The organism is Cellulophaga sp. BC115SP, assembly GCF_009905545.1.
GTDB classification, from domain to species: domain Bacteria; phylum Bacteroidota; class Bacteroidia; order Cytophagales; family Spirosomataceae; genus Flectobacillus; species Flectobacillus rivi.
The window spans coordinates 57672-288357 of record NZ_JAAALB010000003.1 but is presented as its reverse complement, the minus strand read 5'-3'; the positions used below and the strand labels follow the sequence as shown (position 1 = coordinate 288357).

General features: G+C 37.6%; 208 protein-coding genes and 1 tRNA gene (2 of these 209 only partly in view). 72 read left to right on the top strand and 137 right to left on the bottom strand.

What is annotated here, in order from left to right; translation table 11 throughout:
* The 6 genes from GVN22_RS04145 to GVN22_RS04120 form a co-directional block, all read left to right on the top strand.
* A protein-coding gene (locus tag GVN22_RS04145) for a translocation/assembly module TamB domain-containing protein (protein WP_166549784.1) crosses the window boundary here: on the top strand, positions 1 to 4159 show its 3' portion. The gene continues 794 nt to the left of window position 1, outside the view; 4159 of the gene's 4953 nt are visible here — the last part of the coding sequence; its start codon lies beyond the left edge, outside the window; its stop codon occupies positions 4157 to 4159.
* Positions 4160 to 4372: 213 nt separating this feature from the next.
* A complete protein-coding gene (locus GVN22_RS04140; RefSeq protein ID WP_166549783.1) occupies positions 4373 to 6682 on the top strand; it encodes a BamA/TamA family outer membrane protein in 2310 nt (769 codons plus the stop codon).
* Positions 6683 to 6843: 161 nt separating this feature from the next.
* Entirely contained in the window at positions 6844 to 7095 is a 252-nt protein-coding gene (locus tag GVN22_RS04135; RefSeq protein ID WP_095160665.1) for a hypothetical protein, read from the top strand.
* 131 nt (positions 7096 to 7226) lie between these two features.
* On the top strand, positions 7227 to 8288 hold the full coding sequence (locus GVN22_RS04130; protein WP_095160666.1) for an NAD-dependent epimerase/dehydratase family protein: 1062 nt from the start codon (positions 7227 to 7229) through the stop codon (positions 8286 to 8288).
* A gap of 266 nt (positions 8289 to 8554) precedes the next feature.
* On the top strand, positions 8555 to 9511 hold the full coding sequence (locus GVN22_RS04125) for a glycosyltransferase (RefSeq protein WP_166549782.1): 957 nt from the start codon (positions 8555 to 8557) through the stop codon (positions 9509 to 9511).
* A 38-nt stretch (positions 9512 to 9549) separates the two neighbouring features.
* Positions 9550 to 10287: a glycosyltransferase family 2 protein gene (locus GVN22_RS04120; RefSeq protein ID WP_166549781.1), complete on the top strand. Its 738-nt coding sequence runs from the start codon at positions 9550 to 9552 to the stop codon at positions 10285 to 10287.
* Between the two features lie 35 nt (positions 10288 to 10322).
* On the opposite strand, the gene GVN22_RS04115 is transcribed toward GVN22_RS04120, so the two are convergent.
* On the bottom strand, positions 10323 to 10772 hold the full coding sequence (locus GVN22_RS04115) for a hypothetical protein (RefSeq protein WP_166549780.1): 450 nt from the start codon (positions 10770 to 10772) through the stop codon (positions 10323 to 10325).
* A gap of 78 nt (positions 10773 to 10850) precedes the next feature.
* Between GVN22_RS04115 and GVN22_RS04110 the strand changes: the two genes are divergently transcribed.
* Positions 10851 to 12608, top strand: coding sequence for a capsule assembly Wzi family protein (locus GVN22_RS04110; protein WP_166549779.1), 1758 nt, complete (start codon positions 10851 to 10853; stop codon positions 12606 to 12608).
* Between the two features lie 245 nt (positions 12609 to 12853).
* Here GVN22_RS04110 and GVN22_RS04105 read toward each other — a convergent pair whose 3' ends face one another.
* From GVN22_RS04105 to GVN22_RS04095, 3 genes are all read right to left on the bottom strand, one after another.
* Entirely contained in the window at positions 12854 to 14383 is a 1530-nt protein-coding gene (locus GVN22_RS04105) for a glycoside hydrolase family 10 protein (RefSeq protein ID WP_166549778.1), read from the bottom strand.
* Positions 14384 to 14721: 338 nt separating this feature from the next.
* The gene (locus GVN22_RS04100; RefSeq protein WP_166549777.1) at positions 14722 to 15417 is read right to left on the bottom strand and encodes a response regulator transcription factor; all 696 of its coding nucleotides are present in this window, start codon (positions 15415 to 15417) and stop codon (positions 14722 to 14724) included.
* 182 nt (positions 15418 to 15599) lie between these two features.
* Positions 15600 to 16421 carry a hypothetical protein gene (locus tag GVN22_RS04095; RefSeq protein ID WP_166549776.1) on the bottom strand — a complete coding sequence of 274 codons (822 nt, stop codon included), beginning with the start codon at positions 16419 to 16421 and terminating at the stop codon, positions 15600 to 15602.
* 128 nt (positions 16422 to 16549) lie between these two features.
* Here GVN22_RS04095 and GVN22_RS04090 point away from each other — a divergent pair, with 128 nt between their 5' ends.
* Entirely contained in the window at positions 16550 to 17635 is a 1086-nt protein-coding gene (locus GVN22_RS04090; RefSeq protein ID WP_166549775.1) for an AI-2E family transporter, read from the top strand.
* Positions 17636 to 17716: 81 nt separating this feature from the next.
* Here the strand turns inward: GVN22_RS04090 and GVN22_RS04085 are convergent, their stop codons facing one another.
* From GVN22_RS04085 to GVN22_RS04075, 3 genes are all read right to left on the bottom strand, one after another.
* Positions 17717 to 18454 carry a LytTR family DNA-binding domain-containing protein gene (locus GVN22_RS04085; protein ID WP_095160675.1) on the bottom strand — a complete coding sequence of 246 codons (738 nt, stop codon included), beginning with the start codon at positions 18452 to 18454 and terminating at the stop codon, positions 17717 to 17719.
* Positions 18455 to 18518: 64 nt separating this feature from the next.
* Positions 18519 to 19610, bottom strand: a complete 1092-nt coding sequence (locus GVN22_RS04080) for a sensor histidine kinase (RefSeq protein WP_166549774.1) — start codon at positions 19608 to 19610, stop codon at positions 18519 to 18521.
* A 353-nt stretch (positions 19611 to 19963) separates the two neighbouring features.
* Positions 19964 to 20614, bottom strand: coding sequence for a histidine phosphatase family protein (locus tag GVN22_RS04075; RefSeq protein WP_166549773.1), 651 nt, complete (start codon positions 20612 to 20614; stop codon positions 19964 to 19966).
* Positions 20615 to 20871: 257 nt separating this feature from the next.
* On the opposite strand from GVN22_RS04075, the gene GVN22_RS04070 reads away from it, so the two are divergent.
* Together GVN22_RS04070 and GVN22_RS04065 are read left to right on the top strand one after the other, a co-directional pair.
* A complete protein-coding gene (locus GVN22_RS04070; RefSeq protein ID WP_166549772.1) occupies positions 20872 to 21294 on the top strand; it encodes a hotdog fold thioesterase in 423 nt (140 codons plus the stop codon).
* Between the two features lie 166 nt (positions 21295 to 21460).
* Positions 21461 to 22705 (top strand): chorismate-binding protein, encoded by a 1245-nt coding sequence (locus tag GVN22_RS04065; RefSeq protein ID WP_166549771.1) that lies wholly within the window; start codon positions 21461 to 21463, stop codon positions 22703 to 22705.
* A gap of 131 nt (positions 22706 to 22836) precedes the next feature.
* On the opposite strand, the gene GVN22_RS04060 is transcribed toward GVN22_RS04065, so the two are convergent.
* The 7 genes from GVN22_RS04060 to GVN22_RS04030 all read right to left on the bottom strand — a co-directional run bounded on the left by GVN22_RS04060 (position 22837) and on the right by GVN22_RS04030 (position 29877).
* On the bottom strand, positions 22837 to 24144 hold the full coding sequence (locus GVN22_RS04060; protein ID WP_166549770.1) for a hemolysin family protein: 1308 nt from the start codon (positions 24142 to 24144) through the stop codon (positions 22837 to 22839).
* A gap of 285 nt (positions 24145 to 24429) precedes the next feature.
* Complete coding sequence (locus GVN22_RS04055; RefSeq protein WP_166549769.1) at positions 24430 to 24717, bottom strand: hypothetical protein; 288 nt, start codon at positions 24715 to 24717, stop codon at positions 24430 to 24432.
* A gap of 14 nt (positions 24718 to 24731) precedes the next feature.
* Positions 24732 to 27305, bottom strand: a complete 2574-nt coding sequence (gene ccsA, locus GVN22_RS04050; RefSeq protein ID WP_166549768.1) for a cytochrome c biogenesis protein CcsA — start codon at positions 27303 to 27305, stop codon at positions 24732 to 24734.
* A 164-nt stretch (positions 27306 to 27469) separates the two neighbouring features.
* The gene (locus GVN22_RS04045; RefSeq protein WP_166549767.1) at positions 27470 to 27910 is read right to left on the bottom strand and encodes a cytochrome c maturation protein CcmE; all 441 of its coding nucleotides are present in this window, start codon (positions 27908 to 27910) and stop codon (positions 27470 to 27472) included.
* Between the two features lie 30 nt (positions 27911 to 27940).
* Positions 27941 to 28165 (bottom strand): CcmD family protein, encoded by a 225-nt coding sequence (locus GVN22_RS04040; RefSeq protein WP_166549766.1) that lies wholly within the window; start codon positions 28163 to 28165, stop codon positions 27941 to 27943.
* A 160-nt stretch (positions 28166 to 28325) separates the two neighbouring features.
* Positions 28326 to 28988 carry a cytochrome c biogenesis protein gene (ccsA, locus tag GVN22_RS04035; protein WP_166549765.1) on the bottom strand — a complete coding sequence of 221 codons (663 nt, stop codon included), beginning with the start codon at positions 28986 to 28988 and terminating at the stop codon, positions 28326 to 28328.
* 88 nt (positions 28989 to 29076) lie between these two features.
* Positions 29077 to 29877, bottom strand: a complete 801-nt coding sequence (locus GVN22_RS04030) for a heme exporter protein CcmB (RefSeq protein ID WP_166549764.1) — start codon at positions 29875 to 29877, stop codon at positions 29077 to 29079.
* 250 nt (positions 29878 to 30127) lie between these two features.
* Between GVN22_RS04030 and GVN22_RS04025 the strand changes: the two genes are divergently transcribed.
* Entirely contained in the window at positions 30128 to 30346 is a 219-nt protein-coding gene (locus GVN22_RS04025) for a FeoA family protein (RefSeq protein ID WP_095160687.1), read from the top strand.
* 130 nt (positions 30347 to 30476) lie between these two features.
* Positions 30477 to 32597, top strand: a complete 2121-nt coding sequence (gene feoB, locus GVN22_RS04020; RefSeq protein ID WP_166549763.1) for a ferrous iron transport protein B — start codon at positions 30477 to 30479, stop codon at positions 32595 to 32597.
* Between the two features lie 251 nt (positions 32598 to 32848).
* On the opposite strand, the gene GVN22_RS04015 is transcribed toward feoB, so the two are convergent.
* The gene (locus GVN22_RS04015) at positions 32849 to 34318 is read right to left on the bottom strand and encodes an NAD(P)H-hydrate dehydratase (protein ID WP_166549762.1); all 1470 of its coding nucleotides are present in this window, start codon (positions 34316 to 34318) and stop codon (positions 32849 to 32851) included.
* A 376-nt stretch (positions 34319 to 34694) separates the two neighbouring features.
* Between GVN22_RS04015 and rplS the strand changes: the two genes are divergently transcribed.
* Positions 34695 to 35051, top strand: coding sequence for a 50S ribosomal protein L19 (gene rplS / locus GVN22_RS04010; RefSeq protein WP_095160690.1), 357 nt, complete (start codon positions 34695 to 34697; stop codon positions 35049 to 35051).
* 284 nt (positions 35052 to 35335) lie between these two features.
* On the opposite strand, the gene GVN22_RS04005 is transcribed toward rplS, so the two are convergent.
* The 12 genes from GVN22_RS04005 to atpD form a co-directional block, all read right to left on the bottom strand.
* Complete coding sequence (locus GVN22_RS04005; RefSeq protein WP_166549761.1) at positions 35336 to 37138, bottom strand: acyl-CoA dehydrogenase family protein; 1803 nt, start codon at positions 37136 to 37138, stop codon at positions 35336 to 35338.
* Positions 37139 to 37356: 218 nt separating this feature from the next.
* Positions 37357 to 37818, bottom strand: a complete 462-nt coding sequence (locus tag GVN22_RS04000; protein ID WP_095160692.1) for a MarR family winged helix-turn-helix transcriptional regulator — start codon at positions 37816 to 37818, stop codon at positions 37357 to 37359.
* A gap of 367 nt (positions 37819 to 38185) precedes the next feature.
* On the bottom strand, positions 38186 to 38926 hold the full coding sequence (locus GVN22_RS03995) for a hypothetical protein (RefSeq protein ID WP_166549760.1): 741 nt from the start codon (positions 38924 to 38926) through the stop codon (positions 38186 to 38188).
* 196 nt (positions 38927 to 39122) lie between these two features.
* Positions 39123 to 39659 (bottom strand): hypothetical protein, encoded by a 537-nt coding sequence (locus GVN22_RS03990; protein WP_166549759.1) that lies wholly within the window; start codon positions 39657 to 39659, stop codon positions 39123 to 39125.
* Positions 39660 to 39762: 103 nt separating this feature from the next.
* Complete coding sequence (locus tag GVN22_RS03985) at positions 39763 to 42138, bottom strand: hypothetical protein (protein ID WP_166549758.1); 2376 nt, start codon at positions 42136 to 42138, stop codon at positions 39763 to 39765.
* Positions 42104 to 43132 carry a hypothetical protein gene (locus tag GVN22_RS03980; protein ID WP_166549757.1) on the bottom strand — a complete coding sequence of 343 codons (1029 nt, stop codon included), beginning with the start codon at positions 43130 to 43132 and terminating at the stop codon, positions 42104 to 42106. The genes GVN22_RS03985 and GVN22_RS03980 overlap by 35 nt, the downstream gene beginning before the upstream one ends.
* A gap of 185 nt (positions 43133 to 43317) precedes the next feature.
* Positions 43318 to 44562: a cyclopropane-fatty-acyl-phospholipid synthase family protein gene (locus GVN22_RS03975; RefSeq protein WP_166549756.1), complete on the bottom strand. Its 1245-nt coding sequence runs from the start codon at positions 44560 to 44562 to the stop codon at positions 43318 to 43320.
* 20 nt (positions 44563 to 44582) lie between these two features.
* Entirely contained in the window at positions 44583 to 45377 is a 795-nt protein-coding gene (locus GVN22_RS03970) for a DUF1365 domain-containing protein (RefSeq protein WP_166549755.1), read from the bottom strand.
* A complete protein-coding gene (locus tag GVN22_RS03965; RefSeq protein ID WP_166549754.1) occupies positions 45374 to 46639 on the bottom strand; it encodes an NAD(P)/FAD-dependent oxidoreductase in 1266 nt (421 codons plus the stop codon). Before GVN22_RS03965 ends, GVN22_RS03970 begins: the two co-directional genes overlap by 4 nt.
* Positions 46640 to 47671, bottom strand: coding sequence for a cyclopropane-fatty-acyl-phospholipid synthase family protein (locus tag GVN22_RS03960; RefSeq protein WP_166549753.1), 1032 nt, complete (start codon positions 47669 to 47671; stop codon positions 46640 to 46642). It abuts the gene before it with no gap.
* Between the two features lie 485 nt (positions 47672 to 48156).
* Entirely contained in the window at positions 48157 to 48387 is a 231-nt protein-coding gene (gene atpC / locus GVN22_RS03955; RefSeq protein ID WP_095160701.1) for an ATP synthase F1 subunit epsilon, read from the bottom strand.
* A gap of 102 nt (positions 48388 to 48489) precedes the next feature.
* Positions 48490 to 50007 (bottom strand): F0F1 ATP synthase subunit beta, encoded by a 1518-nt coding sequence (gene atpD / locus GVN22_RS03950; protein ID WP_166549752.1) that lies wholly within the window; start codon positions 50005 to 50007, stop codon positions 48490 to 48492.
* Between the two features lie 513 nt (positions 50008 to 50520).
* Between atpD and GVN22_RS03945 the strand changes: the two genes are divergently transcribed.
* The 3 genes from GVN22_RS03945 to GVN22_RS03935 all read left to right on the top strand — a co-directional run bounded on the left by GVN22_RS03945 (position 50521) and on the right by GVN22_RS03935 (position 54100).
* Positions 50521 to 52965 carry a tetratricopeptide repeat protein gene (locus GVN22_RS03945; RefSeq protein WP_166549751.1) on the top strand — a complete coding sequence of 815 codons (2445 nt, stop codon included), beginning with the start codon at positions 50521 to 50523 and terminating at the stop codon, positions 52963 to 52965.
* An 89-nt stretch (positions 52966 to 53054) separates the two neighbouring features.
* Positions 53055 to 53765, top strand: coding sequence for an ABC transporter ATP-binding protein (locus GVN22_RS03940; protein ID WP_166549750.1), 711 nt, complete (start codon positions 53055 to 53057; stop codon positions 53763 to 53765).
* A gap of 262 nt (positions 53766 to 54027) precedes the next feature.
* Positions 54028 to 54100, top strand: a tRNA-Met gene (locus GVN22_RS03935).
* Positions 54101 to 55007: 907 nt separating this feature from the next.
* Here GVN22_RS03935 and GVN22_RS03930 read toward each other — a convergent pair.
* From GVN22_RS03930 to GVN22_RS03910, 5 genes are read right to left on the bottom strand one after another with little or no spacing between them, the layout of a single operon-like run.
* Positions 55008 to 55250 (bottom strand): hypothetical protein, encoded by a 243-nt coding sequence (locus GVN22_RS03930; RefSeq protein WP_166549749.1) that lies wholly within the window; start codon positions 55248 to 55250, stop codon positions 55008 to 55010.
* Positions 55251 to 55274: 24 nt separating this feature from the next.
* Positions 55275 to 55529 (bottom strand): hypothetical protein, encoded by a 255-nt coding sequence (locus GVN22_RS03925; protein WP_166549748.1) that lies wholly within the window; start codon positions 55527 to 55529, stop codon positions 55275 to 55277.
* Between the two features lie 4 nt (positions 55530 to 55533).
* Positions 55534 to 56331, bottom strand: coding sequence for a hypothetical protein (locus tag GVN22_RS03920; protein ID WP_166549747.1), 798 nt, complete (start codon positions 56329 to 56331; stop codon positions 55534 to 55536).
* Entirely contained in the window at positions 56328 to 57293 is a 966-nt protein-coding gene (locus tag GVN22_RS03915) for a helix-turn-helix domain-containing protein (RefSeq protein ID WP_166549746.1), read from the bottom strand. The genes GVN22_RS03920 and GVN22_RS03915 overlap by 4 nt, the downstream gene beginning before the upstream one ends.
* Positions 57294 to 57314: 21 nt before the next feature.
* On the bottom strand, positions 57315 to 57518 hold the full coding sequence (locus tag GVN22_RS03910) for a hypothetical protein (protein WP_166549745.1): 204 nt from the start codon (positions 57516 to 57518) through the stop codon (positions 57315 to 57317).
* A gap of 172 nt (positions 57519 to 57690) precedes the next feature.
* Here GVN22_RS03910 and GVN22_RS03905 point away from each other — a divergent pair, with 172 nt between their 5' ends.
* Entirely contained in the window at positions 57691 to 57870 is a 180-nt protein-coding gene (locus tag GVN22_RS03905) for a hypothetical protein (protein WP_166549744.1), read from the top strand.
* A 49-nt stretch (positions 57871 to 57919) separates the two neighbouring features.
* Here GVN22_RS03905 and GVN22_RS03900 read toward each other — a convergent pair whose 3' ends face one another.
* The 7 genes from GVN22_RS03900 to GVN22_RS03870 all read right to left on the bottom strand — a co-directional run bounded on the left by GVN22_RS03900 (position 57920) and on the right by GVN22_RS03870 (position 63491).
* Entirely contained in the window at positions 57920 to 58108 is a 189-nt protein-coding gene (locus GVN22_RS03900) for a hypothetical protein (protein WP_166549743.1), read from the bottom strand.
* A 58-nt stretch (positions 58109 to 58166) separates the two neighbouring features.
* The gene (locus GVN22_RS03895) at positions 58167 to 58451 is read right to left on the bottom strand and encodes a helix-turn-helix domain-containing protein (RefSeq protein ID WP_166549742.1); all 285 of its coding nucleotides are present in this window, start codon (positions 58449 to 58451) and stop codon (positions 58167 to 58169) included.
* Positions 58452 to 58867: 416 nt separating this feature from the next.
* Positions 58868 to 60322 carry a hypothetical protein gene (locus GVN22_RS03890; RefSeq protein ID WP_166549741.1) on the bottom strand — a complete coding sequence of 485 codons (1455 nt, stop codon included), beginning with the start codon at positions 60320 to 60322 and terminating at the stop codon, positions 58868 to 58870.
* 96 nt (positions 60323 to 60418) lie between these two features.
* Positions 60419 to 60865: a hypothetical protein gene (locus GVN22_RS03885; RefSeq protein ID WP_166549740.1), complete on the bottom strand. Its 447-nt coding sequence runs from the start codon at positions 60863 to 60865 to the stop codon at positions 60419 to 60421.
* Entirely contained in the window at positions 60862 to 61179 is a 318-nt protein-coding gene (locus GVN22_RS03880) for a helix-turn-helix domain-containing protein (protein WP_166549739.1), read from the bottom strand. Before GVN22_RS03880 ends, GVN22_RS03885 begins: the two co-directional genes overlap by 4 nt.
* 152 nt (positions 61180 to 61331) lie before the next feature.
* Positions 61332 to 62150, bottom strand: a complete 819-nt coding sequence (locus GVN22_RS03875) for a hypothetical protein (protein ID WP_166549738.1) — start codon at positions 62148 to 62150, stop codon at positions 61332 to 61334.
* A 24-nt stretch (positions 62151 to 62174) separates the two neighbouring features.
* Positions 62175 to 63491, bottom strand: coding sequence for a site-specific integrase (locus tag GVN22_RS03870; RefSeq protein ID WP_166549737.1), 1317 nt, complete (start codon positions 63489 to 63491; stop codon positions 62175 to 62177).
* Between the two features lie 498 nt (positions 63492 to 63989).
* On the opposite strand from GVN22_RS03870, the gene era reads away from it, so the two are divergent.
* The 3 genes from era to GVN22_RS03855 all read left to right on the top strand — a co-directional run bounded on the left by era (position 63990) and on the right by GVN22_RS03855 (position 67548).
* Positions 63990 to 64886, top strand: a complete 897-nt coding sequence (gene era / locus GVN22_RS03865) for a GTPase Era (protein WP_370520395.1) — start codon at positions 63990 to 63992, stop codon at positions 64884 to 64886.
* 183 nt (positions 64887 to 65069) lie between these two features.
* The gene (gene der / locus GVN22_RS03860; protein ID WP_166549736.1) at positions 65070 to 66392 is read left to right on the top strand and encodes a ribosome biogenesis GTPase Der; all 1323 of its coding nucleotides are present in this window, start codon (positions 65070 to 65072) and stop codon (positions 66390 to 66392) included.
* Positions 66393 to 66630: 238 nt separating this feature from the next.
* Positions 66631 to 67548 carry a DMT family transporter gene (locus GVN22_RS03855; protein WP_166549735.1) on the top strand — a complete coding sequence of 306 codons (918 nt, stop codon included), beginning with the start codon at positions 66631 to 66633 and terminating at the stop codon, positions 67546 to 67548.
* A gap of 102 nt (positions 67549 to 67650) precedes the next feature.
* On the opposite strand, the gene GVN22_RS03850 is transcribed toward GVN22_RS03855, so the two are convergent.
* Complete coding sequence (locus GVN22_RS03850) at positions 67651 to 68685, bottom strand: YCF48-related protein (protein WP_166549734.1); 1035 nt, start codon at positions 68683 to 68685, stop codon at positions 67651 to 67653.
* Positions 68686 to 68771: 86 nt separating this feature from the next.
* Positions 68772 to 71168: a T9SS type A sorting domain-containing protein gene (locus tag GVN22_RS03845; RefSeq protein WP_166549733.1), complete on the bottom strand. Its 2397-nt coding sequence runs from the start codon at positions 71166 to 71168 to the stop codon at positions 68772 to 68774.
* Positions 71169 to 71839: 671 nt separating this feature from the next.
* Here GVN22_RS03845 and GVN22_RS03840 point away from each other — a divergent pair.
* The gene (locus GVN22_RS03840) at positions 71840 to 73498 is read left to right on the top strand and encodes a fatty acid--CoA ligase (RefSeq protein ID WP_205690778.1); all 1659 of its coding nucleotides are present in this window, start codon (positions 71840 to 71842) and stop codon (positions 73496 to 73498) included.
* Between the two features lie 142 nt (positions 73499 to 73640).
* Positions 73641 to 74225 carry a bifunctional precorrin-2 dehydrogenase/sirohydrochlorin ferrochelatase gene (locus GVN22_RS03835; RefSeq protein WP_166549732.1) on the top strand — a complete coding sequence of 195 codons (585 nt, stop codon included), beginning with the start codon at positions 73641 to 73643 and terminating at the stop codon, positions 74223 to 74225.
* Positions 74226 to 74227: 2 nt separating this feature from the next.
* Here the strand turns inward: GVN22_RS03835 and GVN22_RS03830 are convergent, their stop codons facing one another.
* Entirely contained in the window at positions 74228 to 74989 is a 762-nt protein-coding gene (locus tag GVN22_RS03830) for a LytTR family DNA-binding domain-containing protein (protein ID WP_166549731.1), read from the bottom strand.
* A 126-nt stretch (positions 74990 to 75115) separates the two neighbouring features.
* Positions 75116 to 76198, bottom strand: coding sequence for a class II fructose-bisphosphate aldolase (gene fbaA, locus GVN22_RS03825; protein WP_095160713.1), 1083 nt, complete (start codon positions 76196 to 76198; stop codon positions 75116 to 75118).
* A gap of 530 nt (positions 76199 to 76728) precedes the next feature.
* Here fbaA and GVN22_RS03820 point away from each other — a divergent pair.
* Both GVN22_RS03820 and cysM read left to right on the top strand, forming a co-directional pair.
* Entirely contained in the window at positions 76729 to 77529 is an 801-nt protein-coding gene (locus GVN22_RS03820; protein ID WP_166549730.1) for a serine O-acetyltransferase, read from the top strand.
* A gap of 160 nt (positions 77530 to 77689) precedes the next feature.
* Entirely contained in the window at positions 77690 to 78574 is an 885-nt protein-coding gene (cysM, locus tag GVN22_RS03815) for a cysteine synthase CysM (protein ID WP_166549729.1), read from the top strand.
* Positions 78575 to 78791: 217 nt separating this feature from the next.
* On the opposite strand, the gene GVN22_RS03810 is transcribed toward cysM, so the two are convergent.
* A complete protein-coding gene (locus GVN22_RS03810; RefSeq protein WP_166549728.1) occupies positions 78792 to 79724 on the bottom strand; it encodes a methylenetetrahydrofolate reductase in 933 nt (310 codons plus the stop codon).
* 227 nt (positions 79725 to 79951) lie between these two features.
* Here GVN22_RS03810 and GVN22_RS03805 point away from each other — a divergent pair, with 227 nt between their 5' ends.
* Complete coding sequence (locus tag GVN22_RS03805) at positions 79952 to 81184, top strand: RsmB/NOP family class I SAM-dependent RNA methyltransferase (RefSeq protein WP_166549727.1); 1233 nt, start codon at positions 79952 to 79954, stop codon at positions 81182 to 81184.
* Positions 81185 to 81428: 244 nt separating this feature from the next.
* On the opposite strand, the gene GVN22_RS03800 is transcribed toward GVN22_RS03805, so the two are convergent.
* Together GVN22_RS03800 and GVN22_RS03795 are read right to left on the bottom strand one after the other, a co-directional pair.
* On the bottom strand, positions 81429 to 82388 hold the full coding sequence (locus GVN22_RS03800) for a hypothetical protein (protein WP_166549726.1): 960 nt from the start codon (positions 82386 to 82388) through the stop codon (positions 81429 to 81431).
* 24 nt (positions 82389 to 82412) lie between these two features.
* On the bottom strand, positions 82413 to 82949 hold the full coding sequence (locus tag GVN22_RS03795) for a hypothetical protein (RefSeq protein ID WP_166549725.1): 537 nt from the start codon (positions 82947 to 82949) through the stop codon (positions 82413 to 82415).
* 190 nt (positions 82950 to 83139) lie between these two features.
* On the opposite strand from GVN22_RS03795, the gene GVN22_RS03790 reads away from it, so the two are divergent.
* On the top strand, positions 83140 to 84312 hold the full coding sequence (locus tag GVN22_RS03790; RefSeq protein WP_205690777.1) for an acyltransferase family protein: 1173 nt from the start codon (positions 83140 to 83142) through the stop codon (positions 84310 to 84312).
* 71 nt (positions 84313 to 84383) lie between these two features.
* On the opposite strand, the gene gpmI is transcribed toward GVN22_RS03790, so the two are convergent.
* From gpmI to eno, 5 genes are all read right to left on the bottom strand, one after another.
* The gene (gene gpmI / locus GVN22_RS03785; protein WP_166549724.1) at positions 84384 to 85907 is read right to left on the bottom strand and encodes a 2,3-bisphosphoglycerate-independent phosphoglycerate mutase; all 1524 of its coding nucleotides are present in this window, start codon (positions 85905 to 85907) and stop codon (positions 84384 to 84386) included.
* 149 nt (positions 85908 to 86056) lie between these two features.
* Complete coding sequence (locus GVN22_RS03780) at positions 86057 to 86674, bottom strand: DUF1684 domain-containing protein (protein ID WP_166549723.1); 618 nt, start codon at positions 86672 to 86674, stop codon at positions 86057 to 86059.
* Between the two features lie 57 nt (positions 86675 to 86731).
* Positions 86732 to 87265 carry a low molecular weight protein-tyrosine-phosphatase gene (locus GVN22_RS03775; RefSeq protein ID WP_166549722.1) on the bottom strand — a complete coding sequence of 178 codons (534 nt, stop codon included), beginning with the start codon at positions 87263 to 87265 and terminating at the stop codon, positions 86732 to 86734.
* Between the two features lie 66 nt (positions 87266 to 87331).
* Complete coding sequence (locus GVN22_RS03770; protein WP_166549721.1) at positions 87332 to 87640, bottom strand: septum formation initiator family protein; 309 nt, start codon at positions 87638 to 87640, stop codon at positions 87332 to 87334.
* A gap of 209 nt (positions 87641 to 87849) precedes the next feature.
* A complete protein-coding gene (gene eno, locus GVN22_RS03765) occupies positions 87850 to 89127 on the bottom strand; it encodes a phosphopyruvate hydratase (RefSeq protein WP_166549720.1) in 1278 nt (425 codons plus the stop codon).
* 214 nt (positions 89128 to 89341) lie between these two features.
* On the opposite strand from eno, the gene GVN22_RS03760 reads away from it, so the two are divergent.
* Positions 89342 to 90055 carry a thioredoxin domain-containing protein gene (locus tag GVN22_RS03760; RefSeq protein ID WP_166549719.1) on the top strand — a complete coding sequence of 238 codons (714 nt, stop codon included), beginning with the start codon at positions 89342 to 89344 and terminating at the stop codon, positions 90053 to 90055.
* A 236-nt stretch (positions 90056 to 90291) separates the two neighbouring features.
* On the opposite strand, the gene GVN22_RS03755 is transcribed toward GVN22_RS03760, so the two are convergent.
* From GVN22_RS03755 to GVN22_RS03745, 3 genes are all read right to left on the bottom strand, one after another.
* Entirely contained in the window at positions 90292 to 90897 is a 606-nt protein-coding gene (locus tag GVN22_RS03755; protein ID WP_166549718.1) for a hypothetical protein, read from the bottom strand.
* A gap of 41 nt (positions 90898 to 90938) precedes the next feature.
* Positions 90939 to 91964: a thiamine-phosphate kinase gene (gene thiL / locus GVN22_RS03750; protein ID WP_166549717.1), complete on the bottom strand. Its 1026-nt coding sequence runs from the start codon at positions 91962 to 91964 to the stop codon at positions 90939 to 90941.
* 105 nt (positions 91965 to 92069) lie between these two features.
* Positions 92070 to 92534 (bottom strand): hypothetical protein, encoded by a 465-nt coding sequence (locus GVN22_RS03745; RefSeq protein ID WP_166549716.1) that lies wholly within the window; start codon positions 92532 to 92534, stop codon positions 92070 to 92072.
* 107 nt (positions 92535 to 92641) lie between these two features.
* Between GVN22_RS03745 and GVN22_RS03740 the strand changes: the two genes are divergently transcribed.
* The 3 genes from GVN22_RS03740 to GVN22_RS03730 all read left to right on the top strand — a co-directional run bounded on the left by GVN22_RS03740 (position 92642) and on the right by GVN22_RS03730 (position 95438).
* On the top strand, positions 92642 to 92872 hold the full coding sequence (locus tag GVN22_RS03740) for a cytochrome b5 domain-containing protein (protein WP_166549715.1): 231 nt from the start codon (positions 92642 to 92644) through the stop codon (positions 92870 to 92872).
* A 78-nt stretch (positions 92873 to 92950) separates the two neighbouring features.
* Positions 92951 to 93799 (top strand): acetate and sugar kinases/Hsc70/actin family protein, encoded by an 849-nt coding sequence (locus GVN22_RS03735; RefSeq protein WP_166549714.1) that lies wholly within the window; start codon positions 92951 to 92953, stop codon positions 93797 to 93799.
* 220 nt (positions 93800 to 94019) lie between these two features.
* Positions 94020 to 95438 (top strand): TonB-dependent receptor, encoded by a 1419-nt coding sequence (locus tag GVN22_RS03730; RefSeq protein ID WP_166549713.1) that lies wholly within the window; start codon positions 94020 to 94022, stop codon positions 95436 to 95438.
* 32 nt (positions 95439 to 95470) lie between these two features.
* Here GVN22_RS03730 and mnmD read toward each other — a convergent pair whose 3' ends face one another.
* The 32 genes from mnmD to GVN22_RS03570 all read right to left on the bottom strand — a co-directional run bounded on the left by mnmD (position 95471) and on the right by GVN22_RS03570 (position 116424).
* On the bottom strand, positions 95471 to 96124 hold the full coding sequence (mnmD, locus tag GVN22_RS03725; protein ID WP_205690776.1) for a tRNA (5-methylaminomethyl-2-thiouridine)(34)-methyltransferase MnmD: 654 nt from the start codon (positions 96122 to 96124) through the stop codon (positions 95471 to 95473).
* 162 nt (positions 96125 to 96286) lie between these two features.
* Positions 96287 to 97384, bottom strand: coding sequence for a glutamine-hydrolyzing carbamoyl-phosphate synthase small subunit (gene carA / locus GVN22_RS03720; RefSeq protein WP_166549712.1), 1098 nt, complete (start codon positions 97382 to 97384; stop codon positions 96287 to 96289).
* A 237-nt stretch (positions 97385 to 97621) separates the two neighbouring features.
* Positions 97622 to 98140 carry a 50S ribosomal protein L17 gene (gene rplQ / locus GVN22_RS03715; RefSeq protein ID WP_166549711.1) on the bottom strand — a complete coding sequence of 173 codons (519 nt, stop codon included), beginning with the start codon at positions 98138 to 98140 and terminating at the stop codon, positions 97622 to 97624.
* Between the two features lie 146 nt (positions 98141 to 98286).
* Positions 98287 to 99276, bottom strand: coding sequence for a DNA-directed RNA polymerase subunit alpha (locus tag GVN22_RS03710; protein ID WP_095160731.1), 990 nt, complete (start codon positions 99274 to 99276; stop codon positions 98287 to 98289).
* Positions 99277 to 99575: 299 nt separating this feature from the next.
* Entirely contained in the window at positions 99576 to 100181 is a 606-nt protein-coding gene (gene rpsD, locus GVN22_RS03705) for a 30S ribosomal protein S4 (protein WP_166549710.1), read from the bottom strand.
* Between the two features lie 143 nt (positions 100182 to 100324).
* Positions 100325 to 100720, bottom strand: coding sequence for a 30S ribosomal protein S11 (gene rpsK / locus GVN22_RS03700; RefSeq protein ID WP_166549709.1), 396 nt, complete (start codon positions 100718 to 100720; stop codon positions 100325 to 100327).
* A gap of 86 nt (positions 100721 to 100806) precedes the next feature.
* A complete protein-coding gene (rpsM, locus tag GVN22_RS03695) occupies positions 100807 to 101184 on the bottom strand; it encodes a 30S ribosomal protein S13 (protein ID WP_095160734.1) in 378 nt (125 codons plus the stop codon).
* Positions 101185 to 101257: 73 nt separating this feature from the next.
* Positions 101258 to 101374: a 50S ribosomal protein L36 gene (gene rpmJ / locus GVN22_RS03690; RefSeq protein WP_044172008.1), complete on the bottom strand. Its 117-nt coding sequence runs from the start codon at positions 101372 to 101374 to the stop codon at positions 101258 to 101260.
* Between the two features lie 90 nt (positions 101375 to 101464).
* Positions 101465 to 101683: a translation initiation factor IF-1 gene (gene infA / locus GVN22_RS03685; protein WP_095160735.1), complete on the bottom strand. Its 219-nt coding sequence runs from the start codon at positions 101681 to 101683 to the stop codon at positions 101465 to 101467.
* A gap of 83 nt (positions 101684 to 101766) precedes the next feature.
* Positions 101767 to 102573 carry a type I methionyl aminopeptidase gene (gene map / locus GVN22_RS03680; protein WP_166549708.1) on the bottom strand — a complete coding sequence of 269 codons (807 nt, stop codon included), beginning with the start codon at positions 102571 to 102573 and terminating at the stop codon, positions 101767 to 101769.
* A 6-nt stretch (positions 102574 to 102579) separates the two neighbouring features.
* Positions 102580 to 103899, bottom strand: a complete 1320-nt coding sequence (gene secY, locus GVN22_RS03675) for a preprotein translocase subunit SecY (protein ID WP_166549707.1) — start codon at positions 103897 to 103899, stop codon at positions 102580 to 102582.
* A 134-nt stretch (positions 103900 to 104033) separates the two neighbouring features.
* Positions 104034 to 104480, bottom strand: a complete 447-nt coding sequence (gene rplO, locus GVN22_RS03670; RefSeq protein ID WP_166549706.1) for a 50S ribosomal protein L15 — start codon at positions 104478 to 104480, stop codon at positions 104034 to 104036.
* A gap of 76 nt (positions 104481 to 104556) precedes the next feature.
* Positions 104557 to 104736 carry a 50S ribosomal protein L30 gene (gene rpmD, locus GVN22_RS03665; protein WP_166549705.1) on the bottom strand — a complete coding sequence of 60 codons (180 nt, stop codon included), beginning with the start codon at positions 104734 to 104736 and terminating at the stop codon, positions 104557 to 104559.
* A gap of 73 nt (positions 104737 to 104809) precedes the next feature.
* A complete protein-coding gene (gene rpsE / locus GVN22_RS03660) occupies positions 104810 to 105328 on the bottom strand; it encodes a 30S ribosomal protein S5 (RefSeq protein WP_095160740.1) in 519 nt (172 codons plus the stop codon).
* Between the two features lie 114 nt (positions 105329 to 105442).
* Positions 105443 to 105790: a 50S ribosomal protein L18 gene (rplR, locus tag GVN22_RS03655; RefSeq protein WP_095160741.1), complete on the bottom strand. Its 348-nt coding sequence runs from the start codon at positions 105788 to 105790 to the stop codon at positions 105443 to 105445.
* A gap of 45 nt (positions 105791 to 105835) precedes the next feature.
* The gene (gene rplF / locus GVN22_RS03650) at positions 105836 to 106390 is read right to left on the bottom strand and encodes a 50S ribosomal protein L6 (RefSeq protein WP_166549704.1); all 555 of its coding nucleotides are present in this window, start codon (positions 106388 to 106390) and stop codon (positions 105836 to 105838) included.
* A 105-nt stretch (positions 106391 to 106495) separates the two neighbouring features.
* Complete coding sequence (rpsH, locus tag GVN22_RS03645) at positions 106496 to 106891, bottom strand: 30S ribosomal protein S8 (protein WP_095160743.1); 396 nt, start codon at positions 106889 to 106891, stop codon at positions 106496 to 106498.
* A 128-nt stretch (positions 106892 to 107019) separates the two neighbouring features.
* Entirely contained in the window at positions 107020 to 107289 is a 270-nt protein-coding gene (rpsN, locus tag GVN22_RS03640; protein WP_166549703.1) for a 30S ribosomal protein S14, read from the bottom strand.
* A gap of 98 nt (positions 107290 to 107387) precedes the next feature.
* Positions 107388 to 107945, bottom strand: coding sequence for a 50S ribosomal protein L5 (gene rplE / locus GVN22_RS03635; RefSeq protein ID WP_095160744.1), 558 nt, complete (start codon positions 107943 to 107945; stop codon positions 107388 to 107390).
* Positions 107946 to 108016: 71 nt separating this feature from the next.
* A complete protein-coding gene (gene rplX, locus GVN22_RS03630; RefSeq protein ID WP_166549702.1) occupies positions 108017 to 108349 on the bottom strand; it encodes a 50S ribosomal protein L24 in 333 nt (110 codons plus the stop codon).
* Positions 108350 to 108367: 18 nt separating this feature from the next.
* Positions 108368 to 108736, bottom strand: coding sequence for a 50S ribosomal protein L14 (gene rplN, locus GVN22_RS03625; RefSeq protein ID WP_166549701.1), 369 nt, complete (start codon positions 108734 to 108736; stop codon positions 108368 to 108370).
* 106 nt (positions 108737 to 108842) lie between these two features.
* Positions 108843 to 109097, bottom strand: coding sequence for a 30S ribosomal protein S17 (rpsQ, locus tag GVN22_RS03620; RefSeq protein WP_095160747.1), 255 nt, complete (start codon positions 109095 to 109097; stop codon positions 108843 to 108845).
* 85 nt (positions 109098 to 109182) lie between these two features.
* The gene (gene rpmC, locus GVN22_RS03615; protein ID WP_095160810.1) at positions 109183 to 109371 is read right to left on the bottom strand and encodes a 50S ribosomal protein L29; all 189 of its coding nucleotides are present in this window, start codon (positions 109369 to 109371) and stop codon (positions 109183 to 109185) included.
* A gap of 56 nt (positions 109372 to 109427) precedes the next feature.
* Positions 109428 to 109847 carry a 50S ribosomal protein L16 gene (rplP, locus tag GVN22_RS03610; RefSeq protein WP_095160748.1) on the bottom strand — a complete coding sequence of 140 codons (420 nt, stop codon included), beginning with the start codon at positions 109845 to 109847 and terminating at the stop codon, positions 109428 to 109430.
* A 90-nt stretch (positions 109848 to 109937) separates the two neighbouring features.
* The gene (rpsC, locus tag GVN22_RS03605) at positions 109938 to 110786 is read right to left on the bottom strand and encodes a 30S ribosomal protein S3 (RefSeq protein ID WP_095160749.1); all 849 of its coding nucleotides are present in this window, start codon (positions 110784 to 110786) and stop codon (positions 109938 to 109940) included.
* Positions 110787 to 110813: 27 nt separating this feature from the next.
* Positions 110814 to 111185 carry a 50S ribosomal protein L22 gene (gene rplV, locus GVN22_RS03600; protein WP_095160750.1) on the bottom strand — a complete coding sequence of 124 codons (372 nt, stop codon included), beginning with the start codon at positions 111183 to 111185 and terminating at the stop codon, positions 110814 to 110816.
* Positions 111186 to 111271: 86 nt separating this feature from the next.
* Positions 111272 to 111550 (bottom strand): 30S ribosomal protein S19, encoded by a 279-nt coding sequence (gene rpsS, locus GVN22_RS03595; protein WP_095160751.1) that lies wholly within the window; start codon positions 111548 to 111550, stop codon positions 111272 to 111274.
* 7 nt (positions 111551 to 111557) lie between these two features.
* Complete coding sequence (gene rplB, locus GVN22_RS03590; protein WP_166549700.1) at positions 111558 to 112379, bottom strand: 50S ribosomal protein L2; 822 nt, start codon at positions 112377 to 112379, stop codon at positions 111558 to 111560.
* A gap of 72 nt (positions 112380 to 112451) precedes the next feature.
* Entirely contained in the window at positions 112452 to 112739 is a 288-nt protein-coding gene (gene rplW, locus GVN22_RS03585) for a 50S ribosomal protein L23 (RefSeq protein ID WP_095160753.1), read from the bottom strand.
* 41 nt (positions 112740 to 112780) lie between these two features.
* Positions 112781 to 113410 carry a 50S ribosomal protein L4 gene (gene rplD / locus GVN22_RS03580; RefSeq protein ID WP_166549699.1) on the bottom strand — a complete coding sequence of 210 codons (630 nt, stop codon included), beginning with the start codon at positions 113408 to 113410 and terminating at the stop codon, positions 112781 to 112783.
* A gap of 107 nt (positions 113411 to 113517) precedes the next feature.
* Positions 113518 to 114135: a 50S ribosomal protein L3 gene (rplC, locus tag GVN22_RS03575; RefSeq protein ID WP_166549698.1), complete on the bottom strand. Its 618-nt coding sequence runs from the start codon at positions 114133 to 114135 to the stop codon at positions 113518 to 113520.
* A 582-nt stretch (positions 114136 to 114717) separates the two neighbouring features.
* A complete protein-coding gene (locus tag GVN22_RS03570; RefSeq protein WP_166549697.1) occupies positions 114718 to 116424 on the bottom strand; it encodes a GMC oxidoreductase in 1707 nt (568 codons plus the stop codon).
* A gap of 265 nt (positions 116425 to 116689) precedes the next feature.
* On the opposite strand from GVN22_RS03570, the gene GVN22_RS03565 reads away from it, so the two are divergent.
* On the top strand, positions 116690 to 117433 hold the full coding sequence (locus GVN22_RS03565; protein ID WP_166549696.1) for a glycosyltransferase family 2 protein: 744 nt from the start codon (positions 116690 to 116692) through the stop codon (positions 117431 to 117433).
* Positions 117434 to 117485: 52 nt separating this feature from the next.
* Here the strand turns inward: GVN22_RS03565 and GVN22_RS03560 are convergent, their stop codons facing one another.
* Entirely contained in the window at positions 117486 to 117776 is a 291-nt protein-coding gene (locus tag GVN22_RS03560) for a YciI family protein (protein WP_166549695.1), read from the bottom strand.
* 230 nt (positions 117777 to 118006) lie between these two features.
* On the opposite strand from GVN22_RS03560, the gene GVN22_RS03555 reads away from it, so the two are divergent.
* Positions 118007 to 118579 carry a Crp/Fnr family transcriptional regulator gene (locus GVN22_RS03555; RefSeq protein ID WP_166549694.1) on the top strand — a complete coding sequence of 191 codons (573 nt, stop codon included), beginning with the start codon at positions 118007 to 118009 and terminating at the stop codon, positions 118577 to 118579.
* Between the two features lie 34 nt (positions 118580 to 118613).
* On the opposite strand, the gene GVN22_RS03550 is transcribed toward GVN22_RS03555, so the two are convergent.
* Positions 118614 to 120311, bottom strand: coding sequence for a S41 family peptidase (locus GVN22_RS03550; RefSeq protein ID WP_205690775.1), 1698 nt, complete (start codon positions 120309 to 120311; stop codon positions 118614 to 118616).
* 105 nt (positions 120312 to 120416) lie between these two features.
* On the opposite strand from GVN22_RS03550, the gene ruvX reads away from it, so the two are divergent.
* On the top strand, positions 120417 to 120842 hold the full coding sequence (ruvX, locus tag GVN22_RS03545) for a Holliday junction resolvase RuvX (protein WP_166549693.1): 426 nt from the start codon (positions 120417 to 120419) through the stop codon (positions 120840 to 120842).
* A 187-nt stretch (positions 120843 to 121029) separates the two neighbouring features.
* On the opposite strand, the gene GVN22_RS03540 is transcribed toward ruvX, so the two are convergent.
* The 3 genes from GVN22_RS03540 to GVN22_RS03530 all read right to left on the bottom strand — a co-directional run bounded on the left by GVN22_RS03540 (position 121030) and on the right by GVN22_RS03530 (position 123976).
* Positions 121030 to 121845: a phytanoyl-CoA dioxygenase family protein gene (locus GVN22_RS03540; protein WP_166549692.1), complete on the bottom strand. Its 816-nt coding sequence runs from the start codon at positions 121843 to 121845 to the stop codon at positions 121030 to 121032.
* A 377-nt stretch (positions 121846 to 122222) separates the two neighbouring features.
* Complete coding sequence (lhgO, locus tag GVN22_RS03535; RefSeq protein ID WP_166549691.1) at positions 122223 to 123422, bottom strand: L-2-hydroxyglutarate oxidase; 1200 nt, start codon at positions 123420 to 123422, stop codon at positions 122223 to 122225.
* 104 nt (positions 123423 to 123526) lie between these two features.
* Positions 123527 to 123976: a lipocalin family protein gene (locus tag GVN22_RS03530; RefSeq protein WP_166549690.1), complete on the bottom strand. Its 450-nt coding sequence runs from the start codon at positions 123974 to 123976 to the stop codon at positions 123527 to 123529.
* Positions 123977 to 124099: 123 nt separating this feature from the next.
* Between GVN22_RS03530 and GVN22_RS03525 the strand changes: the two genes are divergently transcribed.
* Complete coding sequence (locus GVN22_RS03525; protein ID WP_166549689.1) at positions 124100 to 124924, top strand: OmpA family protein; 825 nt, start codon at positions 124100 to 124102, stop codon at positions 124922 to 124924.
* Positions 124925 to 125096: 172 nt separating this feature from the next.
* On the opposite strand, the gene infB is transcribed toward GVN22_RS03525, so the two are convergent.
* The 4 genes from infB to GVN22_RS03505 form a co-directional block, all read right to left on the bottom strand.
* Positions 125097 to 128369, bottom strand: a complete 3273-nt coding sequence (infB, locus tag GVN22_RS03520) for a translation initiation factor IF-2 (protein ID WP_166549688.1) — start codon at positions 128367 to 128369, stop codon at positions 125097 to 125099.
* A 215-nt stretch (positions 128370 to 128584) separates the two neighbouring features.
* The gene (nusA, locus tag GVN22_RS03515; protein WP_095160765.1) at positions 128585 to 129832 is read right to left on the bottom strand and encodes a transcription termination factor NusA; all 1248 of its coding nucleotides are present in this window, start codon (positions 129830 to 129832) and stop codon (positions 128585 to 128587) included.
* Positions 129833 to 129935: 103 nt separating this feature from the next.
* A complete protein-coding gene (rimP, locus tag GVN22_RS03510; protein WP_166549687.1) occupies positions 129936 to 130406 on the bottom strand; it encodes a ribosome maturation factor RimP in 471 nt (156 codons plus the stop codon).
* 210 nt (positions 130407 to 130616) lie between these two features.
* Positions 130617 to 131057, bottom strand: a complete 441-nt coding sequence (locus GVN22_RS03505; RefSeq protein WP_166549686.1) for a GNAT family N-acetyltransferase — start codon at positions 131055 to 131057, stop codon at positions 130617 to 130619.
* A gap of 238 nt (positions 131058 to 131295) precedes the next feature.
* On the opposite strand from GVN22_RS03505, the gene GVN22_RS03500 reads away from it, so the two are divergent.
* Positions 131296 to 131883 carry a DUF4833 domain-containing protein gene (locus GVN22_RS03500; protein ID WP_166549685.1) on the top strand — a complete coding sequence of 196 codons (588 nt, stop codon included), beginning with the start codon at positions 131296 to 131298 and terminating at the stop codon, positions 131881 to 131883.
* Positions 131884 to 132142: 259 nt separating this feature from the next.
* Here the strand turns inward: GVN22_RS03500 and rimO are convergent, their stop codons facing one another.
* The 3 genes from rimO to GVN22_RS03485 all read right to left on the bottom strand — a co-directional run bounded on the left by rimO (position 132143) and on the right by GVN22_RS03485 (position 135553).
* Positions 132143 to 133453 (bottom strand): 30S ribosomal protein S12 methylthiotransferase RimO, encoded by a 1311-nt coding sequence (gene rimO, locus GVN22_RS03495; protein ID WP_166549684.1) that lies wholly within the window; start codon positions 133451 to 133453, stop codon positions 132143 to 132145.
* A gap of 212 nt (positions 133454 to 133665) precedes the next feature.
* Complete coding sequence (locus tag GVN22_RS03490) at positions 133666 to 134478, bottom strand: hypothetical protein (RefSeq protein ID WP_205690774.1); 813 nt, start codon at positions 134476 to 134478, stop codon at positions 133666 to 133668.
* Positions 134479 to 134626: 148 nt separating this feature from the next.
* Positions 134627 to 135553, bottom strand: a complete 927-nt coding sequence (locus GVN22_RS03485) for a hypothetical protein (protein ID WP_166549683.1) — start codon at positions 135551 to 135553, stop codon at positions 134627 to 134629.
* A gap of 159 nt (positions 135554 to 135712) precedes the next feature.
* Here GVN22_RS03485 and GVN22_RS03480 point away from each other — a divergent pair, with 159 nt between their 5' ends.
* Positions 135713 to 137308 carry an amidohydrolase family protein gene (locus GVN22_RS03480; RefSeq protein WP_166549682.1) on the top strand — a complete coding sequence of 532 codons (1596 nt, stop codon included), beginning with the start codon at positions 135713 to 135715 and terminating at the stop codon, positions 137306 to 137308.
* A 259-nt stretch (positions 137309 to 137567) separates the two neighbouring features.
* Complete coding sequence (locus GVN22_RS03475) at positions 137568 to 137861, top strand: hypothetical protein (RefSeq protein ID WP_166549681.1); 294 nt, start codon at positions 137568 to 137570, stop codon at positions 137859 to 137861.
* 27 nt (positions 137862 to 137888) lie between these two features.
* Here the strand turns inward: GVN22_RS03475 and GVN22_RS03470 are convergent, their stop codons facing one another.
* Positions 137889 to 138065, bottom strand: a complete 177-nt coding sequence (locus GVN22_RS03470) for a hypothetical protein (RefSeq protein WP_166549680.1) — start codon at positions 138063 to 138065, stop codon at positions 137889 to 137891.
* Between the two features lie 113 nt (positions 138066 to 138178).
* On the opposite strand from GVN22_RS03470, the gene GVN22_RS03465 reads away from it, so the two are divergent.
* Positions 138179 to 139582, top strand: a complete 1404-nt coding sequence (locus GVN22_RS03465) for a tetratricopeptide repeat protein (protein ID WP_166549679.1) — start codon at positions 138179 to 138181, stop codon at positions 139580 to 139582.
* Positions 139583 to 139672: 90 nt separating this feature from the next.
* On the opposite strand, the gene GVN22_RS03460 is transcribed toward GVN22_RS03465, so the two are convergent.
* The 5 genes from GVN22_RS03460 to rpmB all read right to left on the bottom strand — a co-directional run bounded on the left by GVN22_RS03460 (position 139673) and on the right by rpmB (position 143575).
* A complete protein-coding gene (locus tag GVN22_RS03460; RefSeq protein WP_166549678.1) occupies positions 139673 to 140209 on the bottom strand; it encodes an RNA polymerase sigma factor in 537 nt (178 codons plus the stop codon).
* Positions 140210 to 140315: 106 nt separating this feature from the next.
* On the bottom strand, positions 140316 to 141029 hold the full coding sequence (locus GVN22_RS03455; RefSeq protein WP_166549677.1) for a head GIN domain-containing protein: 714 nt from the start codon (positions 141027 to 141029) through the stop codon (positions 140316 to 140318).
* Positions 141030 to 141107: 78 nt separating this feature from the next.
* Positions 141108 to 142235: a molybdopterin-synthase adenylyltransferase MoeB gene (gene moeB / locus GVN22_RS03450; RefSeq protein WP_166549676.1), complete on the bottom strand. Its 1128-nt coding sequence runs from the start codon at positions 142233 to 142235 to the stop codon at positions 141108 to 141110.
* 151 nt (positions 142236 to 142386) lie between these two features.
* On the bottom strand, positions 142387 to 143196 hold the full coding sequence (locus GVN22_RS03445; RefSeq protein WP_166549675.1) for a hypothetical protein: 810 nt from the start codon (positions 143194 to 143196) through the stop codon (positions 142387 to 142389).
* Positions 143197 to 143335: 139 nt separating this feature from the next.
* On the bottom strand, positions 143336 to 143575 hold the full coding sequence (rpmB, locus tag GVN22_RS03440; protein WP_095160780.1) for a 50S ribosomal protein L28: 240 nt from the start codon (positions 143573 to 143575) through the stop codon (positions 143336 to 143338).
* A gap of 315 nt (positions 143576 to 143890) precedes the next feature.
* On the opposite strand from rpmB, the gene GVN22_RS03435 reads away from it, so the two are divergent.
* Positions 143891 to 144955 carry an endonuclease/exonuclease/phosphatase family protein gene (locus tag GVN22_RS03435; protein ID WP_166549674.1) on the top strand — a complete coding sequence of 355 codons (1065 nt, stop codon included), beginning with the start codon at positions 143891 to 143893 and terminating at the stop codon, positions 144953 to 144955.
* A 63-nt stretch (positions 144956 to 145018) separates the two neighbouring features.
* A complete protein-coding gene (locus tag GVN22_RS03430; RefSeq protein ID WP_166549673.1) occupies positions 145019 to 145516 on the top strand; it encodes a DUF456 domain-containing protein in 498 nt (165 codons plus the stop codon).
* Positions 145517 to 145651: 135 nt separating this feature from the next.
* Here the strand turns inward: GVN22_RS03430 and GVN22_RS03425 are convergent, their stop codons facing one another.
* Together GVN22_RS03425 and GVN22_RS03420 are read right to left on the bottom strand one after the other, a co-directional pair.
* Positions 145652 to 146575: a hypothetical protein gene (locus GVN22_RS03425; RefSeq protein WP_166549672.1), complete on the bottom strand. Its 924-nt coding sequence runs from the start codon at positions 146573 to 146575 to the stop codon at positions 145652 to 145654.
* Between the two features lie 485 nt (positions 146576 to 147060).
* Positions 147061 to 147948, bottom strand: coding sequence for a T9SS type A sorting domain-containing protein (locus tag GVN22_RS03420; RefSeq protein ID WP_205690773.1), 888 nt, complete (start codon positions 147946 to 147948; stop codon positions 147061 to 147063).
* A gap of 304 nt (positions 147949 to 148252) precedes the next feature.
* Here GVN22_RS03420 and GVN22_RS03415 point away from each other — a divergent pair, with 304 nt between their 5' ends.
* Together GVN22_RS03415 and GVN22_RS03410 are read left to right on the top strand one after the other, a co-directional pair.
* Entirely contained in the window at positions 148253 to 150004 is a 1752-nt protein-coding gene (locus GVN22_RS03415; protein WP_166549671.1) for a sensor histidine kinase KdpD, read from the top strand.
* Positions 150005 to 150148: 144 nt separating this feature from the next.
* Positions 150149 to 150838 carry a response regulator transcription factor gene (locus GVN22_RS03410; protein ID WP_370520394.1) on the top strand — a complete coding sequence of 230 codons (690 nt, stop codon included), beginning with the start codon at positions 150149 to 150151 and terminating at the stop codon, positions 150836 to 150838.
* A 191-nt stretch (positions 150839 to 151029) separates the two neighbouring features.
* Here GVN22_RS03410 and GVN22_RS03405 read toward each other — a convergent pair whose 3' ends face one another.
* The 3 genes from GVN22_RS03405 to GVN22_RS03395 form a co-directional block, all read right to left on the bottom strand.
* Entirely contained in the window at positions 151030 to 153837 is a 2808-nt protein-coding gene (locus GVN22_RS03405; RefSeq protein ID WP_166549669.1) for a pitrilysin family protein, read from the bottom strand.
* A gap of 522 nt (positions 153838 to 154359) precedes the next feature.
* On the bottom strand, positions 154360 to 154596 hold the full coding sequence (locus GVN22_RS03400; RefSeq protein ID WP_166549668.1) for a hypothetical protein: 237 nt from the start codon (positions 154594 to 154596) through the stop codon (positions 154360 to 154362).
* 4 nt (positions 154597 to 154600) lie between these two features.
* Positions 154601 to 155188, bottom strand: coding sequence for a hypothetical protein (locus tag GVN22_RS03395; protein WP_166549667.1), 588 nt, complete (start codon positions 155186 to 155188; stop codon positions 154601 to 154603).
* 390 nt (positions 155189 to 155578) lie between these two features.
* Between GVN22_RS03395 and uvrA (GVN22_RS03390) the strand changes: the two genes are divergently transcribed.
* On the top strand, positions 155579 to 158452 hold the full coding sequence (gene uvrA, locus GVN22_RS03390) for an excinuclease ABC subunit UvrA (protein ID WP_166549830.1): 2874 nt from the start codon (positions 155579 to 155581) through the stop codon (positions 158450 to 158452).
* A 202-nt stretch (positions 158453 to 158654) separates the two neighbouring features.
* Here uvrA (GVN22_RS03390) and GVN22_RS03385 read toward each other — a convergent pair whose 3' ends face one another.
* Complete coding sequence (locus tag GVN22_RS03385; RefSeq protein ID WP_166549666.1) at positions 158655 to 158876, bottom strand: hypothetical protein; 222 nt, start codon at positions 158874 to 158876, stop codon at positions 158655 to 158657.
* Between the two features lie 237 nt (positions 158877 to 159113).
* Between GVN22_RS03385 and GVN22_RS03380 the strand changes: the two genes are divergently transcribed.
* On the top strand, positions 159114 to 160331 hold the full coding sequence (locus tag GVN22_RS03380) for an MFS transporter (protein ID WP_166549665.1): 1218 nt from the start codon (positions 159114 to 159116) through the stop codon (positions 160329 to 160331).
* Between the two features lie 95 nt (positions 160332 to 160426).
* Entirely contained in the window at positions 160427 to 161707 is a 1281-nt protein-coding gene (locus tag GVN22_RS03375; RefSeq protein ID WP_166549664.1) for a hemolysin family protein, read from the top strand.
* 226 nt (positions 161708 to 161933) lie between these two features.
* Here GVN22_RS03375 and GVN22_RS03370 read toward each other — a convergent pair whose 3' ends face one another.
* Complete coding sequence (locus tag GVN22_RS03370; RefSeq protein ID WP_205690772.1) at positions 161934 to 162485, bottom strand: YcxB family protein; 552 nt, start codon at positions 162483 to 162485, stop codon at positions 161934 to 161936.
* A gap of 191 nt (positions 162486 to 162676) precedes the next feature.
* Positions 162677 to 163081 (bottom strand): DUF4783 domain-containing protein, encoded by a 405-nt coding sequence (locus GVN22_RS03365; RefSeq protein ID WP_166549663.1) that lies wholly within the window; start codon positions 163079 to 163081, stop codon positions 162677 to 162679.
* A 214-nt stretch (positions 163082 to 163295) separates the two neighbouring features.
* Between GVN22_RS03365 and GVN22_RS03360 the strand changes: the two genes are divergently transcribed.
* From GVN22_RS03360 to GVN22_RS03335, 6 genes are all read left to right on the top strand, one after another.
* Positions 163296 to 163802 (top strand): phosphoribosyltransferase family protein, encoded by a 507-nt coding sequence (locus tag GVN22_RS03360; protein ID WP_166549662.1) that lies wholly within the window; start codon positions 163296 to 163298, stop codon positions 163800 to 163802.
* A gap of 272 nt (positions 163803 to 164074) precedes the next feature.
* Positions 164075 to 166909: an excinuclease ABC subunit UvrA gene (gene uvrA / locus GVN22_RS03355; RefSeq protein ID WP_166549661.1), complete on the top strand. Its 2835-nt coding sequence runs from the start codon at positions 164075 to 164077 to the stop codon at positions 166907 to 166909.
* Between the two features lie 134 nt (positions 166910 to 167043).
* Positions 167044 to 168210: a WG repeat-containing protein gene (locus GVN22_RS03350; RefSeq protein ID WP_166549660.1), complete on the top strand. Its 1167-nt coding sequence runs from the start codon at positions 167044 to 167046 to the stop codon at positions 168208 to 168210.
* Positions 168211 to 168587: 377 nt separating this feature from the next.
* Positions 168588 to 169538, top strand: coding sequence for a DUF1080 domain-containing protein (locus GVN22_RS03345; protein ID WP_166549659.1), 951 nt, complete (start codon positions 168588 to 168590; stop codon positions 169536 to 169538).
* Between the two features lie 169 nt (positions 169539 to 169707).
* Positions 169708 to 170907, top strand: a complete 1200-nt coding sequence (locus GVN22_RS03340) for an anhydro-N-acetylmuramic acid kinase (RefSeq protein ID WP_166549658.1) — start codon at positions 169708 to 169710, stop codon at positions 170905 to 170907.
* Between the two features lie 95 nt (positions 170908 to 171002).
* Complete coding sequence (locus GVN22_RS03335; RefSeq protein ID WP_166549657.1) at positions 171003 to 171698, top strand: head GIN domain-containing protein; 696 nt, start codon at positions 171003 to 171005, stop codon at positions 171696 to 171698.
* Positions 171699 to 171894: 196 nt separating this feature from the next.
* Here GVN22_RS03335 and GVN22_RS03330 read toward each other — a convergent pair whose 3' ends face one another.
* Together GVN22_RS03330 and GVN22_RS03325 are read right to left on the bottom strand one after the other, a co-directional pair.
* A complete protein-coding gene (locus tag GVN22_RS03330) occupies positions 171895 to 172968 on the bottom strand; it encodes a response regulator (protein ID WP_166549656.1) in 1074 nt (357 codons plus the stop codon).
* A gap of 84 nt (positions 172969 to 173052) precedes the next feature.
* Positions 173053 to 173859 carry a histidine kinase dimerization/phospho-acceptor domain-containing protein gene (locus tag GVN22_RS03325; protein ID WP_166549655.1) on the bottom strand — a complete coding sequence of 269 codons (807 nt, stop codon included), beginning with the start codon at positions 173857 to 173859 and terminating at the stop codon, positions 173053 to 173055.
* Between the two features lie 384 nt (positions 173860 to 174243).
* Between GVN22_RS03325 and GVN22_RS03320 the strand changes: the two genes are divergently transcribed.
* The gene (locus GVN22_RS03320; protein WP_166549654.1) at positions 174244 to 175407 is read left to right on the top strand and encodes a PAS domain-containing sensor histidine kinase; all 1164 of its coding nucleotides are present in this window, start codon (positions 174244 to 174246) and stop codon (positions 175405 to 175407) included.
* Positions 175408 to 175667: 260 nt separating this feature from the next.
* On the opposite strand, the gene GVN22_RS03315 is transcribed toward GVN22_RS03320, so the two are convergent.
* A complete protein-coding gene (locus GVN22_RS03315) occupies positions 175668 to 177041 on the bottom strand; it encodes an L-serine ammonia-lyase (protein WP_166549653.1) in 1374 nt (457 codons plus the stop codon).
* A gap of 306 nt (positions 177042 to 177347) precedes the next feature.
* Between GVN22_RS03315 and GVN22_RS03310 the strand changes: the two genes are divergently transcribed.
* The 6 genes from GVN22_RS03310 to GVN22_RS03285 all read left to right on the top strand — a co-directional run bounded on the left by GVN22_RS03310 (position 177348) and on the right by GVN22_RS03285 (position 184140).
* Positions 177348 to 177656, top strand: a complete 309-nt coding sequence (locus GVN22_RS03310; protein ID WP_095166866.1) for a helix-turn-helix transcriptional regulator — start codon at positions 177348 to 177350, stop codon at positions 177654 to 177656.
* A 136-nt stretch (positions 177657 to 177792) separates the two neighbouring features.
* On the top strand, positions 177793 to 178374 hold the full coding sequence (locus GVN22_RS03305; protein ID WP_166549652.1) for a methyltransferase domain-containing protein: 582 nt from the start codon (positions 177793 to 177795) through the stop codon (positions 178372 to 178374).
* A gap of 335 nt (positions 178375 to 178709) precedes the next feature.
* The gene (gene trxA, locus GVN22_RS03300; protein ID WP_166549651.1) at positions 178710 to 179009 is read left to right on the top strand and encodes a thioredoxin; all 300 of its coding nucleotides are present in this window, start codon (positions 178710 to 178712) and stop codon (positions 179007 to 179009) included.
* Between the two features lie 142 nt (positions 179010 to 179151).
* The gene (locus tag GVN22_RS03295) at positions 179152 to 179535 is read left to right on the top strand and encodes a DUF983 domain-containing protein (protein ID WP_166549650.1); all 384 of its coding nucleotides are present in this window, start codon (positions 179152 to 179154) and stop codon (positions 179533 to 179535) included.
* Positions 179536 to 179629: 94 nt separating this feature from the next.
* Positions 179630 to 180352, top strand: a complete 723-nt coding sequence (locus GVN22_RS03290; RefSeq protein WP_166549649.1) for a DUF2490 domain-containing protein — start codon at positions 179630 to 179632, stop codon at positions 180350 to 180352.
* Between the two features lie 80 nt (positions 180353 to 180432).
* Positions 180433 to 184140: a DUF4450 domain-containing protein gene (locus GVN22_RS03285; protein WP_166549648.1), complete on the top strand. Its 3708-nt coding sequence runs from the start codon at positions 180433 to 180435 to the stop codon at positions 184138 to 184140.
* Positions 184141 to 184306: 166 nt separating this feature from the next.
* On the opposite strand, the gene rpsA is transcribed toward GVN22_RS03285, so the two are convergent.
* The 5 genes from rpsA to GVN22_RS03260 form a co-directional block, all read right to left on the bottom strand.
* Positions 184307 to 186112 carry a 30S ribosomal protein S1 gene (gene rpsA, locus GVN22_RS03280; RefSeq protein ID WP_166549647.1) on the bottom strand — a complete coding sequence of 602 codons (1806 nt, stop codon included), beginning with the start codon at positions 186110 to 186112 and terminating at the stop codon, positions 184307 to 184309.
* 352 nt (positions 186113 to 186464) lie between these two features.
* Positions 186465 to 187139 carry a TVP38/TMEM64 family protein gene (locus tag GVN22_RS03275; RefSeq protein ID WP_166549646.1) on the bottom strand — a complete coding sequence of 225 codons (675 nt, stop codon included), beginning with the start codon at positions 187137 to 187139 and terminating at the stop codon, positions 186465 to 186467.
* 37 nt (positions 187140 to 187176) lie between these two features.
* Positions 187177 to 187653, bottom strand: a complete 477-nt coding sequence (locus GVN22_RS03270; RefSeq protein ID WP_166549645.1) for a cytidine deaminase — start codon at positions 187651 to 187653, stop codon at positions 187177 to 187179.
* 484 nt (positions 187654 to 188137) lie between these two features.
* A complete protein-coding gene (gene tpiA / locus GVN22_RS03265) occupies positions 188138 to 188899 on the bottom strand; it encodes a triose-phosphate isomerase (protein ID WP_166549644.1) in 762 nt (253 codons plus the stop codon).
* Positions 188900 to 189155: 256 nt separating this feature from the next.
* Complete coding sequence (locus GVN22_RS03260) at positions 189156 to 189617, bottom strand: hypothetical protein (protein ID WP_166549643.1); 462 nt, start codon at positions 189615 to 189617, stop codon at positions 189156 to 189158.
* Between the two features lie 275 nt (positions 189618 to 189892).
* Here GVN22_RS03260 and GVN22_RS03255 point away from each other — a divergent pair, with 275 nt between their 5' ends.
* On the top strand, positions 189893 to 191224 hold the full coding sequence (locus GVN22_RS03255) for an aspartyl protease family protein (protein ID WP_166549642.1): 1332 nt from the start codon (positions 189893 to 189895) through the stop codon (positions 191222 to 191224).
* 236 nt (positions 191225 to 191460) lie between these two features.
* On the opposite strand, the gene GVN22_RS03250 is transcribed toward GVN22_RS03255, so the two are convergent.
* The 4 genes from GVN22_RS03250 to nirB form a co-directional block, all read right to left on the bottom strand.
* The gene (locus GVN22_RS03250; RefSeq protein ID WP_166549641.1) at positions 191461 to 192108 is read right to left on the bottom strand and encodes a response regulator transcription factor; all 648 of its coding nucleotides are present in this window, start codon (positions 192106 to 192108) and stop codon (positions 191461 to 191463) included.
* On the bottom strand, positions 192105 to 193592 hold the full coding sequence (locus GVN22_RS03245; RefSeq protein WP_166549640.1) for a histidine kinase: 1488 nt from the start codon (positions 193590 to 193592) through the stop codon (positions 192105 to 192107). The genes GVN22_RS03250 and GVN22_RS03245 overlap by 4 nt, the downstream gene beginning before the upstream one ends.
* 160 nt (positions 193593 to 193752) lie before the next feature.
* The gene (nirD, locus tag GVN22_RS03240) at positions 193753 to 194109 is read right to left on the bottom strand and encodes a nitrite reductase small subunit NirD (RefSeq protein ID WP_166549639.1); all 357 of its coding nucleotides are present in this window, start codon (positions 194107 to 194109) and stop codon (positions 193753 to 193755) included.
* A gap of 61 nt (positions 194110 to 194170) precedes the next feature.
* Complete coding sequence (gene nirB / locus GVN22_RS03235) at positions 194171 to 196681, bottom strand: nitrite reductase large subunit NirB (RefSeq protein WP_166549638.1); 2511 nt, start codon at positions 196679 to 196681, stop codon at positions 194171 to 194173.
* 444 nt (positions 196682 to 197125) lie between these two features.
* On the opposite strand from nirB, the gene cobA reads away from it, so the two are divergent.
* From cobA to GVN22_RS03200, 7 genes are all read left to right on the top strand, one after another.
* Positions 197126 to 197893 carry a uroporphyrinogen-III C-methyltransferase gene (gene cobA / locus GVN22_RS03230; protein ID WP_166549637.1) on the top strand — a complete coding sequence of 256 codons (768 nt, stop codon included), beginning with the start codon at positions 197126 to 197128 and terminating at the stop codon, positions 197891 to 197893.
* A gap of 288 nt (positions 197894 to 198181) precedes the next feature.
* Positions 198182 to 199492, top strand: a complete 1311-nt coding sequence (locus tag GVN22_RS03225) for a NarK family nitrate/nitrite MFS transporter (RefSeq protein ID WP_166549636.1) — start codon at positions 198182 to 198184, stop codon at positions 199490 to 199492.
* Positions 199493 to 199681: 189 nt separating this feature from the next.
* The gene (locus GVN22_RS03220) at positions 199682 to 201214 is read left to right on the top strand and encodes an alginate export family protein (protein ID WP_166549635.1); all 1533 of its coding nucleotides are present in this window, start codon (positions 199682 to 199684) and stop codon (positions 201212 to 201214) included.
* A gap of 499 nt (positions 201215 to 201713) precedes the next feature.
* Positions 201714 to 202925: a CmpA/NrtA family ABC transporter substrate-binding protein gene (locus tag GVN22_RS03215; RefSeq protein ID WP_166549634.1), complete on the top strand. Its 1212-nt coding sequence runs from the start codon at positions 201714 to 201716 to the stop codon at positions 202923 to 202925.
* A gap of 55 nt (positions 202926 to 202980) precedes the next feature.
* Positions 202981 to 203769 (top strand): nitrate ABC transporter permease, encoded by a 789-nt coding sequence (ntrB, locus tag GVN22_RS03210; RefSeq protein WP_166549633.1) that lies wholly within the window; start codon positions 202981 to 202983, stop codon positions 203767 to 203769.
* Positions 203770 to 203790: 21 nt separating this feature from the next.
* On the top strand, positions 203791 to 204648 hold the full coding sequence (locus GVN22_RS03205) for an ABC transporter ATP-binding protein (RefSeq protein ID WP_166549632.1): 858 nt from the start codon (positions 203791 to 203793) through the stop codon (positions 204646 to 204648).
* A 318-nt stretch (positions 204649 to 204966) separates the two neighbouring features.
* Complete coding sequence (locus tag GVN22_RS03200) at positions 204967 to 208512, top strand: nitrate reductase (RefSeq protein ID WP_166549631.1); 3546 nt, start codon at positions 204967 to 204969, stop codon at positions 208510 to 208512.
* Between the two features lie 205 nt (positions 208513 to 208717).
* Here GVN22_RS03200 and GVN22_RS03195 read toward each other — a convergent pair whose 3' ends face one another.
* Positions 208718 to 209119: a hypothetical protein gene (locus GVN22_RS03195; RefSeq protein WP_141234883.1), complete on the bottom strand. Its 402-nt coding sequence runs from the start codon at positions 209117 to 209119 to the stop codon at positions 208718 to 208720.
* 341 nt (positions 209120 to 209460) lie between these two features.
* Between GVN22_RS03195 and GVN22_RS03190 the strand changes: the two genes are divergently transcribed.
* On the top strand, positions 209461 to 210915 hold the full coding sequence (locus tag GVN22_RS03190; protein ID WP_166549630.1) for a rubredoxin: 1455 nt from the start codon (positions 209461 to 209463) through the stop codon (positions 210913 to 210915).
* A 223-nt stretch (positions 210916 to 211138) separates the two neighbouring features.
* Here GVN22_RS03190 and GVN22_RS03185 read toward each other — a convergent pair whose 3' ends face one another.
* The 4 genes from GVN22_RS03185 to GVN22_RS03170 all read right to left on the bottom strand — a co-directional run bounded on the left by GVN22_RS03185 (position 211139) and on the right by GVN22_RS03170 (position 215506).
* The gene (locus GVN22_RS03185) at positions 211139 to 212344 is read right to left on the bottom strand and encodes an IS4 family transposase (protein ID WP_166549629.1); all 1206 of its coding nucleotides are present in this window, start codon (positions 212342 to 212344) and stop codon (positions 211139 to 211141) included.
* A 128-nt stretch (positions 212345 to 212472) separates the two neighbouring features.
* Complete coding sequence (locus GVN22_RS03180) at positions 212473 to 212946, bottom strand: hypothetical protein (RefSeq protein ID WP_166549628.1); 474 nt, start codon at positions 212944 to 212946, stop codon at positions 212473 to 212475.
* A 178-nt stretch (positions 212947 to 213124) separates the two neighbouring features.
* Entirely contained in the window at positions 213125 to 213688 is a 564-nt protein-coding gene (locus GVN22_RS03175) for an RNA polymerase sigma factor (RefSeq protein WP_166549627.1), read from the bottom strand.
* Positions 213689 to 213997: 309 nt separating this feature from the next.
* A complete protein-coding gene (locus tag GVN22_RS03170; RefSeq protein WP_166549626.1) occupies positions 213998 to 215506 on the bottom strand; it encodes a S41 family peptidase in 1509 nt (502 codons plus the stop codon).
* Positions 215507 to 215900: 394 nt separating this feature from the next.
* Here GVN22_RS03170 and GVN22_RS03165 point away from each other — a divergent pair, with 394 nt between their 5' ends.
* The 3 genes from GVN22_RS03165 to GVN22_RS03155 all read left to right on the top strand — a co-directional run bounded on the left by GVN22_RS03165 (position 215901) and on the right by GVN22_RS03155 (position 219811).
* Positions 215901 to 217145: an MFS transporter gene (locus tag GVN22_RS03165; RefSeq protein ID WP_166549625.1), complete on the top strand. Its 1245-nt coding sequence runs from the start codon at positions 215901 to 215903 to the stop codon at positions 217143 to 217145.
* 381 nt (positions 217146 to 217526) lie between these two features.
* On the top strand, positions 217527 to 218510 hold the full coding sequence (locus GVN22_RS03160; RefSeq protein WP_166549624.1) for a ribonucleoside-diphosphate reductase small subunit: 984 nt from the start codon (positions 217527 to 217529) through the stop codon (positions 218508 to 218510).
* A 530-nt stretch (positions 218511 to 219040) separates the two neighbouring features.
* Positions 219041 to 219811, top strand: a complete 771-nt coding sequence (locus GVN22_RS03155) for an NUDIX domain-containing protein (protein ID WP_166549623.1) — start codon at positions 219041 to 219043, stop codon at positions 219809 to 219811.
* 167 nt (positions 219812 to 219978) lie between these two features.
* Here GVN22_RS03155 and moaD read toward each other — a convergent pair whose 3' ends face one another.
* A complete protein-coding gene (gene moaD / locus GVN22_RS03150; protein WP_166549622.1) occupies positions 219979 to 220221 on the bottom strand; it encodes a molybdopterin converting factor subunit 1 in 243 nt (80 codons plus the stop codon).
* Positions 220222 to 220418: 197 nt separating this feature from the next.
* Here moaD and moaA point away from each other — a divergent pair, with 197 nt between their 5' ends.
* Both moaA and GVN22_RS03140 read left to right on the top strand, forming a co-directional pair.
* Entirely contained in the window at positions 220419 to 221444 is a 1026-nt protein-coding gene (gene moaA, locus GVN22_RS03145) for a GTP 3',8-cyclase MoaA (protein ID WP_370520393.1), read from the top strand.
* Between the two features lie 94 nt (positions 221445 to 221538).
* Positions 221539 to 222519, top strand: a complete 981-nt coding sequence (locus GVN22_RS03140) for a bifunctional heptose 7-phosphate kinase/heptose 1-phosphate adenyltransferase (protein WP_166549621.1) — start codon at positions 221539 to 221541, stop codon at positions 222517 to 222519.
* Between the two features lie 272 nt (positions 222520 to 222791).
* Here the strand turns inward: GVN22_RS03140 and GVN22_RS03135 are convergent, their stop codons facing one another.
* From GVN22_RS03135 to GVN22_RS03105, 7 genes are all read right to left on the bottom strand, one after another.
* The gene (locus tag GVN22_RS03135) at positions 222792 to 223112 is read right to left on the bottom strand and encodes a hypothetical protein (protein ID WP_166549620.1); all 321 of its coding nucleotides are present in this window, start codon (positions 223110 to 223112) and stop codon (positions 222792 to 222794) included.
* Positions 223113 to 223495: 383 nt separating this feature from the next.
* Positions 223496 to 223879 carry a RidA family protein gene (locus GVN22_RS03130; protein ID WP_095166920.1) on the bottom strand — a complete coding sequence of 128 codons (384 nt, stop codon included), beginning with the start codon at positions 223877 to 223879 and terminating at the stop codon, positions 223496 to 223498.
* 128 nt (positions 223880 to 224007) lie between these two features.
* Positions 224008 to 224256, bottom strand: coding sequence for an acyl carrier protein (locus tag GVN22_RS03125; protein WP_095166922.1), 249 nt, complete (start codon positions 224254 to 224256; stop codon positions 224008 to 224010).
* A gap of 224 nt (positions 224257 to 224480) precedes the next feature.
* Positions 224481 to 227549 (bottom strand): efflux RND transporter permease subunit, encoded by a 3069-nt coding sequence (locus GVN22_RS03120; RefSeq protein WP_166549619.1) that lies wholly within the window; start codon positions 227547 to 227549, stop codon positions 224481 to 224483.
* Between the two features lie 83 nt (positions 227550 to 227632).
* Positions 227633 to 228682 carry an efflux RND transporter periplasmic adaptor subunit gene (locus GVN22_RS03115; protein WP_166549618.1) on the bottom strand — a complete coding sequence of 350 codons (1050 nt, stop codon included), beginning with the start codon at positions 228680 to 228682 and terminating at the stop codon, positions 227633 to 227635.
* A gap of 86 nt (positions 228683 to 228768) precedes the next feature.
* Positions 228769 to 230124 (bottom strand): TolC family protein, encoded by a 1356-nt coding sequence (locus tag GVN22_RS03110; RefSeq protein WP_166549617.1) that lies wholly within the window; start codon positions 230122 to 230124, stop codon positions 228769 to 228771.
* 354 nt (positions 230125 to 230478) lie between these two features.
* Positions 230479 to 230686, bottom strand: the final stretch of a protein-coding gene (locus GVN22_RS03105; protein ID WP_166549616.1) for a PaaI family thioesterase. The gene runs 236 nt beyond the window's last position; 208 of the gene's 444 nt are visible here — the last part of the coding sequence; its start codon lies beyond the right edge, outside the window — the gene reads right to left on this strand; its stop codon occupies positions 230479 to 230481.

The window sequence follows — 230686 nt, the reverse complement described above, 5'->3', positions numbered from 1 at the left end:
TTCGATGGCAGAGCAACTGATTCATCTCAAAACCTTTTACCTCGACAATTCATCTGTTAAAGTCAATATCAAGCCAACGCCAAAATCTTCTCAAAAGCCAGTCCCTGCTCCTACTGTAGCACAATCTAAAACTCCAGAAAAAGGATGGACGTTTGGTGTTCAAAAGATTCTGATGAAAAACAACACCATTGCTTATGATGATTTGGGAAAACCTCGTCAAAGTAAAGGTCTAGACCCTGCACATATTGGCATCACGCCATTAAATATAGAAGCCGAAAGAATTCAATACTCGTCTAAAGGAGTAACAGGATGGCTTCAGAACATCTCGATGAAGGAAAAAAGCGGTTTTGTTTTACAAAAACTCCAAACCGACTTCGCTTATACTGATAAAAAAGCATTCCTTAAAAAACTTACTATTCAAACACCCAAAAGTATCATTCGTGATGAGGTAAGTCTAAGTTATAACTCCCTCGACCAGCTGAGTAAAAACATAGGGTCAACAAGAGTTTTAGTCAATCTTAAAGATAGCAAACTAGCCTTTTCTGACATACTCTTACTTGCGCCACAACTGGCTCAAACGCCTCCTCTCGCAGGAAATAGTCAGGAAGTATTGCGTTTTAAAGGCAAAGCTACAGGTACTGTCAATAATTTGAGTATCGCAGGACTGACAATCCAAGGGTTTGACCATAGCAAAATTCAGTTGCATGGCAATATCGTTGGCTTACCTTCTGTTGAAAAAACAAGTGTAAAAGTTGGTATCGATGAAGTATCCGTGACTAAAAGCGATATTCAGAAAATCGTACCAAAAGAAATGCTTCCAACGGCGATTGAACTGCCAGAAACAATTGTATTGAAAGGGACAATCGGAGGCAAAGTCAATAATCTAAATGTAAATACACAATTGATTTCTGACCTTGGCAAAGCACAATTTAAAGGTACACTTGTCAATATAACTGTTCCAAACAAACAGCAATACGACGGTCAGTTGTCACTCAATGAGTTTGATTTAGGCAAATTGCTCAAACAGCCAGAGCAATATGGCAAAATGACTTTAGTAACGGATTTTCATGGAAAAGGGACAAATCCCAAAACTATGGATGCCGAAATAAAAGGCAAGATAGAACAAGCAGTTATCAAGGGGTATGACTACAAAGATTTGCAGTTTGCCACCACGATTCGTAATCAAGAAGCGCAGATTAATGCTCTTTTTGAAGACCCAAATGCAAATTTCAATCTACAAGCAAAAGCCAATCTAGCAAACGAATATCCAGCTATTCAGGGTACTTTAGCTATTAAACAGCTCAAGCTCAAAAATCTTCATCTTTACCCCGATGATATAGCTATCAAAGGACAAGTAAAAATGAATTTGACCAATACTAATCCTGCTAAGTTCAATGGCAGCATCGCGATTGATGAAGCCGTTGTGACGCAAGATGGTAAGCCTATTCCTTTGGATGATATTAAGATTTTGGCGCAAAACAACAATGAGCGTAATGCTTTCAGTATTCAAGCGCCATTCCTGCAAGCCCAAATGTTTGGTCAATTTAATTATGTGCAGTTAGCTGACATTATCATTTCGGATATTAATCGTCATTTCAGAATCCCGAATCAAAATCCGAAACTTATCACCGAGCCTTACGACATTACCATCAAAGCCAAAGCGATTGGTCACCCTGCCATCAAAGCTTTTGTACCAGCTTTGACCAGACTAGACTCTACCACGTTCAACGCGACACTGAGTAACGAAGCGGGTCATACCATGCAAATGGATTTGAAAATACCTTTTGTTGAATACGATACCATTCGTGTGCAACAAATAGCCTTTGGTATGCGCTCTGATTCGAGCAAAATTACTTACCAAACAAGTTTAGAAAAATTGAGTTTTAATGCTTTCCAAATGCTGAAGACTAAACTCGATGGAGAAGTAAACGACGATATCGCACAATTTAACCTTGTTTTATTAGACTCTCTTCAAAAAGAGCATCATAGAGTGGCAGGGCAAGTCGCCAACTTTTCAGACCAATTCAGAATCAATCTTTTACCAAATGGTTTAAAACTCAATTACGAGCCGTGGAAAGTTGCCGAGAATGGTTTCTTACAATACGGTGAGGCGGGCTTGATTGTGAGTAATTTTTCTTTACAAAATCAAGAACAATTACTTCAGATTCATACCCCAGAAATGGCGCCCAATGCTCCGTTAGAGATTATTGCTCAAAAATTGGATTTACACAAAATGATTAAGCTCGTATATCCTGACTCCACAATTGCAGATGGAACCATCGACGGAAAAATCATTTTGGCAAACTACATGAAATCACCCTCATTTACAGGTGATGTAACCGTACAGGGTTTTACCTTCCAAAATACACCCATTGGAGATTTGGTAGCACATGTGTATAACGAGACGCCTGAGAAAATTTCGGTAAATACCACCTTAAAAAATGACCAAAATGATATAGCCTTAATCGGAAACTATATCTTGGGCGACAAAAAACCACTCAATTTCTCATTGAATATCAATAAGTTGAGCACAAAAACTATTCAGGCGTTTAGTTTTGGGCAAATGCGCCGAGCCTATGGTAGTCTCAACGGAAATATCACAATTAAAGGAGCAAACGAGCAACCAGATATTGCTGGATTTATTGGTTTTGAAAAAGTGGCATTTGATGTTTCTCAATTAGGTACAAAACTCTTGATTGATAAACAAAAAATCTATTTCCAAAACCATGAAATGGAATTCAAAAACTTTACGCTCAGCGATACGCTCAACCAACCTTTGAGAGTCAACGGTAAAGTTATTTTCCAAAAACTTCCTGAAGTAGAATACAAACTGGCGATTTCGACCAAAAACTTCATGGTGCTCAATTCAACGCGTAAAGACAATGATTTCTTCTATGGCAAAGCATTTGTTGATGCCAACATGAATATCAGTGGCTCAACAAGTACGGCAGTGGTCGATGGCAATGTAAAGTTGATTGAGAAAAGTAGCATTTTCGTACTAATGCCCGACAATAGCGTAAGTGAAGAAGCCATCAACGATGTAGTAGTTTTTATCGATAAAAATAAAAAAGCATTGACCAAAGACTCAACCAATAACACTCAGACCAAATACAATACTAGTTTTATTTCGGAAGTAAGTTTGTTATTGGAAGCCGACGAAAAGTCAGAAATGACCATTGTTGTAGATGAATTAAACGGCGATAACCTCAAAGTACGTGGCAAAGCTCAACTCAATGCAGGGATCAGTTCCAATGGTCAACCTTACATTTTGGGGATGTATTCACTTACAGAAGGGAGCTACGATTTGTCATTTGAACTCCTCAAAAAGCAGTTTAAAATCAAGCCCGGCAGTAATATCGTTTGGATGGGTGACCCTTTGAGCGGTAATATCGACATTACAGCGATTTACCAGACTATGGCCTCTCCTTCCGACCTGTTGAGTTCTACCGAATCACAATATCGTCAAAAAATGCCTTTTGATGTAAACCTAAATCTCAACGGTCCAATGAAAAAACTGGAAACGTCTTTTAGTATTACCTTAAATGACAAAACACAATTGGCCATAGACAACGACGTCAAAACGAAGATAAATGATAGATTAAAGTATTTGGCACAAACAGATATTGCGGAAAACAACAAACAGGTTTTTGCTTTATTGATTTTAAATAGATTTTTCTCAGAAAAATCATCCGACTTTTTCTCTACAATCAACCCCGAAGCCATTGCTCGTCAAAGTGTGAGTAAACTTCTTTCTGACCAGCTCGAAAGATTGGCTGCCGATGTGATTAAAGGGGTAAACTTGAGTGTAAACCTTAATTCTAGTCAAAGTAATATTGCAGGGCAGTCATCTGCCCGAACAGATTTGAACCTTGGACTATCCAAAGCTTTTTTCAATGATAGATTAAAGGTTGAGGTTGGGAAAAACTTTGAACTTGAAAATACCAACGGTGTGCAACGAAATCCAACTGAGGTATTTGATAACGTCGCTGTAAACTATAGTCTTACAGAAGATGGAAGGTATCGTTTTAGGGCATTCCGTAAAAATCAATTTCAAACAGTACTCGAAGGTTTTGTGGTAGAAACAGGCGTGAGTTTTGTCATTACCTTGGAATACCAATCCGTGAAAGAGTTTTTTCAAAAAAACAATAAGGCAAAATGAGATTGCATTATTAGGCGTTAGGCAAAAAGCTTTCATTATTTCTACGAAAAATACTTTGTTGCTTTTAACCTAGAGCTTAAAGCAGCAATTTATAATGTAAAAGTCATAGCTATCAGATGAAATAAAGCTCATCTTGTAGCAAAAACTATAATTTAAACTTATATATGATGGCTTAAAGCAGAATGCTCAAAGCCTAAAATAGCCATTACAAACATGATTCAAAAGAGTGCACTATATATCGGTCTTGTACTTCTACTAGCCAGCTGCTCGGTGACCAAAAAGCTCCCTGCTGGCGAAAGCCTATACACGGGTGCCGAAATTAAAGTCAAAGCCGATTCGAGCATCAAAAAATCAGAGATAGAACGTGTAAATGCTGAACTGACCGAGTTTGTAAGACCCAAACCCAATACAGCTATCATGGGTTTTCCGTATCGAGTGTGGCTATATTATGTCATGGGCGAGCCACGCAAACCCAAAGGATTTAGATCATGGTTTCGCCGCAAATTTGGTGAGCCTCCTGTGCTAGCAAGTCGTGGCGTCATTAATGCTAATACCAAACAAATTAATGTCTTATTGAACAACCAAGGTTTTTTTAGAACCACCACTACAGGTGACCTTGTTGACCAAAAACGTCTAGCAAAAGCCGTTTATACCATTAATCTAAAACCGCAATATCTGCTCGATTCGATTCATTTTGAAACAGATGGAGATACTAGTGTATTTGGGAAAGCGCTACTCAATACTCAGAAAAGAACGCTTTTGGTAAAGGGTAACCCGTATAATTATGAAACCTTAGTGGCAGAGCGCAATCGTATTGAACGCGAACTAAAACAGCGTGGATTTTATTACTTCCGTCCCGATTATGTAATCTTCAAAGCAGATTCGATGAGTAAAAAAACTAAAGTGGATATTTTGGTCGAGATAAAACCCAATGTTGCTCAGGTAGCCAAAAAGATTTACTATATCAACGACATTCATGTGATTACTGATTATGGAGATTTAAGAGTAGATACGACCAATATTAAACAAACGAACTATCAAGGAATTGATATTCAAGATCCCCTCAAAAGATACCGTCCAAAAGTGTTTGCAGATGCGATTGGTTTCCGTCATGGTCGTAATTATTCTAGCCGTTTTCAAGACGTTTCTTTATCTCGTTTGATTAATCTCAAAAATTTCAAATTTGTCAAAAATAAGTTTGAATTAGTTTCTCGTTCAGACTCGGCATTGTTGGATGTGTACTATTATTTGACCCCACAAAAACACAAATCCTTACAGGCAGAATTGAGTGGTTCATCGAAATCAAACAACTTCAATGGTACTGATATTGCGGTAAATTGGCGTAATTTAAACTTGTTTAGAGGTGCTGAAATTTTTACCATTTCAGCCTCAACAGGTCTCCAGTTTCAAGTGGGTGGTGGAGCCAATGCCATCAATAACTCGACTTACAAAGTAGCAACATCGCTTACGCTACCACGTTTTGCTGTACCATTTATTAAGTTCAATCCAACGCGTAATCAGTCCTTACCTTCGACAACATTCAATGTCAATTACGAATATATCAATCGAGGTAACATGTATCGAACTACCTCTTTGAGTGGTTCTTTGGCCTATGACTGGAGTCAGAATTCAACACTAAGACATACGTTTACACCACTCTCAATCAGTTATGTACGAACATTTGATTTTTCATTTGATTATATCAATTACATGATTATGTTCGCACCACAGCAACTAGGTACTATTTTAGATCAAAATACGATTATACCAAGTTCTATTTATCAGTTTTTTTATAATCCAAGACCTACCAAAAGCTCAAGCTTTGCCCTGTCGGGAAGTTTTGAAATTGCGGGGAATTTAGCAAGTGTGCTTGCTAAATCAGCCAATTCAACGAATGAAGCCCAAACTTTATTTGGTGTAGGTTATGCTCGCTATATCCGAAATGATTTGGATATGCGATATAGCAAAACTATCAATAGTAAAATCAAATGGGCGAATCGTGTCATGCTTGGCTTTGGTTTACCCTATGGCAACTCCAATTCCCTTCCATTTCCAAAGCAATATATTGTAGGAGGTAGCAATAGTATCAGGGCATTTGTGGCACGTGGCATTGGTCCTGGAGCTTATTATGCCTCTGGTGATAACGCCACAACGTTCTTAGGAGCACAAGCTGGTGATATGAAATTAGAAATGAATACCGAGCTTAGAGCTAAAGTTAACGACTTTATACAAGGAGCATTATTTGTAGATGCAGGGAACGTTTGGATGTATAAAGATGAGGTTTTATATGGTGCAGATGGTGTATTTGGGAAGGATTTTTATAAGCAGCTTGCCGTTGGAGCTGGTGTTGGTTTACGTTTCGACTTTACTTATCTCTTACTTCGCTTTGATTTAGCAACGCCACTACGTAAGCCATACTTACCAGAGGCAGAGAGATGGGTCATTAAAGACATCGACTTTTCAAGCTCTGATTGGCGCAAAGAAAACCTAATTCTAAACATTGCGATAGGTTTGCCATTCTAAGAATAGTACAAGTTTGTACATTTCTAAATGCTTGTAGAAGAACTGATATATCATATTTGCGAAAAAAGGTAGTTTAACTTTGCAAGAAACTTTTTTAATTAAAAAACTGGGGCTATTTTTGTAACCTAGTTTCTGATAACGAGTCAAATAAATACATAGCAATGAATCGCAAAAATATCTTAGCCATCGCAGCAGTAGCCATGTTAGCAGTAGCTTGTGACTACCAAAAAAACAATACTATCAAGCAAAAAGACCTACGCGCAGGAGATGAGTATGTGTACGGCGTTCACCCAGACAGTGCTGCACGTCAAACAAAAAATAAGTACACAGCTAAGCCAGAAAACGAAGTAAGAGCTGCAAAAATCCGTGAGAAATTGTACGGTCCAGCTGCTGAAATTACTCAAGGAAATTAATACTCTAAGATTTTAATCTTTTTTTATAGATGATAAAAAGCGTTGCGACTCTGTTTGTAACGCTTTTTAGTTAGAAGGGTACTAGGGCTTCAACCTATTCTTTTCTATTTAACCCCCTCTTTTTTATAATTATGAACATTGCATTAGTTACAGGCTCAGCTGGCCTTATTGGTAGTGAAGCAGTATCATTCTTTTCTGAAAAATTCGACCTTGTAATTGGTATTGATAATAATATGCGCCAATACTTCTTCGGTCAAGAAGCTTCAACTGCTTGGAATCGCAATCGCCTAGAAGAACAATTTGCTAATTATAAACACTATCAAGCTGATATTAGAGAAGTTTCTCAATTAGAAGTGATTTTCAAAGAATTTGGTGCAGACATCAAATTAATTTTACATACCGCAGCACAACCTTCTCACGACTGGGCAGCAAGAGAACCATTTACAGACTTTTCAGTGAATGCAAATGGTACACTCAACATGCTTGAAATGACTCGTTTGCACTGTCCTGAAGCTGTATTTATTTTTACATCTACAAACAAAGTTTACGGAGACAATCCAAACTTCTTACCATTAATCGAAACAGAAACTCGTTGGGAAATTGATACCAACCACCAGTATTTCGAAAATGGTATCGATGAAAACTTAAGTATTGACCATACTAAACACTCATTGTTTGGTGCCTCAAAAGTAGCAGCAGATATTTTGGTACAAGAATACGGTCGTTATTTCGGTATGAAAACAGGTATCTTCCGTGGCGGATGTTTGACTGGTCCAAATCACTCTGGTACACAATTGCACGGCTTCTTGGCATACTTGATGAAATGTGCTATTACGGGTAATCACTATACTATTTTTGGTTATAAAGGAAAGCAGGTTCGTGACAATATTCACTCTTATGATTTGGTAAATATGTTCTGGCATTTCTACCAAAACCCACGTGTAGGTGAAGTATATAACGCTGGTGGTGGTCGTTTTGCTAACTGTTCAATGCTAGAAGGTATCACAATTTGTGAAGAAATTACTGGCAAGAAAATGAGTTATAGCTACTCAGAAACAAACCGTATTGGCGACCATATTTGGTATATTTCAGACCTTTCGAAGTTTAAAGAGCATTATCCAACTTGGAACTGGAAATATGGTTTGAACGAAACTCTCCAACAGATTCACGACGGTATCACTAGCCGATTGTAATATTTTTAAAGGACTTAGGACAAACACTTAAGTCCTTTTTTATTCTTTCTATAGATAGTATTTACATTTCAAAAAGCTACATCTTATTTATTTCTACTACCCCGACTCCTCCCTAAATCAAAAGATTTACTAACTACATAGCTAGTAGTTGGACTAATTGATGTATTTTCAGAGTATTTAAGTGGGAGAAATACATAGGTTTGGGGTAAATTTGCATTAATTTTGTTTGATACAAACAACTTATTGGTATTACAATTAAAAATATTATGCCCAATTCCATAAAAATCCTCATTCCTCTTTACAACGATTGGGATGCTTTAGAACTTCTACTTGAACGTATTAAACATACCGTTGAGGCTAGCTTTTTTGAGCAACTTTCTTTTGTAATTGTGGATGATTGCTCTTCTATTCCTTGTGATGTAAATCGTTTTGCGGCATATAAACTTGAAATTATCAGGCTTTGGCGTAATGTAAGTCATCAAAAAGCTATTGCACTAGGTCTTTCTTATTTGACAAAGGAACGTACTTTTGATTACCTCTTAGTGATGGATTCTGACGGCGAAGACCGCCCTGAAGACATGGAGCACTTATATGATGCTTGTGTAAAAACGAAGCAAATTGTTTTTGCAAAACGTGCCAAGCGTAGTGAAGGCCCTGTCTTTCGAGTAGGGTATTTGATCTATAAAGCACTTTTTGGACTATTAACAGGAAAAGTTATTGAATTTGGAAATTTCAGCATACTCCCTTTTGAGCAAGCCAAGAAATTAGCTTACGTTTCAGAAATTTGGAATCATTTTCCTGGCGGAGTAATTCGTTCCAAACTGTCATACAACTCTGTTCCTATTATTAGAGGTACTCGTCTGGCGGGCAAATCTAAAATGAACTTTGTATCCTTGATTCTTCACGGGTTGAGTGCTATTTCAGTGTATCTTGATACCGTTGCTGTTCGAATCGTCATAAGTTCTTTAGTGTTGGTAGTACTATCTATTTTGGTAGCATTAGTTGTATCGATTATTCGTCTTACTACTTCTTATGCCTCCCCAGGCTGGGCAACAACCCTAGTTTCAACCGCAATAATAGTTATACTACAAGCCTTTTTGAGTTCCCTTTTCTTAGTTTTTACTGTATTGAACTATCGAACTCAAAAGCATTTTATTCCAGCACTCGAATATCATGAATTAATACAACAAGTAGACTCGACAGAGCTCAGTAAGGTTAACTAATATTATAGATCATTTGCCAAATAAATCAACATCATAAAATGAAATTAAGTGTAGTTATCCCTGCATACAACGAAGAGGAATCTATTCCTGAAACATTGCGAACCCTGTATGCAACACTAAAAAAATACAATATTGACCACGAAATTTGTGTAACCAACGATAACTCTAAAGACCGTACTGAAGAGGTGTTGAAGTCGTTACAGTCTGAAATTCCAACCTTGGTATATTTTACCAACAAAGGTCCCAATGGTTTTGGGTACGCTGTACGCTATGGCTTAGAACGTTTTTCGGGCGATTGTGTCGCTGTTATGATGGCTGATATGTCTGATGACCCAGAAGACTTGGTGAAGTATTACAATACCATGGTTGAACAAAACGTAGATGCTGTTTTTGGTAGTCGTTTTATCAAAGGTGGAAAAGTATATGATTATCCTCGTTTGAAATTATTCATCAACCGCATCGCTAACTTCATCGTTAAACTTGCCACAGGTATCAAAACCAACGATACTACCAATGCCTTTAAATTGTACAAGCGTGAAACTATCGAGGGTATTAAACCCTTCATGTCTCCACACTTCAATCTAACGGTTGAACTACCTCTGAAGGCATACGTACGAGGTTATTCCTATGCGGTAGTACCAAACAGCTGGACTAACCGTAAGTACGGTGAATCAAAGCTTAAAATAAAAGAAATGGGGAGCCGTTATTTCTTTATTTTACTTTACTGCATGATTGAGAAGTTTTTCTCTCGAGGTGATTATATGAAGAAAAAATAATACAAATAAAAGGATGAGGTTATAACCTCATCCTTTTATTTGTGCAAAAATAATGCTTGTAAAGTACTAAGCTGAAAAAGTGCATACGTAAGTGTGATGCCCCAAAATACAGCAAAAATGGTCATTGTAACCAGAATTCTGAGCACAGATACCCGAAAAGATAATGCCAATAATGTGCCTCCTATTGGTGTAAAAAACAATGGCGTAAAGCATGATATTCCCCAAATACCGACCCTCTTCCACAATTTTACCGCAAATCTTGTACGGCGAGAAAATAGCTTTGCAGGAGTTTTTCTATATTTTTGTATCAAGCTACGAACACTCGTTCCTATTACCAAGACACTAATTACGGTAAGCATCATTCCCAAAATGGTACAAACAGCGGTCTCCCACCATGTCAATTCCAATAATAGTCCCGCAATAGGACCGTTAAAAAATTTGATTGCAGTAGCCACCATTACCGTAAAATATTTCCCTATGGCCATAGCAAAGTAGCAATTTTGATTCGTGACAAAGTTACAACTCTATCGTCATTTGTTATATATAAACCTTAATCTTGTTTCATGCAAGCCTTACTTATGTTCTCTAAACGCCTTCTGGGTATCATATTTCTTATCTTTACTGTCATTACTAGCCTCCAAGCTCAAAGTGTCTTTGTGCCTCTCAATGCTGATTATTATGACTTACTTGATCGCTATGAGATTAAATATGGGCGTTTCTCAAAAACTTTTCACACAGGTATAAAACCATACACCCGTAGGGATGTTGCCCAGTTTATCGAGGCTATCGACCAAGACACTAGCCTTCATGCTGATGTGATAGACCAATTTAATTTTAATTATTTTAAAAACGATAACTGGGAATGGGTTTCCGAAGACTTTGGTAACAGCAATAAAGGAATAGGCAAATACTTTTATAAAAAACAGGCTGATGCATACTCCTTTCATAATGAGGATATTGACGTACACATCAACCCTGTAATGAATGTCCAAATTGGTTCGATAGCTGGAGGCAATCAATCCTACTATTCCTTAAATACACGTGGTATTGAGATTAGAGGAATGATTAACAATCGAATTGGTTTCTATACCTATATGACAGATAACATTTCTAGAGTACCAGATTATATCAAAGACTACGCTGATTCATTCAATCAAAATATGCCTACATCTCCTATACCCATAGCAGGAATGCCAGGAGAAGGATTAACTAAATATTTTAAACAAGATTTATTGACAACAGACTTCTTCTCGGCACGTGCCTATCTAACTTTCCAAGCTAGTAAAAATATAAGTATCCAATTTGGACACGATAAAAATATTATTGGTAATGGTTTTAGATCTATGATTCTTTCTGATAATTCAGCTCCATATTTATTTTTAAAATTAACCACTCAAATTGGCGCATTTCAATATCAAAATCTCTTTACAGAACTTATTAATCCAGGTCGTATTCCTCCTGATCAAATATTCCCCAAAAAATATATGGCAATGCATCACCTCAGTGTGAACCTCTCTTCAAAATTAAATATCGGATTTACAGAAAGTGTGATTTTTAAAAGAGATAGCACAAATGGCGTGGGAGGATTTGAGCTAAACTATCTCAATCCTGTAATCTTTTATCGATTTGTAGAAAGTTTTCAAGGAAGTGGTGATAACGCCTTAGTTGGACTTGATTTTAAGTACAATTTTGCCAAAAAGTTTTCTTTATATGGTCAATTCATGTTAGATGAATTTATCATAAAAGAGCTTTTTTCAAACACTGGCTCATGGACGAACAAATATGGGGCTCAGTTGGGACTAAAGTATATCGACGTATTAGGAATTAAACATTTAGATTTCCTGGGAGAATATAATATGGCTCGTCCTTACACTTACAGTCATAGTAAAACTGGACTTAGTTATTCGCATTATAATCAAGCACTAGCTCATCCTCTAGGGGCAAATTTTTCAGAATGGACTGGCACACTACGTGCTCAACCATTTTCAAAACTACAACTGGTTAGTAGAGCTATTTTTGCTAATTATGGGGAGGACAGTAATGGATCAAACTGGGGAAAAAATATACTTCTCGATTATAACACTCGTAGTCGTTTAGCATATTATAACGATAATAATGGCAATACTTTGGGACAGGGCGTAGCTTCACAACATTTGACTTTTGATATAAGAGCTTCATATCAGTTCAAACACAACTTCTTTGTAGATTTACACTATTTACATAGAGATTTTAAAAGTCAGCAAAGTAATCTTAATAATGTCACTAATCTGCTATCTATTGGTCTTCGTTGGAATACTGCCGATAGAGGACAGTATTATTAGGTAATAATAGTGAATTTTGAATTAGTAGCGTACGAAGGGTTTTACGAATCATCTATTTCTGATATCGGATTGCGGAAGTGTAATCTACTATATTTTATAAAAAACAAAGGTATTTTTTAATATTTCCGAAATCAGAAATCCCAAATCTGCAATAGTTGGGAATCCTCCTTTTTAGGCACGGCGCTATAGGGGATTTGAAATTAAATGACCTACATTTTGTTCAAAGTAACAAGCCAATCATTAAATTATCGTGTATCCCCATAATTGACAACAACCATTGTAGGTGTTGATTCATTGTGCAGACGGTCAAAAGAAGTGACGGCATATACATAGCCTCTGGCTCTTTCGGAAGTATAATCTAAAAAAGTAATATCTCTACCAACGTAAAGAATTTTATCTACTCTGTAAAGGTTAATCTTTTCTGCTTTTTCAAATCGATAAACGGCAAAATATACATTTTCGTTACCATCTGAAGCTTTCTCTCCTGGTTGCCAAACTAACTTATTCAGTCCATTATCTTTCAACGCAATAACCCTTTGAGGTGGTTTTGGGGCAATACTATCTTTCCATTTCATAGGAGGAATGATAGCAGGATAATGATATAGCGATGCTCTTAGAGAATCTTGAACACCTCCATAATTCTCGGTTAGGCACTTTGAACTAAAAAACATACCTCCTTGAATATTGGCATTACTTCTGTCTAAGCGAATTTGACTTGTAGCCTCCGCATTATTCCAGCCTGACTTGATTTTATAAATACCGTGCCCGATATACAAATGACGTCCATAAGTATGTTGACTCCACCAGTCGGTCAGGACTTTGTAAGGTACTTTAGGGTGACTACGTTCAAAATACACCTGTGGTACAATATAGTCTACCCAACCTTTCTCTATCCATTTACGCGTATCAGCATAGAGTGTTTGATACGAGGTAGTACCTGCCTGTGTTTTTGAGCCTACTTTAACAATAGGGCTATAATTTTGCCAAACTCCAAATGGGCTAATACCATATTTTACATAAGGCTTTATGCGTTTGATTGCCTCACCTATTTGTTGAATCAAAATATCGGTATTACTTCTTCTCCAGTCCTCGATATTTCTATAGCCTGTGCCATATTTTCGAAAAGTATCAAAGTCATTTAATTGTTGCCCTGGCACAGGATATGGGTAAAAATAGTCATCAAAATGAATACCATCAACATCGTAGTTTTTTACAATCTCAACCACTACTTGCACAATATAATCTCGTACTTCGGGGATGCCAAAATTCAACACTTTTTGACCATCATACTGAATCATCCATTCGGGTTTGGTCATACTAATATGCTCAGGCATAATAGAGCCAGCCCTTTTGAAAGTAGCACGATTGAGGTTTAGCCATGCATGAAACTCCATGTTTCGAGCATGTGCCTCTTGAATCATAAAATCTAGGGGATCGTAAAATGGGGAAGGAAATTTGCCTTGAGTACCTGTCAAAAACTCAGACCAAGGCTCTAGTCCTTTGGCATAATAGGCATCGCAAGCATCACGAACCTGAACCATTACAGCATTCATATTTGAACGCTTATGTTCATCCAGAATTCTGATGAAATCTCTTTTTTGTTCCTCTGAATTATATTGCCCTTTTTTGGGCCAGTCTATATTGTCGACAGTAGCTATCCAAACGGCTCTAAATTCATATTTAGAAGTTAGCTCAGCCGTTCTGTTTTGTTGAGAATGACAACTAGAACATACTAAAACACAAAACAGACATACATGGAAAATAATCTTATACATACACATTCCAAAACACTTACTCGATGCCACGTAAGCAACTCTTTTTTTAGGATTTTAAATCAAAATAAGGATATACAGTTCTATTTCAGATAAAGAATTGTGGCAGGAATGCTTGCTGGGAGTTGGTGGCTTAGTTAGAAAAAAATCCTCAACAGCATTATTTTGCAAGTTATTCATAAAATGTCAGAATCTTATCCTTTCTTGATTCAATGGCTAAATTTATCCTATGTTGTAGGATTAAAATGAGTAAATGGCAACAAAAAAAGCCCTCCCATCACGAGAGGACTTTTTTATATTTTTAAGAGAAAATATTTCGTCAATATCTTATCTCATTAATTCTAAGCATCTACCGAAAACATATAACCAACACCTTTAAGCGTTTTGATATAATATTCAGGGATTTTTTCACGTAGTTTTCTAATGTGAACATCTACAGTTCTTTCTACCACGTAAACATCGCTACCCCAAACTTTTTCCAACAATTCATCACGACTAAATACTTTGTTGGGATGATGGGCAAGAAACGATAATAATTCAAATTCCTTTTTAGGCATTACTAAAGACTTTCCATCATTGAGTACAGTGTAGTTTACTCGGTTGATAAAAAGTGAGCCTATCTCCAATTTATCTTCAGCCTCTGACTGCTGCGAATCTCTTCTCAAAAGTGCTTTCAAACGACTTAGCAATGCACGAGGCTTGATAGGTTTTACAACGTAATCATCAGCACCCACATCAAACGCTGCTACTTCGGTGTATTCCTCTGCACGAGCTGTCAAAAACAAAATATAGGTATCCTTAAATTCTGCCAGCAATCTCAATTGACGCGCCGTTTCGATTCCATCCATTTTTGGCATCATCACGTCGAGCAAAATCAAATCTGGTTTAAATTTTTTTGCCACCTCCAAGGCTTGAAGCCCGTCTGTTGCCGAGGCCGTATCAAATCCTTCTTTGGTAAGGTTGTACTCTAATAGCTCAATAATATCTGGGTCGTCGTCGACCAAAAGGATTTTGGGAGTTGGTAGCGTATTGCTCATATATTTGATAATTAGTCGTTGAGCGAAAGTATCATTACTCAACAAAATCAACTCACTGGATGCTATTAATTAAAAATTAATCCAATATTACTCCAGCATTAAGTGTCATTAAGTAACGCGGCTGATAACTACTTACACTCAAAAGCCAATACAAAATTAGTTATCTCAATATTAAGGAATTGTTAATTCTCACAGACCCTATATATTTCACCCTGTTCGTTGGTGATAATTACTACATTTTCATCTAAAAATGCTATAGATTCGGTCTGTTTATGGGGAAATTTTAAACAATAGAGCGGGTTCGAAAAGTCTATTTGGTGTTCTATAATTCTAAAATAATAAATCTTTCCATAACTTATTAACACAAATTTATTTTTCTGTGGATTAATCGCTGCCCCTGTTATTGGCGTCCTCAGATTAATATGCGATTTGAACTGTAAAGTATCAGCAGTATCTCCTATTTTTCTCACAAATAAGTCTGTGCCTGATTTATCTAAATTCTTGGTAAAAACATAAATAGAATCCTGTGCAACAAACATAGCTTCGGCATCTGGAACAGTCTGTTTTTCAGGATAATGAATAGGGATTTTTTGTAAAACAGCATCTATTTTTTTGTTTACTTGATAAATACATAAATCCCGACGCTGATGCGAATTATTACCAATATCACCTATATAAAGATTCCCTTGCTCATCGGCAGATATATCTTCCCAATCAACATTTTTAGCCTGAGAAATAGGATAGGTATTCAGTAACTTTCCAAACAAATCTATTTGATAAATATGGGGGGCACCACCGCTATCATTATGTGTCAATAAGGTTGAATCCTGAGCTAAATATACCAATCCAGAGCTCTCATTGACTTGCTGAGGCAGGTATCCTATTCGTTCAACTTTCAAATGTTTTTTCCCTTTCTGAAAACCTAATTCATGAACTTCATGTCGGTAACTTGCCAACGATGCCTTTAGGTTAAATAAGAACCATAGAATTTTGTATTTGAGCATAAACTGTTTTGGGGTAATTTGTAGGTTCTCGATAATAAAACTAGCTATTTTCAGTTTTTTAAGTATTTTTGAAAATAAGGTTTATCTCTTTTTATTCTCAGGCATCGACAATACTATAATCCATTGCTATGTTATCAGAAATCAAGCTTCCTCCATCTATCAAATTACTCATTGGTCTTCTAACGGTATCGATTATCGTTTGGTGGATGTACCTATTACAAGAAATTCTCATTTTAATCTCGTTTTCGGTGCTATTCTCGATGTTGCTCTATCCTTTGTGTCATCGACTTGAGAAATGGCATTTTCCACGAACCTTAGCCATATTTGTTTGCCTATTGGTTACTCTTGCCATCATGGCTGGGGTCATTAGCCTAATAGCACTGCAAATTGCCGATTTTTCAGATACCTTTCCTACTTTTCTGAAAAAAGGCGAAACATTCATTAATGAATTGCAATCTTGGGCGTCACACAACTTACATATTAGTCGTAAAAAACAAGTAACAGAGCTTCGCAATCAGTCGTTGACTTTGCTCAAAAATAGTGGCAATATCATTACTAACGCTCTGGGCACAACACTCAACTCGCTATCATCAGCGATGTTGATTCCTATTTTTGTGTTTTTCTTTTTACTCTATCGCGACTTTTTCCGTCGTTTCTTTTATCTAGCTTTTGGTAGAGGAAATCGTAAAAAGATTGACCTCGTTTGTACCAGAATTTATACTGTAGTACAGAGTTATTTGCTAGGATTATTTACGGTAATTTTGATAGTGGCGGCACTCAACACGTTGGGGTTGTGGTTACTGGATATTGAATATGCTATTTTCTTTGGTACACTTGCAGCATTCTTGTTATTGATCCCCTACATTGGTATCATGATAGGCTCAATTTTACCTATGTTAATGGCGCTTATTACCAAAGATTCGCCAATGTATGCTGTGGGAGTGGCTGGCGTATTTTTGTTTGTGCAATTTTTGGAAGGGAACTTCATTACACCTCATATTGTAGGCTCAAAAGTAAGTATCAATCCCCTTGCGGCTATGATTGCGTTGATTTTGGGAGGTCAACTTTGGGGGATTTCGGGTTTGGTATTGGCTTTGCCATTTATTGCAATACTCAAGGTAGTATTTGACAATATTGACTCTTTGAAGCATTACGGCTATCTCTTAGGCGAAGCCGAAATTCATCATAAAGGTGGGGGAAGGATATTGGGATAGAATTTAAGGGGTCAGGCATCAGGCAAAAAGGTACTAGTTTTTATTAATTAGTGCCTTTTTGTCTGATGCCTGATAACTATTCTACAAACTCAACAACTCTTTAAATCTAATAGCTTGACGGCGAGAAATTTCGATTTTGTCACCACTTTCACGAAGGGTAACTTGCAAACCTCCCGAAAACCAAGGCTCGATTTTTTGAATATATTTCAAGTTAATGATATGTTTACGATTGGCACGGAAAAATACTTTCGGGTCAAGACGTTCTTCAAGGGCATTCAAGGACTTAAGAACTAATGGTTTTTGGTCATCAAAATACAAACGAACGTAATTACCCATTGATTCGAACAAACGAACATTTCCTAAGCGAACAAACCAGCACTTTTCGCCATCCTTGACAAAAACTTGATCGTTTTCGCTCAAGACAGACGCTCCTTCTTTGGCAGTATCTGAAATTTGCTTTTGGCGTTCAAACTCCTCCTCTACTTTTTGGATAGCCTCACTTAAACGATGTAGTTCTATTGGCTTGAGAAGATAATCAAGCGCATTAAATTCGAATGCTTTAATGGCATATTCGTCGTAAGCTGTCGTAAAAATCACTTCTGGAACATTGCCGTCCAACTCAGCCAATAAGTCGAACCCTGTTTTGCCAGGCATTTGAATATCCAAAAATAGAAGGTCTGGGTGAAGTTCATCAATTAATTGAATCGCTTCGTCGGCATTGGGTGCCTCGCCTACAATATTGATTTTAGGAAAATTTTCTAGCAAACGTTTCAATTCATTACGTGCTAACCTTTCGTCATCAACTATAATTGCTTTCATTCGGTTTTGGAGTAATAGCGTTGGATATTAAAAAAGTATATTACTGAAGACTAATGCCTACTGCCTATCCCCGCACAATATGCGTGATTTTAGCAAAAGGGTTATCTTTATTTTCTACCACTTGACTCGGTATAGGCACGGTAATTTCGGCCGTAACTACGTCTTTGGACGCTTGGTAAATTTTAAATTTGGCATCAGCACCAAATAATAACTCCAAACGATGTGCTGTATTTTCGAGCCCAAAACCTCCCGATTCTGTGGTCTCTAAAACGCCAGTATTACTAATTTCGATTACGACTTTACTATCAACCATTTTGGTTTCGATACTCACAAATCCTCCCTTCACAGGCTTAGAAACACCATGTTTGATAGCGTTTTCGACCAAAGTTTGTAACAGCATAGGTGGAATTTGACAAGTAAGTGTTTCGGGATAAACATTCTTACGTATCTGCAAACGGTCTTCGTAACGAATTTTTTCGAGCGCCAAATAGTCTTCAACTGTCCTCAATTCTTCAGAAAGAGAAACCGTCTTACGGCGGTCGGCCAGCAACGAACTTCTCAATATATTGGATAACTGCGTCACTGCTTTTTGTGCTTTTTCGGGTTCTTCCAAAATCAAGGCGCGAATACTATTCAGAGCATTGAACATAAAATGCGGGTTCATTTGTGCACGTAACACCTTTGACTCAGTTTCACGAATAGAAGATTCTAAACGAACTTTTTCGACCTCAATTTCTGATTTTCTTTCAAAATAATGAGACGCATAATAGAACAAAGTCCAAATCATCAATGGCTTCATAAAGCTGAAACTGAACTGGATGAAGAAAAATATCGACCAAAAGTCAGCATGCTCACGCTCGCGCAAAATGTAACCATCTAGCGGAATATTGATACTCGCCATCATCATAGACATCAACACCACCGAGCCCAAAATACGAGGTACTACCTGACGAATGGGCATTTCGACCCAACCATATTTTTTGATTACTTTTCTAAAATTATGTGTCAAAAAAATCGCAAAAGCAATATTCAAGTCTGCCGAAATAAACCAGTCAATCGACCACCCAAAAGAGTTTACATAAATCAATGCTTCATTGGCTAGCCAAGCTAACCAACCAACAATCTGTAGAGTCCAATATAATTTGATTCTTGGCATTATTTCTTATCTAATTCGTCTGTATTAATAAAAATTTATGCTCGTATCAACAAGCAAATAATCGTTTTTGAATCATGCTAAAATGCGTTAGCGACAATTTTTCATTACCTTCAAAACTTTATTTAGCGTAATAACTCATGTCTGCTTTGCTCAGGAGGATTTTTTTAAAATTACAGTTAAAATAAGCACATTTATCCCACAAAATCATTGAATGGCATCAGGAGATGATAAAAGGTTTGGATTTAGGGTAGAAAAATATTAGTAAATGCATTTTTCAATAGTTACCTCCCATAATCAGGCACAAAAAAAGAAGCCCATGGCGATGGGCTTCTTAACTTATAGACTTCTCAAAACTATAGACCAAACAAGTGCGTAGTATCGCATTCGAGTTCGGCAAAGAATGATTGTGTTTCGTAATCGTAAATCAGCTTGTACAGACATAAGTTCGAGTGCTCAAATGTATCCATTTCATGTAGAGGCTTATCTAGCAACATCGTTAGGATAATTCTCATGGCACGACCGTGCATGGCAACCAAAACAGTTTCTTCATGCGGACGAGACAAGATTGTCTCAATAGCTGGCTTTTGTCTTTCTAGTACTTGCAAAGGACTTTCGCCTCCCTCTGCTGCCATATCAACGCCTCCTGTTACCCAACTTTCGATAAGAACTTTATAGTATTCGTTATCTATATCATTTGGCACACGTCCTTCTCTGATGCCCCAACTTATCTCATTTAATCCTGAATGTTGTTCCCAAGGGATACCTGATTCTATAAACTTATGAACAGACTGATGAGTTCTTTTAAGGGCAGATGTATAGACTTTGTCAAAATTGATATTTTTATAGCTTTGGTAAAATGCCTCTGCCTGTGCACGTCCAAGCTCATTCAAATCAGAATCTACGCCACTTCCCTGCACGATACCTTGGCGGTTAAATTCTGTTTCACCGTGACGTATCAGGTAAATTGTTTTTTTAGTAGGAATATTGCTTTGGGTATTAGACATGCTATTTAGTTGATATGGAGTAATATAGAGCTATGAAAAATTGTCACAAAAATACATTTTTTAGGTGATTATGCTATCTCATGACTAAAAAAGAGATGATTTTTGACAGAAAAGTAAGTTTTTGTTAAAAAAATGATAATATAGCTCGCTATGTTAATAATGGATTTTTGACAGTTGGATTTAATCCAATAAATGAAAAATAGGTCAAATCTCTAACTAAGGTTTTCTATCTTTAGAAAAATTTAATTCACTTCACTATGTTTAATACTTCTTACAGCCTTGAGCAGTTAAATGCCATGGGGCAAAACAATATGCTCAATCATCTGGGCATCGAATTTGTAGAACTTACTGCCGACTATCTCGTTGCAAAAATGCCCGTCGATCATCGTACTAAGCAACCGATGGGTCTTCTACATGGCGGTGCCTCAGTAGTATTGGCTGAATCATTGGGTAGTGTAGCTTCTTTTTTGAGCCTTCCCGACCCTACCAAACAAACCGCTGTTGGTGTTGAAATTAATGCGAATCACCTCAAATCTGCTAAATCGGGTTTTGTATATGGCAAATGTACTCCTATCAAAATCGGACGTAATATTCAGGTATGGGAAACCCAAATTACCAACGAAGCTGGCGACTTGATTTGTGTAAGCCGATTAACAACCATGGTGATTGATATAAAATAGGTAATAGCCAATTGGTTAATGGAATTTTCTGTTTTTTTGAAACAAGTAAATTCTAAATTATGTTATATTTGAAAATGTAAAGATAGCTTAAGGGATATTTTTACCCAACTATCTAGTAAACAAATAGTTAACATATTTTTCAGACGTATATAAACATTTCAAAAATATGACTCCAACTTCGGAAACTCATATTTCGACGCAAGTGCCACAACTAGAATTTTTCTGGAAAACTGCTATTTCAGAAGGGCTACCTGTTGCCCTCTGGAGATTACCTAAATCCACTGAAAAACAATTACTTATAGATTTATCTGGACGTACTAGCCAAACCAAAATCGACTTAGAGGAGCTTCCTTCAGGCTTTGCTATGAGTCCTTTTATTGGCGAATCCTTGTTTCTAAAAGGAGATTTGTACTATCATTTTGATCAAGACAATCAATTGGTAGAAAACAACATTCATCCTAGTTCGGAACAAGCCCAAGAGTTTTTCAGAAAAGTTCAGCTCACCTACGACGAACAACACGAGGACACTCCTATTTCATCAGCCAATTTTACCGTAAATTATACCAAAAACTTTGAGTCGCCCACCGAATCATCGCTTTACAACGAGATTACTTATGCCGAAATGGTATCCGATGCCATCGATGCTATTCAGCGAGGAGACATGCAAAAGGTAGTGCTTTCGAGAACAAAGCAAATTACTTTACCAGAAAATTTTGAGGTAGTTGAGGCATTCAATAAGCTTTGTGTGGCATATCCAAATGCTTTTGTGTCGTTGGTGTATTTACCACAGGAAAAGGCTTTATGGCTTGGTGCAACCCCCGAAACGCTTATTAGCATGAACAAAGAGGGGATTTTTAGAACCATGTCCTTGGCTGGTACGCAATCAGCTATTGGACCAAATGGAGAAAAATACCATCCTGCCGAAATTCGCTGGGCATCTAAAGAAATAGAAGAGCAAGCTTTTGTTAGCAGATATATCATTGAATGCTTTAAGAAAATTCGTCTTCGTGAATATTACGAAGTAGGTCCCAAAACTGTTCAGGCAGGTAATTTGATGCACCTCCGCACTGATTATAGTGTCAATACCCATGAGGTGAATTTTCCACAATTGGGCACAGTCATGATAGAGCTTTTGCATCCAACTTCAGCCGTATGTGGTATGCCCAAAGAACCAGCTTTGCGCTATATTGCCGAAAATGAATTACATTCCAGAGAGTATTACAGTGGTTTTTTAGGACCTGTAAATATTCATGACGAAAGCCATTTATTTGTCAACCTTCGTACGATGAAAATTCAAGGCAACCAAGCTACACTTTTTGCAGGTGGTGGTATTACCGAAGATTCTAATCCAGTGAAAGAATGGTATGAGACGGAAATGAAAAGCCAAACGCTTTTGAGAGTTATTTTATAAGATGTTTTTCATCACAGATAAAGGAAAAGGGATAGTAACCGTTGGCTACTATCCCTTTTCCTTTATCTTTTAAATATTAATGCAGAATTGCGAGTTACAATATGTAATTTTTTAAAACTCTCCACTCAACCTCAATGCTTCATCGAAAAGCTTTCTGTTTTTCGCTCAATTTCTCCAATAATGGTCAACTTTACTGTATCAATACGAGCATCCATCATGGAGATAATTTGGAAATTGAACGGATGAGCAATAATCGTTTCGTTTACTTCTGGAATATCTTCATTAATACTGATAATCATACCTCCTAAGGTATCGTAATCACCTTCTGGGAGATTCCACTCATATTTTTCGTTGAGATAGTCAATTTCCAAACGAGCTGACAGTAGATATACTTTATCTTCTAATCGCTTCTCTATCAAATCTTCGTTATCGTCATATTCGTCCTCAATATCTCCAAAAATTTGCTCCATTACATCTTCCATACTTACCAAACCCGAAGTACTTCCAAATTCGTCTACAATCAAGGCCAAGGATTTGTGTTCTTTAGAAAAACGAAGCATTAAATCTTTGGCAGGCATTGCTTCTGGGACAATCAGAATAGGCTTCAAAATACTCTGAATGTCTTTAGGTTTCTTAAACAAAGCCACCGAATGACAATACCCAATTACATCTTCTAAGGTATCTTTATAGACCAGTACTTTTGAGTGACCACTCTCAACAAAAATTTTCTTTAGCTCTTCTATACCGTCCTCTAAGTCTATAGCTACAATTTCGGTACGTGGAATCATACAATCTCTCACTTTTACCTGCTTAAACTCAAGTGCATTGTTAAAGATTTTGGTATCTACTTCAGCTTCCTCCTCTGTCGAAATTTTACGATTAAGATTTTGCATATAATGGTTCAAATCTGTCAAACCAAAAGCAGGTTTTTCCTCCGAATATTCTAGACGAAGTACATTTTTGATAAACCAGCTTGAAAGTCCTACAATTGCCCATACCAAGGGATACATGAGCGTATAAATAATCCAGATTGGAATAGATAAAACCTCCAAAAAGCCATCTGGATTGAGTAGAAACACACTTTTGGGGGTAAACTCTGAAGTACCCAAAATAATAACAGTCCCTAAGATTGACGCAATTAGGCCAGGAACTAGACCTGTACCAAAAACGGGGAAATAGTGCTCAATCTGATGATGCAGATAGCCCTCCATAAAAATACCATAAGCTACCAACGACAACGTATTGCCAATAAGTAGGGTACCGATAAACTTAGAAGGGTTTTTGATAAATCTTGAAATAATTTGTCCAGTGATTACACCTTGTTTGGCTTGTAGCTCAAAATATAACTTGTTAGCCGAAACAAATGCCATTTCAACACCTGAAAAGAATGCTGAAAAAACCATTGATAATATAACACCTATTGCTTGTTGGGAGTCCATCTGGGGTTGGTTTCAATTTTGAATTAGAAGACATAGATGTCGAATGCTTGATTGGTTAAATACATCTATATCTGTGAGTTAGACAACCGTATGTGATTTGATTAGCAACACAATACGAAGGTATGGTTTAGAAAAACTCACATTCTCTAAACATCAAATTGCATATTTTTGGTCAAATTTCAAAAAGAAAGAGCGATTTATCAAACCGCTCTCCCTAAAAATTTGACATCTGTGGGCTTTTTTACAAAATCTTACTATTAAAATACTATGCCCAACAGCTGGATTTTACTTTTTCTTTCCTTTTAACAAAGCCTGACGTTGCGACTTTTTGAGGTCTCCAACAGGCTCTTTTTTATCACTTTTGTTCGATTGTTCTTCTTTCTTCAAACGAATTTGTTTAGAATACTGAAAGTAAAACAAACAACCCACACACATCATAAGCCAGCTATAATGGTAAAAAATCTTTGTCCAAAAAGTATTTACCTCTGGCGGTGTTCCTGCACGAAGGTCAAGAACCCAAATTATCAAAAAGCCTAAAGCTGCTGACAGCAATAATATTTCTTTTCTGCTCATGAGTTTGTGCTTAATTAAAATCCTTTATCTCGCATCAGTTTGAATTCACGATAACGGCGGATTGTTGCCATCACGAAACCAATCGATAAGATAATTGTACCTATCCACAAGATATTCACCAAAGGCTTTTCGATGGCTTTCAAAATAATAAAATCTCTTTGGGTTGTATTAATATCAAAGGTGAATTTACCTGTTTGAGGGTCTACACTCACAAATCTTGCTCGTACACCAGCCTCTGCATTTTCCACTGGTGGCATAGCGACCATACCATCACGAATGACAAATACTGGTTTTATTTCATGTGGAATAGCCTCTTTTCCTGAAATCAAAATACGTGCTTGAACTGCTGCATCTTGTGGACCAAGAGGTTTTCCTTCAAACTCAGTTACACGTTTTACTTCGTCCAATACAGCCACATAATCATTCAAGAAAAAGGTATCTTTTACCGCAACCGTGAATTTCTCCGTTTTGCTCCACTCCTTCTCATCCAAATTCGGTGCCAAAGCTACATAAGTATACAAATCACCCAATGCCGAGTGCTTCAAGTCTGGCGAGAAAGCATTCCCCATTTTCTTGTTGATTTGAGCACGAGGATATAACGTTGTCACTTTGCCATCTTTATCACGGAAATCTATTTCGTAATACTTATTTTCAGGAAAAACGGGTAAAGTATCGCCTTTGGCATAATACTTTTTACCTTGTTGCTCAATATCTTGAAGAGCCACAGCATGGAAATCGTTCTCAATTAATTCTACCAGCTCAGGACGAACATACTCAGGTAGCTCACGACCTTCTACTCGAACCCCTTTGTAAGTGAGCGTGTACTTGCCCATTTCTAAAGGTGTATTCAACCACAATACTACGTTTTCTTTATTTTCTTTATCGTTATTTTTGGTAAAAGCTTCGTCTTTATTCGAAATAGCAAAACCCGATGTATTAATCGAAACTACTTTAGAATAACCCGACGAATACAAAATACCGAATAGCATCATCGCAAAACCAATGTGCGTTACAGCACCACCTGATAGCTTGTAGTTGCCACGAGCGATATTAAACAAAATTGTTCCGTTGGTGACAAAAGCATAGATACACGCAAAAAGTAAAGCGATATAGGTTGGATTACTGAAAAAATCTCCCAACTCTAATTTGGTTGTTGCTAAAATACCCAAAGAAGTCAAAATCAAAGACACCAAAGCGGGTGTTAAGAAATGCTGAGATATATTTTCTTTCTTGATTTTTTTCCACCAAAAATATTGACCAGTACCTGTCAAAATAGCCACTGCTGCGGCAAACCACAACTGGAATTTTGAATAATACGTTGGCGCATCGGCAGGTGGTGCTAGTTTAGACACAAAGCCCAAGGCTTCTACTATTTTGTTATATACTGGCAAAGACGTTGCTGCAATAATTTGGAAAGACGACAAACACAAAGCTGTAGCGCCAATAAATATCCAGAATTCACGACTATATACAGACGCCTCTTGTTCTTCTGTTGGGATGTTTTTCCAACGATAAATTAACAAACCTACTGCACCCACTAAGAAGAATAAAAGATATAACAATAACTGTCCTGAAAGACCCAAATCTGTAAATGAGTGAACAGATGCCTCGCCTAACACACCACTACGGTTCAAGAAAGTAGAGTATAAAACCAAAATAAAGGAAGTAATCACCAAAATGAATGAGATGCGCAATGCCGACTCATTGGTTTTGTAAATAATCATACAGTGAATTGCAGCAACCAATACTAACCATGGAACAAATGAAGCATTTTCAACAGGGTCCCAGTTCCAATATCCACCAAAGTTGAGCGTTTCATAAGCCCAATAAGCTCCCATGATAATGCCTATGCCAAGTACTGCCGCCGAAAATAACGACCAAGGCAAAGCAGGACGAATCCATTCTTTGTACTCTCCACGCCACAAACCAGCAATCGCATAAGCAAATGGAATCAAGGTTGTAGCAAAGCCTAAGAATAAGGTTGGCGGGTGAATTACCATCCAATAGTTTTGAAGCAATGGGTTCAAACCACGTCCATCTTCTGGAACAAAGTTGGGGTTCATTTTCCAAACAGGTAAATCAGGCATAGCCTCACGCATTAACAAGAATGGTGATGAACCAATTTTGAAGTCAATAAGTGGTAATACTATCCCCAAAATCATCGAACAAAGAAAAGCTTGAACAGTAGCAAAAACTACCATCAAAGGAGCTTCCCATTTGCGATTGGTTTTGATAAGAATCAAGCCCAAAAGTGCATGCCAGAAAATCCACAATAAGAAACTACCCTCTTGACCTTCCCAAAAACATGAAACAATATAATATACAGGAAGTGCAATCGACGAGTGTGACCAAGCATATTGATACTCGAAATAGTGGTTATAAATAATGGAATAAAGCGCCACAATTACTCCTACAATCGAAAGACCATGTAGGTAAAAAGAATAGCGAGAAAATTTCTTCCAAGACTCTTGTTCTTCGAGGTTTTTAATTTGAAGTGATTTGAAATAGCCAAATGCAGATATTACCGACGTCACAAACGAGATAATAATACACAAATGACCCACATTTCCGATAGTTGTATGTAACATCTTGATAAAATGGGTTTGGGGAGATAGACCCTAATTTTTGAATACCATTGAGGCATTTTTAAGACAAATACGACTCCTACACTCAATAAAAGAGTTTGGAAGTCGTATCTGTTGAAGTAAGCAGTAAGTCTGAATCAACTATATGGCAACAGCCAACTGCCGAATTATGATTTAGAAGCAGTTTTTTCTACTTCTTTGAAATCCACATTTCCATCTTGGTATTTAGAAGGGCATTTCAATAAGATTTTTTCACATTTAAAAACCTGACCTTCCATATTACCAATAATCACGACTTGCTCAGAACGATCCATATCTTGAGGTTTTGGAGCATCATATACAACTTTCTGTTCACGTCCTTTGTTATCAACCAATGTAAATTCGAAGTGATTGGCATCAAGTGCAGGATTATAACTCATTCCTGTAACATTACCACCAGCATCTTTTTTAAGTTTACCCACTACGTGTACTTTCTCTGCACTACCGTCTTTAGCCATATTTTCGGCTACGCCAAAGTCAACATAAGTACTAGCGTCGGTACCCGTTGACACCAAAATCACCACTGCAATGGCAATGATAATTAGTCCGAAGATGTGTGTTTTTTTCATGATTATTGATGCGTCTTTTTGAGATTTCGCTTATTTCGAATTGAGAGTTTTTTCGATTTTTGAAATTTTCTTATCCAATGTTATCAGATAAATTACAACACCCAAAAATATAGTAACCACCACAGCGACTACCGCGTAAATACGCCCATCTGCATATAATTTATCAGCCATTTCTGGCTCACCAGCAGCATTGTCTTGAGCAAAAGAAGCTAGCGAAACTAGCATTAATGTTAAAAATGATAATAACTTTTTCATTTTATCTATCGAGCCTTTAGTGATAAACTTGGGGCTTTTTATTTAGTAAAAGACTTTTATTAATGAGAAATAAGTAAACTCTTGTTTGGTACCGAATTGTAAATAACAAATGATGAATCCAGCAAAACTCCTTATGCTCAACTCTCCATCCAAAACTTATCTAGGCTTCATTCGCTTGTCGTTCAATTTTACGAATACGTAAACGAAGATTGGTAATCCAATAACCCAAACTAATCCATCCAATTACAGCAGGATAAAAGACAATGCGCATAGCACCTTGTGTATCCATTGGTTTAAAACCTGGGTTACCACCATTACCTGGGTGCAACGAATCGGTCATACGTGGCAAAATGATTAGTAAAGGAATCAATAATGCTATAGCAAAAATGTTATAAATCGCCGAAATACGTGCTTTTTGTTGTTCGTCTTCAAACGAGCCTCTTAAAATAGCATAAGCAAAGTAGATTAATAATCCGATAGCTGCGCCATTGAGTTTTACATCGTTGGTCCACCAAGTACCCCATGTATAACGTGCCCAGATACTTCCTGTTGCACAACCTACAACACCAAACAAAATCCCAGTATAGGCATAAGACTCCGCTTTGTCGTCGATAGCAGTAAGTGGATTTCTCAAATACTTAATCGAATTGATAACCGAAATTGTCAACATCACAAACATCGAAAACCACATCGGCACGTGGAAATACAGGTTACGAGCCGTTTCGTGCAATACAGGCTGACGAGGAATATGTCCCAAAAAGCCCCAAACCATTACATACGACAGCATCAATACTGCCAAATACTTATACCAATTCTGTTTCATTTTATCATTTATTAACTCTATGTTGAATCATTGAGTTTTTTCTAAATTTTTACAAATGTCTAGTAATAACTATAAACCACTCAATTCTCTAACTTCTCCACAAAAAAGGGAAAAGTATCACCGACAATACCAATACGATAGCATCAATTGCCAAAAGAATCATTACTTCGTCTAGGCTTTCACCTCTATCTAGTCCATCGAGTGCATTTTTTGATATTTTTATTAACATCAGTAACATCGGAATAATCACTGGGAAACTCAATACTGCCATCAATGTTGCACTGTTTTCGGCTTTTGATGCAATACCAGCAATCATCGTGAGTGTGCTTGCAAAACCAATTGCCCCAAGTATAAGCGCCACCAAATACAACCCTACATCACCTACTGGATTACCCATCACCAAACCATACACCCCAAATCCTACCAATGACAATACCAACATCAGGATAGAGTTGTAGATAATTTTCGAAACAATAATTCCAACTGGATTAGCTAAGGTATAATAATAGAGAAGACGCCCGTAACGCTCCTGCGTGAAGCTTTTGGCAATAGCATTAACTGCTGTGAAAAGAATGATAATCCAAAAAAGCGTGTTCCAAGTAATTTTATCGATATGGTTTGTCTTCAATCGAAACGACAAATAACACACATATACCGTACTCACAATATATAAAAGCATCCCATTGATAGCATATTTTTGCCTCAACTCCAATCGTATCTCTTTGTCAATTAATGCTTTTATTTCGTTTACCATGTCGAATAACTCTCTGAGGCTATATTTGGCATAATGTTGATGAGTCAAATTTGGATAGCCCTTTTTCAAAATTTTCCGCAAAGTTACGACACAAACAAACTGCAAACTCAAAAAGGAAGTAATATTTTGAGACATTCGCCCAACAACTTTGTAGGGAGATTTTTAGAGGACAAATAGAATGCAAAAACTAATGTTTCAAAATGATTAAAATCATAATCAAAAAGAAAATTTGAGGTTTAGTTCGCAAATATTTCTTTAAACAAGGAACTCTTTGTTTATTTGCACTTGTTTTGAATAAGTCTAAATAAAGTGCAAATTCGTAATTTGTTAAGTCTTTAGAAATTTGTACTTTATATTACAACTACTATTAATCGAAAGCGTAATCATGAGAACAGTTGCGGATTTGAAAATCGGGGAAAAGGGCGTGATTGTGAGCTTTAGCGACGAACTTCTATCACTCAAATTGTTAGAAATGGGCTGCTTGCCCGGTACTCAAGTAACAATGACACATATTGCCCCCTTTGGTGACCCAATCGCCGTAAAGGTTTCTGGCTATGTTTTGTCAATGCGAAAAGATGAAGCCTCAACTATTGTTGTTGCTTAAATAATACCACTTTGGTTGGTCTTGGATTTATTCTATTTTCATAAAAGACTAATCAATAACAAAGTGAATAGATAGGAACAAACTATGCGTTTTTACGTTATTAGTTTGAAGCCAAAAATTGCTAATAGCCTTGAAGAAATCACCCAAAATAGCATTAATCGGTAATCCCAACGCTGGAAAATCATCTTTGTTCAATAGCCTTACGGGGCTACGCCAAAAGACAGGAAACTTTCCTGGCGTAACTATGGACAAGTTGATTGGGAAATGGAATTTGGAGACAGGCACTGAAGCCGAAATTCTAGATTTACCGGGGATTTATAGTATATATCCAAAATCAGTCGATGAGCAAGTTGTTATCAACATCCTTGCCAACCCACAACATCCTGACTATCCAGATATGGCCATAGTGGTAGCCGATGCGTCTAACCTTAAACGCAATCTATTACTATTTAGCCAAGTTCGTGACCTTGGTATTCCTACCGTTTTGGCACTCAACATGATTGACGTTGCTGAAAACTCAGGTATCGTAATCAATTCTTTTAAGCTCGCCAAAGAGCTCAACGTAGAAGTTGCAGAAGTCAATGCCAAAAAAGGTATCGGACTCAATGGCTTACGCCTTGCAGTAAACAAGACGCTTGAGCAACGATTCAATTCTAACGACTCGTTACCTGTAGAATATTCGCCCGAATTGATTGATGAAATCAAAGAGAAATATGGTGATACCGACGATTACCACGCCTTGTTATGGCTTTCGGAACACGATAATTTGAAACAATTCAATACCGAGCAAAGAGTAGGTTTCGATAAACTTCAAGAAAAATATGGCTGGAATTCCAAAAAATTCCAAGCGCAAGAAACTGTTTCTCGTTATGCGGTACTCAACGAAATCGTAGATGGTTGTTTGCATCAAATTCCTGTAGAAGACGAGCCTGTAAAAACTTGGACTGATCGTTTGGATAAAGTCTTTCTTCATCAGTTTTGGGGCTATTTTGTTTTCTTGGGTATTTTGTTTGTTATGTTCCAAGCAGTATTTACTTGGGCTGCTTATCCACAAGATTTGATTGATAATGGTGTAGCGTGGCTCAATCAATACCTCAAAGACACCCTTCCAGAAAGCCAATTGGTTAATTTATTGACAGACGGATTGATTGCTGGTATTGGAGGTGTGGTCGTATTTGTACCTCAAATCGTATTCCTCTTCTTGTTTATTTCATTGTTGGAAGAAACAGGTTATATGTCCAGAGTGATGTTTATCATGGACAAATTGATGCGTCGATTTGGGTTGAATGGTAAATCCGTTGTGCCACTTATTTCAGGGGTAGCATGTGCTGTACCTGCCATTATGAGTACTCGCAGCATTGGCTCATGGAAAGACCGCTTGATTACTATTATGGTAACCCCATTGATGTCGTGTTCGGCACGTTTGCCAATTTATACGGTGCTTATTGCCCTAGTAGTTCCAGAAAAGAGCACCCTTTTTGGCATTTTCAGTTTGCAAGGAGTTGCCTTATTTGGTTTGTATTTACTAGGTTTTGGAATGGCGATTCTGTCGGCATGGATACTAAAAGTAGTATTAAAAGCCAAAGAAAGAAGTTATTTCATCATGGAGCTCCCTTCTTACAAAGGTCCTCGTTTCAAGCACATTATGATTTCTTTGCTTAATTCTACCAAAGCTTTCGTATTTGAAGCTGGTAAAATTATCGTTGCTATTTCGATTGTGCTTTGGGTAATGGCTAGCTATGGTCCAGGCAATGCAATGCAAGAAGCAGAACAAAAAGTGAAAACTGAAAATCCAACTTTAACAGGAGCGGATTTAGAAAATAAAATTGCGGCTCAAAAACTGGAATCATCGTATGCGGGTCATTTTGGTAAGGTTCTCGAACCAGCTATTAAGCCTTTAGGATATGACTGGAAAATCGGCATTGCCTTGCTAACTTCTTTTGCAGCGCGTGAGGTATTTGTAGGAACTATGTCAACAATTTATAGTTTAGGAGGCGAAGTAGACGACGAAAACACCACCGTCATGAATCGTATGCGTGCCGAAATAAACCCTGAAACTGGCAAACCGATGTACGACGCGGCATTAGGCTTTTCACTTATGATATTTTATGCCTTTGCTATGCAATGTATGAGTACCTTGGCTACAACATATCGTGAAACAAAATCATGGCGCTATCCTGCTATTCAGTTGGTTTATATGACCACGCTAGCATACTTATCGGCATTTATTGTGTATCAATTGTTGAAATAAGAAATTCATTCTTTTGAGCTAAATAAAAACATGAGTCATCTTGAATTTTAGGATTGAGATTATTCTCCTGGTTTTCATCAAAAAAGCGGTCGGAAAATATTTTCCGACCGCTTTTTTGATATTACGATACTACCATGCTAGACATGACTCGGCTTTAGACGCAATCATTGCGTCTCTACTAGTAAAATTCCTATTAAAAAATCACTCATTCACAATTTCTTAAATCACTAAATTTGAAATGACTTACGTGTTTACCATCTCAATTTTTCAATAATATCGCTTGGTAACATTGCCATTTGTCCTCTTTCCTGTGCTGCCATATCACCTGCTTCACCATGTTTAAATACACCAATAATCGCAGCTTCTTCCGACGAATACCCTTGAGCTATTAGTGCTGTAATCATCCCTGTTAGGACATCGCCACTACCTCCTGTTGCCATTCCTGCATTACCTGTCGAGTTAAAATAAACTTCTTGGTTGGGTAAAACTATAGCGGTGTACATACCTTTTATCAACACAATACAATCATATTTTTGAGAGAACACTTTTACTTTTTCTAGTTTGTCAAAATCATTTTCCCAAGCTCCTATCAAACGTTGTAATTCTTTGGGATGTGGTGTCAAAATCGATTTTGGAGGGATAGTAGCAAGTATATCTGGATTCTCAGCCACAATATTTAGCGCATCAGCATCCAATACCACAGGACATTCAGCTCTTAATAATATTTCTCTTAGAAAAACCTGAGTCTTATGACTTTTCCCAATTCCGCATCCTACACCAATGACAGTGTATTTTTCAAGGTTGGGGCAAATACTTAATTCTTTTTCTGCTGGGTCAGTTTGGCACATGGCTTCTGGAACAGACACCTGCATAATTTGGTATCCACAAGAGGGTATATAGGTGGTTAGTAAACCTACTCCCGAACGTAAGCAAGCTTTTGCTGAAAGTACAGCCGCTCCTATCGAGCCATAACTTCCGACAGCCAGTAAAGCGTGCCCAAATGTACCTTTATGTGAAAATTTTGCCCTTTTTTTAAGTGATACACTATCCGTCCAAAAGAAGGATGTTGAGGTATTTTGGACATATTCTTTTGAAAGTCCAATAGGCAAACATTCCCATTCACCCACATATTGTAGATTTTGAGGCATCAAAAAAGCTAGTTTTGGTGCTTCAAAAGTCAGGGTGTAATCAGGGCAAATAATGGTATTGTCACCAGCAATTGGCTGAGAAACATATAGTCCCGAGGCAATATCTACTGAAATAATAGGAAGCTTGCTTTGATTTATTTTCTGAATAACATCTTTCAAAATACCTTCTACTGGTCTATTCACACCAGACCCAAGAATCGCGTCTACCACAACAGAATTTTGCCCAATAACGGGAAAATCCTTCAAGCTACTAATGGCATGCACAGTGGTTATTTTAGCTAGTCGGTCGTAATTAATCAAAAAGTCAGCACTAGCTTGAGCACTATATTCTATGACATAAACCTCAACCTTTTTATTCATTGAGGCAAGTATCCTAGCAATAGCCAATCCATCTCCTCCATTATTACCTTTTCCACAAAAAATCGTAAAGTCGTTGTCTGAAAAAAGTGACAATAACCTATCCGTAAATGCTTCAGAGGCTCGCTCCATCAAATCAATGGAAGTAATAGGTTCCTGTGCAATAGTATAAGCATCCCAATTACGAATCTGCTGGGCATCAAATATTTTTTTCATTGTATAAAAGCTAAAGATGTGTGCAAAAGTAAGTTAGTGGCAAAAGTAAAATAGTTTTATTCGCTTTTAGCTCTAGGCTTTATGCTGTAGGCTAAAAGTTAAATAGTATTTCTGATGAAAAATTGAAGCTTTTGTATCTAATGCTTAGAGTTTACAGCCAAATGCATCATAAAGCCTCCAAGTTTTTTCTAAAATCCTTAAGCAATTTATTGGTTTTACATATTTTTTTTCGGAACTTTGCACCCCCAAAGATTTAGTAATTATGTGATTGGGCAGTCAAACTACAATAATGTATTGTTTTTCAGACCTTTAATATCACCGCTAGTTATTAATCAAGTCAAAAAATTTAGGACTTAAACAATAAAAATCATTCAAGATGAACGATTTAATCAAATTGGTAGAAGCTGAAAACGCTGCACGCCGTGCAGAATTGCCCGAGTTCTCAGCAGGTGATACTTTGAACGTACACGTTAAAATCCGTGAAGGTAACAAAGAGCGTATTCAGGTATTCCAAGGTACTGTGATCCAACGTCGTAACAGCGGTGCTGGTGAGACTTTCACAGTTCGTAAAATTTCTAACGGTGTAGGTGTTGAAAGAATTTTCCCTTTGTTGTCACCAAACATCGACAAAATCGAAGTATTGCGTAAAGGTAGAGTACGTCGTGCAAGATTGTTCTATCTTCGTGGCAAACACGGTAGAGCTGCAAAAGTTAAAGAAGCTAAAAAGAAATAGTCTCTTGACAAAAGCAATATACAAAAAAGTCACTCTTTACGGAGTGACTTTTTTTATGCCCAATAGCTAAGTTATAGCACAAAAAAAGAGGTGAAAAACATCACCTCCTTTCTATTTACCTAAAAATCCCCTTCATAAATTTTAATCTAATAACTGTAAGCGAATTAAGTTAGTGGGCATTTTACCCGCTTTAAGCTCTAGGCTTTATGCTGCAAGCCTAAAGTTTAAAAGTGTTTCTAATAATATTACGAATACAATTTTTACCTGCTAAATACTTTAAATCTTTATATAAAAATATATCCGTTCTTTTGGATCGCAGCATCAGCCAATCTTCTTCTTGCATCCTTCAAATTAATTGGCTCGATTTTCGTAAAACGTTTCAAACCCATCAACATTACTCGTAATTCGTCGCCCTCAGCAAATGAAGTAATTGCTACTTTTCCTGCAGAATTCAATTTGTCAATAGCAGAGTGTAAATACACCAAAGCAGCATCTTTTTCCAAAGCACAAGCCTCTTCGCCACGAAGTGTAATTAATTTTTCAACACGCAACAGCACCGATTCAGCCACATAAGTTTCAATCAACATATCGGCAAGATTCATGATGATTTCTTGTTCCTCCTCAAACTTCATCATAAACTTCTGAAGCGATGCACCAGCAATCATCAAAATGGCTTTTTTCATGTTTTTGAGTGCTTTTTTCTCAGGAATAAATAAGCCATCTTCCTCTTCTGCACCAAAATCAGGAATTGATAAAATTTCTTTCCCAACTGCCATAGCCGCAGGCATCAAATTCAACTCACCTTTCATAGCACGTTTTACGATGGTACCTACAGACAACAAACGGTTGATTTCGTTGGTACCTTCAAAGATTCTGTTGATTCTTGAGTCACGATAAGCGCGATCCATTGGTGCTTCAGCCGAAAAGCCCATACCTCCGTAAATCTGCACCCCTTCGTCTACAACATAATCCAATACCTCCGAGCCATGAACTTTTAACATAGCACATTCAATCGCAAATTGCTCTACGCCTTTGAGCTTTGCCTGTCCACTCTCCATACCCGATGCTAGCAGAGTATCAATAGCATCGTCGATATTTTGTCCTGCACGATAACAAGCCGACTCAGAAGCAAAAACTTTAGCAATCATATCGCCAATTTTGTGCTTGATTGCACCAAAGCTAGAGATACTAGTACCAAACTGTTTACGTTCGTAGGCATAGTTTACAGCAGTCGAAATAACTCCTTTGCTTGCACCTACTACGGCAGCAGCTAATTTGATACGACCAATATTCAAAATATTTACAGCAATCTTAAAACCTCCCTCACGTGTGTACAATTGGTTTTCGACTGGCACTTTACAATCATTAAAGAATACCTGACGTGTTGAAGAACCTTTGATACCCATTTTACGCTCTTCTTCGTTCATGGTAATACCACCAAACGACTTTTCCACGATAAATGCTGTTAATGACTTATCATTATCAATTTTGGCAAAAACAATGAACAAGTCAGCAAAACCACCATTGGTGATCCACATCTTTTGCCCGTTGATGATATAGTGTTTGCCATCTTCAGACAATACTGCTTTTGTTTTTCCTGAATTAGCATCCGATCCAGAATCTGGCTCTGTCAAACAGTACGCCGCTTTCCATTCGCCTGTTGCTAATTTGGGTAAATATTTGGCTTTTTGTTCTTCTGTTCCATAGTACAAAATAGGCAAGGTTCCAATACCTGTATGTGCCGAAAGCGCTACCGAAAACGAATGTCCACCACCACAAGCTTCTGTTACAAGCATTGAAGTATTGAAGTTCATGCCAAAACCACCAAACTCCTCAGGAATAGCAGTTCCTAATAATCCCAATTCTCCAGCCTTATCCAATAGCTCGACCATTAGGTTGGTATCTTTTGCATAATCAATAGCATCGAGTTTCGGATGTACTTCTGTACGCAAAAAATCTAAACAGGTCTGAGCAATCATTTGTTGCTCTTCATTGAATTCTTCAGGAATGAAAATTTGAGAAGCATCAATGTCTTTTATCAAGAACTCTCCTCCTTTAATGGATGATTTGCTATCTGTAAGTACCATATTTTGAATATTTTACGATTCGAAAATTTTCTAAAAGCTAGACTATCGTATGCAAGCATACTAATTTTCTGTAAATATAATAAATAAAAAAAATGTTATGCAAGCATAACATTTAAAATATTTTCTAAAAAAGTAAAAATAGTATTATTTCTAGAAGCAAAAATAGTAAAGACGCATCAACCACTCTTTTGTTGGTATCTATATAGAGTGCTTATTTATTACAAAAACTCTTCAATATTCTCCGCCTTATAATTGGCAGCTTCAGAGTCGACAACCTCACTGATTTGCTCCATCACCTCAAAAAATGTCTGTAGTTTTTCCTCTCCAATTTTTTCATAAATTAGGTTATTAAACATAATTACACCATTACGAGCTTTGTCACGTTTACGTTTACCTTCCTCGGTCAAATAAACTTTTACGACACGGCGGTCATCTTCGTCAGTTTCACGACGAATCCACTTTTTATCTTCAAGCGATTTGAGCATACGCGTCAAGCTACGAGGCTCAAGCCCTAGTGCGGGAGCTATTTTGGTGGCAGGGGTTCCGTTTTTGTCGATATTCAACAAAACATATCCTATAGCCATGGTCATATCAAATTGTGCTGCATAAGAATTATACATTCTACTGATTGCATGCCATCCTGCCTTAATGTGATAATCTACGGTTTTGTCAGCTTTCATATTTCTTCAAGATTTTCATTATTGGGACATAAATCATCTAAGCTAGCGTACAAAATGAAGAGTGATAGTTTCTGAGATTAAGCATTTTAAGATCATAACTCACAGCTCTGCATTAGTACTTACTATAGGGCGAGAGGCAAGAATCTAACTGTAAAATTGTCGCGGATACGAGTGAATAGAGTTTAAGTGGTTTATATATCTTAGGCTATTACTACAGTTAGTAAAAGGTATGCTAAGCATACTAATATAAATGTAAATTTGTGCAAGAATATATTATTATGCAAGCATAACAATATATTTATTTATAAAAAAAGGATAATCGTTTTGACTATCCTTTTTTACTGAATTTATTTAGGGTTAGTTGATATTAAAACATCTTGTCTGGTTTGGCTACAAGTAATCTGAATTTTCGTTCGCCTTTTGTTGTGCGCAAACGTACACTATATTCTCCATTAGATAATTCGTAACTAGGCCATAAAATTGCTTCAGAGCTACTTTTTACTATTACTTGGCATGGTACACCCATCCCTGAAGCTGTACTTACTAAAATTTCGGCTGTATCAACATCATCTTGTTTTACTCTAATCATATCTGATTGCTCGTCACTATGAATTGTTACGCCTTTAAAATCAGGACGATAGATAGCCATAGGGGCATATACTTGGATATTTTTATCTGATTTTACGGCAAGAATACGATAAAACTTAGCAGCTTCCTGTGAGTGAATCTCATGTGTATAAGTAAGTAATTCATTATTTTTCCCTCCCTTAATTTCAGCAATATCTACATAAGATTCCAAATCAGAGCTTGATTGAAGGATATATCGCTTTACTTCGTTGGTTTCGGCAGTCCAAGTAAACTTTACTTGGTCATTTTCCAGAATAGTCTTAAGGTTAATAAGTTCATTAGAAAGACCTACAGCTCTACCTCGTAATGATGACTTAGGGACGTTATTATCATCGTGAGATTTTAAGAGAAATACAACTTCTTTGTCATAGACCAGTTGCTTCACTTTATTTTTGGGATGATATGGTAATGGAGCAACAAAAGATAGATTAATCACAGCGCTTGTCAAAACGCATAAATTGAGCCAAAATGTATATTTCATACAAGTTTATAAATGATTAGTTGGTTTACGGCGGATACCTTATTTGAATCAAATTTCACGCCACTTACCTCCTGAAAATCAAAAAAATACTATATTTTACATTACTGAGTCTTTCAATGGTTAAGTGCTCTATTTCAATGGATAAAAAAAAAGAGGCTCTTTCGAAGCCTCTTTTTTTGTGAACTGAAATCACAATTTATTTTACACGGACACCTTTCATGTGTCTTTCTTTCACTTTCAAATTAGTTAATACACTCTTAGAAAGAAGTAATCTTACACGAGTTGGAAATATCACTAAATACATGTTTCCTTCGTAATCAATTCTTGAAAAACTTGGACTTCCCTTCTGGTCAATCAACTGATAAAAATATTCACCTTTTTCTCCAGGAACAGCCCCAAAACGCAACCAGTTTTCTCCATCAGAAGTTTGTTCGAATGTAATTAACAAAGAACCATTTTCTTCGCGCTGAACCATCCCTGGTGTATTTTTATCCAAAGATATGCGATTGATATATCGCCCATTTTTGAAGAATACCTTACCAGATTTGATATTGGCGTTAGAAGAAGGCACCTCTCTCTCCAGAACTAATGGATTATCATTGTAGAATTGTATTTTAGCTAAATCCAGTTCGTTTTCTTGTAAGGTGTGCATCAAGCTTCCTGTTAAATAAACAGTCTTTTGACAACTAGTTAAAGAAAATACCAGTACTACGAAGAGAAATATTTTTTTCATTGTTTTTTGTGTTAATTCTTGACGGTAAAAATACAAAAAAGAGCCTGCTTATCAAACTGAATAGGTATTCTATCTCTTTGACTAGCCGACGTTTAAAGAACTATTACTTCTTGACTTTCACAAAAGTGCTATAATCTGAGCACTCACGAATTAAGGACTTCTGGAACTTAGTATTCTTATATTTTTCTTTTAAAAGGGTAAAATAGTGTTCGTAATCACGAGCCTTATCTTTAGCAATTCTGGCCTCAAATACGGTGTAATCTTCTTCACCAGACTGGCTATTGGCATGGACAAAGAAGGCTGCATTTTCACATTTAGCAGCACCGAATGCTGCCTTAGCTGCAAGCTCAGCATCAGGGCTTTTTAAGGCTGTTTCAAAATAACTTTTTGCTTTAGTTGCCAAATAATAATCGGTCTCATAATCTTTCTGCACATATCCATTAACTTCGCCTGTACTCCATTCGCGACGTAATAGCACCCACGAGTTACCTTGATACGACATACTGTACGCTCCACAACCCAATAAATAAGCCGCCTCAAAATCGTTAGGATTATCTGACAAACGACTAGCCAACTCTTGCATTTTTTGTGCAAAAGCTACTGGAGTGTAAGTACTACGTTTTTCTTTATTAGTCGTAGTCATAAAGAAAGGATCTTCGTTGAAATAGCTCTTCCAAGGCTCCTGACGCCATACCTCTGGTGCTACTTTTTCAAATGCCTTAGTTGCTTTAGCATAATCATGCTCCGACAAGGCACGGCGACCCAACAATACATACAAATGATCTTGACTAAAACCTGTCATCGATTGAAGCAAAGAATCATAAGCTGATTTTTTTGACTCTTGAAAATAGGCAATTACTTGTTCAATGGTTTTGGATTCGGTGGTGTCTTCGATGGCATACATATCGGTTTGCGACATATATCCTCCATACTCATTACCAGAATTTGTTTGGTAGCTGGTCAATGCAGCCAACAAATATGCCTTGGCTTTGGGATAAGGAATCGTAACCTTTTCGGGTTCGCTTTTCTTATTCATACAACTAGCCAACCAGCCTTGTTTTTCTTCCTTCTCGTGTGGCAAACGACCATAATAACGTGCTATCAATTGCTTTGAAGCTTCTGCTAAAGCATTGCTCATGCGAAAATCTTTCGGCTTGCCAAATGATGCCAATACTGGTGTAATTTCGTCTTCTAATTCTGGGGTAATTTTAGGTGATTTATTACTTAGCAACAACAATTCTTGGATTTCCAATTGCTTACTCAAACCAGTATTTGGCTTAACCACTAATTTTGCTTCAGCCAAATATTCAGCAGACTTATCAAAATTCTTTTCTATATATTCCAAATAAGATAAGGCTCCCAACCAAAAACCCGTCTTAGGAACTTGTGGATTAGTAGAACAAGCTGTGGCAAAATCTTTTAGTTTTTGCCAATATGGAATAGCCTTATCGTGATTTTCTTTTTCTTTATTAGCATCAGGTTCGCCCATCCAATAGTCTACTTGCTTGTAGTAAAGCGCTTCATTCTTGTTGATTTCTCGTGACATCACGAGCTCTATCAAAGGATGTGTTGGGTCTAAATCAACCATTTTTTCCAAAAACTTCAACCCTTCTTCACTAGGTTTGATTGCTGCGAAAGCATATACAGCTGCTTTTTCATGGCTATTTTTACACAAGGCAACAGCCCCTTCCTGAAATCCTATTCCTCTTGAGCGAATACTTAAGTCTGCCGCATGGCGACGACTTGGACAACGGTCAAATACTTGAGCAAAATCGTAATACGCCTGTACCGAATCGCCCAAAGCAATGAGTGCGCCAGCCTTGCGAGATAAGGCCCAGTCGGAGATATAGGTCTTTTTCTTCAAAGGTTTTATCGCTGCATCATATACTTGCAAGGCCTCTTGCGGTTGGTCGTTCATCATTGCCAACTTGATTGTTTGGAAAGCGTATCGTTCTTTCACAAACTCATCTTTCAATTGGGGCAATGCGACTTTGGCATTTGTAAATAACTCGACTAAAGCAACCGTATCTACTTTAGTTTCTGTAAAATAATCAACCGTTTCACGCTTATACGCTTGGTCAATGCCACGTACAAATGTAATATAATCGGCAGCCTCAGCTTTTTGATGACTTGCCAACCAATCTTGCAATGCTGAAGACGTTCCGTAAAGAGACTGTTCAATTTGTTTTTTCGATACCTTCCCTCCTACATATTTGCTCCAAGCTGAGATATTGAGCGGTTTTTCGTGGTCAATAGTATCTTCATTGCCGACGTTATAATCGTCATAATCATTATAAAAAAACTGAGACGAATACGCATATTTTAAATCACCTCTCTTTACGGTAGCAGATTCAGGCATGAAAAAACCCATAAATTCATCGTAATCTACCATGCCAGGACCACAAGCTAAAATGGTAAAAATTACAAGCGAGGCAACAGACTTTTTACTCAGGTTGATATAGTTCTTTAATTTGTTCATGTGTATAAGTTTTGAGACTTTCGGAATCCAAATGATATAAGGCAAATGTAAGTTTTTGATTTGATATTTTCTTCTTTATCAATCGACAACCTTTTGAGAGGTCATCATAAGCCACTTCTTCGGTTCGGAAGACATCTCCTTTTCGAATTCCTATACCCCATAAAGTGGTATCTCGCTGTGCGATAAACCGATTTTTATCTTGTTCAAATAAAGATATACTACTAAAATCCTTGGAACTGACGGCATTCAAAAAATACTGAAATTGATGATTTCGATACCCTACAGTCCAATGAAAGGCAGGCATTACCAAATCCAAAGGCAAAGGATATTCAGACAATTCGCCGATATATTGGCTTAGGACGTCGGGCGTAAAAATTGAATTTGCCGTTTTTTCATTTTTCCAATCTGCCATATTATAGCACATCAACATACCTCGTTCGACAGGAGGTACGCCTGTTTTTTCTGAAAATTTAACTTGATGCAACCTAATCGTAACGCTGATATGAGGATACTTCTTACGAAGAATCGTTAATAGAGTAAAATATTTTTTCTTGGTAGATAAAGTCCAGTCGCAATCTATTTGAATTTCATTATTCCCGACAGATTCGCCTATCCAACCCTGATGAATAACCTCTATTTTATCTACTATTTTTTCAGCAAAATCTTCCAAATAACGCGGTTCAAGCCATTTCAAGGTTTGATTGGTCAGATATACCACGGGTACAACACTCATTCCTTGAGGTACTTTTTGCTTGGGTATCAATACGGCTTTGAAAGTTGGCTTTGCGGTACGCTCATCCAAATCCACATCAAAATACTTGACATATAACTTTTGAATATGATTATCTGTAAGGATTTGCGCTTCATCATTGGACAACTTAAAAACGGTTTTCCAATAATAAAAAGCTGGCGTGATTTGCTTGGGAGGCTCCGAAGAGTTACAAGCCCAAACAAATGTTAGTAATAACAAAAAGCAATAGAAGGGAAATTTCATTTTTCTCAAAACACAGGTATTTCTATCTTATACATATTCCTGTTTTATGATAGGATAACAGCAAAAAATCTTTGAGTAAAAGTAAGTGACTTCATATTAAAACGCTGTCAATTACTTCTACCCAAAGAATACTTCGCCAAAAATACAGGCTTGTTTTGAGAGTTAACGATATAGGTACGAAAAACTTATCGAGTGGTATTATTCGGTCGTGTATAGGTCAATTGCATTACATGAATATTACGGCTGGCAAAGGCAGCCTCGCAATAATTCAGATAATAACTCCACTTACGAATAAACGTATCATCAAAGCCTAGCGCCTTGACTTGTTGAATATTTTGATGAAACTGGTCATACCACAATTTCAAAGTATAGGCATAATCCAAACCCATATCTTTGAGGTTGACCATAGTAAAATCACTAGTTTTGTTGATAGCCTGATTAATAGCTCCTACCGAAGGCAACAACGAACCAGGGAATATATATTTCTGAATCCAATCCACGCCTTTTCTTAAAGAACTATAGCGAGAATCTGGACTGGTGATTACTTGAAAAGCCAGAATACCATCTTTTTTGAGGAGTTCGTTGCATTTAGCAAAATAGACTGGCAAAAATTCATGCCCAACTGCTTCTAGCATTTCGATGGAAACAATCTTGTCGAATTTTCCTGTAATCAGGCGGTAATCTTTCAACAAAATCTCGACTCTATCGCTCAAGCCCTCGGCTTTTACTCGCTCAGTCGCCAGCTTATGTTGCTCTTCCGAGATAGTTACAGAAGTAACTCTACAACCATAATTTTTGGCCATGTAGATAGCATTAGCGCCCCAACCACTTCCAATTTCGAGTACATGGTCGGTAGATTTGAGATGCAACTGACGGCACAAACGTTCATACTTTTCGAGTTGAGCCTCTTCTAATGACAAGCCTTTTTCTTTAAAATAAGCACTCGAATACGTCATAGAAGGGTCAAGAAACAGCGCAAAAAAATCATTATTCAAATCATAATGTTCGGATATATTCTTTCTAGAACCATCCAAGCTATTCGCACGCCCTAAATGATAGATTTTATTACTCAACTTGAGTAGGTTCAAAAGCCAGTTTTGGGTTTTATTACCAGAAATAACAGGGACATTTTCGAGGTTATCCAAAAACCAACGAATTACCTGCGTAATATTATTGGTATCCCAAAAACCCATTACGTAGGCTTCGCCAAAACCAATATCTCCGTAAAGCATGATATGCTTAAAAAATCGTTCGTCTTTAATCTCAATTTTAGCTGTTGGAAAGACCTGCGTGTTTCCAAAAAATAACACTTCTCCACTTGGTAATGTCACTTGTAATTTACCCAAGGTCATTTTTTGCAAAACATCCAAAATCGCTTTTTGATAAAAACTAGGTTTGGTACGCTGTGTATTTTTCAAAGTTGTTGTCATAACAAAATAAGGATTTATGGTTAGTGAGAAAGGGGTCTATATATGTCTCTTTGAAGCTCTGGATGCGATTTTTTGGCATAAAACGGAAGCCGTTTCAGCCACAATACAAAAGCATTCCAATGAATGAGCCACATAATACGAAGGGTAATCATCGGAAATCGAATCGCATACCAAGCGACATTGGCATTGGTTAGTGGCTTCTTTTTACCCCAAAGCGTACTTTTGAAAAAGGATCGATCTGCTTTAAAATCATCTATCTTGATATGCAACGACTCATTGGGTATACGAAGTTTGAAGTCAAATTCGGCGTCCATATCAATGAAAGGCGACACATAAAAATGCTTGATTTCTCGATGCTCGAAGCGTTCTTCCTTTTCCAGAAAAGACTGAATCAAATAGGGCTTCATTTCTCTGAATGTATTACTCACCTCCGCAACTACACATACAGGGTGTTTTTTTTCATCAAAACAGTAATAAAATGATACAGGATTGAACTGATATCCCCATGTAGTAAGGTGGGTCAAAAGCATGATTTTTCCACCTTTCAAATCTATTCCTTGGGCATGCAAGTACGTCAAGATTTGCTCCTTGACATCTTTATTAGTTTCAGGCTTTTCTTTTGGGTACTGCAAATGATTTTTATCAAAAAAACTAAATACATTCCAACGATTTCGACTAATCCATTTCACATGTTTTGGAATGATATCAAGTTCATCTAAATCAAGGTAAAACATAAACAGCTTATACGTGAATCCATGTTTGATGGGCTCACTTCGCTGGTGCATTACCTTACATTCATAGATACAGGATTTCATGAGCCATAAATATTTTTGCCCGTAAGCGTTCTACATAAGTTCACCGCAGAAGTAAAAGCATCTTCATGGAAGCCATATTTGAAATAACTTCCACAGAAATAAATACCTCCTTCGGTATTCAGCAAATGCAATTGTTGCTGTGCTTGCATAGCTGGAACATCAAACAATGGGTGCTCATATTCTATCACTTTCAATATCTTGGAAGGATTGATATTGGGCTGAGCGTTAATCGAAACAAAGTAGTTTTTCTTCTTAGAAACGCCCTGCAACTGATTCATCCAATAAATAATTGAAGGCTGCAAACCTTTTTCGGTTGACTCAATCCGATAATTCCAACTACTCCAAGTCAAGCGATTTTGAGGCATAATAGACTCGTCGGTATGTAGCGTTGCAATATTTTTCTGGTACTTAAACTTGGATAACAATTTATCTTGTAAAACAGAGGGCTCTTCGAGCAAGCCCAACGCTTGGTCGCCATGAGTGGCAATGATGACTTTATCAAAAAGCTCAGTTGTGCCATCACTAAGCAACACGCTCACGCCATTTGCTTCTTTTTTGACACTTACCGCAGCACGACCTATCTGTATTTTTTCTTGAAAAGGTTTTATCAAAATATCTCGATACATACGGCTTCCGCCATCGAGCGTGTACCACTGATGTTGCGTGTTGAGTCCCAAAAAACCATGATTATAAAAGAATCGAATCAGGGAAACAGCAGGGAAATCGAGCATCAATTCCATAGGTGTCGACCACACCGCCGAGCTCATAGGCACAAGGTATTTCCAGAGCATATCCTCGCCAAAACCAAATTCACGGATATATTCACCTAGGGTATGGTTCTGGTATTTGGGGTCGTCCAAAATCTTGATAGATTGTTCATTGAAACGACCGATTTGCAAAAGCATTTTCCAGTGTTTCAACGAAAAAATCTGTTTTCTCTGCGCAAACAAGCCATTTAGTCCTGAGCCACAATACTCTAGCTGAGAAGGTACGTGTTGCACACTAAAAGACATATCTGTCTTTTTGATAGGAGCTTTTATTTCATCAAAAAGTTTACACAAATTTGGATAGGTCTGAAAGTTAAAGACCATAAATCCTGTGTCGATATGTACAGGAGTACCTTCCTCATCGACGGTCACGGTATTGGTATGCCCGCCGATATAGTTATTTTGTTCAAAAAGAGAAATATCATAATCCTGATGGAGAAAATGACCGCATCCCATCCCAGCAATGCCAGTTCCTATGATTGCTATTTTTTCCATCTAGTTTTTCTTGAATAAATAATGACTAATCATCCACTCATTACCGCCGTTGTAGGCAAACAATTCGGCACAAGCCAAATAAAATAAACGCCAATATACCCACCATTTCACCGCTTGGTCTTTCCCATAGGTTTGCTCAAACAAAGGCATAATTTGTGCTTTATGAGCATCCATTTTTTGTAGCCATGCTTCTGATGTTTTGCCATAATGCGTACCATTCACATGCCAATGCTTATCTACCGAAAGATGGTCATTGAAGTAAAATAACAAATGGTCGCTTGGCATAATACCTCCTGTGAAGAAGTATTTACTCATCCAGTCGGACTCGTCAATTACTTCAAACTTATAGGCATATTCTTTATGCGTAAAAATGTGGACAAAGAGTTTTCCTGAGGGCTTCAAGAATGACGATATTTTCTGTAGTAAAAGTCTGTAGTTACGCATGTGTTCAAACATTTCGACAGATACTACACGGTCATAATGTTCCTTATGAGTATCAAACACATTGATGTCTGAAGTAACTACTTGAAGGTTTACAATGCCTCTTTGACGCGCTTGTTCGTCGATATGAGCCTTCTGTGTTTTGGAATTTGATACTACTGTAAAACGGCTTGCAGGATATTTAGCAGCCATATACAATGACAGTGAGCCCCATCCACATCCCAATTCGAGCACATCCTGTCCATTGGCTAATTCGGCACGCTGACAAGTCAGTTCGAGCATGTCAGCTTCGGAAGTATCCAAATCGGTTACCCCTTCTTTCCAATAACCACAAGAATATTTGAGATGCTTCCCTAAGCAATACTGATAGAATTGGGTTGGCACTTCATAGTGCTGTTCGTTTGCTTCTGCTGTATTGATAGCAATAGGCGAGTTACGAAGCTCCTCAAGGAGATTCAGAAAATGTTGATGTTGCAATTCTGTTTCGCCTTTATTTTCATCTTTCAAACGCTGTTCGACCAATTGTCGAATGCCATAACGAATTAAAAAATCGGGCAATAAATCTTTTTCGAGCAATGAATTATACCACATAAAACAAAATAAGGTTAGTAAATAAGGACAATAAAGTATCAGGGTGAATGCAAAGGAGCATCACCAATATTTTTACAATAAAGGATTCAAATTTTAAGAACTAAGAATGGTTTTCTTAACAGGAGTAAAAGCCTCAAAACAACAACAACACGCTAAGACTCCAGATAAAAATTGACTAAAAGCTTGAGATATAGTAATCATTTATTCATGGATTGGTTACTTCCATACGGCAAAAAAGATTAAATTAACAGTATATCTGCGGCATATTTTGGTAGTATTCTTCAGATAATTATGCAAGCATTCTAAAATAACTAATACACTAATAACAGCTAACTTTTTTTACTTATCTGAAGTGTTCTGAAAATATCTACGAAGAAAAAGGGAGTTTAGATTTGGGAAGAAATAAATAACTGTAGAAACATATAAAAAACAAAAAGCGACACAGTCAGACTGTATCGCTTTTGAAGAAGGCATTGTAAAGCAAATTACAAAACAGCTTCGGCCAAAACTAGCACTTTGTTGTTAACTACTTCAACCACTCCGCCGTCGATTGTAAATTCTTGCTTATCAGCCATCAAAGTGCCTTTACCCAACGTAGAAACGATTGGGGCGTGGTCTTTCAAAATTTGGAAAGAACCATTAGTTCCAGGCAAGGTTACCACTGATACTTCACCAGAGAAAACCGTCTTATCCGGAGTAATAATTTGTAAGTTCATTTCTATAAGAATTTGAAAATTTGAGAACCTGAAAATTTGAAAAGAATTCAAATCAAAAATGTGTCAATTCTGCTCAAACTGACACATTTTCAAATTTCCAAATTATTTAGCTGCGTCTGCCAACAATTTCTCACCTTTAGCAACTGCATCTTCGATAGTACCTACCAAGTTGAATGCAGCTTCTGGCAAGTGGTCATACAAACCATCAATGATTTCGTTGAAACCTTTGATCGTATCGTTGATGTCTACCAACGCACCCTTCAAGCCTGTAAATTGTTCAGCTACGAAGAATGGTTGAGACAAGAAACGTTGTACACGACGAGCACGAGATACAACCAATCTATCTTCTTCAGACAATTCGTCCAAACCAAGGATAGCGATGATATCTTGTAATTCTTTGTAACGTTGTAAGATTTCTTTCACACGTTGAGCGGTATTGTAGTGTTTGTCACCCAATACGTCAGCAGAAAGAATACGAGAAGTAGAATCCAATGGGTCTACTGCAGGATAGATACCTAACTCAGCAATTTTACGAGACAATACCGTAGTAGCATCTAAGTGGGTAAATGTTGTTGCAGGAGCAGGGTCAGTTAAGTCATCGGCAGGTACATATACCGCTTGTACTGAAGTAATTGAACCACGTTTTGTTGAAGCAATACGCTCTTGCATCGCACCCATTTCAGTTGCCAATGTTGGTTGGTAACCTACGGCTGAAGGCATACGACCCAAAAGGGCAGATACCTCAGAACCCGCCTGAGTAAAACGGAAGATGTTGTCGATAAAGAAAAGGATATCACGTCCTTTGCCTTCGCCATCACCATCACGGAAGTATTCAGCAACTGTCAAACCTGACAAAGCAACACGAGCACGTGCACCTGGAGGCTCGTTCATTTGACCGAAGATAAAGGTAGCTTGTGATTCTTTCAAAGCATCTTCATCTACTTTGCTCAAGTCCCATCCGCCTTCTTCCATAGAGTGTTTGAATGCTTCACCGTATTTCACGATACCTGATTCAATCATCTCACGCAACAAGTCGTTACCCTCACGAGTACGCTCACCTACACCAGCAAATACAGAAAGACCTTCGTAAGCTTTTGCGATGTTGTTGATAAGTTCTTGGATCAATACAGTTTTACCTACACCTGCACCACCGAACAAACCGATTTTACCACCTTTTACATAAGGAGCAAGCAAGTCAATTACCTTGATACCTGTAAATAAAACCTCAGTAGAAGTTGCTAATTCTTCAAACTTAGGAGCATGACGGTGAATAGGCAATCTTGTAGCAGATACTGGTTGAGGAATACCATCGATTGCTTCACCTACTACGTTAAACAAACGTCCTTTGATAGCATCGCCCGTAGGAACAGAAATAGGTTGACCTAAGTCAAATACTTCTTGACCTCTCTGAAGACCATCTGTACCTTCCATTGCGATTGTACGTACACGGTCTTCACCTAAGTGTTGTTGTACTTCAAGGATAACTTTTGTGCCGTTGGCTTTCTGAACCTCCAAGGCATTCAAGATTGCAGGAAGCTTAGAGCCTTCGCCTTCGAAGCTTACGTCTACAACCGGACCGATTACTTGCGTAACCTTTCCTTTATTGACTGCATTTGCCATTTTGTATTGTGATTTTGTTATCTGATTATCAAGTGATTAAGCAAAGTGTGAATTTGCTATACCGTTTCGGAGCGCAAAATTACTCTGTAAATCTCAGATAACCAATTGTTGTTTTTGGATTTTTACCAGTTTTTTTGCTGAAAAGGTATAGGTTTTGTTGAATCTTATTTAGTTTGGCTCTTATTGCCATCCTGCTTTTTCTACAGCACACTCTTGCTTTTGCCATATTTTTCCTTTTCAATGTTCCAAAAAAAATCTATTTGTTTTAGATAATTCGTTTTTTTCAGAATTTGACAAAAAAAATTAAGGCAAATTTTCATCTTTTCGAAATGAGATTTTTTTTCGAAATTTTCCTAAAAAAAATTCAACTAACAATTCAAATTCAACTTACTCGTTTATTGAATTTGACTAAATAGCTCAATTTTTCAGGTATACGTTCTAAAGAATTCGTTGTATTATTGCGCTACTAATTCGACCAGTAGTGGTTTAGCATCATCTTATTCCCTCAAATTCATGAATCATTCTTTCGCTTTTTGGAAACATTGGCAAAAAAATACTCAGTGGCTTTTTCTCTCTGCACTCGCTCTTCTACTGACTAGCTTGGTTGGTTTGGCCTATTACTATGTCAATTATCTAGAAAATGTCATTCATTGGGATATTCTAAGCGAACTCGACGACATTACTATCAGTCTCGACCCTGCCCAAAGTGCTGATGGAATGTTACATATTCCAAGCAAAGCATATATTATTCGTGAACAATTTCTGGCTTCAACGATGCGTATCAACATCGAAGCTTCTTGGATTTTTACTATTTTAGCTATTGTCGCACTTTCGCTCATTTATACTGGCATTACCTTTATTTCTCGTACTTGGTATCTCATCTTTACAGGTATAAGTGTCTTTTTGCTTATGACCTTGCAATGGGATTTGTTTCTCAATCGTACAGGAAATTGGGTAGGATTCGGTATAATTATTGGTTTTGTAGGCTTGAGTTACTTTTTCCATGCCTTCAAACGCGATGCCTCTACTGCAATAAGGTTTCTGACTTTTTTAGTCTATTGGTTAATTGTTGGAGGTGCTATAATCAAGACATCTTCTTACTTAAGTGCAATTACCCATTTTTCTACTCAACTCATTCCTCAAGTTTTTATCTTAGGCGCTCTTTTTGTATTTGGGATTGCTTATGAAGTACCTAAATGGTTTGTTTTTATCAGTACTCGTGCTCAAGGCTCTCAAAATTTACTCAATTTTGTAGTACTTACACTGATTTACTGGATCAATGTACTGTTGATTTTCCTACACAACAACAAAGTAATCGATTGGGATATGCTTTATCTCAATCCATTTTTGCTATTTGGATTATCCACGGTATTAGGGATTTGGAGTATCACAGACCGTATGATTTTAGCCGCCAAAGTCCTCAATCATGAGTTTGCTACAGCCTTGATATATATTGGTTTAGCAATTTTGAGTACATCTGGGATTTTTTATGCTTTCGCCACTGCCAATGACCCAATGATTGAAGTTTGGGAGGATATTATCACTTATTCTAATCTAGTGATGGGCCTATTATTCTTATTGTATGTACTATCCAATTTTTATGGACTTTTCCAACAAGGATTGCCTGTTTCGAAGGTACTATACAAGCCTCTAAGTCTGCCTATCTATGTATTTCGTATCATGGCATTAATTATTTTGGTGGCATTATTTTCGATGAAATCCTTCTACACACTCAATCAGGCAATAGCATCGTATTATAATTCATTGGGTGACCATCAGGTAGCAAATCAAGACTATCGTTTTGCTGAGGTGGCCTATAAACAAGCCATAGGAGCCGAATTTCGCAACCATAAAACCAACTATGCTTTGGCTAGCTTAGCACTCTTACAAAACGATAATGAAACAGCTGCTATCTATTTTAAAAGAGCTTTAGCCAAAAATCCATCTCCGTATGCTTACGAAGGGCTGGCACGTTCTTTCTCTGATCGTGATCGCTTTTTTGACGCTATGTTTACCCTTAAAGAAGCAAGTAAGCAATTTCCTCAAAACACTGAAATTCTTACAAACTTAGCGTATCTCTATAACAGAGCAAAACAACTAGATTCCAGTTTGATTTATTTAGAAAAAGCTCAGGAATTTTCTAACAATTCCCCTATTACTGCTAGTAATTTGGTAGCATTTTGGGCAAAAAATGGCAAACTAGCTACTCAAAAAGAATATACGCAACAGCTCAAAGCAATTGATTATCCAAGCTATCAGGCCAACGCACTTGCTCTTAAGCTAAGTACGCAAGCTCAAGCTGAAGTAGTCCAGGTTTCAGCAAACCAACAAAAAGCCTTGGATGTATCTACTTTTGCTTGGATTTACAATGCGGCTTTATTCCAGAAAAATCTTGGCGCTGTGATTCATTTACGTGACTTCGCTCAAAAAGCCGAAAATGACCAATATTCAGAAGACTTAGAATTTGCCCATGCTTTACAACAATTTTATAAGGGGGATAAGCAACTTACTTTTGAACAATTACAAGCTTGGGCAAGCTCAGATACCAGTTCTAACAAAGCGCAATATTACCAAGTCTTGTTAAATACATTGGTTAAAAAAGAGAGTACCAGCGATAATTTTTCCGAAAATATTGTAGATGCAAAAGCAGCTCAATTAGCCATCTATCAGCATCCTCTCAATGAAAAGGTCTTGGAAAAAGTGAGTACTTTTTATAACAAAAATAAAAAACCAGAAGAAGCGCATCGTATTCTAAACAATGCCTTGAAATGGAGAAAAGATAATCCTGCCATTTGGCAAATGTATATATTGCAATGTCTTACTATTGGAATGGAACCTTATGCCAAAGATGCTTTGATAGATCTTCAAAAACGCTTCCCTACCGATTATCAGCGTTTTCTGCCTCAATATCAAGCTAAAATCGCTCTTATCGAAAAACAAAGTGCAGGTTTTCAATAAATAAGTATGTTTGTTTTAGGAAAAAAGCTCAAGTCTCCTTTTGCCCATTGCATAGGAAGTTTACTTTCACTTTAACCATTCAAACATTCATGAAAATTATTGAAACTACCAATATTTCAAAGCGCTATATCATGGGCGAAGAGGTAATCGACGCACTCAAATCGATTTCTATTTCTGTCAACAAAGGTGAATATGTAGCATTTATGGGACCTTCAGGTTCGGGCAAATCTACCTTGATGAACATTGTTGGCTGTTTGGACACACCTACTTCGGGACAATATATTTTGAATGAACAAGATGTGAGTAAAATGAGCGATGATGCTTTGGCAACAGTTCGTAACAAGGAAATTGGTTTCGTATTTCAAACCTTTAACCTATTGCCACGTCAGTCCTCGCTTGAAAATGTAGCTTTACCATTGATTTACGCAGGCTATTCCAAAGCCGACCGTATAGAAAAAGCGATGCTCGCTCTCAAAGGGGTTGGTTTAGAAAACCGTGCAGGTCACAAGCCTAATGAGCTTTCAGGCGGTCAGCGCCAGCGTGTGGCTATCGCCAGAGCCTTGGTCAACGACCCTTCTATCCTACTCGCCGATGAGCCAACAGGTAACCTTGATAGTAAAACCTCTTACGAAATCATGGACTTGTTTGACCAATTACACTCAAAAGGCAATACGATTGTAATGGTAACTCACGAAGATGATATTGCTCAATACGCGCACCGAATTTTGCGTTTGAGAGATGGCTTAGTAGAAAGTGACAAGATAAACCCAGATGTACGCAAGGCAAAAGGGATGTTCTAAAAACTGATTTTTGCTCATTTTCATGATACACATTTATATAAAAGTCAAAAAAGTAGGTTTTCAAGGAAGCCTACTTTTTTTGACTTTTATGAAATATAGAGATACACACACCATTTTTCTTGAAAATTTTTACATTTCCAAAACATTGAAATACAAGTCATTACAAATTATTTTTAAAAATTTTAAAAATTTCTTTCTCAATAGTTTGCATTTCATGTTTCAACTCCCTAATTTTGCAACCCAGTAACAAACACAACAACACCGCAGGATGGAGCAGTAGGTAGCTCGTTGGGCTCATAACCCAAAGGTCGCAGGTTCGAGTCCTGCTCCTGCTACAACTCGAAAGGGTAACTATCAGATTATCAGATAGTTACCCTTTTTCTTTTTTGTTCGGGGACGGTTTCGGGGACTATTTCTATTTTTTTCTCAAAAAATCGTAAAAAAAAATTATGCCTCCTCTGTTTTAACTACCAAAAATTACCCTTCAGGTTGATAACCTTTAACACCTCCTAATCATTTCTATTTTACCATACTGAATTTTCATGTAACTTTATAGCGGCTAAGGTTAATCTATTAGCAATGGTGTGAGGTATTCTGAACGCCACCTCAAAGGACGGTACTAAAAGCCGTCCTTTGTTTTTTTAGTCCTAATATGTATTTTGCATCGTATTTGAAGGGTAAAGCCTAATCATCCTTTAAATAGTGGTAAAAGCAACCTCCAAAGGGTTGCTTTTTTATTGTCTTCGAGTTATTGATACATAGCTCACACCAAAGATGAGGAGGAGGAAATACTTAAAACATTTGATGACAATTTGTTTAAATAAATCGCAATATTAAACGGTATTTAAACACTATTTAAACAAGCACCCTGAAGCCTCCACTATATCACATATCTATATACAAAGCAAAAGCCCCAAACATGATAGTTTAGGGCTTTTAATAGCTTCTATTTCATAATCAAGGATGTTAATTTACTTTGGTCTAATAGCATACATACCAGACGGGGGAAATACATTCTTTCTTAAAATACGAATACCAAATAAAAAAATGTCACGGTGTCTACTATTATTGGGGTACAAAGACCAATCAACAATCTTTAGTATCCGAATACCCATAAAGAATACAAGCTCCACTTTACCTTTTACCAAAGGTTGAGAATCAATTCTAATTAGTGTTCTGGGTTTTATTATTTTTGACAATATTTCATATTTGTGATTTCTAAACATCATACTTGTAAATGGTTTATTGTTCTTGTAATAAAATAGCCTGTATCGCCTCATCTTGGGTCATTGTAGAATCAAGGTCATTTAGTAGGTTTTGAATGTGATTAAATGGATATAGGTCATAATCACAGGGGCGCAAATCACTACTATTCATTATAAACATATTGGCATAAACAAAAGACTGTTTTAGGCTTAACCAGTCTTTAAATGGATGTTTGGACTTGATAGTAATTACAATACTATCTTTAGTAATTTGTACCATGTATTTAGAGTGTGGAGGTTTAAACTAGGATTGCTTTTGGTTTAAAAATACTTGCTTCATGAGTTCATCCATTTTACAACATTGTTTGCCATCTAGTGTAGTGAGGCTTTTTACAAAGTATTCTATTGGGTAAAATGAATCAATATTACCGTAGTTCTCAGCGCTTCTAATTACTTGACTGGACACTTCAAATAATGCCCACAAAAGACTAACATAATCCTCAAAAGGGTTATTGCTAGGCATTTCCACGATAATACTTTTGTCTGTAAATGTTACCATGATTCTAAATTGGTTTAAGTGTGATTCCTTGGTTTAATAATCTTGTCTTTGTTTCTACTAACTCTTTACATATTCTGTAATACGCTATGGTTCTTGCTTGTTTCTTTAGGCTGTCAGGTGATAAGCTCTTATTTTGTGGCAATCCTGCCACATGGTCATAAATTGCCCGTTTTTGCTCATTAGAAATACTACAAACTCCTAGGCGTTCCAAGTCTTCAAAAAGCATCCAGACAGGGGCGATAAACTTAAACTTTGGGTTCTCCTCTATCATATCAGCATATTGATTAGTTACCTCTATCAATTTCTTTTTTAGTTCCTCATCCGAAAGAGGAGGCGTTGGGGCGTGTTCTGTTCGCTCCTTCAGCAAAATTAATTTTCTTGTAACTTCCCTCCTTTTTCCACTTATATACTTCTTTATCCATTGTACAAAGTTGGAACTATTAAAAAATACCCCGTTTTCGCCCGAATAGTCGCCATTTAAGCCACTTTTTAGCGCAAATAGTACTTCATTGCTATTTAGGTGTAAAAAGCCTCTTAAATCAAAAAATATGACTTGTTGCAAATCGTCCATATCCAAACTATTCTGCTTTAATCCTAGGCGTGTGTATGCCGTTTTGATTACTTGGGCTGTCAGGGCTAACAGTTCGGGGGCTGACATATCCCCCAATCGCTTGTTAGTTTCGCTTTGTATCATAGCGCTCCTAACTTCGTTTTCGGATGGGGTCAAGGCTTTTATAGGTTCTTCGGGTTCTAGGATACCTATGTTTGCTTTTGGTCGGTGGGTTGTGGTTATTGCTATCATGCTAATCCAATTTGTTTCAATCGTTCTAGGTTTCTTTGTGTCGCCTCATCAACGGCATTGCTTATTTGGCTTATTCGTCCCTCTTTGGCTTCAGGGTTCGGAGGCTTCGGGGGTGTAGGCTCGTATCTATCAGGAAATAGCCCTTGCCACTCATTTTTTAAACTTGCCTTTATCGTATTGATTCTAACCTCATCGCTTGTACATTGCCTCAAAGCCTCTAACTGCATATCTACAGCCAATTGGGTTTTGATGGGTTTCTTTAGCTTTTTACGCATTTCCACAAACTCCATGAATAGCTGTTTACTTTCGTCCGAAAAACCATCGGGAAACACAAACACAAGACTTTCTTTTTTGGCGCAACTTTTTTCTTTTTTCTTAGCGTCGACCAGAGGAGGCAAAGAAGGTTCAAAACTTGATTTTTCACTTTCAAATTTTTTTTCAACACTATTATTATCCTTAAACTGGTCAATACTTAAACTGGTCAATACTTCTAGTGAGTAATTTTTACTCACCCCCCCTGAGTAACTTTTACCTATCCCCCCTGAGTAAACTTTACTCACCCCCCCTGAGTAACTTTTACCTATCCCCCCTGAGTAAACTTTACTTACCCCCCCTGAGTAATTTTTACTCACCCCCTCCGTGTCTAAATAACCCATTTCGGAGGCATCGCCCATGCCTCGAACGCTCACAAAAACGCCTATCAAATCGGTTTCGACTCTGTACATATTTGACAGGTGAGCGCCAAACTCGTTTTGCCTTGGAGTTACCGAAATAAAGCCCTTTTCAATCAAAGAACGCTTTACTTTCTGGACGGTCTTCAAACTCCATTTGGTATCATGGCAAAGTGTTTCGTTTTTGGGGAAACAGGTACTATTTATAGACAATCGTTTGGCAATATGGAGCAATAAATACAATTCTGAATCATTCAACTCCTCCAATAATACACCATGTACATTTATCATAACAAACTGTATTTTAATAACTTACAAAACATCAAACCACAAATCTAAACACCGTCCCCCTCGTACATGAACCCCTATAAAGCCATCGTCCGAACGGGTAACGTTATCAAAACCAAGCACTATCTTTTCTAATCGCTCAGAATAACTACCATAATACACGCCTCTTTTAAAATCCTCCTTTAATGATTTCGCTAGGCGTTGAATTTCTTTTTTTGTTGCCTTCATAATGGAAAAAATATATTACCTTCACAAACATACAAACAAAACACATACAAAACACAAACCAAATACAAATAATTTACATTGAATATAAATTATATATGTATAAAACACATATAATAGTGTCAGAATATGAAAAAGTATTTACATTTGCCTATTAGATAAAACTTGTAATGTAATGGAAGAAAAAAAGAGTAAGATTGCAACAAAACGAGTAGGCGTAATTATGCCAGTTCCATTAATGGAGCGTGTAGAGAAAAGAACCGACTTTCTTTTTACTGATTTTTCAAATTATGTCAGGCAATTGATTCTAAAGGATTTAGAAACTTTTGAGCAAAGTCAAGGCAAACAATCATAAAAAAGCCCTACAAACGCCAATTTTGAGGTATTTGTAGGGCTTCAGTGTGTTATTGGTCTCTGTATTTGCCAGTTTTGTAAACAATATCTTCCACGGTGGCTTCTGCCATGTAATATTTATCTGCAACTTTCTGGATTACTACACTAGCCTTGTACCCGTCATTATGCCATTTCTTGAAGTCCTCACGCATATCTTTATATTTTGCCCTCAACCGAGCTTTTACGTCTTTTTTCTTCATTGTTTTGTATTTTTTATAAAGTCAAGTAACAAACACAACCCCAATACCTCATTTTTTGCTATTCTTTTACTCTCTGTCGCTTCAAATAGTTGTAAATGGTAGTTTTACTTACTCCTAGTATTTTTGAAGCCTCTGAATAGCTTTTTCCAGATTGTACCAACTCCAATACTTTTACCTCTAGGCTTCGGGTGTCTGTTGGTCGCTTCCAATCGCCCAAAGAGATATAACGCTCAATAGTTCGGTTGGACAGTTCTGTAAGTTTGGCTATTTCACGGGCTGTAAGTCCCATCACAAAGTATCTGTAAGCCTGCTTTTGCTTATCTGTATTCTGAAAAGTTCCCATATTGTCGCAATTGTGGAATGATTAAAACAAATTTCAATTCGATTTAAAGTTTTTGAAAAATTGGGGTGTCGCTAGTGGAGGTACGCAACCAATCGTATTTTGTTGATATTTTTTGGTATGGTACAACTGTACACCCCTGCTACTGCTTTTTGGTTCATTTAGCCCAATAATCTAGTAAAATCGCCCTTTTCAGCTCCAAAACAGCCCTTAAAATGGACGTTTTTCACTGAATATTTGAGGCAAAAACACCGTTTTATAAGGGCTTTAGTAGTTTGTTGATACGTTTAGCCAATAGCCTGTATTTTGCTTTAATTTTGCTTTAAAAAACACACTCAACTATCTAAAAACCAACAAACTAACCGATATTGAACGATTTTGATACAGCAACTCACGAAAACACAAAAAACCTATGTTTTTTAGTCGTTTTGATTCTCTTTTGTTAACTGTTCGAGTAGCTTTTTTGCACTTTCGCCCGTAATCACTTCAGGATGTGGATTATTAGGTTCATTGTACAAAGTTGGGTTATCATGCAAAACCTCAATTTTTATAATCGTGTTGAGATACCCACGATTTACAGCCACCTCCGAACCGTGTAGAATATCCGTGTATATTTCTGAAGTATCGGGGTTTTTGTATGTAATCTGAAGCCATTTGTTTTTATTCACTGCATTCATGATTTTTCTTTTAAAAGTTCTACGTTTATTGCTGTCTTTGTTTCTGCACCGTTTTGCAAAAGGATTGTATTTTTCCGAGCAAAACACACTGTTTGTTTTATTCATGGAAATATCTTTTCCGCACGTTATGCAACATCTTGAACCCGACACCTCTTTAAAAACATTTGGCATAAAAGGTGAACAGGTTTCTAAAAACTGTTTTTGCGACTTTTGTACACTATATTCAAGCGGTACAAAAGTCACATTTCCAAGTGCTTCTTTATCTTGAAAACTTGGTAAAAATGTTACGCTTTTTTCTGCTTTTTGGGACACATCCATGAGCTTTTCCCATTCTTCCAAAACTCTAATTTTTAAATCATTTTGATAATCAAAAGCATTGCACTTTTTCAAGATTCTATCCAATGAAGACTTTGAGTTATAAAGTTTTGCTTTGCTGAAGTTTTGCCAAACAAACGCATTACTCATCGCATAAAAATTAGTCTTCTCTCTTTCGGTTAATACGCTTAAATCTGTATCAGTGGGAACAAAAACGGTATTGTCCAAAACACCCAATAACAAACCAAGCAAAGGAGCTACTTTATTAGGGTCGCAAAGGTCTGACAACCTCGAAATACCCATTCCTTCCAACTGTTGCATTTTAAACACCTTGTATTCAATCCTTAGAATATTCTCTTTAGATAAGCCACTTACATAGCCTTTATCATAAATCTTGATTTCATACTTTGCCCTAACGCAAACCACGCCTATACGTCTTTTCTTGTTAATGGCTTCATACGGTGTATTCCGATGCACCACTACCGATTTAATTAACTTAGATGGAGGATAAGGCAAACGAAGATTTACGCCAAACTCGACACCATGCAAGACCGTACTATTTAGGTCTATTCCAAACTTTACAGACAATTCATTTAACACCCTGAAGACTTCAGACAATGTAAATCTATCATGGTTATTTCCTCCGCTGTTTCTGTATTTATGGATTGAGCCACTTAGTAAACACCGATATTTTGAGGTGTCCAGCGATGAGGGTATAAGCCTAAAGGTTAAGCCGTTAAATTCAGCTTTTGACGGCTCATTTATTACCTCACCCGTACCACGACCCACAAGCAAACGAAAACCGTTATCTATCAATTCGGCACAATCCAACCACACCAAAGCGCAACCGCTAGGGGCTTCGGTACTGATAAAATCTATCATGTTGGGGGATTTGCTTTAGACTGGATTTAAACTATCTTTGCAGTACAATTTTATTAATTAAAATTGAACACAAAGAATTTAGAACGGTGTAGAATGTTATTCTATGCCGTTTTTTTGTTTTAGCTCCAAGATTGTTCCTAAAGCACTTTCACAGAGTAATACACAACAATCCTTACACTCAAATAGGTGTTTAAAAAGTGATTTGTCATCTTTTAATGATTTGCTATCCATAGCTATCATTACATAAAACATACTAACACAAATTGCGCCCTGAATATGGTAATAATCAGGATGTTGCACCAATTTTTCGTTAATGTGTTGTAGTGGGAAAGATTGTAATTTTCGATATACCTCCACTACGTATTTTTGTTGAGTATCACGCAATTTGCCTTGTATATCCTTGTTGTAATGCTTTGTAGTGGTTTGCATTACAATATGGTGCAAAGTACTGAAGGCGTCCAATATATCCCTAATACAGCTTTCTTGTTTTAACAATAGCTTACTGAATTGTTCAAACTGTCTTTTGCTTAATGGCTTACTCATGGCTTTACCTCCTTTCCGATGTTAAAAGCCTTTGGGGATTGTAGAACCTCCGAACGTTTGAACCTTACTTTACAACCTATACGATAAGGCTTTAAAATACCTTTGTCGGGCTTTGACCATTGCCAAATTGTAACCTCACTTACTTGTAATAATTTGGCTACCTGTTCGCGTGTTAAATAAACATCCTCCTCCACATTTGAAGAAATTGGATTACTGAGAAAATTAGACAAGCGAGCTTTAATTAAATCATCAATCTTTGATAAAAGACTTTGCTCATTTGTTTGCTCTACTTGCAAAATGTTAGTGGTTTGCATAAACTGTTTTTTTAGTGGTTTGTATATAAAAAAAGCCGTAAAACGTTGTTTTTCGTTTACGGCTCAAATATGACAGATTAAAAAACTTTACTACACTTTGGGGTAACCCAAAAATTACCACAAAGTTTTTTAGCAGGTTTAATAGCGTTAAACTACCTTAGCTTTTTTAGAAAAAATTCTATTTCCTCTTTATTTTTTTCGCTTGCTTTATTCCATACTCTCAGGGTATCAATGTACTTTCTCGTATTATCGTCTGAAATGCCTAAAATCTGATTTATTAACTCTCCTTTACGTCTATTACTTGTAATATTTTTTACTTCTTCTAATTCAAAGAAACCTATTCTTTCAAGTAACTGAAGCCGTTTGGGCAAATTCCATTTCGTACTATCAATATCAAGTACATTATTTTGCTCAATCAATTCATTTTTTAAGTACATAATAAAATCATACACGCCCAAATCATTAGAAAAGTTATAAATTACGTTATCCTTTGGCTCATTAATTTGTATAATTTCGCCATTTTGATAAAATAGCATATAAGTATAATTCAACTTGTCTAATGTACTTTCAATGAATACTTTAGTAGGTAAAAGATTAGTTTTTAACTGATTCAAATAGCGGTCTTTTTCAAAATCAAAAGATACTTTTCTACAATGCTGTATCATTTCAATATCATAACTATTCAATAAAAGATACTTTATTCCAAACCTAAAAAGACCTAAATATCTGTCTGATTCTTTTTCTAATACTTCAATAGTTCTTTCTACTTCTTTTAATCGTTCCTTGAATCTTATTTCCCACTTACTAATATTACTATCCCCTCTTATTATTCGTCTTTTTTGTAGGCTATATAATACTAAACTCACTCTTTCGGCTTCTTTTTCTTTTTGAGGTAGAACAACAAGAATATTATTACTAATTTCCTGTACCGCATTGAAATACTTATCTAAATCTATTTCTTGAATATTCATTTTTAGAGTATTTAAAAGCCCATTTTAGGCTGTCAGGTTAATAACATTACCAAAACGAGTATATCCACTCTCTGAAGACTTTAACCATGCTAATTTAAAGCGTTTAGCCTTTTCCCTATGAGTAATTTTAATATACTTCATAAATGACTTTTCGGTTTTGTGTCCTGTTACTGCCATTATGCTAAGGGTATCTACTCCTTTCAAATACGCATTGGTAGCAAAAGACCTTCTAGCCGTGTGGGTTGTAATCATTTCCCATTTTTCTAAATACTCAACTACACGCAAACCGCCCTTTGTTATCCGTTTAGTTACCTTTTCTTCAATACTAGCCAATTGACATACCTCTTTGATATAATCATTCATTTTTTGATTACTAATACTTGGTAGTGAATAATTATACTTTTCAAAAATGGTTTTGACCATTGGCAATACTGGTACTGTTACGGGGTCTTCAGTCTTTTGTTGCTCCAATTCTATAAACTGGTCTCCCTCATCATCGGTTTTTATATCGTTCTTGTTTATATTGGTCAAATCTGAAAATCTAAGCCCTGTAAACGCACCAACTATAAATAAATCCCTAACACGCCCTAAACGCTCATTTCCTGACAAATCCAAATCATAAATCTTTTGTAACTCCTTTTCGGTCAAATAAACATTATCAGAATCCTCCGACATGGCTTTAAACTTATTCGTCCTGTACTCTAATTTTTCAATTTGTCCCTTTTCTAAAGCATAATTCATGATACTTTTAAGGGTTGTAATGTACTTACCAATGTTATTTTTAGAGTAAGATTTAGACTTTTGCAACCATTCCACAAAATCACTGTAAAACACCTCATCAATAGTATTAAAGCAAATTACTCTATCATACACCTCTGAAAATTCCCGTAATCTTGTTTCTACTGTTTTGTATCGTTGAATTGAGCGAATAGATAGTTTTCCGTCGTTGTGATTCTTTCTACGTCCTGTATTACTATCCTCCACAAATTGGGTAATGAAAGAAAAAAACTTTTGTTGTGGTGTTGCCTCCTCCTCTATTTGAGGAGGATTTAGGAAGTTTTCAAAGTGTTGTTTTAGATAAGCCGAATCAATTAGCACCTGTTCGGCTTTTAGCTTAGTAATAACTCTATCCCCTTCTTTTTCAAGATTTGATAGTAATTCATTGATAGCGTCCTTTTCTACAGCGTCAAGCACATTTTTAACCCTGTATTTCTCAAAGTTCCAGTGCTTAGGGTTCACTTTTAAGCCTGTAGAAAATTTTAGGCGTTGTCCATCCCATCGGAGTAGTGCGTTAATTGGTTGAGGTGTTTTGGAAGAAGGTTCACGTAAAACAAAAGTCATACTAGCCATAGGTAAATAATATTAAAATTGAACACTGTATTAAAATGTATCACTAATTTACTAACTTTGCAGGACGAAACAATTTGTCGGGGACGGTTTCGGGGACGGTTATACTTAATGTAAGTTAATGTATTGTAGTCTATCTTAATAAAATTACTTTACAATAAAGGCTTTAAAATATTCAAAATCAGTAAATTACGCTGATTATATATAAAACTCGTATAAGTAGCAGTTAAGGGCTTTTTAGTCCTGCTCCTGCTACAAGGCAAAGACGAGCTGAAAAAGCTCGTCTTTTTATTTTTTAATAATTTATCGTTGTCATTCCATAGGGAGCTGTATCGCCCGATACGGTAACTCCCGAGCATCATCAAAACACTCATCTTTAGAGAATTTAGAAAACGGTGGCAAAGCCATCCTAAATCCTAGATAGAGTTTTCTCATCTTGTACGGGACTCCATTAACATGGCAAGGGTAATCGTGGACTAGTTCATGGAACAAATCAATCACAAAGCTGGCTTTGTCAGTATTATTGGCAAACCCAACGTAGGAAAATCTACCTTAATGAATGTTTTGGTAGGTGAGCGTCTATCTATCATCACTTCCAAAGCTCAAACTACTCGCCATCGTATTATGGGGATTTTGAATGGGCAACACAATGGTGTAGATTTTCAATTAGTTTATTCTGACACTCCAGGCATTATTTTGCCTAAATATGAGCTTCACAAATCCATGATGAGTTTTGTGCATAGCTCTTTAGAAGATGCAGACATTATTTTGTTTGTTACGGATATTTTCGAAAAATATGACGAAGATGATGTAATCAACAAATTAGCACGCATCAATCATGTTCCTGTGCTTTTGTTGATCAATAAAATTGATTTAGCTACAGAAGAACAAGTGCAAGAAAAAATCGCTCACTGGCGTGAACGTTTCCCTACGCAAGCAATTATTCCAATCTCAGCACTTGGGCAAAAGAATATCGGCTCTATTTTCGACACTATTGTCAATAGTCTCCCTAATCATCCTCCTTATTTTGAAAAGGATGAGCTAACAGATAAGCCTGAACGCTTCTTTGCTTCGGAAATTATTCGTGAGAAAATTTTCAAAAACTACAAAAAAGAAATCCCCTACTCTTGTGAAGTAGCTATTACGGCATTTAAAGAGGAAGATAATATCATCAGAATTTCATCAGAAATCTACGTCGAGCGTGTCACCCAACGTGCCATTATTATTGGTCACAAAGGAGAATCTATCAAAAAAGTAGGTATTCAAGCTCGTGAGGAACTAGAGAAATTCTTTGGAAAAAAAGTGTTCTTAGAACAATTTGTGAAAGTCGAACCAGAGTGGCGTTCGAAAGCACAAAAGCTCAAGCAGTTTGGTTATAGCCAAGATTAATGAGTAAAAGCAGTCGTGCTACTCTCCTATTAGCTCTTGAAGCATTAAGCTAAGCCTAGTAGGACTTTATTGGCACTTGTGTCATAGTTTATCTTTAACCAGAGGTGCTCCATTTCTAATCACCTTCTTGCGATGACAAGCTCGACAGGATGAATTGGAGAAACAGCTCAAACAAACAAATCAATGTCAAACATTTTAGCGATTGTAGGTCGCCCAAACGTGGGTAAATCTACATTATTCAACCGCCTTATCGAACAAAAGAAGGCGATTATGGACAACGTATCTGGTGTTACTCGTGACCGTCACTATGGTTTTGGCGAGTGGACAGGTAAATACTTTACCGTTATTGATACAGGTGGATACGTGCACGGGTCAGAAGACACATTCGAAGGGGCAATTCGTGAACAAGTAGAATTAGCTATCGAAGAAGCAGATGTGTTATTATTTGTAGTAGATTGTCACACAGGTATTACCGACTTAGACAAAGACTTTGCTAATGTACTACGTCGTTCAAAAAAGCCTGTATATGTTGCAGCCAACAAAGCTGATACCTTCGAAAAAGGTCTAATGGCTTCTGAATTTTATGAATTAGGTTTAAGTGAGCCATTTGCTATTTCGGCAGAAAACGGTTCGGGTACAGGTGACTTGCTTGATGGGATTGTAAGTCATTTTCCAGAAGAAGGTATTGAAAATCCTCACCAAGACATTCCTAAAATTGCTATTGTAGGAAAACCAAACGTAGGAAAATCTTCTTTCTTGAATGCTCTATTAGGTAAACAAAGAAGTATTGTAACTGATATCGCAGGAACAACGCGCGATGCCATTGATAATCACTATACTTTGTATGGAAAAGAGTTTATCATTACAGATACTGCAGGTATTCGTCGCAAGGCAAAAATCGATGATAACTTAGAATACTATTCGATTCTTCGTTCATTGAAAGCAATGGAAGAGTGTGATGTTGCCGTTGTGGTTATTGATGCGACTACTATCGACCCTCTTACTGGTTTGCAGGCACAAGATATGAACATTATTTCGATGGCACACCGTGCAAAAAAAGGAATTGTGTTGATGATCAACAAGTGGGATTTGGTTGAAAAGGATTCAATGACCTCAAAACGCCTTGAGGATGCAATCCGTCAACGTATGGCTCCGCTCAACTATATGCCAATGATTTTTACTTCGGTAAAGGATAAAATACGTATTTTCCAAGCAGTTGAAAAGGTATTGGAGGTTTACGAAAATAAAACAAAACGTATTCCTACTTCTAAGTTGAATGAAGTAATGCTACAGGTAATTGAAAACTATCCTCCTCCAGCATGGAAAGGTAAGTATATCAAAATTAAATATTTGACCCAATTACCAACAAAAGCACCATCTTTTGTATTATTTTGTAACTTACCTCAATATATCAGAGAAAGTTATGAACGCTACTTAGAAAACAAAATGCGTGAGCACTTTGACTTCACTGGTGTACCAATTCAATTATTCTTTAGAAAAAAATAAGGAATTGCCAATCAGCTAAAAATGATTGCTCCTTTAATAAATATGAATATCAATCGTACTATTATCTCGACACTCTGGCTCAACAGTTTTCTGTTGTAGGAAGGTTTGTCATGGGTAAAAGGTACTACTCAAAAGAGTCTTTCTGCATAAGGAAGGCTCTTTTTTGTTTTGCGATAAGCGTAGGAGTCTTTCTTCCATAATTAACCAAATCTCTTATCGCACAAAGCCCTCAAACTCGATGAAAACAAAATCAACCCACAAGTCTAGTTATTTCGCAGGAGTTATTCTTGTCTTTGTAGGTGCAGTAGCTTTTGCTGGCAAAGCCGTATTGGTACGATATAACTATCTACACTATCACGTAGATACTATTTCGCTACTTGCACTTAGAATGCTTTTTTCAGCGCCATTTTATGTAGGCATTCTAGTGTTCAAAAACATAAAAGATACTACAAAGTCAACGCTCAGTAGCAAAGAGTGGATAACAATGGTTTTGATTGGTATTGTTGGGTATTATTTGGCGGCTCTGTTCGATTTTTGGGGGCTAAATTATGTAACAGCTAGTGTTGAGAGATTAATTCTGTTTTTATATCCAACAATTGTAGTAATTGTTTCAGCCATTTTCTTGAAAAAGAAAATCACTAGAATTCAATATTTGGCACTTGTTGTGACATATCTAGGCGTATTTTTTTCCTTTATTCCCGATCTCAAAATTGGGATGCAGAAGGATCTATTATTAGGTTCATTTTTAGTGTTTCTGAGTGCCTTTACTTATGCTTTATACTTAATTGGCAGTGGCGAAATGATTCCTAAAATAGGCTCTTTACGATTTACATGTTATGCCATGTTGATTTCAACAGTGATTGTGATGGGACATTTCTTTTTAACGAATCATGCAAGTTTGTTCTCCTATCCAAAAGAAGCTTATTTACTTTCTTTTGTGATGGCTTTGTTCACTACTGTGATTCCATCGTTTATGATTTCGGATGGCATTAAGAAAATAGGCTCAGGAAATGCTTCTATTATTGGGAGTATTGGCCCTGTTGCCACGATTATCATGGCAAATGTATTTCTTGATGAACCCATTAGTATTTGGCAAATAGGCGGCACGATAATAGTCTTAATAGGAGTATTGATGATTTCTGTAAAAGGTAAGTGATAACTGATAATGATAAAGGAACAAAGTAGTAGAGCTCATATTGATCAAATACGAAGCTTTATACTTTGTCCCTTTATTATTAAGTACCCTGATTTTACTTATCTACTTTAAAAAATCTGTATTCAAGCGTGCAATCATTCCTTTTCCTCCTACTGCCCACACGCTATTTCCAACAATACTGATAGCATGAAATGGAGTTTTATCAATCATAATCCAACTTTTCCCAAAGTCTTTCGAATAGCTTGTGCCTGAAGGTCCAACAGCAATAAGGATTTTCTTTTGAAAAATAGCGACTCCCTCCTTCAATCCAGCAGGATTGGTATTAGCTTCCACCTGCCAAGTTTTGCCTGCATCAGCAGTAACCAATACATTGGGCAAGTCTTTTTCAACTTCCAAATAGTCACCGCCTACGGCCACACCGTGTGTGTTATCCCAAAATCTCATTCCGAATAGACCTGATGCTTTACCTGCAGGTACAGGAGTATCAATCGCTTCCCATGTTTTTCCTTGGTTTAATGTTCTAAATACTCTTGCAATCTCAGCTCCGCCAGTACAGATATAAGCTTGTTTTTTTCCTACTGTAACCATACTGGTACCTGAAGCTGCAAATGCTGCCTCTGTACCTTTATTGGCTGGCAAATCTATTGTGGTTAATTTTTGCCAAGTTTTCCCTGCATCAATTGTTTTGAGTAAATACCAATGTCCATCAATAGGATCGGAGAATACTAATCCTGTTTTTTTATCCCAAAAGTCTATTCCATCAAAGAACACACCCTTTTCTTCTGTTTGGAAAACTAAATTCCAAGTTTGTCCAGCATCCTCAGTACGATAAATTTTCGCGGCACCTTCTGAGGCTTCTCCTGCACTTACAATAATTGCCTCTCTTTCATTAAAGGCATAAATGTCTCTAAAGTCTAATTTCTCCGTGTTAGGCACATTAATTACTTGCCAATTTTGCCCACCATCAATAGTTCTCAACACAGTGCCTTTACTCCCACTGACCCATACGTTTTTATCAGATACAACGTGTACAGTTCTAAAGCTTGCTGTTGTATTGATATTCTGGCGCAACCATTGTGCCTTTGATGATAGATGCAAAAAGGAAAGTAATAGAAAAGTTAGGAATATCTTTCTCATACGGTTTGTTGATTAATGAAGGTTTCTATAAAAAGAAAAGCCCCATCATTATATCAAATGACGGGGCTTTTCTGGAAATATTTTGATTATCTGTTTACAACAAGACGTTTTGTTAATTCAAAGCCATCTGCTTGGAAACGGAACAAATAAGGTCCTTCTGGTTGGTTTCTCAAGTCTACTACCACTTTACCTGTAATAGTTGGAATTGAGCCTGTATAAATCAAACGACCAATCATGTCGTAGATTGAGAAACTTACTTTGTTGTAGTTTTCTAACGTTTCTACTGTAACTAGACCATTACTTGGGTTTGGATAGATTGCTAAACCTTTCAACTCTGGCTCTTCTTTGAAGGTATAAGCCTTAGAATAATCTGTATAACAAACTAAAGTATTTAATGGAGCAGGTACTGAGTAAACCACTTTTCTACGAGCTGAATAGTCACCATAACGGTTAGCTTTGATGCTTTCCTCTACAAATGTTAACACTTCTGAGCCGTATTTCCATTGATAATCTGTACCATCTGGGAAGTTAGTAGCTTTCAATGTAAATGCACCATCTTTTACGATGCTTGCAGCAGAAGCACTAGGGCTTTCTTTAACTGTAACTGTAATAACATTTGAGCGAGCAGAAACACAACCGTTTGCATCTTTAGCTGTTGCAGAATATTGTCCTGATAGTTTTACTGCGTCTAGAACTTTACTTACCAAACCTGTATTCCATGTAACGTCGTTCGAACTAGAAGCTGTCAATCTTACACTATTTTCTTTTGTGTAATCTGTAACATCTCTTGAACAGAAAGTAATTGCACCTTCGGCTGTAACTACTGGAGCGGCAGGAAGTGGTAATACTGTAACTGCTATAGTATCTGATAATGGAGATACACAACCTCTTGGATCAACAACTCTAACAGCGGCTTTAGTAGTTACTTTTACTGTTACTGAGCGGGTGGTATCATTCGTTGTCCATCTAAATCTTGTTGTTTCTCCTGAAGCTAATACCGACGACTCTAATACGATACTTCTATCAGCACAAACTTTTACCAATCCATCACCTTTAACCGCAATTGTTGGTTTAGCAGGCAAAGCGTACACTGTTACACGAATTGCGTCAGAAGTTGGAGACAAGCAATTGTTAGTATCGCGAACAGCTACTGTGTAAGAGCCAGCCTTAGTTACTTTGATAGACTTAGTTATTTCTCCAGAACTCCAAGCGTATTTACTTTGAGTTGATGATGTTAAATTAACACTAAAACCATCACAAAACGCTAATGGTCCATCAGACGAAATTGTAGGTTTTGCAGGAATAGCATAAACTTTTACAATCGTAGTATCTGACGTCGGCGACACGCAACCACTTGTGTCTATTACTTGAACTGCATATTTACCTACGGCATTGATACCTTTCAAGCTAGCTGTTGTTGCACCTGTATTCCATTTGTATTTATAACCTAAGCTAGAAGTCAATGTTAATGTATCACCATTACAAATTCCTGCATTCTTTTTAGATGGAGTAATTGTTGGCTTAGCAGGAACATTAAGTGCTTTCAAGCTGATTGGGTTCGACAATTTTGAGTAACAAGCCTGACGATTTTCGATCGTTTGTACTTGAATTTTTGCAGTCTTATTGAACTTAATTGAGCTTTTGTTACCTAGTGAGTCTTGATAGACACCGTTTACATACCATTTATAGTAAGCAACGTGAGTTGCGCTATCCGACTTCAGAGAAACCACTTTACCTTGGCAAAACAATGAGTCCCCCGTAATAACTGGTTGTTTTTGAATCTCAATAAATAAAACAGTAACGTAGTTACTAGAATATTGAACACCAGCAGGTGTAGGGCAATTACGAGAAATTGCCTTTACATTATAAGTCCCACCCAAGTCTATTTCTATCTGTGGTGTGCCCTGACCTTGAGTATTAGCAGAAGTAACCCCATTAGCACCATTTCTATCCCAGATATAATCAAAGCTAGGGTCAGTTATGGTAGATGCTAAACGAACTGGTTCCTTAGCTTGGCCTTGACATGTCTCGTAATAAGAAAAACTTCCTGTATTAACAGAATACACTTGTGGTCTAGGAGGAATTTTAGCATAAGGAATATTTACTGCTGCTGAAGGTAAGCTGTACACAGAACTCTCTTCACACTTAGCATAATAACTAGTATTGGAGGTAATACGATTTTCAAGGTATGCACCTGTACCAATTTCCGAGTTATTTGAACTATTATACCAGTGAACGGTTCCTGAGTTACAGTTCTCCGCAATTAAGCCTACATAAAGACCTTCATCACTTGGACTAAGCTCGTACCCACATTTGAGTACCTTGTAAGTTGCATAAGGAGCAACAGGCGCTGCTTCCACCAATGCTTTTGGCTTCTTATTGGACAAGACTCCGCCTTCTGTCAATGGCTTAGCCCATGAGGTCACAGAACCTACCACTAATAATGCTAAAGCTAAAAAACTGTTGCGAGTAAGGGTGCTCATAAGTTAACAAGTATTTAAGAAACGATATTAGGTTAAGATTACTCATTGCATGCAAATCGAATTCAAATGAGTAGTGTTTGAATCTTCACAAAGTTGCAATTAAATAGTTAAACACTAAGTAAATTTAAGGGATGGGTGATGATATACCATAGAAAAAAAGGTAAACTTTTTAAACGGTATAATGGCTATTTTCTTCTTTTTCAAGAAGTTTCCCTTCATATTTTCTCAACTGTTTAGCGCTACTCAATTATCTACTGACTGCATAAAAAAAGTATCCCAACCCTTTACACAATGCTTTTAAGTTGATTATGAAATATTTAAGATTTTATTGAAATAATAATCGGCTTCTTTTTTTTGATTTTTACTTAGCTCTTAGGCGCGATGCAATAGATTGGTTTTCGAAATATATCGAATTTTCGACAAACATATAAGAAATAATCAACATTTAATAGTTTAATTTTTCGATAAGCTCCTTTTCAAAGGCAAAAATGATTCATATCATTCTTGCTTATTTCTACTATTACTTAATTCTGCGTAGCTAATTTATTCTTCTAAGGATTCATTTTTTTTGTAGCTGTTAATTCAAATAGTTTTGTATCTTTGAAATAAACATTAACCATTTTATATTTTTTATAAATATTTTAAGTAAAAATGCTTAATTCTATGAAATTATGAAAATTAAGAAACTTCCAGTTGCTTCTCAGGCATTTGACTATCCGTTGTTGATCAAAAGTATTTTGGCTTACTCTACAAAGCTTGAACCTAATCGAGAAATAGTATATCGTGACCTCGCTCGATATAATTATATCACACTCAACCAACGGGTAGCGCAACTAGCAAATGTACTTTCTTCGGCAGGAATGGATGGTGCTACAACTGTAGCTGTTTTGGACTATGACTCACACCGATATTTGGAGTGTTTTTTTGGCATTCCGATGACAGGAAATGTACTACATACTATCAACTGGCGATTGTCTGCCGCCCAAATATTGTATACTATTAATCATGCTGAAGATGCTCTTATTATTTGTCATCTTGACTTTTTACCTTTGTTAGAATCTTTAGCTTCTGAGCTTACAACAGTAAAGGGGGTGATTGTATGTACTGATGGTCAAATGATGCCACAGAGTGACAAATTGACTATTTTGGGTGAATATGAGACCTTACTATTGCAGGCATCTACTGATTTTCAATTTCAAGATTTCGATGAAAATGCTGTAGCAACTACATTTTATACCACTGGCACAACGGGCAATCCTAAAGGCGTATTTTTTACGCATCGCCAACTTGTATTGCATACGCTTGCTTTGTGTTTTACCTTTGGAACAGTAGATGGCACGTGCAGATTCAATAGCTCCGATGTTTATATGCCTTTGACGCCTATGTTTCATGTGCATGCATGGGGCTTTCCTTATGTTGCAACTATGGCTGGAGCCAAACAAGTATATATTGGGAAATTTGAACCAGAGGTTGTCTTAAAATGCTTTGTGAAAGAGCAACCTACTTTTTCGCATTGCGTACCTACCATCTTACAAATGTTTGTGTCGCACCCAGCCACCCAACAAATTGACTTATCTAAATGGAAAGTTGTGATTGGAGGCTCTGCTCTACCAAAAGCGCTAGCAAAAGCAGCACTACAACGGGGTGTAGATGTTATTACAGGATATGGAATGTCAGAAACCTGTCCAATTTTGTCTACTGTTTATCTGAACGCTGTAGATAAAATGAACCCAGATTTAGATTTTCAAGTAGAGGCACGTACCCGTACTGGCACTCCTTCTGTACTAGTTGATTTAAGACTTATAGACTCAGAGGGGCAAATTATAGAATCCAATGGTGAAGATATTGGAGAGATTACGGTACGAACGCCGTGGCTGACGCAAGGATATTATAAAGATGCTGAAAAATCTGAGGAGCTCTGGCGAGATGGTTGGTTGCATACAGGTGATGTGGCTTCTCTTAATGAAAATTATTCACTCAAAATCAGTGATCGCATCAAGGATGTGATTAAGTCTGGTGGAGAATGGGTAAGTTCTATAGATTTAGAAAATATGATTGGTACGCTTGAGGCTGTTCAAGAAGTAGCCGTGGTAGGTATCCCAGACGAAAAATGGGGTGAAAGACCTTATGCGCTCATTGTTCTAAAAGAAGGAAAAAGTCTCAGTAAAGAAGAGCTCAAATCACACATGAAGCAATTTGTTGAGGCAGGTAAAATAACTCCTTGGACGATTCCTGACGCCATTAATTTTACGACAATGATTCCAAAAACCTCTGTAGGGAAAATCGATAAAAAAGCTATTCGTGCAACGGTTGATACGATTTTGACCTAAATTGGTTCAAAAATGTTTTATATAAATGCTTGATTACGTAAACCTTGTTGGGCTTCCCGACGAGGTTTTTTGTTTGTTTTCAGACAGATTTCAAACATTTTTATAGAACTTCGTCTTACCAAGAGACAATCACTCCAAAATTATGGCACAAAACGACTTATTTCCTATTTTCTTAAAACTTAATACGCTCGACGTACTGTTGGTTGGCGGCGGCAATGTTGGCCTTGAAAAGATTTCGGCTATGTTACAAAATAGCCCCGAAGCCCGCATCACCGTTGTGGCGCCTATGATATTGGATAGCTTGAGGGAGTATATCCACAATTTTGAACAGGTTCAAATTATTGAAAGAGAATTTCAAGAACAAGACCTAGACGACAAGGATTTGGTAATTCTAGCAACCGACAATCCACAATTACACGCTGATATAAAAGCTATCACAAAACAAAGAAGAATCTTATGTAATGTGGCTGATACCCCGCATTTGTGTGATTTCTACCTTGGCTCTATTGTTCAAAAAGGGGATTTAAAAATTGCTATTTCTACTAATGGAAAATCTCCAACCATGGCCAAGCGTATTCGAGAGTTTTTGGATGACATTATCCCTGATAATATTCAAAACTTGCTAGATAATCTTCGTGAAATACGAAAATCAATACAAGGAGATTTTCAGGAAAAAATCCGAGTGCTCAACGAAGTGACTGCATCGCTAGTCGAGAAGAAAAAATAGTTTTAGAGAAAATCAAAATAACGCATAAAGTCGTCTTTATAATTTCGACCTAAAGGAATCGTGTGTTTTCCCATGATGATTTCATGGTCGTTAAAAGACTCTATTTGATCGATATTGATAGCAAACGAGCGATGCGTGCGAACTAGTTTGTCGAAATTTATACGTTCTAAAACACCATTTAAAGTCAAACGTAAGGTGTATTTCTTTGAACTTGTAATAATATGTACATAGTTGTTGTCTGATTCTAGGTACAAAATTTCACTCAGTTTGACTTTATTAAACTGATAGCTTTGTTTGATAAAGATGAAATTATCGATTTGTAAAATCGACTCACGTGTCGCATTAGGCTCTTTCGTGACTATATTCAAAGCCTTCACATTTGAAGTCTCATCTTTTGCTTTAGCAAAATTATGAATAGCTAAATCTATTGAAATTCGCAAAGCGACATTGCTAATGGGTTTTGTCAAATAAGCAGAGGGAGAGGTTTCTTTGGCTCTCTCTAGGGTTTCATCATCTGTCTGGCCCGACAAATAGATAAAGGGAACTAACTTAATTTGTTTCAAATGTTGTGCCGTAACAATGCCATCCCAACTACCTTTTAATTGAATATCGAGTAAAACCAAATCCACTTCATTGGCTTTAAATAAAGCTAATGCGTCTTTTCCGTTATCAGCTACCTCTAGTACATCATATCCTTCGGCTTCAAGTCTAGCAGCGAGGTCCATTCCTACAATAGCTTCATCCTCTACGATTAAAATGGTCATAATTCTTAATTTCTATAGTATTTCGGTATGTTTAGTAGGTAACAAAATTGATTGCATTAATTGATAAAACAAAAGCCGTTCAATAAATCCTATTGAACGGCTTCGAACTTATGTTATATTGTATGACTACAAGTACTTGTTAACATCTACAGAGTTAAGATCTTCGAATGCCAATTTCAAGCGGCTAACGAAAGTTTCTTCTCCTTTACGCAACCATACACGTGGGTCATAGTATTTCTTGTTTGGAGAATCTTCACCTGTTGGGTTACCAATTTGTCCTTGCAAGTATCCTTCTTTCTCTTTGTAGAAGTTCAAGATACCTTCCCAGAATGCCCATTGCAAGTCTGTATCGATATTCATTTTGATAGCACCGTAAGAGATTGCTTCACGGATTTCTTCACGAGAAGAACCAGAACCACCGTGGAATACAAAGTTGATTGGCTTCTCAGCTTCCAAACCGTATTTCTCTTTGATAAACTCTTGAGAGTTGTGTAAGATTACTGGAGATAATTTCACGTTACCTGGCTTATATACACCATGTACGTTACCAAATGCAGCAGCAATAGTGAAACGGTGAGAAATTTTGCTCAATTCTTCGTAAGCATAAGCTACTTCAGAAGGTTGAGTATATAATTTAGATGAATCAACGTCTGAGTTGTCAACGCCATCTTCTTCGCCACCAGTTACGCCCAACTCAATTTCAAGAGTCATACCTAACTTAGCCATTCTTTCAAGATATTTTGCACAGATTTCGATGTTTTCGTGCAAAGGCTCTTCAGAAAGGTCAATCATGTGTGAAGAGAAAAGTGGCTTACCATATTGTGCATAGAATTTTTCACCTGCATCCAAAAGACCGTCTAACCAAGGCAACAATTTTTTTGCACAGTGGTCTGTGTGTAAGATTACTTGCACGCCATACGCTTCGGCCAATTGGTGTACGTGATGAGCTCCAGAGATTGCACCAGCAATAGATGCTTCTTGTTTGCCATTTGGTAAAGATTTACCAGCATAGAACTGAGCACCACCGTTTGAGAACTGGATGATTACAGGAGAATTAACAGCTTTTGCAGCTTCTAATACACCATTAACAGTGTCTGTACCTGTTACGTTAACAGCTGGTAATGCAAATTGATGTTTTTTGGCAACTTCGAAGAGTTCTTGCACTGCATCTCCATGCAATACACCTTTTTGAGTAGCTAAACTTGACATAGTGAAATTTTTTCTTGTTAAAAACGTACCATACCTAATTTTTCAATCAGATAGTAGTCAAAATTAATAATTTTTCCTTGCTTTTTGACAAAAACACAAAATATAATTTGGCAACAACAATAAAGTAGCTAATTTGAACATATAGCTATTGGAGCGTTTCTAAAAATGATTTTCACCCCAGTAACTAGCTGTATTTCAACAACAAACTCATTCTATACTAGCCAATTATCAGGAAGCTTTTTATAACAAGCGTTTATTTGTCAATCGAAGATTTAGGAACTTATCTTCTTGAGATTATTTCACAAAAATACGAATCTATTTGGCATTATTATCGTTAAAATAACATTGATATTTGAATGACCTGACACATTTTACTATTCCATCTAATGGATTTATTCTTAGAATGTCCTAAGGCTGTAAAGCAATAACCAAGTTTATTAGTAGGATATTCGTTAGTCTAGGTGCAATTACCTAATTTTGTCTCATAATTTCTCAATGATTAATAGACGTTTACCAAACGTTCAGCTTACATGTTACCAAAAGACTTTTTAGAGGCATTAAGCCAAAAACATACTAAATCCAATACCTTCCCTTCTACGTCGGCGGTCAAAGAGTTGTTTACCGATATAATGCTCACGCTTTTCCCAGAGCAAACCCAAAGACATTATGGTTGTTTGGATGAACTTCAAGAAGCTTTTGACCAAATTGAGCTACGACTTACACGTTTATTGCGCTCTATGCAAAAGCATCTTGATGAAGATGCTCGTATTTTGGCGTCTAACTACATTCAAAATCTTCCAGAAATTTATCGGGTTCTGCTAACAGATATTCAGGCTACTTTGCTAGGTGATCCAGCCGCTCAAAGTGAATACGAAGTAATTAGAGCTTATCCAGGCTTTTATGCAATTGCTTTTTATCGTTTGGCGCATGCACTTTACGAAATGAATGTACCTATGCTTCCTCGTATTTTAACAGAGTATGCGCATTCTAAAACAGGGATTGACATTCACCCTGGCGCTGATATCGACGAATATTTTATGATAGATCATGGCACTGGTGTGGTGGTTGGCGAAACAACAACTATCGGAAAACACGTCAAATTGTATCAAGGCGTCACTTTAGGAGCACTGTCTGTCAGTAAAGAAATGGCATCGCTCAAACGCCATCCGACAATCGAAGACCATGTTGTGATTTATTCGGGAGCGACTATCTTAGGTGGTGAAACAGTCGTAGGTGCTCATTCGATTATTGGGGGTAATGTATGGCTCACCAGAAGCGTACCTCCACAAACAAAAATTTACCATCAAGAACAAGTAAAGATATTGAATTAAGCATTAGGCTACGAGCTGTAGACATACAGAAACTCTTCTTGTCTTTTAAAATAACCTTTCTGTCAAGTACTTAGAAACTATTCAAATTGCTACTCTAATAGTTTTGCTTATCCTAGCATATTAGAATCACCTAGCAATTGGCTCATATAAAATACAAATTATGGCAACACTTTTGGATTTGGTGGGAAACACCCCGCTGGTTGAACTGAACCGTATTAATCCTAATCCTAATGTAAAAATCTTAGGAAAATTAGAAGGAAACAATCCCGGAGGATCTGTTAAAGACCGTGCGGCTTATGGTATGATTAAAGGTGCTTTGGAAAGAGGGGAAATCACACCGGGTATTAAACTCATCGAAGCTACTTCTGGTAACACTGGTATTGCACTAGCAATGATTGCTCGTCTTTTTGACATTGATATAGAGTTGGTAATGCCCGAAAACTCTACTCGTGAGCGAGTATTGACGATGGAAGCATTTGGGGCGAAAGTCACACTTACATCAGCATCAGAGGGTATCGAAGGTTCTCGCGACTATGCAGAAGCACAGGTAGCTAAAGGAGGCTTTTTGATGTTGAATCAATTTGCCAACCCAGACAATTACATGGCGCATTATCACAGTACTGGTCCTGAAATCTGGCGTGATACCAACCAAACTGTAACGCACTTTGTAAGCTCAATGGGGACGACTGGTACGATTATGGGTACTTCTAAATTTTTGAAGGAAGTAAATCCTGCTATCCAAATTGTGGGCTGTCAACCTACAGAAGGCTCAAAAATCCCAGGCATACGTCGTTGGCCTGAAGAGTATCTCCCTAAAATTTATGACCCAAGTCGTGTAGACCGTGTGATGGATATTTCAGAAGATGAAGCTCGTGCGATGGCCAATACTTTAGCAAAAGTGGAAGGTGTTTTTGGAGGAATGAGTAGCGGTGGCGCAGCTTCAGCAGCAGTACGCTTGGCACAAGAACTTGAATCAGGCGTAATTGTATGTATTATCTGCGACCGTGGCGACAGATATTTGTCGAGTGACCTTTTTGGTGCGTAAAACCCGAATTTAATTGAGTGGTTGAGTGAATTAGTGACTATGTTATCTATAGAGATGCAAAGCAATGCGTCTAAAGATATAGCATCATAGATTTTGGTATTAAAATTTTCTTACTATTTCATCAAAAAAGCGGTCGGAAATTGTTTTTCGACCGCTTTTTTTGATCTGACTTGGCTTGAGACGTAAAATATTACGTCTCTACTGTTGGCATCAACTATTATTTACGTAAACCTTCCGCTTTTAGCATCTCTCCTATTTGGTTTACCATAGCAATTGATGCTTCGATTTCTTCTTTACGAATTGCTACACTTTCAATATTAAAACCTACTGGTACTCCTAGCTGAACACCGTATTTAATGAGTTCTTCAGCAATCGTAATACATACTTCTACTGATCTATTTAATATATTTTCTGAAGTCTTAAATTCTTCTTTGAGTTCCTCTGGAATATGTATGCCGAGCCATTCCATAAAATGGAGTGTTTTTACCGAGCCACAAGCAGTCAATGTAAATATAATTGTTGGAATCTCTTGTTTTTTTACTTGACACGCTTGAACTAAAGCATCTAACATCGCTTTGGCATAATCTACATTAAATACACATTGTGATACAAAATAGCTTACACCCGACGATACTTTATCTAAAATACGTTGGTCTTCATCCTTCAATACCGCATGACGTTCAGGAATCGTTACGGCACCAATGACCGATTGGTCTTGATATTGTCTCCAAACACTATAAGCTTCTGGTAAACTGGTAACAGGTACAAAATCTGGAGAAGGCACTCCTACAAACACAGGTGAAAAACCATGAGCTACGACATCACTCAACCAAACATTTAATTCTTCTTTGGTAAATTTTCCTGCTGGACGATAAATGATTTTGGGTACTTGTAGAGAGGATAAATGATTTTTGGCAAACTCAAAAGGGTCATGAGCACTAATAAATGGAAATGGGCGCTCTTCGCTTGTACGAGCCGACTCATCTTGTACATCGTATACCACCAAGGCATCAATATCAAGATTATGTAATCGAGCTAACGTTTTTTCAGCAATTTCTACTACTTTTTCTGGACCAACCTGCGCTTTGGGAGGCGTAATTCCATACAATAAGATACCAGACTCTTTTGATTTGATTTTATCTAAAAACATAAATTTTTTACGAGATTGTGTAATCGGTTAACAGGATTACGTGGTAAGGGATAAGCATTTAGCGAATCGGGCTACAAAGGTAGCAGGAAGATTTGTGATTATAGAATCAAAACGTAAGGTTTTCTTGAGAATTGATAATGAATGAAATATACACTCTATGATTCTTTATCCTTTCCAAACTCCTAAAAAATTCGGAACTTTGTGGTTTCATACAAAAATACAATCACATGAGAATACATCGCCCTTTGGCAGATGCCGTTGTTGGGACTTTACAAGAAATCTTTTTGAATAAACGTCAAGCAGACCGTGCTATAGAATATGTACTAAAATCAAACCGTAAATGGGGAAGCCGTGACCGTGGGTTCATTGCCGAAAACACTTACGAAATCGTTCGCTGGTGGCGTATGCTCCATTTTGTGATTGAAGCACCAGAATCACTAAATAAATATCACTTCTGGCAAGCATTTGGGGCTTGGCAATTGCTCAAAGCCAAACATGCTAATTCTGATGAGGCACTCTTCAGATTACCTGATTGGGTTGAGTTTTCGAAAGTAAATACTAACCGTATTTTTAGTCGCTACGAAGAAGCAAAAAATATTCGTAAAATAATCGAATCTGTTCCAGATTGGTTAGATGCCCTTGGTGAAGCAGAACTAGGCACTGAGAAATGGAATAAAGAGATTCACGCACTAAATCAGCAAGCGCCTGTTATTTTACGTGTTAATTCTCTTAAGTCAAATCGTGAACATGTAGCAGATTTGTTAGGTGATGAGGATATTAATGCAGATTACAACAATGAATTACCCGATGGACTTATCCTTGAAGGTCGCCCAAGTGTATTCAAAACATCTATGTTTAAGGATGGTTTTTTTGAAGTACAAGATGCTGCCTCACAATTGGTAGCTCCTATGTTGGACGTAAAAGCTGGTATGCGTGTGATTGACGCATGCGCTGGAGCAGGTGGTAAAACCTTGCATATCGCAGCTTTAATGGAAAACAAAGGGCGTATTATTGCGATGGATGTAGAAGAGCGTAAACTTCAAGAACTACAAAAACGTGCCCGTCGTGCTGGAGCCATGAATCTTGAAACACGTTTGATTGAGCCTAAAACAATCAAGCGTTTACAAGAAAGTGCAGACCGTTTGTTGCTAGATGTTCCATGTTCGGGCTTAGGTGTGATTCGTCGTAACCCAGATGCTAAATGGAAACTCACTCCAGAATTTATCGAAAACCTCCGCACGATTCAATATACTATCTTGACGCAATATTCGTCTATGTTGAAAAAGGGTGGAAAAATGGTTTTTGCTACATGTAGTTTATTACCTTCTGAAAGTGAAGACCATGTACGTCGTTTCTTAGCAGAACAAGGCGAACAATGGGAATTATTAGAAGAACGTCGTACTTCTCCTGCTGAGGATGGATACGATGGTTTTTATATGGCTTGTTTGCAGAGAAAATAGTAATATCCCAAAAAATATGAGTCATCCCGAATTTTGAAACCAAGATGATTCTGTAAACTTCATTAAAAAAGCGGTTGAAAATTGTTTTTCAACCGCTTTTTTAATAGCACTATGTTATCTCTGACTCCGTTTCAGAGGTAAAGTGTTACCTCTACTACTAGAATACATATTTTATAAAAATCACTCATGCCCTCAATCGCAACTCACTAAATCTGAGATAATTTATGCTTATTCAGATTGCGCTTTATCTTCCCACTCCTATCTCCCTCAAATCTTCTGCTAGCTTTGCAGAAAAAACCTCAGCTCCTTTTTTATTGAGATGTTGAGAATTATAAAACCATTTTTTCTCGAAACATAATGAATCGTTGGTGTAATCTAAGAAAACACAACCGTATTTATTGACAGCATTTTGACAAAGTGCATTGAATGCTTTTTTGTTTTTGTAAAAAGGCTGTACCTCATAGTATTCTGGGGCATATACCAGAATAACTTTTATCCTCTTCTTCTGACAAAACTGTAGGTATTCTTCAAAACTTGCTTTTACATCCTTTTCGATGATATAATTGATGCCCTTAGGATATTTTTTCTTAAACTTCTCAAACTGATTATCCCAAGGAATATCATTTCCTTGGAAGCCTTTGTATTTGTTGGTATGTGCTACATTTTTAGAGCCTGTATAACACTTAAAACCTTCCCAAGCTAAGTCCCAATCGTTGGCATACTTATACATAGGCATGTATTTCTGAAAACCATTAAACTCTCCTTTTATACCTGTTAGGTTATTGAGTAAAAGTGGCTCGTTGAGATAGGGTAAAAACTGTTGATAATCTACTAGATTTTTACGTTTAGCAAAACCATACAAATCCACATTATGCACAATGTATTTGGGGGCTTTATTATGTTCTAAATATAATTTAAAACGTGTCCATTGCATATCGAATCGCCATGCAGACATACCCAAATTATAAGAATTGAGATGTAAAGTAGTATCCAGAATATAAGGAGAAATATGAAAAGCTGCTCGTGAAGAACCCAATACCAACAAATCAGCATTGATTTTGGCATTGAAAAGCGCATTCCAATCGGCTAATACAGTATGGTCTGATTTTCGTAATCCCGAATCGACCATATAAGCCATTAGACTTAGTGCCAGTAATGGAACGGTGATAATCAAAGCTAGCTTAAGCCAAAACTTTTGTAACATACTAGAAAAATTGAAGATTGGATTTTACTGAATAGTTGCTTTGATTTGGTAAGCTTTCTTCTCACCAAAAACTAATTGTTGAAATCCATCTATTTCATAATGTTTCAATTGATTTTGCTCAAAATCTGCTTTAATTTCCTTTCGGGTTTTGTACAAATAATTTTCATCCGACAACAAAGCATATACTTGTCGAAGCTCTCCATTTATCAGAATCAACTTTATTTCCTTTACCAATTGTGTTTCAGTAGGCTTGAGCGTATAGGTCACCAAGGAGTCATTTTGGGTAACTTGATAACTATTCACAAAAGCAGGCTTGTTTAAATCTGCTTGAATAAAAAAGTCTAATTCTTTCTCCCAATCCTGAATCACCTTTGTTTGTGTATCGGCAGTAGCGCCTACCTTTACTGATTTTTGAACAGCAGGTTTGCGTTGTGAAAGCTCTTTGATTTGCGATTCGAAAGTACCTTTTAAGTCAAAATATTTAAGACTGCTTTGCTCTACTTGCTGATTACAAGCTATTACAGAAAGCATTAAAAATAAACTAGCTAGAATGTTTTTCATGATACAAAATTAACACAAAAGCCTTTTATGTCGTTCCTTCTTCTCAGGTAATAATTCTTTGTCTGAATTATTACAACCATAAAAGATTTGGCACCAATAAAATTTCTTCGTATTTGCACTAACGATTCAGCATATTACCTATCAGAAATATCTTGGCATTTAGGTATATTGAGAGATAATCCCTAAACAAATGACATCTCAAAATCGACTTGCCTCCGCGGACATCTACCGTGGATTTGTCATGCTACTCATGATGGCCGAAGTACTACATTTCGGCGACGTTTCAAAAGCACTTCCTAGTAGCTCTTTCTGGGCTTTTCTGGGACATCACCAAGACCATGTCGAATGGGTTGGTTGTGCTTTACATGATTTGATCCAGCCTTCATTTTCCTTTCTTGTTGGTGTGGTATTGCCATATTCTGTAGCAAACCGACTCAGTAAAGGAGGCTCTTTTAGTCAAGCGCTTTGGCATACTATCAAACGCTCACTCATCTTAATTGCTCTTGGTATCTTTTTACGTTCCCAATACAAAACACAAACGTATTTCACCTTTGAAGATACTCTTAGTCAAATTGGCTTGGGATACACCTTTTTATTTATACTTGCTTTTCGTTCACAAAAAGTACAAATAATAGCCCTCATTACTATTCTGATAGGATATTGGTTAGCGTTTGCGCTCTATCCCTTACCTGACGCCAACTTCAATTATACCGATGCGGGTGTTACGAAAGATTGGGAATATAACCTATCAGGTTTTGCTGCCCATTGGAATAAGAATACCAATTTGGCATGGGCTTTTGACCGTTGGTTTCTCAATCTTTTTCCAAGAGAAAAACCATTCTTATTTAATGGAGGTGGTTATGCGACCTTAAGCTTTATTCCTACATTAGGAACGATGATATTGGGTTTATTGGCTGGTAATATCTTTCTGTCGAGTAGCTCATCTCAAGAAAAGTTGAAGCGTTTTTTAATCTTGGGAATATCGGGTATAATCTTGGGATTAGTATTAGATGCTTTGGGAGTATGTCCAAATGTCAAAAGAATCTGGACACCTACTTGGGTAGTTTTTAGTGGTGGTTGGTGTTTTTTGCTATTGGCATTTTTTTATTGGGTCATCGATATGAAGCAATCTACAGATGCCTATTTCTTAAAGGTTATTGGAATGAACTCTATAGCAGCCTATTGTATTGCTGATGCCTTAGGTGTTTATATCTCAAAATCACTGAAGATTCATCTTGGTGAAAATTACGCCAGTATTTTAGGGGATTCATACCAGACCTTAATCCATGGAGGATTGATGTTACTGATTTATTGGCTGATTCTAAATTGGATGTATAAAAAGAAGATATTTATAAGGATATAGATTTCCCATAAACAACAAATCCCCGTGTAAATCTTATCTACACGGGGATTTGACAATATATTTTCAAGAAATTACAACAAGCTTACTCCTGTCATTTCTTTTGGTTGAGCTACGCCAATCAACTCCAAAATGGTTGGAGCAATATCGCCCAATTTACCATCTTTGATTGGATTGCTGTATTCGTTATCTACCAAAATACATGGCACCAAGTTAGTTGAGTGCGCTGTGTTTGGCGAACCATCTTCGTTAATCATGAAGTCTGCGTTACCGTGGTCAGCAATAATGATAAAAGAGTAACCATGTTTCAAACCAGCTTCTACAACCGCTTGAGCACATTGATCTACAGTTTCGACAGCTTTAACTACTGCTGAGAAAACGCCAGTATGACCTACCATGTCAGGGTTCGCAAAGTTCAAACATACGAAGTCTACCTCTTCTTTTTCCAATTCAGGAATCAAAGCATCACGTAATTCAGGAGCAGACATCTCAGGAGCTAAATCATAAGTTGCTACCTTTGGAGAAGCACGTAAGATATTAGTTTGTCCTACGAAAGGCTCTTCGCGACCGCCAGAGAAGAAGAAAGTAACGTGTGGATACTTTTCTGTCTCCGCCATACGGATTTGCTTTTTGCCTGCATTTTGCAATACCTCACCCAATGTCATTGGAATATTGCTATCGTCAAACACTACTTTTACACCTTCAAATGACTTATCGTATTCTGTCATTGTCAAGTAGTACAAAGATAGTTTTTGCATATCTTGCTCAGGGAAATCACGTTGCGTTAGGGCTTGCGTAATTTCACGACCACGGTCAGTACGGAAATTGAAACAAAGTACCACGTCTCCTTCAGCAATAGTTGCCACAGGAGCACCATTTTCTTCTATGATAATTGGCTTGATGAACTCATCAGTTACACCAGCCTCATACGAAGCGGCAATAGCATCAATTAAACCAGAAGCCGCTACTTTTTCACCAGTACCTTTTACCATGGCATCATACGCCAACTTCACACGCTCCCAACGGTTGTCGCGGTCCATTGCATAATAACGTCCTGTTACCGATGCGATTTTTGTACCTGTAGTAGCAATATGCGCTTGCAACTCAGTCAAGAAAGCTATACCCGATTTCGGGTCAGTATCACGACCGTCTGTGAAAGCATGAATATAGGTCTCTGCTACTCCAGCTGTGTTAGCCGCAGTACAAAGCGCCTTTAGGTGATTGATATGAGAATGAACACCACCGTTTGACACCAAACCGATTAAGTGTACTTTCTTACCATTTGATTTTGCATATTCAAAAGCCTCTGCCAATACTGGCTCTTGAGCCAATGTACCTTCGTCAACTGCTTTGTTAATTCTTACTAAGTTTTGGTAAACTACACGACCTGCACCCAAGTTCATGTGACCTACCTCTGAGTTACCCATCTGACCAGCTGGCAAACCTACAGCCAAACCTGAGGCTTCCAATTTAGAATGTGGATACTTTGTATATAAAGAATCCATGAATGGCGTTTTAGCGGCTTCAATCGCCGATACTTCTGGCTTAGTACCGATACCCCAGCCATCCAAAATCATTAATACGACCTTCTTGTTCACGTAATTTTTTGGTTAATTGGTTATTATTATTTATTCAAGTCGAACTTTGTGAAGTACGACCTTCAAAAGGGATTTTTATGCAAGTTAATCCTTTTTAGGGAAAATAGTCTTCGACTTACACTCAACTACCCTATCATTGCTCACTGGAATTAGTGATTATTGCTCTTTTCTTTTAAAAACAATTTTTCGCCTGCTTCTATTCGAATAGGTAGATGATTTTCCTTAGGAGGAATCGGGCAGCTATATCCTTCACTAAAAGCACAATAAGGATTGTAAAGTTTATTGAAATCCAACGCTATTTTTCCATCCTTAATATCCTTTATGCTTACATCTAAGTACCGCCCAGCACCATAGGTTTCCTTACCAGAAGTTTGATCTTTTAAAGGCACAAACAAGTAATCTCGATACTTTGGTATTTGCATTAGGGCCAAACTACGGTAGATATTCAGCTTTAAAGCTTTACCGTTAATAGCAAAACTTACTTCTCCATATTTGATGTATTCCTTAATTTTTCCATTAGAAGTAGGAAACTTGAATATAGTCCCATCACTTATTTTGGAAAAACGCCCTTCGACTTGGTAAAGTGAGTCGGGCTGGTAAAACTGGAGATACTGTAAATCATCTGCTTTGAGAGGACTATTGGCTTCTTCTAGAAACGCTTTTTTATATTTTTCACGAAAAACTTCCACCGAATCCTTCCATGCTTGTGCATGAGTATGAGTGGCAAGGCATAAACCTACGAATAAAAGACAGAGTTGCTTCACCATAAATTTCGGTTTTTAGACATTACATGAAACGTCTCAATTTTTCTATATTCCAATAACTTATTGCAATCCATGTGTTCTAACCAAAAAATCTAAAAACTCCTCCGCACAACGACTCACAATTTGATAGACATTTTCAAAATCTTCATTTTGCCCATAATAGGGATCTGGAACTTCTGGAATTTTATATTCAGAGGAATCTATTGGGAAATCTCTGTTCGGAATAGCAACCTCTGGATCGAAACGACGGTACATAAAGCAAATATCGTCGGGTTGATGCATCCCTGTAGCTCGGTATGAGATAGACTGGATGTTGTCCATGTTGTAGTCATCCATACCAACGATATAATCAAATACGGAGAAATCTTCTCCAGTCAGTTTACGACAACGATGAAGTAATTCGATGTCATGACTACTAGCATTTTTACGAGTGCGATGATCAGGCAATTCGCCAATGTGATAGCTATGCGTAGCCGCTGAATCGCATTGGATTACTCTTTGTAAATTTCTGTTTTTTACAGCACGTCTGAATGTTTCCTCCGCAATCGGCGAACGACAAATATTTCCAGTACAAACAAACAGGACTTTAATCATATAGTTCAAAAAAGGGTAATAATATTGAGGGGTTGTGATTCTACTCAGTTTTGTTTCAGAGATATATTACTTCTCAACAGGCTGATTTTCATCATCTACTAAGATGTATATTTCTTCTTTAGGTTTTTTCATTAAATATTTTTCTCTAGCGTATTTCTCTATCAACTTTGGATTACCCAACACCTCTTCACGCTCACGCTGAACATCCTTGAGTTTTTCTTGATAATAAATTTTTTCATCTTCCAAACGACCCAATTCTCCTCGTCTTTTGAACTGTGTCCAAATATCATTATCGTCAAAAACTAGCATCCACCCTGTCAAAGCGAGAAAGCTTAATGTGTAAAATCGGTATTTTGTGAACAACAAACGTATCATAGGATTATATAGATTATTCAATCATGTAAAATTATCATATTTATTTGGCTATCAGTAAACCGAATCAGAGAAATTACGCTTGTTGGCAGGCTACTATCAGGCTACGACCTAAAAACTTAAGAAGTCGACGATAGAGCTAACTTTGTTGAGGTAAAAAAAAAGACCAGCAAATTGCTTTGCTAGTCTTTTTGTAAATATGGTTTTTCCAATTAGAATTTCAAACCTGGGAAGTAAGCGTTAGCGCCTAATTCTTCCTCGATACGAAGCAATTGGTTGTATTTAGCCATACGGTCAGAACGAGAAGCCGAACCAGTTTTGATTTGACCTGTGTTCAATGCTACTGCCAAGTCAGCAATTGTAGCATCTTCAGTTTCACCAGAACGGTGAGACATGATGTTTTTGTATGAGTTACGTTTAGCCAAGTTGATTGTATCGATAGTTTCAGTCAAAGAACCGATTTGGTTTACTTTCACCAATACAGCGTTAGCTACACCTTTTTCGATACCCATTTGCAAACGTTTTACGTTAGTTACAAATAAGTCATCACCAACTAACTGGCATTTGCTACCAATTAATCTAGTTTGCTCAGCCCAACCAGCCCAGTCATCTTCAGCCATACCGTCTTCGATAGAGATGATTGGATATTTGTCAACCCAAGTTTTCCAGTAAGCAGCCATCTCCATAGAGTTCAATTGCTTGCCATCAGATTTTTTGAATGTATAAAGACCAGTTTCTTCGTTATAGAATTCAGAAGAAGCAGCATCCATTGCGATGAAGATTTCTTCACCTGGTTTGTAGCCAGCTTTTTCGATTGATTGCAATACGATTTCGATAGCCTCCTCGTTTGATTTGATGTTTGGAGCAAAACCACCTTCGTCACCTACGTTTGTAGAATAACCTTTAGATTTCAATACACCTTTCAAAGCGTGGAAAACTTCAGTACCCATACGCAAAGCGTGAGAGAAAGACTCAGCTTTTGCAGGCATTACCATAAACTCTTGGAAGTCGATTGAGTTATCAGCGTGTGAACCACCGTTCAAGATGTTCATCATTGGTACTGGCAAAGTATTTGCGTTTGTACCACCTACATAACGATAAAGAGATAAACCAGACTCTTGTGCTGCTGCTTTAGCTACTGCCAAAGATACACCCAAGATTGCGTTTGCACCCAACTTGCCTTTGTTAGCAGTTCCGTCGAGTTCAATCATCAATTTGTCAATAAGGTTTTGCTCTGTTACTTCGATGCCTAGAATTTCCGCAGCAATAGCCTCATTTACGTTTTCTACGGCTTTCAATACACCTTTTCCAACATAAACTGATTTATCTTCATCGCGTAACTCAACAGCTTCGTGAATACCTGTAGATGCACCTGATGGAACAGCTGCACGACCAAAAGCACCAGCTTCTGTGCGAATATCTACTTCTACTGTTGGATTACCACGTGAATCCAAGATTTGTCTAGCATGAACATACTGAATAGCACTCATCTTTTGTAATTTTTGTTTTTGGTTAAAAACTTGTGAATTTAGGGGAAATGATTCTTGAGATGTATCTCTAAATGAATTTGACTGTAAGTTCGTCAAATTTTCCTCTATCAACCCAGTAAAAAGGAATAATTTTCTCACAAAAATAAGTGTTTTTTCAAGATTCCTTGTACTTTTCCAATTGTTTCATAATCTATTAATGTCAATGCACAAAAAAATGAAAAATATTATTTCTAAAATTATATTATTTTCAATCGTTTATTTGGGATTTTATAGTTTTTCCCATGCACAAGTTTTGTCTGTAGAGGATTTTGAAAAAAAATATTCTGAATCTACTGGAGCTCAATTAATTGATGTACGTACTTCAGGCGAATATGGAGGGGGGCATTTACCCAAAGCAACCAACATTGATTATCGTGGAGCTGATTTTCAGGAAAAAATCAAAACTCTCGACAAAACTAAACCTGTCTTTGTCTATTGTTTATCAGGAGGACGAAGTGCCGCTGCTACAGAAGCGCTTCGTAAAAGCGGTTTTTCGCAAGTATATGACTTACAAGGTGGATATTTGAAATGGACTACCAAAATGAAACCAGTGGAAGGTATCAGTGCTACCAAGGATGCAAAAGCTATCACTGATGCAGAACTAGAAGCAATATTGGCGCAGCATTCGGTAGTAATTTTAGATTTTTTTGCGCCATGGTGTGGACCTTGTATCAAAATGATGCCCGCCGTAGAAAAGCTTTCCGAGGAATATAAAGGAAAGGTATTAATCGTAAAAGTCGATGCTGATGCCAATCGTGCTATTTTAACAAAATATCATATTGACGAAATTCCAACGTTTTTAATCTTCAAAGATGGTACACAAAAAATGCGTGCGATTGGGTATCAAGAAGAATCTGCTTTGAAAAAACTGTTTACGCAATATTTGTAAAAAGTAGATAATTTGCCATAAACATGAGTCATCTCTAATTGAGTGATTGAGCGGATGAGTGATTATGTTAAAATTTGTATTCTAGTAGTAGAGACGCAATGATTGCGTCTTGAGCTGAATAAAATCTAGTATAGTAGCATCAAAAAAGCGGTTGAAAAATATTTTTCGACCGCTTTTTTGATGAAAATTTGGAGAATAACCCTAATCTTAAAATTCGGGATGACTCATGTTTATTTTTACTTACAAACAAACATACTCACATAATTAGGAGAACTTGATGTTATTTGTTTCAGCTTAAATTCTACACCATCGTCTTGTAAAACATTCTCAGCGATACTTTTGAGTTTTCCCGCAATTTTTGATTCCTGTAACTCATGTCGAATCTGACAACTAGTTATTTTGAGAGAGCTTTTTTTAGTAGTTGACAATGCCGACACTTTCACTTCGTAGGAGGTTTTATCTTTCAATACATCCGCCAAATCTTCTGCTAAAGCCTTTTTAGGATTTTCATAAAAAATTTCTACCGTATATTCATCGTTCGATGATGTCAATGAATTATGTGAAACGGTTTTCTTCGGACTTGTCTTTTTAGGCTTAGACACCACGGTTGTATCCTCATCGGCATCGGGTTTCAAGATAGAGGATACTCCTGATACCACACCAAGTATAACTGTAACCCACATAAACAAGCGAATTGTCTTGATAATTTCAGGTCTGGGTTTTGGGCGACTACTTTCCCTAAATAACAAGAAGTAGGAAAGAATAAATGCAATAGCACTTAAACCTGTTACTCCGTATTTGAGGAAAGAACCTAATTCAGTAACATTTATCTGCAATAACATGGCTAGGAATGATTGGTTATTCAAAGGGTCCGTTGAAATTATTAGAAATGTTCGTAACCAGGAGAAGTCAATTTCACCAAATTACCTGATTTCATCATGATATGCGCACCTTCTACCTCGTTGGTGATATAACCTATTGGCGTGATTTCACTTACCTGCTCGATTTTCTGATAGTCTTCTTGACTTACTGTAAATAATAATTCGTAGTCTTCTCCCCCATTCAAGGCGGCTGTCATTGGGCTGAAATTCAATTCTGTGCCAGTCAAGTATGTTTGGTCATCGATTGGCATTTTATCTTCAAAAATCACTCCTCCAATACCAGAATTTTTACAGATATGAAGTAACTCGGCAGCTAAACCATCCGACACATCAATCATTGCAGTAGGAATTACATCTAAAGCCCTCAATTCATGAATCACATCCATACGAGCAGTAGGCTTCAGTTGGCGTTCTACAACATAATCTTTATCGCTCAATTCTGGTTGCATATCGGGATTTGCCATGAAAACCTGCTTTTCTCTTTCCAATACCTGTAAACCCATGAAAGCAGCGCCAAGGTCACCTGTTACACAAACAATATCCCCTTTTTGGGCAGTATTACGGTACACGATTTGATGCTCATCAGCAGTGCCAAGAACAGTAATAGAGATAGCCAAGCCGCCTCTTGAAGAAGAAGTATCTCCGCCAATCAAATCGATATTGTATTCTTCGCAAGCAATTTTGATTCCTTCATATAATTCTTCAATGGCTTCTACTGAAAAACGATTGCTCAAACCCAAGCTTACGGTTATCTGATTAGGAATCCCATTCATGGCAGCAATATCCGAAACATTTACGGCTACTGCCTTATAACCCAAATGTCGCAAAGGAGTGTAAGCCAAGTCAAAATGAACACCCTCCATCAACAAGTCCGTTGAAATCAATAATTTTTTGCCCTCTGTGTCTACTACAGCGGCGTCGTCTCCAATACCTTTGATAGAGCCAGATTGCACTATCGGAAATTTTTCGGCGATTCTTTTAATTAATCCGAATTCGCCAATTGTACTCAATTCAGTTCTTGTTTCCATACTGCAAAGTTAATCAGTCTTTTAGTGCCGAGCAATTTTGTACTATATCAAAAAAAAAGCCGTTCAAACTAGTCGAACGGCTCAATGATATGTATTGAGTTTGATTTAAGGATTGGTCAATTGATAATTTGCAATTGTATTACTTGCCTTAATATAGGCTGTTGCAGTTTCGAGTGTTACAGCGGCGGTAGTTGGTGTACCTACGATTTTGTAAGTCAATGTACCATTTGTACCAGTAGGAACGCCCGACGAGCTTGTCAAGCCAGAAATAGTCAAAGTTGTGTTATCTGTTGAAATAGACCATGTTCCTGTAAATGTCACTCCGTCTTTTTCCGTTAATTTAGCAGCTGTTTTGCTGGTAAGGTCTAGTTTATAATTGGCATAACCAGGGATTTTATTACTTGAAGCCGTTTTATCATAAACAATATCCGAACCTTCTTTTACAACTTTTGCAGTCCAAATACGTGTTAATTTTGCTTCTACAGTAGGTTCAGCCTCTGTACCTTTGCAACCCAAAAGTACTCCAGAGATTAATACAATTAAAGGCAATAGGGTCAATATTTTTTTCATAACAATTAAAATTTTTAATTTTTTTGATAAAAATAGATAAAATTAGTTGAATTCAACAAAGAGATAATGAATTTTTGCACCCAAAATTCTTCGACATTTACCGTATTATGCTACCAACCTTTACCAAATCACAACTCGCTTTACGCAACGGCCAAGACCGTGAAGAAATTTGGATTGCCTACAAAGGAGTCATTTATGATGTTGGCAAATCTCGTCTTTGGAAAAATGGTAAGCACTACGAGCATTGGGCTGGCCAAGACCTAACCTCTGAACTGGCTGATGCTCCACACAATGACGCCGTCTTCGAGAAGTTTACTGTAGTTGGTCAACTTACTTAGTCTGCATTTATTATGACTATTTTTTACTAGAAAAGGTTGTATGGAAGTTGATTTTCACTTCAAAATAAACTAAAAACTATGATTCTAATCGCAGACAGTGGGTCTAGCAAAACAGATTGGCGTCTTGTGGCATCCGATGCCAGCATTCAGCAAGTCAAAACTATTGGATTCAATCCATATTATCAAGATAGCACCTCTATTGCTGAGGAACTAAAACTTCAACTTTTACCTAAAGTTCAAGAATCCATAACACAAATTTATTATTACGGCACTGGTATTACCAATCTTGAAAAGTCTCAGGTCTTAATTGACGCCTTCAAAACTGTTTTTCCTGATTGTGACAGCATTCATGTTCACAACGATATGTTGGGAGCAGCAAGAGCCTTAGCTGGGCATCACAGTGGTATTGTGTGTATTCTGGGTACGGGGTCTAATTCATGTTTTTATGATGGAGAGCAAATTGCACATCAAGTTCCTCCATTAGGCTTCTGGCTTGGCGATGAAGGTAGCGGTGGGCATCTGGGCAAACAATTGGTACTCGCATATCTGCACAAGGATCTGCCTATGGACCTACGTGACAAGTTTGAGAAAAGATATGGCGCCAAAGACCGTTTGGAGATTCTGGATAATGCCTATCATAAGCCTTTTCCAAATCGTTATTTTGCCTCGTTTTCAAAGTTTTTGTTCGACAATCGCCAGCACCCATTTGTATATCGCTTATTGTTCGACGCATTTACCGATTTCTTTGAGAAATACCTACTTAAATATCCAGAAGTTAGTCAATATAAAATTCATTTTACAGGCTCTGTAGCCTTTTACTACTCGGATATTCTACGCCAAGTAGCTGCTAGTAAGGATTGTACCGTCGGTATTATTGCCGAAACACCCATTGCAGGACTCACGTTGTACCATCAACAAACTAATTAAGAAGGAGTTATGTTGTTTAAATATGACAATTCCTACACTATGTTAACCCAGTTTTTTGATTTCTAATTGGATTTTAATTCTGTTTTGATTTTCTGAAGATTTTTTGAATTAAAATTGTATCTTTTCAAGAAAATAGTTTAAAACTAGGGTTATTTATATAAATTAGTAGAGAATTTAGGTTATCTTTATACAACCAGTCACCGCAAACTATCAACTGTTAATGATTACTTACGATAAAAATTTAGGCACAAAACAAAAGGCTCTACGTATCAACTTAGACCGTCGCATTTACGGTTCTTTTGCTGAGATTGGAGCTGGTCAAGATGTGGCAGCCAACTTTTTTAAAGCTGGTGGTGCCTCTGGTACGATTGCCAAAACTATTTCGGCATACGATATGGCATTTTCGGATGCAATTTATGGCGAAGAAGCTTCGGGTAGATATGTGTGTGAACCGCGCTTGGTGAAGATGCTCAATCGTGAGTACAAACTCCTCAATGTTCGTCTTACAGAAAGTGCTTCAGAAAAAATGTTCTTTGCTTTTGCTGATACAGTGGCAGCCTTGAACTATCAAAAAACGAATGACCCTCATGGCTGGATTGGTCTACGCTTTCAGCTTCGTCCTGATTCTGAACCCAACGATGTAATTATCCACGTTCGAATGAAGGATAATGACAACATTCTTCAGCAACAAGCATTAGGCGTTATTGGAGTCAATTTGGTGTATGGTTGTTTCTTTTACCATGAGCAACCTGAAATCCTTTTACAGTCGTTGATGGACGACCTCCATACCGACCGTATCGAGATTGATATGATTCGTTTTGCGGGTCCTGACTTTGCTGATGTTGATAACCGTTTGATGTCTTTATATCTGGTAAAGAAAGGTTTTACAAATGCTGCATTATTTGGGCCTGATGGCAACGTAATGAACCCTTCAGAAGCATTCTACAAAAAACATATTTTGGCAGTTCGTGGACGTTTCCGTCCTGTAACCAATGTATTTGTGGATATGTTGAAAAAAGGTCAAATGCAGTTCGAAAATGAGCCTGATGTTGATGATGATAAGGTAGTTGTGTTATCAGAACTTACCTTACGAAGCTTACAAAGTGGTGATGAAGAAATTAATGAAAAAGACTTCCTCGACCGTGTAGATATTTTGTGTTCGCTTGGACAAACCGTATTGATTTCGAATTTTCATGAGTACTATAAGCTCATTTCATATCTAAACAGATTCACCCAGAAACGTATGGCATTGATTATGGGTATGCCTAACCTTGCCTATATTTTCGAAGAAAAACACTATCAAAACCTAACAGGAGGTATTTTAGCGGCTTTCGCTACGCTCTTTGGTCCTAAAATAAAGTTGTATTTATATCCAACGGCAGACACAGATGGAAATGTGGTTACCTCTAGAGAATTTAGTCCCCCTGCTCATCTTAGAGGATTGTTTCAGTATATGCTCGACAATGACAAATTTGAAGATGTATTGAATTACGACAAAAACCTTTTGAGTATTCACACCGATAGCATTCTAAAAATGATTCAGTCAGGTGAAAGTGGTTGGGAAGATTATGTTCCTAAAAGTGTTGCAAAAATGATTAAAGAAAACTGCTTATTTGGCTTTCCTTGTCAATTAGTATAACCATAAGAGCGAGCTACCTAGGTAGCTCGCTCTTATATTTTAATAGCTTTTAAGACCTCTCTCTTGCCACGTGGTCCTTGATGTTTCTCTACAATAAATCCAGCAGCTATCAATGCTTTTCTAACGACCGTTTTTGAGCAATAAGTCGTCAAAACTCCCCCTTCATTCATAGCTTCATAAATTTTTCGAAAAACCTCTTCTGTCCACAACTCAGGCTGTGTATTGGGTGAATAAGCGTCGAAATACACTAAATCTACTTTTTGAGTAAACTGATATTTTAGTAAATCATCTTGAATTTTCGTCAAAGAAAAGTTTTTCATTACCTCGTGCTGCTGATTCCACGAAAGCTGGTGTAATCGTTGTAACACATCCGAACCCAATAATGAGTCATAGTTCAGAGCGCTATACTTTTCGATTGATAAGGGAAATGCCTCTAAAGTGGTATAATCAACATGATAATCATGTTTTTGTGCCTCAATGAATGTTAGTAATACATTTAACCCTGTTCCAAAGCCCATTTCGAAAACTCTTATCTCTTTACCTGCTTGAGCTTTTTCCCACAAACCTAATTCAATGTAAATTCTTGTTGACTCCTGCAATGCTCCATTTACAGAGTGATGCCACACTCCTAACTCTGAGTCATATAATGTATGTGAACCATCTTTGGTAAGTATTAACTCTATCATAATTTGCAAATAGAATGTACTTGTATCTATTATTTTGTCATTCACTCAATGATTGACAAAACTAGCCTTTGATAAGAATAAACTAGGATATAGCCAGAATGTTGAATATCACTCCAGCTACTTTATAAAAAAAGCGGTTCGAAATTCGAACCGCTTGCAATTTTATAACATTTCCACAAAAGAATCAAATAAGTATCTTGAATCGTGTGGGCCAGGAGAAGCTTCAGGGTGGTGTTGTACCGAAAATGCTGGTTTATCAACACGACGCAAACCTTCAACTGTTTTATCATTAAGGTTGATATGAGTCAATTCAACTGATGGATTAGCTTCTAATTCTTCCATTTTAACTGCAAAACCGTGGTTTTGAGAAGTAATTTCAGACAAACCTGTAATCAAGTTCTTTACAGGGTGGTTTAAGCCACGGTGTCCATTTTTCATTTTATAAGTAGACAAACCAGATGCTTGCGCTAAAATTTGGTGTCCTAAACAGATACCAAAAGTTGGTTTTTCGTTCTCTACAATCTCTTTTACTGTTGCTACAGCATAAGGCATTACCGCTGGATCACCAGGACCATTTGAGATAAAGTACCCATCTGGAGCCCATGCTTCCATTTCAGCAAAGCTAGTTTTTGCAGGGAATACTTTCAAATAACAACCTCTATCTGTCAAGTTAGACAAAATACTTTTCTTTACGCCAAGGTCAAGAACTGCTACTTTTTTCTCAGCGTTTTCTTCGCCCAAGAAATAAGGCTCTTGCGTACATACTTGAGAAGATAACTCTAATCCTTCCATTGGAGGAACTTTAGCTAGTTCAGCTTTAAGCGCTTCAATCTCTAAAATTTCAGATGAAATGATACAGTTCATTACACCTTTTTCGCGGATATGTCTCACAATTTGACGAGTGTCAATGCCCGAAATACCTACGATACCCGCCTTTTCAAAATACTCTTGCAATGACCCATCAGCAGTCTTGCGTGAGTGAATTGGCGAAAATTCATTACAAACCATCCCTGCAATCTTCACTGAAGCTGATTCTTCTTCAAGCTCATTGACTACACCATAGTTACCTATGTGAGAGGTTGTGTTTACAATTACCTGTCCAAAGTACGAAGGGTCGGTATAAATTTCTTGATACCCAGTCATCCCCGTATTGAAGCAGATTTCGCCGCCACTAGTCCCGATTTTTCCGAGGGCATTGCCTCTAAAAACTGTGCCGTCTTCCAACAACAAAATCGCTGGTTGGCTTTGTGTTACTTTCATTGGTTGCTCTTTGGTTAAAAAATTATGCAAAGTTAAGCGAAAATGAATAAAAATGAAGAGATTTTGTAATCAACTCCTTGTATATCATGACAATTTCAAATTTGAAAAATGAGATTTATCATTTTCCCATTGAAATTTAGAATTATTAAAAGTTTGAGTAGAACTGCTCATCAGAGGGCGCAAAAAAAAGCCTCAATCAAAAACGATTGAGGCTTTTATGTCAGGACTACATCATGACTATTCTTCTGATTTTTCTTCAGCAGCTGGAGCTTCAGGAGCTTCTTCAACAGCTGGAGTTTCAGCAACAACTTCTGCAGCAGGTGCATCAGCTTTCTTAGTCGAACGACGGCTACGACGAGTCTTAGCAGATTTCTCAGTAACAGCAGCCAATAAAGTTTCGTTGAAGTCAACTAACTCAATTAAACAAATATCAGCGTTGTCACCAAGACGATTTCCTAACTTGATAATTCTTGTGTATCCACCTGGGCGGTTAGCAACTTTCTCAGAGATTGTACCGAAAAGTTCTTTAACAGCTTCTTTGCTTTGCAAGTAAGAGAATACAACACGACGGCTGTTAGTATCGTCAGTCTTTGATTTTGTGATCAAAGGCTCAACATACTTTCTTAATTCTTTAGCTTTTGCAACAGTAGTTTGAATTCTTTTGTGAAGAATCAAAGAAGAAGCCATGTTTGATAACAAAGCGGCTCTGTGAGAGGCAGTTCTGCCTAAGTGGTTGAATTTTTTTCCGTGTCTCATTATTGTTCGTAAGTTAAAAGCGAAATCGAGTTTCGCTGCGGTTAGATAACCTTGGGGGCATCCACCTATTACTACTGGTTAAAATTGGAGTGCAAAGTTATACAATGTGTAATGACTTACCAAGTATAACTTTGCATTTCCTATTATTAATCTTCATCCAAGCGGTAGCGAGCTACATCCATACCGAAGTGAAGACCTTTTTCTTCTACTAATTGTTCCAATTCAGTTAATGACTTCTTACCGAAGTTGCGGAATTTCATCATATCAGAAATTTCCAATTTAACTAAATCGCCTAAAGTTCTAACGTCTGCTGATTTCAAACAGTTGTAAGCACGAACTGACAAATCAAGATCTGCCAATGGTGTCTTCAACAGTTTTCTCATGTGAAGCATTTCTTCGTCCACTACATTTTCATCTTCAGCCTTCATAGCTTCAAATGTCATTGTTTGGTCAGAGAACAACATGAAATGCTGAATCAATATATACGCTGCACCTTTCAAAGCATCCTCTGGGTGAATCGAACCATCAGTTTCGATATCCAAGATTAACTTTTCGTAGTCAGTTTTTTGTTCTACACGTGTGTTTTCTACACTAAACTTCACGTTTTTAATTGGAGTGTAGATAGCATCGATTGGAATATGACCAAATGGAGGCTCTACATTACGAGGCTCGTCAGCAGGAACATAACCACGACCTTTTTCAACGATTATCTCCATTTCAAACTCTTTCGACTCATCCAAGTTGCAGATTACTAAATCTGGGTTAAGGATTTCGAAATAGTTTGTAAATTTGTTAATGTCTCCAGCAGTCAACGTAGTCTGGCCCTTTACTCTTACATTGATTTTGTTTTCAAGAATTTCCTGAGTTTTCTTAAAACGAACTTTTTTCAAGTTCAAGATAATCTCAGTCATATCCTCAATAACACCCTCAATAGCAGAGAACTCGTGTAATACTCCACCTACTTTCACGCTAGTAATAGCGTAGCCTTCAAGTGAAGACAACAAGATTCTACGAAGTGCGTTACCGATTGTAACGCCATAGCCTTTTTCGAGAGGCTTAAACTCAAATAACCCGTGAAAGTCGTCAGCTTTCTCCATAACGACTTTGTCGGGCATTTGGAATGCTAATATTGACATATTTCGTAGCTTAATTTATCTTAGATTTTATAAGAATAGAGTAACCGAGCGTAATATACTAAATAACTTCGTGAGTTTTAGGAATTTGTGGAGTATTTTTTGAGAAAAATCTTGACAAAATTGTTTTTTTTTATTATAATACAATTTTCAAAGCAAGAATTATAACTGCAATTACTCTACTGCGTTTTATAAAATATCGAATACCAAGTAAATTGATATTCGATATTTTACAACTAACAAAGTTTTTCGTATTTACAACTAACAAAACAAGTAGATAAATAGTTTTGTTAAAGCTACGATTACTTCGAGTAAAGCTCGACGATTGCCTGCTCGTTGAAGTTTTCAGGAATGTCACTTCTCTCTGGGTAAGAAAGGAATTTACCTGTCAAAGTAGATGCTTCCCACTCCAACCAGTTAAAACGCTTAATTGCTCTTCCAGCAAGAGAGTTAGTGATAACTTCTAATGACTTCGATTTTTCACGAACACCAACTAATTGTCCTGGCTTTAATGAATATGATGGGATGTTAACAATTTCTCCGTCAACAAGGATATGCTTGTGGATAACCAACTGACGTGCAGCACGACGAGTTGGAGCAATACCTAAACGGTAAACTGTATTGTCAAGACGTGCTTCACAAAGTTTCAAAAGGTTTTCACCTTTGATACCTTCTCTTACGGCAGCTTTATGGAAAAGATTTTCGAATTGTTTTTCAAGAATACCATAAGTGTATTTCACTTTTTGTTTTTCTTTCAACTGCAAAGCATATTCTGATTGCTTAGCACGTTTTCCTTTTCCGTGTTGACCTGGGCCGTAGTTTTTGCGTGATAACGCTTTGCTTGGACCTAAGATTGGCTCACCGAAACGACGAGCAATTTTTGATTTTGGACCTGTGTATCTTGCCATTATTATTAAGAAATTGAGTCAATGAGCCTCTTTTGCTCAATGAAGTAATTAAGTTATTGGAAACATGAAAACGAAGGGTAATAATTACTAATTACCCTTCGCAATGCTTTTATAAAAGTGTTACAAAATGTAACGACTTCAAACTATACTCTACGACGTTTTGGAGGACGACAACCGTTGTGAGGTAGTGGAGTAATATCTTTGATAGAAAGAACTTCAATACCAGCATTTGCTACAGTTCTGATAGCTGATTCACGACCAGCACCAGGACCTTTAACAAAAACTTCAGCTTTCTTCATACCAGCTTCAACAGCTACAGCAGCACAGTTGCTAGCCGCTGTTTGAGCAGCGTATGGAGTGTTTTTCTTAGAGCCTTTGAAGCCCATTTTACCAGCTGAAGCCCAAGAGATAACTTGTCCTTGGCTATTAGTGATAGAGATAATGATATTGTTAAAAGAAGCTTTGATGTGTACTTGGCCTAATGCCTCTACAATCACAACTCTCTTTTTTGCTTTATCTTTTCTTTTAGCTTGTGCCATTTTAAGAGTTTGGTTAATAATGTGCTATACCGAGTTTTTCAAACTAAATTGAATCTTGGGTACATCCTGCTACATTATATTAATTATTACTTAGTAGCTTTTTTCTTGTTAGCAACTGTCTTACGTTTACCCTTACGAGTACGAGAGTTATTTTTAGTTCTTTGACCACGCAAAGGAAGACCTTTACGGTGACGAAGACCACGGTAACAACCAATATCCATCAAACGTTTGATGTTCAACTGGATTTCAGAACGAAGTTGACCTTCTGTTTTGAATTCAGCTGCAATGATGTTACGGATGGCACTAGCTTCCTCATCGTTCCACTCACCAGCTTTCTTATCTAAAGAAATACCAGCTTGAGCTAAAATTTTCTGAGCAGTGCTACGACCGATACCGAAGATATAGGTCAAAGCGATTTCGCCTCTTTTTTTATCGGGAATATCAACCCCTGCAATACGAGCCATATTGTTCTAAAGCTTTTTTAGTTTTTTAGGGAATTTAAGGAAAGTAATTTCGCAACTACTGCCTCAAATACTATTACCCTTGTCTTTGTTTGAACTTTGGATTTTTTTTGTTAATAACGTAAAGTTTACCGTTACGACGGATTACTTTACATTCAGCACTACGCTTTTTGATAGACGCTTTAACTTTCATTGTAGTATTGTCTTATAAGTTATCAATTCATTCTGACAGTGCCAAAGTATTAGCTTTTGCAAACTGCCCAGCTAACTAACAACTGTCTTTTTATTTGTAACGGTACACGATTCTTGCTTTTGACAAGTCGTAAGGTGACATTTCTAGCTTCACCTTATCTCCTGGTAAAATTTTGATGTAATTCATTCTCATTTTACCAGAAATATGGGCAATCACTTGGTGAGTATTTTCAAGTTCAACTCTAAACATAGCGTTTGAAAGTGCTTCAATGATAATACCATCAACTTCAATGGATGATTGTTTTGCCATAAAATTGTTTTATTTGTTAGTCGTAATTCGCGTGATAAATGAATTTGTACGAGTCAACGATTAACAACTACCTTCAAAGAGTTTTAGATTTCAGCTAAGTATTCGTTACTTTTTAAAACATCTTCGATGTATTCAAACGTTGTCAATATACCTGCTTGATCTTTGCTAACAGCAACTGTGTGTTCAAAATGTGCTGAAGGTTTACGATCTTGGGTTCTGATAGTCCAGTAATCGTTTTCTTGATGAATTGCTCTTTTTCCAAGATTAATCATTGGTTCAATTGCAATTACCATTCCTTCTTTTAGTTTTGGGCCATCACCTCTTCTTCCGTAGTTGGCTACTTCTGGGCCTTCGTGAAGTGATTTACCTACACCATGCCCAACAAGTTCTCGCACAACTGTAAATCCTGCTTTCTCGCAATATGACTGAATAGCAAATCCAATATCCCCAATTCTCTTGCCAGCTACAGCTTGCGAAATACCTAAGTATAGCGACTCTTTAGTGACACGTAAGAGTTGAAGCGTTTCTTCTTTGACATTGCCTACTGCATAAGTATATGCACTGTCTGCGTGAAAGCCATTCTTATAAACTCCGCAATCAATCGAAATAATGTCTCCGTCCTTTAGTTCGTAATTATTAGGAATCCCATGTACGACAACGTCATTTACCGAAATGCATAAAGATGCTGGGTACTTATGACCACCTACATTATAATTCAAGAATGAAGGATGAGCTTCATTATCTTTAATATACTCGTAGGCTACTTTATCGAGTTCTTTAGTAGTAATGCCAGGTTTAATAACCTTGGCTACTTCAGCGTGAGTTTTCCCAAGAATAACACCGTTAGTACGGATAATTTCTAACTCTGAAGATGTTTTTAAATAAATCATCTGATATTACTGAGCGATTGCTTCAGTTCTACCTTTCACACGACCCGATTGCATCAACCCTTCATATTTACGCATTAAAAGATAACTTTCAATTTGTTGAAGAGTATCAAGCACAACACCAACCAAAATCAAAAGAGAAGTACCTCCAAAGAAGGAAGCAAACCCACGAGTGATTCCGAAGATGCTTGCAACTGCTGGTAAAATCGCAATGATTGCCAACATAAATGCACCAGGAAGCGTAATTCTATCAAGAATATCAGCGATGAAAGATGAAGTAGCTTCGCCTGGTTTAACACCTGGAACAAAACCACCACCACGTTTCATATCATCTGAAATTTGTGTTGGGTTGATAGAAATAGCAGTGTAAAAGAATGTAAATACAATAATTAAAAATGCAAATAACAAATTGTACTGCCAAGTAGTAAAATCACCAAACGCTTGAGCGATTGATTGAGCTACTTCACTCTTATCAGCTAATGATTGAGCAACAAGGCCTGGAACAAACATCAATGCTTGAGCAAAAATGATTGGCATTACACCAGCAGCATTCAACTTAAGAGGAATATACTGACGTTCACCACTCATTGAAACTCTATTTCCTACTACTTGCTTCGCGTATTGTACTGGAATACGACGTACAGCTTGAGTTACCATCACAGCGCCCATTACTACAAAGAACAAGGCAACAACCTCGATAATGAATAATAAAGCACCAGACATACCTCTTGATTGAGCTTCACCTAATAAAGAAGCTGGAAAACGAGACACAATACCAATCATGATTAGCATTGAAATACCGTTACCAATACCTTTGTCAGTGATTTTCTCACCAAGCCACATACAGAACATAGTTCCAGCAACCAAGATGATTACTGAGTACAAACGGAATGACCAAGGAGAAACTAGAATAGCTTCAGCAGGGATAGTTACTTGCAAATATGTAAAGGCTTGTGCAGCTGTCACAAAAATTGTTAGAACACGAGTGATTTGGTTTAACTTTTTGCGACCAGACTCACCATCTTTCTGCATCTTTTGGAAATATGGCAATGCAATTGTAAGAAGTTGGATTGCAATAGAAGCAGAGATATATGGCATGATGCCTAAGGCAAAAATAGAGGCGTTATTAAACGCTCCACCTGAGAACATATTCAACAAACCTAATAAACCGCCTTCACCCTTCTGCGCTAACTTCGTGGCATCTACACCTGGTAAAACAACGTAAGATCCAAGGCGAAAAAAGGTGATAAACAACAGGGTGTTAAGAATACGAGTTCTTAACTCCTCTATTGAGATAATGTTTTTGATAGTGCTAATAAACTTGTTCATGCTATCTGTTTAAGTAATCGTTATAGAATATAACTCGAAAGATGTTCAACTTTTTCGTTATTTACAAATCCGTTGCCAGATTTTACAATGATTACTCAATTATTTCTGTTGTCTATCGATTTTTCAATTGAAAATTAAGCTACAACTGCCTTACCTCCTGCAGCTTCAATAGCAGCTTTAGCAGAAGCAGAGAAACCTTTAACCTGTACCTCTACAGCAGACTTGATTTCGCCACGTGACAAGATTTTCACCAAGTCATTTTTAGAAACCAAACCATTTTGGTACAATACATCGTGAGTGATTACAGTTACACCTGTAGTGTCAACCAAAGCTTGGATTGTATCCAAGTTGATTGCTTTGTATTCAACACGGTTAATATTTTTAAAGCCGAATTTAGGAATACGACGTTGAAGAGGCATTTGACCACCTTCAAAACCAGATTTACGAGAGTAACCTGAACGTGATTGAGCACCTTTGTGACCACGAGCAGAAGTACCACCTAAACCAGAACCTGCACCACGACCAACTCTTTTTCTTACCTTAGTAGAGCCCACTGCGGGCTTTAATGACGATAAATTCATTTTTTTTGAAATTAAATAATTGCTAAACGCCATCTCACCGTGAGATGACTCGCTTAATCAAACCTTATGGTTCAGATTAAAGATTTTCAACTACAATCAAGTGTTGAACCGCACGAATCATACCTGCGATAGCTGGGTTCAATTCTTTCTCTACGCTTTTGTTCAATTTACCCAAACCTAAAGCTTGAATAGTACGTTTTTGAACTTCTGGACGCTTGATTGTACTCTTAACTTGAGTAATTTTTACCTTTGACATGGTCTTATATTTTGGAGTCTCAGTATAGGGCTTGAAGTAATGCTACAAGCCCTATTACATCAACTAAAATAAATTATCCGTTAAATACTTTTGCTAAAGATACTCCTCTTTGGAAGGCTACTGTATGAGGGTTTCTCATTTTAACTAGCGCATCAACTGTTGCTTTTACCACGTTGTGTGGGTTAGAAGAACCTTTTGATTTAGCTAATACGTCATGAACACCTGCAGCTTCCAATACAGCACGCATTGCACCACCTGCAATTACCCCAGTACCTGGAGCTGCTGGCTTCAACAATACGAAACCTCCTGAGAACTTACCGATTTGTTCGTGAGGTACAGTTGCTTTCAAAAGAGCAACTTGGAATAAGTTTTTCTTAGCGTCTTCGATACCTTTAGAGATAGCGTCAGTTACTTCGTTTGCTTTACCCAAACCGAAGCCAACTACACCTTTGCCATCACCAACTACTACGATTGCAGAGAAGCTGAAACGACGTCCACCTTTTACTACTTTCGCTACGCGGTTGATAGCAACAACTCTTTCTTTTAGTTCGCCTTCGTTAACCTTGATAGGTTTTGATATTAATTGCGACATTTTTTTCTAATTTGAAAATTGTTGAATTTGAAAATTTGAAATCTGTGCTTTAACATCAAAAACTTTCATTTTGGAACGGCGGATATCCGCATTGCACAAATTCAAATTGACTAATTAAAATTTAAGACCTCCTTCTCTTGCACCTTCAGCAACTGCTTTAACACGACCATGGTACAAGTAACCGTTACGGTCAAAAACAACTGTTGAAACACCTGCAGCCAAAGCTTTCTCTGCAATTTTAGCACCTACTAATTTTGCACTTTCAACATTACCATTCTTCAAACCTAATTCCTTAGATGAAGCAGCAGCCAATGTAGAGCCTTTTGTATCGTCGATCAACTGAGCATAGATACCCGAGTTTGAACGGAACACTGACAATCTTGGCTTTTCAGCTGTACCAGAGATTTTAGCTCTGATAGACAACTTAATACGAAGTCTTCTTGATTCTTTTTGCGAAGCCATTAATTTATATAGTTTTGTGGATTACCGACCCACGATGATTAAATTCTATTTCTTACCACCAGCTTTACCAGCTTTTCTACGAATTTGCTCACCCACGAAGCGAATACCTTTACCTTTGTAAGGCTCAACTTTACGAAGAGAACGAATTTTAGCTGCAACTTGGCCGATTAATTCTTTGTCGATACCTTCTAAAGTAACCTTAGGGTTTTGACCTTTTTCCATTGCAGTTGTAACTTTCAACTCAGATGGGATTTGCATGAAGATTGCGTGAGAGTAACCTAACGCTAATTCAAGAAGGTTTCCTTGGTTAGAAGCTTTGTAACCTACACCGACAATTTCCATTTCTTTTTTGAAACCATCGTTTACGCCAACAACCATGTTGTTAATCAAAGCGCGGTATAGACCGTGAAGAGCTTTGTGACGTTTTTGATCTGTAGGACGTTGTACACGTAATTCGCTACCTTCGATTTCTACAGTAATATCTGGATCGATTGAACGAGAAAGAGTACCTTTTGCGCCTTTTACAGTTACTGTGCTTTTTTCTACTGTTACAGTAACACCGGCAGGAAGTGTGATAACTTTATTACCAACGCGTGACATGACTTGTGTGTTTTTGCTTAAATGGAGGAGTGACTCCTCTTTCAGCGTTATTTGAAAATAAGTTAGGGAACAAACCTGTATAAGACTTATTCCCCAAATGTAAGATTAGTATACGTAGCAAAGAACTTCGCCACCTACATTAAGTGTGCGAGCCTCTTTGTCAGTAATAACACCTTTTGATGTTGAAAGGATAGCTACACCTAAACCATTCAATACGCGAGGCAATTCATCTGCTCCTTTGTATTTACGCAAACCTGGTTTAGAAATTCTCTCCAATTTAACGATTGCAGGTTGTTTAGTAACTGGGTTGTATTTCAAAGCGATTTTGATTGTACCCTGTACTGATGAATCGTCAAACTTGTAGTTTTGAATGTATCCTTTATCAAAAAGCACTTTAGTGATTTCCTTTTTGATGTTAGAAGCAGGAATTTCAACGATTCTGTGACGTGCCTTGATGGCATTTCTCAATCGTGTTAAGTAGTCTGCTATTGGATCTGTCATTGTTTTCGATATTTGAAACGAACTTTTCTTTGGGAAAAGGCTCGCAAAATTACGGAATTGGATTTAAAAAAACAACCATAAGTGGCTGATTTTAATAAAGATTACGACAAATTTTTATCGTAAGAGTATTACCAGCTTGATTTTGTCACACCTGGAATCAATCCTGCTGAAGCCATTTCACGGAAAGTCACACGGTTGATGCCGAATTTACGCATATAACCTCTTGGACGTCCTGTAAGCTTACAACGGTTGTGCAAACGTACTGGTGAAGCGTTTTTAGGCAATTTATCCAAACCTAAGTAGTCGCCAGCAGCTTTTAAAGCAGCACGCTTAGCAGCGTATTTAGCAACTGTTGCTTCTTTTTTTCTTTCTCTTGCTTTAACTGATTCTTTTGCCATGTTGGTTGAATCTTTTTATCAGTTGTCTGTTATCTGTTATTCGTTATCCGCATAGCGTTTTCGAAGTCGGGACGACGAATAACGGATAACATAGTTTATTACTTCTTCGAATTAGCGAAAGGCATACCCATTTGTTGTAACAAAGCGTAAGCTTCAGCATCTGTATTTGCAGTCGTAACGAAAGTGATATCCATACCAGAGATTTTGCTCACTTTGTCGATAGAAATCTCTGGGAAAATGATTTGTTCTTTCACACCCAAAGTATAGTTACCACGACCATCGAAACCTTTGTCTGAGATACCTTTGAAGTCACGTACACGTGGAAGAGCCACTGTCGTCAAACGATCAAGGAATTCGTACATTTTATCTCCTCTCAAAGTTACTTTCACACCGATTGGCATGTTTTCACGTAACTTAAAGTTTGAGATAGCTTTTTTAGACATTGTAGCTACTGCTTTTTGACCAGCAATAAGAGTTAGTTCTTCAACACCTGTGTCGATCAATTTCTTGTCAGCTACAGCAGCACCGATACCTTTGTTGATTACAATTTTAGTAATCTTAGGAACTTGCATTACTGATTTGAATTGAAATTTCTCTTTTAGAGCAGGAACGATTTCGCTAACGTATTTGTCCTTTAATCTTGTTGTAGTTGCCATTATTATGAAAACTTTATGTGGATTTCCGACCCACTTTTCACGGTATCATAAGACACCGCTTCATTGAATTATTAGATAAATTTACCTGTTGCTTTAGAATATCTTTGCAACTTACCATTCTCGTTTAATTTACGACCTGTACGAACAGCTTTACCGTTCTCAGAAACTGCAATATTAGAGATATGGATAGTACCTTCTGTTTTAACGATACCACCTTGAGGGTTAGCAGCGCTAGGCTTAACGTGTTTTGTGATAAAGTTTACGCCTTCTACGATAGCACGTTGCTTATCAACTAAAACTTTTTTAACTACGCCTGTTTGACCCTTAGCGTTCCCAGCGATAACCACAACAGTATCACCAGTTTTGATGTGCAACTTAGGTTGCTTATTAAACTTTCTTTCCATGATGATTACAAATTATGATTAAAGTACTTCTGGAGCTAATGAAACAATTTTCATGAAACCTGCGTCACGCAATTCACGTGCAACTGGTCCAAAAATACGAGTACCACGTGGCTCGTCATTGTTGTTTAAAAGAACTGCTGCATTGTCTTCGAAACGGATATATGATCCATCCTTACGACGAATTTCTTTTTTAGTTCTTACAACTACGGCTTTAGAAACCGTACCTTTCTTCATGCTTGATGACGACAAAGCAGACTTCACTGTTACTACAATTTTGTCACCAATAGAAGCATATCTTTTTCCTGTACCGCCCAACACGCGGATAACCAGTACCTCTTTTGCACCTGAGTTATCAGCAACGCCGAGTCTTGATTCTTGCTGTACCATTGTTTGTTTGGTATATTAAAGATTGCGAAAAAATTAAATTTAACGATACACCACTAACTGAATAGGGAAGTGATGTTGAACGTTGGATAAAAACTGGAGTAGTGAATTATTTCGCTTTCTCGATAATTTCAACTAATCTCCAACGCTTGTTCTTTGACAAAGGACGGGTTTCCATAACCTTCACTGTGTCACCGATTCCACATTCGTTATTTTCATCGTGAGCCATCAATTTGGAAGTTTTCAACATAAACTTACCATAAAGAGGGTGCTTAACTTTTCTGTCTACGGCGACGGTGATAGATTTATCCATCTTGTTGCTCACCACACGCCCAATCCTTACTTTTCTTAGATTTCTTTCCATCGTTGGATTTGGTTGTTTTAGATTGACCTCAAGCGGTATGTTGATGAGGTCTGTTCAGTTTAAATAAAATGATAGGAAGTTCCTATTATTTAGAAGCTGCTGTAATAGCAGTTTCCAAACGAGCGATCAATTTGCGAGATTCACGCAAGCGCAAAGGGTTCTCGATTGGAGAAATAGCGTGAGCAAACTTCAAACGTGCCAAAGCATCTTTTTCTGAAGCTAGAGTTGCTTTCAACTCATCTAGGCTCAATTTTTGGATTTCTGCGTTCTTCATTATTTTATCAGTCATGGAGTCGTTAGAAGTTTTGAGGCTTCCAACGACATGATATACTATTCTTGATAATCTCTACGAACTACGAATTTAGTACGAAGTGGCAATTTTTGAGCCGCCAAACGAAGTGACTCTTGTGCCAATTCCAAAGGTACCCCAGCAGATTCGAATAAGATAGTTCCTGGTTTGATATTAGCTACCCAGTATTCTGGAGCACCTTTACCTTTACCCATACGAACTTCGGCTGGTTTCTTAGTGATTGGTTTGTCAGGGAAGATACGAATCCAAACCTGACCTTCACGTTTCATTGCACGAGTTACTGAGATACGAGCTGCTTCGATCTGACGAGCAGTGATACGTCCTGGCTCCAGAGCTTTGATAGCGAATGTACCGAAGTCAATTTCATGACCGCGAGTAGCCAAACCTTTCACTCTACCCTTCTGTTGCTTACGGAACTTGGTTCTTCTTGGTTGTAACATTGTCTTATGAAGTCTTGCAGTTTTAAGTCGTAAGTCTTAAAGTACTTTGGAGTAGCTTTAGGACTTGCGACTTGAAACTAAGATTAAAAATTATCTCTTACCGCCTCCTCTGTTGTTGGTATTTCCTCCTTTACCACCACCACGGTTGTTGTTATTGTTGTTGTTACGACGCTGATCGCCACCACGGCCACCACGGTTGTCGCGTCCACGACGTCCGTTATCGTCATCACGACCACCACGATTGTGGTTACCACCGCGAGAATCGCCACCAGCTTGTTGAGCTGACATACCAGCGTTTGGAGAAAGATCACGTTTTCCGTACACTTCGCCTTTACATACCCAAACTTTGATACCAATTTTACCATAAACTGTCAAAGCTTCAGATACTGCATAGTCGATATCCGCACGCAAAGTGTGAAGAGGAATACGTCCTTCTTTGTATCCTTCTGAGCGAGCCATTTCAGCACCACCCAAACGGCCAGAAAGTTTCAATTTGATACCTTGAGCACCTACTCTCATCGCAGAAGCAATAGCTTGCTTCATAGCACGACGGAAAGAAATACGTGCTTCTAATTGTTGAGCGATAGTTTCGCCAATCAATTTAGCATCAATCTCAGGACGTTTAATTTCAAAGATGTTGATTTGAACATCTTTGCCTGTGATTTTCTTTAATTCTTCTTTGATTTTATCTACTTCTTGACCACCCTTACCGATTACTACGCCTGGGCGAGCAGTATTGATAGTCAAAGTAATACGTTTCAAAGTACGCTCAATAATTACCTTAGAGATTGCACCCTTTGGAATACGAGCGGCTACGTATTTACGGATTTTTTCATCCTCAACTAACTTGTCGGCAAAATTTTTACCGCCGTACCAGTTAGAATCCCAACCTCTGACGATACCAAGTCTAAGACCAACGGGGTTAACTTTCTGTCCCATTTTATGATATTTAGATGTTTTCTCTAATTATTCTTCTGATGTTACGATTGATGGAGCACTTGCAGAAGCAACCACTAATGTAATGTGGTTTGAGCGCTTCAAGATTCTGTACCCACGACCTTGTGGAGCTGGACGCAAACGCTTCAAAGAGCTACCGCCATCTACCGTAACGGTTTTAACGTATAAGTCAGCATCTTCCAACTTAACGTCTTCGTGCTTGTTTTGCCAGTTAGCAATTGCTGAGAGTAACAATTTCTCAACAAATCTAGCACCAACTTTAGGCTCATATTTCAAGATACCTAAAGCCTTGTTAACTTTCTGACCTCTAATCATGTCTACCACGATTCTCATTTTCTGAGGTGAAGTCGGAACATTGTTTAATTTAGCTATTGCTTCCATTTCTATAATTTCGGATTTAGGTTCTGGGATTTTGGATTATCAGGATTGAATCTTACAATCCGCAATCCTCATTCCACTATCCCCTATTATCTTTTGCCTTTATCTTTTTTAGCGATGTGACCACGGAAATTGCGTGTTGGAGCAAATTCACCAAGTTTATGTCCTACCATGTTTTCTGTTACATATACTGGGATAAACTTGTTACCGTTGTGCACTGCGAAAGTGTGTCCAACGAAATCAGGAGAAATCATTGAACGTCTTGACCAAGTTTTGATAACTGACTTTTTACCTGACTCATTCATAGCAATTACTTTGTTGTCAAGGCGGTAGTCAATATAAGGTCCTTTTTTTAATGAACGTGCCATCTATGTATTATTTCTTTCTACTGATGATTAGACGATTTGAATGCTTTTTCTTGTCGCGAGTTTTCTTACCTTTCGCTAACAAGCCGTTACGTGAACGTGGGTGACCTCCTGAAGAGCGACCCTCACCACCACCCATTGGGTGATCAACTGGGTTCATTACTACACCACGAACTCTTGGACGGCGGCCTAACCAACGGTGACGACCAGCTTTACCCAAGTTTGTGTTCATGTGGTCAGCATTAGATACTGAACCAATTGTAGCCAAACAGTTAACTAACACCATACGCATTTCGCCTGAAGGCAACTTCAATGTAGCATATTTGCTATCACGAGCCAACAATTGAGCATAAGTACCTGCAGAACGAGCTAATTCAGCACCACCGCGAGGACGAAGCTCGATAGCGTGTACAATTGTACCTACTGGAATGCTTGACAATGGCATTGTGTTACCAACTTCAGGAGCTACTACTGTACCAGACATTACTGTCTGACCAACTTTCAAACCTGAAGGAGCAATGATGTATGATTTTTCACCATCTGTGTACTCGATCAATGCGATACGAGCTGTACGGTTTGGATCGTATTCAATTGTTAATACTGTTGCTTCTACGTCAAATTTATCACGATAGAAGTCAATCAAACGATAACGACGCTTGTGACCACCACCAATATAGCGCATTGCGCGGTGACCAAAGGCGTTACGACCACCTGTTTTCTTAATTGGAGCCAACAACGGTTTATACGGTTTCGAAGCTGTGATTTCTTCGAAAGTTGGAGCGATACGTTGACGTTGACCCGGAGACGTTGGTTTTAATTTTCTAACTGCCATTTCTCTAGTTTGTTCAAATTATCGGGGTGAACACCCATAAATTGTTTGAAAGCTTTCGCTTTCTCACTGGTCTTAGATACCTTCGTAGAAATCGATTACTTCGCCTTTAGCTACTGTAATAACTGCTTTCTTGAAAGTAGAAGTATAACCAGTTGTGATTTTAGATTTTGTACTTCTTGATTTTTTCTTACCAAATTGACGAAGTGTATTTACAGATTCTACGTCAACTCCGTACATTTTCTTGATTTCTTTCGCAATTTCAATCTTGTTTGATTTTACTGCTACTTCGAAAACGTACTGACCGCCTTTCTGCAACTCCTGAGTTTTTTCAGTAAGAATTGGTCTTTTGATGATGCTCATTTCTTTATGACGTTAATTGTCACCAGCTTAAATACTGATAACTATTTGCTGAAAGATGATTCGATTTTTGCAACAGCATCTTCTAAGATAACAAGACGAGTTGCATTTACTAAGTCATACGTGTTTACTTGCGCTGCTGAAATAACTTTAGTTTTTGGCAAGTTACGACCCGACAAGTAGATGTTTTGGTTATCTTCTGGCAAAATCACCAAAGTCTTAGTATCTGTCAATGCCAATGCATTCAAGATAGCCAAGAAGCCTTTAGTTTTTGGAGTTTCCAAAGAGAAGTTCTCTAATACAGAAACCTCACCTGCTTGTGCTTTTGCAGCAAATGCAGACTGACGAGCCAAAGTTTTAACCTTTTTATTCAATTTGAAAGAGTAGTCACGTGGAACTGGACCGAAAATACGACCACCACCTTTGAACAATGGTGACTTCATTGAACCTGCACGAGCACCACCTGTACCTTTTTGACGCTTCAACTTACGAGTTGAACGAGCAACTTCAGCTCTTTCTTTTGCTTTGTGCGTTCCTTGACGCTGGTTAGCCAAGAATTGCTTTACATCTAACCAAACAACGTGCTCGTTTGGCTCGATACCAAAGATTTCATCAGAAAGTACTACTTTCTTACCTGAATCTTTGCCTTGTATATTTAATACTGATAATTCCATTTTTCAATTTGAAAATTTGTGAATTTGAAAATTTGAAAATCTTTATTCTTGATGGCCGAACCTACAATTGTGTGAAAGGCTAGCATCCTTTCAAATCTTCAAATTGATTATTTTTCAAGAATAACATAAGAGTTTTTCGCTCCTGGTACTGAACCTGACACTACGATAAGGTTTTTCTCAGCATAAACTTTCAATACTTGTAAGTTTTGAACTTTTACGCGGTTACCACCTGTACGACCTGCCATGCGAAGACCTTTGAATACGCGAGATGGGAATGAACATGCACCAATTGAACCTGGGTGACGTCCGCGGTTGTGTTGACCGTGTGTTTGACCACCTACACCACCAAATCCGTGGCGCTTAACAACACCTTGGAAACCTTTACCTTTTGAAGTACCGATTGCGTCAACGAAATCGCCTTCTACAAAAAGCTCAGTTGTGATAACTGCACCTAATTCAAGTGATTGTTCGAAAGACTTGAACTCAACCAATTTCTTCTTTGGAGTAGTTCCAGCTTTTTTGAAGTGACCTAATAATGGTCTAGAAGTGTGCTTCTCTTTCTTCTCGCCGTAGCCTAATTGAATAGCGCTATAGCCTTCTTTTTCTACTGTTTTTACTTGCGTTACAACACAAGGGCCGGCTTCGATTAGCGTACAAGGAACAGCAGTGCCATCCGCGTTGTAGAGGCTAGTCATACCGATTTTTTTTCCGATAATTCCAGACATTTTATTATTGAATAAAACGTTAAAAAATAAAATAAAAAACTTATTTACAACGAGTTACGTTTTTGAGCTATTGGCTCGACGCAAAACGGACTGCAAAGGTCGGGATTTTATTTGGCACTAACAAAAAAGTACACAAAAAAATCTCAAAACTATTTGAGTGACAGAAAATTGAGAAAAAAAGCGACAAGAAAAGTGCGGACGAGGCTATGCTCGTGAGACGAGTCCTGTGTAGCTTAATACTCAACTTTGCAAACTGGGCATTCAGTAAAGCAAGCCAGTATCAGTTCTGACACTAATCAACCACTGTAGTTCTTTGCGGGCTGCGTGGTTGTACTTTCCAAAGAAGTTTGCCGTTTGATTCGTATTCTCTAATTTCTTACTGAGTTCTGCCAACCCTTTGTAAGACACAGCGAATCGTGGCGCCCTAATTGGACTGCAAAATTAGAGAATAGTTTTTGAAATACAATGAGTTACACTAAAAAAAAAATATTTTTTTTAGTTTTTTCTTACCCATAAAAAAAAGGAGGAAATGCCTATGCATATTCCTCCTTTTGACCTACTTATCTCCGTTGTATAAATCGACTATAAATTGCCTTTTTTCAATTCTTTTACTGCAAAGTCTGCTGCTCTCGCCGATAATGCCATATACGTAAGCGATGGATTCACATTAGATGATGACGTCATGCAAGCGCCATCGGTTACAAAGACGTTTGAACATCCCCAAACTTGATTATGTGAGTTCAATACTGATGTTTTGGGGTCGCGCCCCATCCGTGCAGTACCCATCTCATGAATACTCAAACCAAAGCCTGGTTCATAATCATACGTTTCTATATGTTTAAAACCTGAAGCTTCGAGCATTTCGGCCGCATCATTTTTCATATCGATTCGCATTTTACGTTCGTTCTCGCCAAATGCTGCTGACATAACCATTTGTGGCTGTCCCCACTTATCTTTTTGGTCTTTGCTCAATCTGACATGATTTTTATAATCTGGCAATGTTTCTGCAAATCCCATAATATCTAAATTCCACTCTCCGAGTGGCTGTGTAATTTGTGTTTTAAAATCAGCGCCAAACTCTTCTTGCGACTCTCCTCTATCTTTTGAGCTACCTCCCTCGTAACCAAATCCACGCAAATAATCACGTTTATCGCTTCCAATATTCCGATAACGAGGAATGTAAATCGCATTGGGACGTCGCCCTAGGTAATACTTATCATTATAACCATCATGCTTTCCTCGTGCACCAATCCCAAAATGATGATCCATCAAATAATGTCCCAGCGCACCACTATCATTACCTAATCCATTCGGGAAGCGATTGGAAGTTGAATTCATCAAAATATAGGTTGAACCTAAGGCTGAAGCATTCAGAAAAATCACCTTTGCATAAAACTCCGTCCATTCATGGGTATTTTCATCAATAACTCTTACACCAGTTGCTTTCCCTTTTTTCTCATCGTATATAATTGAGTTGACAATTGAGTGTGGACGAATAGTAAGATTACCCGTTTTGCGTGCTGCAGGAAAAGTGGCAGACTGCGAACTAAAATAGGCACCAAACGGACATCCTCGCATACACATATCTCGAAGTTGGCACTTAGCACGCCCCAATGCCAATTGTTCAGGTGTTGGCTGAGTAAGGTTTGCTGTACGTGAGTGAATCACATGACGATTAGGAAATTTTGTTTTGAGCTCTTTCCCGAAATGCTCTTCAACACAAGTCATGGGAATGGGTGGCTGGTAAACACCATCAGGCAAATGAGGAATACCATCACGATTGCCTGCAATACCTGCAAACTTTTCGGCATGGGCATACCAAGGAGCAAGGTCTTTGTAACGAATAGGCCAATCCACTCCTATGCCTTCTTTGGCATTAGCCTCCAAGTCCATATCGCTCAAGCGCAGAGAAACTCTCCCCCAAGTAATAGACTTTCCTCCAACCTGCCAACTTCGAATCCAATCAAAGCGTTTTTCTTCGACATAAGGAAAATCTATGTCCTTGGCAAAATGATGTTTGGTTGATTCGGTAATCGTAAATCCTGTACGTTGATGAATAGGATAATTCTTCATTTCCTCAAGCGGCACTTGTCCCCCATGTGGAAACTCCCAAGGGTTCATCAATGCTGTATGATAGTCTTTTACGTGTTCAATCATACGACCACGTTCGAGCACCAAAACTTTTAGTCCTCTTTCGGTAAGTTCTTTGGCTGACCATCCGCCACTTACGCCCGAGCCCACCACAATGGCATCGTAAGTATTCTTTTCTTTATTTGGTAAAATATACATAAGTCTTTGAAAATTGGGACTTGAATAACTCGTTTCAAAAATCTCAAGTTACTCCTTTTTTTCTACAACTCAATCCAGAGTTGACTGGCATTTGTTTTATTTTTTATCAATAAAATCAAATATGTTTTTCTATTATCCATAGCTGATTTGATAGAAGATTAAATGTATTTATTTCATATCGTAAATATTTAGAGCTTCAAAGAATAGTTATCCTTCATAAACCAATGGTCTTCTTTATCTTTGTAAAATATTAATACCTTGATTTATGAAAATAACCATTATTACTGTCTCTTTTAATAGTGAAGCAACTATCAAACAAACCATTGATAGCGTTTTGGCACAAGACTATCCCAATGTTGAATATATCGTTGTGGATGGGGCATCAAAAGATGGGACAGTGGATATATTAAAATCGTATGGCGACCGCATTAAGTACATTTCAGAAAAAGATAAAGGAATCTATGATGCGCTAAACAAAGGACTAAAGCTGGCTACTGGCGATGTTGTTGGCACAATTGGTTCAGATGATTTTTTACCTAATTCCAGCATATTGGGTCATGTAGCAGAGGCCTTTATCCAAACGGGAAAAGATGTTATTTACGGAGATTTACAATACATTAATCCTGATAACGAAGAAAAAATTGTTAGGTATTGGAGTTCGGGAGAATATAAGATTGAAAATTGGCTGAAAGGTTGGATGCCACCACATCTTTCATGCTATATCAAAAGAGAGGCTTTTGTGAAATACGGTAACTATATCACGGACTTCACTTGCTCTGGAGATTATGAGCTTATGCTTCGCATGATGTACAAACATAAGCTATCTGCGGGTTACCTTCCTAAGGTATTGATGACGATGAGAAATGGTGGTACTAGCACTGCATCGTGGAAACACCGCTACCGTGCCAATATGGAAGACCGTCGTGCTTGGGAGCTCAATCAATTGCAACCAAAATGGTATACTCTTTGGATGAAACCTCTTTCGAAGATTAGTCAGTTATTTACTTAATTTTAAAATGTTTGGCAATCAGCCAGAATATGTGATTGCCAAACATCTTTGATTATACATCCGCGATTTTAAAGGGCTTGATTTCTACTTTTTCCCAAACCTTCATTGTTATGTAAGGGTCGTTGTTATACCAATTATACAAAGCCTCTTCTGTTTCGAATTGTACTAACATCGTCGAGCCAATCATATTGCCTGCTTCGTTGAGAATAGCCCCTCCAACAATAAAATTACCATTAGCTTTGAGTTGCTTTACCACAACTAGATGATGTGGACGGGCGGCCATTCTACGTTCAAGGGCTTGTTCGTCGGTGCCATCATAGGCATAAATTACATACTGTTGCATTTTACAAATGAGTTGTTTATCAATGGTTAATTATTCTTTTACTTAGTAGAATACTTCCTTTAAAAAGATTTATTCCTTTCTCTGGCAGATAATATTCTACAATGTCTTAAATACTTCTTCCAAATACTTATATTTAAAAATCGAAACTTAAATTGACGATTACGCTAATAACCTATCAATAAGCATTGATACTTATTCAAAGTTAATCTCTTCTAACAAGATTTTACTTTATGAAACCCAATATGATTGCATTTGTGAGACGCTTTGTAGATTTTACTGATGAAGAAATCGCAGCCGCTCATAGCCTCTTTGAAGAAAAGTTTATTAAAAAAGGAGAATATCTCATCAAGTCTGGTGAATATAATACCGCTATTGGTTTTATCAACAAGGGCTTAATGAGAACTTTTTTTGTGCAAAATAACCAAGAAACCACTTTTCAATTAGCCTTAGAAAACCAGTTTGTAACCAGTATGACTTGCTATGTACTCAATCAGCCGAGCAATGATTACATTCAGGCTATAGAGGATACTGATATTTGTGTTATCTCGAAAGAAACTCTTGAAAAGTTATGTAGCCAATATCATAACTGGGATAAATTTGGAAGACTGACTTACGAGCAGGTGGCCCTCGAGCAAGAAATTAGATTGCGTTCGTTTATATCAGAAACAGCACAAGAGCGTTACGAAAAGATTCTCAAATTCCAACCTGAGCTAATCAATCGAGTGCCACAAGTATATCTTTCTAATTTTTTAGGCATTACACCTCAATCATTGAGTCGATTACGAAGAAATATAAGGGGGTAAAGAAAAAGCTCGGTTAATTATAACCGAGCTTTTTTTATCTTTTCAGAGAATGAGAAAGTGTTTCAACCAACTCACCTCTTGCTAACTTTTCGGCTTTTTCGAAGCTTCTTAATGCTTTCTGAAAAGTTTCGTCAGTAGTGCTCATTACTTGATAATATTCATTATTCAAGCCGTTATTGATTGTTTTCTTTGACCAAACATTCCTAGCGATATAGGCCTTTATTTGAGCTTTTATATAAGGAAGTGAACGTTGATATTCCTTTTCATTATGTTTTACCTTTGTTTGCTTTGCCAAATCCTTAAGAGTAGCTAACATCTCCTCAGAAACCACAAATTGTTTGTTAAAATCTTTAAATGACTGTTTGCTAAGTTCATTTTGATGGCTATTGGCATAGTCTAGGGCTATTTCACGAATGATATTTTTACCCCATAGGTCTGAAATATATTTTGTGTAATAGGTTGTATCACGACCTACGAATACATCTGGCGTAATACCGCCACCTCCATATACAATTCTACCACCTGTGGTACGATATTTTAGCTTCTCGTTAAATTTGATACTATCCGAATTAAATAACTCTCCTCGTTTAATACGGTCGTCATAATCTTTATCGTATTCCTCTTCATGTCCTAATAAATACGGTTTCTGAATGCTTCGTCCGCTTGGAGTGTAATATCTAGAAATCGTTAATCGTAGTTCAGAGCCATCTGATAAACTCACTGGCATTTGGACTAATCCTTTACCAAAGGAACGACGCCCAACAATCAAGGCACGGTCGTTGTCTTGTAAAGCCCCAGCCACGATTTCCGATGCCGAAGCACTATTTTCATCAATGAGTACCATGACAGCACCTTTCTCAAAGATACCATCAAACTTCGTCATGGTTTTGGAATCATACTGTGTTCCTTTACCATCGGTGTACACAATCATTTTGTCACCACCCAGTAGTTCATCAACTATTTTTTCAGCTCTATCTTTATATCCACCAGGATTTCCACGCAAATCTAACATAAGACGCTTGGCACCTTGGTTTTTAAGTATGGTCAAAATATTGCGAAACTCTTGATAAGTAGACTCCATGAATCTATCTATCTTAATATATGCCGTTTGATTATCGACCATGTATCCTGCACTTACCGAAAAAGTAGGAATTCTATCACGTGTAACCGTATAAGTATGTGGAGATGACTCTCCATGACGCAAAATTTCTACTTTTACTTCCGTACCTCTTTTTCCTCGAAGTTTATTGAAAATAACATTTGAGTTGACCTTGGGACCCACTAAAGACGCTCCGTCGGCTGCCACGAGCATATCACCACTGCGAATACCCACTAGCTCAGCAGGGCCACCCGGCATGGCACTCATTACATACACCGTATCATTGAAAAGATTGTACTCGATACCAATACCATCAAATCCAGACTCTAATTGCGTACGAGCCATAGCAGCCTCTTCTGTTCCAAAATAGGCTGTGTGTGGATCTAGTTTTTCGAGCATTTTTTTGATAGAAAAATCTACCAATGTATCGGTATTGACAGAGTCAACATAACTCGTTTCGACAAGTGAAAGGATTTCTCTGAATTTGTTTACTCCACGAGAAATATTACTCATTTTGGATTGTCCTCCAAAAAAGTTAGCTCCAATAAGCATTCCTCCTACGACCGAAATAGCCACAATAATGGGAAGTTTGACGACAAGTGAACTATTAACTGGCTGCTTATCCTTCATCATGCTAATTTAATTAATCTTCATACTTTCAAATCTATATAAAGTTACAAAAAACTACTACCTGACCAATCATTTTGACGTAACTTTGTTAAAACTAACTTAAAATCAATGGGACGTGTACTTGCAGTAGATTATGGAACCAAGCGTGTCGGGCTAGCTGTGACTGACCCGCTCAAAATTATTGCATCGGCTTTGGATACAGTGCATTCAAAAGATGTCATTCAATATTTGATAGATTATTCAAAGAAAGAGGAAGTTGAATGCTTTGTGGTAGGAATGCCAGTGCATTTGGACGGCTCAGACACCAACAATACGGTACATGTAAAGACTTTTGTGAAACATCTACAAAAGGCTTTTCCTGAAAAGCCAATTCATTTACACGATGAGCGTTTTACGTCACGAATGGCTTTACAGTCTATGATACTTGGAGGCGCTTCTAAAAAAGACAGAAGTCAGAAAGGAAATATAGATAAGGTATCTGCCACCATTATTTTGCAATCCTTTATGGAGAAAATGTCGTTTGGTGGTCTATAAAATTTAGTGAATTGAGATTAAGTGAATGAGTAATTATTGTACCACACATTTCACCAGTCGCAACGCAATGCTTTGCGTCTGAAGATGTATCATTAATCAAAAAAGCGGTCGAAAATTGTTTTTCGACCGCTTTTTTGATGCTTGGAGAATAATCCTAATTTGAACATTAGGAATAACTCCTGCTTACTTATTTCTGAACCACTTTTGCAAATCTGTGGTAGAAAGGAGTTTTACTATTAGAATCTTTTGGCATGTATTTACCTGTAATAATTGGCACATACATTACACGACGACGAGAAGCCTCACCAAAGTTTGGAGATACTTCTACGCGATGCCATAAACGACCATCGTGTACAGTTAAGTCTCCAGCATTGATATCAAAACCTACTTCACGAGCATCTGGTGTATGATCGATAAATTGTTTTTTACCAAACAACAACTTCAACACACTTTGGTTTTGCGTACCAGGCAACACTCTCAATCCTCCATTTGACATTGGGCAGTCATCCAAGTGAATCCCTACGTTGAGCATAGGAAGGATTTTCTGTCCCAAGAACAAATCACGAGGGCTGTCTGTATGCCATCCCATCTGAGAGAACTTCGAGTTTTGAGCGTTGATATAATGGTTAAATACAAGACCATCTTTTTCATTCTCACTGATACGTCCATCGTAAGGTGCTAACAATTCGATCAGCAATTGCAAACGAGGATCTTTAACTAATTCGCCCAATACTTTACTGTACTTGTTAGTAAAGCACATACGCTGAATCATCTTGTCCCCATTTTCATTCTTCCCGAACTTCAGCGGAATACCATTGATTTTTTCAACACCTTCATCAAGCCATTGCTTTTCGATTTTTTGCAACTCGCTGATGAAAAGTTTTATTGTATCTTGATTTATGAAGTTTTTGAACTGAATAATTCCATATTTGCGGAAATACTCCTTTTGTTCATCGGTTAACTTCTCACCGAGGGTGAAGGTTTTATTCTCAAACTTTACCATTTCTAAAATTGTACAAAATAAAGTTTAACGTTTTGATCTCATGGTTAGCGTGTGCGGTTGGGCAGAACTACAAACGCAATTTTTTAAGTGGTTATTTTAGCGTAAATGTATTTGCTAAAACATTGCAAATTAAAAGAATGTAATGAAACTTTAAACGTTTTGTAATATTTTTATTATTATAGCCAGAAAAAATTACATTAATTTAGAGAAATATCTAATTCGCTAGTAACTATCTCTGTACTTGGTGGATTAGTAAAACAAATATAAGTTATATTATCAAATAAAAATATCAAAGGTATTAAGAATGGTAACTATACTGGATTATTGGATTTAAGTAATTTTTTAGGCATTACTATTCCAAATTGATAGACTTATTCTTAAAAACGTTTCAATGCCATTTCAGATACAGTTTGCCCAATCGATAAGGACGAGGTTGCAGCTGGCGATGGAGCATTTAAGATATTGATCACTTTTGTATCTTCGATAATCGAGAAATCATCAAGTAGACCTCCTTCGCGATCACAAGCTTGTGCTCTAACTCCTGCACCACCTTCAATCAAATCACTTTCTTGAATATCTGGAATAAGCTCTTGGAGTGCTTTGGTAAAGGCTGCTTTTGAGAAACTACGGTACATTTCGCCCAAACCTGTCTCCCAATATTTCATTGCTACCTTCTGGAAGCCTGGCCAAGTAAGCGTTTCATAAAGTTCTTTCGCATTAATATCCATTTTCTTATATCCTTCACGACGGAATGCTAATACAGCATTTGGACCAGCCTCGATACCACCACGCATCATACGAGTAAAGTGAACGCCCAAGAAAGGGAAATTAGGATCTGGTACTGGATAGATGAGGTTTTTTACCAAATAGTGTTTTTCAGGACGAATCTTGTAATACTCACCACGGAATGGAATAATACGAACGTTGATGGGATTTTCTTGTGACATTTGAGCTACTTTGTCAGAATACAAACCACCACAATTTATCACCAATTTGGTCTCGTAAGTATTTCGTTCGGTTTTAACGATAGACAAAGAATGTCCTTTTGTTATTCCGATTACCTTTTCTCCAAAATTCAACTCTGCGCCATAACTACGAAGTTTTTCTGCATATTTTTCACTTACCACCTTATAGTCTACAATACCCGTTTGAGGTACCCACATACCTTCTACACTCGTTACATAAGGTTCGTATTCTTTTACTTCTTGTGCCGAAATCTTACGTAGCCCTTCCAAGCCGTTTTGCTGACCACGCACATAAAGGTTATTCAATAATGGTCGTTGCTCCTCATTCGTTGCTACTACCACCTTGCCTGTAATCTCGAATGGTATTTCTTCTTTTTCACAAAAATCAATCAGCATATTATAGCCACGAATACAATTAGTAGCCTTTAGTGACCCTGGTTTATAATACAAACCTGAGTGAATTACACCCGAGTTGTTACCTGTTTGATGTTTGGCTACTTCGGTCTCTTTTTCTAATACCAACACTTTCAAATCAGGTCGTTGTTCTTTTATTTTGAGTGCCGTTGCCAAACCAACGATTCCGCCACCAATTACTATAATATCTTGTTGCATTGTCAATATCTTATGATTTTTTTTAACAGACCACAAAGATACAAAAAGACCCGTAAGGTTTTTATTCTTACGGGCTTATATCATACGCATTCGAGCGATATATCTTAAATTTTCAGCTTCAATTTACTTGAACTGGATTCGATTTCTAACTCATCACTCGTTAGAGTCTCTATAGCATACGTAATCGGTGAGCCAACGCCAATTTGAGTACTAATGGCATTTCCATCCGAACTAAGCTCCCATTTTCCTTGAAGAGAGGTATTAGCAGACGACAACACGAAGGTACCATCAGACTTAAAGGTATAAGTAAACTTTGCATAGTCGGAAGAAAGCCCTATACCATCTTTTACAGAATAATTTGTAAAAGTAGAGCCATCGGGATTTTTGGTCACGTACAAATAAAACTTCCAAGTTTTATCTACTAATAGCTTCTTTCTTGCGTTTATTAACTGAAGCGAAGCTATCATTTCGGCATTGGGACTGATTGCTTCGTCACAACTCTGCGCCGATAGCATTCCTAAGAATATTGATAGTGATAAATATAGCTTTTTCATCCTATGTTCTCTCAAAAGATTGAAATAGTTAAACTAGTTTGCAAATAGAAAACGTAAAATAAGCATTTTGAAATATATTTTTCATTAAAATTGCCCAACTTCTATTAAACATTATTTTAAATCATGAAAAACACACTCCTCAAAATCTCCCTTATGGGTTTGTTCTGCCTTATTTCAACGTTCATTTTTTCGCAAGGAATGAAAGAACCTGCCAAAAAATATCAAGTTAAAATAAGGGTATATGACAAAGAAACCCAAGAGGAACTCACTGGTGCATATCTTAAATTGATTAACTTAACCAAAAACAAATTAGTAGATTCGACAGTCGTGCTCGATGGATATGCCACCTTTACGCTCGAAAGAGGTTTTGATTATGATATTGTTGGACAGCGAACTAGGTATTTAACCAAAAGAGCTAATTTCAACGCAGCTTGTTATTTACAAGACCCTCAAAAAGTATTTTGTATTGCAGGTATTGAAATTGAAAATATGTCGAGAATGGGTGGTGGAACAGACCTCATCGAAGGAGCGATCGGAATGAAGCGTATCAAATTGAACGATATATTCAAAGTCGAAAACATTCTTTACGACTTTAACAAGGCAAATATCAGACCTGATGCTGCAAAAGAATTAGATAAGTTGATCCAATTATTAACTGATAATGCTGGGATAAGTGTGGAACTTGGCTCACACACCGACAGTCGAGCTGGTGCTGATTATAATTTAAGTCTTTCACAAAAAAGAGCCGAAGCTGCTGTCGAATATATTGTAAATCATGGAAAAATAGCGAAGACTCGTATTTCTGCAAAAGGGTATGGTGAAAGCCAATTAATCAACAAATGTGCTGATGGGATAACTTGTAGTGAAGTAGAACACGCAGCGAATCGTCGCACAGAGATTAAAATTACTGGATATGCCGTTAATGGTGTTCCTATTGATATCAAGTAGGAGCATTCTTTAGTAGCAGGATTGCAGAGGATGTTGATTCGCTTCAAAAGAAAGCACCGTAAGTGCGACCTTACCCAACATTGTGGGGTTATTGTCACACCTACGGTGCTTTATACTATATAAAACTACGGCTTAAGCATATTTAATGCTTAATACTTTTAGCTCTTCAATATTAGAGTGTACGTTTTACTTCTTTCATTTCGTAACATTCAATGATATCACCTTCTTGAATATCGTTGAAGTTTTTGATAGAAAGACCACATTCGTATCCAAATTTCACTTCAGCTACATCATCTTTGAAACGTTTCAAAGCAGAGATTTCACCTTCATGAACTACAACGAAGTCACGTACTACGCGGATTTTGTTATTACGTTTAACGTTACCGTCCAATACGTAACATCCTGCCACAGTACCAACTTTAGAGATTTTGAATACATCACGAACCTCGATATTAGCAGTAACTGATTCTTCGAACGTAGGAGCCAATAAACCTTCCATTGCATCACGAATTTCATCGATTGCTTGGTAGATTACTGAGTAAGTACGGATTTCGATTTGTTCAGTTTCAGCTAAGCGACGAGCGTTTGTACTTGGACGTACTTGGAATGCCACGATAACGGCATCGGCAGCAGAAGCCAACAATACGTCTGACTCGGATACTTGACCAACACCTTTGTGGATAATACGTACTTGTACTTCTTCTGTCGAAAGCTTCAATAATGAATCTGATAACGCTTCTACTGAACCGTCCACGTCACCTTTAACAATAACGTTAAGTTCTTTAAATGTACCGATTGCTTTACGACGACCGATTTCTTCGAGTGTAATGTGCTTACGAGTACGCAATGATTGTTCGCGGATAATTTGCTCACGTTTGTTTGCAATTTCACGTGCATCACGCTCATTTTCCATTACGTTCAACTTATCACCAGCAGCTGGGGCACCACTCAAGCCTAGTACTTGTACTGGAGTAGCTGGACCAGCTTCTTTCAATTTCTTACCACGATAGTCAAACATTGCTTTTACACGACCGTAGTGTGCACCAGCCAACATCATATCACCAACACGAAGCGTACCTGCTTGAACCAAGATATTGGCTACATAACCACGACCTTTGTCCAACGAAGCTTCGACAACCGTACCAACGGCACGTTTGTTTGGATTGGCTTTCAATTCTAGTAATTCTGCTTCTAATAATACTTTTTCAAGTAATTCGTTGACACCCATACCTGATTTAGAAGAGATTTCTTGAGATTGGTATTTACCACCCCATTCTTCCACCAAGATATTACGGGCAGCTAATTGCTCACGAACTCTATCAGTATTGGCACCAGGCTTATCCACTTTAGAGAATGCAAATACAATTGGTACACCTGCTACCATTGCGTGGTTGATAGCTTCTTCCGTTTGAGGCATTACAGCATCATCGGCAGCAATCACAATAATAGCAACGTCGGTTACTTTAGCACCACGAGCACGCATCGCTGTAAAGGCTTCGTGACCAGGAGTATCTAAGAATGTAATACGACGACCATCTTCTTGTTTTACAGAGTAAGCACCAATGTGCTGAGTAATACCACCTGCTTCACCAGCGGCAACTTTAGCACGACGAATGTAGTCAAGCAAGGAAGTTTTACCGTGGTCAACGTGACCCATAATCGTTACGATTGGAGCACGCATTTCTAAAGTTTCAGGAGCATCTGCTTCTTCTTGAAGAGCAGCTTCAACTTCTTCTTCTGCTGATACAAATTGTACTTCAAAATCAAACTCTTCAGCAATAATCGCAATAATATCTGCTTCAAGGCGCTGGTTGATTGAAACGAACATACCTAAACTCATACAAGTAGAGATTACTTCGTTTACAGAAACATCCATTAATGACGCTAACTCGCTAGCAGAAATAAATTCAGTAACTTTAAGGATTTTTGCTTCTTCCTCTTCACGCATTTGGCGTTTTTCTTCACGCTCGGCACGAACTTTACGTTTTTCACGGCGTTCTTTTGCACCAAAGTTTGCTTTTGAGGTTTGTCCTTGAAGACGAGCCATTGTCGCTTTGATTTGTTCCTGAATTTGTTTGTCAGAAACTTCCTCTTTTTCGTCCTTTTTAGGCTTCTTCTTGTTGTTATTATTGTTACTGTTGTTGTTATTATTATTGTTATTGTGGTTATGGTTGTTATTTCCACCTCCAGAATTTGGTCCTTGAGGTTTTTTGTTACCATCTCCAGGTTTGTTAGGTTCGTCTTTCTTAGGACGAGGTGCACCTTTTTCGTTACGGATTTCTGCTTCAGTAACCTTTTCAGCAGGCTTAATACGTTTACGTTTCTTCTTGTTTTTGTTATTAGAAGAACGAGGCTGTTCTACTGGTAATTCAATTTTACCTAATACAGTTAAGCCTTTTAAGGTTTCTCCTTTAGCTTCGATAAGCTCGATATTTCTATCTGTAGGAACCTCATCATAACGCTTTGGCTGTGGCTTAGGCTGTTGTGGCTGTTGCACAGGATTTTGCAGTTTGTTTTGATTTGACTGATTATTGTTAGGCTTTTGGCCTTGATGATTCTGTTGGTTGTTGCGCTGTTGATTCGCTTGCTGATTATGTTGTTGCGGGCGATTGCCTTGATGCCCTTGAGCATGAGGTTGTGCCTTTACTTCAGCAGCAGTAGGCGTTTCTGTTTTAGCTACAGGTTGTGGCTGTGGCTCTGGCTGTTTTTTCTCTTCTACCACTGGAGCAGGTTCAGCTTTAACTGTTGGTTTTTCTTCTGCAATTACTTTTTTACTTTCAACAACTACCTCCTCTTTAGGAGTATTCTCATTCTGTGTCGGCGCTACTGTTACTGGTAACTCAGCTTTAGGTTCAGCAGTAATCGGAGTTGGTGCTACTGGAGCTGGCGTTTCTGTAGGAGTCGCTGTTGCTTGTGGTGCTTCAGGCGCTTTGGTTTCGACTACAGGCGTTTCAACAATGACACTTTCAACTTTAGGCTCTGGCTTGGGTTCAACAGGTGGTGTTACTGGCTTTGGTGGCACAGGATTTCCTTTTCCGTCTAATTCAATTTTTCCTAATACTTTGAAAGTTACCTCTGCACGAGCCGAGATTTTCTCTGGCTCTGTAGAAGTTACTACCTCTTTGGGTTTATCTTCTGCTTTTCCTGCATCACTTGCTCCTTCACGGAAGTACAGAGGCATACCATCATCCTGTTTTTTAGGACTTGGTGCTGGTGCTTCCTCTACTGCTTTTGGTACAACTGGTGCTGCTGGTTGCATACCTTCGAGTAAGCTATCATTGCGATATTCTTTCGCCAATAATTTTAGCTGCTCAAAATTCAACTTGGTGTTGGGGTTGTTATCAACCTTATGACCTTTGGCAGAGAGATACTGAACAATGGTTGAGATACCCACGTTAATCTGCTTTGCCACAAGGCTCAAACGCATCATTTTATCTTCTGCCATACTTTTGCTTATCTCCTTTTCTATAATACTAATTGATTAATGTTATGAATGTTTCTGTTTTGTCTGCATTTTCATCAAATAGAAGCCTATTTGAGAAAACCTGTTGACCGGACTGAATGATAGAATAGTTTTGAATTGAGTAAATGATATGCTCAAGCCTAAGCTCGAAATTTTCGAACAACTATTCTATCATTCTATCATTCACTCAATCAATCTTATTCAAACTCAGAACGTAAAATAGACAGTACTTCGTTCACTGTCTCTTCTTCCAATTCAGTACGACGAACAAGTTCTTCGCTACTCAATTTAAGTACTTGCTTGGCTGTATCTAGACCAATACGGTGAAGCTCTTCCAAGATCCAGTCTTCGATTTCGTCTGAGAATTCTGTCAAATCCACATCCTCATCATCAACTTCTTCTTGTTTGATGTCACGGTACACGTCTAGTTCGTAGCCTACTAATTTACCAGCAAGCTTAATGTTTTGTCCACCTTTACCAATTGCCAAAGACACTTGGTCTGGCTGTAAATACACCGCAATACGTTTACGCTCTTTATCAATGTTCATCGAGCTTACTTTAGCTGGGCTAAGAGCACGCGCTACCAACAACTCAAGGTTTTCGGTATAGTTGATAACATCGATATTTTCATTTTGTAATTCACGAACAATTCCATGAATACGAGAACCTTTCATACCCACGCAAGCTCCTACTGGATCGATGCGATCATCATACGATTCAACAGCTACTTTAGCACGCTCGCCTGGCTCACGTACAATTCTGCGAATCATGATTTGACCATCATAGATTTCAGGGATTTCTTGTTCGAATAATCTTTCCAAAAATACAGGAGAAGTACGAGACAAAATGATTTTTGGCGTACCATTATTCATTTCTACACGGTGGATAACCGCACGTACTGGCTCACCTTTTTTGTAGCGATCTTTAGAAATCATTTCTGCTTTAGGCAAAATCAATTCATTCTTTTCTGCATCAGAAATGATTAATTCTTTACCAACAATTTGGTAAACATCGCCAGAAACCATCTCACCTACCAAGTCTTTATACTTGTCGTAAAGACTTTCTTTTTCAAGGTCCTTAACCTTTTGGATTAGGGTTTGACGAGCCGTTTGAACAATACGGCGACCAAAGTCTTCTAGCTTTACCAATTCAGCCACTTCTTCGCCAATTTCGAAGTCAGGCTGAATTTTACGAGCTTCTTCCAATGGAATTTTGTCATAGTCCCAAATATCTTCTGAGTTGTCATCGACAATCTCGCGGGTACGCCACATTTCTAAGTCCCCGCTTTCCGGGTTGATGATTACATCGAAGTTGGCGTCTGTTCCGTATTTTTTACGAATCATTGTACGAAACACCTCTTCCAACACCTTAATCATCGTCGGGCGGTCAACGCTTTTCTCTTTGGCAAAATCCGCAAACGACGCTATTAACTCTGCACTATTCATTGGTTCATAATTTTTAATGATTGAATAACTTGACAGAAAAGACTCTGGAGTTTTGAATTATGACTAATTCGCTCAACAAGTTCTACGCCAAGTAACGCAGCCACTATTTAAACGATATTTGTACCTTTGCTTTTTCTATATTCAAAAATGGAATAAATTCTGGTTCGATTACTTCACCTTTTTTCAATTTCTTTTTAGGTTCTTCTAACAGAATGATTCCATCTTCTTTTACTTCTTGCAACACGCCTACTTTCTCAGCTCCATCTTTAAATTGAACTTTGAGAGTACGATCAATATTTTTGATGTACTGGCGGGTCAATACTAAAGGCTGGTCGATACCTGGAGAAGACACTTCAAGGTTATAAGCTGTTGGAATGAGTTCTTGTGCTTCGATGCCATTAGCTAATTTTCGGCTAATCTTGGCACATTCCTCAATTTTGATGCCCTCATCAGAATCCACTAAAATCGTGATATTGATACGTGTTTTTAGGACATTGACTTGTAAATCCACCACGAAAAACAATCCGTTTTCGAGAAGTGGTTCAAGCATTTCTGCAATTTTATCTTTTAACATACTTGTTTTTGAAGCCTACAGGAAAGAAAAAAGAAAGCATGAAGATGAAAAACTCTAGAAAACCACCACTTCACCCTCCTCTATGACTTTCTGGTCTGAATGTGTAATACAAAATAAAAAAGAGGGATTTCCGACCCCTCTTCCTAATTTTTCTGGTACAAAATTAGTACTTTTTTTATAAAAAAACAAAAAGATATTATTTTTTCCTCTTTAGATAAGCGTAGGAACAAGAAAACTAAAGCCGTGTTTATCAAAGCCTAAGGATTCATAAAAAGCGTGCGCTTCTACCCTCTTTTGGTTGCTTGAAAGAACTAGTTTGTAACAACCAGCTTCGCCACAAACTTGCATGGCATATTGCATCATTTGCTTGCCAATTCCTTTTCCTTGCAAACTTGCTTGTACTGCTACATCTTCGACTATTCCTGATGGCGTACCTTGATGTGCCAGATTATCCATAATGAGTAACGCAAAAGTACCTACAACTTGATTATCTAGCTCTGCCACGTACACTTTGTAATTGGGATAGTTGGACATTTTCAGGAACAACGCTTCTGCTTCTGGTACAGATAATACCTTCCCCTTGTCTAGCACGTCTGCGTATAATTGAAGAATTGAGGGCAAATCGCTTGTGGACGCTTGACGAATTAACATGAATTGAATGATTAGAGATTGAGCAAATAAGTAATCCGATTTTCTAAAGTAATTATTTTTTGCAAAAAATAACTACTGCGACCTAATAATCAGAAGCCAATATGTCATTTTGCACATCCTCTTCGTTCTTGTTTCGTCTTCATTTTTTTACAAAATACTAACGTTCTGTTACGGATTAACTCAATGGCGTTGATTACCTTTGCAGACTTAAATTTATAACAGGACTATTTCAAAAATAATGCAACTCTTAAAAGTCACTCAGACAGCCATATTCACCTTTGTAGTATCTCTGTCATTATTCGTTAATCACTCAGAAAGCTTTGCGCAAAAGAATAAGCATAATACTCCCGCATCAGTCGAACAGTTTCCTATTCCAGCCGATGGGCCAAATCGCCTTTTTTATATTCAGCGTAGCTCCAATATCAACACTATCCTCTATGACGCTAATGTATTGCCTAACAATAAATTAGACCACAAAAACCCTGTCCATACTTATTGGATTAGATATACAGAAGGTGGTAAAAAGCAGGAGTTGTCAAATATTCAAAGAACGTTGGCGTATGGCTTACATACTAGCGCTCTGGAAGGTGAAGCCAATGCTTATGAAGGTCACTTTTTGGCATATCGTAAAAGAAGATTTATTGTAAAATTAGATAGCCATGGCGAGCCAATTGCATTATTTCCTATTAACGGAAAAATGCAAGTCTTAAAAAAAGTATTTGTGAGTGTAGATGAGAGCGGTTTGATGCCATCAGTTAACTATATCGAGCTTTGGGGCAAGGACGCTACTACCGGGAAAGATGTATATGAGAAGTTCAAGCCATAAGATATGCTTTAGCCTACTGGCTTACGACATTGAGGAATAACAAACAAACATGAGTCATCCCGAATTTTAAAATTAGGGTTATTCTCCAAATTTTCATCAAAAAGCGGTCGAAAAATAGTTTTCGACCGCTTTTTTGATGCTACTATACTAGATATAACTTGGCTTAAGACGCAATCATTGCGTCTCTACTACTAGAATATAAAGTGTAACATAATCACTCATCCGCTCAATCACTAAATTAGGGATGACTCATGTTTATTTATTTAGCTAACTCTCCATACAAATCAAACTCTTCAGCTGAAGTGATTTTTACATCAGCAAAATCACCTAAGCGAACATACTGACTAGCTGGAATTAATACTTCGTTGTCAACTTCTGGTGAGTCAAATTCGGTTCTACCAATGAAATACCCTCCTTCTTTGCGGTCAAACAACACTTTGTAAGTATTACCAATTTTTGCTTGATTCAATTCCAAAGAGATTTCTTGTTGTAATGCCATAATTTCGTCGGCACGTTCTTGTTTTACTTCTTCTGGAATATCGTCTTCGAAAGTATGTGAATGTGTATTTTCTTCGTGCGAGTAGGTAAATACCCCAAGACGGTCAAAACGCATTTTTTCAACAAATTGATACGTTTCTTCAAAATCTTCTTCAGTTTCGCCAGGGTGACCAGAAATTAACGTAGTACGCAAAGCAATGTTAGGCACTTTGTCGCGAATCGCATTGATAAGGTCTTCTGTTTTTTCACGAGTGATACCACGACGCATTTTCTTCAATACCTCTGTCGAGCCACTTTGTAAAGGCATATCCAAATAATTACAGATATTTGGTTTGGCTGCCATCACATCTAATACATCCATCGGAAAACCTGCTGGGTAAGCATATTGCAAACGAATCCAATCCATACCTTCAATGTCTGATAGACGATCAAGTAATTCGGAAAGGTTACGTTTTTTGTAAATATCTAATCCGTAATACGTAAGGTCTTGTGCAATTAGGATAAGCTCTTTTGTTCCTCTCTTTACCAATGATTTCGCTTCTGTCACAAGTTCGTCAATCGGACGAGAAATATGACCTCCACGCATTAATGGAATTGCACAAAACGAACAAGGGCGATCGCAACCTTCCGCAATTTTTAGATAGGCATAATGTGCTGGAGTTGTCAACAAGCGCTCTCCAATCAATTCATGTTTGTAATCTGCCTTAAGGGTTTTGAGCAAACGAGGTAATTCATTTGTACCAAAAAAAGCATCAACTGTTGGGATTTCTTTTTCTAAGTCATCTTTGTAACGATGCGACAAACAGCCTGTTACATAAAGTTTGTCGATAACTCCTGCTTCTTTAGCATCTACATATCTTAAAATTGTATCGATAGATTCTTGTTTGGCATTATCGATAAAGCCACAAGTGTTTACGATAACAATGTTTGAATCGTCTTTTTTAGACTCATGACTTACATTCATACCGTTGCCTTTGAGCTGGGTATAAATTACTTCAGAATCTACCACGTTTTTGCTACAGCCTAATGTAACTATATTTACTTTATTCTTTTTTAACGTTTTCGTTTTCATTCAATTAGTTGCTTGAAAGTCGTTTTCTAGCTTAATAAAATTTGTAATTGCGAGAATTATCAGTTTTCAACATTTCTCCATTTTAATTAAGTCTGCAAAGTTACAACAAAAAACTTAGAAATGAGGATTTTGGCAAACTTGGGTCAAGCATCAAGGCTATAATTTACCGAAAAAGGCTGTGCGAAACCTTTATCGTTTCTCACAGCCTTTTTTTACAATTCTTCTACTTCGGTACTTACACCCAATTCGGCAAAGAGTCGTTCCCAATATGCCGAAACAGCTGGATTGTTTACACGAGTTGAGGCAGTTGGTTCAAAAGGTTTGGCAACAAATACCTGTATTGAAGTCAGGTTATTGAGGTTTGCTTTTAAATTACTGGCATCTTCTCTGGCCCAACCTACTGCGGCAGCATCATCGACAGGAGGGTTTTTGTGAAAATCACGACGATGTTCGCCTTTCATGCTTTCGACCATGTCGGACAGATAATACACTTTTACATCATACCCTCTGGCAGCTTCCTTGTCAATTAGTTCTAGAGAGGCAAGAATATCTGTATTCTCATTGCTACTAGAGGCATTACGAGCATTGAGCTGTTTTACCATTAATTGTTTAAAAATGCTTTTTTCGCGACTCAAATCGAGGGAAAATTCTGTTTTGAGTGCTTCCGAGTCATTGGCATTAGCGCCATCAGTTTCGTCCATTTCGGTACGACTGATTACTTCTGCCACTTTGGCTTTTGCGGTGTTTTCATGAATAAAATACACAATTAACTTATCGCCTTTTCCTCTGATATTCTTTTCTACTAAGTCATTGATAATTTTTGTGTATTTCTCATTCGCAAAACCTTTATCCACATTTACGCTCACTGATTTGTCAATAAATATCATGGAACAAATCTTGGTTTCGGGTAATGTGTTTTCTTGTTTTTTGTCTTGTCCAGAACAAGCCCAAAGTAATATGCCCACCATTAAACAGAGGCTAAAACCTGTAAGCTTACTCGAAACGTTAAATCCGAGAAATTTCATGTTTGTTGTTTAATATTATATATGAGGATGATAAAATTACAATTCAAAATCCAAGAAGGTTCATCATTTTGACCAATCTATTGTGCAAACACATAAACGAACGTTTTGTCTTATGAATTGTAAAGTTAGCATTGTGCCTTACCTCTGCTTATTTTAGGGCTACTTGCTTAGATTGAACTAAGCGAGCCTTCATAGTATTGACTTTGCCATTTTGTTCGAAAGAACTCTCCCAATTCAAAATTTTATAGGGAAATTGAGCTTCGAATTGAATACTAACTTTACGATGTTTTTCTGGATATTCTATGGTATAATTCTTTAAAACTTGCTTACTCAAAGAATCGGTTTTCTCTTCAAGAGTAGCTTTGCATGAAATAGCCTCCACTTTTTGATTCGTAGTATGAAGGTACTCAAGACTGGGAATCATCTCAATTTCGCCATCTGGTAAAGTTTGTGGACTAAGGCGTACTCTATTCCAGATTTCGTCCTCTAGCCATGCCGTTTTTACACTAGTATCTTGTTGCGCTTTTGGTTGGAAATCACTTTTCCCTTTATACAAAAATGTTTGCCCCTGCCAATCCACTTGGCTGTATTCATGTCCTCGTGTATTTTGTTTAGTATATTCTACCTTTAAGGCATGAGGAAATACCACATAATTTGTGGGCGTAAAAGTAGAGTTCGTCAAAGAATATTCATATACCCCTGAGGCTATTTTCTGTATTAAATTTTGTTTGAGTACAGTTGTAGACGCAGATTTGTCAGATGAAGTAGTCTGCATACGTTTTTTTGTATCAAAATCTACCATCGTAAATACCAGTTGTATTTGACCTTTCTGCTGGCTTGTATCCATAGTTTGTGTTAATTCATAGGTATTAAGCTCCGACAATCCTGTATTCCAATATTGTTGAAAAGCTTGATCTTTGGCAAGAGGATTATCTTCTAATGGAGCGGTAGTATTAGTAGGTTTTTCTATTTGAAAAATAGTTGCTTTTTTAACAACAGCAAATAAGCAAGCCAAGATAATACAGAGAAAAAGGAAGTTTCCCCGAATCCATTTGTCGAGTATTTGTAGATTCATATCTAAGAAGTTTGTTGAATTGTTCCACAGCAAGTTACACATTTTAGTCAAATTCACTAACTTGTGTAAGGATGGTTATGCGCATTTGTTTCCCACTTACCTTTTCCTATGACAAAAAGCTCGATCATCTCTCATTACTCATCAACCTTTATATAGCACATGCACAAAATTTTACGCATCAAACTTTTACTCCTGACACTATGCGCAGGCATCACTGCCATTGCCCAAATTCCGAAAGCACCTACTCGCGTAGAAGGTGAAGGTCAGTTTAATCGCATGATTATTCGAGGAGTTAACGTCATCAATGGAACGGGTTCTCCTATGCAAGGCCCTTGTGATATTGTTATCGAGAAAAACAAAATCACTCAAATCAAGGTAGTTGGCTACCCTGGCGTGCCCATTGACCCTAAGGACAGACCCAAAGCTGACAAAGGCGACAAAGAACTAGACTGTACTGGCATGTATGTTCTCCCAGGCTTTGTGGATATGCACGGACATATTGGTGGTCGCTCGCAAGGTACGCCAGCCGAGTATGTTTTCAAGCTTTGGCTAGCACATGGTATCACTACGATTCGCGACCCATCGGCAGGAAACGGCTTGGATTGGGTATTAGACCAAAAACAAAAGTCTGAAAAAAACGAAATCACTGCTCCTCGTATCTTGGCATATACAGCCTTTGGAATGGGTTCGAAGGAAAGCATCACTACAGCAGACCAAGCTCGCGCTTGGGTGGAAGAAAATGCTAAAAAAGGTGCTGATGGTATTAAGTTCTTTGGAGCTAGACCCGAAGTTATGGACGCTGCGCTACGTCGCAATAAAGAATTAGGACTTCGTTCGGCTTGCCACCATGCACAAGTCGATGTGGCTCGTTGGAACGTACTCAACTCCGCCAGAGCTGGCTTGACTTCTATGGAGCACTGGTATGGTTTGCCAGAAGCATTGTTCGATAGTCAAACGATTCAGGACTATCCAGCGGACTACAACTATGGCAACGAGCAAAATCGTTTTGAAGAAGCTGGTAAACTCTGGAAACAGGCTGCCAAGCCTGGCTCAAAACGCTGGAATGAGGTTATGGATGAATTATTGAAACTTGATTTTACGATTGACCCAACTTTCAATATCTATGAAGCCAACCGTGAATTAATGTTAGCTCGTCGTGCCGAATGGCATGAAGAATATACTCTGCCTCAATTATGGCGTTTTTATCAACCATCTCGTATATCACATGGTTCTTATTGGCAAGATTGGGGTACAGAACAAGAGGTAGCTTGGAAAGAAAATTATCGTTTGTGGATGAACTTTATCAATGAGTACAAAAACCGTGGGGGACGTGTTACTGCGGGATCGGATTCTGGTTTTATTTTCCAACTTTATGGCTTTGCGTATATCCGTGAGCTTGAGTTGTTGAGAGAGGCAGGTTTTCATCCACTTGAAGTTATTCGTGCGGCAACTCTCAAAGGTGCTGAGGCTATTGGCATGCAAGATAAAATCGGTAGCGTGGAAACTGGCAAACTAGCGGATTTGGTAATTTTGGAAGAAAATCCCCTCAAAAACCTCAAAGTGTTATATGGCACAGGTGCTATCCGTTTGACAGAAGGTAACGAAGTAAAACGAGTAGGTGGCGTAAAATATACGATCAAAGACGGAGTGGTTTATGATGCAAAAAAGCTTTTGGAAGATGTTCGCAAAATAGTGGCAGAGGCAAAAAAGACTGAAAATTTTGAAATTTTCCAGCCAGGGCTAGAAAAGAAATAATCAATTAATTTTCAGATAGATAAGCGCCATTAAACTTTTCTTTCACACGTAGTTCCTTGAAAAAACCAAGGAGCTACGTGTTTTTTTATAGTGTAATGGTATGTTTTTTGACCTAATAGGGTTAACTAAAATCACTGAGTAAGGTGACAGTGCTTATTTATCAAATATTTTATTGATAAAAAGGCTTTTTTTATCTTACTTTACTAAAGTCAAAAAAGGATAATTCCTTCTTATCCAAACCCGTAAAACCCATTCTCCTATGCTAAATCGTGTGTTATCCCCACTCAAAACATGGTCAAGTGTGTGGCTATGCTTATTTGTTATTAGCATGAGTAGTATGTCTGTACTTTCTGCCGTAAGTAGTAAACTCCAACAAAAACCTGCAACTAGTACAAAAGCTAAACCAAGCCCAAGTACTAAAACAACCACTAGTAGTAAATCAGCTACTAAGAGTAAAAAGAAAAAAGGTAATAAGAGTAAACGAGTTGCCAAAGTAGATACAACAGACCTTGATCCTACTCAAGTAAAAGTTCCTTTATATCAAAATCCCTAGCCACAGGTCGGGACTGTTCGAAGGATTTTAAGCATCATCTATTTCGGATATCGGATGTTGGATTGTGGAAGCACTACCTGCTTTTTGGACTCTTATTGTAGAAGAAGCTAAGTAGTATGCCCCTATTTCCGAAATCAGAAACCCCAAATTAGCAATAGTTTGAAGCCCATCGTACATTTCTAGCCACAAGTCGCTCAGTGTCATTTCTAACACTCAACAGGGTAAGGTCCGTTCTAACTCCAACATTCTCTCCTTACTTCTTGAATTAGATAATATGTATTCAATCACAACGACTGATTTAATAAAATTCTTTTAACATGAAAAAACTCATTTTTACTCTTTTTTTGCTCCTTAGTAGTATTATTGTAACCACAGCCCAAGATGTAAATACTGCATTACGTTACCTTAAAATTGCTAACACCCTTCGCGAAGTAAAACAATTTGACCAGTCTGAAGAATATCTCAATAAAGCATTGGGAATGGTTCGTGGACGAAACGAATACTGGGAAGCCGCTATTTATGAAAACCTTGGCTTTTTGTATCGTGATCAAGAAAACGTGTTGGAAGCCTCACGTAACTTCTCCAAAGCGATTGATATTTATAAGAAATTGAAAATGGGTATGAGCGAAAAAGCTATTTCGCAATTACTCGATGGTTTGAAAGAAGCCGAGGAACTTTATGCAGGTATCGACATTGGCTCGAAAGGTGTGAAGTTAAGTATCATTGGGGTAACCGTTTCGCCGAAAAAGGGAGTTACTTACAACCTCAAAAAGAGTATGTCAATCAACACTGAGCCTAGTGCTTTGACTCCTCAAGCTATCAAAGAAACCGCAACTGCTATCAAAGACTTAGTAGATACAGCTACAGTTCGTAACAACGTATTGTCTGACCGTATGTTTATTGTAATGAGTAGCGGATTGAAACAAGCTACCGACAAACAACCAGGCAAAGAAGCAGAAGTAATTGCTGCGATCCGTGACGCGTTGAAAAATCCTAATCAGAAAATTGATATTATCTCGGCTGAAGACGAAGCTAAATACGGTGCACTATCAATGGTTGCTCCTGAATTACACTTGTCATCATCTGTAATGGATATTGGTGGGGGTAATATCAAGGGAGGCTATTTATTGAGCCGTACCAAATTTGAAGCAGTAAACTTCCCTTATGGTACAAAGGCTTTTGTAAAAATTGTGAAGAAAAAACTCCCAGATGCTAATTTGGAAGAATATACCAAGGGAGTAAACGACGAGGTAAAAGTAGTTGGCGAAGAGTTGGCGCTTGAACTTAACCGTAAAGTAGGTTTGAAAAACCGCAAAAACGTATTTTTATTAGGAGGTATCGTGTTTGTAATGAATTCATTCTTACACCCAGAACGCGCTGCGATTATCGGTCGTCCAGTAGAAGTAAGTTTGGAAGATATTCGTAAATTCCGTCAAATGAGTGCTAGTAGCTACGAGGAGTTGATTAACCCAGATTTCTCTCGTGTGACAGACCCAGCAGTTCGTGCTATTGCAGAAGAAGACGTAAAGAATATCACTACGAAAATCTATAACCAACAAGATATTATTGCTGGTGCAGCATTGTTAGAAACTTTGATTAAAGAAATGAACCGTGATGGCGTTCAAAAACGCTTCTATTTCATCAAAGGTGGTGACGTAGCATGGATTAGCGGTTATGTGTTCAAATTAATTTCTGACGAATACCAAGCTCGTAAAGAATAGACGAATTGTGAGTTATGAATTGTGAATTACTCATTCTTAATTCACAATTCACAACTCACAATTCACTAAATCACAATTCACTCAATCTCACTAGGCAGCATAGTGCAATTTATGTTGATTGACATGTAATAAGTTTTCGATTTTATGTACTGCTATCGAATACGTTGCTTTTAGCGCTCCTACTGATGTGCCTGTTATTCTGGCAATTTCTTCGTAGCGCATTTCATCAAAATAGCGCATATTAAATACTAAACGTTGTTTATCGGGCAAAGTCATGATAGCATTTTGTAGCGCCAACTGAATATCATCACCCGAAATTAGTACGTCACGGTTATTATCTGATACAAATACTTCTGAAAAATCTTCGATTTCACAAAATTGCATTTTACGTTTATTTCTCAGAAAATTGAGACATTCGTTGGTTGCAATACGGTATATCCAAGTAAATAATTGAGAATCGCCTCTAAAATTATCAAGTCCTTGCCATACCTTCAAAAATACCTCCTGCGTCAAATCGTCTGCATCGTCGTGTGAGACAACCATTTTACGCACATGCCAATAAATCTTACGCTGATATTTTTGTATTAACCAATTGAATAGAGATAGTTTATCTTGGGATGGCTTCATAACACAAGGGAATAGATTTTGTATATGACAAATTTGCCCTTAAAAGCAAAAATGCTTTATGATGGTATTCATAAAGCATTCATGATTGTGGTCAGCCTTTTGGCAACTATAAGCTTTTCACTTCTCCTCCCAAATTAGATTTGATACTCTTCTGACTAGGATTTCCCTTATATGTCAAAGAGCCTCCTGTACCCGCAGAGGCATCGAGCGATTGTGAAGTTGCTACTTCTGCCATTCCTCCTGTATTAACTTTGGCATCGGTTTGTTCTGCTTTCAAATCAAAAGCGTGCAATTGTCCTCCTGTATTTACACGGACTGACTGGTATTTTGCTTTTCCTTCTAGATTTACAATAGCTCCTTGCAAACTTGCTACTTCGAGTGTATTGAGGTCTAAATCGGCTTTAATGATTGCCCCAGAGCTGCCTTCTAAAATCAAATGGTTGCCTGCCAAAACATTGCCAAATTGTAATTCGGCACCACGACCACCTTTGATACTACTCAAATCGGCGCTATATACTACTTTGACTTCATAGTAGCTCCCTGCATTTGCTTTTTTATCTTTTTCAGTAAGTTGTTTAAAGATTTTAGTTTTTACCGATAATTCACCACCAGAGACGGAGATTGTCAAATCGTCTAAACTGAGGTTTCCATGTGCCTCGGCTGTAACTTTATTGGTGTTTCCTTTTACGATTTCTACTTTCATGATTCCTTGAAAGTCTACTTTAGTAAAAGCCTGAACAGTCATTTCTTGAGAATTTTGTGCCCAAGCACTTACACTTACTAAGAGTATTGCTATACTCGCCATCAATATTTTTCTCATTTCTACACAAACTTTAGGTTAAACATTACATCCTAGATGTAAAAACTAACGAAGAAGTTGCATCGATAGTGTCAAAATTTAGTAAGTATCCATTTGTGGGTCTATTTCATAAGCCCAAGCATTGATTCCTCCTGTGAGGTTATAAAGATTATCGAATTGATGATTTTGCTCTAAAAACTGAATAACCGAAGCCGAACGCATACCATGATGACAATATACCACTACGGGTTTATCACGTGGGATATGCTTGATATTATTAGGGACATGATTCATCGGAATCAATACCGAATTGTCTAAATGACAAATTTCATATTCATTTGGATTACGAACATCTAGGAGAAATAAATCTTCTTGAGCCTCGATTTTCTCTTGTAATTCCTCCACTGAAAGTGTTTTCATAATATTCGTTTTACAGGCAATTTCTTCTTGTTCTTGTGTCTCAGACTGGCGAGCAAGTTGTTCGGCGTCTGGACGGCGTTTTACTTTTATTTTTCTAGAAGTATTTTCTAGTAAATCAATCATCAAAAACTCACCACTCAATACTTTGCCTATGCCTGTTACCATTTTTACGACTTCGTTGGCTTGGTACATACCTAGCGTGCCAGGCAAAATACCCAATACGCCAATAGTAGCACAGTTAGGAATTTCTAGTTCTGAAGGTTGTTCGGGAAACAAACAACGGTATGTAGGTCCTTGTTGACCACTGGCATCGGTATAATTAAATACCGAAACTTGCCCTTCAAACTGGTGGATTGCTCCATAGACAAAAGGCTTATTGAGCTTGACACAAATGTCATTGATCAAATAACGAGTTGTGAAGTTGTCGGTACAGTCAACTACGATATCATATTGCTGAATATACTGAAGAGCGTTTTCTTTTTTGAGTCTATGTAAAATGGCTTCGACTTCGATGCTATCATTCATCGCCAAAAGACGCTTGGTAGCCACTAATGCTTTGGGATTGCCGATATCTTCCACTTTGTATAAAACCTGACGTTGAAGATTGGTCAAGTCTACGGCGTCATTGTCGATAATTCCAATTTTGCCGATACCTGCTGCGGCTAGGTAAAGAAGCACTGGACAACCCAAACCACCAGCTCCCACCACAAGCACTTTGGTAGATTTGAGCTTCTCTTGTCCTTCAATACCTATTTGAGGAAGTAGTAAATGTTTTTGATAACGAGTTTTTTCAGAAGATGTCAGCATAGTATATTGAGGTATTAAATTGTCAGGAGTTAATCATATCACTGACAAGCAATAACTAAACGGTTATCGAGCGCTATTTTGTTTCATAAATTTAAAATAAAATAGAGCATTGGTTGTGAATATATTGGAGTGCTGAGGTTAAAACATGATTTTACTTATATTTCACATATTCCCATTTTTCCATGTCAAAATAACCCCGTGTAAAATATTTTTTATCCAATGGCTTATCGTCTAAGTAATAATGTATATCCTCTAACTCATTCAAAATACCACTTGGTGGTACTTCTATAATGATTTTGTTCCATGGTTCCCAAAACTCTTTCATGATCCCATGCGTGACATTGTATTGATCTAAGATACCCTCCTTAAGAACTGTCAACACATTTTCAACATTATCTCTGTACGATTGACTAGTATTATCCATAAAATTAAACACAGGTTTTATTTGATTTCTACCATTTCTATAGCGTAAATCAACAACTGGCTCACCTGCTTTGATTTCAAGAGTCATTATAATTTTAGCATATTTCTTCTTAAAGTTGATATCAGGTAAATCATAATCTAATAGATCAGCTGCAAGATGATGAGGATATCTTTGTGAAAGCATTGCAGCATCTTTAAATTCCTCATTGTAAAGTCGTTCTTCATCAAACCAATAATTAAACTGATAACTTCCATCAGGATATAATGTGATTAGTACATCACTATATATTTCACCATGATTAGCTTTGTAAATTAGTAGCTCTTTTAATCCATCATAGTATTCCGAAATAAATTCTCGCCTTCTGCCCAAAATGCTAGATAGTAACTCATCATAAAAGTATATACCAATAGAGGTACGGATATTCTTTACATCCCTTCCAGTTTGACAAGATACTTTAATCACTTGATTTTGATTCTCTTCCAATAAGTCTTTACGACAGAACTCTGCAATTTGGCGTTCTTTGATAGGTATATCCATATTTTGAAATAGGGCTATGGTTCATTCTTTAGTTTTGCTCTAGAACAACAGCTTGATAAGCCGCAAACTCCAGACAAAACAAAAGCCTCTTCGCAATATAATTACGAAGAGGCTTTAAAATTGTCGGAGACAAGTATAACTAAACGTTCAATGTTCCTTTGCGAGCAGCGTCAATCAAAGAAGCTTCCAAACCTTTCTTGTTGATTGTACGGATTGCTTTCGCTGAAACTTTCAAAGTTACCCATACACCTTCAGACTCTAAAAAGAATTTTTTAGTGTGCAAGTTTGGATAAAACTTTCTTTTAGTTTTGTTATTAGCGTGAGAAACGTTGTTACCCACTTGAGTTTTCTTTCCTGTTAATTGACAAACCTTCGCCATGATAAAAATGCGTTAATTGTTTATGTGTTAATCGCCTCACTATCAAAAAATTCTTTACTATATTTAGTCTTTTTACTGATAATAAATCATTTTCATCAAAAGACTTTATGATAATTCAGAATTAAACTTAATACTATATTCGGCGATGTAATAGACTTGATAATCAGTGTTTTCTGAAATTGGAACGCAAAAGTATGAATTATTTTGTAAACTCGCAATTTATTATGAAAAGATTTATGCTATCATATCAAGTTTTCGCAAATTCTATCGTTTTTGAAAGAAAACCTGCCAAATTTGTATATCAAATAATACCTTATGATAAAAAAGATTGCCACTTCTTTGCTTTGGCTCAGCAGTTTACCGCTGTGTATGTACACTTTGTTCGCGTACTTTTTGGGCTATACCATTGTATGGGAACATTGGTTCGCAGGGTTTGTGATGATGTCCATTCCTATAGCCCAAGGAGCTTGTTTAATTCTGGGGCTAATCTGGCTATATATTCGTCCATCTAGAGCTTGGGTATTTTTGATTATTTGGTTTATGGGGTGGCCATTTACGGTACGCACAATTCAGTTTTCGCCTACTCATGAAACTACCAACGACGAACTAAGCGTTTTGAGCTACAATGTCTTCAGTTTTCAAGGACTAAAACCATCCGATAAAGAATCCTTGTTTGACTATGTTGAACACTTCGATGCAGATATCATATGCTTTCAGGAGTTTAGCAAAACCTCTAATGAAGACGGAAGATTTGCCGCAGATTTACTCAAAAAAGAATATCCATACAGAGCCATAAATGCTGATCCAAAGGGATATTACTCTACTTTGGTAATTTATTCGAGGTATCCTATCATCAACAAAAAAGGCAAAGCTTTTCCTGGCAATAGTACAAGTAATGGGTATTTATTGGCTGATATAATTTTCAGAAAAGATACTGTTCGTATTATCAACCTTCAGCTACAATCAATGGGTATCCGTGTGGGGAAAGTAGCAAAAGCGTTCAATAACAAAGATGAAGCCATGGTAAAAACTGAAGGAAGAGATATCCTATCATCTTTGAAAAAAGGCTTTATTGACCATGCTCGCGAAATTAAGTCTATCGAAAAGCTTATCGATGAAAGCCCCTACCCTGTTATAGTTTGTGGTGATTTCAACGAAGTGCCTTATGGACTAGCTTATGGTCATGTAAGAGATAGACTTGAAAATGCTTTTGAAAAAGCTGGTAATGGTTTTGGTTTTACCCTGAATCGAAGCCCTAAGTTTGTAAGAATTGACAATCAGTTTTTTAGTGATAAAATCAAAATACATTCTTTTATCACGCACAGCGAAATAAAATACTCCGACCATTATCCTATTTCGGCATCCTATACATTGCCATAGGCTAACGATTGTAAGGAGTCAGTATTGGCTATTTCTTCCTCAAAACTTACAACTTTTATCTCTATGGACATTATTCTGACGATTCTTGCGATTGGCTTATTACTTGGTGGTTTAGCTGGGGCTGTACTTCCTATCCCAGGTCCACCCTTGAGTTTGGCGGGAATGTTTTGTTTACACTATACCCGCTTTGTCGAGTTCAATAAAAGTACTTTGGTTGTATTTACAGGACTGACGGTAGCAATGGCTATTTTTGATTACTATGCACCAGTTTGGGGAACCAAAAAGTTTGGAGGAAGCAAATACGGAGCCATTGGATCTACGATAGGTTTATTGATTGGTATGTTTTTTATTCCAGCAGTAGGGATGTTATTAGGTGCATTTTTGGGCGCTTTGATTGGCGAACTTATCAATGGCGCTGATTTTTCAAAAGCTTTGAAAGCTGCCATCGGTTCGTTTATAGGACTTATTACGGGCATGGTTGGAAAAATTGCTTTATGCCTTGCCATGTTACTCTGGTCAGGCTTTGCCCTTGGTGAATATATTATGATTATGTTTTTTTGAGAAAACGTAACAATTGCGGATTTGGGATTGCTGATTTCGGAAATAAAGAAAAAGACCTTTATTCTTTACAAAATAGAGAAGCCTACACTTCCGAAATCCAACATCCGATATCCGCAATACATTCCTGTTACGTCTCTACAAAGTCCATTTCAGTAGCCATTTTACTAAAGCTCTTGGTTCGCAAATGGACCATGAATGAGGATTTCGCGTCTTTTGTTGACGTCGCCAGCCTTGGTCTTTAGTCACAATCAATTCAGATTGAGTTGCTCCCAAAATTTTTAAGGTATTAATCATCGCTACACAGTCGATAGCATTAATATCATATAAATCCCTATTTCTTTCCTGCATTTGCCATTCAATCGCTATTTCGGTATATAGTCTCAGAGGGATTTTTTTTAACCAATCTAGTTGATTGAGGTCTTTTGATTGGTATGAAAAGCACGATAAGTCCTGATATTTTTGTGGATTATTTTCGGGAGTACCTTCAAATTCCATTTTGAGTCTTTCTACCAAATACTTAGCCTCCTCGCTCGCAATAGCCGATTGATTGAGCCAGATAGTTCGTTCGATAGACTGATAAAAACGAGCAAAATCGTGTGGTGGATCTATTCCAAAAATAGCTTTTGGAATGGGACTATTGTGTTCAACTAAGCGCTTTGCTAACCTGATTGCACCGCTTCCACCTAATGAAAATCCTCCTAAAAAGAAAGGCGTTTTATGGAGCTTTAATCTTTCGGAAGTTTTATTTACAATAGATTCAAGGGCTTTTTGAGAAAGCTCATCTATGTAAAATGACGGAGGACTGGCATTCAAAAAAGGAATAATTACCAACAAACCATTTTGTGCGGCTACCACTGGAATATCCGATTCTTTCAAAACGGATTCGGGTGTTTCGCCAAAACCTGGCAATAACAGCACCCAACCTTTAGGAGTTTGAGCAGGATGTATTTCGAGCTGATATTTGACTAAAACCTCATCTGAATACTGATAAGTTTGGCGTTTTTGAGCCAGCCCCGTCCATGTCAAAAATAAGAAAGCTATTAGTAATTTAGTCTTCATAGGTAAAAGAAGTGATTAGTTAATAGTATATCAGTTATTGGATTGAACTCATTATCAGAAGGATACTATTCAAGTAATTCTAACTATTGCAGATTGGGGATTTCTGATTTCGGAAATAACGTAAAACACCTTTATTTTTTACAAAATGGAAAAGCTTACACTTCCGAAATCCAACATCCGATATCCGAAATAAATGGTTTTTGTAATCCTTCGTACAGCCCTAATTCTCAACTCGTAATTCGGCACTCCTACTTATGCTATCAAAAAATGCCATCAGCTTTCACCGATGGCATTCTGATTGGATAAGTTAGTACGCAAAATAAACTTAAATTTTTAAGCCTTTGGCTTTCAGATATCGGCATTCGGCAAAACCATAGCTATCTTTACTAAAAAAATATTTAACACTCTTTGCCTTGTGCCTGTTGCCTGTTCCCTAAAACATATAAATCTAATTTTGCAGTAATACTTAATTCTATCAAATACTTTTATTCTACTACTACACGCTTAACGGTACCATCTTCATTCTGTGTAACTGTAACGAACAAAGTACCTTTTGTGTTTTTCTTCAAATCTACTTGACCCATAAATTCGCCTTCAAAGTCTTTTACTACCTGATGACCCACTTCTTTACCATTTACATCAGTAACCGAAATAGTCACATTTCCCTTTTGTGGAGCGTCAAAACGAAGGTTTAGTTTAGCATCAAAAGGTTTGTTAGGATATACTCTCAAACCATGAATCGTTTTGGACTCGCTCATGCCTGGGAAAGTGCCATTTCCATCAAAAAAGAAAAGGTTTTTAGCGCCATCTTGCAGGCTTTTCAAACGTGGTTGAGCTTTCGCTATCCATTCGTCTGTATTAAAGTCCTTGAATCTTTTCTGCATCTCTTTATCCATGCCTTTAAAGTCGAAGTTGAAATTTAAGTTTTCTTCATCACCATTCAACTCACGTTCAATCGTTTGACCATCTTTTTTGATGATAATACGACGTTTCATATTTTTGCCAGGACGAGCCATAGCAAGAGAGTCCCCATCATTAAGTGAGAATGATTGGATTTCAACATCGTTATTTTTTTGAGCATCCTTATCAGCAAAAATCTTCATTTTAATTTTTGCTTTTGGTCCATCCGCCTTAGCCATTAGAGAATCCGTAATACCAGAAACTAATTTTTCTTTAGCTTCGCTACTCAAACCCTCCACGTTATAATTACGCTCAAAAACTTCCTTTTTGCCATTTTCGGTCGTTTCGACATGTACTTTCAATTTCCCGTCTTTCTCTTGAACTGTTTGAGAAATACTCTTGCTTTGGGCAAAAGATGATACGCTTGCCAAGCACAAAATAGCTACGCTAAATGATTTAAAAGTAACCTTCATAGTTTTGTAAATTTTAATGGAACAACGTACAAGTTATCGTTTCCAAACGCTAGTGGTAAATGCGTTTTTGTTATCAAGAACAAACATAATGAACCAATTCAATATCAAAGCGTTGAACTCTGTTAAAAGATGTTAAAAGGGCTTTATGATAATACTATTCCTTCTAATTTTGCGATATACCTTTTGAATTGATTCACGCTACCAATGCGTTTGAACATTTCAAAGAAACCACTTTAAACAAAATGTTGCATCAATACCTTGAATTTGATGTAATTAGCAAAGCACTAATTGGCTTGACATTCGCATGACAAAACGTAAGATTCAATATATCATCGCCCTGATGGCATTTGGCTCTCTAGGGCTAATCATCTTCCAATTTTACTGGTTGGGCTTTACGCTTCGTGCCAAAAACGAACAATTTGGTAGCGATGTCCGTGATGCCATGCAGCGAGTAGTAAGACGATTGGGACAACAAGAGTTTTTTTATTTGGCAAAACAAAAAATGGAGATTGAAGAAAAGCAAAAGCAATTAGTTGCCATTGCGAATCCTACTCCCCAAAAAGCCAAAGAAACTCATAAAGTACCCGTTGCTACTAAAACTTATCCTAATTTGCCCGCAGGAATCGAAGCTCTCGCCAAAAGCTCATTGCCTTCTGATATTTTGGTATCTAAAAGCACCGAAATTTTACCCAATGGTGAAGTTCGCGAATATGAGGAATGGTCGGTGAATATGGACATGGAGGAAGTACAAAAAAGACTTAATGAAAATAAGCGTTTGGATGAGATTTTGGCAGAAGCATTAAATAACCACGCTACAGTCGCTAAATACAAACAAGATTCGGCCAAGAAAGCTCAAAAGCTAGCCGAAAAACGTAAACAAGAACAAAAAGTCAGAGAACAGCAAAAAGATCATCTTATTGCCCGAGAACATACAGATATCGATTCGCAAGGGCAAATGGCCAAAGAGGTTTTGAGTGATTTTTTATTTAAAAAGCGTAAAATTACCGAACGCATCAATTTTGTCATTTTGGATTCTTTGTTGAAACAAGAAATTAAAAATAAGGGTATCTCACTGCCATTTGAGTATGGAATTAGTACAAAAGAAGCACCTGTATTACATTACGCCTCTTCGTTGAAATACAAAGAAAATGGCTTAAAAAGCGATAAAGACACTTATATTGTCAACCTTTTCCCTAATGACTTAAATGCATCAGAAAGCTATTTAAGGCTATATTTCCCCAACCAAGACCGCTACATCATACGTACCATGTGGGTCATGTACGCAAGCTCACTGATGCTGATTTTGGTTATGTTAGGGTGTTTTTATATTGCTGTCAATACGATTGTGAAACAAAAGCATTTGGCTGATATTAAAAACGATTTTATCAACAATATGACCCATGAGTTCAAAACGCCTATTTCGACTATTTCGTTGGCTACCCAGATGTTACAAGACAACGATGTGGCAGCCAGCAAAACGATGTTTAGTCGCTATTTGAATATCATCAAGGAAGAGAATAAACGGCTAGGTTCGCAGGTAGAAAAAGTACTACAAACTGCCCAAATGGAACGTGGAGAATTGAAACTCAAACTAGGTTTGGTAAATGTTCATCAGGTCATAGAACATGTTCTCGAAAATATGAGTCCACAAATAGAGCTACGTGAAGGCGATTTGAGCTTTGATTTTAAAGCAGATAATCCCGAAATTGAAGCCGATGAAGTGCATCTTACCAATATAATTTTTAACTTGCTCGACAACGCCAATAAATATTCACCCGAAAAACCTCAGATATCTATCCAAACAGAAGATACTCCCGAAGGGATTGCCATTAGGGTAAGTGACAATGGTATTGGTATGACAAAAGAATCGATCAAAAACATTTTTGAGAAATTTTATCGTGTACCTACTGGTAACCTTCACGATGTCAAGGGTTTTGGATTAGGCTTGAGCTATGTCAAAAAAATCGTAGAAGAACATAAAGGTAAAATCCGTGTGCAAAGCAAACTAGGCGAAGGCAGTACTTTCGAGATTATTTTACCCATTGCCAAAAGTTAATTAAGTAAAGGAGTTTCTGATAAAATGAAGAAAACATTTTTGTATAATACCTATCGCTTTTTGCCTACTGCAAGATAAAGGAACGCACTTTTACTACATTGGAATCCTTACCTATTCCATCGACAACACGTATAACGCTTACACATTATGAATAAAATCTTATTAGCCGAAGACGACCCAAATTTAGGACAGCTTTTGCAAGAATATCTTACCATCAAAGGTTTTGAAGCCACCTTAGCCAAAGATGGTGACGATGCGCTCTCTAAGTTTGTATTGACAGATTATGATTTATGCATCTTCGATGTAATGATGCCTAAAAAAGATGGGTTTACTTTGGCAAAAGAGGTACGAATGTCTGATAAAGATACACCTATCATATTTCTTACAGCAAAAGCCATGAAAGAAGATACTTTGCAAGGTTTTAAAGTTGGAGCTGATGATTATATGACAAAACCTTTTTCGATGGAGGAACTCTTGGCTCGTATCCAAGCAATCTTGAGAAGAAGTCAAAAACAAGCTACAGAAAATGCTGTTAAAAGTAATACTTTCGTGATAGGCGCTTATGAGTTTGATTCCGAAAAACAACTACTATTTCATGCATCAGGTCAGCAAAAATTAACTTCTAAAGAAAGTGAACTGCTCAAATTACTTTGCGAAAATATCGGCAAACCCGTAAGCCGTAGCTTTGCACTGAAAATGGTTTGGGGTGACGATACCTACTTCAATGCCCGTAGTATGGATGTGTATATCACCAAACTCCGCAAGTTTTTTAAAGAAGAACCAACTATTCAAATCATCAACCTTCACGGCGAAGGATTTAAGTTGATGAGCTAATACTTAGTCATAAATTGAGTGATTTGTGATTGAGTACATGAGTGATTATGTTAAAAATTATCTTCTTGCAGTAGAGACGCAATGCTTTGCGTCTAAGGCGGTAGGATTCTGAAATATTCCATCAAAAAAGGCGTTCGAAATGAATTTTTCGAACGCCTTTTTTAATGAAAATTTGGAGAATAATCTCAATACTATTTTTTCTCTGGTAAAAGAATAACTTTAATAAAGTCTTTACCTAGGTATTGATTGGCAGCTTTTTTAGTGCTTTCTACCGTTACTTGTTTCATCAAAGCCTCTTCTTTCAATACATCCTTCAAGTCTTCTTTGTATTGGTATTGCCCTTGAAGATAGCCCAACCAGAAACCATTTTCACGTAATTGTACTTCTGTTTGACGTTTTGATTCAGCTTTGAATTTATCGATGTCTGTTTGTTCAGCACCTTTGGTTTGTACAGCGGTAATTTCTGCTAAAGTACGAGTAACCAATTTTTCAACATTTTCAGGAGCACAAGCAAAACCAATTCTGAAGCTATAACGCGCCGAAGGGATTTTTGAAGCCGAACCTCCTACTTGAACACCATACACACCTGCTTCTTCTTCACGTAATTTTTCAATCAACTTGATTTCTAATACTTCCGAAAGTGCCTCGATTTGTTTATCAGTTTCGGCATTGTACACCAACGGCCCCGACCATACCATTGTTACTCTTGCTTTTGGTTCTGTGCCCTTGTAAACCGTTTTTTCAACCTTACCTTTTGGCGGATAAATACCCAAGTCTTTGGCAATTTCTTTACGCTTTAATGAAGGTAAAGCACCCAAATACTTTTCAAATAATGGTTGTGATTCTTTCAAATTGATATTACCTACAAAGAAGAATGTGAAATCTGAAGCATCAGCAAAACGCTCTTTGTAAATAGCAAAAGCTTTATTTGCATCAATTTTCTCAATACGTTCGGCAGTAATAGGCATACTACGTGGGTGATAGCTCGACAATATCGCAGTCAATGAATCGCTATATACTTTTTCTGGTGTCAAAGTTTTTTGCTGACTCAACAACCCATCTCGCTGATTGCTCAAAAATCCTTTTACAACCTCAGCATCCAAACGTGGCTGCATGAAATAACTGTAAATCAACTCTAATGCTGTTTCAAAATCCTTTGGTGTCGCTGAGCCACTAATACCTTCGGTAGTAGCGCCAATATATGGGGCAATTCTCACCGTTTTACCTGTCAATAACTTACGTAAGTTGATGGTATTGAAATCACCCACGCCCGAAATAGACGCAATTGTTGAAGCTAGCTTTGCGTTATCAGCATCTTTATCAGCATACAAGTTTGACCCACCTACACTATAGCCACTGATTAAGATTTCGTCATTTTTAAAGTCTGTCGGTTTTACTACTACTTTTACTCCATTACCCAAAGTCAACTCTGTTACACCAATTTCAGGAATTTGTTTTGTAGCAACAACTTTACTTCCTTTCTGTAATTTTTCAATCAATGGTTTTTGTACAGATTGGTCAACGTAAGCTGTTACATCTTTACCTGTATTATTCAACAATTCTTTGATTTTTTCGGCAGAAGGCAACTTGTCTTTATCTTTTTCTGGCGCCATCAAAACAACCGCACGGTTATCATCTGTAATCAGCGCTTTAGCAGCCGCATTGATATCCTCAAGCTTGATTGTTTCGATATACTTTTTCGTAAAATCATAACCAAACTCAATAGAAGTAAGCACTTCATCTTCTAAAAATGCACTTACCAAGCCATCTACCAAGTCCTCTGAGCTAGTCTTATCCTTTTCTTTAAAAGCATTTTCTTGACTTACTAAATACATTTTTTTCGCACGCTCAAATTCGCTTGCATTAAAACCAAACTTTTTCGCACGAGCAGTTTCTTCCAAAATAGCCTTTAAACCGCCTTCGATATTGTCGCCTTTGGCTACTACAATCGAGCTAAAGCCGTCGAGGTTACTCAAGAAACCGCTGTAGCCTGCTTGTCCATACAAAAATGGAGGATCAGCCTTTTGCGTTAATTCTTGAATACGAGAAGAAAGCATGATATTGAACAACGAACGAACGATACCATCACGACGGTCTTGATAAGTTACGTCTTTTTTCTTTGGTTGTTTCGAGATTACCTGAATCACCGTATTAGGTTGTTCTGGGTCTGTAACGATAGCAACGTCGGTTCCGCCAGTCAACGGAATATCATATTTTACTCTTGGTTTTGGATTGGCTACCGCAGGAATTGCGCCGAATTTTTCTTTAATCATTTTTTCGACCATATCCACATCCACATCACCTACTACGGCTACAGCTTGCAAGTCGGGGCGATACCAATCTTGATGAAATTGTTTTAAAACATCATATTTGAAGTTTTTCAAAATATCATCTTTCCCGATAGGCAAACGCTTGGCATATTGCGAGTTGTTCAAAATCAAAGGAAAATACTTGTCACGCATACGAGCTTGAGCACCTTTCCCCAAACGAGATTCTTCTAATACGACACCACGTTCCTTGTCGATTTCGCTAGGTTCGAGTGTTGCGTTATGTGCCCAGTCTTCCAGAATTTGGATACCTTTTTTGAAAACCTCGATAGAGTCAGTTGGCACAGGAAGCATATACACCGTTTCGTCGAAACCAGTATAAGCATTTAAGTCAGCACCAAAACGAACTCCTGATTTTTGAAGAAAATTGACCAATTCATTTTTCGGGAAGTTTTTGGTTCCGTTAAAGTTCATGTGCTCCATGAAGTGTGCTAAGCCTTGTTGCTCGTCGGTTTCGAGTACAGAGCCAGCTTTTACCATTAGACGCAACTGAGCACGGTTTTTAGGTTCAGCATTTTTCTGGATAAAATATTTCATTCCATTGGGCAATACGCCCACACGCACCGACGGATCCATGGGTAATTTTTGGCTCAAATCGGTTTGTCCATAGCCTACAAAGCTCAAAGAGATTCCTAAAGCAACTGTAGCAATTAGGTGAACAACTTTTTTCATGAAAGTTTTAAAGTTATGAGATTTAAAAAGTATTGATTCATACGATAAGACACGCTTACCGTATCTTCCAAATTTAATGAATGTTTTGATTTCACTCTATTATTCAGTGTAAATTAAAAACAGAAACCTGTACGTTTTATTATTGAGTGAGTTGAGATTGAGTGAATGAGTGATTATTAAAAAAAGAAATTTACCAGTAGAGACGTAATGATTGCGTCTGAAAGATGTGTAATCCTGCATTTAAGTATCAAAAAAGGCACTCGAAAATTGTTTTCCAAGCGCCTTTTTTGATGAAACCATGCTAGATTTTACTCCGCTTAAGACGCAATCATTGCGTCTCTACTTCTAGAATACAAATTTTAACAGAATCACTCATTCGTTCATTCACCAAATTAGGGATGATAATTTGAGCATTGCCATTAAAATAAAATTGGTGTAGTGGCAACTCTTGCAGTTGCCGCCTTTAAAATGGAAACTGCAAGAGTTGCTACTACACCAAAAAATATGTTACTTGTTCAGGCCCTAACTCATTTGTTTGAATCTTTTTTTCAAAATCAGTAAGGCAATATGTAACGCTACGGTAATACTTACGATTTTGACACCATTAGCCTCCTCCCAAAAATTAGGATCTTGATACACTTTAAAAGCAATAATTGCCAATATCAGAGTAAGCACTATTTGGAAAAAACTCATTATGCCAATCATCACTTGTACAATGAGCTGGCGAAGGCCATCAAAACCGCGTTTTTCGTTTACCATAATCTTAGAAGAAAAAGCCTCCTACTCGGATAACGATAGGGCTACCATAAGGAGATGTTAGATTATTGGACGAATAACTAAAGTTATATAATGCTGAAATCTGGAAACCTCCATATCCTAGACCAACACCTGCCAAAAATTGAGGGTCATAATTGAGTTTATAGGTTCCTGCACTGCCATAATACTGCTGAACCTCTCCTTGTGCAAATGCTTTAGACAAGATAGACTCTAAGAAACGAAGACGATATTGCGTAAAAAGTCTAGGGCCATATAGATTATAAGCCGTTGCACCAGTGTATTTGGTGTATTGATAATCTACTGCCAGACCAACTGTCATTTCGTTAGTAAGCAAATACCCAGCCATAGGTGACACAGAGATAAGCGTTGGGTTACCAAACTGCAAACCACCGATACCGCCCCCAAACTTCAATCTTTCACGGAAGGATAAATCTCTTACGTCTGGTTCTTCGTTTTCCTCGGCGTCGAGGTCACCCGTTGCGCCATCTTGTTTAATTACAACAGGCTCTTGCGCCCAGCTTTTTGTTATGTTACCTGCGGTTAGTAAGCAGAGAATAAGAAGTATTTTTTTCATGGTTTGAAAATTAATCTATTGTGTTTCAATAAGCTATAGATGTTTCATCTATCAACAAAAAGACGTTATCCTCGAACAAAAAGTCTTCGTTGTGAATCCTAGTTGCTTTTTTGTCTTTATAAATAGTCATCCTTTATTCATAAAGACACATTTTACACATCATTTCGTTGCAATCACTTGTATCAAACCCTTAAATTAATGGAAAGTTTGCTACATTCTTGCGTACATACGAAACAATCTTGTCTAGTTTTTTGTCTAACTTTGAGAGGACAACAAACCTATGACAATTCAAGGTTTGTTCATCCTTATTTTGCCTGTAATTGTTTTGGACAAAATTTGGCAACACTCAATCATTCTCATATTGCCAAAATTCAACTATCCGACATTTTGATGAATACTGCCGAAATCACGCTGAACCAACAGTCTTCCATAGAAAACCTCGACCCTAAAAAGAATATCATTATTAAAGGGGCAAGAGTCAACAACCTCAAAAATATTGATGTCGCTATTCCTCGTAACCAGCTTGTGGTTATTACGGGCTTATCTGGCTCAGGAAAGTCATCTTTGGCTTTTGACACACTGTTTGCCGAAGGGCAACGTATGTATGTCGAAAGCTTAAGTTCGTATGCCCGTCAGTTTTTGGGAAGAATGGAAAAGCCTGATGTAGACTATATCAAAGGCGTATCGCCAGCGATTGCGATTGAGCAGAAGGTTTCTACTAAAAACCCTCGTTCGACGGTTGGTACGACTACCGAGATTTATGATTATCTCAAATTATTATTTGCTCGCACAGGGATTACGTATTCGCCTCTTTCTGGAAATATTGTCAGAAAAGATACCGTTACCGATGTGGTCAACTGGTTGTTCGAACAAGAATCAGGGCAAAGAGTCTTAATTCTGGCGCCCTTATTTTTGCGAGAAGGACGTAGTTTGCAAGCCGAAATACAGGTATTGATGCAAAAAGGCTATACCCGTATTGTGGTGGATGAGGAGACTTTATTTCTGGAAGAACTATTAGAAAATCCAGCGCGAATAGAAGAGCTCCCTCCTATTGACTTGGTCAAAAACAACTTCAGAATATTAATAGACCGATTGGTTATCAAAAAAGAAGACGACGGTCAGCCCGATGAAGAAACACAGTTTCGTGCATCAGATTCGGTACAAACGGCATTTTTTGAAGGAAGTGGCACTTGTTACATTGAGCTTGTAGGACAGGAAACCCGTGTTTTCTCAGATAGATTTGAATCTGACGGTATCGTTTTTGAAGAACCTTCGCTCAACCTTTTTAGCTTTAATAACCCTTATGGCGCTTGTAAGCGTTGCGAGGGTTTCGGTAAAATTTTAGGTTTAGATCACGACCTTATTTTCCCTGATCATAATTTATCGATCTATGAAGGAGCTATTGCACCTTGGCGTACCGAAAAAATGGGCGAATGGCTTATTCCGCTGTTACGCAATGGTATCAAATTCGACTTTCCTATTCATAGAGCCTATAAAGATTTGACAGAAAAGGAAAAAGCATTGTTGTGGACAGGAAACGAATATTTTTCTGGTCTCAATGCCTTTTTCCAAATGCTCGAAACCGAGACGCATAAAATCCAATTTAGAGTTTTACTTTCTCGCTACCGTGGTCGTACTACTTGCCCAGATTGCCAAGGTTCACGCTTGCGTAAAGATGCAGGATATGTCAAAATTAATGGGAAGTCTATTATAGACTTGGTATTGATGCCTATCTCTGAGGTAACAGAGTTTTTTGAAAAACTCGAGCTTCCTGATTATCAAATGGAATTATCGAAGCGTATTGTACAAGAAATCCAAAATCGACTAGATTTCATGAGTCGTGTAGGTTTGGGATATCTTACACTCAATCGTCTTACTTCTACTTTATCAGGTGGTGAGTTTCAGCGTATCAAGCTAGCAACTTCATTGGGAAGTGCGCTTGTTGGGTCAATGTATATCCTAGATGAGCCTTCGATTGGCTTGCACCCACGTGACACACAACGTTTGGTTTCGGTATTAGAATCGTTGAGAGATTTGGGCAATACCGTTATTGTAGTTGAACACGAAGAAGAGGTCATGCGAGTGGCTAACCAAATTATTGATATTGGCCCTGATGCGGGAAGCCATGGTGGGCAGCTTGTATTTCAAGGAAATTACGAACAATTGAGCGACGCGCAAGTCACCGAAATACAAAGCCATACGATTAATTTCTTAACTGGAAAAGATAGCATTCCTGTACCAAAGTTCCGTAGAAAATCCACTGCTTTTATAGACATCAAAGGTGCAAGAGAAAATAATCTTAAAAACTTAGATGTCAAATTTCCATTGGGAGTACTCACGGTGGTGACGGGTGTAAGTGGTTCAGGAAAATCAACACTTATTCGTAAAGTGTTATTTCCTGCACTAGGAAGACACTTGGGGACATTCACTGATGAAACAGGGAAATTTACAGAATTAAGTGGTAGTCTCAATCGAATTGAGGCTGTTGAAATGATTGACCAAAATCCCATAGGAAAGTCATCACGCTCAAACCCAGTTACCTATATCAAGGCGTATGATCAAATTCGCTTGTTGTATTCAGAACAAGCTATTTCAAAAAATCGTGGCTATAAACCTGCGCATTTTTCGTTCAACGTAGACGGCGGTCGTTGTGAAACCTGCCAAGGCGAGGGTGAAGTTACCATTGAGATGCAATTTATGGCAGATGTACGCCTCAAATGCGAGTCATGCGGTGGAAAGCGTTTTAAACAAGAAATCTTAGACGTAAAATACCAAGAAAAGGATATTGCTGAAATCTTGGATATGACCGTTGATGAAGCGATTATACTTTTCTCAAAAGAAGACCCTAAACTGGCTGATAAACTGATACCGTTACAAGAAGTTGGTTTGGGTTATATCAAACTGGGTCAGTCTTCAAGCTCTTTGTCGGGCGGAGAAGCACAGCGTGTCAAATTGGCTAGTTTCTTAGGAAAGGGGAATTCAAGTAAAGGGAAGACCCTCTTTATTTTTGACGAACCTACAACAGGTTTACACTTCCACGATATTAAAAAACTATTGAAAGCCATCAACGCGCTCGTTGAGCAAGGCGATTCCGTAATTATTATCGAGCATAATATGGAAGTCATCAAATCGGCAGATTATATCATTGATCTCGGTCCAGAGGGCGGCAATCAAGGAGGCTATATCACTTTTGCAGGAACACCCGAAGACATGGTAAAAGAAGGAAATAGCTTTACTGCTACTTTTTTGAAAGAGAAATTATAAGCTACAGCGTCTCACTCAGATGTCAGCTACGCATACCTTGTGTGGCTGACATCTGAATTTTTAAAGTCATAACAATTCATCTACTATAGCTCAAACTGCTACAATAGTACAGAAAAGTTGATACAAAGTTTTAAAAGGATTATATAAAGTCAGGAAGGATTAAGGAGCTTATTTTTTACACCTTATGGCGGTAAGGAAAACGCTAAGCTACATCAGATTGAGCAGGCTCAAATCTCGACGTTTGTTTATTTGAGTACAAAATTTCTTGATAAGAAAGGGTTTTCAACATGCCTATTTTGATTCTTTTACGCACTGCTTGCGTTTCAGATTTATAAGTATTTTGCCCTCTCAATAATTCCTCTGCAATATTCGCAACAAGAAGCTCTACAGATTCTGGCGTTAAAATTACTGGCGAGTCTTTCATAACACTATTCTTTTGGTGGGTTGTGTGGTTAAAACAATCTTTTACACGGAACAGGAGAGAAACAACTGTTATTCAACTAGTTAACAACAAAGTTACAAAATTCGTTGCTTGACCGTTAACCAAAGATAGATTTTTTTAGAAATGCACCCAAAAATCATACCAAATCAATCGTCGATATTTCCAATTTTATGAGGGGCTAAATTGAATAAAAATTCGCTTCAATCTCAAACTAAAAATATGTTTTTCAAACCTTTATATATTTACAAAAATGCATTTGGCGGACTTCCCAAATCGGTTTGGTTGCTATCAGCAATCATGTTTGTCAACCGTAGCGGGACGATGGTTTTGCCATTTTTAACCTTATATCTTACTCAAAAACTTCACTTCTCGGTGGCAGACGCAGGGATTGTCATGGCATTTTATGGCTCAGGAGCGTTATTTGGCACTTTTTTAGGTGGAAAACTAACTGATAAAATAGGTTTTTACCCTATCCAATTTTACAGTTTATTATTGTCAGGCATTGCATTATTGGTTTTGATGCAATTAACCTCCCTCTACAGTATTTGTGCAGGGGTATTTATTTTTACAACGCTTGGTGATACTTTTCGCCCTGCCAATGGCGCCTCTATTGCTTATTATAGCACACCTACAAACCGCACACGCTCGTACACACTCAATCGTTTGGCCATCAACTTAGGCTGGTCGATTGGTGGCGGTATGGGAGGTATTCTGGCTGAAATGGATTACAACTATCTGTTTTGGGGCGACGGAGTAACTTGTATTGTAGCTGCTATTTTATTAAGGATTTTAATAAAACCTCCAGTGCTTGATACGACCTCCTCAAAGTCCGCTGAAACTCATGTGAGTAATCTACCTAATTCGGCGTACAAGGATAAATTTTACTGGGTATTTTTGGCGTTGGTGGTCATGTATGCGATACCGTTCTTCCAGTTATTTTCTTTGGAACCTTTATATTTTAGAACAGTCATAAAGCTTTCAGAGTCTCGAATTGGTGCTTTTATGGTTTTCAATGGTTTGTTAATTGCTACCACCGAAATGATATTTGTTCATACGGTCGAAAAACGCCTACCACGCCCTATATTGATCGCTATAGGTTTGTTACTTACAGCTTGTTCGTTTTTTGTGCTGAATATATCCACGGCTATAATGTTTATTTGGTTTTCGATTGCCTTTAATACCATTGGCGAAATGTTTGCGATGCCTTTCATGCAGACTTTAGTCGTAGATAGAGCTAATGAAAAAAATAGAGGTCAATATCTAGCGCTATATTCAATGTGTTATTCTATTGCTCAAATCAGCGCTCCCACCATCGGTGCACAGATTATTCAACGATGGAATTTTGCGGAACTTTGGTATGTCATGGGAGGATTATGTTTGACTTCGATGCTTGGTTTTTTATTGCTACAAAAGCATTTTATTAAACATTCGGATTAATGGTGTCTTTACGTGTGAGTATTTGTCATACACAATCCCTAACTTAGTACCTCAAATATTCACTCTCAAATCATTCGACTGATTGATTTTATTACATGGAACTACTCATTATTTTTTTATTAATCTTACTTAATGGCATTTTTTCAATGTCAGAAATTGCGCTGGTATCTGCTCGAAAAGCCAGACTCGAATCTGCTGCGAAAAAAGGAGATAGCAATGCCAAAATTGCTTTGAGTATTGCCAATGAGCCCAACCGTTTTCTATCTACAGTTCAAATTGGTATTACTTTAATTGGAATTTTAACAGGTATTTTTTCGGGAGAAAAAATGACCAATGATATAAAAGCTTTTTACGGACAATTTGAATTGTTTGCTCCTTACCAACATACTTTGGCGGTCACAACAGTGGTTTTGTTAATTACTTACCTTTCGTTGGTATTTGGAGAACTTGTACCAAAGCGTATTGGACTCACCAATCCCGAATTTATTGCCAAAACGGTAGCTCGTCCGATGAATATGCTATCGACGCTTACAGCTCCTTTTGTTTGGCTTTTGACATTTTCCTCGGATTTACTAATCAAAATTCTCAACATCAAACCTTCTACCGACAGTAAAGTAACCGAAGAAGAAATCAAGGCGATTGTGCAAGAAGGTACCGAAAGTGGTGAGGTTCATGAAATAGAACAAGATATTGTGGGACGTGTATTTAGTCTGGGCGATAGAAATGTATCGTCGCTTATGACGCACCGCAACGATGTAGTATTTTTAAAATCTAGCTATTCTTCTGACCGAATCAGAGAAGTAATTCATGAAGAATTACACTCGCTATATCCTGTTTACGAAAAAGATAAAGACCATATTATTGGCGTAGTGCGCCTGAAAGATTTGTTTTTGCCTCTGAGTCAAACAGACTTTGATTTGAGCTTATATCTTTCTCCTCCACAATTTATTCTTGAAAATGCTTCGGCTTACCAAGCTTTACAGCGCTTTAAGGATAGTAAAATTCATTACGGAATTGTCATTGATGAGTATGGTCAAACACAAGGTATTGTTACGCTCAATGATTTGCTAGAAGCATTGGTAGGAAACGTATCAGATTTTGATCATGATGGTTATCGTTTAGACAAGCGAGAAGATGATTCTTGGTTGATTGATGGGCAATATCCACTGGTAGATTTTTTACAATTCTTTGATTTGCCTAATCATTTTCAAGAATACTCTTTCAATACAGTCGCTGGGTTAATTTTGAATGAATTGACGGATTTACCACAACAAGGTGATACGATTATTTGGCAAAATATGAGCTTCGAAATTATTGATATGGATGGTGCAAAAGTCGATAAGCTTTTAATTAAAATCTTAAACGCAGAGGGATAATTTGAAGATTTGAATGATTTGAAGATTTGAAGATTTGAAAATGCTATCAATTTTTAAGGAAATTTCATCAAAAAAAGCGGTCGGAAAACAATTTCCGACCGCTTTTTTTGATACTAGATTGTTGGTTTTGCCTCGGCTAAAGACGCAAGCATTGCGTCTCTACTAAATACAGATTTTAACATAATCACTCATGCACTCAATCACCAATCACTCAATTAGGGATTATCTAAGAAATAAAACCTTTATCTCTTAAGATTTTATCCATCAATTTCTTATCGTTATCGTTTGAGAAAATGCTGAATGGCAAATAAATAAACTGATATTGACCTAAATCCAACACGTAAGCTTCTTTTTCTTTCCTAGCAGTTTTAATCATATCCCATTTGATAACACCACCTTGCTCGTCTGTAATTTTCATCAAAATTTGACGACTATCGATTTCGTAGCGATATTTTTCAAAAAGTTGTTTGTATTGATCCAACTGCGTTACACCCGTAAATTGAATTGCCCAGAAAGCAACATAACCAATCGCCCCAATAAGCGTCAATACATAAATCCAGTAGTTATGATAAATACCTGTAATATTGAGCACCGCATTCACAGCGATAAGTCCAAGTGGTACAAAACCCCAATACCATTGATTTTTGACCATTTGGCTCATATTGAGAGTAATAAACTTGTTTTTATCAAGCGCATACTTTTTTGTTTTGATAGCCAGTGGATTTACTGGCATTTGCACCATTCGTCTTTGCTGACCCTGTGCATATCCTTTTGCCATGTCGTTGTTCTTTATGCTTTATTGTAAATTATGCTATTGTTCGCAAACAGACTGCAAATGTACAAAAAATAAGCGTAGCTAAGTATTTTCACTTGCTACGCTGTCAATATTTCTTAACAAATCTAAATTATGAGAGGAATTACACCAAGTTATTTGCGCTAACCTCTACATCTCCAACACATTCCAAACCATTACTTTTCTTTTCTAAACTGAATACTTTCGACTAAAAACTTATCCTGATTTCTCTTGAGCAGGATATACACCGCATAATTCCCCCGATTTGTCTTATACAGACCTCTGTAATACTGAGACAAAGAATTGGCACCTTGATGAACTAACTGAAAATCTTGAGGTGGCCAACGTTTAAAGAACGACTTTAGGATGATTTCGGCGTGCGTTTGTGAAATCTCACTAAAATCAATTTGTTCAGCATCAATTAATAAATCCACATTCTCGTCAAACATCGAAGCTAGCTCACTTGCTTGACCTTGTTTGAGTGACGTAAGTAATTTTCCAACCGCAAAACTTTGTGGGTCTGCACCGCCCCACGAAGTCCAAAATATTAAAGTAAGAATAAATGAAAGTAGTATTTTCATGTTGTGTGTCAATATAACTGGATGAAGTTATATGAAAGTGAATCTGCACAAATTGTGCCAGCCCTCTTGAAAGCATTTTTTTTTGAATATTATTTATCCAATTATCTAAAAATTTATCTTTCAAGTCTTAATATTGCGACTTGCAATTAGAGTCGTCTCTATAATTGCTAAGAAAGAGCTATAGAGGTCAATAAAGTTTTAATATCTTCGCAGCATGGAACTAACAGATAATCAAATACTAAACCAAACGCAGGTACTCCAAAAAATTAAACGTATTGCGTTTGAGATATACGAAAACAATTTCGAAGAATCAGAAATTATCATTGCTGGTATCAAGGGTCAAGGGTATTCATTTGCCAAATTACTTGCCGAAATGATTGGGAATATTTCCTCTATCAAGGCTATTGCAGTACTTATTGACATGGACAAGGAAGTGCCTAATCCAAGTATCACTTTTGATTGCGATGATAGCCTACTTGAGCAAAAAGCCATTATCGTAGTAGACGATGTATTGAATACTGGTCGTACTTTTGCTTATGGCTTATCGCCATTTTTGCGTTTGCATGTAAAGCGTCTTCAAACAGCCGTTATCGTAGATCGTGGCTACCATCGTTTCCCAATTGCCGCAAATTATATCGGATACGAATTATCTACAACGATTAACGAGCACGTAAAAGTTATCCTAGATAACCCTGATGAAGTTGGCGTTTATTTAAGCTAGAGATATTGAGTGATTATTGAAATACTCAACCATTCTGTAGAGATGTATGGTTTTACATCTCTACAGAATGAATTTTTCTTAAACTCACTCAATTTCACTTAACCCTTTCCCCCACTTTGTGCCTCTGTGCCTTTGCCCCTTCCCCACTATTAAAAGCTTTCTTCTAAAACCTTCACAAATTTTGGTAACTTTACTAAGGCATTTAATGTTATCCAATTAACGGCTTGGTGAATTACCCCTTTGCCTTTGCATTCAATTATATTCCTTATTTCATGTCCAACCTCACAGACAACACAGGCTATGAGCATATCGAAGTGCTCGGAGCAAGAGAACATAACCTAAAGAATATTGACCTCACTATTCCTCGCAACAAACTTGTCGTTATTACTGGCATTAGTGGTTCGGGGAAATCTTCATTAGCATTTGATACCATTTATGCTGAAGGACAGCGTCGTTATATGGAAAGCTTTTCGGCCTATGCCCGAAGCTTTATCGGTGGAATGGAGCGCCCCAATGTGGATAAAATTAATGGGCTTTCGCCTGTAATTTCGATTGAGCAAAAGACCACTTCCAAAAACCCTCGCTCGACCGTAGGTACTGTTACCGAAATCTATGACTTTATGCGTTTGTTCTATGCTCGTGCAGGAGAAGCATTTAGTTATTTGTCGGGCGAAAAAATGATTAAACAGTCTGTAGATCAAATTATTGATGTAATTCTCAATGATTATGACAATCAGAAACTAATCATTTTGGCTCCGATTGTCAAAGGTCGTAAAGGACATTATCGTGAGCTTTTTGTGCAGATTGCCAAATTGGGTTATACCAAAGTACGTGTCGATGGCGTGGTGATGGACATTCAGCCCAAAATGCAGCTCGACCGTTTCAAAATCCACGATATAGAGATTGTCATTGACCGTATTGTGGTAAAAACTGAAGACCGCTTCCGCTTATCGCAGTCTGTTCAAACAGCCTTGACCCAAGGAAAAGGTTTGATGATGATTCGTGATGAAAAAGGTGAAGTCCGTAATTTTTCAAAATTCTTGATGGATCCTAAAACTGGGATTTCTTACGACGAGCCTGCGCCTAATACCTTTTCATTTAACTCTCCTTATGGCTGGTGTCCTTGTTGTCAAGGTTTGGGAGTGGTTGAGGAAATTACCGAAGAAGCTATCCTTCCTGACAAAAGCCTCAGTATTAGTCGTGGAGCCATTGCTCCTATCGGTGAATACCGTGAAATGTGGATTTTCAAACAATTAGAGGTTTTACTCAAGCCTTTTAAAGTGAGTTTGACTACTCCGCTCGATAAATTTCCTAAAGAAGCTGTCGAAATCATGTTGTATGGTTCTGACGAGCCTGTTCCAGTTCCTTCCAAAAAATATGAGGGTACCGAATGGAATACCAAATATGAGGGAATTATCAATTTCTTGAAAAGACAACAAGAAAGTGGCTCTGATAAAATTCAAGAGTGGCTCAAGGATTTTATGATGATTCGCACCTGCCCAGATTGCAATGGGGCACGTCTGAAAAAAGAAGCACTTTTCTTCAAAATAGATAACAAAAATATTGCGGAATTAGCCCAATTAGATGTCTCGGACTTAGCCAAATGGTTTGAAGGACTCGAAGAGCGCATGTCTGAACGCCAAAATGTAATCGGTCGTGAGGTACTCAAAGAAATCCGCAAACGTATTGGTTTCTTGACGGGTATTGGCTTGGAATATCTTACGCTCAATCGCCCACTCAGAACGCTTTCGGGTGGCGAGGCACAACGTATTCGTTTGGCAACCCAAATTGGCACACAACTGACCAATGTCTTGTATATCATGGACGAGCCAAGTATTGGCTTGCACCAACGTGACAACGTAAAATTGATTCAAGCACTCAAAGATTTGCGTGATTTGGGCAACTCTATTTTGGTTGTAGAACACGACAAAGATATGATGCTCGAATCGGATTATATCGTGGATATTGGTCCTGGTGCTGGTCGTCATGGTGGCTCGATTGTGGGTCAGGGAACACCAGAGGAGTTTTTGAAAAATAATTCGACTACTGCTAAATTTTTGAGTGGCGAGACCACTATTGAAGTTCCCAAACAACGTCGTAAAGGCAATGGTAATACTTTAGTGATCAAAGGTGCTAATGGCAATAACCTCAAAAATGTTACGCTAAAGCTTCCTTTGGGCAAAATGATTGCGATTTCTGGTGTGAGTGGTTCAGGCAAATCCACCTTGATTCACGAAACACTTTTCCCAATTCTCAATCGCCATTTCTTCAATAGCAAACGTGAACCTATGCCATTTAAGGCTGTAGAAGGTTTGGAGTTTTTGGATAAAGTAATTGAAGTAGATCAGTCACCGATTGGTCGTACGCCACGCTCCAACCCTGCCACTTACACGGGAATGTTTTCGGATATTCGTTCGCTTTTTTGTGAGTTGCCAGAATCTAAAATTCGTGGTTACAAAGCGGGACGTTTTAGTTTTAACGTAAAAGGCGGTCGTTGCGAGGATTGTGAAGGTGCAGGGATGAAAAAAATCGAAATGGAGTTCCTACCCGATGTACATATCGCTTGCGAAACTTGTAAAGGCAAACGCTTTAACCGAGAAACATTAGAAGTTCGATTTAAAGGAAAATCCATTGCAGATGTACTGGATATGACGGTAGAACAGGCGGTGAGCTTTTTTGAAAATCAACCTAAAATTCAGCGTAAAGTTCAAACCTTACATGAGGTTGGCTTGGGCTATTTGACTTTAGGGCAGCAAGCTACGACCCTTTCGGGTGGCGAAGCCCAACGAGTAAAACTAGCAGAGGAACTTTCGAAAAGAGATACAGGAAAAACCATTTATATCCTCGACGAACCCACGACTGGTCTTCATTTTCAAGATATTAAAGCCTTGATGGAAGTTTTACAAAAACTTGTCGATAAAGGAAATACCGTTTTGATTATCGAGCACAATCTGGATGTCATTAAAGTATCCGATCATGTGATTGACTTGGGACCAGATGGTGGTCGCAATGGTGGACAAATCATCGCTGAAGGTACGCCAGAACAAGTAGCCAAGGTAAAAGGTAGTTTTACGGCACATTTCTTGAAAGAGGAATTGAAGGGGTAGGTTTTAGCGGATTGGAAATCCTTTTTATCTAAACTTCGAGATTGTCCTGCGAAACGTCTCGAAGAGCAATAGAAAGTTTAAGGGTAAATGTAAATCAAGTAGAAATAGAGATTTAACAAAAAATATTAAAAACCATGAAATCAATAAGAAGAATCATTAGTATTGTATCAATCTTTTCTGCCTCTATTATTTTATCTTTTGGACAAATTTCAAAAGATGAAACTTATCAGCCTACGAGTATTTCAGATTGTATTACTTATTTTGAAGATAAACTTCATCCAGACGTTACTGAAAAATATAAATACCTTAAAAATGATAATTCTCTCATTGAGAGCCGTTATTTCGATGCTTTATCAAGTTTTATATGGAAAAAATGGCTATCAAATGAAAAAAGTCCTTTGTCTGTTTCTTTGAAAAAGAATAGGCCGTTAGGACCAGATGATGCTAATAATATTGTTAGGATTTTCATAAATCATCTAAAAAATTCTGATCAAAGTATTGATGAAAATTTAGAGTTTTCAGAACTTCCCCCTTTTTCAGAACAATCAAAAGAAAATGAAAAATTTAACGAAGAATTAGTTAGTTATTTCCTTAAAGGCTATGATGTTCAAAGTTTAGACCCAGGACAATTAGATGACGTTCTTGAAACATATGCAGGATATGAGAGCCCTTCATTTATAGTGCTTTCAAAAGAACAAAAAAAGAAATCTCTATATCTAAAATCTTTCGTACCGTTACCTGTTCCTGAAATTGAAGGAATAAGTGAATTTATTTGGGGTAATAATAATTTTTCCAAAATATTTACAAGTGAACCAAAGGTTGGTTTTGTTAATAAAAAAGGGCAAATTGTAATACCGATGGAATATGAAAGTGCTGAGATGATTGATAGTAAAGAAACAGATGTAGTAAAAAACCCTGTAATAGTTAAGAGAAATGGGAAATATGGTGTTGTTACTTCTAAAAATGAGCTTTTGATTCCCATTAAATATCAAGGACTGAGCTTCACGGGAAACCATTTAAATAAATCTGAAAAAACTTCACAATCGAAGGAAGACATTGTTTTATCTTTTGCAGAATCTGAACCAACTTGGAAATGGGGATTACTTGATATCAAAGGAAATGTTATAGTACCATTGGTTTATGATAGGTATTATGGGATTAGATTTGATAAAAATGGTAAAGAGTACTATATTTTTGAGCAAAATAAAAAATGGGGTGCTGTTGATTCAAGTAATAATATATTGGTTCCTTTCGACTTTATTAACGAATATGAGGTAGAGAGATTAGTCATTCTTAAATAATTAAAATTAGCACTCCCTCAGTAGCTCGCACCACGCTCTTCGAGATTGTCCTTCGGAACATCTCGAAGAGTGAAATATTGAGACTAGGAGGATTTTATGAAATTCATTAAAAAGCGGTCGAAAAACAATTTTCGACCGCTTTTTTGCTATCAGCATCCTATGGCTAACTTGGCTCAAGACGTAAAGTATTACGTCTCTACTGCTAGCATACAAATTTTACCATAATCACTCATTGGCTCAATCACCAATTCACCCAATAGATAATGACTCCTATCATTATCTATATGCCTTCCATTTTTATTCAATGGTTTATCTTACAAAATTTTAATTAATTTTAGCTTCGTTGTGAAAACCATTTAACCAAAAACAATACTATCATGCAAAAACTCATTACAAAATTACATTTGATAATTCTGTGTATTTTATGCTCAACATTGGCTATTACAGCTCAGAGTATAGAAGGGCGTTGGGATATTACCATTACGAAAGGAAATAAAAAATTCCCGTCTTGGTTAGAAATTAACCATTCTGGGGTAAAATACCTCAATGGGCGTTTTGTGGGTAGTGGTGGTAGTGCCAGACCCATCTCTAGAGTCTATTTTAAGGATAATAAAATGTCATTTTCTATACCGCCACAGTGGGACAGAGAAGATAAAGACCTTGTGGTAGAGGCTGAATTGAAAGATGGAAAATTAGAAGGAACGATGAATCAGCCTAATGGCGAAGTGGTGAATTGGGTGGGTGTAAAAGCTCCAAAATTGATCAAGTCTAATGAACCTATTTTCGCAAAACCAATGCCTATTTTCAATGGTAAAAACTTAGAAGGATGGGAAATTATTGGAAGAGAAGACCGTCCTGCCGCAGGCGAAAATCAATGGATTGTTGAGAATGGTGTTTTGAAAAGTCCAAAATCAGGTGCCAATATCAGAACGACAAAAACCTTTGGCGATTTCAAATTACACGTTGAATTCCGTGTGCCAGAGGGTAGCAATAGCGGTGTATATCTACGTGGACGTTATGAAGTACAGATTACAGACGGCTTCGGCATTGAACCATCTGCTATTGAACTGGGAGGAATTTATGGTTTTGTGAAGCCTTTAGAAATGCCTGCTAAAAAAGCAGGAGAATGGCAAAGTTATGATATTACCTTAGTTGGAAGAGTTGTGACAGTAATGCTAAATGGCAAAACAACCATCTATAAAGCTGAGATACCAGGCATTACAGGTGGCGCTATTGATAGCAATGAGGCAGAAGCAGGACCAATTATGTTCCAAGGTGATCACGGCCCAATTGAGTTTAGAAACATCACCATTGCAGCAGCGAAGTAATTACTTGAATAGTATTCTTGATAGCATTTTTGGTAAATCCTTTATTTGTTACACAGATAAAGGATTTATTATTTAAAACAGTTTTTAGGTAAAAAACAAAACCTCACGTTGATACACTAAATACATTCCAACTTCGTAAATTTGAAAATCATCAACAAAAATCGACCTCATGAACAAAAACCTTCAATCTCTTTATCAAATTGCCCAAAAACCTTCTCGTAAAATTATTGGTTTGATGTCGGGAACGTCGATGGATGGACTCGATGTGGCTCTTTGCGAGATTTCGGGTGCGGGCGAAAGTACAGAAGTCAAATTGTTAGATTTTGACACCATTCCTTACACCGAAGATATTAAAGAAGAAATTCGACAAGTTTTTGCCAAAGAAACCATCAACTTTCCTCATTTGGCTATGCTTAACGAATGGATTGGGGTATTGCATGCCAATATGATTTTGGAATGCCTTCAAAAATGGAACATTTCGCCCAAAGACGTAGACCTTATTGCCTCACATGGACAAACGGTGATGCACGCACCAAAAATTTTGCATGGTATCGAAAAATTCCCCAATGCAACGCTTCAAATTGGAGATGGCGACCATATAGCAGTCAATACTGGCATTATTACGATTGCTGACTTTAGACAAAAGCACGTAGCCGCAGGTGGCGAAGGCGCACCATTAGCAGTATATGGAGACTATTTTATTTTTGGTAAAAAAGGCGAAAATCGTATTATGCTCAATATGGGTGGCATTGCCAATTTCACCTATTTACCTGCCAATATGAACCCTGAAGAGGTTTTTGTGACCGATACAGGCACAGGCAATACCTTGCTCGATGCTTTTACCAGAACCTTCTATCCTGATATGGCTTACGACAAAGATGCCCTTTTGGCAAAACAAGGGATTGTCAATCAAGCCTTATTGGAGGCGTTGAAGCAAGATGAGTTTTTCAAAAAGCCTTTTCCAAAAACTACAGGACCCGAATTATTTAGCAAAGCTTATGTATATCGTGCTCAAGAAATCAGTGACACGCTACATATTCCGAGTCATGATTTATTGGCAACACTCACACGCTTTAGCGCTGAGACGATTGCCGAAGCTGTGCATTCGCTCAATTTATCCAATCTTTCTGATTTTACGGTGTACACTTCGGGTGGAGGGATGCACAATCCTTTGCTAATGGAATGGCTTCAAGAACTTATTCCCGCCAAATTTGCCAAAACCAATGAACTGGGTATCAATGGCGATGCGAAAGAAGCCGTATTGTTTGCCATTTTAGCAAACGAAACCGTAGCGGGTGGCGAGTCTGATTTTGGTACTCGTAGAGGAATTCCTTCGGTAACCATGGGAAAAATTTCTTTTCCTTCTTAAATTCTTAGAGAATAATCTTTTGTAGATGCAACCTTTAGTTTAAGCCTTGCATCTAATAGACATAAAATATACTGTCATCAAATAAAGGTTTTACTATGAAAAAGATTCTTTTCCTCGCTTCTATTGTATTGATTTCGTGCGTTACTGTTATTCAAGCGCAGGTAGTAACACAAAAACGTAATGTGGGTTCATTTAAAGGTATTCAAATTTCGGGCGGAATCGATTTGTACCTCACGCAAGGCTCTAGCGAATCTGTTAGTATTAGTGCCGCTGAAGATCGTCAAGATGATATTAAAGTAGATAATAATGGCGGCGTAATCCGCATATATATCGAAAACTCAAAATGGGGCTGGTTCAAATGGAACAATAAACCCGTAAAAGCCTACGTGACGGTGAAAGACCTCAATTCTATTTCGGCAACAGGCGGTTCGGATGTATATTCTGAAAAGAAACTCGAATTGATTAAACTTACGATTCGTGCAACGGGTGGTTCTGATGTTAAACTAGAAATAGACGCCGACGAAATTGACTGTAGCACAACAGGAGGATCGGATGTTACGCTCATTGGTAATACAACCGTTTTGAAAGCAAGCTCAACTGGAGGTAGTGACTTAAAGGCCAACAAACTACGTTCAAGTTTTTGTAGTGTATCCGCAACAGGTGGTTCGGATGCGTATGTTTGGGCTGAAAAAGAAATCAGCATTTCTGCTACAGGTGGTTCAGATGTTTATATTTCGGGCAATGCCAGAGTTGTGAAAAAGAGCGTAACAGGTGGCTCGGATGTTCACTAGGATATTGAGTGAATGGTGATTGTGTGATTTTATTAAATGCCTCTGTCGTAGAGACGCAATGCTTGCGTCTAAAGAGGTGTCATTTTGAAATATACTATCAAAAAATGCGGTCGAAAAAATAATTTCGACCGCATTTTTGTTTTTTATCAACAGAAACATCTTTCCTAATGCCTACAGCTCATAGTCTAAAACTTCTTTAATATTTCAAGTGTTGTATTTTCAATAAATCTAGGATAATTACTTTTCCTGACGTTATTTCTATTAATCCTTCTTGTTTAAAATCAGAAAGCGTTCTGATTAGCGACTCTGTAGCCGTACCTGCTATCGACGCCAAATCTTCTCTTGAGGGCTGAACAATAATGTCAACGGTTTGATCAGGATGAATATGTTTGGCATAAAACACCAAAGACTCTGCCACACGTTTTCTCAAAGAATTATAAGCCAATCCCAACAGATACTTTTCTTGTTGGATAATTTCTTGCGCCATCCATTGAATCAATCCATTTGCCATAGCACGATTTTGGTGAATCGCCTGTAAAAACAAATCCTTTGGAACATACAGCAATTCTGTTTCTTCTAATGCAACAGCAGTTTCTACATAAGCGCTACCGCTCAAGAGTGCTTGTATTCCGACAAAATCACCTACTTTATACAAACCTGTCACCAATTCTTTGCCTTCATTATTTTGCAAAATCACCTTTACTTTTCCTGACTGTACATAATACAAACGGGTGGCGTCATCGCCTTCGGCATATATCACCGATTTCTTTTTGTAATGATGTGGACGTTTATCTTCTAAGAGTTGCTGTAATCCTTCAGTCAGGTACGCATAGTTAAAATTAGCACTCACATGCGCTTCTTCTACCACATTAGTTTGAGGAGTGACACTATGCTGTTGGTGCTCGACTTTACTCAAGCGAGTTTCAATTGCTGAAATCAGTTCTACTTCATCAAAAGGCTTGGTCAGGTAATCATCTGCGCCAAGTTCCATGCCTTTTCTAAAATCCCCTCTTTCTGATTTGGCGGTTAATAAAATTACAGGAATTGTATTCAAAACAGGATTTTTTTGTAAAACCTTTAGTACACCATAGCCGTCCAACACAGGCATCATCAAATCACAAATCACTAAATCGGGTTGACATTGCAGGGCTTTTTCAACTCCAATTTTTCCATTTTCGGCGGTGTACACCTCATAGTTGGACAACTCGAGTATTTCGGCGGTATTTCTCCGCAACTGGTCATCGTCTTCTATGAGCAATATTTTTTGCATATTCTTGGTGATTGTTTTGTATTTATTGGGGTAAAAGCATTAACACTTTACCGAAAAGACATCATCAGCTCATGATCAATTATCCTAGCTATCGTTCATTTGTTGCATCACTTTGGAAAGATAAAAATTTAAAGGCCGTTCGATGGCGTTATCATCCAATCTTCCCATACTCAATGATTCTTCTAAAAGTGCTGTGAGCGTTTTTACATTTTCCAAAATCGTTTGGATATGTTCTTCTTGCTTCTGTACGTTCCCGATTTTGTTGTATTTACTTAGAAGATTCGCCGAAGACGATATAATCCCCAGTGGTGTTCTAAACTCGTGAGAAGCATAAGTGATAAACTGCGATTTCAGTCCATTAAGTCGATGCTCGCGGTGCAATGCTTCCGATAATTCATGTTGCGAATGCTCTAATTTTGTAAGCGTCTCGAGCAACGCTGAAGTGCGATACGAAATCATTTGGTCGATTTGATTTTTAAAATATTCACGACCCTTGATACCGTTTTCTTTTTCAAATTGTAAAAGTTTCTCCAAATTAATAATACGGGTAATTAAATACGTTTGAGAATCACATTGAAATGCATCAATATTGATAATAGCCCAAAAAGTAGTACCATCATGCACTTTACATTGTACTTCTTCCGACCATTTACCACTTTCGTCTAGGCTTTTCCTAAGTTTGGCATTTTGCTCGCTTGTAATGGGCATTTCTCGCACTTCAACTCCGTATTTCTCAGCAAACTCTTTCTCGTCTCGAACCTTAAATAACTCTAAACCAGAGTCATTTACTAGAACTACCTCATTGGTTTCATAGTTATAGATACTCACAAAAACATTTAAGTGTGTGAGCAAAGCATCGAGTATAGCATCTTTTAGTGTGGGGTTAAGCATGAATTTAGGACTGGATATTAATTTATATGTGAATCGTTTTGGTTTACTTTTATGAGCACTAATATCTATGCTCGGATGTTTATCAAACACACAAATTCTCCCAAAATAACACCCGATACCACAACACAATTTGACTAATATACAAAGAGATTTCTACAAAATTCAGATTCTCAATCTTGATAAATACTGACGACTATCATAATTAAACCTTGAATCTGGTCAAGGTTTAAGAAGTGCCGAAATACGAACTTTGTGTCATCAAGTGGTAGATTTACTTCATACTTGTAGGTTTAGAGGTTAAAAAAGAAAGCAGTCTTGATGTTCAGGACTGCTTTTTTGTGTTAAATTTGGTCAAAAATAATCCAATTCAATCCCGCTTGTATTTTGAAAGAGTTAATTGGGTTTTTCGGAGAAAAATTCTCCGCTGAACATTCCTCTGACTACATTTCTTTTATTGAAGAATTCTATAACAATGCGCCCAATGCCTATCATTCATTGGACGCCGATGGCTACTTCTTAAAAGTCAATGATACCGAACTCAAAATGCTCGGATATACCCGTGAAGAGCTCATCGGGAAAAAACGTTTTTTTGATTTACAAATCACCCTTCTAACCGAAAGTGCAGAGGAGTTTTATCGCCAATTCAAGCAAACAGGTACTACCCGAAACCTTGAACTAGAGTTAGTTTCCAAAACAGGAAATCACGTTCAAGTGCTCCTCAACGCCAATGCGATTTATGACAAAGACGGCAACTTTATCGCTAGTAATTCGGTGATCGTGGATATTACTCACAAAAAAGCTTTAGAGAAGGAGTTGATGGAAAAAAATCAAGAACTGAATCATCTCAACGAACAGCTTTTTCATATTAATCAAGAAAAAAATCGCTTCATCGGAATTGCCTCTCACGACTTACAAAATCCCATTACTAATATTAAGCTCATTGCGGGAAAGTTTAGAAAAACCGCTCAAAATCTAACTGACAGTCAAAAACGTTGGATTGATGAATTGGTGAGTACTTCAGAAAGAATGGCGTCGCTTATCAAGAATATGTTGAGTGTTAATCGCCTTGAAAGAGAATCTATTACGCCCGAAATCGACTATCACAATATTGTTCAGCTATTGACTACCTCGCTTAATCGCTTTGAAGAAATTGCCAATCGCAAAGGCATAAGCTTGCATTTTGAGAGCCAAGCACCATTGTTTATGGCAAAAACAGACCAAGAATATCTCACTGAAATCATTGATAACTTGGTTTCAAATGCCATTAAGTTTTCGTATGCCGATTCTTCCGTATCTGTAAAATTGGAGTGTACAAGTAGCTATTTCGAAATTTCGGTGCAAGACCAAGGGCAAGGGATTTTGCCAGAAGAAATGAATTTATTGTTTGGTCGTTTTCAAAAATTAAGTGCCAAACCTACCTCCAATGAGTCTTCGACGGGGTTGGGGCTTTCTATTGTAAAAGAATTAACCGAACAACTGAGCGGAACCGTAAGCTGCCATAGCCAAATTGGCAAAGGAACTTGTTTTACTGTAAGATTTAATAGTTAAGTATTAATGCAAAATAAAATGCATTAATGCGCTTTAGGCTGTAGGCATTAGGCAAAAAAGCTCCAATTATTTCATGAGATTTTTTTTTCAACTTTTAGCCTACGGCTCATAGCTGAAAGCCAAATGGCAATTGAGTGTATGAGTGATTATTTAAAAAATTTGTACACTAGCTAAAAGACGCGAAGCATTGCGTATCTACCAATAATCACTCACTCGCTCAATCACAAATCACTCTATTTTAAATGACTCCTGTAAGTCCATTAGCATTCTGTGGCACTCAATGCCAAGCCTGCTTCGGAGGTTTCTTTATATTTTTTGGACATATCTTTACCTGTTGCCTTCATTACTTTAATCACACTATCGAGCGAGATTTTTTGTAAAGAACTATCCCCTGCTGTTGCCAACAAAAACGCATTATACGCTTTTACAGCTCCCATGGCATTGCGCTCGATACATGGAATTTGGACATAGCCTCCAATTGGGTCGCAAGTCATCCCTAAATGGTGTTCGATAGCAATTTCGGCTGCCGATTCCATAGCGTGAATACTTTTGGTGGCACAATACGTCAGCATAGCTGCTGCCATAGCCGAAGCCGAGCCAATTTCGCCCATACAACCCATCTCGGCACCCGAAATACTTGCATTATGTTTTACCAAAAAACCAACAGCCGCAGCCGCCAACATTCCCTCACGCATCTCGTTGGGAGAATAATGAAAGTGATTTTTCAACAAATACGTAATACCTGGAATAACACCAGATGCGCCTGACGTTGGGGCAGTAACTACGATATTCCCAACAGCATTTTCTTCTGATGCTGCCAAACAATAAGCGTTCAAAAAGATAAGAAAACTATCACTCGTCAAAGCAAGTTTTTTGGCCTTTTCGTAAAGTAACGGTGCTTTTCTACGAAGCTTGATGGTGCCAGGCAATACTCGTTTGTCTTTCAAACCACGCTTTACCGCTTTGTGCATAAAGTCCAAAATGGCATCTATTTTTTTGTCTATTTCTTTACGACTTGCTCCCGTCAAAGCTATTTCATTGGCATACATTAATTCTGAAAGTGTCAAGCCATTACTTTGTAACTGCGCTTTCAACTCTTTCATATTGGTGTATGGATACGCAGGTGTAAGCGTACTCGTTGTTACTTTTTGACCCTTACGATAAATAAACCCACCTCCTACAGAATAGTATTCATGCTGAAGTACAACTTGCTCAGCACGAAGCAGTTTTAGTACCATAGTGTTGGCGTAAGGAGAGTCATATTTTCCTTTTTTAAATACAATACTCTCAGCCGAAATAGGAATCTCTATTTCATGAACTTTTACGGGATACTGCTCTGTTGTGTCTTTGAGAAGAGCTGAAAACAAAACAGGATCACAGGTTTCAGGAGTCCAGCCCAAAAGCCCAGCAATAACCGCTCGGTCGGTGCCGTGTCCTTTGCCTGTAGCGCTCAATGAACCGTATAAATGAATTTGGATTTGTAAAGAAGCGTCGATTTGGTTGGGAGAAAGCGCATTAAGTTCCTTTAAAAAATCGTACGAAGCTTTCATCGGTCCAATGGTATGTGAACTCGATGGTCCTGGTCCAATTTTGAATAAATCAAAAATGGAGGTAGTAATAGGATTTTTTATCATAGTTGTTGTTGAAGAAGTTCGTATCCGCCTCCACCATAATCATGGTGTTTGGGACGACGAAATTAGAGATTTTTTATAAAATCATCATCAATACAGATGCTTATATTTTAGAATAGCGGGGCAGTTTAAGCAAAGAGCATTTCATAAAACCAACAAAGGTCTACAAATACACTAGATAAACTATTTTTTTACTTTTAAATATGAATAAACAATCATATATTTGTATAGTAAAGTTCTGATTTATAGACAATCCGTCGAATCCAGAATAAGAGAATCATCCCTTTAAAATATTAAAATATTTTTGCTATGGCAGCTGTAGCCTACAAAATCAACAAAGAAAAACTCGAAAAAGCCGCTTTTATTCTCAAAACGGTAGCGCATCCTACGAGGTTAGCCATCGTAGATTTGTTATCGATGCAAGAGCGACTTTCAGTAAATGAAATATGTACGATTCTGGAATGTGAACAGTCGCTACTTTCACATCATCTTATCAATATGAAATTAAAAGGAATTTTACGCTCAGAAAAGGATGGACTCAATGTATTTTATTCTTTAAAAGAACGTGATGTAACCAAATTAATTGAATGTATTGAAAATTGTAATTGTAATTTTTAGGACTAGAAAATCATCAACCTAAGAACAGATTTCGCCAGAAAACATAAGATTTTGCTTATCTATTTTCTGGCTTTTTTTAACAAAAAATACATGAAAAAACATTCATATAATCATTTAGTTATAAATTAGTAAAAAGATGAATAAAGACTATTGGAACGAGCGCTATGCAGCAGGACAAACAGGATGGGATTTGGGAAAAGCCTCTCCTCCTCTTGAAGATTATATAAAGCAGCTTGGCAATAAAGACCTAAAAATTCTTCTTCCTGGCTGTGGAAATGGGTATGAAGCATTACTGATGGCGGAATTGGGCTTTACTAATCTGACAGTTTTAGATATAGCTCCTTTAGCAGTGGAAAAGCTCCAAGATAGACTACAGAGTTACCCATCGGTTAGGATTCTTTGTGAAGATTTTTTTGAGCATGTCGATAACTATGACCTAATTTTGGAGCAAACTTTTTTTTGCGCTTTACCACCAAGTATGCGAGAGCAATATGTGCAAAAAATGGCTGAACTCTTAGTGCCACAAGGTAAATTGGTAGGATTATTATTTGCCACAGAATTTGATAAAGCAGGACCTCCTTTTGGCGGAACAACAGAGGAGTATTTACAACTATTTAGTCCTTATTTTACTGATGCTATTTTGGAACCATGCCGTAATTCAATCCGCCCACGCCAAGGCAATGAGTTATTTGTAAAATGGGTAAAAAAGGACTTGTAAGTATTAATTTGCATTAGGCTGTAAGCTATAGGCAAAAAAGCTTAAATTATTTCATGAAAAATTCTTTTCAACTTTTAGCCTACAGCATAAAATCTAGAGCCTAATGCGGGTAAAATAAGATTGTTTTATTATCTAGCTTGAGACTTAGTCTTGAACTAGTGAGTAGACATAAAACTATATGCCGTAGGCTAAAAGTATAAAAGTGTTTCTAACAAAATTATCAATATACTTTTTGTCTACTGCATACGGCATAAAGCATAACATTTATACTATCATAACGGCTAAAACTGCCATGCTTAATGCATACAGCATAAAGCCTATAGCTAATTCATTCCATGAACAGTTCATTTGAAAGTATTATCAACTCAGACAAGCCTGTTTTGGTTGATTTTTTTGCCACATGGTGTGGTCCATGTAAGACAATGGCACCCATTTTAGAAGACCTCAAAAAGCGATTAGGCGATGAGATAAAAATTATTAAAATAGACGTAGATAAAGCTCAGGCACTAGCACAAGAGCTTAGAATTAGTGGCGTTCCTACCTTGATTCTATACAAAAATGGACAGCAAGTTTGGCGACAGTCGGGTGTAGTTCCTGTGCATCAGTTGGAATACACGGTAAAGCAATTTTCTTAATTTTCTTACGATACATAAGTCGTAGGCATTAGGTAAAATACATTCAAGCACAACTTTTAACTTATGGCATAAAGCCTAATGCCTATCTATTACGGACAAAATTTACTTATCTTTAATATTAACGAATTATCTAAATAACTCTATGAACAACGATAGCAAAGTAGGGGCAATGGTCAAAGCCAAATGTCCACAATGCCATAAAGGTAAATTATTTACACACCCATGGTGGAACATATTCAAATTTGATAAAATGCATGACCATTGTTCTGAATGCGGACTTCGTTATGAGCGTGAACCAGGGTTCTTCTATGGTGCTATGTATGTGAGTTATGCATTTACTGTTGGGATTATGCTTGTGGGAGGCTTTGTGATTTATAACTTCTTTGGTGATCCTGAACCACTTGGATATATCATTCCCATTGTCTTAATTTCCTTGATATTTGTTCCTTTCAACTTCCGTATTTCTAGAGTATTATTTTTATATCTTTTCTCTGGAATAAAGTATAAAAATCCTAAAAAAGACTAATAAACTCTCATAATCAATTACTTTTGCACTAGGATTTCTCTACTAAAATAGTAGACTCCTAGTGCACATAGTATTTCTTTCCAAGATTGATTAAATGAGATTTAAAATTATCATAAGTACCCTTTGGGTATGTGCATCTTGTTGTGCCCAAGCCCAAAATTATAACCACTATGCAATCTGGACTCGCTTTGCGCTCCAGAAGAAAATCTATAAGAACTTCGAGGTTAATCTTGAGTATCAGTATAGACGTCAAAATGACTATCGTGAGAGTTCTATTAATCCAACAGCACTCCCATTGATGGAAGCTTACCGACTTGGATTGGTACACCGAGGGCAAAACCTTGTGGTGTCGCTATTCCCTTCTTTTTTTCATTCTTATCAACTTTACGCCAAAACATCCGATTTTAGCAAAAAAGACCGTTGGGAGTTTCGCCCTTTTTTGATGGCTGAATGGTTACACTCACTCAGTCCAAAGTGGATGGTTCGACTACGAGGTGGTTACGAATATCGACTATTCAAAAATGATGGTGATGCTTGGAATGAGTCACAAGGGCGTGCTAGATTAAGAGGACAATTGCGCTATATTCTCAATTCGAAAAACAATGTTTTTATAAGTGAAGAGTTATTACAGAATGCATATCCCAACATTCCAGCCAATTCATTCAGTCAAAATCAGGTCTATCTAGGATATTCTCATAACTTTTCTCCTCATTTTACGGTCGAAACAGGCTATATGTGGAATCATCGACAACGTAGTTCACTCATCGAATTTGATGAAGAACATAGTCTTCAAGCGCATTTTATTGTACGCTTATAAAGTATTCTGTCTTCGGATAAGCATGACGCTTTTATGATATTAGCTTCTTTTATTTGTATTTTCAATAAAATGCTATTTTCATGAAAGCGAAAAAACTAAATCTATTCTTAAAACTTTTCTGTGTAGGGTATATATGTCTATTTTCTTTTACACAGAACACCTTTTCCCAAGAACTATATCCTGTAAAACTTTCTCCTAAAACATGGCATAATCAAGAACTAGAATTACGCTATCGTCCCGAGGGCAAAGACTTTGTGATTACCAATGGCAAGCGGCTATTCACACGAGCGCTTTATGGTACAAACACCGCCTTTCGTATCGAAACAGGTGACCGTCCTGAATTTGCCTTGTATATGCCAGGCATGGGGGGCAACTTTAAATTGGGGATTTCTGTCAACCAACAAAGCAAATGGTTAATCCAAGCCGATAGCATTATTGCACGCTATCGAGCTGGCGCAAGGCTCTATACCATCAAAGATGCAATATTGGGAAATGGTGTTCTCGAAATTGAGATTTTAGCCTTGTCCGATGCAGAAGGGTTTGTTCTGAAAACCCAGTTTAAAAATACTCCTCAATCTACCGAGTTATATTGGGCATTTGGAGGAGCAACAGGTAAAAAGTTTTCCAGAGATGGGGATATGGGACCCGACCCAGAATCTAATTTTTATCTACAGGCAGCCAATTGCAAAGACAACCAGTATGTAATTCCAGAAAAAGGAAAATTCATCCTCAAATATGGTACAGGCTTGCCCGCTACAGGTGATGGACGATATTTTGTGGAAGATGCCAAGGTGCCTGCCAAACCAAGCAAAGAACAGACTCTCCAAGGCACTTTCCCGACCGAATCAGAACTTAAGGTGGTAGATGCACAAGCGTTGGCTTCTCCCCTATCTTTATATCAATCACAAACAGAAAAAGCTCCTGTCATTTGTGGAAAGCTCGTCATAACAAACCCATCCGAATATTTCTTTACAATTTATAATCCTACAACCAAAGCCAATATTGAATATGATGAGTTACCACGTATTTTTCAAGAAGCAGAAAATACTCATGAAACCTTAGCTAATCGTATCCAAATCAATACTCCCGATCCATTTATCAATACGATTGGAGGCACTTTAGCCATTGCCTCTGACGCTATCTGGGACTCACCTACCTATATGCATGGCTCAATTGGCTGGCGGATGCGTTTGCCTGGTTGGCGTGGGCCTTATACTGCCGATGTGCTGGGTTGGCACAATAGAGCCAAAACACATTTTGAAGCTTATGCTTTATCACAATTTACCACGCCACTTGCAAGTCCTATCAAACCCGATAGCGCCATGCACTTTGCTCGAAGCACCGAAAAATCGGGTATAGGGATGTTTAGCAATGGTTATATTAATCGAGACCCGAATGGCACTAACCTACGTCCACACCATTACGATATGAATTTGGTGTATATCGACCAGTTACTACGCCATTTTGCTTGGACAAAAGATACTACTTTCATGCGCCAAACATGGTCGGTCATCAAAAGGCATTTGGACTGGGAAGTAAGAAATTTTGACATAGATAAAAACAACCTATTTGATGCCTATGCTGCCATTTGGGCAAGTGATGCACTTCAATATAGCGGTGGTGATGTCACTCACACTTCAGCTTATAATTATTTGGGTTTTAAAAAAGCCGCACAAATAGCCAAATTGATGGGCGACAATCCGAATCCTTATCTGGAAAAAGCTGAAAAGGTTTTGAAAGCCATGAATCAAATTTTATGGATGCCACAAAAAGGAACTTTTGCCGAGTTTAAAGATGCATTAGGAAATAAGCTACTGCATCCTTCAGCGGGTATTTGGACGATTTATCATAGCATCGATTCGGAAGTGCCAGATAAGTTTCAAGCTTATCAAATGCTCAGGTATGTAGACAATGAAATTCCACATATTCCGATTAGAGCGAAGGGGCTGGAAGACAAAGGTTACTACACACTTTCTACCACCAACTGGATGCCATATATGTGGTCGCTCAATAATGTCGCTTTAGCAGAATCGATGCATATTATTTTGGCAAACTGGCAAGCTGGTCGTACAGACGAAGCCTTCAAACTATTTAAAAGCGAAATATTACAGTCGATGTATTTGGGTGGAAGTCCTGGCAATATTGTTCAGATTTCGTACTTTGATGCTGCCCGTGGCGAGGCTTATCGAGATTTTGCAGACCCCATTGGTATGTTCTCACGCGCCTTGGTCGAAGGTCTATTTGGTATCGTTCCTGATGCGCTAAACAATACCTTATTGATTCGCCCAGGATTACCTGCAACTTGGGATTATGCTTCTTTTAAAACACCTGATATTAGCTTTGATTTTAAGAGAAAACTAAAAACAGATACCTATGTAATCATTCCTACTCTGCCTACAGCTTTAGATTTCAAATTTCAGGTATTGGCTCAAGGACAAGTAGCTCAAATCGTTGTAAATGGGAAAAAAGTTGGGTGGAAAAATCTTGACCAATCTGTAGGAAAGCCTGTCGTTGAAATAGCACTTCCTTATTTACCACAATATGAAATTGTTATTCAGTGGAAAGGGGAAAAGCCAATTTTACCCAAAACTGAAAAAACCTATACGAATCAGGAATTCATAAAGCAAAGCTTTGTAGGTGCTAAAGTTTTAGAGATTTTTGACGCTCAAAAAGTATTGAGAAATATTCAAGTGGTAAACAATCAGTTTTCTGCCCAAATACAAGCCCTAGAGGGTAATTACACCGTTTTTGCACAACTCCAACAAGGCAGTTTATCTTGGTGGATGCCTATATGTTTTAAGGTAAGACCTGCTATTGAGTTAATAAGTAGTCATGAAAAAGAAGAAAATATTACTAAGTTTTGTCTTCAAAACAATACGTCAAATTCTCTATTGGCTCAGGTATTCATCAATCATTTCAGAACCAATTTGAGCATAGAAGCAGGTAAGTTCTCTGATACCATTACTATTTCTGAAAACGATTTACTATGCGGAACCAACAAAGTGCGTATCGTTTTTGGGAAAAATCAAACCATAGAAACTACGCTAGTCAATTGGCAAGGTAAACTACAGCTTCGTCAGGAAACCGTTGATCTTACTGCCTTTTTTAATGATAAAGTCACTCAAATTTTTCAAAACCAATACCTCTCACCGCGTCCACTGGCTACGACTTTGCAATTGCCTTGGCAAGGTATTGGAGATTGGCCACATCCACATGAAAGCTTTGAAGTAAAAGATGAAGGTTTGAGAAAATTAGCACAAACTAATGACCAATTCGAGTTGTCTCAGGGGATTCGTTTCAAGACACCTTCTAATCCAAAAGTCAACAATATTGTTTTTACCTCACAATGGGATAATTACCCTAACGAAAAAGTGATTCCATTATCAGGAAATGCCTCGCACGCGTGGTTTTTGATGGCTGGCTCGACTAACCCTATGCAAAGTCAGCTAGATAATGGTATCATCACAGTTAAATATACTGATGGCACAGAAGAACTATTAGCATTGCGAAATCCTGAAACGTGGTGGCCTATCGATCAAGATTATTTCACAGATGACTTTGCGTTCAAACTAAAGCAGTCTCGTCCAATTAGAGTACATCTTGCGACAGGAAAGGTGGTAAATGGACAAGAATCCAAGGCGTTCTGGAATGGCAAAAAGATAGAAGGTGGTGCTGCAACAGTATTAGATATGTCTCTTAATCCAAAGAAAACACTCAAAAGTATTACACTCAAAACCCTTACAAACGACGTAGTAATTGGTTTGATGAGTATTACACTAGGACATTAGTGAGTGTTGAGTTGGGAGTTGAGAAAGTGAGGAATGCAGAGTTAGGAGTGCGGAGTTTTACTTAATAGTATCTCAAGTAACAGAAAGCCAATACCCCATAGCCCAATAAAAAAGGCTCTGCCAACATACGTCAGCAGAGCCTTTTAATATACTTAATCAGAAATGATTATTTCTTCTTCTCCAATTTTTTCTTAGCTTCTTCACGAGCTGAGTCTTCCATTTGAGCTTTCAAAGCTGTCAAAGCATCTAAGTCACCCAAAGTTGATTTCTCAACAGAGCTAGTAACTTTTTCTACATCTTTAACAGTTCTTTTCTTCTCTTCTTGAACAGCCTCTTCTTTAGCGTCGTTGAAAATTCTTGTGTGAGAAAGAGCGATTTTACGATCTTCTTTGTTGAATTCGATTACTTTGAAGTCAAGTTGTTCACCAGCTTCAGCAACAGAACCATCTTCTTTCACCAATTGTTTCAACTGTACAGAACCTTCGATACCGTAAGGCAATTCCAAAGTAGCTCCTTTGTCATTTTTCGCAACGATAGTTGCTTTGTGAACAGAACCTACAGTGAAGATTGATTCAAAAGTATCCCAAGGGTTTTCTTCCAATTGTTTGTGACCTAAAGCCAAACGACGGTTGTCCGCGTCAAGCTCCAATACCACAACGTCTAATTTCTCACCAACTTTGATGAACTCAGAAGGGTGTTTGATTTTCTTAGTCCAAGACAAGTCAGATACGTGAACCAAACCATCGATACCCTCTTCCAATTCAAGGAACAAACCGAAGTTTGTCAAGTTACGTACAGTACCAGTGTGCTTAGTACCTACTGCGTATTTGCTCAACAAATCTTGTTTAGTCCAAGGATCTTCAGTCAATTGTTTGATACCCAATGACATTTTACGCTCAGAGCGATCCAAAGTCAATACAACTGCTTCGATTTCGTCACCTACTTTCAAGAAGTCTTGTGGGTTACGCAAGTGTTGCGACCAAGACATTTCTGAAACGTGGATCAAACCTTCAACACCTGGCAATACTTCTAAGAAAGCACCGTAATCAGCAACGTTTACAACTTTACCTTTTACTTTAGAACCGATTTCTACTGTAGCTGCCAAAGCATCCCAAGGGTGAGCTTGCAATTGTTTCATACCCAAAGAGATACGTTTCTTGTTCTCGTCGAAGTCCAAAACAACCACTTGGATTTTCTGATCCAATTTAAGCAACTCTTGTGGATGGTTGATACGACCCCAAGAAATATCTGTGATGTGCAACAAACCGTCAACACCACCTAAGTCGATGAACACACCGAAGTTAGTCATGTTCTTGATAACACCTTCAAGAACTTGTCCTTTTTCAAGGTTGTTCAAGATCAATTGACGTTGTTCTTCAAGGTCTTTCTCGATAAGAACTTTGTGAGAAACAACAACGTTATCGTTAGCATGGTTGATTTTAACAACCTTAACTTCCATTTTCTTACCAACGAAGATATCAAAGTCACGGATTGGTTTCACATCGATTTGTGAACCTGGCAAGAACGCCTCAACACCGAAGATATCAACGATAAGACCACCTTTAGTACGACGCTTAACGAAACCATCGATAACGATATCTTGCTCAAGAGCTTCTTCGATGTTTTTCCATGCAGTCATTACTTTAGCCAATTTACGAGAAAGAATCAATTGACCTGCTTTGTCTTCTTGGTTCTCAACGTAAACATCTACTACATCTCCAACTTTCAATTCAGGCATATCTCTGAATTCTGAAGTTGGAACCATACCGTCTGATTTGAAACCGATGTTCAAAATCACTTCACGGTCTGTGATACCTACTACAGTACCTTTTACTACTTCTTTCTCAGTTACAAGGTTCAATGTACCTTCAATAAGAGCTTCTAATCTTGCTCTCTCTTCGGTAGAGTAACCACCACCGATACCTTTAGTGCCGACTAAATCCCAGTCGAAATCTGCTAATTGATTAGCCATGTTTAAATAAAAGCCCTGATACATCAATGTGGCGGGCAAAACACATTGAATTATAGTTAGTTAATCCCAATTGATTGGGGGTGCAAAGGTATAAAATTTTTCTAATATTCTGAAAATGAATGAGAAAAAAATATTTACCCTAATATTAAGACATATAGAGTCTATCGTCAACAAAGGACAATTTAAAGTTAGTTGTGTACGAAGTATTATAATCGGATATCGGATGTTAGATTTCGGAAGTATAACCTATTTTTTTAATTATCTTTCCGAAATCAAAAATCTCAAATCTGCAATAGCTTAGTATCCTTCGTAAAGTCCTAATCTCAAGTATATTTTCTCTTCTAAAATAAACCTACTCTCCTATTGCTTTTCTTACGACTCTAAATAATCCATACAACGAAATTCCAATCATCAGTATAATAGCCACTTGCGCTACAGCTCCTTCACTTGGATGTTCCACTAATGCCTTAATTTCTTTGGCTTGGGTTCCTACCCATATAGACAAAAGCGTGCGGGGCAACATCCCAATAAAACCTGCAGTAAGGAAGTTTTTTAGCTTGGCTCCCGAACATGAAAACAATAAGTTACTCACCGCAAAAGGCAATACAGGTGAAAGTCGCGCCAACAAAATGATTTTGAACTCTTGCTTCTGAAGATTTTGAAGAAGTTCCTTTACCCCTTCTCTTTCCTCCAAAGCACTCAATAATCGTCCACCATCTATTTTAGCGGCCATTATATATCCAATCCAAGAAGCTAGCCAATAGCTGATACAAACAGGAATTAACGCTTGCCAACCCAAAAAATAACCACTCAATAGCGCTATAAAGGTAGTTGGCGTAAGTGCAAAGGCCATTGTCAAACTTGCAGCGGCATATACCATCGTCCATGTAGACAAATCGAACTGATGGATATTTGCTTCATGAAACATCACCCATACCGTAATCGAAGAACTAACGACTAAGGGCATTACCCCTAAAAAAAAGGCATAGACCAACGAAAAGGTATTCTGTTTAAAAAATGAATTCATAAGGATTGGTTTCGAATAAAATTTACTCGAAATCTGATTAAAATTCTTCAAACTTCAAAGGAAGTAAGTCTCCTATTGATTCCGTTGCTAATACTTGGTTGTTTGCTCCAAGCATCAATAAGCGAATTGGCTGTTTTTGACGCACTTCGTATTCAAGCATTGCTTGGCGACAAGCACCGCAAGGAGGAACGCCTCTAAACTCATCACCCTTCCCAGGGCGAGCGATAACCGCAATAGATTTGATTTTTTTGTCTGGATGATTAGCTCCTACCCAAAATATCGCTGATTGCTCAGCACAAGAGCCTGATGGAAAGGCTGCATTTTCTTGGTTATTGGCAGTGATAATAGTATCGTCTTCTAGTAATATAGCAGCACCCACATGAAACTGTGAATAAGGCGCATAAGACTTATAAGTAGCCTTACGAGCTTCCATCAACAACAACTGTTCTTTTGCACTCAATTCAGTTTCTGAGTCATAAGATTCTAATGAAATAGTTACATTTAATTTCTGCATAGTTTATGATGATTTTAGAAATAGGGAAAGGTATAACGTGCTGTTTTTCAGAAAAGTTCTTAAAGAGTATGATTTTTTTTAGCTTGTTATTTTTCTAGCTCAAAACTTTTAGAGAATGAGGTATAGAACTTGTATAATGTCATGGATAAAGCACTGAAAAACTACTATTTACGGTAAGCCCATAAATACCAAAAGCGCCGTAAATGTGACAGAAAACGGGCTTCTATCGCACCTACGGCGCTCTTTAATCTATTTCGTCATGTTAGTTATTGCTATCGAGCTCTCACTCCTCTCTATTTCGAATATCGGATGTTGGATTTCGGAAGTATAAACTTCTTTTTTTGTAAAAAATAAAGGTATTTTACTCTATTTCCGAAATCAGAAATCTGAAATTGTTGGAAATCCTTCGTACACTACTAATTTATCGCTTGTACTTGGGTTCGTCTCTAATAACGACTAACAAATAACTTATAACCTATATCAACTAGAATGATTTTGCGATATTCACAAATTCACGAGATTTCAATGATGCACCACCGATTAGACCACCGTCGATATCTTCACGAGAAAACAACTCAGGAGCGTTTTTCTCGTTACAGCTACCACCGTATAGGATAGAAGTATTATCTGCTACTTCTTGTCCGTATTTTGTAGCAACATGAGCGCGCAAGAATGCGTGCATTTCTTGTGCCTGATCAGAAGATGCTGTTACACCTGTACCGATTGCCCAGATTGGTTCGTAAGCAATTACTACTTTACCGAAATCTTCTACTGACAAGTGGAAAAGGCTATCAGTCAATTGTGAAGCTACAAACTCCAAGTATCCTGGAGCATTGCGCTGATCTAGAGATTCTCCACAACAGAAGATTGGAGTCAAACCATTTTCAAGAGAGATATTTACTTTTTCAGCCAATTGCTCATTAGTTTCACCAAAGTACTGACGACGCTCAGAGTGACCTAAGATTACATATTCTACACCGATTGATTTCAACATTGGAGCTGAGATTTCACCTGTATAAGCACCAGAGGCTTTTTGGTGGCAGTTTTGAGCCGAAATACCCAAATTTACTACTGGCTCAGCATATTTTGTCAAAGTACTCAAGTACAAAGACGGAGAAGCAATAACTACAGTAACGTCTGTAGATACTTCATCTTTCACCATGTTTGCCACTTCAGAAGCTAAGATTAATGCTTCTTCAGCTGTTTTGTTCATTTTCCAGTTACCAGCAACGATTTTCTTTCTCATTTTTTTAAGTAAAGTCGGGGAGAGAAACAGCTTGCGCTGAATCTATTGAACCACTGTTTTTTGGTTGAAACTTAATTACCCTACAAATTTATAGATAAAATATGCTTTGCACTAAAAATTTAGGGATTTGTTTCGGCGAAGCATAATTGAGTATCCTCTCGCAAATGGCAGAACTCTTTTCCTAAAAATCAACCTTTTAGCTTTCATAAAAAAAGCCTCACAAATATTGCGAGGCTCCCATTGATCTTTATACAGCCTAGTTTTTGACGGCTAGTATTTTATCGGTCTTTTTGGTGACTTTAGCTTTCTTTTTGGCTTTAAACTTTGAGCCAAGCAATTGTAATTCTGCAATTTTACGCTCATAACTTGCCACAAGTAAAGCACTTTCATATTTTTTGCTTTCTAGGTCGGCACTCATTTTTTTCATTTGGTCCTCCAGCTCATCAAACTTTTGCCCCATTGCATCTGCTTGCTTTTTGATGATACTTACCTGATTCTCTAACTTAGCAATCTCCACGTTTTTGTATTTGATTTGATCTTCTAAGTTGAGCTTGGTTTCCTTCAGTTCCTTAATTTCTTTGTGTGCTCGTTCGACACTTACGTCAAGACGGTCTTTGTCTTGTATGAGCGCTTGGTATTTTTGCTGGCTAACACAAGAAGACAAAAGTCCTCCTGCTAGTGCAGCATAGAGTATTGGTTTAATAACTACTTTGGACATGGGCGTTGGTTTTTATGGGAATGTGGGTATTGATGAATACTCGGTAATCAGTTCTATAAAACTAGCGATTAATCGTTGATATCATCTATAAAATTCTTGCAGAAATCTGGCGGTTTTACTGCTTTATCATTGCTAATTTTCTTAAATATAATTAATTCTAAGGGCTCTTTTTAGCTTTTGTATCTTTCCAATGATAAATTTAAACAATCTAAGAAAAACATTTGTTTTATATCCTAAAATACTATAAATTAGATAGATACTAAACAGACAAGAATATGAGAACCTCTTTATTAAAAATTGTTCTTGCGCTGTTCATTGTTTTTATTTCTCATGAGCAGCAATTCGCATTCATCCATCATGCTTTCGTGACGTCGCTTGGCTTTCCTAAGTCACTTTCTCCCACTCGAACCAAGGAAAAGGTTGTGGAGGAAAAATTTGGGTTTCAATTTATTAAAAATAGGAAAATTACTAAAATTCCTTTTGAGCTTCAGGCAAATTTAATCATCATCCCATTAAAAATCAATAATTCAGATACCTTACACTTTATCCTCGACACTGGTGTAAGTACAATCCTGATTACAGACCCTACTTGTCTCCAAAAACAAAATCTGATTCCTATTCGAAAAGTTAAGATTGCAGGAGCTGGCGAAGGTGAAAAATTGGAGGCTAATATCGTACTTAATAATACCATTCAAATGGGGGAAGTGACAGGATACCACCAAAATTTGGTTATTCTGAAAGAAGACATCCTCAAATTAAGTGAATTTGTTGGACGTCCCATACATGGAATTATTGGCTATGAACTATTTGACAGGTTTGCAGTAACTATTGATTTTAATATGAGGGAAATAACCTTTCAAAATCCTGATAACTATAAATACAAACCTTCAAAAGGAGAAAAAATTCCGATTTCGATTGAAGACAAAAAACCTTATCTCAATACACTTGAGCTTGTAGATAGTGTTACTAGCGTTCCTATCAAAGTAGTGTTAGATACAGGAGCAGGTCATGCCCTTTCGTTGGATGCAACAGCTAACTCTAAAATCAAGCTTCCACAAAAGCTCATTAGCGCTCAGTTGGGTAGAGGATTGAGCGGCATTATTAATGGCAAATTAGGTCGTATTCAAAAGTTAAAGATTGGGAAATATACCTTACAAAACTTGGTTGCGTCCTTTCCTGATAGTAACTCTTACAAAGTAATTCCTAATGTCTTGGCAAATCCTCGTCAAGGAAATATTGGTTGTGAGTTTTTGAGAAGATTCAGAGTTACTTTCAACTACAGAGATCAATATATTGTTTTGAAAGCCTCAAACAAAAATCTTAAAGAGCCTTTTGAACATAATATGACAGGAATGGAATTGGCAGCCAAAGGTCAGAACTATAACGAGTACTTGATTGAAAGAATCGAGGCTAATTCTCCTGCTGAAAGTGCAGGTTTACAAGAAGGGGACAAATTATTGTTTGTGAATGACAAATCTTCGCGCGACATATCCATAAGTGAGCTGTACAAGTTATTCCAGAAAGGCGAAGGAAAACCTCTCAATTTTGTGGTCAAAAGAGGTAATGGCTTGTTTGTAACAACTTTAACATTAAAACGGGCAATATAAGCATGAGTGATGAGTTCTGAGTATAATTTTTTATCTCATTAACTCGTTCAACTTAATGCTGCATTATTGAGCTTTCGGTTATCGGCTATGAGTACTCGGTAAAATATTTTTTATAGCTTCCCAAGCATCATATTGAAGATTTTAGCCTATTGTAGGTTAAGATTTTGCCCATTAATATTTGAGTGAATGAGATAGATAAAAATCACTCATTCACTCAATCTCAACTCACTCGATAGTTACTGTATTGCCATTTTTACTAAATCAGCGGTATTTTTCGCTTTAGTTTTCTTCATCATATTCGCACGGTGATTGTCTACAGTACGAATACTCAAAAACAGCTTATCTGCAATTTCACGGCTATTATAGCCTTGCACAATAAGGTCAAGAATTTGGCGCTCTTTAGGCGTAATTTTCTGAAAAATAGGCTTACTTTCCACAGGTGCGCCTCCCGAAAGATTTTTTGCAAGTAATTCGTCAATAATCACTTCGGATATTTCAGGTGGAAAATACTTACGACCTTCCGAAACAACGCTCAAAGCACGAAGTAACTCGTCTTTGCCTGTATCTTTTAGCAAATATCCACTTGCACCATTCTCTACAGAATTGATGATGTATTCACGGTTGTTGTGCATCGAGAAAATCAAGATTCTCACCGATGGATATTCCTGTGAAATTACAGCGGCAGCTTCGATACCTGTCATTTTGGGCATAGTAAGATCTAAGATAACCACATCGGGCATCAAAGCTTTTACTTTTTCGATAGCTTCGGCACCGTCGGCAGCTTCGCCAATTACAAGTACACCCTCTTCGTCCTCAAGGAGCATTTTCATGCCTTTACGCACCACATCGTGGTCGTCGGCTAGTAATACTTTTATAGGATTCATATCGTTGTCTGTTGAGTTAATGGTTTTTTCTTTGAAATAGTGGATGACTTCTTTTTATTCGATAAAGGAATAACCACCTGAATAGCGGTTCCTTTTCCAATTCCTGACTGTATTTTGAATTGTCCGTTCAATAAATTACTACGAGTTTGCATATTTTTCAAGCCATTACTTCCCAAGCCTTTTTTACTTGGACCAACTTCAAAACCTTTGCCGTTGTCGATAATATGCATTAAAACACGTTGATTGGCTTCCTCCAAATGAATACTTATCACACTAGCATCAGCGTATTTTACGGCATTGTGTAAAGCTTCTTGGGCAATACGATATAGAGTAGTTTCAATATTTTCAGGAAGTCGCTTTTGAATATTATCATGAAAATCTATTCCCACTCCTGACATTTTAGAAGTTTGCTCCGCCAAAATTCTCACGGCAGGTCCCAAGCCATAATCACTTAATACCGATGGTGCCAAGTTGAAAGAAACTGTACGAGTAGCTTCAATAGTCTCTTGAATCAATTTCTGTAGCTCCTCAAAAGACTTTTCTTGTTTTTCGTTGGTAAATGGCGTACTGCGCACTCTTTCTCCAAGTAATCGTAAGCCTGTTAGCATTTGCCCAATACCATCATGCAGCTCGCGAGCGAGACGCTTGCGCTCTAGCTCCTGCCCCTCCATCAAAGAAGCTGAACGTACTTTTTCTTCTGCTAATTGTAATTTATATTTCTCCTCTGTAGCCTGAACTAGCGCCGCTTGGGTAGTTACGAGCATCTCATTGGAGTCACGCAATTCTGTTTCTGAATCAGTCAGTTTTTTTATAACCACTCTGATATAGTTGGCTATTGGTCTAAATATCAAGAGTCCTTCGAGTACCAAAACGACAAATAATAACACAAACAAAATCAACTCGATACGCTTAATGGTATCTACTCGTTGACTGGCTTCTTTATCGTATTGGAAAACGATTTTATCCATCATTTTCAAGAAATTACGCTCATTACTCAAAATTTGCTGAAGCGAAGTATGAAGCGAATCTGCTTGGTTTTTTACAGGGTTCTCAATAATGTAACTGATAGTTTTGGCATTGGTAAGCATAACCGTAAAAATCGGATTTAGCTCCAAAAATAAACTATCAATAGTAGGACTGTTGCGAACCGTATAGGTTTGCTCAGGCGTATCTAACTCTCCTCCTTTCAACCCATTGTGACAGCCTTCCCACAGTCGAATAATATCTTTAATATCTTGCGAATAATGCTCGGCATCGGCAGGAAAAATATCAGGACGACAAAGCAAAATCGATGTTTTACATAATCGTTGGCTGAGCATTCTTTGACGACCTGCGATATTAATAACATGAGAATCGTCTAGTAATTGGTGTAGAAACAATTGAATAACCAATTGTCCTGACATAGACAAAGCGGCAACCGTTGTAAGTGCAATCACATACAAGCGGGTCAATCGTTGAAAAACTTGGGTATCTAAAGGCCTCATAACCTGAAATATACCAATTTTTCGAAATAAATCGCTAAGTCGTTTCAAGTAATTTACTGGTTATCAAATTGTTTCAAAAAAATCTTAAAAGTATAATATTTTGCTTTGGACTTGTCCTAAAATAAGAAGCTAAAAACAAGCCCAAAGCTGTATTTGGTCGTTACAAGCCTACGTAAACCATTCCGTTTTCTACTTTCACGGGATAGGTTTGAATCTGATAATCGTCGCCAGAAAGACAAGCTCCTGTTTTCAAGGAAAAAGTCTTTTTATGAAAAGGGCAAGCCACTTTAGGTTCTTGTTCTTCGCCCGTCGAGCCAATCATGCCTCTCGAAAGAGCCATTTGTTGGCGATGTGGGCAAAGATTTTGTGTGGCAAACCATTCACCTCTTCTTTTAAAATTATAAATAGCGATTTGTTCTCCCTTGATGAGTGCACAAGCTCCGCCATTTTCGGGTATGTCGGCTTCTGAACATGCCAAATGCCAAACAAGAGTATCTTCTGCTAATATGTTGCTCATTGTATTTGCTTTTTAAGGACTTTGGGCAATAGCAATCTATTGCCTTCAATCTGTTGAATCATTATTTCACCCACTCTGCTGCTTTAATTTGGTCACGCATTGGCTCGAATTTGACATTCGGGTCTTTTATGTGTGGCGCATTGACAAAGTGTGTAAAACGTTTGCGAAGCTCAGGGTTTGTTACTACCTCTTTCCATTCACAACGATATGCCTCTACCAGCATATTCATTTCATCTTCAAACTGCTTATTTAAGCCTAATACATCATCGATTACAACGGCTTTGAGATAATCTATTCCACCATCGAGTTTATTGAGCCATGTGGCAGTGCGAGTCAAAGGTTCTGCCGTTTTGATATAAAACATCAAGAAACGGTCGATGTACTTAATACAGGTTTCTGAGTCGATGTCGCTGGCTAATAATAAAGCGTGTTGAGGCTTTACGCCGCCATTGCCACATACATATAAGTTCCAACCTTTCTCGGTAGCGATAATTCCAAAGTCTTTCGATTGCGCTTCGGCACACTCACGCGTACAGCCCGAAACTGCCGATTTGAACTTATGAGGCGCTCTCAGTCCACGGTAGCGCTCTTCGATTTCGATGGCAAAAGATACAGAATCATGCAAACCAAAACGACACCAAGTTGAGCCTACACATGACTTTACAGTACGTAATGCCTTGCCATAAGCGTGTCCTGACTCAAATCCAGCATTGACCAATTCTTCCCAAATGGCAGGCAAGTCTGATACGTGAGCACCAAAAAGGTCGATACGCTGACCACCTGTGATTTTGGTGTAAAGTCCGTATTTCAACGCAACTTGTCCAATTACAATCAATTTATCTGGCGTTATTTCTCCGCCAGGGATACGAGGGACAACCGAGTAAGTGCCATTTTTCTGGATATTAGCTAAATAACGGTCGTTCGAATCTTGAACGGTGTCATTGCCTTTTACCAAAATCATCTCGTTCCATAAACTTGCCAAGATAGAAGCTACAGCAGGCTTACAAGTTTCGCAACCATCGCCGTGACCCAATCCATCCAAAGCCTCCTCATAGGTTTTATATCCTTTGATTTTGACAAGGTCAAAAAGCTCTTGACGTGTATACTCAAAGTGTTCGCAGATAATATTGCGGATATACACCCCTTGGCTTTTCATGGTTTCGTTGATGAGGTCTTTGACCATCGGTACACAACCACCACAACCAGTACCCGCTTTCGTACATTTTTTAATAGCGTCAAGCGTATTATTTCCTGCCAAAACTTCCCCACAGATTTGTCCTTTTGATATAGCTTCACATGAACAAATCGAAGCGTCGTCTGGTAATGCCATTACACCAGCACCTGATTCTTCCTTGCCTCCACGAGCCCCGAGCATCAAATCCTCTGGGTCAGGAGGAAGAACTGTTTGGTTTTTGACATTTTGCAAAAGCATATTATATTGCTCTGCATCGCCAATCAAAATCCCTCCGAGCAAATACTTGCCATCGTTGGAGATATTGATTCTTTTATAAATACCTTTCGCAGAATTTTCGTAAACGATAGTCTGACAATTAGGTTCTTGAATAAAAGCATCCCCAAAACTTGCCACATCTACCCCAATCAATTTGAGTTTAGTAGACATATCAAACGGCTTGAATGATTTATCTTTATCCTTTACCAATTGATTTACTACCACATCTGCCATTTCATAACCTGGTGCAACCAAGCCATATATCATGTGATGAGCCAAAGCACATTCGCCAATAGCATAAATATTTGGGTCTGAAGTCTGCAAATAATCATTTACAATCACACCTCCACGCACACCTACTTCTAATCCTGCAATGCGAGCTACTTCGTCGCGAGGTTTGATACCTGCCGAAATCACTAACATGTCTACTTCCAACTCTACTCCATCAGCAAAGAGCATCGAAGAGATAGCGCCATTGCCACGAATTTCTTGGGTATTCTTATTCAAATGTATCTTCAAACCTAATTCTTCTAACTTAGTCTGAAGCATTTTTGAGCCTGCATCATCTACTTGGCGAGGCATTAGCCTTGGCGCAAATTCGATTACATGCGTTTCTTCTAATCCTAGGTCGAGCAATGCCTTTGCTGCTTCAAGACCCAACAAACCTCCACCGATCACCGCACCTTTTTTGGCTTTTTTGGCATGATTCTGCATCATATCCAAATCTTCAATCGTACGATACACAAACACTCCGTCTTTTTCAACGCCAGGAATCGGAGGCACAAAGGCAGCTGAGCCCGTAGCTAATACTAAATAATCATACGCCTCGACCAAACCATGGTGCGAGCGAACCGTCTTGGCATCTCTATCGATGTCCACGATTGGGTCAGAAAGGTGAAGGGTAATGCCATTTTCGGCATACCAACTTGCAGGAGCCATTGTCAGGTCTTCAACTGTTTTACCAGCGAAGTATGCAGACAAATGTACACGGTCGTAAGCTGGACGAATTTCTTCGCCAAATACAACCAAATCAAACTCCTGAGCGGCGTCTTTTGCAATAAGCTTTTCACAAAACTTATACCCCACCATGCCGTTCCCCACTACGACAATTTTCTTTTTCATTTGATGGTTATTTATAGGATGATAAATGCTTGATTACTGATTCATATAGATACCCTATTAAGGTGTGAGTATCTTTACTCTATTTAAGCCGTTGTGAAGTTTGTCTTTAAAAAAGCTAAGTATTTTTAACTAACTAGTAATAAATACTCAGATACTGTGTGGTAAATAGAGAATGTGTAATTAGTTATTTATCACTATAAATACTAAATGAAAAATTGAATCTAATTGTATTAATTCTATAACAAATTTATTCATTTTTTCCCACAACCCCTTGATTTATGTATCAAATTTAAACCTATTTTTATTGATTTTGCAAATTTTTTCAAAAAAATACCTAAAATTTTAACTTAAATTTTGGATTTAAACATTTTTATGCCATTTTTGTATCGAAATCACAACTGAGTAGTTTCAATCATAAGCAAAAATATCAAAAAAGAATAGAATATGAATATTCCAAGAATAAGTTTGATTGGAGCTGGCCCAGGTGATATAGAGTTAATTACTCTAAAAGGCATCAAAGCAATAGAGTCAGCAGATGTTATTCTCTATGATGCCTTAGCTAATGAAGAACTTTTGGCGTATGCCAAGCCAGATGCCGTAAAAGTATATGTGGGAAAACGCTTAGGTAAATATGTTTATACGCAAGAGCAAATCAATTATCAGATAGTACAATTGGCCCTTGAATATGGACATGTAGTAAGGCTCAAAGGTGGCGATCCTTTTGTTTTTGGAAGAGGCTTCGAAGAAATAGAATATGTTCGTTCATTTAATATTCCTTGTGAAGTGATTTCGGGTGTTACTTCTGCCATTGCGGCGCCAGCTTCGGTAGGAATTCCAGTTACCACGAGAGGATATGCTGAAAGTTTTTGGGTAATTACTGGCACGACCAAAACAGGTGAACTTTCAAATGATATTAAACTAGCGGCACAGTCAACCGCAACGGTGGTAGTGCTGATGGGTATGAGTAAATTAGAACAGATTTGTGCTATTTTTACTGACTACCAAAAACAAGATACACCAGTAGCAATAGTTCAAAATGGCACACGCGACAACGCCAAGTATCTTGTCGGAACTATTGAGGATATTGGAGCAAAAGTAAAAACACAAAAACTCAGCAATCCAGCAGTGATTGTCATTGGCGAAGTGGTAAGTCTTCATCCAGAGTTTATAGAAACTTACCTAAAAGAAGAAATTAGAACGATGCGTGGTTAAGGACATTTCATTTTAGTTAGAACGTAATCAAGCACTATATAAAACAAAAAGGTTTCAACGATAATTCTGCGAAACCGTTCCACTAATTACCTTGATAAATTAGACTACTTCATTTTTCATCAACACTCTCAAAATTAATAAATCTTATACCTTGCCCGCTTTCTGGGCTCTTTAGTTCTTTATTTCCCTTCAACAGTTAGTTGAAAATGGTCATTCGTGGGGGCGAATGTAAAACCATCTGTATTATGATTGTGGGGGCAGTCATGTTACTGAAAACAGGAATAAATTATGTTATCGCAAAACTCTGTATCAAACAGGGCTCCGTTAGAGTCCTTGAATGTATTGTCGTGGAAAGGAATCCAAATGAAGACTTTTCATATTACATGGATTACTTTTTTCTTTTGCTTCTTTGGTTGGTTTGGCATCGCGCCATTGATGAAAATCGTCAAAGATGATTTGGGACTTACCAAAGCTCAAATCGGAAATGTAATGATTGCTTCGGTTTCGGCAACAATTTTTGCTCGATTAATTATCGGACGTTTATGCGACACGTTAGGTCCACGTTTGACGTACACTGGTTTGCTACTCCTTGGCTCTATTCCTGTAATTGGTATTGGTTTGGCGAATAGCTACGAAAGCTTCTTATTGTTTCGTCTTGCTATCGGTGTTATTGGCGCATCATTTGTGATTACACAATACCATACTTCTATGATGTTTGCTCCTAAAATTAAAGGAACTGCCAACGCTGTAGCAGGAGGCTGGGGCAACTTGGGAGGAGGTATTACTAACATGGTTATGCCTTTAGTATTTGCAGCATTTGTTGGAGCGGGTTATACCAAACCTGAAGCATGGAGATTAGCCATGATGATTCCTGGAGTAATTTTATTGGTAATGGCATTTGTGTACTTCCGTTATACAAAAGATACGCCAGCCGGTAACTTCTCAGAAATTACTCGCCAACAACAAACAAAAGGTTCGTTCTGGGCAGCAGCCTCTGATTTTCGTACATGGATTTTGTTTTTAGCTTATGGAGCTTGTTTTGGTATCGAAATTACGTTCGACAATGTAGCCGCTTTGTACTTTTCAGAATACTTCAAATGTGATTTAGCAACAGCAGGCTTATTGGCAGGTATCTTCGGATTCATGAACTTGTTTGCCAGAGCCATCGGAGGCATCGTAGCCGACAAAGTAGGTGCTAAAATGGGAATGCGTGGTAAAGGATGGTTATTAGCAGGATTGTTGACTTTTGAGGGTATAGGTATTATTCTCTTCGCTCAAACCAATTCTTTGGCTATGGCAGTGGTAGCGATGTTAGGTTTTGCTTTCTTCTTGAAAATGGCAAACGGCGCCACTTATGCAATCGTACCTTTTATTGATTCAAAAAATGTAGGCTCTGTTTCAGGAATCGTAGGTGCTGGTGGCAACCTTGGTGGTGTGCTAGCAGGCTTTTTATTCAAATCTGAAAACATTACTTATAACCAAGCTTTCTTCTATATCGGTTTAGTGGTAGGCGCTATTGGCTTAGTGGTAGCCATAAGTCGTTTCGAAAAACAATCACAAACTTCAGAAAAATTAAAGTTAGAACCAGAAATGGCTTAAATGATATTTCAGATTTAGGATTTTTGATTTCGGAATTATAGCAGTAAATCCTAAAATTGGAAATCAAAAATCTACCATTCTCATCTATTTTTCTTTTAAAACAAACAAAAAAACCCGAATGAGATGGGGGTCTCAATTCGGGCGAAAATCGCAAAACTCTGTTAAAATCTTACAATCAGCTACAAAAGTATGAAAAAAACTTACAAAATCAAGGCTGCATTAGCCTTATTGGTGGGGGTTTCTACTCACTTTGTGTCGAAGGCACAATTCACTCTTCAAGGTCAAGTTAGAACTCGTACTGAGGTTCGTAATGGACTAGGTAATTTAGTACCGACAGGTTCAGATGCCGCGGCATTTACTTCTCAACGTACTCGCTTGATTTTTGGATACAAATGGGATCGAGTAACATTTGGAGCTACCGTTCAGGACATTCGCGTATGGGGACAAGATGCTTCGAGTATCTCAAACAACGATGGCAGTCGCCTGATGTTACATGAAGGATGGGCTGAGGTAACCTTAGCCAACAAAGCTGACACTACGATTAAATTCAAAGCAGTTGATCAACTTTCAATCAAAATTGGTCGCCAAGAATTAAGTTATGACGATGTAAGATTAATAGGAAATTTGGATTGGTTGCAACAAAGTCGTCGTCACGACATGGTATTACTCAAAGGAATGCACTCAGGTTGGCAGTTTGATGTAGGTTATGCTTTCAACCAAAATACTGATGCTTTTAATACAACTGGAACCATTTATACGCCTGCCAACACACCACAGTATATGCCCAATTCGAAAGGCGCTTTGGTAGCAGTACCCGCAGGAACGATTCCAAACGGAGCAGTATTTACGAGTAATCCAAGTACCAATGGTGCGACGCAAGATTACAAATCATTCAAAAGCGTATATATATCACGTAAGTTTAATCAGACCAAATTTTCAGGTCTATTTTTCAACGATGATTTTGGGAAATATAAGATGGATACCTTGGTTGGAAACAGTACGACAGGGTATTTGTATGGAAAAGATTTTAGAGGACAAAAAGGGGTTAATAGTCGTGTAACTTATGGTTTGATGGTTAATCACACGTTGGGCAATGCTTCAGGATTTGGTAAAATTGCTTTTCAAGGAGCATATTATGCACAAACAGGCAAAAATCGTGACGGGGTAGACATGGATGCTTATCACTACACGCTTTCGGCAACTTACCAAAAAGGTAAATGGGCTTTTACGCCAGGATATGATGTTCTTTCAGGAAATGACGCTGTAAATCCTAGTGGCAAAGACAATCGCTTTGACCCACTTTATGGAACACCACACCGTCACTGGGGCTATATGGATTACTTTTATGTAGGTACAGGTGCACCAGCAGGAGGCTTGAACAATGCTTATTTCAAGGTAAAATATACGACCAATGTGTTGACAGTTGGCTTGGATTATCACTCATTTGCCTTAAACAAAGCTATGGTAAAAACAGGTTCTGATGGTATCAAAAACACAATTAACAACCAATTAGGTACTGAGTTAGACTTTACGTTGAATTACAACATGAACAAGTTTACCAATATCGAATTGGGCTATTCAATCATGAATGCGACCGACAGTATGCCAATTGCCAAAGCACAAAGTGCAACAGCAACTTACGACAAAACAGGCACATGGTTTTATGCAATGATTAACATTCGTCCAGATTTCTTTTACTCAAAACCAGTAGCGTTAAGATAGTTTTGAGTGGTGAATTTTGAATTGTGAGTGGTGAATTTTGAATTGTGAGTGGTGAATGGTGAGTTGTCAATGAAGCTGTTTAAACTTTCGTAAACTTGCTCGCGTAAGCAATGAATTTATAGTGTTTGAGCGAAGCGAGGTGGTACGCCACTCCGATTATAATTCTTGATTTTTTTGCGGCCGCCGCTGCGGTTACTTTTTGTATCAAGACAAAAAGTAAGACGAAGAATTAATCAATAAAATGTGTTTTTACAAAAGTTTAGACAGCTTCAATGTAAACATCAAGTTATCAACACTCTAAACTCCATATCATTTAGACTTAATTCCATAGTTTCACTCATAATATGTAACCACTTTGTGATTTTGTACCCGTACACTTTGTACCTATGTGCCTATTCACTTTGTGCCTTTTAACTGACTTACTAATTTTTCATTATACAACTTCCTTAGACTGATGGGGGGCGGTCTAAGGATAGTTTTAAACCATTTCATAATCGTTATGAACGCAAAAACTCTGTTAAAGCAAGTATTAGTGTTGGTATGTTTAGTAGCTACAACACTACAATTGTCGGCCAATCCGACACCTTCTGGGAAGAAAATAAGATTAGGGTTTATTCCACTGACAGACTGTGCTCCGCTAGTAGCCGCTAAAGAGTTGGGATTATTCGCAAAATATGGTGTCGATGTTGAGCTTTCGAAAGAAGCTTCATGGGCCAATGTTCGTGATAAAATCTTGAATGGTGAATTGGATGGAGCGCACTGTCTTTTCTCGATGCCCTTGTCAGTATATACAGGAATTGGTGGTAAAGCTGGCTCCGAAATGAAAGTCGCTATGGTAATCAGCAACAATGGACAAGGAATTACCCTTTCGAAGGACTTCTGTGGCATGGTTGGTTTCAAGGAAGTAAACAAAGCTGCTGCCGCTGTCAAAAACGTACAAGCTCGCAAGGAAGTTACCTTCGCCATGACTTTCCCAGGAGGAACCCATGATATATGGTTACGCAACTGGTTAGCAGCAGCAGGTGTCAATCAAAAATCGGTAGGAATCATCACCATTCCACCGCCACAAATGGTAGCTAATATGCGTGTAGACAATATGGAAGGCTATTGTGTAGGTGAACCTTGGAATGGCGTTGCCGTTACTCAAAACGTAGGATTTACACATATTGCATCACAAGACATTTGGAAACATCACCCAGAAAAAGCTTTGGTAGTCAACAGCAAATTTGCTGCAGAAGATAAAGAAGATTTGAAAAAAGTGATGAAAGCTATCATTGAAGCTTGTCGCTGGTTAGACAATATGGGTAATCGTAAAAAAGCAGCTTCATGGCTAACTAAGCCCTATTATGTAAATGCTGCATTGCCCGTAATTGAAGCTCGCTTGTTAGGTTCAAACGATTTGGGTTGCGACTTGGGTGTTCAAAAATACAAGGACGACTACATGACTTTTTATAACAATGGTGTCGTGAATATGCCTCGCAAATCTCACGCAATGTGGTTTTTGGCACAGTATGTCCGTTTTGGTTATCTAAAAGCTGAACCAAATTATAAAGCGATTGTTGAAAAGTTGATTTTGGATGATTTGTATCAAGAAGTAGCAAAAGAAATGGCAGTACCTATGCAACCAGACATGAAGCCTTTCAAAACTACGTATGATGTAAACTTCGATCCAGCCAATATCGACGATTATTTGAAGGCAACTCGTAAATAAGATTTCCACAGTACTTCCTTGTGACAAGCAAGGAAGTACCCAAACATACCATATCATGAATTCATTTTCTCTCAAAAATTCGATTAGTAATGCGCTTTACTTTATCGGAAGTATGTTGGTGCTGATAGGCTTGTGGCAGTTGGTAACAATTTTAACTAAAAACGAAATTCCTGGACCTGTAGCCACGTGGCAAGTATTTATGGAACTCATGAGTGAACCATTTTATGACCGTGGTCCCAACGATAAAGGTATCGGCAACCAATTGGTAAGTTCATTAATCCGTGTTTTTAGTGGTTTTGGAGCTGGAAGTATCGTAGCTATTCCTCTTGGCTTGTTGATGGGGTCTTCTAAAACTGGGATGAAACTCCTCAACCCTATTGTTCAGATTTTACGCCCTGTGTCGCCTTTGGCTTGGTTTCCATTGGGCTTGTTGGCTTTCAAAGCGGCAGAAGGAGCTACCATTTTTATCATCATGATTACTTCATTATGGCCAACGCTGATCAACACAGCTTTTGGTGTAGCGAGTATTCCTGATGACCATAAAAATGTAGGTAAAGCTTTTGGTTTTTCTACTTGGAAATACATTACTAAAATCATGTTGCCTTATTCTATTCCACATATCATTACAGGCTTGCGTCTTTCGATTGGCGTAGCGTGGATGGTAATCGTAGCAGGCGAAATGCTTTCTGGTGGAGTTGGTATTGGGTTCTTTGTTTGGGATAGTTGGAATGCCCTTTCATTGGAGCGTATCCTCGTAGCGATTTTGATTATCGGTACCGTAGGACTTTTGTTGGATAAAGGCTTCAATGCCTTACAAAATGCTTTTTCTTACAACCAAAAGTAAAACATAAACCCTTTGCCACAAATGAATACTAGCAATAAATCACTCAATTTGGTCGATTCGGCCAATGATTTTCATAAAATTAATAGTCGTGAAACGGCTATCAGTATCAACAACGTTGAGGTATCTTTCTCAACACCCAAAGGAAAGTTTACAGCCGTAAAGGATATATCTCTCGACATCAAAAGAGGCGAAATTATTTCCCTAATCGGTCACTCTGGTTGTGGAAAATCAACTTTGATGAATACTATTTCAGGTATGGTATTGCCTACTTCAGGCGAAGTAATCGCCAATGATAAAGTGGTAAAAGGACCAGGTCCTGATCGTGGTATCGTATTTCAAAACTACTCGTTGTTGCCATGGATGTCGGTGTACAAAAACATATTTGTCGCTGTAGATTCGGTGTTTAAGAATAAATCTACTGACGAAAAACATGCTATTGTCAACCATTATATCGAAATGGTAAATCTTACCTCACACAAAGACAAATTGCCAAGTCAGTTGTCAGGTGGGATGAAACAACGAGTAGCCATTGCTCGTGCATTTGCCATCAACCCAAGCATTTTGTTATTGGACGAGCCATTTGGGGCATTGGATGCTCTAACCAAAGGTTCGATGCACATCGAGCTATTGAAATTGTGGAACCTAGATAATCGTAACAAAACTATCGTGATGGTAACCCACGACATAGAGGAGGCGATTTTCTTATCAGATAAAGTAGTGGTAATGAATAATGGCCCAGCAGCTACTATCAAAAAGATTGTAGATGTAAACCTAGAAAGACCCCGTAATAAAAAAGCAATTGCTCACGATCCCGAATACATCCGAATTCATGATGAGCTATTAGGATTGTTGTTTGATAAGTTTTCTATTGAAGACTAATAGGTATAAAAAAGCCCGAAATCAGTGATTTCGGGCAAGACTCTTACTTTTCATTGATATGAAAAGTCTCAAACTGGTCTAATCGAGCTGATAGTTTCCAACATAGCGGTGTCAAAAACCAATGACATCAGTAGCGGCCGATGATCATACCGAATTAGGGTTTCAAGAATTTATGAATTCCGCAATTCTCATATCAATTTATGCAAAAGTAGGGCGATTATTGAAGGAATAATCTTCTTAGCATTTATCATAAACCATGCCATATTTGCGGAAAATTCGGGATGAAACACTTTTGAAACAAAATAAAACACTTTGTATATGAGTATTCTGTCCAACAAGAAACAAGTAAAGTCAACCTGCTCTTATTGTGGCGTGGGCTGCGGTGTAGTGCTAACCGACCACGGTAAAGGAAAGTTGACCCTTGAAGGAGACAAGTCACATCCTTCAAGCAAAGGTATGCTCTGTTCAAAAGGTATGAATCTTCACTACACAGTGATGGATACTTCCGACCGTTTGTTGTATCCGACCATGCGCTACAACCGTGATATGCCTCTACAGCGTGTATCGTGGGACCAAGCACTTGACCGCACAGCGGCTGTTTTTAAAGCTATTATCAAAAAATACGGTCCCGATGCTGTCGGATTCTACGTTTCAGGACAATGCTCTACTGAAGAATACTATGTAATCAATAAGCTCATCAAAGGTTTTATTGGTTCTAATAATATCGATACCAACTCCCGCTTGTGTATGTCGTCGGCTGTAGTAGGCTACAAACTTACCCTCGGCGAAGACTCAGTGCCTGTTTGTTATGATGACATAGAACTAGCTGATACTTTTTTAGTAACAGGCGCCAACCCAGCTTGGGCGCACCCTATTATCTGGCGAAGAGTCGAAGCACACAAGCAAGCCAATCCTGATGTCAAAATTATTGTAGTAGACCCACGTCGTACTCAAACAGCCTCACAAGCTGATTTACATTTACAAATTACCCCAGGCTCCGATGTGACTCTTACCAATGCCATCGGAAGGGCTTTGATTGAAAACGACTGGATTGATACCGATTTTATTGTATCTCATGCAGATGGCTTTGAAGCTTACAAAGACCAAGTTATGCAGAGAAGTATAACAGAGGCTGCCGAAATTTGCGGTATCTCTTCTGAAGAAATTTATTTAGCCGCTCGCTATATTCATGACGCCAAAGGTTTTATGTCGATGTGGACAATGGGACTTAATCAGTCGGTTATTGGCGTAAACAAAAACCTATCTCTCATTGATTTGCATTTGATTACTGGTAAAATCGGGAAAGAGGGAAATGGCCCTTTTTCGCTTACAGGACAGCCCAATGCCATGGGCGGACGTGAGGTAGGTGGTTTGGCTAATATGTTACCAGCTCATAGAGATTTGCTTAATCCAGCCCACAGAGAAGAAGTTCAAGCTTTTTGGGGTGGAACCAAAATCTCTGATAAGCCAGGTTTTACCGCTACCGAAATGTTCGAAGCCTTGGCGGATGGTCGCATGAAAGCTATCTGGATTGTTTGTACCAACCCGATGGTGAGCTTACCCAATATCAACGCCGTTGAAAAAGGTTTACAAAACGCTAAATATGTCGTAGTACAAGATATTTCGAACCGTTCGGATACTGTCAAATATGCCGATGTCGTATTACCTGCGGCATCATGGGCGGAAAAAAACTCCGTTTTCACCAACTCCGAACGCCGTATTACCTTTTTACCCAAATTAATTAACGCTCCTGGCGAAGCCAAAGACGATACACAAATCATTGTAGAGTTTGCTCAGAAAATGGGCTTCGAAAAGGCTTTTGATTATCAAAATACAGCCGAAGTTTATGCCGAACATTGCCGTTCGACAGTCGGAACTAACATTGACATTTCGGGTTTGAGCTATGAAGTTTTACAACAAAAACGCTCTGTACAATGGCCATATCCACAAGAAAAGGCTATTCAAGACCCTGAGTATGTCGGCACCAAACGACTTTTTACGGATAACCAATTTTATACCGCTAATCGTCGTGCCAAAATTCATGCTGTACCAGACCAAAATCAGTCTGAGGCTTTGAGTAAAGAATTTCCCCTAATCCTTACCACGGGTCGTATTCGTGACCAATGGCATACCATGACCAAAACGGGTAAGGTGAATAAACTAAATCAACATATTTCACAACCTTTTATCGAAATACATCCAAAGGATGCTGCCGAGAGAGGTATCACCGAAAATCAAATTGTAGAGGTAAAAACCATCCGTGGCGAGGCTCGCATTAAGGCAAAAATTACGACTGACATCAAACAAGGTGTATGTTTTATGCCGATGCACTTTGGAAAAATCCAAGAAAAAACTTTTGGTCGTACCAACAACCTAACCAATACCTTGGTTGATCCACGCTCAAAAGAGCCAGATTTTAAGTATTCTGCGGTACAGGTTTTACCTTATCAAAAACCTGTTGAAAAAATTGTACTTATTGGTGCAGGTTCTGCTGGCTTAGGCTTTATCAAAGCCTATCGTGAACTCAATCAACAAGATGAGATTCATGTTTTTTCAAAAGAAATCTATCCCTTTTATAATAGAGTAATGCTTCCTGACTATATCTCAGGAGCACAAAATTGGGAACAGTTGGTTAAGCTTCGTGAAGACCAATTTGCGGAGGCAAATATCCTCGTACATAAAGGCGTAGAAATTGTGCATATTGACCGTGCCAACAAAGTTTTAACTGATTCTTTGGGTCAAGAACACACCTACGATAGATTAATGTTGGGTATGGGATCAAGAGCCTTTATGCCTCCGAGCGTTCCTAAGATTCCTGGTATTTTCAATATGCGTTCTCGTATCGATGCCGATAGTTTAATGCCTTTTTTACAACAACCTAATCCTCATGCTGTGATTGTAGGAGGCGGTTTGTTGGGCTTGGAATTAGCGGCTTCTCTTCGAGAAATGAATATCGAAGTTACTGTAATTCAGCGAAGTGGTCGTTTTATGGACCGCCAGCTCGACAAGCTTGGCTCAGAAATGCTCCATCATGAAATCGTAGATTTGGGCATTGAAGTATTTTATAATGATGAGGTTTCGTCTATTTATGGAACAGACCGATTAGAAGGCGTTCGTCTTAAATCAGGACGACGAATAGATGCGCAAGTTGCTGTATTTGCAATTGGGACTACGCCTAACACCGAAATTGCCAAAGCCGCAGGATTGGACGTAAAACGTGGAGTAGTTGTCAATGATTATTTACAAACGTCTGATCCTTCTATTTTTGCTGCGGGCGAAATGGCACAATGGCGTGGCGAAATGTGGGGTATCACGGCTGCTGCCGAACACCAAGCCGAAATTATTGCCAAATATATTGCTGGTGACTGGGCAAGTTATTACCAAGGTTCGCTTTCGATGAATATCATGAAAATCCAAGGAGTACAATTATGTTCATTGGGCACGATTGATGCTCCTACGAATAATCCTGAGTATGAAGAAATTATCTTTATCGATAAAGCCAAACGCTATTACAAAAAATGTATTGTTCACCGTGACAAATTAGTAGGTGCTATTTTGATTGGTGATAAATCAGAATTTTTGGAGTTTAAAGATTTGATTGGGAATAAAATTGAGCTTTCAGACAAACGAATGGAATTGTTGCGTTCGGGCAAAAAAGCAGATCCTGTAATAGGAAAATTGGTATGCTCATGTAATAATGTGGGAGAAGGCAACCTCAAAAATGCAATTGCTGGAGGTTGTAAAGATTTTACACAATTGTGTTCGCAAACAGGCGCTGGAACAGGCTGTGGAAGTTGCAGACCAGAAGTAAAAGCAATATTAGAATCGCTAAGCAAAAAAGAAGATGCTTTAGCAGAGAAATAGTTACCAGAAAGAAGGTTGGAATAGAAAAGGAAAAACGAGAAAGGAAGGTTTTTCTGAAGTGTACTGGAAAAGATGATTTTTAACCTTTTAGGCTCCGGAATTGAATTACTGGAATTAGAAACGAGCTTCTAAATTCCAGTAATTCAATTCCAAAGAACCTATATTTCTGAGGTTAAAACATGTCATCGTCATAGGTCGTCATTAATTATTTCTGACGAGCCACTACTAAATCACGAGTAGTAACAAAGTTAGTTTTGATTTCGAAAGTTTTAGCGTCGATAACGTCGATGTTTGAGCTAAGAACTTGGATAGTGTATTTACCATCGCTCAAGTTAGAGAAATCAAAAGTTTTTGCAAATTTACCTGATTTAGCGTCAACGTACTCACGGTGTACTTCGTTGTTGTCTTTATCTACTACTACTACAGTAACTTTTTTGTTGTTTGGTTTTTCTACCCAAACGTTGAAGCTAAGGCTGTTAGTAACTGGAGCGATTTTAGACTTTACAAATGCTTCTTCATCATTTGAGTTAGCGATTGCACTTACGTTTGACAAACAAGTCATAGCAGCTGCTACGAACATAGCTTTGATTACATTGTTGTTTTTCATGGTATTCATTATTTATGAGAGTGAAACATCAAATTTCTTAGAAAAGTCATATCTACTAAAAAAGGTTCATTTTTGAGAAAATTTCTTAAATGCTATCCTGTTTTGGACTGTCTAAAACTAAGAAACTGTACTTGTGTCATTTGTTTGACGATTTAAAGTTATAATCTTATTTTCGAATAGCAATGGATTAGGGTAAAAAATTTGAACAAAATCAAGAAAGTTCTTCTAAATAAAATTATATTTCTAGGAAAAATCACATTTCCAGATTTGCAATCATACTTTATATTGGAAAAGTGATATAGGATTGATTATCAAATTGTTAAGTATAAATTACTAAAATCATGCGAGACTACTCTTTAGTTAAAATAAATCTGACTGGTGGCATTGCTTCACCAGGGATGCTCGAAGGAATTCTTTTGATGGCACAAAAAGCAGGTGTTAAAGAAGTAAGTATCGGTGCTCGTCAGCAATTATTGATGTGGGTAAAGGCTGATACTCAGCGTGGTTCGGGCTTACCTAGCCTACGTGAAAGCCTCGAAGCAATGCAAATTGATTTTGAAATTGATACCCATCAATACCCCAATATTATTTCGTCTTATTGTGCCCAAGAGGTCTTCCAAACAGGACAATGGCTATCGGAAGGTATTTATCGTGACGTACTAGATGGTTTTAATTTTCAACCTCAACTCAAAATCAATATATCAGACTATCAACAGTCATTCACGCCCTTTTTTACGGGAAACTTAAACTTTATTGCCTCATCGATTCCGAATTTTTGGTATTTATATATTCGTCAAAAGCAATCCAATACCATTTTTAGGTTTCCCTTATTGATTTATACACTCGAAATCTCTAAAGTTTCAAAACGATTAGAGGGTATTCTACTATCAGGAGCTGATTTATCAGAAGAGGAAATTTATGAGAAAATGATTGCCCAAGGCGAAATCATTTCACAGCTCGTACAGGAAGATTTAGTGCTACCGCAATTTATGCTGCCTTATTACGAAGGTTTCAATCGTTATGGCAACAAAACTTGGTTAGGTATCTATCGTCGTCATGAGACTTTTGAGGTGGCTTTTTTATTAGATGTTTGTAAAATTTGTTTAGATACCAAAGTGGGACAAATTTGTACAACTCCTTGGAAATCGCTTATTATTAAAGGTATAGAAAACCAAGATAGAGCATCGTGGGACAAACTCTTAGGAAAATATGGTATCAACGTGCGTCATGCAGCCAATGAGCTGAATTGGCAAGTAGAAGATCATTGTCGAGAAGGATTGTCACTCAAAAACACGATTATCCGTGAATTCGACCAAGAGGATATTCGTACATTTGGTTTGTGTTTTGCCATTCAGACTCGCTCAAAGTCAGAAGTATTTGGTTCGGTAGTAATCAAAAAACGAAAAATACTGGCAGGGTTAACACAAGTATATGATGTGTATCATACGGTAGACTTCAATCCAAATACCCGTCAATTGGTTTTATTTGAAAAAGGACTTCATAAAACACATATTGCTGAAATTCTTCAACGACTTACCAAACGTTACTATCATAGAAGTACCGCTTCGAACACAGAAAAGCCTGCACAACCTCAAGCGAACTCCACAAGTACGCATCAGGTGCATCAATGCAAAGTATGTATGACCATTTATGACGAAAAATTGGGCGATAGTCAGCAAGGAATCAAGGCAGGAACGAAGTTTGAAGAATTGCCAGATAATTACTGCTGCCCTGTTTGTGATTCAGAAAAGGAAAATTTTGAAGTAAAAACTGTAGAAACAACTTATCAGTTATGAGTTGTGAATTGTGAGTTGTGAATTGTCCTTGCCTAAAATAGGTTGCCTTTGCTTACTAGACAAAATTGAAGTTCCTAGTTCAATACTTAGGTAATGATGCAAAATAAGATTGAATTATTACGCTTTATACAATAAATCGTAGGCATTAGGCTAAGGAGAACAAAGTATTGATATTAAAAATTTACATTCGCAACTCACAATTAGTAGTGTACGAAGGTTTTTTTTAATTCCTTCGAGCCTGAAAAGCTAAGTACTTTTTTAGTTTATCAAGCCCATCAGGAAGTTCAATTACTTCCAAAATAACGTTAGCTTGAAGTTCTTTGAAAAACTGGATTTTAGCTTTTTTATAAGAGTTGATACTATTCAATTTCTTGTAAACCAGCACAAGCATTGCGGCAATTAGTGTTGCATAGAGTACCACTTTTATAGCATTCTCATTATAACTAACAAAATGAGTTAGATTCATTTCTTGTTTCATAAAGCGAAAGAATACTTCTATTTGCCATCTTTGGCGATAAATATAAGCCACTAAGTAAGCAGAAATATCAACGACATTTGTTAAAAACAAAAGGTTACTTTTATCATCTTTCGTTACTACTTCGATGAGTCTAAACTCTTGTTTAACAAGGTTATTACCAGTTCCATACAAGTAAACAATTTCATCTTTGAGAATGCTTATTTCATCGTGTTCAATTGTGGGTAAAGGTTGATGCTGTCTTAAAGTTTGATAACGAGTATTGGCATTTAAGCGAGTGACGAATTGAGTTTCTTTATCCGAAAACTCCTTGAATGTGTCACGAGATTTAAGTCCTCTATCAAAGACAATCAAATCTTTTTTACCGTGTTGAGATTCTTGAATAACTTCTTTGAGTGATGTTTCTTCTGACAAATGATTTTGGTCTGAAAAAAACTTCATACGAATGCAAAAATCATTCTCTAGTTCTGTCGTTAGTTTGACTTGATACTTATTGTTGCTACTATTGCCAACCTTCATGCCACTCATTAGATGACCAAAAATATGAATCATCGTCGAGTCGTATCGCTTGATATTGTATTTTGACAAGGCAGATTGGTCATAATGGCTACTCACCATCTGATAAACTCGGTTATAGACCCTCTCAAAGTAGGATGAGTCTATTTGTGTTAGTCTATCTCTAATACTGCTATGAGCGGTAGTATCTCCTACTGCTAAATGCTCTATGGCTTGAAAAATAGCAGAAGAATAGTTGGCTTCCATACCTCGAAGACCAACTCGATTACTTTCTAATAAGCTATAAATGAGTAAATTAAAAATAGTTTTAGTCTTTAGTTTTATCACCCATTTGTCAGATTCTAATTCTTGGGCTAAGGATGACAAATAGTCTTGACCTATCAAGTCTAACAACTCAGAAACAGGTACTTGTTGCCGATGAATGAGATGTTTGTCCATTGAGTAATGCTTAAAATCCAGTACCTCAAAGAAACACACTTTTTACAAATTGCGAAAGACAATGGTTACTTTTTCAATCCTTCGTACAGCACTAACTCACAATTCACAATTCAACACTAATACTTACCTTACATTCTAAAATAAGGTTTAAACACTTTTTTGTCGAGAATAAATACCGCAAGCAAAGCATTAGCCATTAACATAAAGTTGATAAGCTCTTTTTGATGTATCATATTAGTAAGTACACTAAAATCTAAAGGTACTTTTACCGACTGCACCGAAGGCATTCCCGAACTCAAAGCAACCACCAGTACAATCAAAGCACACATCACTGCCAAGAAGTATAGATGCAAATGGCTTTTAGGTTTTAGTACTACTTCAGGCTCTTGAGCAAGCTCCCATTGATCTATTAATTTATCCGTAAAGTTTACTGCTGTTTTCTCCATCGGCAAATCTTCCAACAGGGCATGTGTAGCAGCATATTCTTTAAATAGCAATTGGTATTCTTCGTCCTCTTGCAACAGACGCTCATGCCTTTGCAAAAGCTCCTCAGAGGCGATACCATCGAGGATGTCAAATATTTCTTCGTCTGTGATATTCATTGTATTAAAATTGAAGCTGTTTAAACTTTTTCGTCTCAGGTGAATAAATTCACCCACTAAGTGGAATTGTTAGTCAAAACCTAGTCATATTATTAACTTTAGGTTAGCTCTCAACAAAGTATTTTCTACCTATTTTATCATTAAGCTCCTAGCCGATTGCTCAAAGCCCAAAGCCAAGTTAATATACCAAACTATGTAACTCATTGCCCAATAGTCGTTTCATCTCTTCAGCCAAACGCTTTCGGGCACGACAAAGTTTAACTTTTGCCGTATCAGCACTAATCCCAACGATTTGGGCAATTTCTTCTAAACTCTGTTCTTTTAGATAAAACAAGGTAATCATCGTTACGTCGTCAGGCGAAAGATGATTGAGTGCCATTTGAATATATCTCTTCTGTTCAGCACTTTTCATTCCATCTGAAGTATCCGCCGAAGCTGCTTGTGCCGATTGAGAAGCCTCAATGTCGTCGGTTTGTATGCGATTTTTGCGTTTAAACATCAAAGCTGTATTAAACACAATTCTATAAAACCATGTCGTAAACTTAGATTCCTTATTGAACTGTGGCAATGCCTGAAATGCCTGAATAAAGGCATCCTGAGCCACCTCTTCAGCATCTTCGCGTGTACCCACGATTTTGTAGGCTACCGTAAAGGCATAATCCTTATGACGATTTGCCAAATCCCGATACCCAGCTTTATCGCCTGCCAAGATTCTTTCAATAATAGATATGTCTGTTTCCAACGTTTTCACGACAATAGGATGCAAGTTGGTTTAGAAAGGTTACAGGAATTTACTCTTTTTTTCAAAAAAATAAAAAGAGATGTAATGAGGTGATTGAATTTTACCCGTAGAGACGCAATGCTTTGCGTCTAAAGAAGTGTCATTCTGAAATTTAGTATCAAAAAAGGCGTTCGGAAAATTAATTTCGAACGCCTTTTTTGATATTCCTATGCTACATTTGGCTCGGCTTAAGACGCAAAGCATTTTGTCACTACGGATAGAATACAATTTTAATATAATCCCCTATTCTCTCATTTTCAAATCAAACAATCAATGCCCCAATTTGCTGATCTCGGCACTTCGAATGAGTTCGTAGGTTTTTTCTAGTTCCAAATCAGCCTTATTAAGTCTTTCTTGGATAGTGTATTCAACATTGACATTGGGTATTACTCCACGACCAATATTGGGAGCTTTAACCGCTGTTGTAATTCTAAAATGTGGAAACTGCAAACGCAGTTTCGTAGCAGGTAAAACAACCGTAGAAATGACACCTCCATTGCAACCAGCTTCGCCCCCACCCGTCTCACGACCCACTAATGTTGATTTACGCTGTTCTTTCAAACTTGCCACAAAGCTCGATGCTGCCGAAAAAGTTTGTTCACCAATCAAAATGTATAAGCTGCCTTTAAAACGGTATTGTTCGTAAGGCTTATGTTTTCCAACCGACGGGACATTCAAGCAGTAAGTCCCTTCACCACACTTTTTAACGATTCTTTCCGAAAAAGCACGACTAGCATCTTGTTCTTCTACATCATTATTAAGTATAAAAGATGGAATCATCACGGGCGCCTCCGCATGTGAGGTTAGCACAAAAGTACTATCCATCAAATACTTCATCAGGTCAAGGGCAATTTCATGATTTCCTCCTGAATTTTGGCGTAAATCAATGATAAGGTTCGCGGCGTGATTTTGTTCTATTTCTTGGAAAAACCTTTCGTGAGTCATCAAAAACGACTCATAGTCATCATAGGAAAAACTAGAAATACGTAACAGAGCCGTTGATGCAACTTCTTTCGGGAAACTTAAGCCACGCAAACGAGTCAAACGACGCTGTGTTTCGTCCTCCTTAGATAACCGAGGCGGTCTATTGCCAGTAGGAACTCTTGGTTTAAATTCTAGTATCTGCGATTTCACTTCTCCTTGTGCATTTTTGATGGAAAATTGATATTTTTCTTTTCCTCCAAAAACACTCAAATAGTATTCGTCAAAAAAACCAGCCTCTAGTGTAGCATCCTTAAAAGCTTCGCCGTAGCCATCAGCAGGTAGGTATTTTCTTAATGTTCGAAGAATTTTACCAGCAGTATTTCCTTCTATTTCCAACACCTCCGAACCAAGTACTAGCGAGGCATCATTGCTTTCATTCCGAGCAATAAAAAGACGGTCGCCTTGGATAAAAAAGCCAAGCGGAAGCACGAAACTACGATTTTTGGCACGCTCCCATTTGCGAGTTTCGGGCGAAAAACGCAAGTCTGTATGTCCACAACGAATTTTAGCGACCAAAGGCTTGAGCAATAGCCCAAAGTCCTTTTCGGTCATTTCATCAGCTATCTTTTTATAGGCATCTTCAAAAGCTATGTTCATAGATTCTTTTGAAGTGTACCAATTAACACCTGGATGCTCTTGTTCTAAAATACTTCTCAAATATCTAAAATCTGCTCTCAACTCTACCTTCGAGAACTTTCGCTCATAGCTGATCGGCGAAGCAGCACCTTGTCCTTTTACATCCTGTGACCAACAGAATAACGTAACAGACAGTATAACAACACATAACAACCTCATGCTCTGACGTGGACAAAAAATTAAGAAAAAAACAGAAAATTATATACTCAGCAATATAAAAGGCAAAATTACTCATAATATTACCAAATAGAAGAAAAACCAAATGAATTCGCCTATAGACCAGCGCTAAATCTAGCAAGTGGCATGTTGTATTAATAACTTTTTTGGCAAACTACAAAAAATCAAATTGTTAGGGTAGATTTCTTCTCTTTTCTACCTTACCTTTTACATCTTAGCATCGAGAATAGTTCATTGAGAATAACGATATTCTTTTTTATTACGCTATCTCTTTGTGTACATATTCACTTACTTATCTGGTTTTTCGGTTCTCATTTGGGGGAGATTTCGGTAAATTGCATTTCTATTAATTATGGAATAAACTTTAAACATATAGATGAAAAAACGTTATCAAGTATTACTCGTACTATCAATTCTTTCCACTGTTACCTTTCTCGACCGCATTGCTATCTCTACAGCAGGCGAACGTATTTCAAAAGATTTGGGGCTAAGTCCTGTCCAATGGGGCTGGGTATTGGGGATGTTTACCCTTGCCTATGGACTTTTTGAAATTCCCACAGGATTATTGGGTGACCGACTCGGTGCCAAACGCCTTCTTATTCGAGTAGTATTGTGGTGGTCATTTTTTACAGTACTCACAGGCTTTTCGACAGGTTTTGTCATGCTTCTTGCAGTACGATTCTTATTTGGTATTGGCGAAGCTGGAGCATATCCCAATATTTCAATAGCCTTGAGCAAGTGGTTACCAGCCTTCGAAAGAGGAAAAGGGCAAGCACTTATTTGGGCAGCGTCAAGAATTGGTGCAGGTCTGACTCCTATTTTAGTCATTCCTATTCAACAAAAGTATGGCTGGCAAATGTCCTTCTATATCCTCGGAGGAGTTGGTTTACTTTGGGTAATTTTTTGGATTTTCTGGTACAAAGAAGAGCCTTCCGAAGCTAAGGATATTTCGAAGGAAGAATTGAATTTTATCTTAGAAAATAGACAACTAAGCGACCACTCTCCAAAACAATCGGTATGGAAAATACTTAACCATCCTAACCTTTGGATCCTCTTTTTGATGTATTACTGTTATGCTGCGGGCGCTTATTTTTTCCAAAGTTGGATGCCTAAATATCTCCAACAAGGCCGTGGAATCTCGGAAGAAAACATGAAATTTATGGCTTCTGCTCCTTTTATTTTGGGAGCTGTCGGATGTTTTTTAGGGGGAATTTTGAGTGATTACACTGTCAAAAAATATGGCAAAAAATGGGGTCGTCGCATTGTCCCAATGATTGGGCTTGGTCTTTCAGGTATCTGTCTCATTACGGCATCACTCAGTCAAAATGATACTTTGGCCGTTGTACTTTTGTCGTTAGGGCTTGCCACCATGGACGTCAACGCACCAGTAGCATGGGCAGTAGCCATGGATATAGGAGGCAAACAAAGCGGGACCGTTTCGGGGGCTATGAACTCAGCAGGTTTGATTGGAGCCTATATCAATACTGTATCTTTTGGGTATCTGGCAACGACTTTCGGGTACTACTTTCCTGTACTTATGATTGGTGGTTTATTGATACTTGGATCTATACTTTGGCTAAAAATTGATGCTACTCACCAAGTATCCGTTCAATCAGAATAGTCAAAAAAAATATCGCTAAAACTTTCGTTTCAAATATTTAAAAATCAAATAGTTACAACCAAACGAATGTTTAATTTCAAAAAAACATGATAAAAAACAACTGCATTTTCTGCCAAACTATCCCTATCTTTGGAAAGAATTTTGGAAGAACAAGAAACAATTTTAGCTAACAAATTGTAGTCTCAAAGGAATATATTTTCACTACCGAGACTAAAGAGATAGGTAGAAAAATAGCAAAGTTTATTTTTGTCAACTTTAATGATTCCTAAGCCAAAAACGTTTAAATTTATCCTAGGCAAGCGCGCTTTAAAATTATGCCTTAGGCCCAAATTTGAATAATCCCTTTATTTTTAGATAACTAGCAACTTATACCATACGACCATGTCACAGGCAGCAATTATTGAACCCTTACTTCAAGAAGACCCAAACCGTTTTGTGTTATTTCCCATTAAACACAATGACATTTGGCAATTTTATAAAAAAGCGGAAGCTTCTTTCTGGACAGCTGAAGAAATTGATCTTTCTCAAGACTTAAACGACTGGGAAAACAAGCTTACAGCCGATGAAAAGCACTTCATTTCGCATGTATTGGCCTTCTTTGCGGCATCGGATGGTATCGTAAACGAAAACCTCGCTGTTAACTTCCTTTCGGAGGTTCAATATGCTGAGGCTAAATGTTTCTATGGTTTCCAAGTAATGATGGAAAATATCCATTCAGAAACGTACTCTTTGTTGATTGATACTTATATTAAAAATCCTACTGAAAAAGACCGTATGCTTCGTGCCATCGAAACCATCGATTGCGTTCAGAAAAAAGCAGAATGGGCTTTGCGTTGGATTGGCAGTGAAAATTTTGTAGAACGTTTGATTGCTTTTGCAGCAGTAGAGGGTATTTTCTTCTCAGGTAGTTTCTGTTCTATCTTCTGGCTGAAAAAACGTGGTTTGATGCCAGGCCTCTCATTCTCTAACGAGCTTATTTCTCGCGACGAAGGTTTACACTGTGATTTTGCGTGTTTGCTTTACGCAGACCATATCAAGAATCAGTTACCACAATCAAGAGTGACTGCCATCATTACAGATGCAGTAACAATCGAAAAAGAATTTGTAACAGATTCTCTTCCTGTATCATTAATTGGTATGAATGCCAACTTAATGTGCCAGTATATCGAGTTTGTAGCTGACCGTTTGCTAGTTGCTTTGGGTTGTCCAAAAGTTTACAACGCAACAAACCCATTCGATTTCATGGAAATGATTTCGTTACAAGGCAAAACAAACTTCTTCGAAAAACGTGTAGCTGAATATCAAAAAGCGGGTGTAATGTCAGAGAAAGAAACGATGTCTTTCTCTCTTGATGAAGATTTCTAGACAATAAGTAATAATATTAAAAGAAAACGGCTCGTAGCAGTATTTGCTACGAGCCGTTTTCTTTTATGATAGAGTAAATACCCTGTGTCTATTTTAAGTTGTACTGAGTTTGTTTTCGGAAAAAACCCCACCACGTCTCAACAGCTACTAGTGGGGTATGTATTAATATAAATTGGATAGATAATGTGACAAGCTTTTAACTAAAGATTTTGTGTATTTGGCTTTTTTCAGTAATTTTTAATCCGATTATTTACCAAAAACTATCTTTTCATTACAGTTCAATCGGCTTTTGTTTAAAGCTCAACATTGAAACATTGTGTTTAACTTTCATCCTTTTACACCACAATTTAAAATCCATTCGAAATAGACAGAATTGTAAAGCTTTCTTCAAATGAGAATGCAAACTCGTCAGTTATTCGCCTAGCTGAAATGGTTAGATGACACATGATTTATTGTATCACAACGATACAATATTAATTGTTTTGTTTTAATATTACAATTCTTTTTTAAATTTGAACAAAATTTATTTTATGGAACATACAACAGAATATAAAGACCTCGTCAACCAAAAGCAAGATTTCTTACCAGGCATCTCGATTGACTGTGTAATATTTGGTTTTCATGAAAATCAATTGAAGGTTTTACTAATCAAATTTGGCAATACTCAAATATATTCTCTTCCTGGAGGATTTATCTATAAAGAAGAAAGCTTAGATGAAGCTGCTAATCGTATTTTAGATCACCGTACGGGCATTGAAGATACCTATTTAGAGCAATTTTATATTTTTGGCGACCCCAAACGTGTTAATCCAGAGGAACATAGGTGGATTATGCAAAAAAATGGCATTGATTTACCTAGTGACCACTTTTTGTTTAATCGACACATTACGGTAGGTTATTATGCTCTTGTAGATTTCACTAAGATTCAACCACACTCATATTTAAATCATGAAGAAAGTGGCTGGTTTGACATTTATGACTTACCAGAAACAATCGCTTTCGACCATCGTGAGATTCTTACCAAAGCACTCGATTCACTTCGATTGCTACTGGATCACAAATTGGCAGTATTCAACCTGATGCCCGAAACTTTTACTATGGGTGAATTACAAAGCCTTTATGAAACGATTTTGAATAAAAAATTACTGAGAGCTAACTTCCAACGTAAAATGTTGAGTTTGGGAATACTAGAAAGACTAGATAAAAAATGGGGAGGTGGTGCCCATAAGGCGCCGTATTTGTATAGATTTGATTCTCAAAAAGCAGAAGCTAACAAGTTTTCTAACCAGTTTGAGGAATAAATAAAAGGTAATCATCCAGCCATGGACTAAGCCTTCGATAGTCGCATATAAAGTTAGAATTTTGATTTCGGAAAATAATGCTGAACATTTCTGATAAATCCGAAATCAAAAATCTCAAATCTGCCATCGAGGCATTTGCTCATGCTCTACTGATTTTAGTGCATAAACTACCCTCCACTCACGGGTGGAATTAGCGCAATTTCGTCTCTTTCTGATAATACTAAATCCTGTTCGGCATATTCGTTGTTTACTGCCAGCAATAGCGAGCGAATAGCTGCCAACTGAGGATATTCTGCTCTTAGCAAAGTCAATAAACCATCGGTTGTGAGGGTATCTGATACCTCCAAAGTCGTCGAGCTATTGCCAACAATTTCTTTGGTGATTCCAAACAAAGCAATTGTATATTTCATTAGGTTAAATTTTTGATTCTAGGATTCAATAGTATATTTGTTTTTATTGCTTGCCGATATACCATTAGCGATAAATATAGGCGTTAGTTTTTGAACAATTTTTCCTATATTTTGATTGCTAATATAACGAAGTAAATCTATAATTTGAGGACTTCAAATGGAGATTTACCCAAAATACTACTATATCATTCGTATCTGTGACAACTAATCCATCCATAACAACTCCCGATAATCGTCCAGTGATTTATGACAATCACGGTCGACCGATTACTTATTTGAGGCTGGCTGTCACTGACCGATGCAATTTGCGTTGCTTTTATTGCATGCCCGAAGAAGGCATCAAGTATCTTCATAAATCCAAATTGCTTAGTTACGAAGAAATGCTTCGTATAGTTAGCGTATTAGCCGAATTGGGAGTACACAAAGTACGTATTACAGGTGGAGAACCCTTTGTACGTAACAACCTTATCGATTTTTTGTATCGCCTCGCCGACATTCAAGGAATCGATGAGCTGAATATTACAACCAATGGCATTTTGACGGGACAGTATCTCAAACAGATGAAAGAAATTGGGATTCGTTCTGTCAATTTGAGTTTGGATACTTTGGATTCGCAACGTTTTTTTGAAATTACCCGTCGTGATGAATTTTCGAAGGTATATCAAACGCTTTTTGACTTATTAGACGGAGGTTTTGAAGTCAAAATCAATGCTGTAGTAATGGATGGAAAAAATACAGATGATATTTTACCTTTAGTCGCCCTAACCGAGCACTACCCTGTGGCAGTTCGCTTTATAGAGGAAATGCCTTTTAATGGCGAAGGCTCGCATTATCCTGTGCTTCATTGGAATATCAATCGAATTTTGGATACCATACGTGCAGCATATCCGAGTTTAAGTAAAATCAAAGATGCTCCACATTCTACTTCGTATAACTACCATGTCCCAGGTTTCAAGGGCAATATTGGCGTTATTGCAGCGTTTTCAAGAACCTTCTGTGGAACTTGCAATCGTATCAGAATGACTGCACAAGGCGAATTAAAAACCTGCTTGTATGATGAAGGCGTACTAAGTATTCGAGATTTGATTCGTTCGGGAATTAGCAACGAAGAACTGAAAGGCATTTTTATCAATACTTTTCAACAAAGAGCCAAAGACGGCTTCGAAGCCGAGAGTCGCAGAACAAAGCTTGTTACTGAATCCATGACAACCATTGGAGGATAATCCATAAAAATCTTAATTTTGCAATTCATTTAATCCCCTGTCAACCCAATAATATTTTGGACTGGGCTGACAGGGGACATATTTTATATAGACGATGACAATTGAGCAAATTTTTGAAGGTTTCAATCAACTAAAAGTTCTTATCATAGGCGATTTGATGATTGATGCTTATACCTGGGGTAAAGTAGAACGTATCTCTCCTGAAGCTCCAGTACCAGTAGTAAATGTAAAACAAAGAGAAATGCGTTTGGGTGGTGCTGGCAATGTAGTGATGAACGTTCAGGCACTTGGCGCTAAAGCTATTATTTGTTCGGTCATCGGAAAAGATTCCTATGGCAATGCCCTATTGGATTTATTGGCAGAAAAAGAGTTATCTACCGAAGGTATTCTACAGTCTGAAGAGCGCATTACTACGGTAAAAGAACGAATTATCGCAGGCACACAGCAGATTGTTCGTGTAGATACCGAAACTGATAAATTGATTTCTGAAAATGAACGTAATTTGCTCTTAGACAAAATCAAAGCTTTGGCATTAGATGCGCAAGTGATTATTTTTGAAGATTATGACAAAGGCGTTTTATCAAAAGAACTCATTGTCGAAGTAATTGATTTTGCCCAAGAACACCATATTCCAACTGTGGTAGACCCCAAGAAACGTAACTTTCTAAACTACCAAAATGCTACCTTATTCAAGCCAAACTTGAAAGAACTCAAAGAAGGTCTCAATATTCAATTTGACTCAAAAGACCCAGCAGAACTGGCAATGGCGGTCAATATGCTTATCGAAACCCTTGAAGTGAAAGGAGCCTTTGTTACACTTTCAGAACAAGGCGTATTTATCAATTTCAAAGACGAAGAAAAACATATCCCTGCCCATATTCGACAAATTGCAGACGTTTCGGGTGCAGGTGATACCGTAATTTCAATTGCAGCTTGCTGTGTAGCACTCAATTTGTCTCCAGAATTGGTAGCAGGTCTATCAAATTTAGGAGGTGGACTTGTATGTGAATCTGTTGGCGTTGTCCCAATCAACAAAGAAAGACTGTTGGCAGAAGCCCAACAAAACTATAATTAAGTATTAATAGGCTTTAGGCTATAAGCTCTAGGCATTAGGCAAAAACGCCCCTCTTAACAATTTAAGAGGGGCGTTTTTTTAGCTAAATTTTAAGAAAATTACGCTCTGAAAATAAATTTTATATTTTTTGAAAAATAATTTAACTATTTTTCAATACGCAAACTATTTGACCTTAATAGACGTTTATCTACTATCAACCACAAAAAAGCCTTGCTACCAACATAGCAAGGCTTTTTTATTTTACATTCATTTGAGTGTTTCCGCACTGTTTTCTACTTCTTACTATCAGGCTTATCCTCTATTCCCAAAGTGCTTATCGAAGGATTGATTGTTCGGGCTGTGATTACAATTTTAAAAATTTTATTTCCTGCAAAGCTAAATTCTGCAACGTACTTCCCTTTTGCTTTTAGATTCCGATACACGGCAGTGTAATTCATTTTACTTTCCCAACCATGCACAGCCAAAGCTCCTAACAAATGATCAAGGCATTTTTGAAGGTTCGAAAAATAATTTAATACAGGTTCTTTTGTTCGAACTGTATTGAGCGAGCCAATCGAGATGACGGCTACTTCGTAGATGGTTTGTTGTTTCATGAGGAAACGTTATTAGTTACTTAATAATCTGTTATTAGGAATAGATGCGTGAGGTATCTTTTTCCTGATTTTCTCAATCTCAAAAAGCCCCTAGCGAGCTGATTTTGCTATTATTTTTTTCCAATTTGAAAAAAATAAAATAAATACGAAAAATAATTTAACTATTTTTCAAGTTGTAAACTATTTTGCCTTCTCTGGCGTTTTACTATTATTAATCACAAAAAAGCCTTGTTAGTATTTCTAGCAAGGCTTTTTGATTTTTAAGGTTTTAGCCTTTCTCATGGAGCTATTCCAACAAAAAAAGCCAGTGAACAAATCCACTGACTTTCTCTTCTAAGCGTATATTGGACACTTTATGATTCTTTCTTCTTACGCTAATATTTTTATTGAGCGATTGCTGTAAATTCAATTTCAACCAAATAATCTGGAGATACTAATTTAGAAATCTCATAGATACCCGTTGTTGGTTTGATTTCGCCGAAATAAGCGCCATGAGCACGAGCAATATCATCAAATTTGGTAATATCTGTTGTGAAAATACGAGTTCTCACTACATCTTTTGTTGAAACACCAGCCTCTTCTAACACTTTTGCGATACGTTCTAAGATATTCAACGTTTGTGCATAAGCATCGTCCGCTTTTACTTTTTCACCATCTACAATAGCTACAGTTCCTGATACTTCTACAATGTTTCCGATTCTTACGGCACGGCAATAGCCCATTTTGTCTTCCCACGGCGAGCCCGTTAAGATATTTTGTCTAGACATACTTAATAATTGTTTTTTGGTTACGATACAAAGATAAGATAAAAGCCGAGGGATATTTACTCAAAAAGGCATAAAAAAAGGCTCAAACTAATGTGTTTGAACCTTTAACATACCAAAAATCGTTGCCTTTACGCACGTACAGCTACTAAATTAGCTTCCATCAAAGAAGCCAATTCTTCTACAGTCTGTACTCTATCTATCTCCTGATCTGGTAATGTAATACCATACGTATTTTCTAAATAAGCTACTACTTCTAGGAACTCTAATGAGTTCATTCCCAAATCGGCATAAAAGCGTTTTTGAGGAGCTATCAACCTCGGGCTAATATAAAAATTCCGAGATAAGAACTTTGTCAATGTTTCTGTGCTGAATCTCATCGGTTTCTTGATTTATATATATTTTGACGATTGTTATGCTAGGTTAACGAGCTTTTTTGAATAATAGTGCCCGAATTTTAAGTTTTTTTAGAAAAAATGAGAAAAATCTATAAAAATTCTTAAATATTATGCTTACAGAGTATTCTTGAACTATTTAAAGATTTCTCTCATGATTTATTAAAAAATATTAAAAACTATTTTCAGGTAATTTGCTCTTCTAAAACCTAGTTTTGTATCGTTTCTTTGACCGGAATAATCGTTGGTGGAAGTAACTTATACATAACAGGTGTAACCAAACGAGCAAGTAATGTTGAACTGATAATTCCACCTATAAGCACCAAGGCTAATGGAGAGTACAGCTCTGAATATTCGATAACTAGTGGTACTAAGCCCCCTATTGCCGTAAGTGATGTTAGCACAATAGGAACAAATCTCACTTCGCCTGCTTCTCGAATTGCCTCCTCAAGTCCAAACCCTTCCTCTCGAAGTTGGTTGGTAAAATCTACCAATAGTAAAGAGTTCTTGACTTCAATTCCCACCAGCGCAATAAAACCAATAACAGCCGTAAATGATAAAGTTTCGCCCCAAAGTAATAGCATCAAGATAGCTCCAACAATACCCAATGGAATTACTGACAATACAATCAGGGTCGATTTGAAATTACGGAACTCCAAAATTAGGATAGCTATCATTCCGAAGACAGTTATCAAAACTATCACCCCTATTCCTCCGAAAGATTTTTCTGCATTTTCGGCCTCTCCTGCTACTCTGTACGAAAATCCTTTTGGAAACTTAAAAGCATTTAATTGCTTTATTAATTCTTGGTTTACTTGTGCTGTATTATAGCCAGATTTTAAAAAGGTCGAAACTGTCACATATCGCTCTTTGTCGAAGTGCAAAATCTGATTCTGAGAGGTTTCTAACTTAATATCTACCAATTGCTTAAGCGGAATAGCCGTCCCTAAAGCATTGTTGACATACAAACGATTAAAGACGTCTAAATCTTGTTGTACACCCGTTCTTGGAATCGACACGTTGATGTTATAACCATCTTTTTCGCCATCTTCACGGTAGGTACCCACATTTAAGCCTGCTATTCCTAAACGTACCACTCGGTCGATTTCGGCTGAGCTCACACTCATCAAGCCAGCTTTTTCTTTATTGACTACCACACGAATATCCGTTGGTTGGACTTTCAGTGGGTTATTAACATAGATAGCTCCAGGATGATTAGCTAAAATCTTCTCGATTCTGAACGCTACATTCCTTAAGGTATCCAAATTTTCTCCAAAGATTCGATAAGCAATTGGCGCTTCTAATGGTGGTCCTTGTTCAAAATCTTTTACCTCAATTTTGGCATTGGGATACACGCCCATATTGCCACGCAAATCATCAATTAAAGCCTTTTTCTCAGATGTTTCCATATCCTCGAGCAAGACAAATATTTGTGCTCGGTTCTCTGACTGCCCTCTTTCTACTGTGTTGTAATAGATACGAGGATTAACACGCCCAACATTTGAAGCAAAGTTTTTAATCTCAGGTACTTTCTTCAATTTTTCCTCCACATACTTCACTACTTTGGTTGTGGCAGCCATATTTGTTCCAACTGGCGTTTCGATATTTACTAAAAACATCGGTTTTTCGGAAGTTGGGAAAAGAGAAAAACCTAAGAATAATTTAGCCATCATCATTACACCTACAAATATTCCTAGTGCTCCTGCCAAAGTTGTTTTGGGGTGTTTAAGACACCAATCCATCAAGCGTCCATAAGTAGCCGAAATGATTTTTTTCATTCCTCTCAAAATCATATTCCCTTCTGGATTATGATTTTCGGTCAATAACACTGATGACAAAAATGGTACAATCGTCAATGACACAATCATCGAAGCCAATACCGTAAACATTACAGCCATTGGTAAACTTCGAATAAATTCACCTGCTGCCTCTGGCAAGTTGGCAATTGGTAAAAAGGCAAAACACAACAATACAGTACATCCTACTACTGCTAATCCGATTTGTTTTGTAGCATCGATAGCCGCCTGCTTGCGTTTGATGCCCATTCGCATAAAGCGTTCGATGTTTTCGACCACTACGATAGAGTCATCTACCAAAATCCCCAAAGCTACAATCATCCCTACAATAGACAGCTGGTTGATGGTATAACCAAATACATTGAGTAATGTTAGACCTATCGCCAACGAGAGTGGGATTGAAATCATTACGACAATACTTGCACGTGTACCTAAAGGCAATAGCGTAATCAATACTAGCAAAATCGCTATTCCGAAATCTTTAGCAAAACGCGTAAGACGATTATCTACAGATTCGGCTTGGTCAAATACTTTTACAACATCGACACTTGGAGGAAGTTGTGCTTTGTATTTTTCAACTATTGGTTCAACTATCTTACGAATCGCAATAATATTCTGTCCTTGCTTTTGGCATGCTGTGACAAAAACACAGCGGTGACCATTGAGACTAGTAATATGTGTTTCGTCTTCGTAAGCAAATTTTACTTGAGCAATATCTTTGAGATACACGATTTTGGTACCGTTGGTGTACACAATCGTATTCTGAATTTCGTCGAGGTCATTATATGCACCTGATGTTTTAACATTTAGTTTTTTACTCGAAACATTGATACTACCTCCAGGAATATTGACATTCTCAGATTGAATTGCTCCCAACACCTGATTGACAGGAATATGGTCATGTGCCATTTTTTCCAAATTCAACTCAACTGCTACTTTACGAGCTGGAAAACCCCATGATTTGATATTAGTTAGAGGTTTTACCTTTTCGAGTTGTTTTTCCAAATCATCTGCATATTCCTTCAGCTTGGCGTAAGGCACATTTTCGCTTACGAGGGCAAACTGATAAATATTTACGTCGGTTGGTCTAAACTTTTGTACTCGAATATCCAGAATCTCAGCAGGGAGGTCTTTTCTGATGGCATTTACTTCTCGTACAACCTCCTGATATTTTTCTTCTGGATCTTGTTCAAAATCATACTCTATCTGAAATACAGCCGCTCCATCTAGTATGACCGTACTTATGCGCTGAATGTTGTCTAGCTCGTTAATTCTTTTTTCAAAAGGGTCTGCTACTAACTCTTCCATGTCGTTGGGAGTAGCTCCGGGATAGATAATCGTAACGCCAAATTGAGGAGATTCAAACTCTGGGTCTTCGCCACGAGGCATGTTCAACAAGGAATATAGCCCGATTGATAATACCGCCAGAAATACCACTAAGGTAAACTGGTAATTTTTTACGGAAAATTCTGCGATTTTCATATATGATGAGTTGTCGGCATCAGTCGCTTTACAGTGACGTTATGCTCGTTTAGGTCTATGTAAAATTGATTTGTTGTAAAAGTTTATTGCACCACTTTTACTTTTGTACCTTCTACCAGATAAGCCGAACCATCTGTTACTACTTGGTTTATTCCCGACAAACCCTCACGAATAAATGCTTGTTGACCGTTGACGTAAGCAATCGACAAAGAAACTCTTTTGGCTTTTCCGTTTTCTATCACATATACAAAAGCTTGGTCCCCATTGCCTTCAATAATGGCATCAACAGGAACAGACGCATATTGGTATTTGATAGAAGGGTAAATCAAAGCCTTGGCAAATAGGCCAGTCGCCATTTTTTTGCCTTGAGTACTAATTTTTAACTCTGCTTGATAGAGACCTGAAGCTTGGTCGGCACCTTGAGAGAGGGTTGTGACATTTGCCAAAAACTTCATATCAGGAAATGCGTCGAGGCTGATTTCGGCTTTATCGCCTAGTTTGAGGCGAGTCCAATCTTTGTCTGCAATACCTACTTTTACTACCCAATCGTTGGCACCTGCGGCATTCACAAAAAACACAGGACTTCCAGACGATGCCAATTCACCTTCGTTCATCATTTTTTTGACAACAACACCATTGGTTGGTGCATAAATTTTGGAATATCCTTGGTTGTATTGGGCTATTTGTAAACCTTGTTTTGCCACGCTCAAGGCTGTTGTTAGATTTTGGACTTGTTCGAGTGTAGCTACCGAATCACGATATAGTGCATTGATACGCTTTAAGTCTCTTTCGATTTTGCTCACATTCTCTTGTGATTGTTGCACTTGTGCATTGATTTCGGTCAAATTGAGCGTTGCTAATAATTGACCTTTAACAATATTTTGTCCTTCTTTTACAAAGATTTTTTCGATTATTCCGCCCGTTTTAAAAGAAAGACGAGCTTCGTGTAAAGAGCTTATCAGACCAGAAGCTTTGATGGGTTCGGTAGAATTAGCATTTGAAACATCCACTAATTTTACAGCTACAGTTTCGTTATCTGCAATTGTTTTTTTATCGGTTTTCTTTTTGCCACAGGCAAACACTGTCGTTATGATTAGACCTAGAATGAGGCTATTTTTAAAGGAAGTCAACATATTTCAAGAGGATTTTGATTAGCCCAAGGCTAAAGAGATTTTTAGATTTTTATTTATGCTTCAATTCACTCAAGCATTACGTCTTTTTATTTTAAGTCAAAAGCGGCAGCACTGCGTTCGAGTTCTACCCATTTGAGCCAAACATCATAATGAGCTATCACTTGCTGTAATTGAGTACGAGTCAATTGTGTTTGGGCATCCAGCAACTCGATAAAACTAAGATTACCTTCTTTGTAACGGCGCATCATGTCACGATAATAGCGCTGTGCCGAACTTATCTGATTGGCTTTGGATTGATGAATTTCTTTGGCAGCTGTCAAAGCGTTTTGCGCTAAGGTATTTTGTAAATCAAGTTGGTTTTTGACTTGTTGAAGCTGTGTATCGGCGGAAGCAACGTCCATTTCGGCTTGTTTTACTTTCAATTGATTTCTTCCTGAAGAATATACAGGCAAGTCAATCGATACTCCGACCAAGAAAAAGGCATTGGGAGAAATAAAATTCTTGTCAGCCGAAGCGATTTGAGCAAAACGCCCTTGTGAACCTAAATCCAAAGAAGCTCCTATCTTGGGTTGATTGTAAGACTGGCTAAGTTTTAAGATTTGCTTATTGATACTCAAATTAGTTTCGAGCTTGTCGATTTCTTCACGGTGAGCTAAGTCTATTTTAGCAGGAATCACAACATTTTTAAAACTTGAATCAACTTTGATTTCCTGCGTAAACTCACGGTTTAGCAAGAAATTAAAATACGCTGCCGCGTTTTTCTGTGTTCCTTTGGCAGCTTCAACTTCAGATTCTATACTAGCAATTTCGTTTTTGGTACGAACAGAAACCGTCGGATTAGCCATTCCATTTTGAATCAAAGCTTGGTTGACACGTTCACTTTCACGGAGCAGACGTAACGCATTTTCGTAAATACTCAATGCCTCAGTAGCTTTTAGATAGTTGAAATAAGCCATTTTTATATCTTTGACCAATTCACGTTTATAGACATTGGTTTCGGATTGCTGCAAACCAATCAGTTCCTTTTTGATGCTTTGATTATACTTAAGTTCAGCATTAATCAAAGGCATCGAAGTTTTGAATCGCATGTCATAAAAATCCTTTGGAATCAACTGCTCACTCACGTTTGAGATTTGTGGAAAAGCATTAGAATTTGTCAAGCGATTGAGCGTGGCATATACAGGATTTACTAAATCTCCCACAGGAATATCAATTGTACGGCCACCCAAGGCAGAGGATACAGTCGTATTGAAATTCACTGCAGGTTTGAACAAACTTTTGGCTTCATCCAAAGCCCAAATGGCTTTTTGTAGCTGAAAACGTTGCTGCTTGAGCGTTTGGCTATTTTGTAGTCCTTCTTGTACATACTGATTGAGTACTTCTGATTGAGCCATAGTTCCATAAGCGAGCCAACAGCACACCAAGGAGAGATAATACTTCATAGGTTTCATGTATTAAACATTTATAATTTTATAAACACTGTTCAGTAAAAGAGTAAATAAAAAGCATTAATTCATGAGGAATCAATGCCAAATGAGCTTCGAGCTATCGGGTTTTAGGTATCAGCACTGGTTATAAAATACACCAATATGAGCCGACTGCTCAAAGCTGACTTCAGAAAGCTGTCATAAGTCAGACCTGTGGGAGATTTTACTGCCCACAGGTCTTTCTAGGGGATTTTTAGATTTTTTCAGCTTAAGCAAACTGTTAAATCTTTACTGCTTAATTCACTTTGTAAATCCTTAAAATCAGTTAGTTACTGGTCTTTCAAAGATTCAAAGACAAAGTAACTAAAACTATTTAATAGTATTGCTTGTTGCAACCAAATTGGTTGTACATTTTGCAATTAAAATATCATCTTGGTTACGAATTTCGCCTTCTGCATGAGCGATTTTCTTTCCCATTCTTACAATCTTTGATTTTACACGAACGGTCTCGCCTAGTCGTGCGCTAAAAAGGTAGTCTACCGAAAGGTTGACAGTGCTATAAAAAACACCATTGCCC

Excerpts from the sequence above, each read along its gene's own strand:
- GVN22_RS03970 (WP_166549755.1), bottom strand. The coding sequence starts at position 45,377 with ATGAAATCCTGTATCTATGAATGTAAGGTAATGCACCAGCGAAGTGAG.
- GVN22_RS03455 (WP_166549677.1), bottom strand. The coding sequence starts at position 141,029 with ATGAGAAAAATATTGATGGCGAGTATAGCAATACTCTTAGTAAGTGTA.
- GVN22_RS03925 (WP_166549748.1), bottom strand. The coding sequence starts at position 55,529 with ATGGTAACATTTACAGACAAAAGTATTATCGTGGAAATGCCTAGCAAT.
- GVN22_RS04115 (WP_166549780.1), bottom strand. The coding sequence starts at position 10,772 with ATGGCCATAGGGAAATATTTTACGGTAATGGTGGCTACTGCAATCAAA.
- GVN22_RS04015 (WP_166549762.1), bottom strand. The coding sequence starts at position 34,318 with ATGAAAAAAATATTTGATGCCCAGCAGATTCGTAATTGGGATGCTTAT.
- GVN22_RS03285 (WP_166549648.1), top strand. The coding sequence starts at position 180,433 with ATGAAAGCGAAAAAACTAAATCTATTCTTAAAACTTTTCTGTGTAGGG.
- GVN22_RS04120 (WP_166549781.1), top strand. The coding sequence starts at position 9,550 with ATGAAATTAAGTGTAGTTATCCCTGCATACAACGAAGAGGAATCTATT.
- GVN22_RS03480 (WP_166549682.1), top strand. The coding sequence starts at position 135,713 with ATGCACAAAATTTTACGCATCAAACTTTTACTCCTGACACTATGCGCA.
- nirD (WP_166549639.1), bottom strand. The coding sequence starts at position 194,109 with ATGAGCAACATATTAGCAGAAGATACTCTTGTTTGGCATTTGGCATGT.
- rplE (WP_095160744.1), bottom strand. The coding sequence starts at position 107,945 with ATGGCAACTACAACAAGATTAAAGGACAAATACGTTAGCGAAATCGTT.
- GVN22_RS03125 (WP_095166922.1), bottom strand. The coding sequence starts at position 224,256 with ATGAGATTCAGCACAGAAACATTGACAAAGTTCTTATCTCGGAATTTT.
- GVN22_RS04135 (WP_095160665.1), top strand. The coding sequence starts at position 6,844 with ATGAATCGCAAAAATATCTTAGCCATCGCAGCAGTAGCCATGTTAGCA.
- GVN22_RS03275 (WP_166549646.1), bottom strand. The coding sequence starts at position 187,139 with ATGAATTCATTTTTTAAACAGAATACCTTTTCGTTGGTCTATGCCTTT.
- GVN22_RS03325 (WP_166549655.1), bottom strand. The coding sequence starts at position 173,859 with ATGCTTAACCCCACACTAAAAGATGCTATACTCGATGCTTTGCTCACA.
- GVN22_RS03360 (WP_166549662.1), top strand. The coding sequence starts at position 163,296 with ATGGAACTAACAGATAATCAAATACTAAACCAAACGCAGGTACTCCAA.
- GVN22_RS03805 (WP_166549727.1), top strand. The coding sequence starts at position 79,952 with ATGAGAATACATCGCCCTTTGGCAGATGCCGTTGTTGGGACTTTACAA.
- rplQ (WP_166549711.1), bottom strand. The coding sequence starts at position 98,140 with ATGAGACACGGAAAAAAATTCAACCACTTAGGCAGAACTGCCTCTCAC.
- GVN22_RS04030 (WP_166549764.1), bottom strand. The coding sequence starts at position 29,877 with ATGTCTCAAAATATTACTTCCTTTTTGAGTTTGCAGTTTGTTTGTGTC.
- rpmD (WP_166549705.1), bottom strand. The coding sequence starts at position 104,736 with ATGTCAAAGGTAAAAATTACTCAAGTTAAGAGTACAATCAAGCGTCCA.
- ntrB (WP_166549633.1), top strand. The coding sequence starts at position 202,981 with ATGAATTCATTTTCTCTCAAAAATTCGATTAGTAATGCGCTTTACTTT.
- GVN22_RS03540 (WP_166549692.1), bottom strand. The coding sequence starts at position 121,845 with ATGGTAAAGTTTGAGAATAAAACCTTCACCCTCGGTGAGAAGTTAACC.
- GVN22_RS03790 (WP_205690777.1), top strand. The coding sequence starts at position 83,140 with ATGACATCTCAAAATCGACTTGCCTCCGCGGACATCTACCGTGGATTT.
- GVN22_RS03920 (WP_166549747.1), bottom strand. The coding sequence starts at position 56,331 with ATGATAGCAATAACCACAACCCACCGACCAAAAGCAAACATAGGTATC.
- GVN22_RS03845 (WP_166549733.1), bottom strand. The coding sequence starts at position 71,168 with ATGAGCACCCTTACTCGCAACAGTTTTTTAGCTTTAGCATTATTAGTG.
- GVN22_RS04080 (WP_166549774.1), bottom strand. The coding sequence starts at position 19,610 with ATGCCAAGAATCAAATTATATTGGACTCTACAGATTGTTGGTTGGTTA.
- der (WP_166549736.1), top strand. The coding sequence starts at position 65,070 with ATGTCAAACATTTTAGCGATTGTAGGTCGCCCAAACGTGGGTAAATCT.
- GVN22_RS04045 (WP_166549767.1), bottom strand. The coding sequence starts at position 27,910 with ATGAAAAAAACACACATCTTCGGACTAATTATCATTGCCATTGCAGTG.
- GVN22_RS03415 (WP_166549671.1), top strand. The coding sequence starts at position 148,253 with ATGACAAAACGTAAGATTCAATATATCATCGCCCTGATGGCATTTGGC.
- GVN22_RS03200 (WP_166549631.1), top strand. The coding sequence starts at position 204,967 with ATGAGTATTCTGTCCAACAAGAAACAAGTAAAGTCAACCTGCTCTTAT.
- GVN22_RS03500 (WP_166549685.1), top strand. The coding sequence starts at position 131,296 with ATGCAACTCTTAAAAGTCACTCAGACAGCCATATTCACCTTTGTAGTA.
- GVN22_RS03985 (WP_166549758.1), bottom strand. The coding sequence starts at position 42,138 with ATGAACAAATTAAAGAACTATATCAACCTGAGTAAAAAGTCTGTTGCC.
- atpD (WP_166549752.1), bottom strand. The coding sequence starts at position 50,007 with ATGGCAAATGCAGTCAATAAAGGAAAGGTTACGCAAGTAATCGGTCCG.
- GVN22_RS03530 (WP_166549690.1), bottom strand. The coding sequence starts at position 123,976 with ATGAAAAAGCTATATTTATCACTATCAATATTCTTAGGAATGCTATCG.
- infA (WP_095160735.1), bottom strand. The coding sequence starts at position 101,683 with ATGGCAAAACAATCATCCATTGAAGTTGATGGTATTATCATTGAAGCA.
- GVN22_RS03395 (WP_166549667.1), bottom strand. The coding sequence starts at position 155,188 with ATGAAAAAAATACTTCTTATTCTCTGCTTACTAACCGCAGGTAACATA.
- mnmD (WP_205690776.1), bottom strand. The coding sequence starts at position 96,124 with ATGATAGAGTTAATACTTACCAAAGATGGTTCACATACATTATATGAC.
- GVN22_RS03115 (WP_166549618.1), bottom strand. The coding sequence starts at position 228,682 with ATGTTGACTTCCTTTAAAAATAGCCTCATTCTAGGTCTAATCATAACG.
- GVN22_RS03195 (WP_141234883.1), bottom strand. The coding sequence starts at position 209,119 with ATGAAAAACAACAATGTAATCAAAGCTATGTTCGTAGCAGCTGCTATG.
- GVN22_RS03385 (WP_166549666.1), bottom strand. The coding sequence starts at position 158,876 with ATGAAAGACTCGCCAGTAATTTTAACGCCAGAATCTGTAGAGCTTCTT.
- rplX (WP_166549702.1), bottom strand. The coding sequence starts at position 108,349 with ATGGAAAGAAAGTTTAATAAGCAACCTAAGTTGCACATCAAAACTGGT.
- cysM (WP_166549729.1), top strand. The coding sequence starts at position 77,690 with ATGGCAACACTTTTGGATTTGGTGGGAAACACCCCGCTGGTTGAACTG.
- rplN (WP_166549701.1), bottom strand. The coding sequence starts at position 108,736 with ATGGTACAGCAAGAATCAAGACTCGGCGTTGCTGATAACTCAGGTGCA.
- ruvX (WP_166549693.1), top strand. The coding sequence starts at position 120,417 with ATGGGACGTGTACTTGCAGTAGATTATGGAACCAAGCGTGTCGGGCTA.
- GVN22_RS03350 (WP_166549660.1), top strand. The coding sequence starts at position 167,044 with ATGAAATCAATAAGAAGAATCATTAGTATTGTATCAATCTTTTCTGCC.
- GVN22_RS03965 (WP_166549754.1), bottom strand. The coding sequence starts at position 46,639 with ATGGAAAAAATAGCAATCATAGGAACTGGCATTGCTGGGATGGGATGC.
- GVN22_RS03460 (WP_166549678.1), bottom strand. The coding sequence starts at position 140,209 with ATGAAGCCATCCCAAGATAAACTATCTCTATTCAATTGGTTAATACAA.
- GVN22_RS04025 (WP_095160687.1), top strand. The coding sequence starts at position 30,128 with ATGAGAACAGTTGCGGATTTGAAAATCGGGGAAAAGGGCGTGATTGTG.
- rplD (WP_166549699.1), bottom strand. The coding sequence starts at position 113,410 with ATGGAATTATCAGTATTAAATATACAAGGCAAAGATTCAGGTAAGAAA.
- GVN22_RS03980 (WP_166549757.1), bottom strand. The coding sequence starts at position 43,132 with ATGAAATTTCCCTTCTATTGCTTTTTGTTATTACTAACATTTGTTTGG.
- GVN22_RS04090 (WP_166549775.1), top strand. The coding sequence starts at position 16,550 with ATGTTATCAGAAATCAAGCTTCCTCCATCTATCAAATTACTCATTGGT.
- GVN22_RS03160 (WP_166549624.1), top strand. The coding sequence starts at position 217,527 with ATGTCACAGGCAGCAATTATTGAACCCTTACTTCAAGAAGACCCAAAC.
- lhgO (WP_166549691.1), bottom strand. The coding sequence starts at position 123,422 with ATGCAACAAGATATTATAGTAATTGGTGGCGGAATCGTTGGTTTGGCA.
- GVN22_RS03165 (WP_166549625.1), top strand. The coding sequence starts at position 215,901 with ATGAAAAAACGTTATCAAGTATTACTCGTACTATCAATTCTTTCCACT.
- GVN22_RS03775 (WP_166549722.1), bottom strand. The coding sequence starts at position 87,265 with ATGATTAAAGTCCTGTTTGTTTGTACTGGAAATATTTGTCGTTCGCCG.
- GVN22_RS03880 (WP_166549739.1), bottom strand. The coding sequence starts at position 61,179 with ATGCAAACCACTAACATTTTGCAAGTAGAGCAAACAAATGAGCAAAGT.
- GVN22_RS03190 (WP_166549630.1), top strand. The coding sequence starts at position 209,461 with ATGCGAGACTACTCTTTAGTTAAAATAAATCTGACTGGTGGCATTGCT.
- GVN22_RS03365 (WP_166549663.1), bottom strand. The coding sequence starts at position 163,081 with ATGAAAATACTACTTTCATTTATTCTTACTTTAATATTTTGGACTTCG.
- GVN22_RS03940 (WP_166549750.1), top strand. The coding sequence starts at position 53,055 with ATGAAAATTATTGAAACTACCAATATTTCAAAGCGCTATATCATGGGC.
- GVN22_RS03490 (WP_205690774.1), bottom strand. The coding sequence starts at position 134,478 with ATGAAATTTCTCGGATTTAACGTTTCGAGTAAGCTTACAGGTTTTAGC.
- GVN22_RS04140 (WP_166549783.1), top strand. The coding sequence starts at position 4,373 with ATGATTCAAAAGAGTGCACTATATATCGGTCTTGTACTTCTACTAGCC.
- GVN22_RS03740 (WP_166549715.1), top strand. The coding sequence starts at position 92,642 with ATGCTACCAACCTTTACCAAATCACAACTCGCTTTACGCAACGGCCAA.
- GVN22_RS04060 (WP_166549770.1), bottom strand. The coding sequence starts at position 24,144 with ATGGACTCCCAACAAGCAATAGGTGTTATATTATCAATGGTTTTTTCA.
- GVN22_RS03895 (WP_166549742.1), bottom strand. The coding sequence starts at position 58,451 with ATGGGAACTTTTCAGAATACAGATAAGCAAAAGCAGGCTTACAGATAC.
- GVN22_RS03420 (WP_205690773.1), bottom strand. The coding sequence starts at position 147,948 with ATGAAGGTTACTTTTAAATCATTTAGCGTAGCTATTTTGTGCTTGGCA.
- GVN22_RS04105 (WP_166549778.1), bottom strand. The coding sequence starts at position 14,383 with ATGTATAAGATTATTTTCCATGTATGTCTGTTTTGTGTTTTAGTATGT.
- GVN22_RS03900 (WP_166549743.1), bottom strand. The coding sequence starts at position 58,108 with ATGAAGAAAAAAGACGTAAAAGCTCGGTTGAGGGCAAAATATAAAGAT.
- uvrA (WP_166549830.1), top strand. The coding sequence starts at position 155,579 with ATGAATACTGCCGAAATCACGCTGAACCAACAGTCTTCCATAGAAAAC.
- infB (WP_166549688.1), bottom strand. The coding sequence starts at position 128,369 with ATGGCAGAAGATAAAATGATGCGTTTGAGCCTTGTGGCAAAGCAGATT.
- GVN22_RS03255 (WP_166549642.1), top strand. The coding sequence starts at position 189,893 with ATGAGAACCTCTTTATTAAAAATTGTTCTTGCGCTGTTCATTGTTTTT.
- GVN22_RS03215 (WP_166549634.1), top strand. The coding sequence starts at position 201,714 with ATGAACGCAAAAACTCTGTTAAAGCAAGTATTAGTGTTGGTATGTTTA.
- rpsD (WP_166549710.1), bottom strand. The coding sequence starts at position 100,181 with ATGGCAAGATACACAGGTCCAAAATCAAAAATTGCTCGTCGTTTCGGT.
- GVN22_RS03245 (WP_166549640.1), bottom strand. The coding sequence starts at position 193,592 with ATGAGGCCTTTAGATACCCAAGTTTTTCAACGATTGACCCGCTTGTAT.
- GVN22_RS03565 (WP_166549696.1), top strand. The coding sequence starts at position 116,690 with ATGAAAATAACCATTATTACTGTCTCTTTTAATAGTGAAGCAACTATC.
- rpsS (WP_095160751.1), bottom strand. The coding sequence starts at position 111,550 with ATGGCACGTTCATTAAAAAAAGGACCTTATATTGACTACCGCCTTGAC.
- GVN22_RS03525 (WP_166549689.1), top strand. The coding sequence starts at position 124,100 with ATGAAAAACACACTCCTCAAAATCTCCCTTATGGGTTTGTTCTGCCTT.
- map (WP_166549708.1), bottom strand. The coding sequence starts at position 102,573 with ATGATTTATTTAAAAACATCTTCAGAGTTAGAAATTATCCGTACTAAC.
- GVN22_RS03800 (WP_166549726.1), bottom strand. The coding sequence starts at position 82,388 with ATGTTACAAAAGTTTTGGCTTAAGCTAGCTTTGATTATCACCGTTCCA.
- GVN22_RS04085 (WP_095160675.1), bottom strand. The coding sequence starts at position 18,454 with ATGAAAGCAATTATAGTTGATGACGAAAGGTTAGCACGTAATGAATTG.
- GVN22_RS03225 (WP_166549636.1), top strand. The coding sequence starts at position 198,182 with ATGTTATCGCAAAACTCTGTATCAAACAGGGCTCCGTTAGAGTCCTTG.
- GVN22_RS03170 (WP_166549626.1), bottom strand. The coding sequence starts at position 215,506 with ATGAGGTTGTTATGTGTTGTTATACTGTCTGTTACGTTATTCTGTTGG.
- GVN22_RS03340 (WP_166549658.1), top strand. The coding sequence starts at position 169,708 with ATGAACAAAAACCTTCAATCTCTTTATCAAATTGCCCAAAAACCTTCT.
- GVN22_RS03310 (WP_095166866.1), top strand. The coding sequence starts at position 177,348 with ATGGCAGCTGTAGCCTACAAAATCAACAAAGAAAAACTCGAAAAAGCC.
- GVN22_RS04130 (WP_095160666.1), top strand. The coding sequence starts at position 7,227 with ATGAACATTGCATTAGTTACAGGCTCAGCTGGCCTTATTGGTAGTGAA.
- GVN22_RS03425 (WP_166549672.1), bottom strand. The coding sequence starts at position 146,575 with ATGAAGACTAAATTACTAATAGCTTTCTTATTTTTGACATGGACGGGG.
- GVN22_RS03915 (WP_166549746.1), bottom strand. The coding sequence starts at position 57,293 with ATGATAAATGTACATGGTGTATTATTGGAGGAGTTGAATGATTCAGAA.
- GVN22_RS03730 (WP_166549713.1), top strand. The coding sequence starts at position 94,020 with ATGATTACTTACGATAAAAATTTAGGCACAAAACAAAAGGCTCTACGT.
- GVN22_RS03960 (WP_166549753.1), bottom strand. The coding sequence starts at position 47,671 with ATGTGGTATAATTCATTGCTCGAAAAAGATTTATTGCCCGATTTTTTA.
- GVN22_RS03295 (WP_166549650.1), top strand. The coding sequence starts at position 179,152 with ATGAACAACGATAGCAAAGTAGGGGCAATGGTCAAAGCCAAATGTCCA.
- GVN22_RS03890 (WP_166549741.1), bottom strand. The coding sequence starts at position 60,322 with ATGATAGATTTTATCAGTACCGAAGCCCCTAGCGGTTGCGCTTTGGTG.
- GVN22_RS03465 (WP_166549679.1), top strand. The coding sequence starts at position 138,179 with ATGAAAAAACTCATTTTTACTCTTTTTTTGCTCCTTAGTAGTATTATT.
- GVN22_RS03445 (WP_166549675.1), bottom strand. The coding sequence starts at position 143,196 with ATGGATATACCTATCAAAGAACGCCAAATTGCAGAGTTCTGTCGTAAA.
- GVN22_RS04070 (WP_166549772.1), top strand. The coding sequence starts at position 20,872 with ATGTTTAATACTTCTTACAGCCTTGAGCAGTTAAATGCCATGGGGCAA.
- secY (WP_166549707.1), bottom strand. The coding sequence starts at position 103,899 with ATGAACAAGTTTATTAGCACTATCAAAAACATTATCTCAATAGAGGAG.
- rplP (WP_095160748.1), bottom strand. The coding sequence starts at position 109,847 with ATGTTACAACCAAGAAGAACCAAGTTCCGTAAGCAACAGAAGGGTAGA.
- GVN22_RS03430 (WP_166549673.1), top strand. The coding sequence starts at position 145,019 with ATGGACATTATTCTGACGATTCTTGCGATTGGCTTATTACTTGGTGGT.
- moaD (WP_166549622.1), bottom strand. The coding sequence starts at position 220,221 with ATGAAATATACAATTGCTTTGTTTGGAATCACCAAAGAAATTGTTGGC.
- GVN22_RS03885 (WP_166549740.1), bottom strand. The coding sequence starts at position 60,865 with ATGAGTAAGCCATTAAGCAAAAGACAGTTTGAACAATTCAGTAAGCTA.
- GVN22_RS03180 (WP_166549628.1), bottom strand. The coding sequence starts at position 212,946 with ATGAATATCACAGACGAAGAAATATTTGACATCCTCGATGGTATCGCC.
- GVN22_RS03250 (WP_166549641.1), bottom strand. The coding sequence starts at position 192,108 with ATGAATCCTATAAAAGTATTACTAGCCGACGACCACGATGTGGTGCGT.
- rplR (WP_095160741.1), bottom strand. The coding sequence starts at position 105,790 with ATGGCTTCGCAAAAAGAATCAAGAAGACTTCGTATTAAGTTGTCTATC.
- GVN22_RS04005 (WP_166549761.1), bottom strand. The coding sequence starts at position 37,138 with ATGGTACTTACAGATAGCAAATCATCCATTAAAGGAGGAGAGTTCTTG.
- eno (WP_166549720.1), bottom strand. The coding sequence starts at position 89,127 with ATGAGTGCTATTCAGTATGTTCATGCTAGACAAATCTTGGATTCACGT.
- GVN22_RS04065 (WP_166549771.1), top strand. The coding sequence starts at position 21,461 with ATGACTCCAACTTCGGAAACTCATATTTCGACGCAAGTGCCACAACTA.
- GVN22_RS03315 (WP_166549653.1), bottom strand. The coding sequence starts at position 177,041 with ATGATAAAAAATCCTATTACTACCTCCATTTTTGATTTATTCAAAATT.
- GVN22_RS03550 (WP_205690775.1), bottom strand. The coding sequence starts at position 120,311 with ATGATGAAGGATAAGCAGCCAGTTAATAGTTCACTTGTCGTCAAACTT.
- GVN22_RS03370 (WP_205690772.1), bottom strand. The coding sequence starts at position 162,485 with ATGGCAAAAGGATATGCACAGGGTCAGCAAAGACGAATGGTGCAAATG.
- GVN22_RS03835 (WP_166549732.1), top strand. The coding sequence starts at position 73,641 with ATGGCACAAAACGACTTATTTCCTATTTTCTTAAAACTTAATACGCTC.
- GVN22_RS03435 (WP_166549674.1), top strand. The coding sequence starts at position 143,891 with ATGATAAAAAAGATTGCCACTTCTTTGCTTTGGCTCAGCAGTTTACCG.
- GVN22_RS03735 (WP_166549714.1), top strand. The coding sequence starts at position 92,951 with ATGATTCTAATCGCAGACAGTGGGTCTAGCAAAACAGATTGGCGTCTT.
- GVN22_RS03875 (WP_166549738.1), bottom strand. The coding sequence starts at position 62,150 with ATGAATATTCAAGAAATAGATTTAGATAAGTATTTCAATGCGGTACAG.
- GVN22_RS03995 (WP_166549760.1), bottom strand. The coding sequence starts at position 38,926 with ATGAAATATACATTTTGGCTCAATTTATGCGTTTTGACAAGCGCTGTG.
- GVN22_RS03780 (WP_166549723.1), bottom strand. The coding sequence starts at position 86,674 with ATGGTGAAGCAACTCTGTCTTTTATTCGTAGGTTTATGCCTTGCCACT.
- GVN22_RS04000 (WP_095160692.1), bottom strand. The coding sequence starts at position 37,818 with ATGAAAGCTGACAAAACCGTAGATTATCACATTAAGGCAGGATGGCAT.
- ccsA (WP_166549765.1), bottom strand. The coding sequence starts at position 28,988 with ATGAAACAGAATTGGTATAAGTATTTGGCAGTATTGATGCTGTCGTAT.
- GVN22_RS03185 (WP_166549629.1), bottom strand. The coding sequence starts at position 212,344 with ATGGACAAACATCTCATTCATCGGCAACAAGTACCTGTTTCTGAGTTG.
- cobA (WP_166549637.1), top strand. The coding sequence starts at position 197,126 with ATGAATATTCCAAGAATAAGTTTGATTGGAGCTGGCCCAGGTGATATA.
- GVN22_RS03910 (WP_166549745.1), bottom strand. The coding sequence starts at position 57,518 with ATGAAGGCAACAAAAAAAGAAATTCAACGCCTAGCGAAATCATTAAAG.
- rplO (WP_166549706.1), bottom strand. The coding sequence starts at position 104,480 with ATGAATTTATCGTCATTAAAGCCCGCAGTGGGCTCTACTAAGGTAAGA.
- GVN22_RS03120 (WP_166549619.1), bottom strand. The coding sequence starts at position 227,549 with ATGAAAATCGCAGAATTTTCCGTAAAAAATTACCAGTTTACCTTAGTG.
- GVN22_RS03260 (WP_166549643.1), bottom strand. The coding sequence starts at position 189,617 with ATGTCCAAAGTAGTTATTAAACCAATACTCTATGCTGCACTAGCAGGA.
- GVN22_RS03570 (WP_166549697.1), bottom strand. The coding sequence starts at position 116,424 with ATGTATATTTTACCAAATAAAGAAAAGAATACTTACGATGCCATTGTG.
- GVN22_RS03905 (WP_166549744.1), top strand. The coding sequence starts at position 57,691 with ATGGAAGAAAAAAAGAGTAAGATTGCAACAAAACGAGTAGGCGTAATT.
- GVN22_RS03475 (WP_166549681.1), top strand. The coding sequence starts at position 137,568 with ATGCTAAATCGTGTGTTATCCCCACTCAAAACATGGTCAAGTGTGTGG.
- rplF (WP_166549704.1), bottom strand. The coding sequence starts at position 106,390 with ATGTCACGCGTTGGTAATAAAGTTATCACACTTCCTGCCGGTGTTACT.
- GVN22_RS03470 (WP_166549680.1), bottom strand. The coding sequence starts at position 138,065 with ATGACACTGAGCGACTTGTGGCTAGAAATGTACGATGGGCTTCAAACT.
- rplC (WP_166549698.1), bottom strand. The coding sequence starts at position 114,135 with ATGTCTGGAATTATCGGAAAAAAAATCGGTATGACTAGCCTCTACAAC.
- GVN22_RS04055 (WP_166549769.1), bottom strand. The coding sequence starts at position 24,717 with ATGAGCAGAAAAGAAATATTATTGCTGTCAGCAGCTTTAGGCTTTTTG.
- GVN22_RS03485 (WP_166549683.1), bottom strand. The coding sequence starts at position 135,553 with ATGAATCTACAAATACTCGACAAATGGATTCGGGGAAACTTCCTTTTT.
- GVN22_RS03990 (WP_166549759.1), bottom strand. The coding sequence starts at position 39,659 with ATGAAAAAAATATTTCTCTTCGTAGTACTGGTATTTTCTTTAACTAGT.
- GVN22_RS04095 (WP_166549776.1), bottom strand. The coding sequence starts at position 16,421 with ATGCTCAAATACAAAATTCTATGGTTCTTATTTAACCTAAAGGCATCG.
- GVN22_RS03135 (WP_166549620.1), bottom strand. The coding sequence starts at position 223,112 with ATGAAACAACAAACCATCTACGAAGTAGCCGTCATCTCGATTGGCTCG.
- GVN22_RS03710 (WP_095160731.1), bottom strand. The coding sequence starts at position 99,276 with ATGTCAATATTAGCATTCCAAATGCCCGACAAAGTCGTTATGGAGAAA.
- GVN22_RS03760 (WP_166549719.1), top strand. The coding sequence starts at position 89,342 with ATGAAAAATATTATTTCTAAAATTATATTATTTTCAATCGTTTATTTG.
- rpsK (WP_166549709.1), bottom strand. The coding sequence starts at position 100,720 with ATGGCACAAGCTAAAAGAAAAGATAAAGCAAAAAAGAGAGTTGTGATT.
- rplB (WP_166549700.1), bottom strand. The coding sequence starts at position 112,379 with ATGGCAGTTAGAAAATTAAAACCAACGTCTCCGGGTCAACGTCAACGT.
- rpsH (WP_095160743.1), bottom strand. The coding sequence starts at position 106,891 with ATGACAGATCCAATAGCAGACTACTTAACACGATTGAGAAATGCCATC.
- GVN22_RS03770 (WP_166549721.1), bottom strand. The coding sequence starts at position 87,640 with ATGATACGTTTGTTGTTCACAAAATACCGATTTTACACATTAAGCTTT.
- GVN22_RS03745 (WP_166549716.1), bottom strand. The coding sequence starts at position 92,534 with ATGAAAAAAATATTGACCCTATTGCCTTTAATTGTATTAATCTCTGGA.
- GVN22_RS03270 (WP_166549645.1), bottom strand. The coding sequence starts at position 187,653 with ATGCAGAAATTAAATGTAACTATTTCATTAGAATCTTATGACTCAGAA.
- trxA (WP_166549651.1), top strand. The coding sequence starts at position 178,710 with ATGAACAGTTCATTTGAAAGTATTATCAACTCAGACAAGCCTGTTTTG.
- GVN22_RS03375 (WP_166549664.1), top strand. The coding sequence starts at position 160,427 with ATGGAACTACTCATTATTTTTTTATTAATCTTACTTAATGGCATTTTT.
- GVN22_RS04075 (WP_166549773.1), bottom strand. The coding sequence starts at position 20,614 with ATGTCTAATACCCAAAGCAATATTCCTACTAAAAAAACAATTTACCTG.
- GVN22_RS03155 (WP_166549623.1), top strand. The coding sequence starts at position 219,041 with ATGGAACATACAACAGAATATAAAGACCTCGTCAACCAAAAGCAAGAT.
- GVN22_RS03110 (WP_166549617.1), bottom strand. The coding sequence starts at position 230,124 with ATGAAGTATTATCTCTCCTTGGTGTGCTGTTGGCTCGCTTATGGAACT.
- GVN22_RS04110 (WP_166549779.1), top strand. The coding sequence starts at position 10,851 with ATGCAAGCCTTACTTATGTTCTCTAAACGCCTTCTGGGTATCATATTT.
- rimO (WP_166549684.1), bottom strand. The coding sequence starts at position 133,453 with ATGAAAACGAAAACGTTAAAAAAGAATAAAGTAAATATAGTTACATTA.
- GVN22_RS03335 (WP_166549657.1), top strand. The coding sequence starts at position 171,003 with ATGAAAAAGATTCTTTTCCTCGCTTCTATTGTATTGATTTCGTGCGTT.
- GVN22_RS03850 (WP_166549734.1), bottom strand. The coding sequence starts at position 68,685 with ATGAGAAAGATATTCCTAACTTTTCTATTACTTTCCTTTTTGCATCTA.
- GVN22_RS04040 (WP_166549766.1), bottom strand. The coding sequence starts at position 28,165 with ATGAAAAAGTTATTATCATTTTTAACATTAATGCTAGTTTCGCTAGCT.
- GVN22_RS03290 (WP_166549649.1), top strand. The coding sequence starts at position 179,630 with ATGAGATTTAAAATTATCATAAGTACCCTTTGGGTATGTGCATCTTGT.
- GVN22_RS03345 (WP_166549659.1), top strand. The coding sequence starts at position 168,588 with ATGCAAAAACTCATTACAAAATTACATTTGATAATTCTGTGTATTTTA.
- uvrA (WP_166549661.1), top strand. The coding sequence starts at position 164,075 with ATGTCCAACCTCACAGACAACACAGGCTATGAGCATATCGAAGTGCTC.
- GVN22_RS03930 (WP_166549749.1), bottom strand. The coding sequence starts at position 55,250 with ATGGTACAAATTACTAAAGATAGTATTGTAATTACTATCAAGTCCAAA.
- rplW (WP_095160753.1), bottom strand. The coding sequence starts at position 112,739 with ATGAGCATCATCAAAAGACCAATTCTTACTGAAAAAACTCAGGAGTTG.
- GVN22_RS03220 (WP_166549635.1), top strand. The coding sequence starts at position 199,682 with ATGAAAAAAACTTACAAAATCAAGGCTGCATTAGCCTTATTGGTGGGG.
- GVN22_RS03855 (WP_166549735.1), top strand. The coding sequence starts at position 66,631 with ATGAAAACAAAATCAACCCACAAGTCTAGTTATTTCGCAGGAGTTATT.
- rpsQ (WP_095160747.1), bottom strand. The coding sequence starts at position 109,097 with ATGGAAAGAAATCTAAGAAAAGTAAGGATTGGGCGTGTGGTGAGCAAC.
- atpC (WP_095160701.1), bottom strand. The coding sequence starts at position 48,387 with ATGAACTTACAAATTATTACTCCGGATAAGACGGTTTTCTCTGGTGAA.
- rpmC (WP_095160810.1), bottom strand. The coding sequence starts at position 109,371 with ATGAAGAACGCAGAAATCCAAAAATTGAGCCTAGATGAGTTGAAAGCA.
- GVN22_RS03810 (WP_166549728.1), bottom strand. The coding sequence starts at position 79,724 with ATGTTTTTAGATAAAATCAAATCAAAAGAGTCTGGTATCTTATTGTAT.
- GVN22_RS03820 (WP_166549730.1), top strand. The coding sequence starts at position 76,729 with ATGTTACCAAAAGACTTTTTAGAGGCATTAAGCCAAAAACATACTAAA.
- GVN22_RS03330 (WP_166549656.1), bottom strand. The coding sequence starts at position 172,968 with ATGCAAAAAATATTGCTCATAGAAGACGATGACCAGTTGCGGAGAAAT.
- GVN22_RS03945 (WP_166549751.1), top strand. The coding sequence starts at position 50,521 with ATGAATCATTCTTTCGCTTTTTGGAAACATTGGCAAAAAAATACTCAG.
- tpiA (WP_166549644.1), bottom strand. The coding sequence starts at position 188,899 with ATGAGAAAGAAAATCGTTGCTGGTAACTGGAAAATGAACAAAACAGCT.
- rpsN (WP_166549703.1), bottom strand. The coding sequence starts at position 107,289 with ATGGCAAAAGAATCAGTTAAAGCAAGAGAAAGAAAAAAAGAAGCAACA.
- rplS (WP_095160690.1), top strand. The coding sequence starts at position 34,695 with ATGAACGATTTAATCAAATTGGTAGAAGCTGAAAACGCTGCACGCCGT.
- GVN22_RS03205 (WP_166549632.1), top strand. The coding sequence starts at position 203,791 with ATGAATACTAGCAATAAATCACTCAATTTGGTCGATTCGGCCAATGAT.
- GVN22_RS03505 (WP_166549686.1), bottom strand. The coding sequence starts at position 131,057 with ATGTTAATTCGTCAAGCGTCCACAAGCGATTTGCCCTCAATTCTTCAA.
- thiL (WP_166549717.1), bottom strand. The coding sequence starts at position 91,964 with ATGGAAACAAGAACTGAATTGAGTACAATTGGCGAATTCGGATTAATT.
- rimP (WP_166549687.1), bottom strand. The coding sequence starts at position 130,406 with ATGTTAAAAGATAAAATTGCAGAAATGCTTGAACCACTTCTCGAAAAC.
- rpmJ (WP_044172008.1), bottom strand. The coding sequence starts at position 101,374 with ATGAAAGTTAAAGCGTCTATCAAAAAGCGTAGTGCTGAATGTAAAGTA.
- carA (WP_166549712.1), bottom strand. The coding sequence starts at position 97,384 with ATGAAAGTAACACAAAGCCAACCAGCGATTTTGTTGTTGGAAGACGGC.
- ccsA (WP_166549768.1), bottom strand. The coding sequence starts at position 27,305 with ATGTTACATACAACTATCGGAAATGTGGGTCATTTGTGTATTATTATC.
- GVN22_RS03405 (WP_166549669.1), bottom strand. The coding sequence starts at position 153,837 with ATGAAAAAAGTTGTTCACCTAATTGCTACAGTTGCTTTAGGAATCTCT.
- GVN22_RS03400 (WP_166549668.1), bottom strand. The coding sequence starts at position 154,596 with ATGGTAAACGAAAAACGCGGTTTTGATGGCCTTCGCCAGCTCATTGTA.
- GVN22_RS03795 (WP_166549725.1), bottom strand. The coding sequence starts at position 82,949 with ATGAAAAACATTCTAGCTAGTTTATTTTTAATGCTTTCTGTAATAGCT.
- GVN22_RS03560 (WP_166549695.1), bottom strand. The coding sequence starts at position 117,776 with ATGCAACAGTATGTAATTTATGCCTATGATGGCACCGACGAACAAGCC.
- GVN22_RS03140 (WP_166549621.1), top strand. The coding sequence starts at position 221,539 with ATGACAATTGAGCAAATTTTTGAAGGTTTCAATCAACTAAAAGTTCTT.
- rpsM (WP_095160734.1), bottom strand. The coding sequence starts at position 101,184 with ATGGCTCGTATTGCAGGGGTTGATATTCCCGATAAAAAAAGAGGCGAA.
- moeB (WP_166549676.1), bottom strand. The coding sequence starts at position 142,235 with ATGCTGACATCTTCTGAAAAAACTCGTTATCAAAAACATTTACTACTT.
- rplV (WP_095160750.1), bottom strand. The coding sequence starts at position 111,185 with ATGGAAGCAATAGCTAAATTAAACAATGTTCCGACTTCACCTCAGAAA.
- GVN22_RS03830 (WP_166549731.1), bottom strand. The coding sequence starts at position 74,989 with ATGACCATTTTAATCGTAGAGGATGAAGCTATTGTAGGAATGGACCTC.
- GVN22_RS03380 (WP_166549665.1), top strand. The coding sequence starts at position 159,114 with ATGTTTTTCAAACCTTTATATATTTACAAAAATGCATTTGGCGGACTT.
- GVN22_RS03975 (WP_166549756.1), bottom strand. The coding sequence starts at position 44,562 with ATGACAACAACTTTGAAAAATACACAGCGTACCAAACCTAGTTTTTAT.
- nusA (WP_095160765.1), bottom strand. The coding sequence starts at position 129,832 with ATGAATAGTGCAGAGTTAATAGCGTCGTTTGCGGATTTTGCCAAAGAG.
- GVN22_RS04125 (WP_166549782.1), top strand. The coding sequence starts at position 8,555 with ATGCCCAATTCCATAAAAATCCTCATTCCTCTTTACAACGATTGGGAT.
- GVN22_RS03305 (WP_166549652.1), top strand. The coding sequence starts at position 177,793 with ATGAATAAAGACTATTGGAACGAGCGCTATGCAGCAGGACAAACAGGA.
- GVN22_RS03840 (WP_205690778.1), top strand. The coding sequence starts at position 71,840 with ATGAAAATTAAGAAACTTCCAGTTGCTTCTCAGGCATTTGACTATCCG.
- rpmB (WP_095160780.1), bottom strand. The coding sequence starts at position 143,575 with ATGGCGAAGGTTTGTCAATTAACAGGAAAGAAAACTCAAGTGGGTAAC.
- GVN22_RS04100 (WP_166549777.1), bottom strand. The coding sequence starts at position 15,417 with ATGAGCAATACGCTACCAACTCCCAAAATCCTTTTGGTCGACGACGAC.
- rpsC (WP_095160749.1), bottom strand. The coding sequence starts at position 110,786 with ATGGGACAGAAAGTTAACCCCGTTGGTCTTAGACTTGGTATCGTCAGA.
- GVN22_RS03130 (WP_095166920.1), bottom strand. The coding sequence starts at position 223,879 with ATGTCTAGACAAAATATCTTAACGGGCTCGCCGTGGGAAGACAAAATG.
- fbaA (WP_095160713.1), bottom strand. The coding sequence starts at position 76,198 with ATGTCAAGTTTAGCTACTCAAAAAGGTGTATTGCATGGAGATGCAGTG.
- nirB (WP_166549638.1), bottom strand. The coding sequence starts at position 196,681 with ATGAAAAAGAAAATTGTCGTAGTGGGGAACGGCATGGTGGGGTATAAG.
- rpsE (WP_095160740.1), bottom strand. The coding sequence starts at position 105,328 with ATGTCGCAATTAATATCAAAACCTATCAAGGTTAACGAAGGCGAACTA.
- GVN22_RS03755 (WP_166549718.1), bottom strand. The coding sequence starts at position 90,897 with ATGTTATTGCAGATAAATGTTACTGAATTAGGTTCTTTCCTCAAATAC.
- GVN22_RS03870 (WP_166549737.1), bottom strand. The coding sequence starts at position 63,491 with ATGACTTTTGTTTTACGTGAACCTTCTTCCAAAACACCTCAACCAATT.
- rpsA (WP_166549647.1), bottom strand. The coding sequence starts at position 186,112 with ATGGCTAATCAATTAGCAGATTTCGACTGGGATTTAGTCGGCACTAAA.
- GVN22_RS03555 (WP_166549694.1), top strand. The coding sequence starts at position 118,007 with ATGAAACCCAATATGATTGCATTTGTGAGACGCTTTGTAGATTTTACT.